This window comes from Arthrobacter oryzae (genome assembly GCF_030812315.1).
GTDB classification, from domain to species: domain Bacteria; phylum Actinomycetota; class Actinomycetes; order Actinomycetales; family Micrococcaceae; genus Arthrobacter; species Arthrobacter oryzae_B.
In genome coordinates this window covers 111,555-307,123 of sequence record NZ_JAUSSM010000007.1, presented here as the reverse complement: position 1 = coordinate 307,123, position 195,569 = coordinate 111,555, and the positions used below count along the sequence as shown (strand labels likewise).

Annotated in this window: 187 protein-coding genes and 4 pseudogenes (1 of these 191 only partly in view); 99 read left to right on the top strand and 92 right to left on the bottom strand. The window is 65.4% G+C overall.

All coding sequences use genetic code 11. The features are described from left to right. The first annotated feature begins 247 nt into the window (after positions 1 to 247). The 6 genes from J2S97_RS15940 (at position 248) to J2S97_RS15920 (ending at position 8,322) form a co-directional block, all read left to right on the top strand. Entirely contained in the window at positions 248 to 1,567 is a 1,320-nt protein-coding gene (locus J2S97_RS15940) for a dicarboxylate/amino acid:cation symporter (protein WP_307050919.1), read from the top strand. 39 nt (positions 1,568 to 1,606) lie between these two features. Then, on the top strand, positions 1,607 to 1,900 hold the full coding sequence (locus J2S97_RS24010) for a winged helix-turn-helix domain-containing protein (RefSeq protein WP_373460571.1): 294 nt from the start codon (positions 1,607 to 1,609) through the stop codon (positions 1,898 to 1,900). 235 nt (positions 1,901 to 2,135) lie between these two features. Further along, a complete protein-coding gene (locus J2S97_RS15935; RefSeq protein ID WP_307050918.1) occupies positions 2,136 to 3,734 on the top strand; it encodes a PucR family transcriptional regulator in 1,599 nt (532 codons plus the stop codon). Beyond that, complete coding sequence (locus J2S97_RS15930; protein ID WP_307050917.1) at positions 3,731 to 4,672, top strand: glutaminase; 942 nt, start codon at positions 3,731 to 3,733, stop codon at positions 4,670 to 4,672. The genes J2S97_RS15935 and J2S97_RS15930 overlap by 4 nt, the downstream gene beginning before the upstream one ends. Before the next feature lie 64 nt (positions 4,673 to 4,736). Further along, a complete protein-coding gene (locus J2S97_RS15925; RefSeq protein ID WP_307050916.1) occupies positions 4,737 to 6,251 on the top strand; it encodes an amino acid permease in 1,515 nt (504 codons plus the stop codon). Positions 6,252 to 6,504: 253 nt separating this feature from the next. Next, complete coding sequence (locus J2S97_RS15920) at positions 6,505 to 8,322, top strand: thiamine pyrophosphate-dependent enzyme (protein ID WP_307050915.1); 1,818 nt, start codon at positions 6,505 to 6,507, stop codon at positions 8,320 to 8,322. Here J2S97_RS15920 and J2S97_RS15915 read toward each other — a convergent pair. Further along, the gene (locus J2S97_RS15915) at positions 8,291 to 8,989 is read right to left on the bottom strand and encodes a DUF2306 domain-containing protein (protein ID WP_307050914.1); all 699 of its coding nucleotides are present in this window, start codon (positions 8,987 to 8,989) and stop codon (positions 8,291 to 8,293) included. The two genes, J2S97_RS15920 and J2S97_RS15915, sit on opposite strands and share 32 nt — an antisense overlap. Before the next feature lie 417 nt (positions 8,990 to 9,406). On the opposite strand from J2S97_RS15915, the gene J2S97_RS15910 reads away from it, so the two are divergent. Beyond that, on the top strand, positions 9,407 to 9,604 hold the full coding sequence (locus J2S97_RS15910) for a hypothetical protein (RefSeq protein WP_307050913.1): 198 nt from the start codon (positions 9,407 to 9,409) through the stop codon (positions 9,602 to 9,604). Between the two features lie 98 nt (positions 9,605 to 9,702). On the opposite strand, the gene J2S97_RS15905 is transcribed toward J2S97_RS15910, so the two are convergent. The 3 genes from J2S97_RS15905 to J2S97_RS15895 are packed head-to-tail and all read right to left on the bottom strand — an operon-like array spanning position 9,703 to position 11,965. Continuing rightward, positions 9,703 to 10,200 carry an SRPBCC family protein gene (locus tag J2S97_RS15905; protein ID WP_307050912.1) on the bottom strand — a complete coding sequence of 166 codons (498 nt, stop codon included), beginning with the start codon at positions 10,198 to 10,200 and terminating at the stop codon, positions 9,703 to 9,705. A 13-nt stretch (positions 10,201 to 10,213) separates the two neighbouring features. Further along, the gene (locus J2S97_RS15900) at positions 10,214 to 10,546 is read right to left on the bottom strand and encodes an ArsR/SmtB family transcription factor (RefSeq protein ID WP_307050911.1); all 333 of its coding nucleotides are present in this window, start codon (positions 10,544 to 10,546) and stop codon (positions 10,214 to 10,216) included. 42 nt (positions 10,547 to 10,588) lie between these two features. Then, positions 10,589 to 11,965 carry an NtaA/DmoA family FMN-dependent monooxygenase gene (locus J2S97_RS15895; protein ID WP_307050910.1) on the bottom strand — a complete coding sequence of 459 codons (1,377 nt, stop codon included), beginning with the start codon at positions 11,963 to 11,965 and terminating at the stop codon, positions 10,589 to 10,591. A gap of 164 nt (positions 11,966 to 12,129) precedes the next feature. Here J2S97_RS15895 and J2S97_RS15890 point away from each other — a divergent pair, with 164 nt between their 5' ends. The 3 genes from J2S97_RS15890 to J2S97_RS15880 are packed head-to-tail and all read left to right on the top strand — an operon-like array spanning position 12,130 to position 14,143. Beyond that, positions 12,130 to 12,564 (top strand): hypothetical protein, encoded by a 435-nt coding sequence (locus J2S97_RS15890; protein ID WP_307050909.1) that lies wholly within the window; start codon positions 12,130 to 12,132, stop codon positions 12,562 to 12,564. Then, on the top strand, positions 12,561 to 13,340 hold the full coding sequence (locus J2S97_RS15885) for a cyclase family protein (protein WP_307050908.1): 780 nt from the start codon (positions 12,561 to 12,563) through the stop codon (positions 13,338 to 13,340). Before J2S97_RS15890 ends, J2S97_RS15885 begins: the two co-directional genes overlap by 4 nt. A 41-nt stretch (positions 13,341 to 13,381) precedes the next feature. After that, entirely contained in the window at positions 13,382 to 14,143 is a 762-nt protein-coding gene (locus tag J2S97_RS15880) for an IclR family transcriptional regulator (RefSeq protein ID WP_307050907.1), read from the top strand. On the opposite strand, the gene J2S97_RS15875 is transcribed toward J2S97_RS15880, so the two are convergent. Together J2S97_RS15875 and J2S97_RS15870 are read right to left on the bottom strand one after the other, a co-directional pair. After that, the gene (locus J2S97_RS15875; RefSeq protein ID WP_307050906.1) at positions 14,136 to 14,912 is read right to left on the bottom strand and encodes an IclR family transcriptional regulator; all 777 of its coding nucleotides are present in this window, start codon (positions 14,910 to 14,912) and stop codon (positions 14,136 to 14,138) included. The two genes, J2S97_RS15880 and J2S97_RS15875, sit on opposite strands and share 8 nt — an antisense overlap. Before the next feature lie 178 nt (positions 14,913 to 15,090). Then, a complete protein-coding gene (locus J2S97_RS15870) occupies positions 15,091 to 16,560 on the bottom strand; it encodes an amino acid permease (protein ID WP_307050905.1) in 1,470 nt (489 codons plus the stop codon). Positions 16,561 to 16,859: 299 nt separating this feature from the next. Here J2S97_RS15870 and J2S97_RS15865 point away from each other — a divergent pair, with 299 nt between their 5' ends. Both J2S97_RS15865 and J2S97_RS15860 read left to right on the top strand, forming a co-directional pair. Beyond that, the gene (locus J2S97_RS15865) at positions 16,860 to 17,966 is read left to right on the top strand and encodes a homoserine dehydrogenase (protein ID WP_307050904.1); all 1,107 of its coding nucleotides are present in this window, start codon (positions 16,860 to 16,862) and stop codon (positions 17,964 to 17,966) included. Then, complete coding sequence (locus tag J2S97_RS15860; RefSeq protein WP_307050903.1) at positions 17,959 to 19,368, top strand: aldehyde dehydrogenase family protein; 1,410 nt, start codon at positions 17,959 to 17,961, stop codon at positions 19,366 to 19,368. The genes J2S97_RS15865 and J2S97_RS15860 overlap by 8 nt, the downstream gene beginning before the upstream one ends. On the opposite strand, the gene J2S97_RS15855 is transcribed toward J2S97_RS15860, so the two are convergent. Next, positions 19,365 to 19,853 (bottom strand): Lrp/AsnC family transcriptional regulator, encoded by a 489-nt coding sequence (locus J2S97_RS15855; protein WP_373460570.1) that lies wholly within the window; start codon positions 19,851 to 19,853, stop codon positions 19,365 to 19,367. The genes J2S97_RS15860 and J2S97_RS15855 overlap by 4 nt on opposite strands. 99 nt (positions 19,854 to 19,952) lie before the next feature. Here J2S97_RS15855 and J2S97_RS15850 point away from each other — a divergent pair, with 99 nt between their 5' ends. Next, positions 19,953 to 20,642: an HAD hydrolase-like protein gene (locus tag J2S97_RS15850; RefSeq protein WP_307050901.1), complete on the top strand. Its 690-nt coding sequence runs from the start codon at positions 19,953 to 19,955 to the stop codon at positions 20,640 to 20,642. Between the two features lie 100 nt (positions 20,643 to 20,742). Here J2S97_RS15850 and J2S97_RS15845 read toward each other — a convergent pair whose 3' ends face one another. From J2S97_RS15845 to J2S97_RS15830, 4 genes are all read right to left on the bottom strand, one after another. Beyond that, complete coding sequence (locus J2S97_RS15845) at positions 20,743 to 21,330, bottom strand: adenylate kinase (RefSeq protein WP_307050932.1); 588 nt, start codon at positions 21,328 to 21,330, stop codon at positions 20,743 to 20,745. Positions 21,331 to 21,527: 197 nt separating this feature from the next. Beyond that, the gene (gene exaC, locus J2S97_RS15840; RefSeq protein ID WP_307050900.1) at positions 21,528 to 23,051 is read right to left on the bottom strand and encodes an acetaldehyde dehydrogenase ExaC; all 1,524 of its coding nucleotides are present in this window, start codon (positions 23,049 to 23,051) and stop codon (positions 21,528 to 21,530) included. Positions 23,052 to 23,103: 52 nt separating this feature from the next. Beyond that, complete coding sequence (locus J2S97_RS15835; RefSeq protein WP_307050899.1) at positions 23,104 to 24,030, bottom strand: DUF817 domain-containing protein; 927 nt, start codon at positions 24,028 to 24,030, stop codon at positions 23,104 to 23,106. Between the two features lie 104 nt (positions 24,031 to 24,134). Beyond that, on the bottom strand, positions 24,135 to 24,908 hold the full coding sequence (locus J2S97_RS15830) for an oxygenase MpaB family protein (protein ID WP_307050898.1): 774 nt from the start codon (positions 24,906 to 24,908) through the stop codon (positions 24,135 to 24,137). Positions 24,909 to 25,016: 108 nt separating this feature from the next. On the opposite strand from J2S97_RS15830, the gene J2S97_RS15825 reads away from it, so the two are divergent. From J2S97_RS15825 to J2S97_RS15810, 4 genes are all read left to right on the top strand, one after another. Continuing rightward, positions 25,017 to 25,493: an NUDIX domain-containing protein gene (locus J2S97_RS15825; protein WP_307050897.1), complete on the top strand. Its 477-nt coding sequence runs from the start codon at positions 25,017 to 25,019 to the stop codon at positions 25,491 to 25,493. 189 nt (positions 25,494 to 25,682) lie between these two features. Beyond that, the gene (locus J2S97_RS15820; RefSeq protein WP_307050896.1) at positions 25,683 to 27,806 is read left to right on the top strand and encodes a penicillin acylase family protein; all 2,124 of its coding nucleotides are present in this window, start codon (positions 25,683 to 25,685) and stop codon (positions 27,804 to 27,806) included. Continuing rightward, positions 27,793 to 28,386, top strand: a complete 594-nt coding sequence (locus J2S97_RS15815) for a GNAT family N-acetyltransferase (RefSeq protein ID WP_307050895.1) — start codon at positions 27,793 to 27,795, stop codon at positions 28,384 to 28,386. The genes J2S97_RS15820 and J2S97_RS15815 overlap by 14 nt, the downstream gene beginning before the upstream one ends. A 45-nt stretch (positions 28,387 to 28,431) precedes the next feature. Then, positions 28,432 to 28,740, top strand: a complete 309-nt coding sequence (locus tag J2S97_RS15810; RefSeq protein ID WP_307050894.1) for a hypothetical protein — start codon at positions 28,432 to 28,434, stop codon at positions 28,738 to 28,740. Here the strand turns inward: J2S97_RS15810 and J2S97_RS15805 are convergent. Together J2S97_RS15805 and J2S97_RS15800 are read right to left on the bottom strand one after the other, a co-directional pair. Continuing rightward, a complete protein-coding gene (locus tag J2S97_RS15805) occupies positions 28,737 to 29,129 on the bottom strand; it encodes a hypothetical protein (protein WP_307050893.1) in 393 nt (130 codons plus the stop codon). The two genes, J2S97_RS15810 and J2S97_RS15805, sit on opposite strands and share 4 nt — an antisense overlap. A gap of 60 nt (positions 29,130 to 29,189) precedes the next feature. After that, on the bottom strand, positions 29,190 to 29,471 hold the full coding sequence (locus tag J2S97_RS15800) for a hypothetical protein (protein WP_307050931.1): 282 nt from the start codon (positions 29,469 to 29,471) through the stop codon (positions 29,190 to 29,192). Between the two features lie 20 nt (positions 29,472 to 29,491). Here J2S97_RS15800 and J2S97_RS15795 point away from each other — a divergent pair, with 20 nt between their 5' ends. Both J2S97_RS15795 and J2S97_RS15790 read left to right on the top strand, forming a co-directional pair. Further along, complete coding sequence (locus J2S97_RS15795; protein ID WP_307050892.1) at positions 29,492 to 29,839, top strand: nitrilase-related carbon-nitrogen hydrolase; 348 nt, start codon at positions 29,492 to 29,494, stop codon at positions 29,837 to 29,839. 122 nt (positions 29,840 to 29,961) lie between these two features. Then, positions 29,962 to 30,675 (top strand): bleomycin resistance protein, encoded by a 714-nt coding sequence (locus tag J2S97_RS15790; protein WP_307050891.1) that lies wholly within the window; start codon positions 29,962 to 29,964, stop codon positions 30,673 to 30,675. Positions 30,676 to 30,689: 14 nt separating this feature from the next. Here the strand turns inward: J2S97_RS15790 and J2S97_RS15785 are convergent, their stop codons facing one another. Further along, a complete protein-coding gene (locus J2S97_RS15785) occupies positions 30,690 to 31,913 on the bottom strand; it encodes an MFS transporter (protein WP_307050890.1) in 1,224 nt (407 codons plus the stop codon). On the opposite strand from J2S97_RS15785, the gene J2S97_RS15780 reads away from it, so the two are divergent. From J2S97_RS15780 to J2S97_RS15745, 8 genes are all read left to right on the top strand, one after another. After that, the gene (locus tag J2S97_RS15780; RefSeq protein ID WP_307050889.1) at positions 31,906 to 32,382 is read left to right on the top strand and encodes a TetR-like C-terminal domain-containing protein; all 477 of its coding nucleotides are present in this window, start codon (positions 31,906 to 31,908) and stop codon (positions 32,380 to 32,382) included. The two genes, J2S97_RS15785 and J2S97_RS15780, sit on opposite strands and share 8 nt — an antisense overlap. A gap of 124 nt (positions 32,383 to 32,506) precedes the next feature. Continuing rightward, complete coding sequence (locus tag J2S97_RS15775; protein ID WP_307050888.1) at positions 32,507 to 33,748, top strand: NYN domain-containing protein; 1,242 nt, start codon at positions 32,507 to 32,509, stop codon at positions 33,746 to 33,748. A gap of 217 nt (positions 33,749 to 33,965) precedes the next feature. Next, positions 33,966 to 34,778, top strand: coding sequence for a MurR/RpiR family transcriptional regulator (locus J2S97_RS15770; protein ID WP_307050930.1), 813 nt, complete (start codon positions 33,966 to 33,968; stop codon positions 34,776 to 34,778). An 85-nt stretch (positions 34,779 to 34,863) separates the two neighbouring features. Then, entirely contained in the window at positions 34,864 to 35,793 is a 930-nt protein-coding gene (locus tag J2S97_RS15765) for an NAD(P)-dependent oxidoreductase (RefSeq protein ID WP_307050887.1), read from the top strand. An 11-nt stretch (positions 35,794 to 35,804) separates the two neighbouring features. Next, on the top strand, positions 35,805 to 37,352 hold the full coding sequence (locus J2S97_RS15760) for an aldehyde dehydrogenase family protein (protein ID WP_307050886.1): 1,548 nt from the start codon (positions 35,805 to 35,807) through the stop codon (positions 37,350 to 37,352). A 28-nt stretch (positions 37,353 to 37,380) separates the two neighbouring features. Then, positions 37,381 to 38,604: an amidohydrolase gene (locus J2S97_RS15755; protein WP_307050885.1), complete on the top strand. Its 1,224-nt coding sequence runs from the start codon at positions 37,381 to 37,383 to the stop codon at positions 38,602 to 38,604. Beyond that, positions 38,601 to 39,986, top strand: a complete 1,386-nt coding sequence (locus tag J2S97_RS15750) for a DUF3100 domain-containing protein (protein WP_307050884.1) — start codon at positions 38,601 to 38,603, stop codon at positions 39,984 to 39,986. The genes J2S97_RS15755 and J2S97_RS15750 overlap by 4 nt, the downstream gene beginning before the upstream one ends. A gap of 86 nt (positions 39,987 to 40,072) precedes the next feature. Continuing rightward, entirely contained in the window at positions 40,073 to 40,822 is a 750-nt protein-coding gene (locus J2S97_RS15745; protein ID WP_307050883.1) for an ABC transporter permease, read from the top strand. Positions 40,823 to 40,847: 25 nt separating this feature from the next. Here J2S97_RS15745 and J2S97_RS15740 read toward each other — a convergent pair whose 3' ends face one another. The 5 genes from J2S97_RS15740 to J2S97_RS15720 form a co-directional block, all read right to left on the bottom strand. Continuing rightward, the gene (locus J2S97_RS15740) at positions 40,848 to 41,225 is read right to left on the bottom strand and encodes a nuclear transport factor 2 family protein (RefSeq protein WP_307050882.1); all 378 of its coding nucleotides are present in this window, start codon (positions 41,223 to 41,225) and stop codon (positions 40,848 to 40,850) included. A 94-nt stretch (positions 41,226 to 41,319) separates the two neighbouring features. Continuing rightward, the gene (locus J2S97_RS15735; protein ID WP_307050881.1) at positions 41,320 to 42,708 is read right to left on the bottom strand and encodes a GntP family permease; all 1,389 of its coding nucleotides are present in this window, start codon (positions 42,706 to 42,708) and stop codon (positions 41,320 to 41,322) included. Positions 42,709 to 42,731: 23 nt separating this feature from the next. Beyond that, positions 42,732 to 43,367, bottom strand: coding sequence for a bifunctional 4-hydroxy-2-oxoglutarate aldolase/2-dehydro-3-deoxy-phosphogluconate aldolase (locus J2S97_RS15730; protein WP_307050880.1), 636 nt, complete (start codon positions 43,365 to 43,367; stop codon positions 42,732 to 42,734). Next, on the bottom strand, positions 43,357 to 45,018 hold the full coding sequence (locus tag J2S97_RS15725; protein WP_307050879.1) for an N-acyl-D-amino-acid deacylase family protein: 1,662 nt from the start codon (positions 45,016 to 45,018) through the stop codon (positions 43,357 to 43,359). The genes J2S97_RS15730 and J2S97_RS15725 overlap by 11 nt, the downstream gene beginning before the upstream one ends. Before the next feature lie 10 nt (positions 45,019 to 45,028). Continuing rightward, positions 45,029 to 46,378: an amino acid deaminase gene (locus J2S97_RS15720; protein ID WP_307050878.1), complete on the bottom strand. Its 1,350-nt coding sequence runs from the start codon at positions 46,376 to 46,378 to the stop codon at positions 45,029 to 45,031. Between the two features lie 248 nt (positions 46,379 to 46,626). Here J2S97_RS15720 and J2S97_RS15715 point away from each other — a divergent pair, with 248 nt between their 5' ends. From J2S97_RS15715 to J2S97_RS15705, 3 genes are read left to right on the top strand one after another with little or no spacing between them, the layout of a single operon-like run. Beyond that, positions 46,627 to 47,634, top strand: coding sequence for a sugar kinase (locus J2S97_RS15715; RefSeq protein WP_307050877.1), 1,008 nt, complete (start codon positions 46,627 to 46,629; stop codon positions 47,632 to 47,634). A 4-nt stretch (positions 47,635 to 47,638) separates the two neighbouring features. Next, complete coding sequence (locus J2S97_RS15710; RefSeq protein WP_307050876.1) at positions 47,639 to 48,400, top strand: IclR family transcriptional regulator; 762 nt, start codon at positions 47,639 to 47,641, stop codon at positions 48,398 to 48,400. Next, the gene (locus tag J2S97_RS15705; protein WP_307050875.1) at positions 48,397 to 48,801 is read left to right on the top strand and encodes a RidA family protein; all 405 of its coding nucleotides are present in this window, start codon (positions 48,397 to 48,399) and stop codon (positions 48,799 to 48,801) included. Before J2S97_RS15710 ends, J2S97_RS15705 begins: the two co-directional genes overlap by 4 nt. 134 nt (positions 48,802 to 48,935) lie before the next feature. On the opposite strand, the gene J2S97_RS15700 is transcribed toward J2S97_RS15705, so the two are convergent. After that, positions 48,936 to 49,286 carry a rhodanese-like domain-containing protein gene (locus J2S97_RS15700; RefSeq protein WP_307050929.1) on the bottom strand — a complete coding sequence of 117 codons (351 nt, stop codon included), beginning with the start codon at positions 49,284 to 49,286 and terminating at the stop codon, positions 48,936 to 48,938. Between the two features lie 215 nt (positions 49,287 to 49,501). Between J2S97_RS15700 and J2S97_RS15695 the strand changes: the two genes are divergently transcribed. Then, the gene (locus J2S97_RS15695) at positions 49,502 to 50,074 is read left to right on the top strand and encodes an MOSC domain-containing protein (protein WP_307050874.1); all 573 of its coding nucleotides are present in this window, start codon (positions 49,502 to 49,504) and stop codon (positions 50,072 to 50,074) included. A gap of 70 nt (positions 50,075 to 50,144) precedes the next feature. On the opposite strand, the gene J2S97_RS15690 is transcribed toward J2S97_RS15695, so the two are convergent. The 6 genes and pseudogenes from J2S97_RS15690 to J2S97_RS15665 form a co-directional block, all read right to left on the bottom strand. Beyond that, the gene (locus J2S97_RS15690; protein WP_307050873.1) at positions 50,145 to 50,519 is read right to left on the bottom strand and encodes a VOC family protein; all 375 of its coding nucleotides are present in this window, start codon (positions 50,517 to 50,519) and stop codon (positions 50,145 to 50,147) included. A 167-nt stretch (positions 50,520 to 50,686) separates the two neighbouring features. After that, positions 50,687 to 50,950, bottom strand: coding sequence for a hypothetical protein (locus J2S97_RS15685; protein WP_307050872.1), 264 nt, complete (start codon positions 50,948 to 50,950; stop codon positions 50,687 to 50,689). Beyond that, positions 50,947 to 51,750 (bottom strand): putative hydro-lyase, encoded by an 804-nt coding sequence (locus J2S97_RS15680; RefSeq protein WP_307050871.1) that lies wholly within the window; start codon positions 51,748 to 51,750, stop codon positions 50,947 to 50,949. The genes J2S97_RS15685 and J2S97_RS15680 overlap by 4 nt, the downstream gene beginning before the upstream one ends. Continuing rightward, on the bottom strand, positions 51,747 to 53,102 hold the full coding sequence (locus J2S97_RS15675; RefSeq protein ID WP_307050870.1) for an MFS transporter: 1,356 nt from the start codon (positions 53,100 to 53,102) through the stop codon (positions 51,747 to 51,749). The genes J2S97_RS15680 and J2S97_RS15675 overlap by 4 nt, the downstream gene beginning before the upstream one ends. Positions 53,103 to 53,371: 269 nt before the next feature. Next, positions 53,372 to 54,124 carry a GntR family transcriptional regulator gene (locus tag J2S97_RS15670; RefSeq protein ID WP_307050869.1) on the bottom strand — a complete coding sequence of 251 codons (753 nt, stop codon included), beginning with the start codon at positions 54,122 to 54,124 and terminating at the stop codon, positions 53,372 to 53,374. Positions 54,125 to 54,275: 151 nt separating this feature from the next. Then, positions 54,276 to 54,998: pseudogene (locus J2S97_RS15665) on the bottom strand (LysR substrate-binding domain-containing protein); the annotation flags it as partial. 192 nt (positions 54,999 to 55,190) lie between these two features. Between J2S97_RS15665 and J2S97_RS15660 the strand changes: the two are divergent. Next, positions 55,191 to 55,637 (top strand): EamA family transporter, encoded by a 447-nt coding sequence (locus tag J2S97_RS15660; RefSeq protein ID WP_307050868.1) that lies wholly within the window; start codon positions 55,191 to 55,193, stop codon positions 55,635 to 55,637. Here J2S97_RS15660 and J2S97_RS15655 read toward each other — a convergent pair. Continuing rightward, positions 55,599 to 56,186: a nucleotidyltransferase family protein gene (locus J2S97_RS15655; RefSeq protein ID WP_307050867.1), complete on the bottom strand. Its 588-nt coding sequence runs from the start codon at positions 56,184 to 56,186 to the stop codon at positions 55,599 to 55,601. The two genes, J2S97_RS15660 and J2S97_RS15655, sit on opposite strands and share 39 nt — an antisense overlap. Before the next feature lie 43 nt (positions 56,187 to 56,229). Here J2S97_RS15655 and J2S97_RS15650 point away from each other — a divergent pair, with 43 nt between their 5' ends. The 4 genes from J2S97_RS15650 to J2S97_RS15635 all read left to right on the top strand — a co-directional run bounded on the left by J2S97_RS15650 (position 56,230) and on the right by J2S97_RS15635 (position 57,578). Further along, positions 56,230 to 56,412 (top strand): hypothetical protein, encoded by a 183-nt coding sequence (locus J2S97_RS15650; RefSeq protein ID WP_307050866.1) that lies wholly within the window; start codon positions 56,230 to 56,232, stop codon positions 56,410 to 56,412. A gap of 9 nt (positions 56,413 to 56,421) precedes the next feature. Further along, positions 56,422 to 56,832, top strand: coding sequence for a GNAT family N-acetyltransferase (locus J2S97_RS15645; RefSeq protein ID WP_307050865.1), 411 nt, complete (start codon positions 56,422 to 56,424; stop codon positions 56,830 to 56,832). Positions 56,833 to 56,974: 142 nt separating this feature from the next. Beyond that, entirely contained in the window at positions 56,975 to 57,148 is a 174-nt protein-coding gene (locus J2S97_RS15640) for a CsbD family protein (protein ID WP_307050864.1), read from the top strand. Positions 57,149 to 57,329: 181 nt separating this feature from the next. Further along, positions 57,330 to 57,578: a hypothetical protein gene (locus J2S97_RS15635; protein WP_307050863.1), complete on the top strand. Its 249-nt coding sequence runs from the start codon at positions 57,330 to 57,332 to the stop codon at positions 57,576 to 57,578. Positions 57,579 to 57,610: 32 nt separating this feature from the next. Here the strand turns inward: J2S97_RS15635 and J2S97_RS15630 are convergent, their stop codons facing one another. Beyond that, complete coding sequence (locus J2S97_RS15630) at positions 57,611 to 57,910, bottom strand: DUF6221 family protein (RefSeq protein ID WP_307050862.1); 300 nt, start codon at positions 57,908 to 57,910, stop codon at positions 57,611 to 57,613. A gap of 66 nt (positions 57,911 to 57,976) precedes the next feature. Between J2S97_RS15630 and J2S97_RS15625 the strand changes: the two genes are divergently transcribed. From J2S97_RS15625 to J2S97_RS15615, 3 genes are all read left to right on the top strand, one after another. Then, the gene (locus J2S97_RS15625) at positions 57,977 to 58,390 is read left to right on the top strand and encodes an aldehyde dehydrogenase family protein (RefSeq protein ID WP_307050861.1); all 414 of its coding nucleotides are present in this window, start codon (positions 57,977 to 57,979) and stop codon (positions 58,388 to 58,390) included. A 162-nt stretch (positions 58,391 to 58,552) separates the two neighbouring features. Further along, the gene (locus J2S97_RS15620) at positions 58,553 to 58,987 is read left to right on the top strand and encodes a hypothetical protein (RefSeq protein ID WP_307050860.1); all 435 of its coding nucleotides are present in this window, start codon (positions 58,553 to 58,555) and stop codon (positions 58,985 to 58,987) included. A 27-nt stretch (positions 58,988 to 59,014) separates the two neighbouring features. Then, positions 59,015 to 59,404: a VOC family protein gene (locus tag J2S97_RS15615; RefSeq protein ID WP_307050859.1), complete on the top strand. Its 390-nt coding sequence runs from the start codon at positions 59,015 to 59,017 to the stop codon at positions 59,402 to 59,404. Between the two features lie 66 nt (positions 59,405 to 59,470). Here J2S97_RS15615 and J2S97_RS15610 read toward each other — a convergent pair whose 3' ends face one another. The 12 genes from J2S97_RS15610 to J2S97_RS15555 form a co-directional block, all read right to left on the bottom strand. Next, the gene (locus tag J2S97_RS15610; protein WP_307050858.1) at positions 59,471 to 59,842 is read right to left on the bottom strand and encodes a VOC family protein; all 372 of its coding nucleotides are present in this window, start codon (positions 59,840 to 59,842) and stop codon (positions 59,471 to 59,473) included. 104 nt (positions 59,843 to 59,946) lie between these two features. After that, positions 59,947 to 60,741, bottom strand: a complete 795-nt coding sequence (locus tag J2S97_RS15605; RefSeq protein WP_307050857.1) for an alpha/beta fold hydrolase — start codon at positions 60,739 to 60,741, stop codon at positions 59,947 to 59,949. A gap of 54 nt (positions 60,742 to 60,795) precedes the next feature. After that, on the bottom strand, positions 60,796 to 61,635 hold the full coding sequence (locus J2S97_RS15600; protein WP_307050856.1) for a GOLPH3/VPS74 family protein: 840 nt from the start codon (positions 61,633 to 61,635) through the stop codon (positions 60,796 to 60,798). Positions 61,636 to 61,677: 42 nt separating this feature from the next. After that, on the bottom strand, positions 61,678 to 62,316 hold the full coding sequence (locus J2S97_RS15595) for a GOLPH3/VPS74 family protein (RefSeq protein ID WP_307050855.1): 639 nt from the start codon (positions 62,314 to 62,316) through the stop codon (positions 61,678 to 61,680). Positions 62,317 to 62,419: 103 nt separating this feature from the next. Continuing rightward, on the bottom strand, positions 62,420 to 62,980 hold the full coding sequence (locus tag J2S97_RS15590) for a TetR/AcrR family transcriptional regulator (RefSeq protein ID WP_307050854.1): 561 nt from the start codon (positions 62,978 to 62,980) through the stop codon (positions 62,420 to 62,422). Between the two features lie 4 nt (positions 62,981 to 62,984). Continuing rightward, a complete protein-coding gene (locus J2S97_RS15585) occupies positions 62,985 to 63,563 on the bottom strand; it encodes a sugar O-acetyltransferase (RefSeq protein ID WP_307050853.1) in 579 nt (192 codons plus the stop codon). Between the two features lie 104 nt (positions 63,564 to 63,667). Further along, positions 63,668 to 64,423: an SDR family NAD(P)-dependent oxidoreductase gene (locus J2S97_RS15580; protein WP_307050852.1), complete on the bottom strand. Its 756-nt coding sequence runs from the start codon at positions 64,421 to 64,423 to the stop codon at positions 63,668 to 63,670. Positions 64,424 to 64,451: 28 nt separating this feature from the next. Then, a complete protein-coding gene (locus tag J2S97_RS15575) occupies positions 64,452 to 66,206 on the bottom strand; it encodes a hypothetical protein (RefSeq protein ID WP_307050851.1) in 1,755 nt (584 codons plus the stop codon). A 78-nt stretch (positions 66,207 to 66,284) separates the two neighbouring features. Beyond that, positions 66,285 to 68,039, bottom strand: a complete 1,755-nt coding sequence (locus tag J2S97_RS15570; RefSeq protein WP_307050850.1) for a DUF5605 domain-containing protein — start codon at positions 68,037 to 68,039, stop codon at positions 66,285 to 66,287. 41 nt (positions 68,040 to 68,080) lie between these two features. After that, positions 68,081 to 68,965 carry a carbohydrate ABC transporter permease gene (locus J2S97_RS15565; RefSeq protein WP_307050849.1) on the bottom strand — a complete coding sequence of 295 codons (885 nt, stop codon included), beginning with the start codon at positions 68,963 to 68,965 and terminating at the stop codon, positions 68,081 to 68,083. Continuing rightward, the gene (locus J2S97_RS15560; RefSeq protein ID WP_307050848.1) at positions 68,965 to 69,933 is read right to left on the bottom strand and encodes a carbohydrate ABC transporter permease; all 969 of its coding nucleotides are present in this window, start codon (positions 69,931 to 69,933) and stop codon (positions 68,965 to 68,967) included. The genes J2S97_RS15565 and J2S97_RS15560 overlap by 1 nt, the downstream gene beginning before the upstream one ends. 87 nt (positions 69,934 to 70,020) lie before the next feature. After that, the gene (locus J2S97_RS15555; protein ID WP_307050847.1) at positions 70,021 to 71,277 is read right to left on the bottom strand and encodes an ABC transporter substrate-binding protein; all 1,257 of its coding nucleotides are present in this window, start codon (positions 71,275 to 71,277) and stop codon (positions 70,021 to 70,023) included. A 315-nt stretch (positions 71,278 to 71,592) separates the two neighbouring features. Between J2S97_RS15555 and J2S97_RS15550 the strand changes: the two genes are divergently transcribed. Next, positions 71,593 to 72,594, top strand: a complete 1,002-nt coding sequence (locus tag J2S97_RS15550; RefSeq protein WP_307050846.1) for a LacI family DNA-binding transcriptional regulator — start codon at positions 71,593 to 71,595, stop codon at positions 72,592 to 72,594. A gap of 220 nt (positions 72,595 to 72,814) precedes the next feature. Here the strand turns inward: J2S97_RS15550 and J2S97_RS15545 are convergent, their stop codons facing one another. Continuing rightward, a complete protein-coding gene (locus J2S97_RS15545; protein ID WP_307050845.1) occupies positions 72,815 to 73,159 on the bottom strand; it encodes a DUF3846 domain-containing protein in 345 nt (114 codons plus the stop codon). A gap of 274 nt (positions 73,160 to 73,433) precedes the next feature. Next, positions 73,434 to 74,210: an alpha/beta fold hydrolase gene (locus J2S97_RS15540; RefSeq protein ID WP_307050844.1), complete on the bottom strand. Its 777-nt coding sequence runs from the start codon at positions 74,208 to 74,210 to the stop codon at positions 73,434 to 73,436. Positions 74,211 to 74,383: 173 nt separating this feature from the next. Here J2S97_RS15540 and J2S97_RS15535 point away from each other — a divergent pair, with 173 nt between their 5' ends. Beyond that, the gene (locus J2S97_RS15535; RefSeq protein ID WP_307050843.1) at positions 74,384 to 74,521 is read left to right on the top strand and encodes a hypothetical protein; all 138 of its coding nucleotides are present in this window, start codon (positions 74,384 to 74,386) and stop codon (positions 74,519 to 74,521) included. Between the two features lie 92 nt (positions 74,522 to 74,613). On the opposite strand, the gene J2S97_RS15530 is transcribed toward J2S97_RS15535, so the two are convergent. Continuing rightward, positions 74,614 to 75,408, bottom strand: coding sequence for a hypothetical protein (locus J2S97_RS15530; RefSeq protein ID WP_307050842.1), 795 nt, complete (start codon positions 75,406 to 75,408; stop codon positions 74,614 to 74,616). Positions 75,409 to 75,603: 195 nt separating this feature from the next. Continuing rightward, a complete protein-coding gene (locus J2S97_RS15525; protein WP_307050841.1) occupies positions 75,604 to 77,097 on the bottom strand; it encodes an HNH endonuclease signature motif containing protein in 1,494 nt (497 codons plus the stop codon). Between the two features lie 336 nt (positions 77,098 to 77,433). Between J2S97_RS15525 and J2S97_RS15520 the strand changes: the two genes are divergently transcribed. After that, positions 77,434 to 78,282 carry an HAD-IIB family hydrolase gene (locus J2S97_RS15520; protein ID WP_307050840.1) on the top strand — a complete coding sequence of 283 codons (849 nt, stop codon included), beginning with the start codon at positions 77,434 to 77,436 and terminating at the stop codon, positions 78,280 to 78,282. A gap of 30 nt (positions 78,283 to 78,312) precedes the next feature. Here J2S97_RS15520 and J2S97_RS15515 read toward each other — a convergent pair whose 3' ends face one another. The 8 genes from J2S97_RS15515 to J2S97_RS15480 all read right to left on the bottom strand — a co-directional run bounded on the left by J2S97_RS15515 (position 78,313) and on the right by J2S97_RS15480 (position 86,901). Continuing rightward, positions 78,313 to 79,134: a GOLPH3/VPS74 family protein gene (locus J2S97_RS15515; RefSeq protein WP_307050839.1), complete on the bottom strand. Its 822-nt coding sequence runs from the start codon at positions 79,132 to 79,134 to the stop codon at positions 78,313 to 78,315. Positions 79,135 to 79,266: 132 nt separating this feature from the next. Continuing rightward, positions 79,267 to 80,346 carry a LacI family DNA-binding transcriptional regulator gene (locus tag J2S97_RS15510; RefSeq protein WP_307050838.1) on the bottom strand — a complete coding sequence of 360 codons (1,080 nt, stop codon included), beginning with the start codon at positions 80,344 to 80,346 and terminating at the stop codon, positions 79,267 to 79,269. Positions 80,347 to 80,384: 38 nt separating this feature from the next. Beyond that, positions 80,385 to 81,296, bottom strand: coding sequence for a carbohydrate ABC transporter permease (locus J2S97_RS15505; RefSeq protein ID WP_307050837.1), 912 nt, complete (start codon positions 81,294 to 81,296; stop codon positions 80,385 to 80,387). Continuing rightward, positions 81,293 to 82,174 (bottom strand): carbohydrate ABC transporter permease, encoded by an 882-nt coding sequence (locus J2S97_RS15500; protein ID WP_307050836.1) that lies wholly within the window; start codon positions 82,172 to 82,174, stop codon positions 81,293 to 81,295. The genes J2S97_RS15505 and J2S97_RS15500 overlap by 4 nt, the downstream gene beginning before the upstream one ends. 43 nt (positions 82,175 to 82,217) lie before the next feature. Next, the gene (locus tag J2S97_RS15495; RefSeq protein WP_307050835.1) at positions 82,218 to 83,552 is read right to left on the bottom strand and encodes an ABC transporter substrate-binding protein; all 1,335 of its coding nucleotides are present in this window, start codon (positions 83,550 to 83,552) and stop codon (positions 82,218 to 82,220) included. A gap of 43 nt (positions 83,553 to 83,595) precedes the next feature. After that, positions 83,596 to 85,032 carry a GH32 C-terminal domain-containing protein gene (locus J2S97_RS15490; protein WP_307050834.1) on the bottom strand — a complete coding sequence of 479 codons (1,437 nt, stop codon included), beginning with the start codon at positions 85,030 to 85,032 and terminating at the stop codon, positions 83,596 to 83,598. Between the two features lie 207 nt (positions 85,033 to 85,239). Continuing rightward, the gene (locus J2S97_RS15485) at positions 85,240 to 86,304 is read right to left on the bottom strand and encodes a hypothetical protein (protein WP_373460572.1); all 1,065 of its coding nucleotides are present in this window, start codon (positions 86,302 to 86,304) and stop codon (positions 85,240 to 85,242) included. Positions 86,305 to 86,553: 249 nt separating this feature from the next. Then, complete coding sequence (locus J2S97_RS15480; protein WP_307050832.1) at positions 86,554 to 86,901, bottom strand: CBU_0592 family membrane protein; 348 nt, start codon at positions 86,899 to 86,901, stop codon at positions 86,554 to 86,556. Between the two features lie 95 nt (positions 86,902 to 86,996). Between J2S97_RS15480 and J2S97_RS15475 the strand changes: the two are divergent. Further along, positions 86,997 to 87,635, top strand: a pseudogene (locus J2S97_RS15475) (LysR substrate-binding domain-containing protein); the annotation flags it as partial. 102 nt (positions 87,636 to 87,737) lie between these two features. Here the strand turns inward: J2S97_RS15475 and J2S97_RS15470 are convergent. Together J2S97_RS15470 and J2S97_RS15465 are read right to left on the bottom strand one after the other, a co-directional pair. Further along, the gene (locus J2S97_RS15470) at positions 87,738 to 88,043 is read right to left on the bottom strand and encodes a hypothetical protein (protein ID WP_307050831.1); all 306 of its coding nucleotides are present in this window, start codon (positions 88,041 to 88,043) and stop codon (positions 87,738 to 87,740) included. Positions 88,044 to 88,181: 138 nt separating this feature from the next. Then, complete coding sequence (locus tag J2S97_RS15465; RefSeq protein WP_307050928.1) at positions 88,182 to 89,120, bottom strand: LysR family transcriptional regulator; 939 nt, start codon at positions 89,118 to 89,120, stop codon at positions 88,182 to 88,184. A gap of 239 nt (positions 89,121 to 89,359) precedes the next feature. Here J2S97_RS15465 and J2S97_RS15460 point away from each other — a divergent pair, with 239 nt between their 5' ends. From J2S97_RS15460 to J2S97_RS15425, 8 genes are all read left to right on the top strand, one after another. Beyond that, positions 89,360 to 90,475 carry a PrpF domain-containing protein gene (locus J2S97_RS15460; protein WP_307050830.1) on the top strand — a complete coding sequence of 372 codons (1,116 nt, stop codon included), beginning with the start codon at positions 89,360 to 89,362 and terminating at the stop codon, positions 90,473 to 90,475. A gap of 11 nt (positions 90,476 to 90,486) precedes the next feature. Further along, complete coding sequence (locus tag J2S97_RS15455; protein ID WP_307050829.1) at positions 90,487 to 91,932, top strand: SLC13 family permease; 1,446 nt, start codon at positions 90,487 to 90,489, stop codon at positions 91,930 to 91,932. Between the two features lie 188 nt (positions 91,933 to 92,120). Beyond that, entirely contained in the window at positions 92,121 to 92,594 is a 474-nt protein-coding gene (locus J2S97_RS15450; RefSeq protein ID WP_307050828.1) for a GNAT family N-acetyltransferase, read from the top strand. A gap of 271 nt (positions 92,595 to 92,865) precedes the next feature. Beyond that, a complete protein-coding gene (locus tag J2S97_RS15445) occupies positions 92,866 to 94,398 on the top strand; it encodes a phospholipase D family protein (RefSeq protein ID WP_307050827.1) in 1,533 nt (510 codons plus the stop codon). Between the two features lie 115 nt (positions 94,399 to 94,513). After that, the gene (locus tag J2S97_RS15440) at positions 94,514 to 95,140 is read left to right on the top strand and encodes a TetR/AcrR family transcriptional regulator (RefSeq protein ID WP_307050826.1); all 627 of its coding nucleotides are present in this window, start codon (positions 94,514 to 94,516) and stop codon (positions 95,138 to 95,140) included. 98 nt (positions 95,141 to 95,238) lie between these two features. Further along, positions 95,239 to 96,777, top strand: a complete 1,539-nt coding sequence (locus J2S97_RS15435) for an aldehyde dehydrogenase family protein (RefSeq protein WP_307050825.1) — start codon at positions 95,239 to 95,241, stop codon at positions 96,775 to 96,777. Then, entirely contained in the window at positions 96,778 to 98,433 is a 1,656-nt protein-coding gene (locus tag J2S97_RS15430; protein WP_307050824.1) for a GMC family oxidoreductase, read from the top strand. A gap of 125 nt (positions 98,434 to 98,558) precedes the next feature. Further along, complete coding sequence (locus J2S97_RS15425; protein ID WP_307050927.1) at positions 98,559 to 100,163, top strand: APC family permease; 1,605 nt, start codon at positions 98,559 to 98,561, stop codon at positions 100,161 to 100,163. Between the two features lie 93 nt (positions 100,164 to 100,256). Here the strand turns inward: J2S97_RS15425 and J2S97_RS15420 are convergent, their stop codons facing one another. Continuing rightward, positions 100,257 to 102,260, bottom strand: a complete 2,004-nt coding sequence (locus tag J2S97_RS15420) for a vWA domain-containing protein (protein WP_307050823.1) — start codon at positions 102,258 to 102,260, stop codon at positions 100,257 to 100,259. A gap of 43 nt (positions 102,261 to 102,303) precedes the next feature. Continuing rightward, the gene (locus J2S97_RS15415) at positions 102,304 to 103,692 is read right to left on the bottom strand and encodes a sigma 54-interacting transcriptional regulator (RefSeq protein ID WP_307050822.1); all 1,389 of its coding nucleotides are present in this window, start codon (positions 103,690 to 103,692) and stop codon (positions 102,304 to 102,306) included. A 53-nt stretch (positions 103,693 to 103,745) separates the two neighbouring features. On the opposite strand from J2S97_RS15415, the gene J2S97_RS15410 reads away from it, so the two are divergent. Together J2S97_RS15410 and J2S97_RS15405 are read left to right on the top strand one after the other, a co-directional pair. After that, complete coding sequence (locus J2S97_RS15410; RefSeq protein ID WP_307050821.1) at positions 103,746 to 104,399, top strand: MSMEG_4193 family putative phosphomutase; 654 nt, start codon at positions 103,746 to 103,748, stop codon at positions 104,397 to 104,399. Between the two features lie 30 nt (positions 104,400 to 104,429). Next, positions 104,430 to 105,131, top strand: coding sequence for an SCO1664 family protein (locus J2S97_RS15405; RefSeq protein WP_307050820.1), 702 nt, complete (start codon positions 104,430 to 104,432; stop codon positions 105,129 to 105,131). Positions 105,132 to 105,137: 6 nt separating this feature from the next. Here J2S97_RS15405 and J2S97_RS15400 read toward each other — a convergent pair whose 3' ends face one another. Then, positions 105,138 to 106,322 carry an MFS transporter gene (locus J2S97_RS15400; RefSeq protein ID WP_307050819.1) on the bottom strand — a complete coding sequence of 395 codons (1,185 nt, stop codon included), beginning with the start codon at positions 106,320 to 106,322 and terminating at the stop codon, positions 105,138 to 105,140. After that, entirely contained in the window at positions 106,319 to 106,984 is a 666-nt protein-coding gene (locus J2S97_RS15395; RefSeq protein WP_307050818.1) for a GntR family transcriptional regulator, read from the bottom strand. The genes J2S97_RS15400 and J2S97_RS15395 overlap by 4 nt, the downstream gene beginning before the upstream one ends. A 159-nt stretch (positions 106,985 to 107,143) precedes the next feature. Here J2S97_RS15395 and J2S97_RS15390 point away from each other — a divergent pair, with 159 nt between their 5' ends. The 3 genes from J2S97_RS15390 to J2S97_RS15380 all read left to right on the top strand — a co-directional run bounded on the left by J2S97_RS15390 (position 107,144) and on the right by J2S97_RS15380 (position 111,899). After that, positions 107,144 to 107,701, top strand: coding sequence for a hypothetical protein (locus J2S97_RS15390; protein WP_307050817.1), 558 nt, complete (start codon positions 107,144 to 107,146; stop codon positions 107,699 to 107,701). Then, positions 107,698 to 110,562 carry an ATP-binding cassette domain-containing protein gene (locus J2S97_RS15385; RefSeq protein ID WP_307050816.1) on the top strand — a complete coding sequence of 955 codons (2,865 nt, stop codon included), beginning with the start codon at positions 107,698 to 107,700 and terminating at the stop codon, positions 110,560 to 110,562. Before J2S97_RS15390 ends, J2S97_RS15385 begins: the two co-directional genes overlap by 4 nt. 137 nt (positions 110,563 to 110,699) lie before the next feature. After that, positions 110,700 to 111,899, top strand: a complete 1,200-nt coding sequence (locus tag J2S97_RS15380; RefSeq protein ID WP_307050815.1) for a serine hydrolase domain-containing protein — start codon at positions 110,700 to 110,702, stop codon at positions 111,897 to 111,899. A gap of 46 nt (positions 111,900 to 111,945) precedes the next feature. Here the strand turns inward: J2S97_RS15380 and metH are convergent, their stop codons facing one another. From metH to J2S97_RS15360, 4 genes and pseudogenes are all read right to left on the bottom strand, one after another. Next, entirely contained in the window at positions 111,946 to 115,596 is a 3,651-nt protein-coding gene (metH, locus tag J2S97_RS15375; protein WP_307050814.1) for a methionine synthase, read from the bottom strand. Between the two features lie 427 nt (positions 115,597 to 116,023). After that, entirely contained in the window at positions 116,024 to 118,081 is a 2,058-nt protein-coding gene (locus J2S97_RS15370; protein WP_307050813.1) for a KAP family P-loop NTPase fold protein, read from the bottom strand. 141 nt (positions 118,082 to 118,222) lie between these two features. Beyond that, a pseudogene (locus J2S97_RS15365) lies at positions 118,223 to 118,447 on the bottom strand (hypothetical protein); the annotation flags it as partial. Positions 118,448 to 118,599: 152 nt separating this feature from the next. Continuing rightward, complete coding sequence (locus J2S97_RS15360; protein ID WP_307050811.1) at positions 118,600 to 119,073, bottom strand: hypothetical protein; 474 nt, start codon at positions 119,071 to 119,073, stop codon at positions 118,600 to 118,602. Positions 119,074 to 119,728: 655 nt separating this feature from the next. On the opposite strand from J2S97_RS15360, the gene J2S97_RS15355 reads away from it, so the two are divergent. Further along, positions 119,729 to 119,992, top strand: coding sequence for a hypothetical protein (locus J2S97_RS15355; protein ID WP_307050810.1), 264 nt, complete (start codon positions 119,729 to 119,731; stop codon positions 119,990 to 119,992). Positions 119,993 to 120,088: 96 nt separating this feature from the next. Here J2S97_RS15355 and J2S97_RS15350 read toward each other — a convergent pair whose 3' ends face one another. The 3 genes from J2S97_RS15350 to J2S97_RS15340 form a co-directional block, all read right to left on the bottom strand. After that, a complete protein-coding gene (locus tag J2S97_RS15350) occupies positions 120,089 to 120,880 on the bottom strand; it encodes a hypothetical protein (RefSeq protein ID WP_307050809.1) in 792 nt (263 codons plus the stop codon). 549 nt (positions 120,881 to 121,429) lie between these two features. Beyond that, a complete protein-coding gene (locus tag J2S97_RS15345; RefSeq protein ID WP_307050808.1) occupies positions 121,430 to 123,475 on the bottom strand; it encodes an ABC transporter ATP-binding protein in 2,046 nt (681 codons plus the stop codon). Then, entirely contained in the window at positions 123,472 to 125,205 is a 1,734-nt protein-coding gene (locus tag J2S97_RS15340; RefSeq protein ID WP_307050807.1) for an ABC transporter ATP-binding protein, read from the bottom strand. The genes J2S97_RS15345 and J2S97_RS15340 overlap by 4 nt, the downstream gene beginning before the upstream one ends. Before the next feature lie 295 nt (positions 125,206 to 125,500). Between J2S97_RS15340 and J2S97_RS15335 the strand changes: the two genes are divergently transcribed. Together J2S97_RS15335 and J2S97_RS15330 are read left to right on the top strand one after the other, a co-directional pair. Next, a complete protein-coding gene (locus J2S97_RS15335) occupies positions 125,501 to 125,893 on the top strand; it encodes a hypothetical protein (protein WP_307050806.1) in 393 nt (130 codons plus the stop codon). Next, entirely contained in the window at positions 125,890 to 126,069 is a 180-nt protein-coding gene (locus J2S97_RS15330; RefSeq protein ID WP_307050805.1) for a hypothetical protein, read from the top strand. The genes J2S97_RS15335 and J2S97_RS15330 overlap by 4 nt, the downstream gene beginning before the upstream one ends. Here the strand turns inward: J2S97_RS15330 and J2S97_RS15325 are convergent. After that, positions 126,066 to 126,626: a helix-turn-helix domain-containing protein gene (locus J2S97_RS15325; RefSeq protein WP_307050804.1), complete on the bottom strand. Its 561-nt coding sequence runs from the start codon at positions 126,624 to 126,626 to the stop codon at positions 126,066 to 126,068. The two genes, J2S97_RS15330 and J2S97_RS15325, sit on opposite strands and share 4 nt — an antisense overlap. A 65-nt stretch (positions 126,627 to 126,691) precedes the next feature. On the opposite strand from J2S97_RS15325, the gene J2S97_RS15320 reads away from it, so the two are divergent. From J2S97_RS15320 to J2S97_RS15300, 5 genes are all read left to right on the top strand, one after another. Next, positions 126,692 to 127,393 carry an AzlC family ABC transporter permease gene (locus J2S97_RS15320; protein WP_307050803.1) on the top strand — a complete coding sequence of 234 codons (702 nt, stop codon included), beginning with the start codon at positions 126,692 to 126,694 and terminating at the stop codon, positions 127,391 to 127,393. Then, positions 127,390 to 127,704, top strand: a complete 315-nt coding sequence (locus J2S97_RS15315; RefSeq protein WP_307050802.1) for an AzlD domain-containing protein — start codon at positions 127,390 to 127,392, stop codon at positions 127,702 to 127,704. Before J2S97_RS15320 ends, J2S97_RS15315 begins: the two co-directional genes overlap by 4 nt. 122 nt (positions 127,705 to 127,826) lie before the next feature. Next, positions 127,827 to 129,200, top strand: coding sequence for an FAD-binding oxidoreductase (locus tag J2S97_RS15310; protein ID WP_307050801.1), 1,374 nt, complete (start codon positions 127,827 to 127,829; stop codon positions 129,198 to 129,200). Positions 129,201 to 129,283: 83 nt separating this feature from the next. Beyond that, positions 129,284 to 129,805, top strand: coding sequence for a group II truncated hemoglobin (locus J2S97_RS15305; protein WP_307050800.1), 522 nt, complete (start codon positions 129,284 to 129,286; stop codon positions 129,803 to 129,805). Between the two features lie 42 nt (positions 129,806 to 129,847). Then, positions 129,848 to 130,696 carry a PhzF family phenazine biosynthesis protein gene (locus tag J2S97_RS15300; RefSeq protein ID WP_307050799.1) on the top strand — a complete coding sequence of 283 codons (849 nt, stop codon included), beginning with the start codon at positions 129,848 to 129,850 and terminating at the stop codon, positions 130,694 to 130,696. 6 nt (positions 130,697 to 130,702) lie between these two features. Here the strand turns inward: J2S97_RS15300 and J2S97_RS15295 are convergent, their stop codons facing one another. Next, the gene (locus J2S97_RS15295) at positions 130,703 to 131,083 is read right to left on the bottom strand and encodes a RidA family protein (RefSeq protein ID WP_307050798.1); all 381 of its coding nucleotides are present in this window, start codon (positions 131,081 to 131,083) and stop codon (positions 130,703 to 130,705) included. Positions 131,084 to 131,210: 127 nt separating this feature from the next. On the opposite strand from J2S97_RS15295, the gene J2S97_RS15290 reads away from it, so the two are divergent. After that, a complete protein-coding gene (locus J2S97_RS15290) occupies positions 131,211 to 131,579 on the top strand; it encodes a VOC family protein (RefSeq protein ID WP_307050797.1) in 369 nt (122 codons plus the stop codon). Here J2S97_RS15290 and J2S97_RS15285 read toward each other — a convergent pair. Both J2S97_RS15285 and J2S97_RS15280 read right to left on the bottom strand, forming a co-directional pair. Then, entirely contained in the window at positions 131,576 to 132,958 is a 1,383-nt protein-coding gene (locus tag J2S97_RS15285; RefSeq protein WP_307050796.1) for a formimidoylglutamate deiminase, read from the bottom strand. The two genes, J2S97_RS15290 and J2S97_RS15285, sit on opposite strands and share 4 nt — an antisense overlap. Next, the gene (locus J2S97_RS15280) at positions 132,955 to 134,154 is read right to left on the bottom strand and encodes an allantoate amidohydrolase (RefSeq protein ID WP_307050795.1); all 1,200 of its coding nucleotides are present in this window, start codon (positions 134,152 to 134,154) and stop codon (positions 132,955 to 132,957) included. Before J2S97_RS15280 ends, J2S97_RS15285 begins: the two co-directional genes overlap by 4 nt. 214 nt (positions 134,155 to 134,368) lie before the next feature. On the opposite strand from J2S97_RS15280, the gene J2S97_RS15275 reads away from it, so the two are divergent. The 7 genes from J2S97_RS15275 (at position 134,369) to J2S97_RS15245 (ending at position 141,908) form a co-directional block, all read left to right on the top strand. Beyond that, complete coding sequence (locus tag J2S97_RS15275) at positions 134,369 to 135,100, top strand: IclR family transcriptional regulator (RefSeq protein WP_373460568.1); 732 nt, start codon at positions 134,369 to 134,371, stop codon at positions 135,098 to 135,100. After that, positions 135,097 to 136,203, top strand: coding sequence for an ATP-binding cassette domain-containing protein (locus tag J2S97_RS15270; protein WP_307050793.1), 1,107 nt, complete (start codon positions 135,097 to 135,099; stop codon positions 136,201 to 136,203). Before J2S97_RS15275 ends, J2S97_RS15270 begins: the two co-directional genes overlap by 4 nt. After that, positions 136,200 to 136,850, top strand: coding sequence for an ABC transporter permease (locus J2S97_RS15265; protein WP_307050792.1), 651 nt, complete (start codon positions 136,200 to 136,202; stop codon positions 136,848 to 136,850). Before J2S97_RS15270 ends, J2S97_RS15265 begins: the two co-directional genes overlap by 4 nt. Next, positions 136,847 to 137,563: an ABC transporter permease gene (locus J2S97_RS15260; RefSeq protein ID WP_307050791.1), complete on the top strand. Its 717-nt coding sequence runs from the start codon at positions 136,847 to 136,849 to the stop codon at positions 137,561 to 137,563. The genes J2S97_RS15265 and J2S97_RS15260 overlap by 4 nt, the downstream gene beginning before the upstream one ends. Positions 137,564 to 137,670: 107 nt before the next feature. Continuing rightward, positions 137,671 to 138,579: an ABC transporter substrate-binding protein gene (locus J2S97_RS15255; protein ID WP_307050790.1), complete on the top strand. Its 909-nt coding sequence runs from the start codon at positions 137,671 to 137,673 to the stop codon at positions 138,577 to 138,579. A 28-nt stretch (positions 138,580 to 138,607) separates the two neighbouring features. Further along, entirely contained in the window at positions 138,608 to 140,335 is a 1,728-nt protein-coding gene (locus tag J2S97_RS15250; protein ID WP_307050789.1) for a urocanate hydratase, read from the top strand. An 82-nt stretch (positions 140,336 to 140,417) separates the two neighbouring features. Continuing rightward, positions 140,418 to 141,908 (top strand): aromatic amino acid lyase, encoded by a 1,491-nt coding sequence (locus J2S97_RS15245; protein WP_307050788.1) that lies wholly within the window; start codon positions 140,418 to 140,420, stop codon positions 141,906 to 141,908. Here the strand turns inward: J2S97_RS15245 and J2S97_RS15240 are convergent. Next, complete coding sequence (locus J2S97_RS15240) at positions 141,886 to 142,806, bottom strand: 2-hydroxyacid dehydrogenase (protein ID WP_307050787.1); 921 nt, start codon at positions 142,804 to 142,806, stop codon at positions 141,886 to 141,888. The genes J2S97_RS15245 and J2S97_RS15240 overlap by 23 nt on opposite strands. Before the next feature lie 203 nt (positions 142,807 to 143,009). Between J2S97_RS15240 and J2S97_RS15235 the strand changes: the two genes are divergently transcribed. The 4 genes from J2S97_RS15235 (at position 143,010) to J2S97_RS15220 (ending at position 147,729) form a co-directional block, all read left to right on the top strand. Continuing rightward, the gene (locus J2S97_RS15235; protein WP_307050786.1) at positions 143,010 to 143,768 is read left to right on the top strand and encodes a DUF4241 domain-containing protein; all 759 of its coding nucleotides are present in this window, start codon (positions 143,010 to 143,012) and stop codon (positions 143,766 to 143,768) included. Further along, positions 143,765 to 144,439 carry a DUF416 family protein gene (locus J2S97_RS15230; RefSeq protein ID WP_307050785.1) on the top strand — a complete coding sequence of 225 codons (675 nt, stop codon included), beginning with the start codon at positions 143,765 to 143,767 and terminating at the stop codon, positions 144,437 to 144,439. Before J2S97_RS15235 ends, J2S97_RS15230 begins: the two co-directional genes overlap by 4 nt. A 9-nt stretch (positions 144,440 to 144,448) precedes the next feature. Further along, positions 144,449 to 144,817 (top strand): VOC family protein, encoded by a 369-nt coding sequence (locus J2S97_RS15225; protein ID WP_307050784.1) that lies wholly within the window; start codon positions 144,449 to 144,451, stop codon positions 144,815 to 144,817. A gap of 230 nt (positions 144,818 to 145,047) precedes the next feature. Continuing rightward, a complete protein-coding gene (locus tag J2S97_RS15220) occupies positions 145,048 to 147,729 on the top strand; it encodes an exo-rhamnogalacturonan lyase family protein (protein ID WP_307050783.1) in 2,682 nt (893 codons plus the stop codon). A 70-nt stretch (positions 147,730 to 147,799) separates the two neighbouring features. Here the strand turns inward: J2S97_RS15220 and J2S97_RS15215 are convergent, their stop codons facing one another. Then, positions 147,800 to 148,207 (bottom strand): winged helix-turn-helix transcriptional regulator, encoded by a 408-nt coding sequence (locus J2S97_RS15215; RefSeq protein WP_307050782.1) that lies wholly within the window; start codon positions 148,205 to 148,207, stop codon positions 147,800 to 147,802. A gap of 270 nt (positions 148,208 to 148,477) precedes the next feature. On the opposite strand from J2S97_RS15215, the gene J2S97_RS15210 reads away from it, so the two are divergent. After that, entirely contained in the window at positions 148,478 to 149,173 is a 696-nt protein-coding gene (locus J2S97_RS15210; RefSeq protein WP_307050781.1) for an FMN-dependent NADH-azoreductase, read from the top strand. A 23-nt stretch (positions 149,174 to 149,196) separates the two neighbouring features. Here the strand turns inward: J2S97_RS15210 and J2S97_RS15205 are convergent, their stop codons facing one another. Both J2S97_RS15205 and J2S97_RS15200 read right to left on the bottom strand, forming a co-directional pair. Then, positions 149,197 to 150,645, bottom strand: coding sequence for a cation:dicarboxylate symporter family transporter (locus J2S97_RS15205; protein WP_307050780.1), 1,449 nt, complete (start codon positions 150,643 to 150,645; stop codon positions 149,197 to 149,199). A 151-nt stretch (positions 150,646 to 150,796) separates the two neighbouring features. After that, entirely contained in the window at positions 150,797 to 151,036 is a 240-nt protein-coding gene (locus J2S97_RS15200; protein ID WP_307050779.1) for a hypothetical protein, read from the bottom strand. 525 nt (positions 151,037 to 151,561) lie between these two features. Here J2S97_RS15200 and J2S97_RS15195 point away from each other — a divergent pair. Both J2S97_RS15195 and J2S97_RS15190 read left to right on the top strand, forming a co-directional pair. After that, positions 151,562 to 151,888 (top strand): hypothetical protein, encoded by a 327-nt coding sequence (locus J2S97_RS15195; RefSeq protein WP_307050778.1) that lies wholly within the window; start codon positions 151,562 to 151,564, stop codon positions 151,886 to 151,888. A gap of 232 nt (positions 151,889 to 152,120) precedes the next feature. Then, on the top strand, positions 152,121 to 152,807 hold the full coding sequence (locus tag J2S97_RS15190; RefSeq protein ID WP_307050777.1) for an SRPBCC family protein: 687 nt from the start codon (positions 152,121 to 152,123) through the stop codon (positions 152,805 to 152,807). A gap of 23 nt (positions 152,808 to 152,830) precedes the next feature. Here J2S97_RS15190 and J2S97_RS15185 read toward each other — a convergent pair whose 3' ends face one another. Next, positions 152,831 to 153,688: a hypothetical protein gene (locus J2S97_RS15185; protein WP_307050776.1), complete on the bottom strand. Its 858-nt coding sequence runs from the start codon at positions 153,686 to 153,688 to the stop codon at positions 152,831 to 152,833. A 179-nt stretch (positions 153,689 to 153,867) separates the two neighbouring features. Here J2S97_RS15185 and J2S97_RS15180 point away from each other — a divergent pair, with 179 nt between their 5' ends. The 8 genes from J2S97_RS15180 (at position 153,868) to bcp (ending at position 161,906) form a co-directional block, all read left to right on the top strand. Further along, positions 153,868 to 154,044 carry a CsbD family protein gene (locus J2S97_RS15180; protein WP_307050775.1) on the top strand — a complete coding sequence of 59 codons (177 nt, stop codon included), beginning with the start codon at positions 153,868 to 153,870 and terminating at the stop codon, positions 154,042 to 154,044. A 257-nt stretch (positions 154,045 to 154,301) separates the two neighbouring features. Continuing rightward, positions 154,302 to 155,102 (top strand): hydroxypyruvate isomerase family protein, encoded by an 801-nt coding sequence (locus J2S97_RS15175; protein ID WP_307050774.1) that lies wholly within the window; start codon positions 154,302 to 154,304, stop codon positions 155,100 to 155,102. A 16-nt stretch (positions 155,103 to 155,118) separates the two neighbouring features. Beyond that, positions 155,119 to 156,030 (top strand): 2-hydroxy-3-oxopropionate reductase, encoded by a 912-nt coding sequence (locus J2S97_RS15170; RefSeq protein ID WP_307050926.1) that lies wholly within the window; start codon positions 155,119 to 155,121, stop codon positions 156,028 to 156,030. Positions 156,031 to 156,237: 207 nt separating this feature from the next. Continuing rightward, positions 156,238 to 158,028 (top strand): glyoxylate carboligase, encoded by a 1,791-nt coding sequence (gene gcl / locus J2S97_RS15165; RefSeq protein ID WP_307050773.1) that lies wholly within the window; start codon positions 156,238 to 156,240, stop codon positions 158,026 to 158,028. 2 nt (positions 158,029 to 158,030) lie between these two features. Further along, the gene (locus J2S97_RS15160) at positions 158,031 to 159,308 is read left to right on the top strand and encodes a glycerate kinase (protein WP_307050772.1); all 1,278 of its coding nucleotides are present in this window, start codon (positions 158,031 to 158,033) and stop codon (positions 159,306 to 159,308) included. Further along, positions 159,301 to 160,644: an allantoinase AllB gene (gene allB, locus J2S97_RS15155; RefSeq protein ID WP_307050771.1), complete on the top strand. Its 1,344-nt coding sequence runs from the start codon at positions 159,301 to 159,303 to the stop codon at positions 160,642 to 160,644. The genes J2S97_RS15160 and allB overlap by 8 nt, the downstream gene beginning before the upstream one ends. Positions 160,645 to 160,655: 11 nt before the next feature. Beyond that, positions 160,656 to 161,339 carry a winged helix-turn-helix domain-containing protein gene (locus tag J2S97_RS15150; protein ID WP_307050770.1) on the top strand — a complete coding sequence of 228 codons (684 nt, stop codon included), beginning with the start codon at positions 160,656 to 160,658 and terminating at the stop codon, positions 161,337 to 161,339. Between the two features lie 87 nt (positions 161,340 to 161,426). Continuing rightward, positions 161,427 to 161,906 carry a thioredoxin-dependent thiol peroxidase gene (bcp, locus tag J2S97_RS15145; protein WP_307050769.1) on the top strand — a complete coding sequence of 160 codons (480 nt, stop codon included), beginning with the start codon at positions 161,427 to 161,429 and terminating at the stop codon, positions 161,904 to 161,906. 129 nt (positions 161,907 to 162,035) lie between these two features. On the opposite strand, the gene J2S97_RS15140 is transcribed toward bcp, so the two are convergent. Further along, positions 162,036 to 163,001, bottom strand: a complete 966-nt coding sequence (locus J2S97_RS15140; RefSeq protein ID WP_307050768.1) for a polysaccharide deacetylase family protein — start codon at positions 162,999 to 163,001, stop codon at positions 162,036 to 162,038. Positions 163,002 to 163,015: 14 nt separating this feature from the next. Beyond that, positions 163,016 to 164,554 carry a purine-cytosine permease family protein gene (locus J2S97_RS15135; RefSeq protein ID WP_307050767.1) on the bottom strand — a complete coding sequence of 513 codons (1,539 nt, stop codon included), beginning with the start codon at positions 164,552 to 164,554 and terminating at the stop codon, positions 163,016 to 163,018. A gap of 111 nt (positions 164,555 to 164,665) precedes the next feature. On the opposite strand from J2S97_RS15135, the gene J2S97_RS15130 reads away from it, so the two are divergent. Then, positions 164,666 to 166,336 carry a PucR family transcriptional regulator gene (locus J2S97_RS15130; RefSeq protein ID WP_307050766.1) on the top strand — a complete coding sequence of 557 codons (1,671 nt, stop codon included), beginning with the start codon at positions 164,666 to 164,668 and terminating at the stop codon, positions 166,334 to 166,336. 226 nt (positions 166,337 to 166,562) lie between these two features. On the opposite strand, the gene purU is transcribed toward J2S97_RS15130, so the two are convergent. Genes purU through glyA form a run of 7 tightly spaced genes read right to left on the bottom strand, consistent with a single transcriptional unit; the run spans position 166,563 to position 175,477 of the window. After that, the gene (gene purU, locus J2S97_RS15125; RefSeq protein WP_307050765.1) at positions 166,563 to 167,459 is read right to left on the bottom strand and encodes a formyltetrahydrofolate deformylase; all 897 of its coding nucleotides are present in this window, start codon (positions 167,457 to 167,459) and stop codon (positions 166,563 to 166,565) included. A gap of 3 nt (positions 167,460 to 167,462) precedes the next feature. Continuing rightward, on the bottom strand, positions 167,463 to 168,836 hold the full coding sequence (locus J2S97_RS15120; RefSeq protein WP_307050764.1) for an L-serine ammonia-lyase: 1,374 nt from the start codon (positions 168,834 to 168,836) through the stop codon (positions 167,463 to 167,465). After that, positions 168,836 to 169,471, bottom strand: a complete 636-nt coding sequence (locus tag J2S97_RS15115) for a sarcosine oxidase subunit gamma (protein WP_307050763.1) — start codon at positions 169,469 to 169,471, stop codon at positions 168,836 to 168,838. The genes J2S97_RS15120 and J2S97_RS15115 overlap by 1 nt, the downstream gene beginning before the upstream one ends. Beyond that, positions 169,464 to 172,424, bottom strand: a complete 2,961-nt coding sequence (locus J2S97_RS15110; RefSeq protein ID WP_307050762.1) for a sarcosine oxidase subunit alpha family protein — start codon at positions 172,422 to 172,424, stop codon at positions 169,464 to 169,466. The genes J2S97_RS15115 and J2S97_RS15110 overlap by 8 nt, the downstream gene beginning before the upstream one ends. Next, a complete protein-coding gene (locus J2S97_RS15105; RefSeq protein ID WP_307050761.1) occupies positions 172,421 to 172,867 on the bottom strand; it encodes a sarcosine oxidase subunit delta in 447 nt (148 codons plus the stop codon). Before J2S97_RS15105 ends, J2S97_RS15110 begins: the two co-directional genes overlap by 4 nt. Positions 172,868 to 172,895: 28 nt before the next feature. Next, the gene (locus J2S97_RS15100; RefSeq protein ID WP_307050760.1) at positions 172,896 to 174,116 is read right to left on the bottom strand and encodes a sarcosine oxidase subunit beta family protein; all 1,221 of its coding nucleotides are present in this window, start codon (positions 174,114 to 174,116) and stop codon (positions 172,896 to 172,898) included. Further along, positions 174,113 to 175,477, bottom strand: coding sequence for a serine hydroxymethyltransferase (gene glyA, locus J2S97_RS15095; RefSeq protein ID WP_307050759.1), 1,365 nt, complete (start codon positions 175,475 to 175,477; stop codon positions 174,113 to 174,115). Before glyA ends, J2S97_RS15100 begins: the two co-directional genes overlap by 4 nt. Positions 175,478 to 175,633: 156 nt before the next feature. Here glyA and J2S97_RS15090 point away from each other — a divergent pair, with 156 nt between their 5' ends. Further along, positions 175,634 to 176,305 (top strand): GntR family transcriptional regulator, encoded by a 672-nt coding sequence (locus J2S97_RS15090; protein ID WP_307050758.1) that lies wholly within the window; start codon positions 175,634 to 175,636, stop codon positions 176,303 to 176,305. 296 nt (positions 176,306 to 176,601) lie between these two features. On the opposite strand, the gene J2S97_RS15085 is transcribed toward J2S97_RS15090, so the two are convergent. The 3 genes from J2S97_RS15085 to hxlB form a co-directional block, all read right to left on the bottom strand. Then, complete coding sequence (locus J2S97_RS15085; protein WP_307050757.1) at positions 176,602 to 177,198, bottom strand: hypothetical protein; 597 nt, start codon at positions 177,196 to 177,198, stop codon at positions 176,602 to 176,604. A gap of 591 nt (positions 177,199 to 177,789) precedes the next feature. Further along, on the bottom strand, positions 177,790 to 178,413 hold the full coding sequence (gene hxlA / locus J2S97_RS15080; protein ID WP_307050756.1) for a 3-hexulose-6-phosphate synthase: 624 nt from the start codon (positions 178,411 to 178,413) through the stop codon (positions 177,790 to 177,792). A gap of 61 nt (positions 178,414 to 178,474) precedes the next feature. After that, on the bottom strand, positions 178,475 to 179,077 hold the full coding sequence (gene hxlB / locus J2S97_RS15075) for a 6-phospho-3-hexuloisomerase (protein ID WP_307050755.1): 603 nt from the start codon (positions 179,075 to 179,077) through the stop codon (positions 178,475 to 178,477). Between the two features lie 186 nt (positions 179,078 to 179,263). Here hxlB and J2S97_RS15070 point away from each other — a divergent pair, with 186 nt between their 5' ends. From J2S97_RS15070 to J2S97_RS15055, 4 genes are all read left to right on the top strand, one after another. After that, positions 179,264 to 180,562 carry a helix-turn-helix transcriptional regulator gene (locus J2S97_RS15070; protein ID WP_307050925.1) on the top strand — a complete coding sequence of 433 codons (1,299 nt, stop codon included), beginning with the start codon at positions 179,264 to 179,266 and terminating at the stop codon, positions 180,560 to 180,562. A 49-nt stretch (positions 180,563 to 180,611) separates the two neighbouring features. Beyond that, a complete protein-coding gene (locus J2S97_RS15065) occupies positions 180,612 to 181,184 on the top strand; it encodes a GNAT family N-acetyltransferase (RefSeq protein ID WP_307050754.1) in 573 nt (190 codons plus the stop codon). Positions 181,185 to 181,347: 163 nt separating this feature from the next. Continuing rightward, positions 181,348 to 182,160: an IclR family transcriptional regulator gene (locus J2S97_RS15060; RefSeq protein WP_307050753.1), complete on the top strand. Its 813-nt coding sequence runs from the start codon at positions 181,348 to 181,350 to the stop codon at positions 182,158 to 182,160. A 296-nt stretch (positions 182,161 to 182,456) separates the two neighbouring features. Next, a complete protein-coding gene (locus tag J2S97_RS15055; protein WP_307050752.1) occupies positions 182,457 to 182,645 on the top strand; it encodes a YegP family protein in 189 nt (62 codons plus the stop codon). A gap of 55 nt (positions 182,646 to 182,700) precedes the next feature. Here J2S97_RS15055 and J2S97_RS15050 read toward each other — a convergent pair whose 3' ends face one another. Then, positions 182,701 to 183,333, bottom strand: a complete 633-nt coding sequence (locus tag J2S97_RS15050) for an RNA polymerase sigma factor (protein ID WP_307050751.1) — start codon at positions 183,331 to 183,333, stop codon at positions 182,701 to 182,703. Positions 183,334 to 183,583: 250 nt separating this feature from the next. Between J2S97_RS15050 and J2S97_RS24005 the strand changes: the two genes are divergently transcribed. From J2S97_RS24005 to J2S97_RS15040, 3 genes are all read left to right on the top strand, one after another. Continuing rightward, positions 183,584 to 183,934, top strand: a complete 351-nt coding sequence (locus J2S97_RS24005) for a DNA-directed RNA polymerase subunit alpha C-terminal domain-containing protein (RefSeq protein WP_373460567.1) — start codon at positions 183,584 to 183,586, stop codon at positions 183,932 to 183,934. Positions 183,935 to 184,169: 235 nt separating this feature from the next. Beyond that, the gene (locus tag J2S97_RS15045; protein WP_307050750.1) at positions 184,170 to 184,403 is read left to right on the top strand and encodes a hypothetical protein; all 234 of its coding nucleotides are present in this window, start codon (positions 184,170 to 184,172) and stop codon (positions 184,401 to 184,403) included. Between the two features lie 186 nt (positions 184,404 to 184,589). Further along, positions 184,590 to 185,705, top strand: a complete 1,116-nt coding sequence (locus J2S97_RS15040; RefSeq protein ID WP_307050749.1) for a sigma-70 family RNA polymerase sigma factor — start codon at positions 184,590 to 184,592, stop codon at positions 185,703 to 185,705. A gap of 46 nt (positions 185,706 to 185,751) precedes the next feature. On the opposite strand, the gene J2S97_RS15035 is transcribed toward J2S97_RS15040, so the two are convergent. Continuing rightward, positions 185,752 to 186,039: a hypothetical protein gene (locus J2S97_RS15035; RefSeq protein WP_307050748.1), complete on the bottom strand. Its 288-nt coding sequence runs from the start codon at positions 186,037 to 186,039 to the stop codon at positions 185,752 to 185,754. A 274-nt stretch (positions 186,040 to 186,313) separates the two neighbouring features. On the opposite strand from J2S97_RS15035, the gene J2S97_RS15030 reads away from it, so the two are divergent. Next, positions 186,314 to 188,470, top strand: a complete 2,157-nt coding sequence (locus J2S97_RS15030) for an amylo-alpha-1,6-glucosidase (protein WP_307050747.1) — start codon at positions 186,314 to 186,316, stop codon at positions 188,468 to 188,470. On the opposite strand, the gene J2S97_RS15025 is transcribed toward J2S97_RS15030, so the two are convergent. The 4 genes and pseudogenes from J2S97_RS15025 to J2S97_RS15010 form a co-directional block, all read right to left on the bottom strand. Next, entirely contained in the window at positions 188,467 to 190,776 is a 2,310-nt protein-coding gene (locus J2S97_RS15025) for an FdhF/YdeP family oxidoreductase (RefSeq protein WP_307050924.1), read from the bottom strand. The genes J2S97_RS15030 and J2S97_RS15025 overlap by 4 nt on opposite strands. An 11-nt stretch (positions 190,777 to 190,787) precedes the next feature. Beyond that, positions 190,788 to 191,408 (bottom strand): MBL fold metallo-hydrolase, encoded by a 621-nt coding sequence (locus J2S97_RS15020; RefSeq protein WP_307050746.1) that lies wholly within the window; start codon positions 191,406 to 191,408, stop codon positions 190,788 to 190,790. After that, entirely contained in the window at positions 191,405 to 192,544 is a 1,140-nt protein-coding gene (locus J2S97_RS15015; RefSeq protein WP_307050745.1) for an S-(hydroxymethyl)mycothiol dehydrogenase, read from the bottom strand. The genes J2S97_RS15020 and J2S97_RS15015 overlap by 4 nt, the downstream gene beginning before the upstream one ends. Before the next feature lie 120 nt (positions 192,545 to 192,664). Next, positions 192,665 to 193,055 (bottom strand): annotated as a pseudogene (locus J2S97_RS15010) (amino acid permease); the annotation flags it as partial. 507 nt (positions 193,056 to 193,562) lie between these two features. Between J2S97_RS15010 and J2S97_RS15005 the strand changes: the two are divergent. Both J2S97_RS15005 and J2S97_RS15000 read left to right on the top strand, forming a co-directional pair. Then, positions 193,563 to 194,966: an MFS transporter gene (locus J2S97_RS15005; protein WP_307050744.1), complete on the top strand. Its 1,404-nt coding sequence runs from the start codon at positions 193,563 to 193,565 to the stop codon at positions 194,964 to 194,966. 60 nt (positions 194,967 to 195,026) lie between these two features. Further along, positions 195,027 to 195,569: the beginning of an aminopeptidase P family protein gene (locus J2S97_RS15000; RefSeq protein ID WP_307050743.1), read on the top strand. Its footprint extends 714 nt past the window's final position; the window shows 543 of its 1,257 coding nt (coding positions 1-543); the start codon lies at positions 195,027 to 195,029; the stop codon falls past the right edge of the window.

The window sequence follows — 195,569 nt, the reverse complement described above, 5'->3', positions numbered from 1 at the left end:
CCGAACTCGTCCTCGAACACAAACTCCTCACCGCCGAACAACTCCAGGAACTCCTCAGCCCCCAACGCCTGGCCAACCTGAGCAAGTAAAACCCCCTCCCAACCGCACAGCTTCTACCCCATCCGACCAGGGAGCAGGGGCACACCGTCGTGCCCAAATCCCGACTGACCACAGAGAAAACGGCACTCGATGACGAGGACCGTTCCAACACCGGGCCACCAGCCCGGCCTCTACGCAAGGAGTGAGCATGAAAAACAAATCAACGATGTGGATTCTGGCAGCGCTGGTGTTCGGTATCCTCAGCGGCCTGCTGTTCCACTGGCTGCTGCCCGACGCCACCCGCGAATCCGTGGTGTCCGTGCTGGACACCGTCACGCACATGTTCCTGAACCTCATCAAGATGATCATTGCCCCACTGATCTTTGCCACACTCGTCTCCGGCATTGCAGGAGCGGCCAAGTCCGCCGGCGTGGGCAAGCTCTTTGGCCGTTCGATGATCTGGTTCCTGTCCGCCTCCGTCCTGGTGGGCGCCTTCGGGTTCATCACGGCTCATGCACTGAACGTCGGTGACGGGCTCAACCTGATGCCGGGAGGCGACGCCGGGATGGAGACGAAGCCCCTCGATTACGCGGAGTTCATGACCCACATCATCCCCACGAGCGTCTTCGCGGCCCTGACGGAGAACAACCCCCTGCAGATCCTTGTGTTCGGCGCTCTCTTTGGCATCGCACTGCTGAACCTCCGGAAGAAAGGCCGCTCGTCCATTGCAGATGCGATCGACGAACTCATGGGCGTCATGCTCAAGGTCACCGGATATGTGATGAAGGCGGCGCCGGTGGGCGTTTTCGCCGGCATCGCAGCGGCCTTCACCGCGCAGGGCCTGGACGCTTTCGCCACCTACGCATCGTTTATCGGCGGCTTCTATGTTTCCCTCTCCGCGCTCTGGGTCATCATGATCGCCGTCGCGGTCGCCTTCCTCGGAAAAGCAGCCTTCCGGCTGGTCCGCATCGTGCGTGAACCCATGGTCATCGCTTTCGCCACCTCCAGCAGCGAGGCAGCCCTGCCCAAGCTCATTGACGGCCTGACCAGGTTCGGCATCGAAAAGCGCACCACCGGTTTCGTGCTGCCCCTGGGGTACTCGTTCAATGTGGACGGTTCCATGATGTACATGACCTTCGCGTCAGTCTTCCTCATCAACGCCTACGGCATCGACATGGACCTTGGCCAGCAGATCGCGATGACCGCGATGCTCCTGCTCAGCAGCAAGGGCATGGCCGGCGTGCCGCGCGGGTCACTCGTGGTCGTGGCCGCCGTGGTCCCTGCCTTCGGTATCCCCGCCGCCGGGATCGGCGTCCTGCTGGTGATCGACCAACTCCTGGACATGGGACGCACCGCCACCAACATCCTGGGGAATGCCATCGCCACCGCGGTCATCGGCCGGAACCACGACAAGACCGCTTCCCTCCTCGAAGAGACGCACGCAGGGTCACCCCACGACGTTCGGGACACCGAAGTCACTGAGGTCACCAAAGGCAGCAGGGCGCCTGAGCGCGTTTCGATGCACTGACCGAGCGAATCCCCTCACACCGGACGAAAGGCATGGCCAATGACCGCTGACTTTGAACTCCAGAGCCCAACGGACGCACACCGCATTGAGCGGACGAATAGGGCCCGAAGCACACCGATCAGAGCACAAATCATTAATTACCTGGCGATCAACGGCGCAAGCAAAGTCGCTGACATCAGCAGCGGCATCGCCACCTCGCGGGACTGCGTCAGATACCACCTGGCAGCGCTCGAGAGCGCTTCGATCGTCCGTTCCAACATTTCACCCGAAGCGAGAGGCCGCTGCACGCCCTTCTACGCTCTGGCCGCTCGAAAAACGGGGACGGACTCCTAGCAGCACGACTCTGGCTGCGACGCAGGCGGACGACGGCGGGACCTCCCGCCGTCGTCCGCGTTGCTTTTACCGCCGGAGTCCCCCGCGCTGCTCCCCACCCGCCCCACCTTGGTTCAGGGACCTAAAAGCCAGCACTGGATTTAGTCCGGCATCCATATTTTCCGGTGAATGCACTAGATAGCATTGGGTGACCGGACAGAGCCGTCCGGACGGGTATCAATGCCGAAGGAAACCCATGGCCGCAGCTACAGTGGACGACATCCTGTCGGATCTCCCCCTGGGTTTCGCCAGCCTCATCCTCCGGCCGTCCCGTGCGGAATCCCCCATTGAACGCTTTCTGATCGTTGACGCGGACGACGAGACCTCCGACGGCGGCGCCGCGTTTGTCCTGCTGATCGGGGTTCGCGGGCGCTCCGCTTTGCCGGCGCTGCGGCGCCTCCTGAAGAACCCGCCCCTGGTGCTCGCCGTCAAAGGCAGTCCGGGCGAACTGGGGGAAGCCGAAGAGCTGCTCCGGGCAGCCGGAACGGGCCTCCTCCTGGTGGACCCGGCCGCGGACTGGGACCGGCTCCTGTCCATCGCCAAGGACCGGATCACGCCGCGGAGCTACCAGAGCGAAGTACTGACGCTGCTGGAAGAAGACCTGTTCGCCATCGCGCAGACCACGGCCCGCCTGACATCGAGCCATGTTGTCATCGAGGACGCCGCCAACAAGGTCCTGGCCTACTCCACGGTCACGAACGACATCGATGAGCTCCGCAAGGCATCGATCCTCGCACGCCGTGGTCCGCGAAAATACGAGCTCCTCCTGAAGGACCTGGGTGCCTACCGCGAACTGCACCGGACCCGACTGCCTGTCAGGGTCCCGGCCCGGCCCCAGGACGGGCTGAGGGAGCGCGTCGCCATCACCCTGTTCGCCGGCGAGCGCATCATGGGATACATCTGGCTGCAGGAAACCGGGGACGGTTTCGGCGCGGACGTCGACTATGTCCTGACCGGATCGGCCGCCCGTGTGTCCGCCGAGCTGATCCGCTACCGCAACCAGCAGTCCGTGCACATGCGCGAGGACCGCATTGCGCGGATCCTTTCGGGCCCGGCGGAAGCCGCGGCGAGTGCCCACAGCGAGAAGATTCCCGCCGACCGCCCGTCGGCATTGATCCTGCTGGGAATGTCCGCCGCCGGGGCGCAGGAAGACGACGCAGCCCTCAAACACGGGGAACTCGCCAACCTTGCGTCCATCCATGCGGCGGCCTACAAGCCATCTGCCATCGTGGGGCAGTTCAACGGCGACACCGCCGTGATCGTCCCGGGGCTGCAGTCCGCCAAAGCCGAAGCCGGTCTTCGGAGCCTCGCCGAAGCCATCGTCCGGGACGCCGGGAAACATCTGGGCATCAGTCCGTTCGCGGCAGTGGGGCCGGTCGCCTCCGATCTCCTGTCGATTCACTCCGTGACCGCTAAGACGGAGGCCCTGCTCGGCTCCATGCGGCGGTCCGGGACCGCTTCGGTGGCCACAGTGGACGACTTCGAGGTGGACATCCTGTTCCATGAGGCGGTGGAGAACTTCACGGCCTCCGACTTCCGCCATCGCACCCTCTGGACCCTCCTCCGCGACGACCGCGAACTGGCCGGAACCCTCCGGGCCTACTTCGAGGCATCACTGGATGTGGCCGAATGCGCCCAGCGGATGAGGATGCACAAGAACACCGTCTACTACAGGATCAGCAAGATCAGCCGGGTCACGGGCCTGAACTTCAGCAATCCCCGAGATTCATTGGTCGCCCTGCTCCACATCCAGGAGTGGGCCGCCACGCATAAGGAGCACCTGGGCAAGAAATGATGACAGCACTCGATTCACCGCCCTTGGGCCTGGTCCTGGCTGACATTGTCCGCAGCCACCGGCCCCGAAGTGTTGCAGGCTCGGTGCCCGCAGGCATTCCCCACCTCTCGTCGCCGCCGTTCGACCGCTTCGGCATAGCGGTGGCCACAACGTCCGGGGACGTGTTCAGCGCCGGCGACGCCGGCCTGCCCTTCTCGATCCAGAGCATCTCCAAGGTTTTCACCCTGGCCATGGCCCTCAGCGCGGATGACCCCGGTACGCTGTGGTCCCGGGTGCTCCGGGAACCGTCGGGAACCGCGTTCAACTCCCTGGTGCAGCTTGAAGTGGAGCACGGGATCCCCCGGAACCCGTTCATCAATTCCGGCGCATTGGTGGTGACCGACCACCTGATGGAAAGGTTCCCTGACGCTGCAGGGCATGTCCTGCATTTCCTCCGCGGCCAGGCGGGGCAGACCAATGGCCAAGGACCCTTCATCGATGAGGTGGCAGCACAGAACGAGCTGGCCAACAGCAGCCGCAACCTGGCCCTGGCCCACTTCCTGAAGAACTTCGGCAACCTGCACCGGCCCGCCGAGGCCGTGGTGGAGAACTACGTCAGGCAGTGCTCCATCATGATGAGCTGCATCGAGGTGGCGAAGGCCGGCCTGTTCCTTGCCCGCGGCGGGCACGGAGAAAACGGCCCCGTCGTCCCCCGGAGCGAGGCCAAGCGCATCGGATCCATCATGCTCACCTGCGGCATGTACGACGCCGCCGGTGAGTTCGCCTACCGCGTCGGCCTTCCCGGAAAGAGCGGGGTGGGCGGCGGAATCCTGGTGATCGTCCCCGGGGAGTGCGCCATCTGCGTCTGGAGCCCGCGGCTGGACTCCAAGGGAAATTCCCTGGCGGGCTCGGCGGCCCTCGCTGACCTGTCCGACCGCACCGGATGGTCCGTTTTCTGATCCGGTCCCCGCACTTTCCTGTTCCACCCTGAGCTAGATCTTCAACCGGTCGAAAGGATCACCCATGCCCAACAACCCCAATGACGAGGTTGGCCAGTACGAGGCTGACGGCGGCCACGCGCACGCCTCTGAGAGACTCCTCCATGCGGAGGACAAGGGCTACCACAAGAGCCTGAAGCCGCGCCAGATCCAGATGATCGCGATCGGCGGTGCGATCGGTACCGGCCTCTTCCTCGGTGCCGGCGGCCGGCTCAACGCCGCAGGCCCGTCCCTGGTCATTGCCTACGCCGTGTGCGGTTTCTTCGCTTTCCTGATCCTGCGGGCCCTGGGCGAACTGGTGCTGCACCGCCCGTCCTCCGGCTCCTTCGTCTCCTACGCCCGCGAGTTCTTCGGCGAAAAGGCCGCCTTCGTCTCGGGCTGGTTTTACTGGCTCAACTGGGCCACCACCACCATCGTGGACATCACCGCCGCAGCGCTCTACATGAACTTCTTCGGCCACTACATCCCCTGGATGGCCGACGTCCCGCAATGGGCCTGGGCCCTGACCGCCCTCGTAGTCGTGCTGGGCCTGAACCTCGTCTCAGTCAAGGTCTTCGGCGAGATGGAGTTCTGGTTCGCCATCATCAAGGTCGCCGCCCTCGTCGTGTTCCTGCTCGTCGGCACGTACTTCGTCATCTTCGGCACCCCGGTGGACGGCCAGGAAGTCGGCTTCAGCCTCATCACCGACAACGGCGGGATCTTCCCCAACGGCATCCTGCCCATGATCATCCTCATGCAGGGCGTGCTGTTCGCCTACGCCTCGATCGAGCTGGTCGGCACTGCTGCCGGCGAAACCGAAAACCCCAAAGAGATCATGCCCAAGGCGATCAATTCAGTGGTCTTCCGCATTGCAGTGTTCTACGTCGGCTCCGTCATCCTTTTGGCCCTGCTGCTGCCCTACACGTCCTACGAAAAAGGCGTCAGCCCCTTCGTGACGTTCTTCGGCTCCATCGGCATCCAGGGTGTGGACGTCATCATGAACCTCGTGGTCCTCACCGCCGCACTGTCCTCCCTCAACGCAGGCCTCTACTCCACCGGCCGCATCCTTCGGTCCATGTCCGTGGCCGGCTCCGCCCCGCAGTTCGCCCAGCGCATGAACAAGGCCGGCGTACCCTACGGCGGGATCGCCATCACCGCCGGCGTCTCCCTCCTCGGCGTCCCGCTGAACTACCTCGTCCCCGGCCAGGCCTTCGAGATCGTCCTCAACGTCGCCTCCGTGGGCATCATCGTCACCTGGGCCACCATCGTGCTCTGCCAGATGCAGCTCAAACGCTGGGCAGACAAGGGCTGGCTGAAGCGCCCGTCCTTCCGGATGTTCGGCGCCCCCTACACCGGCTACCTCTCACTCCTGTTTCTCGTGAGCGTCCTGGTGATGGTCTTCATCGACTCCCCCCTGACCCTCCTGGTCACGCTCATCGCCTGTGCCCTCATGGTCGCCGGCTGGTACGCCTGCCGCAAACGGATCCACGAAATCGCCGAGGCACGTGACGGCTACACCGGCGCCGCGCCCGTGGTGGCCAACCCGACTCCCATCCGGTAGCAGGTCCCGCGACCGCCCGGCTCCGCAAACCCGGACCCCAACATGCACTCCAACAACAACCGACCGAAAGCCCGCCATGAACCGACAAGACCTGCTGCGCCCCCAGCCCTACCGGGCGCCCACGGAAAACCAGACGACGGACAGCTGTGAGGACGGCTGCTTCTTCTGCACCGGACCGGAAACCGACTAGGCGCCACGGGCGCCTCCACCCAACGCACGTAAAACAACACCCAACCCAAGAAGACAAGTAGTGATGACAACGGAGTCCGCACACACCATGACCGCAACGCACACGCAACCGCTCGAAGGCCAGATCCCCAACCACCGCGCAGCACAGCCCGCCCCATCGGTCGCCTCGTCCAGTCCGGGCACCAGTCCGGGCGCCAGTCAGGGCACCGGCCCGGGCGGAAGCCCGACCGCCGGCCCGGCCGGGAGCGCCTCGCTGAAATCCGCCGGGCACGTAATTGTTGACTCCCTCGTGGCCCACGGCGTGGAACGCACCTACGTGGTTCCCGGCGAGAGCTTCCTGGACGTGCTGGACGGGCTGCACGGTTCGGACATCGAGACCGTGGTCTGCCGGCATGAGGGCGGTGCCGCCTACATGGCCGAGGCCGACGGCAAGATGAACCAGCGTCCGGGCGTTGCGATGGTCACCCGCGGCCCCGGAGCTGCCAACGCCCACGTTGGCCTGCACACTGCCTGGCAGGACTCCACGCCCATGCTGCTCTTCGTCGGGCTCATTCCCTTTGCGCACCGCGACCGCGAAGCGTTCCAGGAATTCGACATCAAGGCCTGGTTCGACACCGGAGCCAAGCGCGTTATGGTGCTCGATCACGCCGAACGGGCTTCCGAGATTGTTGCGGAAGCCATGTTCGCGGCCATGAGCGGACGGCCAGGGCCCGTCGTCGTCGGCCTGCCGGAAGACATCATCCGCCAGCAGGTTGATCCGGCCCCGCACCCCGTCATCCCGGTCGCCGCCGGGGGCATGAGCACCACCGACGCCGAGGCACTCGCCACCGCACTGGCGAGTTCCTCGAAGCCGCTGTTTGTCACTGGCGGGAACGACTGGACGCAGGAGGCGGCCAGCCAGCTCACCGAGTGGCTTGAACGGCACCACATCCCGGCCGCCGCGGAATGGCGTACCCAGGGAACCGTCTCCTTCGATTCGCCGTCCTATGTTGGTCCGATCGGCTACGGCCGTCCCCGCCCCACCTACGACCTGCTGGAGGAAACCGACCTGCTCGTTTTCGTCGGGACCGTTCCAGGGGACGTGCTCACGGACGGGTTTGTCTGCAGGCAGGACTGGAACAAGAAGAACTTCCTCGTCACCGTCGACCCCTCGCTCCGCGGCCGCTCCGGCCCGGTCTCACGGCAGATCCTGGCGAAGCCGGACGCTTTTGTCCGTGACCTGGTGGCAATCGATCTGCCCCTGAAGGAGGAGTGGAAGGCGTGGACAGCCAGAATGCGCGCCGAGCAGACGTCCTTCGCCACACTGCCTCCGGCAACGCCGGGCGACGGGCCGGCAAAGATGGACACGCTCATGGCCAACCTGGTCCCGCGATTGCCTGAGGACGCCATGGTGACGTTCGGTGCAGGCGAGCACACCAACTGGGCGCACCGGTATTTCCCCACCCGGTGCTACGCGTCCATGATCAGCGCCCGGAACGGCTCCATGGGTTACTCCGTTCCCTCGGCCATCGCCGCATCCCTGGCCAGTCCGCAGCGCCGGGTAGTCACCATCGCCGGCGACGGCGAGTTCCTCATGAACGGCCAGGAGCTGGCCACAGCAGCGCAGTACGGGGCCACGCCGCTCATCGTCGTGATGGACAACCAGGAGTACGGCACCATCCGCACGCACCAGGAGCGGCACTACCCGTCCCGGGTGTCGGGCACGCAGCTGAAGAACCCGGACTTCGGCCTGATGGCCCGGGCCTTCGGCGGCTTCGGTATCACGGTCACCCGTGACGGCGATGTGCCGGCCGCCATCGACGCTGCGTTCCAGGCCATCGACCAGGACGGGATGTTCGCCCTCATCCACCTCATCGTGGAACAGCGGGTGAGGGCCTACTGACCGTCCGGCGGGATGCCTTCCGGGCGCGGCGCCGGATGACGTACTCGGCCACGGCCACGTTGATCACCCAGCCCGCTCCCAGGAGCGCTGCACGGGTGGGCACGTCGGTGGGGCCGATGAGAAGCAGCCAGGGGATGCTCACAAGGGCCTGCGTTCCCGCGCCGACGGCGATCGCATAGGCGCGCGTCATCCAGGCGCTGTGCCGCACGAAGTCCCGCTGCCTGATCGCGGCCACTCCCAGAACCAGGCTCACCAGCATGGCCGTTCCGAAAAAGAGCCGCAGCGGGACGTCGGTGTAGCCGTCGGAAAGCGGGTAGAAGGCGGACATCCACAGCCCCGAGAGGGCGGCGAACAGGCCGGCTGGAATGAGTATGCGACCGGCGATCCGGTGCCAGCCGCGCCGTCCCCGAAGTGACGGAACGAACTGGAACGCCCCGAGCAGCGAATAGACGGTGACGCTGACGATGTGCGTCACCACCGGGATCGGGGACGCGAAGAACCGCGCGTTTTGCGGCGTGACGTCGGCGCCGGAGGTCAGTTCGGTCAGGCGCAGGGCCCCGAAAACCACCGGAATGAGGCTCAGCAGAATCAACCCGGCGGGCACGGGCCACTGGGGCCGGGAACGCCGGACGGGTGCTGCCGCGGGGCGGATGGTTTGCGTTGGCATGGCGGGGTCCTTCGCTGGCTGGGTATACGGCGTACACCTGATGCGATTGACCATAGGTGTACGCCGTACACTTGTCAATAGGCACCGGGCCGGAAGCGTGACCGACAAGGCCTCGCAGTACCGCTGTGACGAGTCTCACGCGCAATGATCGGATATTGGCTTGAGACGCCAGCACTCCTCCGTGCATCATGGAAAGGACGGTCGAGAATGCGATTTCCCGGCCGCGGGAGCCCAATTCCCGCGCTTAGGCGCAGGGATGCAGCGGCTCAGAACGACCCAACCTGGTGGACGCAACGAGGCCAAACCAGTGAGCTCGCCCGAGCTGCAGAAGGCCTCTGAGCGTTCATGGATAGACCCGTCCCGGGCTCCGCACCGACGCGAAGCCCATGACCGAAATTACGAATGAGGCACCGAATAATGACGTTCGAAACCAACCACTCCGTGACGCTGAAAATCTGGGACCGCTCCGCGATTGACCACACGCTGGACGCCCTCGTGCACGACATTTCCACCAAGGCCAACGCCCACCGGAACGACGTTGCCGTCACCCTCAGCGGACCGAACACCTTCACGGTGAGCCTGAACCGGAAAGCCGCCCAGGGCGTTACCGTCTAAGGAACCACACAAGAAACGCAAGAGAACGACGGCGGGAGCTCCCGCCGTCGTTCTCTTGCGTTAGGGGCCTGAACAGCCTTCGCTGACCGCTATGCCGGTCAGGCGTGCGAGTGCTCGGTGAGCAGGGCGTCGATCTGGCCGGCAGCCTCCCTCATCCCTTCTTCCATGCCCATTTCGACCATCTTGTTCATCTGCTCCTCGGACTCGAAGGTGGACAGCACCGTCATCCGGGTGCGGCCGCCGAGGTCCTCGAGGGTGACCGTCGCGTGGGTGGTGCCCATGTCCTCGACCTGGTTGCCGTCGTCGTCGGCAAAGCCGTCGTCGAACTCCAGCTGGTTCGGAGCCTGGACGGAGGTGATGCGCCACCAGCCGCGGGCCTTCGTGCCGTCCGGGCCGGTCATGTAATAGGCGGCCTTCCCACCGGGCTGGAAGTCGAGTTGGTCGAACGTCGCCGGCCAGGTCGGCGGGCCCCACCAGCGCTCAAGCTGCCGGGGGTCCTCCCAGATCTGCCAGACGCGCTCAACGCCCGCATCGAATTCAGCGACGAGGGTGAAGCTCAGGGCCTCAAGATTCTTGGTGGAACTGATAACAGTCATTGCGGAACCTTTCCTATCCTTCAGCGAGAATGTCTGCGATCCGCTCGGCACGCTGCCGCCAAATCGCCTCGTACTCATCGAGCAGACGCCGGGCTTTCTCCAGGCCATCATGATTGCCCCGCACGATCTGCTCCCTTCCGCGCTTCTCCTTCGTAACCAGGGAGGCACGCACCAGCACCGCCACGTGCTTCTGGACGGCGGCAAAGCTCATGGCGTAGAGGGCGGCGAGGCCCGACACCGAGTATTCCCCCACTGTCACCCGTCGCACAATGTCCCGGCGGGTGGAATCGGAGAACGCCTGGAAGAGGCGGTCAACTTCGGCTTCGCTTATCTGATCTACAACCATTTGGTTGTAGAATACGACTGCGGCGGAGGGGTGTCAATGGGGCTAACGCTGGCGGAAGCCCGCCCCGTAAGACGTGCCGGCCATCAGGTCCGCACCGTCAGCCCGCAGCCTGGAGCGCATGGTGCCGGTCTTCGGTTCCGTGTCATAAAGCCCGCGCTTGGCCAGTTCCGGCACTACCAGTTCGGCGAAGTCATTGAGGGAGCCGGGGCTGACCAGCGGGTTGATCATGTAGCCGTCCAGCCCTGACGTCGCCGCGTGGTCCTGGATCTGCGACGCAACGCCCTCCGGCGTGCCGATGAACAGCAGGTCGGTTCCGCGCGTCACCTCGGAGAATTTGCGCCGCACATCCCCGGCGGTGAGCGGCTTGTCCTGCGGCGCCCCCTTGACCACGTAGGACGTGAGACCGTTGGTCACCGTGGCCAGCGGCTCATCGTCGGCGTATTTGCTGAGGTCGATCCCGGTATCGCCGGCATAGCTGACCAGCTGCGCCTCCAGGTGGTAGTTGCGCTGAAGCCCGTCATACTTCTCCTGCGCTTCGATCGCAGTGGGAGCGGTGATGATCCGGGCCAGTGCCATGGATCGCACCTCGCCGGCGGGGCGGCCCCGCTCCACCGCCCGGCGATTGATGTCCGCCAGCCCTGCGGCGATTTCCTGCGGATCCTTCTTGGGCAGCAGAATCACTTCGGCGTGCTTGGCCGCGAACTCGCGGCCCCGCGGCGACCATCCGGCCTGGAACAGGGCGGGGGTCCGCTGCGGCGACGGCGACGTCAGCGACGGTCCGTCCACGCGGAAATGCTCGCCGTCGTGGTTGATCGACTGGACGGAACCGGGACGGGCGTAGACCTTTTCACTCTTGCTTCCGATTACGGCGTCGGCCGCCCAACTGCCCTCCAGCAGCTTATAGAACACATCCATGAATTCATCCGCGCGGCCGTAGCGGTCGGCGTGCCTGAGCATCTCGTCCATGCCGAAATTCCGGGCCGCACTGGAGAGATACGACGTGACGATGTTCCATCCGATCCGGCCGTTGCTGAGGTGGTCCAGGGTGCCGAAGCGGCGCGCCAGGGAGAACGGGTGCTCGTACGTCGTCGAGGCCGTAATCACGAATGACAGCCGCTCCGTAAGGGCAGCAAGGGCCGGCACATACATAAAGGGGTCATTCGCAGGTGCTTCCACGGCCCAGCCCAGGGCGGCGTCGGCCGATCCGCCGTACACGTCATAGAGGCCCAAGACATCGGCAAAGAACAGTGCGTCGAGGTTGGCCTGTTCGGCTGTGATGGCCACATCCCGCCAGCGGTCCAGTGAGTTGAGTTCCAGACGGTTATCCAGCGGGTGCGTCCAGAGACTCGGGGCGCCGCCGCAACCCACGCTGGCCTGTTCGTAGAGGGCAAAAAGCAGCGGGGAGGTAGGCGTGCTCAAGACGGATCACTTCGCTTTCGTGGACGGAACAATTTCAAGCTATGTGCAGTATAGACAAATAGATATGCTTGTGTTGCCCGTCACCTTCTGTCAGGATGAGGCAAACGCCACACGAGCTGGCTCCGGACGATCCATGGAAGAGGCATCCAGACATGAATATTGGAATGAGAAGCGTGCGCAAACTCCGCGTCCACTGGCCGATTGCCGCAGTCTCTCTGAAGCAGCTGGTGGAGGGCGACCTGGAGGTCCTGAAAGCGGATCCGGGCCTCGCGTCACTTTTTGACACACTGGAGTCATGCCCCGAACTGGGGGACTTTGGAAACTACCGGCATGTGTTCGAATCGAGTCTTGGCTTCGAGGGATTCACCGCTTCGGCGGCAGCAAACCCCACGTTCGGCCGCGCGGGCGAGAGGACCCTGTCGGCCACTTTTGTCCTGACCACTTACCTGGATGCTGATCTGTCCGAGGAGGCAGTCGGCCGGCTCCTGGAACGCATGATCGAAGTCCACCCCTGGGAGGTGCCGGTCATCGAGCTCTCCGATCCGGTCCGGGTCTCCACCGCAGCGGCGATTCGTCCGGCACTGGGAATGGCGTCATGACGGTCCACACCGCCGGCGCCCAGGCCACCGCAACTCAGGCCACCAGCCTCTGGGCAGGCTTCCGGTCGCTGCTGTCCGGCCGCTCGTTCACAGACCTGACGCACGCCTTCCACCCCGGCCAGCCGCACTTCCCCGCTTTTCCGGACGAAGGCCGGACGGCCCTGTTCGACCTGGATAGGGGCGACGGCTTCACAGCGCACGTGTACTCCATCGTGGGCCAGTGGGGCACCCACGTGGACCCGCCGTCGCACTTTATCCGGGGCGGGCGAAGCCTGGACAACATCCCGGTGGAAGAGATGGTGCTGCCCCTGGTGGTGCTGGACATCAGCACGCGGGCCGCGAGCGACGCTGACGCGACGCCCACCTTGGATGACGTCAACGAATGGGAGGATCGCAACGGCCGGATGCCGGCGGGCGCATTCGTGGCGCTCCGGACCGGCTGGAGCAACCGCTGGCCGGACCCCGAGGCGATGGCGAACCGGGATGCCGACGGCGTCAGCCACACCCCGGGCTGGTCCCGGGACGTACTGTCCTTCCTGGTCGCCGAGCGGAACATCACGGCGATCGGCCACGAACAGACGGATACGGACCCGGGCAAGGCGACGTCACACCAGGACTTCAGCCTGGAAACCTACATCCTCGCCCAGGACTGCTGGCAGATAGAGCTGCTCGCCAATCTGGACGGCCTGCCCGAATCGGGGGCGGTGCTCGTGGCCACCTGGCCGAAGCCCCAAGGCGGCAGCGGATTCCCTGCCCGCGTCTTCGCGATCCACTAGGGACACAAAACCGCTGGTTGGCAGCAACTAAGATCGGAGCCATGTCGAAAATCTCCAGCATGGGCCGCGGAATGCAAGTTGTCTTCGCCGTCGGCTCCCGTCACGGCGGAGGGGCGCGGGGCGCGACCGTCGGGGACATCGCCGCAGATCTCGGCAAGGACCGCAGCCAGGTATCCCGCGGGCTCAAGGCCGCCCAGCAGGAGAATTTCCTGCTCCGTGGCGGGCACCGGGAGTATTCGCTGGACTGGAGCCTCTACACGGATGCCCAGCTACTCACTGAGCAACGGCTCCGGACCGAGGGCATGGCGGCGCTGGAGGGGCTCGTCGGGGACACCGGGGAAGGCTGCTTCCTCGGTGTCCTCAACGGGGACAGCACCGTAACGATCGGTGAGCACGTCCCATCGAACAGCAGGATGGTGGGCTCGTGGATCGGCCGGCCCTACCCCGCATACTGCAGCGACGCCGGCCAGGCGCTGCTGTGGGACGCCAGCGACGCCGAGGTCCGGGCCGTCTTTAGCCAGACCGACTTCATCCGGCACGGCCCCAACACTCCGGCCGATATTGAAGACTTCCTTGCCCGCCTGGCCGGGGCGCGGGAGCGCGGCTATTCCGTTGTGGACGAAGAGGCAGAGCCCAATCTGTACTCGGTGGCCGTTCCCGTCCGCGACTTCCGCGGCGAAACCATCGCTGCTTTGCAGGTGGTCGGATCAAAGGCGCGGCTGGAACCGAAGAGCAGAGAGACCGCTGCCGCAGCCCTGAAGTGGGGCGCGTGGCTTGAAGTTGCCCTGGGCCGGCCTAGCTGACTCCCCCGCCGCCAGAGCCCACCGCTGAGAGGCGCCGTGCTGCCGAGTGCAGCGCAACGGCAATCTCCTCGGAGCGGAAACCAAAAGCGGCACTGCTGCCGAGGACCGTGAGGGCTGCGACCACGCGTCCGCCCGGATCCCGGACGGGAACGGCCAGCTCGTGGACGCCGTGCTCAAACTCCTCGGCCGCCCTGATGAAACCCTGCGGGCGGTCCTGTTCCATCAATTCGCATACTTCCGACACGGAGTGAGCTGCCCGCGGGCCGCCCACGCCAATGAAGTCCACACCCTGCAGAAGCTCCTCAACCTCGGCGGCCTTGTGGTCCCAGAGGAGGGCGCGGCCTGATCCTGTGCACCAGACGGGGGTGACCATGCCCGGTTTCACAAAGCTTCCCAGCGCGCCGTCATTGCTGGATGTCCTGAGCAGGATCACGCGTACGCCGTCACGGACAGACAGCCTGGCCCGCAGGCCGTACTCCGCCACAAAGAGCTCCAGCTCGCGCTTGGCCTGGCCGATCCAGCCAACGTTCAGGCTGGCCGCCAGCTGGAAGAAGGCCGGCCCGGCACGGAACGGTCCGCGTTCCACCCGCTCCAGAATGGCCAGCTCGCACAGCTCCTGGGTCAGCCGGGATACGCGGCCCTGGTCCATTTCCAGCTCGGCGGCAAGCTGCGATACCCCCAACAGTCCCCTGCCCTGCTTCTCGCGGTCGACGATGAGCCGGACAATACGAAGGCCCTGGCCGAGCGATGACGCTTCCGACAATTCCAAGCTGAACCGCTCCCTCTGGTGGACTTCAACGCCCATTCTCACACAGCGCAGGCGGTGGTGACCGGCGGCCTTCGCCTTGCCGGAAGGCGGGCCTTGGGACGAACACCCGGAGGCCCGGCGGCCGAACACTGGTTCGGCCGCCGGGCCGGCGGGGTTGCCGCAGAACTGCCGCAGAAGGCTACTCGGCGGGCTGCCGCCGTCGTCCGTACTTGAAGTGGAAGAAGGCGTAGCAGGCTCCCACGAAAGGAACGCCGAAGTAAAGGGCAGCGACCTGGTTCGGGTCGAAGGCGATGCCGATCAGCGAGACGAGGCAGAGCGTGAAGGCAAGGATCGGAACCACCGGGAACAGCGGGGCCTTGTAGGCGAGGTCGTTGATGTTTCCGCCGTTCCGAACGAAGGCCCGCCGGTGGAAGAAGTGCGACGCCGTGATGGACATCCAGACCCCCACAACGGCGAACCCGGCGACAGACACCAGCGCGAGGTACACCGTTTCCGGAGCCACCACGCTGCTGATCAGGGAGGCCAGCCCGCCAACCATGCTGACGCAGAGCGCGATGAGGGGAATCCCGTGTTTGGTCAGCTTCCGGAAAGCCTTCGGCGCGTGCCCTTCTTCGGACAGGGAAAAGAGCATCCTGGCGCAGGAGAACAGGCCGCTGTTTCCAGCCGACAGCAAGGCGGTGATGATGACGAAGTTCATGATGTCCGCCGCATAGGGAATGCCGATGGAGGAAAAGACCGTCACGAAGGGGCTCTCGTCCAGGCCCACCTGGTCAAAGGGGATGGTGGCAGCGATGACAGCGATGGCGCCCACGAAGAAGATCAGCAGGCGGAACACCGTGGTCCGCATGGCCTTGGGAATGCTGGTCTCGGGGTTGGCGGTTTCGCCCGCTGCGACGCCGATGAGTTCCGAACCGGAGAACGCGTAGAACACTGCAAGGGCGGTCACCAGGACGCCGGAGAAACCGTTGGGGAACAGCCCGCCCGACGTGTTGAAGTTTTCGAGCAGGAACGGGTGGGAGCCTCCGGCCAGCGGGTTGAACCCGACCAGCGCGGCGCCGCCAAAGGCAATCAGGACAACGATGGCGCCCACCTTGATGATGGAGAACCAGAACTCGGATTCGCCGAAGAAGCGCGAGGAGACGGCGTTCAGGGCAAACAGAATGGACGCGAAGACGATGCACCAGACCCACACCTCAATTCCCGGGAACCAGCGCTGCATGAGCAGTCCGGCCGCGGTGAACTCCGACCCCAGGGCCACGGCCCAGCACAGCCAGTACAGCCAGGCCGTGGTGAAGCCGGTGGCGGGACCGATGGACCTGGCGGCGTAGATGTGGAACGCGCCTGAGACCGGATAGGCGATGGCCAGCTCGCCGAGGCAGGCCATGACGAGGTAGACGACGAAGGCGCCCACGAGATAGGCGAGGACCGCCCCAAGCGGTCCGGCCTGCGAAATCGTGTAGCCCGAACTGAGGAAGAGGCCGGACCCGATGACGCCGCCCATGGCGATCATCACCAGGTGCCGCGGGCCCATGGACCGGCGGAGCCCCGGCGCCGGCTGCCCTGATTCAGCGGGTCCCGGTTCAGCGGGTCCCGGTTTGAGTGATGAAGAAGCCTGCGGATCCAAGCGGGTTGTGGAAGAGAGTTCCATGAATTGCTCCCGGGAAAGTAGTCGAGGTGCGAACGGGATTGATGCACCGGAAAGCCTCGGAGGGCGTTGGGGACCAGTCCGGCAAACCCAACCGCCGTGATGAAAGTAACACCAAATCGCCGTTTCGATCTTTAAAAACATCCCTAGATGCATATATTGCACGAATATTAAGGAGTCGCGTTACAACGGCGTCATCCTTGGTCACTTTGCGCAGTCCTTTGGGCGGAATCACATGGCGGGACGGACAGGGCCCGGCCTGAGCATGGAACCACCAAGCATTTCCGAGAGAAGGACACGGCATGACCACCTACGACCTTGCACTTATTGGCTTCGGCGGAGTGAACCGCAGCCTGGCCGAGCTGATCGCTTCCCGCGGCGAAGCCCTCCGCGCCGAGCTGGGCTTCGGCCTGCGTGTAGTCGCCATCACCGACCTGCGCCTCGGTTCACTGATGGACGCCAACGGCATTGATCTGTCCATGGCCCTGGCACTGGGCGGAGACAGCGGCAGCGGCGGCGACACCTTCGCCCGGTACGGCGGTTCCGCTGAGCCGGACAACGAGGCTGTGATCCGCGGGTGCACAGCGGACATCATCTGTGAGGCCACCTTCACGAATCCCGACGACGGCGAGCCCGCGGTTTCGCACGTCCGCTGGGCCCTGGAATCGGGCAAGAACGTCTGCACCACGAACAAGGGACCCGTCGCCCTGCGGGGCCGTGAACTGGCGGCCCTGGCAGCACGGCAGGGAGTCCGCTTTGAGTTTGAGGGCGCCGTCATGAGCGGCACGCCGGTGATCCGCCTGGCCAGGCAGATGTTCAGCGGGCTGAAGCTCAACGGCTTCGAAGGGATCATGAACGGCACCAGCAACTACGTTCTGGGGCGCATGGAAGCCGGCCTTGACCTTGGCGAGGCGGTCCGGGAGGCGCAGGAACTGGGTTACGCCGAGGCGAATCCGGCCGCGGACCTCGAAGGTTTTGACGTGCAGCTGAAGGTGCTGATCCTCGCCAACGAGCTCCTCGGCGGGAATCTGCAGCTGAAGGACGTCCAACGGGAGGGCATTTCCGCAGTGACGCCGGAGGATATCCGGGTGGCCGCTTCGGCCGGCCGCCGCTGGAAGCTGATCGGATCCGCCAGGCGGACTCCCGACGGCGGCATCGAGGCGGGCGTTGCACCGCGCGCCATCGACTTGGTCCACAGCCTTGCAGGCATCTCCGGCGCCACGAACGCTGTTTCGTTCGAAACCGACCTGCTGGGCCCAGTGACGGTCTCCGGCCCCGGCGCCGGACGCATCGAAACGGCCTACGCGCTACTCTCCGATATCATCGCCATCCACCAGGCCGCGGAAGGCCGCGGCGCCGCCGGCTCTGTTCAGGCTGCCGCGGAAGACGGAGGGCTGGCGCGTGTCTGAGACCACTATTCTGCGGGACGTCCAGGTTCCCAACCTCCACGAGGTGACCAGTCCCTACGACGGCAGGATTGTCGGAGCGGTCCCCACCACCGACAGAGATGCTGTTGTTGCACTTATGGCCACGGCACGCTCCGGCGCCGTGACCGCAAAGTCCCTCCCCCGCCATGCGCGGGCCGCCATCCTGTCCACGGCAGCGGCGGACATCGAACGCCGAAGCGAGGACTTCGCCCGCACCATCGTGGCGGAGGCGGGGAAGACCATCCGCCAGGCGCGCAAGGAAGTGCACCGGGCCATCAACACGCTCCGGCTGTCCGCGGAGAAAGCCACGCGCGGTGCCGGCGAAGTCATCCCCTTCGACTCCTATGCCGGCTCAGGGGACCGGACCGGCTGGTTCACGCGGGAGCCGCTCGGGGTCATTGCCGCCATCACGCCCTTCAACGATCCCCTCAACCTGGTGGCCCACAAGGTGGGCCCGGCGATCGCAGGGGGCAACGCCGTCGTGCTCAAGCCGTCAGCGCTCACGCCGCTGTCCGCCCAGCTGCTGGCTGACGCGCTGTACAACGCCGGCCTGCCGCCGGAGGTCCTCACGGTGGTCCACGGCGGGAGGGATGTCGCGGCGGCCATTATCGGGACCCGGGACGTCCGGATGGTTTCCTTTACCGGCGGGTTCGCGACCGGTGAGGCAATCGCCCGCACGGCGGGACTGAAGAAACTAGCCATGGACCTGGGCGGCAACGCGCCGGTGATCGTCCTGGACGATGCGGACGTGGACAAAGCCGTGGACTCATGTGTATCCGGCGCGTTCTGGGCCGCGGGCCAGAATTGTGTGGGGGTGCAGCGCATTCTGGTCCACCGCTCCGTCTACAGCGAATTCCGCCGGAAGTTCGTGGCGGCCACGAGAGCACTGGTCACCGGTGACCCCGCCGAGGAACGGACCGACGTTGGCCCCATGATTAGCCCTGGAGCGGTCAGGGAGGTCCAGCTGAAGATCGGCGGCGCCATCGACGCGGGCGCAACGGTCCTGGCCGGCAACCGGGCTGAGGGAAACGTTTTGCTGCCGACCGTCCTGGAGTCCGTCCCGGAGGATTGCCGCCTCTGGCAGGAGGAAGTGTTCGGACCGGTGGTCATGCTCAAGATGTTCAGCACCTACGACGAAGCGATCGGGCTGGCGAACTCGATCGATTTCAGCCTTCATGCGGGCATCTTCACCCGCTCCCTCGCGGCGGCCATGCGTGCGGCCCGGGATCTGGACGCAGGCGGCGTGATGATCAACGACTCCTCCGACTACCGGTTCGACGGCATGCCGTTCGGCGGGTCCAAGTACGGCAGCATGGGCCGGGAAGGCGTCCGGTTCGCCTACGAGGAGATGACCCAGGCGAAGGTGGTCTGCATCAGGAACTAGCGGGGCGGCGGACCCTGGAGCTTGGTTGAGCCGTGCCCGTCGCCGAGTCCGTCGGCTCCCCGCCGTCGGATGACGTTGGACAGGGTCAGTGCGGTCACGGTGTCGCCCACGCCGGGGAGGGCCGCGATCTGCTCCCAGATCTCCTGGACCCTGTCCAGCGAGCGCGCCTCCAGCCTCACCAGCAGGTCAAAATCGCCACTCAGGACATCACAGAGGACCACTTCGGGAATGGTCCGCAATGCTGCCAGGACGTCGGCGCCGCGCATGCGGTCCTTGCGGTAGATCATGAGGAAAGCGGAAACCATGTTCTGGCCCACGCTGCCCGCCACAATCGTGTAGCCCTGGATGTAGCCCTGCCGCTCGAGGCGGTCGACACGCTGCCGCACGGCGTTCCGGGACAGGAGCACCCTGCTGGCCAGCTCGGCATGGGACACCCGGGCATTCTTTGTGAGTTCCGCAAGGATCTTCTGGTCGATGTGATCCAAACCCGCCCCGTCCATCCCTACCCTCCCGCAAACATCGGTGCGCCACTGCCCCTGGGACTGTGTGCGCTCCGAAACCGTAGCCAGAAAGGCTCCGCAGAAATGATACGTCTACACCTGGACAATCAGGCACCCGCCGCCGTCAGCTGCATTCTGTTCGACATGGACGGGACGCTCCTGGACTCCGCACCAGGGGTGATGGACAGCGCTGCCCGGGCGCTCAAAGCCGTAAATGCGCCGGTCCCTCCGCAGCGGGACCTGCTCAAGTATGTCGGACCGCCTATGTACGAGTCGTTTCGGCAGAGCGCGGGCCTGGATACAGCAACCGCCCAGAAAGCGCTCCGTCACTACCGCGCAGCCTACGCCGAAACAGGGGCGGAACTATCCAGCCTTTTTGACGGTGTTAGCGGCCTCCTGGAGCAGCTGGCTTCGCTGCAGTGTCCGATGGCCGTGGCAACGTCCAAAGTGGAGGATCAGGCGGTCCGGCTGGCGGGCGCTTTTGGTATCGACCGTCACTTCGCCGACATCTGCGGTGCGTCCGACGCAGCCGGCAGGGCCTCCAAGGAGGACGTTATTGCCGAATCGCTGGGGCGGCTGAAGGTGCAGGGTGTGGACATTTCCAGCCCGGTCATGGTGGGCGACCGGAGGTACGACGTTGCCGGGGCGGCCGCGCACGGCGTCCCTACGATCTTTGTCGCCTGGGGATACGGAGACCCGTCGGAAGCGCGCGGGGCCGCGGCTGTTGCCGAGACACCCGAGGTCCTTTCTCTGCTGCTCCGTGCAGGCCGGTAAGCAGCCGCACCGGTAACTGAAGCGGAGGGCGACGGCGGGAAGTCCCGCCGTCGCCCTCCGTTTTAGCTTTGGACCATCACGGTGTTCACGTGGTCCGGGATCACCGCCCGCTGATGATGGAGACCGTGTTTGGGTTTTCGATGGCGCCCATCACCCTGTCGGTCACTTCATCGATGCCGCCGATGCCGTCGACCTGGGTCAGGATGCCGCGCTCGGCATACTTGGCCACAACGGCCTCGGTCTGCTCGTGGTACAGGTCCAGCCGGTGGCGGATGACGGCTTCGTTGTCGTCGCTGCGGCCCGTCTCCTTGGCGCGGCCCAGGAGACGGTGCACCAGCTCGTCGTCATCGGCCGTCAGCTGCAGCACGACGTCCAGTTCCTGCCCGCCCCTGGCCAGGACCCCGTCCAGATAATCAACCTGCGCCGTGGTGCGGGGGTAACCGTCCAGCAGGAAACCGTTCTCGACGTCGTCCTGGCAAAGGCGGCTGCGCACCATCTCGTTCGTGACGCTGTCCGGAACGAAGTCACCTGCGTCCATGTACTTCGTGGCCTCGATGCCAAGCGGCGTCCCGCCCTTCACATTGGCGCGGAAGATGTCGCCGGTGGAGATCGCAACAACGCCGAGGCGCTCCGAGATGCGCTCCGCCTGCGTGCCCTTGCCGGAACCGGGCGGGCCAATAATCAACATTCTCGTCATTCAAGTAACCCTTCGTTGTGCCGTTGCTTCATGTCAGCGTCGACAGGATGCCTCGGTGCGTGACAGCAGAGTACGACGGCGGGAGGTCCCGCCGCCGTCCACTGGCTTTTTATGCAGCTAACGGTAGTTGTGGTGCAGTAGGCGGTCACGCGGTGGCAGTTCCGGCGAACCTGCACTGGTGCCCAGGCTTAGAAGAAGCCGAGCTTGTTTTCGGAGTGGCTGACCAGGAGGTTTTTGGTCTGCTGGTAGTGGTCCAGCATCATGGCGTGGTTCTCGCGGCCGATGCCGGAGGACTTGTAGCCGCCGAACGCGGCGCCGGCCGGGTAGGCGTGGTAGTTGTTGACCCAGACGCGGCCGGCCTGGATTTCGCGGCCGGCACGGTAGGCGACGTTGCCGTTGCGCGACCAGACGCCGGCGCCGAGGCCGTAGAGGGTGTCGTTGGCGATGCTGATGGCGTCGTTGTAGTCCGTGAAGCGTGCAACGGAGAGCACAGGGCCGAAGATCTCTTCCTGGAAGATCCGCATCTTGTTCTGGCCCTCGAAGATGGTGGGCTGGACGTAAAAACCGCCGGCCAGGTCCCCGTCAAGCTCCGTCGGTGCACCGCCGGCCAGGATTTTGGCGCCCTCTTCGAGCCCGATATCGATGTACGAAAGGATCTTCTCCATCTGGCCTACTGATGCCTGGGCGCCGACCTGGGTGTTGGTATCCAGCGGGTTGCCCTGGATGATCTTCTGCGTGCGGGCCACGGCGTCGGCCATGAAGGAATCGTAGATACCGTCCTGGACGAGGGCGCGGGACGGGCTGCTGCAGACTTCGCCCTGGTTGAAGGCATACAGGGTGAAGCCCTCCAGCGCTTTGTCGTAGAACGCGTCGTTGGACTCGGCGACATCGTTGAAGAAGATGTTGGGGCTCTTGCCGCCCAGTTCCAGCGTGACCGGGATCAGGTTGGCGCTGGCATACTGGCTGATCAGGCGCCCGGTGGAGGTCTCGCCGGTAAACGCAATCTTGCGGATCCGCGGGCTGGAGGCCAGCGGCTTGCCAACTTCGGCACCAAAGCCGTTCACGATATTCAGCAGGCCCGGCGGCAGCAGGTCCGCGATGAGTTCGGCCAGGACCAGGATGGAGGCCGGCGTGTTGGAAGCGGGCTTGAGCACCACCGCGTTGCCGGCTGCCAAGGCAGGAGCCATCTTCCACACGGCCATCAGGATAGGGAAGTTCCACGGGATGATCTGGCCCACCACCCCAAGGGGTTCGTGGAAGTGGTAGGCCGTGGTGTCGTCGTCGAGCTGGGAGAGCCGGCCTTCCTGGGCGCGGATGGCGCTTGCGAAGTAGCGGAAGTGGTCCGCCGCGAGCGGGATGTCCGCATTGAGGGTTTCGCGGATGGGCTTGCCGTTGTCCCAGGTTTCGGCGACCGCCAGCAATTCGAGGTTGGCATCGATCCGGTCCGCGATCCTGTTCAGCACTGCGGCGCGCTCCGTGGCCGATGCCTTGCCCCACGCCGGTGCGGCCTTGTGCGCGGCATCGAGTGCGAGCTCAACGTCCGCAGCGGCGCCGCGGGCCACCTCGGTGAACTGCTTTCCGTTCACCGGGGAGACGTTCTCGATGTATTGGCCGGTCGTTGGAGCCACCCACTCTCCGCCGATCCAGTTCTCATAGCGGTCCTTGAACCGGACTTTGGATCCTTCTTGGCCGGGCTGTACATAAACAGTCATGGTCACTCCTCTGGAAAACAGACGTCTTCGTCCTGGCCCCCATGCTAGGGGTTCAAAGGTTGCGACCAGGCTGCATTCGGCGCCTGAGGCCTGCTTCCTCGGGCTCTTCGGGCACGCCGGGCCCTGCCGGCTCCTCGGGTGGCAGGGGCTTGTAGACCCAGGCCACGAGCACCACGGAGATGATCATCAGCAGGAACCAGGAGACCAGCTTGTCCGGTGAGACCATGTGCCATCCGTCCACCTGGTTGGGGTAGAGCCAGGCCCCGGACCAGGTGGCGATGTTCTCGGCAATCCAGATGAACAGCGCCACGAGCAGGAAGGCCAGGACCAGCGGCATCCGGAACTTCCTGCGGAACACGCGGAAGTGCATCACGCACCGCCCGTAGATGATCACGACGGCGGCCAGCAGGACCCAGCGGGCGTCCACGAGGTAGTGGTGCGTGAAGAAGTTCGCGTAGACGGCTGCGGCCACGATCGCCGTCACCCACCGCCGAGGGTATCGGGCGAAGCGCAGGTCGAACAGGCGGTAGACGCGAACCATGTAGGAGCCGACGGCCGCGTACATAAAGCCGCTGAAAAGCGGAACCGCCCCGATGCGCAGGACCCCCTCGGCTTCGTAGGACCAGGACCCCACGTCGGTCTTGAACAGCTCCATAACCGTTCCCACCAAATGGAAGAGGACAATCACCCTGAGCTCACGGAGGGTTTCGAGCCGTGTGGCAAACATCAGGATCTGGATCACGACGGCGGCGAGCGTCAGGAAGTCGTTCCTGGCCAGTCCGGCGTCGTCGGGATACCAGAGGCGGGCCGCCAGCAGCACGGCGAGGAGCGCGGCACCAAAGATGCATGCCCAGCCCTGTTTGAGGCCAAAGACAACAAACTCGGTGAGCCTGGAACGGGCGCCGCCGGCAGGAGCCTTGTCCAGAAACCGGTGCGCCCGCTCATCGATCAAAAGTTCTACGGACGTGAAGCTGCGCATTGGTACCCTGTTCCCCCGCCACGAGTGGCAATGTTGATTTTCCTGCCGGACATCCGGTCCGTTTGCTGCCTGCGTGCTTGGCCTTTGGTCCTAGGTCCTAGGTCCTAGGCCGCGCCGAGCCGGGCGAGGCAGTAGTTCTTGGGCCAGTGCCGGGCCCGCTGCGGCAGCCGCGGATAGACGACGGCGGACCACCGCATGGTGCGGTCGAACCAGCGGCGATGACGTTCGCTCCACGGCAGGCCGAAGCCCTGCCGTAGCTGGTCCGGCAGGAGGCCCACGGTGATAAAGCGGGCCAGCGGCATGACCAGGCGCTGCCAAAGCTGCGGGTCGGGCGGATACAGCAGCTCGCGGGCCACACGGACGCTGACCTCGTCGGCCTGCAGCCGTTGCAGGCAGCCGTCCCAGTAGGTGCGGAAGGCCGCACGGTCGGCCGGCCACATCTCTGCCGGAAGCTGCAGGGCCGTGCCGATACGCGCGTAGTCCTGGTACATGATGTCCGCCGCTTCGTCGTCCAGCGCCCCGTAAATTCTCTCGTACACAGTGACGGCGGTGTCATAGAGGGTTGCCACCACCCACAGCTGTGATTGGGCGTCGAAGGCGCTGTACCCTGCGGAAGCGTCATCGGGCTTGCGGCGGACTGGAGCATGGGCGCGGTTCACGCTGCGGCGCACGGCCGCCACCTGTCCCTCGGTGCCGTACACCACGGCGTACACGTAGGTCAGGGTGCCGCGAAGCCGCTCCAGCGGACGACTGGTGAAGTTGCTGTGTTCGGCCACGCCGTGGCCCACGGCCGGGTTCGCGATCTGCAGCAAAATTGCACGGCCTGCCCCGGCGAGCAAAACGCCTTCTGCTCCCATGTCGGCAAGTCCACGCACCATGCCCACACCCTACCCGAGACGCCGGAAGGGCGCCTGCCGGAGAGACCCCGTCGAAGACCGGACGCCATGGCGGCAGCCGGCCCGTATAGCCTTGGGAGGGGAGGGAACATGACCGTTCGAAGCGCTGGAATACTCTTGTACCGGTGGAACCCGGAAGCTGGGCTGGAGGTCTGGATTGCCCACATGGGCGGACCGTTCTGGGCCCGCAAGGACGCCCACGCATGGTCCATCCCCAAGGGCGAGTACCCAGCGGACGAGGATCCGCTAGCCGCCGCCCTGCGGGAGTTCGCCGAGGAAATGGGCACGCCCGCCCCGCCTGCTGACTACGTCCGGCTTGGCGCGTTCAGGCAGCCGTCAGGCAAGATCATCACGGCGTTTACCGCAGAGTGGGACTTCCGGCCCGGCCAGGTTGTGAGCAACACCTTCCCGCTGGAATGGCCGAAGGGGTCCGGCGTGATCCAGCACTTTCCCGAGATCGACGACGCCCGGTGGTTCACTGAGCCGGAAGCTCGGACCAAGCTGGTGAAAGGCCAACTGACCATCCTGGACGCCCTCACTCAGCACCTCGGGGACACCCTGTCCTGAATGGACACAGAGGCAGCGGCCGACGGCGGGACGTCCCGCCGTCGTGCTTGTCCCATTGTGACTGCCGCATTTTGTCAACGCCGATCCCCGCCCTATTCTTCTAGTTAGCTAAGCCTTACCTAACTAGAAGAATCCGGGAGACTCACGTGCCTGCTGCACCACGACGCCACCGGCCGGAGGTCCCCGCCGATGTCCGCTGAGACGTTCCGCGACGAGTGGGGGATCCCGCACCTGCGAGCCGACAACGCGGAGGAACTGGCCTTCCTGCAGGGCTTCAACGCGGCCACGGACCGTTCCTGGCAGATCGAAATGGAACGGTGGCGCTCGGAAGGCAGGACAGCAGAGCAGTTGGGAGCTGACGGGCTCGAATGGGACCGCTTTGCCCGGCGGTCCCGGCTCGACGATACCGCGCGCCGCTGTTTCACGAGCCTGGATGCTGCCACGCGGGGCTGGTGCTCGGCCTATGTCGACGGCGTAAACCATGCCCTTGGCTCCGGCGTCCGTGACGCTCCTGAATTCCGGGACACGGACACTGCGCCTGCGCCCTGGGAGCCCTGGACGCCCCTGGGCGTTTTCCTGGTCCACCACATTCTCTTCGGCACTTTTCCCAACAAACTATGGCGCGCCCACGTGACCCAAACCCTCGGTGCGGGGGCAGTGGATCTGTTCAGCATTGAAGCTCCCGTGTGGGCCGGCAGCAACGCCTGGGCAGCGGCAGGCAGCATGACGCAGTCGGGGTACCCGCTCATTGCCGGGGACCCGCATCGTCTGATGGAACTCCCCGGTGTCTACCAGCAGGTGCGGCTGGCCTGCCCGGAGTTCGACGTCGTCGGCCTCGCTTTTCCCGGCGTTCCCGGAATCCCCCACTTCGGCCACACCGGGACTGTGGCCTGGGCGGTCACCAACGCGATGGCGGACTACCAGGACCTCTACAGCGAGCAGCTGCGGCGCGAGGGACACGTGGTGCTGGCGCTCGGACCGGACGGCGCGCGCCCGGTCCTGGCGCAGCACGAGGAAACGATCCTGGTCCGCGGTTCGGCTGCGGAGACCGTTGAAGTCATTGAAACGGAACGCGGTCCGGTGATCTCCGGAGGGGTCGACGGCGGCGCCCTCAGCCTCCGCACGCCGGCCCGCGTTGCGGGAACACTGGGCTTTGAGGCGCTGCTGCCGCTCCTGCGGAGCCGTTCCGCGGCTGATGTGGAGACGGCGCTGGAAGCCTGGGTGGAACCGGTCAACTGCGTGCTGGTGGCCGATTCCGACGGCGGCACGCGCCAGCTCATCGCCGGGAAAGTCCCGGTCCGGAGCAGGGAGAACCGGGTCCGCCCGGTCCCGGCGTGGTCGACGGAACACCAGTGGACCGGCGGCTGGGAGGATCTGCCCCGCACTCCGGTGTCCGCGCTGGCCGTGAATGCCAATGACCGTGATTCAGGCGGCGGGGACCGGCTCGGCCTGGAGTTTGCGCCGGCCCACCGCGCCCGGCGGATCCGGCAGTTGCTGGAGGAAGGCGGCACAGGGCTGGACACTGCCTACATGGAGCGCATCCACATGGACAGCCTCCTCGGTTCGTGGCCCGTCTTCCGTGCACTCCTGCAAGGGCTCACATCCCGGCCCGAAACCGACCCGCTGTCCGGGACCGCCACGTTGTCCGAAACCGCGCTGGCGTTCCGCGCACGGCTGCTGGAATGGGACGGGCACATGCACGCCGAGAGCGGCGACGCTGCCGCCTTTGCAGCCTGGCGCTCGGCCCTGGTCCTCGCCTTGGCGGGTTCGCCGGCGTTGAACCGGCCGGGTGCCGCCCACAGCTACGCTCCCCTGTTCGCGCCGTGGCTGAATCCGGTGGCACGCGTGGGATTTGCCCTCGAGACAATCCTCGCGAAGGGTCCGTCCTACGGCATCGACGTCATGGAGTCAGCCAGCCGCGCATTGGAAGAAACGGCCGCCGCGGCTCCGTCAGGAACCTGGGGTGCCAGCCATACCGTGCTGCCGCTGCACGCCCTGGCCGACCACGGCACGGGCGGGGCCGCTTCGGTGCCCGCCGTCCCGCTTACCCAGCTGTCAGGTGACACCGCGTGCGTGCTTTCCACCGAAAGCCTGCCCGGCCTCACCGACAGGTCTTTCCGGGGACCCGTGGCCCGCTACGTGTGGGACCTCGAAAACCGCGCCAACAGCCGCTGGGTAGTGCCTTTCGGCGCCTCGGGCCTCCCCGAAAATCCGCACTTCGCCAGCCAGCTGCCCGTCTGGGCGGCCGGCGACCTCATTCCCGTCATCACTGACTGGGAGCAGCTCACCAAGGAGAACCATGACCCGCGCTGACACTGCCCTGCCGCTCTCTGCCCGGGAGTCCGTCTACGAGGAGGACCTGCCCGCGCTGGGCCGGCTCCGGCTTGTCCGGGTCCTTCCGGAGGCTGACGCTGACCTGATCTACAGCTGGGTACGGGAGGAACGGGCCCGGTTCTGGGGCATGCGTGAGCTGAGCCGTGACGAAGTCCGGGATATCTACCAGTTCCTGGATGGGCTGGACACGCACCACGCGTACCTGATGTCCGTGGCGGGCAGCCCGGCGGGAATCTTCCAGACCTATGAGCCGCTCGAGGATCCCGTGGCTGACGCGTACGAGGCCCGCCCCGGAGATACCGGCATGCACCTCCTGCTGGCCCCTGCCACCAGCCCGGTACGGAACTTCACACCGGTCCTCGTCGCCGGACTGGTCCGTTTCCTACTTTCGGATCCCGCCAAGGATCGGGTGGTGGCGGAACCGGATGCCCGGAACGGCAAGGCCATCCGGCGGTTCCAGGGCTGCGGCTTCGAACCGGGATCCAAAGTGCAGCTCGCGGAGAAGGAAGCGCAGCTGGTGTTCCTGACCAGGGCAAAGTTCGAATCACAGGAGTCGTAGCGGCCTCCGGAAAGCCGCAACAGTCATAGAGGAAAGGTGTAATCCGTGCAGCAGGCCCTTCTTTTTCCCACCACCCGAAACCATGACCACCTGTACGGCCTGGCCAGCCATCTGTGGATCGGGGACGGCCTCTATCCCACCGTCCACAACCGGCGGGAACCCTACGCCCTGCCGGCCTTCGACATCAACGGCCAGTGGGTGTACCCGTCCCGGTACAACAGCTATCTGTCACCGCAGCTGCCCGTCTATCTCCTCGAGGATGACTATCTTGTCTCAACGGGGCACGGCGAGGAGCCGCCGGGACTTCCGTTCTTCGAAATCCGTTGCATGTGCCTGCCCCAGCTGCAGGGCTAACTGCGGCCCATTCCGTTGGCTGCTTCTGAGGGATGCCCGTAAAACCGTCCGAAACGGTGAAGGTACAGGTACACGCCGAGGAATGTGGCCAGGCCCAGGAGTGGCCCTGCCCAGATGGCAACCGGAGTGCCGTGGATGAGTATCGCGGCGGCTCCGAATAGGCCTCCCACGACGCCTACCCCGGGGCTGGCAGTGGCGAGCGTGCCTTGGACGTTTCGGCCTACCTGACGGTATCGAAGGCCGTGCAGGACGCCGAAAAGGATGAAGGCGGCTCCCATAATCAACGGCCACGGCCAGTCGGCCATTGCCACAACGCTCAGGGTCAGCCCGAATATGGCAGCCAATGCCAACCAATAGTTTCGTACAGTGGTGGCGACTTTCGTGTTCATCAGCATCCTCGGTTGAGCAGGCGGACTCCCGCGCGACCATTACGGGCGCGGAAGCGGGGTCTAGGCTACAAATCCCACCGAGGTGAGGCAAGTCAAATGGCGCCGTCCCGACTTCCCCGCCACGGGCACTGGCCCAGTCGTTCCCTTACGTTCGGGCGGGCTCCAGCAGCGTTGCGGGATCCACCGCGAGGAGGACCGCCGCGAGGCGTGCGTTGAGTTCGAAACGTAGTGGCTGCTGGCCACCCCGGACAGCACGTCCATGACGAGCCCATCCTCCTGGGCGACGATGATGCGGGCAATGTCCGCCGGCTCGAGGACCGGATGAAATTCGCCGGCGGCAATTCCTTCCGCGATGATGCCCTGTGATCATCCAGCCCACCCTCACCACCACGCGGGACCGGGAAATGGAAGTGGTCATGTCCCGGGCGAATGCCTTCGTCAACCAGGTCTTCGTGGTGAACGTCAACGGCGGGGACCCGTCAGGGGTCGGCGAAAGCGTCATCGTGGACCCGGAAGGCACCATCATGCAGCAGGCCCGGGGCGGAGAAGAAATCCTTTACGGCGTCCTGGACCTGGACCGGGTGACGCAGGCCCGGCGCTACGGGACGTTCGGAATCAACAAGCCCTGGTCCCAGCTTAAGGACCAGCGCGGCATCCTCGCCTACCCCATGTTCGGTGGAGCGAGCTTCCAGCCGCCCGAATGGAGCTAATAGCACCACCGGCAACGGCGGGTGGACGACGGCGGGCCCTCCCGCCGTCGTCCGCTTGCTTTGGGCGCGTTCCCCACCAAGGACCCGGCGTAGCCTGATCTCATGACCCGCGAGGAATCGTCATGACAGTCATTCCGTTGCTGCCCTGTGCCTCCATCGACGACATCCTGACGTTCTACACGGCGCTGGGCTTCGAGCGCACGTACCGGCAGGCCAAGCCCAACCCCTATCTGGCAATGTGCCGGGGCGACATCGAGCTGCATTTCTTCGGGATGCCCGGCTTCGACCCCGCCGATTCGTACGGCAGCTGCATCATCCAGGTCCCGGACACGGGCGAACTGCACAGCGCCTGCGTTGACGGCCTCCGGGCACAGTACGGCAAGGTTCCGCTGGCAGGAATCCCGCGCATGACCCGCCCCCGGCCCCGCAAGAACGCCGAGGGCCTCGCGGGATTCACGGTGATTGACCCGGGCGGGAACTGGATCCGCATCTTCCCTGCCGCAGCCCCGGCGGAACCGCCGGCCAAGGCGGGCAAGCTGGCCCAGGCGGGCAAGCTGGCCCAGGCGTTGGACAACGCAGTGGTCCTCTCCGACAGCCACCCCGACACAGCCCAGGCAGCCAAGATCCTCGACGGCGCATTGGCGCGGTTTGCCGACGCGAGCGCTGTGGAGCGGGTCGAGGCGCTTGCCTACCGCGCCGAACTCGCACTGACGCTGCGGGATCCGGACAAGGCGGCCAGTTTACTGGCGGAACTGGAAGGGATACCGCTGAGCCCGGGCGACCGTGAGCGCCTGGCCGGAACCCTTGCTGCCGTCGAGGATCTGCGGGGCGCATGACGGACCCGGCGTTTTCACAAAGGCGGCCGTCGGCGGAACCTCACGCCGTCGTCCGTCCCGCTGGTCCTCCGCTTAGCCCTTTGACTCAGACGGCACTGGCCACGTGAAAAAGCGGGGCACCGAGACCCGTCCGTTCCGTGTGGCGCCGGACGTCGTCCGCGGTGTAGCCGCCGCCCGGATGCCAGCCCCGCCCGATGCGGCTCATCCTTCCGCCTTGGCGAGGGCATTACCGTCCGCATGGCGCCTTGGAACCTTGTTCCGAAGCCGACCCCCGCCACAACGACGCCGAGGAACAAGAGGATCGGCTCGCGGGCGACCACGGCGCCAAGGGTGACCGCGACGCCGGAAAGGAGGGCAGCCGCGCCACCCACCAGGACCCGCGCGGCCGGTCGGCGGCCAAATGTGAAGACGGCTACGGCTCCGCTGGAGGTCAGCGCGAACACCAGCCAGCCTCCCACCATGGGTGAGACGGAGCCGGTCTGTACCCGCGCGAGGCTTGGGCCGAGGGACAACATAAAAACACCGATGGCCCACACGGCGATGAGCACCGGGGACGCGACCAGGAGTGCCTTGCGGGCAGCGGGCGGGACGAACACGCTGATCCGTAGGGACTTCAGGGCACCCGGACGCCGTGCCGCCGACTCCGGCAGAAAGAGCGCGGCTACCAGCAGCAGGGCGAACACCGCAATCAGAATCACGAAAACTTCCATGGCTGGGGCGGGGGCCGAAGCTGCCAGGGCTGCGGAGCCGAGCGCACCCGCGACCATGCCGATGATCGGTGCAACGCTGTTCACCAGAGGGGCACGCCGCGGGGCAAGATCCGCGAGCGCTGCCCCCAAAGCCGCCGTCGCCGCCCCCGTGGCGACGCCTTGCAGGATGCGGGCTGAGATAAGTTCTGCGGCGTTGCCGGAGTGGGCGAAGACGATCATGGCTGCCGTTTCAAGAGCCAGGGCGCCAAGAATGACGGCACGCCGGCCCCGATGGTCGGACAGCGATCCGATGATCAGGAGCGCGGCCAGAAGAGCCAGCGCATACGCGGCGAAAACAACCGTCACGGTGAACTGAGTCAGATGCAGCTGCTCCTGGTAGATGGCGTAGAGCGGCGTGGGCGCACTGGACGCCGCCAGGAATGCGACGGACATCAGCACCTGCACCACAACTGCCGCACGGACACCCATTCTGGCGGGAGAAGGAACCTTGGCCGGCGCGGTGGATCGGGGAAGACATTCTGTGGTCACGGACAACACCTCTCAAAAGCAAACTGTTTGCTTTTACACCAACCCGACGACCATCTACCGCCGCTGGGGTGATCTTCCCGCGCTGCTTTCGGATGTGGCAGCCGACCGGTTCCGCCAGACCGAGCCGCCTGCCGAAACCGGCTCCCTCGAAGGCGACCTCGCCGCCTGGGCCGAACAGTTCCAGGAAGAGATGGCCTCCGGACCCGGGCGGTCGTATGTGGCGGATGTGCTTGCCGGTGATGCCACCGGGGACAACGCGGGGATCTGCGCGCGCTATGCCGCAGACTCAGTCTCGATCATTGTCCAGAGGTTCCCGGCGGCGCACGCTCCGGCGACAGAGGACGTCCTCGACCGCGTGGTTGCGCCGATCCTCTACCGCATCCTCTTCACCCGCGACCGCCCGACGGCAGGGTATGCCGCCGGGCTGGTCTCGGGGCTGCTGGGGGACAGGCATCCGGAAGCGGGATAGCCAAGGTGCGAAACCCGGCGTATCTCAAAGGCGCCGTCCAGTTGCCTTCCCACGGATAGCCGGACAACGCCGTGGTTGCAGAAAAAGTTCCCCACGTACCCCGGGTTGCTGGCACACTGAGCCAATGAAAGACGCGCGCTCCCCCTCCCGACGCCCCGGCATCCGGGCCGCCATGTTTGTTGATTTCGACAACGTTTTTACGGGCCTGCAGGCCCTCGATCCGACGGCGGCGAAACGGTTCGCGGAAGACCCCAAACACTGGGCGGACGCGCTGTCTGCCGCGGGCTCGGGCGAGAGCTCCCGGCGCTTCCTGATCCGCAACTGCTACCTCAACCCGGTGGTGTACTCGAAGTACCGGACGTACTGGACGCGCGCCGGTTTTCGCGTGATCGACTGCCCGTCGCTGACGCAACGCGGAAAGAGCCGCACCGACATCAACCTTGTGCTGGACGCCATGGACACCCTGTCCGGGAGCGGCGGCATCGACGAGTTCTTCATCGCATCGGCCGACGCGGACTTCACATCGCTCATCCAGCGGTTCCGGGCCGCCGACAAGATGACCACCGTAATCGCCGCCGGCGCCGTGGCCTTCGCCTACCGCGAGATGGCGGACAGCGTGGTGGAATCGCACGACTTTGTGGCAATCCTCAACGGCACCACCGTGGAGCCGATCCACGCGGTGGCGTCCGTGCAGCCGCAGCGTACCGAGGGGGCAGCGAAGGCGAAATCCCGGACGAAGACTGTTTCCGCCGCGGTCAAGGAGGTTTGCGACTTTGTCCGGACTGCCCCGGGTCCGGTTGTCGGGGCAATGGTGGCCCACCGGGCACTCACGGCGGATCCCTCCCTCAAGACAGACTGGGGCGGCTACGGAAAGTTCGGAACCTGGGTGTCCCAGATCGGCCAGGGTGTTGAATACACGGCAACGCGCGGTGGCTGGGTCTGGGATGCGCAGAGGTTTTCAAGCGACGATCTGCCGGCCGAAGCAGAGGTCGAATCCGGCATCGAAGAACGGGTCGCCAGGGTCACCGATGTGCCCGCACTCTCCACAGCCCAGTTCCGGCAGTTGTTCCTGGCCATGGCGGCCAGGCTTCGTGAGCAGCCGGCCAACCGCAACGAACTGGCAAAACTTGTCCGGGATGACTGTGTCACCGCGGGTCAGCCGGTGTCCCGCGGCGCAGTGAACTTTGTCATTCAGGGCCTGGGATACGTCGATTTCCAGCTCACCAACACTGCAACGGCGGAAGAACTGGCAGCGGCCTGGGCCGACGACGTGGAAGAACTTTGCCGGGTGGCCCTGATGGAGTTCGACGACGCCGAAAGGCTGGCCCTGCGGCGCTGGGCCAGCGGCGGCTTTGTCGATGCCTAGCGGCCGGGGCGCGCCTTTGGCCAGCAAGGTTTAACGGCCCGGAAACACCAAACTCTTCCTGCAATCCAAATTGCATAGTACATTTGATGCAAACGTCATTGCAGAGTGATGCAGCTTACAGAGAAGAGTTCCCGTGTCCACCAGTTCGCCACCGTCCGGTCGTCCCGGAAGCAGCAACGGCGCTTCCGATCCGGCATCGGCCTGGCTCGGCGACGCCCTGCCGGACGTTCTCCTGACCAAAGCCCAGGGCAGGGTGGTGGAGGTCATCGTGCGCAATCCGCAGCTGTCCTCCTACGCGGATATTGCCGAGATCGCGCAACGGGCCGACGTGAACAACTCCACCGTGGTCCGGGCGGCCCAGCATCTGGGCTACCGCGGCTGGCCCGACCTCCAGCGCGAGCTGCGCGCCCGCTACCTGGTGATGATTTCCACCGAGGACACGCTGGTGGAACACGGCGCACACCGCAGCCCCCTCCACGACGCGCTGAACCACGACATCGAAAACCTCCGCCTCACCCTGGACGCGAACACCGCCGACGAGGCCCAGTCCGCCATCGCGACGCTGGCCGAGGCACGGACGATCACCGTGGTGGGCATGGGCTCCTTCGCCGGCCCCGCCAGCGTAATGGCGCATCTGGGAACCATCATGGGCTACCCCATCACCCTCGAACCCCGCGGCGGGGTCCACCTCGCCTCAAGCGTCAACCGACTCGGCGACGGCGACGTCCTGGTGGTGATCAACATGTGGCGCTCCATGCGCGAGATCATCGCCGCGGCGGAGGCAGCGCATCAGGCCGGCGTGAAGGTCGTGGCCATCAGCGACATGCGGCGCGGCCGCCTCGCGACGATCGCCGACCACCTACTGGTGGTCGCCTCCGAAGGCATTTCCTTCTTCCAGTCCGTGACCGCCGCCAACTCCGCGGTCTACGGCCTGCTGACCGGGATGGAGGCTGCCCACCCCGAGCGCAGCCGCGAAACCATCCGCCGGACCCAGCAGCTCTGGAAAGACCTCGACATCTTTTTGGACTAGGCGCATTCCCGGACCGGGACCACCGCCGTCGCCGGTCAGTCCGTCCTACCCCCCGAACTTCAGCAACACCCCCAAGGAGCATTCAATGAACACCAGCATCGACCGCCGCATAGCCGTCATCGGCCTCGGCGCAATGGGCGGAGCCATAGCCGACACCCTGCACCGCACCGGCTGGCAGGTCACGGGCTTCGACCCCTCCGAAGCCGCCAGGGCCGCCGCGGAGGCACGCGGCATTGCCACCGTGAAGGACGCCAATGCGCTGGCCGGAACTCCCTACGTGGTGCTGTCCCTTCCGTCGGCCGCGATTGTCGAGGCCACTGTGCCCGGCCTGTTCAGCGCGCCCGGAACCGTCGCCGTCGTAGACACCACCACCTCCGAGCCGGCCACCAGCGCCGCGATGGCCTCCCTGGCCGAATCGCACGGCGCCGCGTTTGTGGATGCGCCCGTTTCCGGCGGCCGGGACGGTGCCTCGAGCGGTTCGCTCAGCGCCTTCGTAGGGGCCAGCGAAACTGCCCTCTCCGCCGCCGAGCCTGTGCTGAACGCACTGACCGGCGGAAAATACAGCCACATCGGCGGCCCCGGCAGCGGCAACGTGGTCAAGCTGCTGAACAACGTCCTGGCCGCCGCCAACCTTGTGGCCGTGGGCGAAGCCCTCGCCGTGGCCAAGGCCTACGGCATCGATCCGGGCACCGCCGCGGCCAGCATCAGCGGAGCCTCCGGGGGCAGCAAGGTCTCCGCCAACATGTACCCCAACTGGGTGCTTTCCGGCACGCACGATTCCGGCTTCACCCTGGGCCTCATGGCCCGTGACGCCGCCCTGGCGGTGGACGTTGCCCGGCAAAAGGGCGAGAACCCCGCCCTCCTCGCCGCCGTCGTCGGCCAGTGGCAGGAAGCCCTGGCCGCCCTCGGCCCCGGCGCCGACTTCACCGAAATAGCCCGCATGGTTGCCCCCGCCATCACCCGTGCCGGCACTCCCACCAATCCCGTGGCCGCAGCCACCGCGCCCCGCTCTTAAGGAACCCCCGCATGACCATCACCACAGCACCCACGTCCTCCTCGACGGACACCGCCCGCGCCGTCCTCGACGCGTCCTTCCCCGGGGGCCTCGGCGCCTTCATCGACGGCAAGGTGGTGCCGGGCAATGGGGAAAGCATCACGCTGACCGCCGCCGCCACCGGCGCACCGTTCGCCTCCTACGCCGATCCTGGCGCCGAAGGGGCACGGGACATCCTGGAAAGCTCGGTCCGGGGCGCTGCGGCATGGGGCGACCTCAACGGGTTCGAGCGCGCGGCCATCCTCCGCAACGTCAGCCGCACACTGGAGGCCCACGCCGAAGAACTGGCCATCCTGGAATCGGCCACCACCGGAAAACCCATCCGCGACGCCCGGGTGGAAGCCGCCAAAGTGGCCGAAATGTTCGGTTACTACTCCGGCTGGGCGGACAAGCTCACCGGACAGACCATCCCGGTGCCCGGATCCTGGCACACCTACACGGAACGGGTGCCGTGGGGCGTCGTCGTGGCCATCACGCCCTGGAACGCGCCGATGTTCACCGCCGGCTGGAACTCCGCCGCGCCCCTGGCGGCCGGCAACGCCGTGATCATCAAGCCCAGCGAGTTCACGCCGGCCTCCACCGTCCGGGTCGCGCAGCTGGCACACGAAGCCGGGCTGCCGGACGGTGTTTTCAACGTCGCTCCCGGGCTCGGCCAGACGGTCGGCGCAGCCCTCACGTCCGACCGGCGCGTCGGCAAAGTCAGCTTCATCGGCTCCGTGCCCACCGGGCGCCGCGTCGCGGTGGCCGCCGCGCAGGCGGGCATTCCGGCCCTGCTGGAACTCGGCGGCAAATCCGCCAACATCGTGTTCGCCGACGCCGACCTCGAGCGGGCGGCAGACGGCGCCATTTCCGCCATCTTCTCGGGGGCGGGGCAGTCCTGCGTCGCCGGGTCCCGGCTCCTCGTGGAACGGAGCGTGCACGACAGGTTCGTGGAGCTGGTCGCGGACCGGGCCGGCCGCCTTCGGGTCGGGGATCCGCTGAGCGCCGACACCGAGGTGGGCCCCATCATCACCGCCCAGCAGTTTGCCACCGTCAACTCCCTCATCGACGCCGGCGTGCAGGACGGCGGGCGACGGATCACCGGATCCGCTCTTCCGTCCCGCCTCGCTGACTCAGCCCTGGCCGGCGGCCACTGGGTGATGCCCACCCTGCTGGACGGCGTGACGCCGCAGAACCGCCTGGAGACCACCGAGGTTTTCGGCCCGGTGGTCGGCGCGGATGCCTTCGACACCGAGGCGGAAGCCATCGCCCGGGCCAACAACACCAGTTTCGGCCTGGCCGGCGCTGTGTGGACCTCAGACGTTTCGCGGGCCCACCACGTAGCGCGCTCGGTCAAGGCCGGTACGTTCTGGATCAACTCGTACAAGACCATCCACGTGGCCGTCCCGTTCGGCGGCTTCGGCGATTCAGGCCACGGGCGCTCCTCCGGACCCGGCGTCCTGGACGAGTACACGCAGACCAAGGCGATCTGGGTGCCCACCCGGGCAGCGGGGTCCCCTTTCCCTTCCCTTTCCTACTAGCCCCTTCCTACAAGCAAGGCAGAGACCCGTGGAACTTACAGACACATCCAGACCCGCCGATGGGTTGAGAACTAAGCTCAGCGAGGGCGTGGACCGGTGGAAACCGAGCGTCCACGTCATGGCCAGGAGCATGCACGCCAACCCCGAAATTTCCTTCGAGGAAACCCGTTCCGCCGAGGCGGCCGCCACGCTGCTCGAAGAGGGCGGCTTCACGGTGGAACGCGGAAGCTGCGGCCTGCCCACCGCCTTCACGGCCACCGCCGGCAGCGGCGACCTCGTCGTAGCGCTGTGCGTGGAGTATGACGCGCTCCCCCAGATCGGCCACGCGTGCGGGCACAACCTGATCGCCGGAGCCTCCGTTGCTGCCGCACTGGCACTGGCTCCGCTGGCCGATGAACTGGGCATCACCCTCAAGGCCATCGGCACCCCGGCCGAAGAGCACGGCGGCGGTAAGGTCCTCATGCTGGAACGTGGCGGTTTCGACGGCGTGGGCCTGGCACTCATGGTCCACCCGGTCCAGGACGGCCTGACCTATAACCCGGCCGGGACCAGCGCCCAGGCAGTGGGGCGGTACCAGGCAACGTTCACCGGCAAGGCCGCACACGCAGCGGCCGCTCCGCACCAGGCCGTGAACGCCGCCGACGCCGCGGTGCTGAGCCAGGTTGCAGTAGGGCTGCTCAGGCAGCAGATCCCCGGCGACCACAGGATTGCCCTGTACGTTGCCGAGGCCGGGCATGTCACCAACATCATTCCGGAGCGTGCCGTGGTGAACTTCGAATGCCGCGCTTTCACCCTGCCGGAGTACGAAGCGCTGCTGGCTCGCGTGCGGCGCTGCTTCGAGGGCGCCGCCCTGGCCACCGGGACGCAACTGACCATTGAAGCCACGGAACCGCTGTACGAACCCCTGATCCAGGACGACGCCCTCGCGGCCCACTGGACCAGCGCGATGGACTCCTTCGGCAAGGACACCTCGCCCTCGGCCGGCCTCAGCGGCGGGTCCACCGACATGGGAAACATCTCCCAGGTCATACCCAGCCTGCACCCGTGGCTGAGCATCCCGGGCGCGGACGTGCCGATCCACTCCCACGCCTTCGCCGCCCTGGCGGACACCCCGGAAGCCTACACAGTCATGTTCGAGGCAGCCCTCGCCCTGGCCTGGACCGTCGCCGCTGCCGCCACCACCCCCACAGAACGCGAGCGGTTCACCAGTGCCGCGTTCAGCCGCCCCAACCCACAGGAAGTCACACCATGAGCACCAGCACCACAACTGCTCCGGTCACCAGGGCCGGAACCAAGCTGACACTTCCCGTTGCGGCGCTGGCCCTCGCCATCGCCGTCACCGTGCAGCTCATCGGCCAGCTGAAGATCGATCTGGGCATCGGCTCGATCATCATCTTCCCCATGGTCTGGGGCCTGATCCTCGGCCTGCTGGTTTCGGTCCAGAAGTTCAAGCCCCTCGGCCTGGACCTTCAGCGGGTGGCTGCAGCCTTGGTGGGCGTGGCCGTGTTCCTGCTGGTGGCCCGCCTGGCCTTCAACATCGGGCCGAGCCTCCCCAGCCTCATCAAGGCCGGGCCGGCTCTGCTGCTGCAGGAGATCGGCCATCTGCTCGGCACGGTTGCGCTGGCACTCCCGCTGGCCGTGCTGCTGCGCATGGGCAAGGCAACGGTCGGTGCAACGTTCTCCCTGGACCGCGAACCTTCCTTCGCCATGGTCTCCGAAAAATACGGCCCCGACTCCGACCAGTACCGCGGAGTCCTCGCCATGTATGTTTTCGGTACCCTCTTCGGCGCCGTCTTCATCACCCTGCTGACCTCACTCGTGGCCAACTGGAAGATCTTCGACCCCCTGGCCCTCGCGATGGGCGCGGGCGTGGGTTCCGGGTCAATGATGGCCGCCTCAGCAGCCAGCATCATCGGCGCCTACCCCGGCGACCAGGAGGCCATCCTCGCCATGGCCGCCATCTCCAACCTGATCACCACGGTCCTGGGCGTATACGTCGGAATCTACGTGGCCCTGCCGCTCGCCGACCGTTTCTACCGGTTCCTGACCCGCAAGCAGACGGCCCGCGAAACCGCCCTGGCCACAGCAGGAACCGCCGGCGGCACCGCCGAAAGGACGCAGGCAGATATTGACCGGGAAGAAGCCCAGGCCGACGCCAACCGGAAATTCCGCGAACAGGTCGCTGCGTCATCGGCAACCATCACCCTGCCGCTTTGGCTCTCCCTTTCGGTCCTCACAGTCCTCGGCGTGGCCACGGCCTCGATCGCTGCCAAGGGATTCAGCTGGTCCATCGTCGGCGGCTACGCCATCCTGCTGGCCCTGGTGCTCTTCAGCCTCCTGCTGGCCAGGATCACGCGGAAAATCTCCGCGATCGTGTTCATCACCACCATCGGGGCGTTTATCTCCAGCCCCTGGTTCTTCGGTGCCGAGCCGCTCAACGCCATGGTGAAAACCGTCGACTTCCTGTCCATCGCCACCGTCATGCTGACCCTGGCCGGCCTGTCGCTCGGCAAGGACATCCCGCTGCTGAGAAACATCGGCTGGAAGATCATCCCCGTCGGGCTGCTCGCCATCACGGCGTCGTTCCTGCTCTCCACCGTGATCGCCGAGTTCGCGCTGGGGCTCTGGCACTAACAGCAGTTCCATACGGCAACGGACGACGACGGCGGGACCTCCCGCCGTCGTCGTCCTTTGTCGTCTCCCGCCGCTAGGCTGGCAGCATGACCGAGTTGGGCGCGTTCGTCCCCACGCTGCTCTGCGTCGCCCTGCTTGTTGCCCTGACGGTGATGGTCCTCCGGGGCTTCAAGGCGCCGCACAGTACTGCGCCCGCCTTGGCGATCCTGCGCGGAGCGGCACAGCTTGCCGTGATCAGCTTTGTTCTGAGCGGTGTCATCACCAGCCCCGTCTTCGTCGGGGCTGCGCTGCTGGTCATGTTCGCTGTGGCGGCAGTGACCGCCGCACGGCGGATCGGGTGGAGCTGGACACGCCTTGGACTCGTCAGTGCTTCGATGGCCGCAGGCATCGGAGCCACCCTTGCCATCATTTTCGTGACGGGCGCCATCCCGTTCACGCCGCGCTATGCCCTGGCGATCGGCGGCATAGTCATCGGCAACGCGATGACCATCGCCACCCTGGCCGGCCTGCGGTTTGCGGAATCCGTGAACGACCGCTGGGAGGAGGTGGAGGGCTGGCTCGCGCTGGGGGCCACGCCGCGGCAGTCAACCCGGGAGCTGGCCCACGCCGCCGTCTACTCTGCCCTGATTCCCAGCACCGACCAGACCAAAACCACCGGGCTGGTCACCTTACCGGGGGCCTTCGTGGGTGCCATCTTCGGAGGCATCTCGCCGCTCGAGGCCGGACGCTTCCAGATCATCGTCCTGGCCGCGATCATGGCCGCAGGTTCCATCACGGCCGTCATGACCGTCGCCGCCCTGGCGCCCGTCCGCGTCCGCCCCGGCCGGCCGCGCTGACTCCCCTGGGCGGACCCGGCATCAGCTACCAGGTGGTCGCCTCCGAGCGCGAGGCGAGCCACCGGCCGTCCGTTAGGACGTAGTCCATGGTGAGCTGCAAAGGCCACTTGGCGCGTGCGCCGTAGACAGTGGCGTCGGTGACAATCCTGCCAACCAGGTGGGCAGTTCCGCCGTCAACCTGCAGGGAAACGGACCGTTCCTGGGCGTCGTGGTAGACGAACTGCCCGGCACGCATCTGGGCCAGCCATTCCTGCTTGGGCTGGAAATAGCCCGTCATGTGCGTCAGCGAGAAGTCCTCGGTCAGCAGCTCAGCCAGGATCTCCGTGTCGCCGTCCACCATGGCACTCAACTGGGCCCGATAGTTCTCAAGTATTTCCGCCCGGTCCTGTTCATCTGCACTCATGCCATCAACGCTATTGGCCCGGATCGCATCGTGGGAGGCCCTGCCAGTACATGCCAGGGCCTCCCGAGGCGTCACTGGCTCCCGGCCGGCCCGGCTAGACGAACTGGTAGAGCAATGCCGCCATGGCGAAGCCCACCACGGACAGCACGGTTTCCAGCACAGTCCACGTCTTCAGGGTGTCCTTGACGGACATGTTGAAGTACTTGGAGATGATCCAGAAGCCGCCGTCGTTGACGTGGCTGGCAATGATGGAGCCGGACGAAATGGCCACCACGATCAGGGCAAGCTGCGGCTGGGAGAAGCCGGAGGCCAGGCTGGGTGCCAGGATGCCGCCCGTGGTCACGATCGCCACGGTGGCGGAGCCCTGGGCGATGCGCATGCCCGCGCTGATGACGAAGGCGGAAAGGATGATCGGCAGCCCGGCCTGGGCCAGCGAATCCGCAACGGCCTTGCCAACTCCGGTGGCGGACAGGACCGCACCGAAGAACGCGCCGGCGCCGACCACCAGCAGGATCATGCCCACCGGGCGCAGGGATGCGCCGGTGATTTCGCTAAGCTCGTCCGGCGTCATGCCGCGGCGGATGCCCAGGAGCCACATGGCCAAGAGCACGGCCATGGTCAGTGCGATGGCCGGGTTGCCGAAGAACGTCAGTGCGTCACGCACGGGGCCTGCAGGAGCGAAGATGTTGCCGAAAGTACCGCCGAGGATCAGGAGCATCGGCAGGCCGATGGCCAGCAGCACCAACCCGATGGACGGTTCGTGGCCCTTGGCTTCCTCGGCCTCGGGGACGATCCGGTCCTCAGGAACGCCGATCATGACGCGTTTGCCGATCCAGGTGCCCCACAGGATACCGGAGGCGAACCAGGCCGGAATACCGCAGATCAGGCCCATGAGGATGATCCAACCGAGGTCCACATGGAACAGGCCGGCGGCAGCAACCGGTCCGGGGTGCGGCGGCAGGAAAGCGTGTGTCACGGAGAGGCCCGCCAGCAAAGGAAGCGCGTACAGGGCCAGGGATTTGCCCCCGCGAATGGCCGCCACGTACACCAGCGGCGCCAGCACGAAGATGCCGATGTCGAAGAACACCGGGATGCCCAGCACGAAGCCGGTGATGCCCATGGCAAGCGGCGTGCCCTTCTCTCCGAAGATTTTCACGAGCCTGCCTAGCAGCACTTCCGCACCGCCGGACCGCTCCAGGATGGCACCGAGCACTGTACCGAGGCCGATGATAACCGTGATGTGGCCGAGGATGCCGGCGAAGCCCTTTTCAATGAGGGCGTCGCTGCTCTTGGTGGCCGAGCCGACCAGCGCCTCCACCGAGATCCCGCCCACCAAGGCCACGAGCACGCCGGTTCCCACCAGGGCGATGAACGGTTCGAGCTTGACTTTGATGATCAGGAACAGCAGGAGGGCGATGCCCGCGCCTGCCAGGAGGAGCAGGCCGGCGGTGTCGTGCCGCAGCCAGGTAAGGAATTCGTTCATGGGCATTTCTTTCTGGGTAAGTCCTACTTGAGGGTGCCGGTGAAGGCTGCGGCACGCGCCGCGATGTCTGCCCAGTCGCCGGCAGCCACTGCTGCCGGCGGGACCACACTGGTGCCGCAGCAGACTGCGGTGGCGCCGGCGTCGAGGTAGCTCTTGGCGTTGGAGGCGTCGATGCCGCCGGACGGGAGCAGCCGGATCCCCGGGTAGGGCCCCTGCAGGTCCTTCAGGTACACGGGGCCGAGCTGCCGGGCGGGGAAAATCTTGACGGCGGCGGAGCCCAGGTCCAGGGCCTGTGCCACCTCCGTGGGGGTCATGGCCCCAAGGCTGAACGGTATGCCCGCGTCGGCGGCGACTTTGGCCACCTCGGGCCGGAGTCCGGGCGTCACGAGGAACTGCGCGCCGGCGTCGATGGCTGCCCGGGCCTGGTCCGCAGTCATCACTGTGCCGATCCCGACGGCGGCGCCGTGTTCGGCTGCCGTCTCCGCCGCGCGCCGGACGTGGGTCAGCACATCCGGTGTGGTGAAGGTTAGCTCGACGCTGCGGATACCGCCGCCGGCCAGTGCCCGGCAGAGGTCCGCGGCGTCCGGGATGGACACGGCGCGGACGACGGCGAGGGTGCGGTCGGCTTCAAGCTGCCGGACGAATTGTTCAGGAGTCATGGGTAATGCTTCTTCCTTCTCGGGTGAGTCCGTCGCTGCCGCGACGCAGGGCTCGGCCGGCGCGGGCGCCGGTGGGCTGCCCGCCGACGATTGCTGCCGTGCCGTTCACGAAGACGTAGTGGATGCCGGTGGCAGCTTGGCGCGGGTTTTCAAAGGTGGCTTCGTCCCGGACCGTTTCCGGATCGAAGAGGACGACGTCGGCCGCGTAGCCTTCGCGGACAAGGCCGCGGCGGTCAAGCTTGAGCCGAGCCGCCGGCCTGCCGCTCAGATGGTGGACGGTTTCCTCAAGGCTGAGCAGCCCCAGATCACGGGAGTAGTGCCCGAGGTATCGGGGGAACGTGCCCCAGGCCCGCGGGTGCGGCTTGGCGCCCACCAGGAGGCCGTCGCTGCCGCCAGTGTGCGTGCGGTGCTTCATGATGGCCTGGACGTTCTCCTCGTGGCCCACGTGCTGCAGGATGCCGGTCCCGAGGCGGTCCTCGGTGAGGATCCGGACAAAGACGCCGAACGGTTCCGCCCCGGACTCAGCGGCGATGCCGGCAATGGTCTTGCCCACATGGCCGGCGAGCGCCGGGTTCTGGACGCCGCTGATCTCCAGGGTGTCCCACTCGGCCACCACCCCGTGGCAGCCGTCGGAGCCGTAGATCTCCACGCTTTCGCGGATCTTCGCGCGGGTTTCCGGATCGGCCAGGCGCTCCAGCGTGGCCGCGGTGCCGCCGGACGATGCCCAGCTGGGAAGGATCGCGGACAGCGTGGTGGCGCCGGGCAGGTAGGGATACGTGTCCAGGGTAATGTCCACGCCGCTGTCGAGGGCAGCGTCGATCAGGTCCAGCAGCTCGCCGGCGCGGCCCTTGTTCTCCGCGAAATTCATGGTGGCGTGGGACAGGTGGAGGGCGCAGCCGGTGTCCCGGCTCAGTCCGATCATTTCGGCATAGGCGCCCAGAGCGCCCTTGCCGTAGGAGCGGTGGTGCGGTGCGTAGAAGCCGCCCAGCTCCCCCACCGTCCGGCAGAGCCCGGCCAGTTCCTCGGTGCGGGCGTACATTCCCGGCGTGTAGGTCAGCCCGGAGGACATTCCGACGGCGCCTTCCTCCATGGCGGTGCGGACCACGTCATGCATCCGCTGCTGCTGCTCAGGCGTGGGGTCGCCTTCGGCGAAGCCCATCACCATGGCGCGGACGGTTCCCTGCGGGACGAGGTAGGCGGCGTTGGTGGCGATCCGGGCGCCGTCGCTGTCTTCGCGGTCCAGCCGGTCGAGGTACTCGCCCACTGTCCGCCAGTTCCAGTCGAAGGCCGCGGGGTTGTCGTTCCAGCCGGCGATTTTCTCGCGGACCCCCGCGAGCGTGGCGTCATCCACCGGCGCGTAGGACAGTCCGTCCTGGCCCAGCAGTTCCGTGGTGACGCCCTGGCTGAGCTTGGCGTAGTGGTCCTTGTTCACGAGCAGCTGCAGGTCCGAGTGGGCGTGCATGTCGATGAAGCCGGGGCTCAGGACCAGGCCGGTGGCGTCGATTGTGCGGTCGGCGGCGGTTCCGGCGGCCGTGAGGGATCCGGCGTCGGCGACGGCGGCAATCACCGGGCCGTCCAGCAGGACGTCCGCCGGGCGGCGGTCCGCTCCGGTACCGTCCACAAGGACGGCGTTACTGATGAGGGTCTTCATGGTGTGTGTCCTAGAAGAAGGTGTGGATGAGGTCGACGACGGTCTGGTCGCCGTCGGTGTCGGCCAGCACCGGGATGATGGTCCATTTATCGAAGGCGGTGCAGGGGTGGGACAGCCCCAACCGAACCACGTCGCCGGGCCGCACGGTTGTGGTGCCGGCGTCGAATTTCAGGTAGCAGTGCTGGTCGTTGACCGCGGTGATTTCGGCGCCGGTGAGCGGTTCCATGGGGCCGCCGAGGGCGGGTCCGAAGAGCTGGGGACGCGGCAGTCCTTCATCCACGGGGAGGTCGCGTTTGCCGGCGTCGAGGATGGCCAGGCCGGGCTCAGGCTGGGACACCACCCGGGCCCAGCCGTGCATCGCGGACGCGAAAGGCTGGCCGCCGTTACGGGAAAACGGCGAGATGCCGCGGTAAAAACCGTCGTCGTGGATGATGTACGCGCCGCTGCGGATCATGAGCTCCACGCGGGGGCTGTTCTCCGGGCCGCCTGGCTCGGAGCGTGCCGAAATGCAGGGCGAAAGGACGGAGACGACGTCGTCGAAGTAGGCGCTGCCGCCGGCGGTGAGGATAACTGCGTCGGATCCGTACAGTCCGGCTGCGAGCAGTTGCTCGTGAAGCTGACGCATCCGGCCGAGGTAGCTGCGAACGGCGGCAAGGCTGTCCGCGTCCGCTGTGTGGGCCAGCGATCCTTCGTACCCGCTGACGCCCACCAGCCGCAGGTGTCCTGAGGCGGAGACGGCGCGGGCAACGTCCAGGGCCGCGTCCACGCTGCGGGCACCCGTGCGGCCGCCGGTGCCGCCCAGTTCCACGAGGACGTCCAGCACTGCTTCGCTTCCCGTGGCTTCCAGGGTGCGGTTGATGACCTCCACGGTGTCCGCGGAGTCCACCCAGGACAGGATGGGCGCGTCCGCGGTGGAGGTGCCGGCCACCCACTCAATGGCGTGCGGGTCCGTAAGGCTGTTGGCGAGCTGCAGGCGCCGTACGCCGAACTCGCGGGCCACCCGCAGCTGGGCGAAGTTGGCAAGCGTGATGCCCCAGGCGCCCCGGTTGAGCTGTTCGGTCCACAGCTGCGGTGCCATGGTGGTTTTTCCGTGCGGGGCCAGCAGCACACCGTGCTCCGAGCACCAGGAGGCCAGCCGGTCCGCATTGCCTCGAATGGCCCGGTCATCGAGCGTGAGCAGCGGGGTCTGAAGGTCGGCCAGGTTGTGACGGGCCGCGACGAACTCTGCCTGGGTTGTTCCGTTTGCGGTGGCGGGCACGGCCTTGTGCCGCCAGTCGAGCCGGCGGTCCGCCAGTGCGGCCACGGCGGTCGCGGAAATGGCCTCGGCCGTTGTTTCTGCGCCGTACGCGGAAGTATTCACGGGTTTATTTCCCTTCACGGTGCGCTGCGTTGTTGGAGCTGCGTTGTGGGTTTGTTCTGGCCGCATTGCCAGCGCGTTGCGTATTTTGCAACGCTGGTTGCAAACCTGCTGGTGATATGTCTAACATGGTGCAGGATTGAGAGTCAAGGCCGCGGCATGCCCGCAGAGCCGGTTTAGCCGCCGCGGAACCCCATTTGCCGCGGCGTCCGAGTGCCGCTGAAAAGCGCAAGAGGGAGTGCGGGATTTACATGCTTTCAGCTGTATGTGTTGGCGAGACGATGGCCATGCTCACGCCTGTACAAGCCGTGCCGCTGCACCAGGCAACCGAGCTCCACTGCGGAATCGGCGGTGCCGAGTCGAACGTCGCGATGGGGCTCGCGGCCATGGGACTGGACTCGCATTGGGTGGGACGCGTCGGCCGAGACGGCTTCGGCACACGGATCCTCGACGAGCTCAGCGAGCACGGAGTGGGAGTGACCGGAGTGGAGGTTGACCCCGCGCTGCCCACCGGCCTTTACGTCAAGGTTCCCGCCCAGGAGTCAGACCCCGACGGCGGCAGCTCGGTTCTGTACTATCGGCAGGGCAGCGCCGCGTCGGCCATGGGGCCAGGCACGCTGGCGAATCCCCTCGTTGCCGGTCTGCTGGAAAGCGCCGCACTGATCCACCTCAGCGGCATCACGGCCGCCCTCTCCCCCGAGTGCCTGCAACTCATCGAAGCTGTCCTGACCGCACCCCGGAACGGCAGGACCGTCAGCTTCGACGTCAACTGGCGTGCAGCTCTGTGGGCCGGCCGGGACCGCTCCGTCCTTCGACGGATGGCCAATCTGGCCGACGTGGTTCTTGTTGGCAAGGACGAAGCCGAGCACGCGTTCGGCACCACGGACGAGGCCGAACTCCGCGGGCTCCTCCCGGATCCTGAGGTGCTCGTGATCAAGAACGAGTCGATCAGCGCCATTGCGCTGAACCGGGACGGCAGCCGCGAGGAGGTCCCGGCACTGTCCGTGGACGTCGTCGAACCGGTGGGCGCCGGGGATTCCTTCGCGGCCGGCTACCTCAGCGGGATGCTCTTCGGGCTGGGCCAGAAGGCAAGCCTCCGCAGGGGCCACGTGGCGGCAGCCTGCACGCTCACCGTCCATGGTGACCGCGGCCCGTTGCCCGGCGCCGCGCAGCTATCCGCAATCCTCGATTCCACCGACACCGAATGGGCCGCCATCCGCGTTGTTGACGGTCAGTTCAACACCAGAACCGGAGCGTGAAACCATGAGCCAAAGCCTATTGCGGGCCATCGACCTGCTCGCTGAACTCGCCGCCAAACCCGCCACCTTGGACGAGCTCTCCGCCAAGGCCTCCGTGCACAAGACCACCGTGATGCGTCTCCTGCACGCCATGGAGGAAAAGCGCTTTGTGGTCCGGGACGACGATCAGCGCTTCATGCTCGGCTCCAAGCTGTTTGAACTGTCCTCCCTCGCGCTGGAGCAACGGGACATCCGCAAAGTAGCCCACCCGCACCTGGCCGAACTGAACGGCCGCACCGGGCACACCGTGCACCTCGCCGCCTTCGAAGGCAACGAGGTGGTGTACATCGACAAGTTCGAATCGCACCATCCCGTCCGTATGTATTCGCGCATTGGCCTGACTGCATCGCTGCATTCGGCTGCTGTGTCGAAAGTCCTCCTCGCCGACATGCCGCGCAGCCGGCAGGAAAAGATCGCGGCGGGGCTGGACTACGTCAAAGTTACCGAGAACACCCTGACCTCACCGGAGGCCCTGCTGGCCGAACTGGAGCAGGTCAGGATCCAGGGCTGGGCCCACGACAACGCCGAGCACGAAGCGTTCGTGCACTGCATCGCGGCCCCCATCCGCGACGCCAGCGGCGCCGTCGTAGCAGCAGCCTCTTGTTCGGTACCGGTGGTGATGCTCAGCTATGAAGGATTGCTGGAGCTGCTGCCCGACCTCAAAGCCAGTACCGAGGCCGTCTCACGTGACCTCGGCTGGATCAGCCACGAAAGGAACTCAGCATGAGTGAAAAGACCGTAGTACTGACCGAAAACGCCCCCGCCCCGGCGCACGTATTCTCCCAGGGCATCCAGAAGGGCGGCTTCTTCCAGGTCTCCGGCCAAGGCCCCATGGACCCCGCCACCAACCAGTACATCGGCGGGGGCGACGTCCGCGTCCAGACCCGCCGCACGCTGGAAAACGTCAAGGCCATTCTCGAAGCAGGCGGCTCCTCCGTCGAGGACGTGCTGATGTTCCGCGTCTACCTCACCACCCGCGACGACTTCGCCGCCATGAACGAGGTCTACGGCGAATTCATCAAGGAAAACGTCCCCAGCGGCGCACTGCCCAGCCGCACCACCGTGTTCGTCGACCTCCCGCACGAGGTCATGCTCGTGGAGATCGACGCCCTGGCGGTCACCGCCTAGTCCCTGGCGTTAAGGTTCGACGGCGGCACTCGGGTGAGTGCCGCCGTCGTGCGTTTTCCGGGTGGTCACCCGAACAGCCACGCCGCTCCGAGAAGGAGCGGGACCGCCAGGATCGTGGCCCGTAACCTGGCGGACTACAGCGTGTGCGCCGTCACCAGCACGTCGGGCTTCCCCGGGGTGACGCCGTCGGCCGTCTCCACCGGAAGACCGTTCCGTGCCCAGTACTCGATGCCGCCGATCATTTCCCGCACGGGATACCCGAGTTCGGCGAACGCCAGGGCGGCAAACGTGCTGCCGTTACAGCCCGGCCCCCAGGAGTAGACCACCACATCGGTTCCGGCTGGGATCAGTTCCGCGGCGCGGGACGGGGTATCTGCGGTGGGCAGGTGCACAGCACCGGGGATGTGGCCGTGCTCCCAGGATGCGCGCCTTCGGGTGTCAACGAGCACGAATCCTCCGGCCGGGAGGTTCTCTGCTACGTCCATGACATCGATCTCGAAGTTGAGTTTGGCGCGGAAGTACGCCGCCGCGTCATTGTCTGCGGCCCCGTTGGCCGTGCGGTCAGTAGTCACTCGTGTCCTATCCAGCGCGGGTGCGCTTATCCGGGCCAGGAACCCATCGTAGTCCCGGTGTCCGTCCGCCTTGGCCAACGCTACGTGGTGCCGGTGCAGGCGCCCGCGATGGAGGATAGTTTTGAGGCATGACGGCAAGCTACAGATACGACGTGGAAGTACTGCACCTGCTCGTGTCGCCGGCGCACGCGTACTTCGGACGCGCACGCGAGGGTGCGGCCGTGGTCCCCACGACTGACGCCGAGCAGGTAGAACTGGTGACCGGCAAAGGCATTGTGGGCGACCGGTTCTTCGGCAAGGCCGCGCACATGGACGCGGCCGTGACGCTGATTGCGGTCGAGGCCCTCGAAGCCATGGCCGCGGAGCTCGGAACCGCACCGTTTGACCCGCTGCTGACGCGGCGCAACGTGGTCCTTCGGGGTGCCCACCTGGCGCCCCTTCTAGGCGAGGAGTTCGCATTGGAATCGTGCGGGGACATCGTGCGGCTGCGGGCAGGCAGGCCGGCCCACCCCTGCGCGTGGATGGACCAGATGCTCGCCCCGGGCGCCCACAAAGCGATGCGCGGGCGGGGCGGCGTGCGCTGCCAGCCGCTCTCGGACGGCATCCTGCACCGAGGGCCCGCAGTACTGATCAGCCCGGTGCCCCTCGACCCCGAAAATGCCGGCACGCCCACGCTGCTGCGCCCGTCGCGGCTGCCGTAGCACCCCATGTCTTTGTTGGTGCGCGACGGCGGGATCTCCTGCCGTCGTCCTCTACGCCAATATCTGAAGGCTAAAGTACCTGGGCCGCCGGGTGCGGAGGTTCGTGGAGGCCGAAGGCTGAGCCCTGGTCGTCCTTGCAGAGCTTGAACCTGCCGTACTCCCCCGCGCTGGTCTCGTCCCCAAGTTCAGGTTCATCAACAGAGCCGCCCAGATCCCGGACCCGGTCCAGTGCGGCGTCCATGTCGTCCACCCGGAAGAAGAGGTACGGTACGGCGCCGGCGTCGCCGCCGTGCATCCCGCCGGCGAGCCCGGGGGTGCCGATCATGAATCCTCCTCCAGCCGAGGGCCCCGGCGTAAAGTCCCAGCCGAAGAGCGCCCCGTAGAACGCTTTGCCCCGCTGGGGATCTTCGACGCCGATTTCAAAGAACGCTGGCTCGCCGGACATTGCTCCTCCTGGTCATGGGTGAGATCGCCCCACCCTAGGACCGAATGCCCGGACGCACAATGGTGCGCGGCTGCAGGGCAGCTGAGTCCGTAACTGAGCCCAAGCCAAACTAACGAAGCGGACGACGGCGGGAAGTCCCGCCGTCGTCCGCTTGCCGTCTTCTGCCCCTACTGTCTGTGATGCCCGGAGGCCGGCCACCGGGCGTCTCCGGAACCGGCCTTGCTTGCCGGTTGGCCTGCGTACGTCCAGACGCATGGCCGGCCGGCATCGCTGGGGAGGAGCTGGCCCTCGTACAGCGAGATAGTCGCTCCTGCCGGGCTCTGCCAGACTCCGGTCAGTTCGCAGTGGGTGCCGGTGGCCTGCCGCCGCGGCGCCGAGAGGTTGATGATCCTGCGTGCCCGCTTCTCGGCAACGGGAATTCTCTTCTTCACGATGACGCTCCTGCCGGTTCCCGGTAGGTGCTTTCGGGAACATCAGTGATGAACATATGTCCGGGGGCGTGGCTGATGGCAAAGGACGGCCTGGATGCCATCACTGCACTCTGCGGTGTCACGCCGCAGGCCCAGAAAACCGGCACTTCCCCCGGACGGATCTCCACCGCGTCGCCGAAGTCGGGCCGGCTGATGTCGGCGATGCCGAGGTCCCCGGGCGAGCCGACGTGTACCGGGCTGCCGTGTACCTTCGGCACCTCCGACGTCACCCGGATGGCCGTTTCGACCAGTTCGGGCGGCATGGGGCGCATCGAAACCACCATCGGGCCGTGGATCCGTCCCGCAGGAGTGCATTCGATGTTCGTGCGGTACATGGGGACGTTGCGGCCGGTTTCGGTATGCCGCAGCGGGATGCCGGCGCTGGCAAGCGCCGCTTCGAAGGTGAAGCTGCAGCCGATGAGGACGCTCACCATGTCGTCACGCCAGACCGAACTGACGTCGCTGACTTCGCCGGCAAGTTCGCCGTCCACCCACACCCGGTAGCCGGGGATGTCGGTGCGGATGTCGGACCCTGCGGCGAGGGCGCTTTCGTACTGTCCCGCCGGGATGACGTCTATGACGGGGCAGGCCTTGGGATTGAGCCGGCAGAATTCAATGAACTCGTCGGCGTAGTCGGCCGTGACCGCGATCAGGTTGGCCTGGGTGTAGCCGTCACTCCAACCGGAGGTGGGGGTCACCAGGCCGCTGCGGAACTTCAGGCGTGCGTCGGCGGGCGCCAGCAGGGCGTTGGCCCGGTTCATCGCGTTTCCACCAGCTCAGTGGAGGACTGCAGGTACTCCTCGTCCTCGGCAACATTGGAGTCCCGGCCCAGGGCCAGGCCCACCAGGGTCAGGAGGCAGGCGACGCTGAGGTAGATGGCAACCGGGACCCAGCTGTGGAAAGTGCTCAGCAGGAGCGTGAACATGAACGGTGCGATGGCGCCGCCGATGATTCCGGCGAAGGTGTAGGCCAGCGAGCTGCCGGTGGAGCGGAGCCGCGGCGAGAACTGTTCAACGACGAATGCTGCCTGGGGTCCGTACATGAACGAGTGGCAGAGCAGGCCCAGCACCGTTCCCACGATCAGCATGACCGGGGACCGCCCTTCGAGGACGATGAAGAACAGGTATGCCCAGACGGCGGCGGCCACGGCGGCGATTCCGTAGACCAGCCGGCGGTTGATGCGGTCGGAGATGGCCCCGGCCAGCGGCATGGTGAAGATCTGGAGAGCTGAACCGATGAGTACGGCCACCAGCACCTGGCCGCGGTCGAAGCCAAGTTCCTGAATGCCGTAGGTGAGGGTAAAGACGGTGCACATCGCGTAGAGCACATCCGGGCCGATGCGGCTCAGCATGGCTGCGATGAGGGGCCGGCGCTGGGTTGCCAGGACTTCCCGGATGGGGGACTTGGGCTTGTCTCCCTTGGCTTCCATGGCCTTGAAGATGGGGGTGTCTTCAAGCTTGAGCCGGATCCAGAGGCCGAATGCCACCAGCAGTGCCGAGATCAGGAAGGCGATGCGCCAGCCGAAGTTCAGGAAGTCCTCTTCGGACAGGGTCAGAGTCAGGACGGCAAGCGCGCCGTTGGCCATCAGGTTGCCGGCGGGCGGGCCGATTTGCGCGGCGGAGGCCCAGAACCCGCGGCGGTTCGGGTCGCCGAATTCGCTGGAAAGCAGGACTGCTCCGCCCCATTCGCCGCCGACGCCGACGCCCTGTGCGAAGCGGAGGAAGACCAGGATGGCGGGGGCGATGATGCCGATGTTGTCGTACGTGGGCAGCAGGCCGATGAGGAACGTGGCGACGCCGATCAGCATCAGCGTGATGACCAGGATCTTCTTGCGGCCGATCTCATCCCCGAGCCGTCCGAAGATGATGCCGCCGACGGGCCGGGAAATGTAGCCCACAGCGTAGGTGGAGAAGGCCAGCAGGGTGCCCGTGACGGGGTCCGAGGCCGGGAAGAAGATCAGCGGGAAAACGATCGCGGCCGCGGCGGAGTAGACGGCGAAGTCGTAGAACTCCAGCGCCGTTCCGGTCAGGCTGGCCGCGAAGGCCTTGTACATGCCCTTGCGCCCTACAAAGGGTTTCGGGTCAGCGGGGGCCATTACTGATGGAGTGGCCATTTGTATCCTCCATGAAGAGTGTGGATGTCATCCGTGTGCGGGCGGATGGTGCGTGTGCGCTTTGTCCAGCCTTGCGGCGTTGCAAGTCGGGGCATTAGGGGCGCCGGTGCGGCTACCGTGAGGGGCTGCGGAAGTCGAAAATGCGAGCAATCGTTGGATTGTTGAACAATCCGAACTTGTTGAACAATTTACGCGACGCAGATCACACCGTCAAGGGTTGAGGGTGATTCGGCCGTCGCGGGCAGTTTTCGGATGCAGAGCGGGAAGAGCTACTTCGAAGCTTCCGGCCCCGCCGCATGGACCGCAGTCTGGTGCTCTTCTGACCGAGTGAGGTAGTCGGTAAGGCGGTCGGCCGCGAGCTCCGCGTCCCCGGCTTCCAGGGCCTTGCAGATCTGTTCGTTGTCCGCCAGCCAGTCCTGGTAGAAGCCGCCGTCAACGGCGGCTTTGTGGAAGAAGAGCCGCATCTCGGCAAGCACCTGCGACATGATGGTGTTCAGCCGTTCGCTGTCCGCCATGGCCACCAGGGCGCCGTGGAAGTGCTGGTTGGCGCTGCCGAGGCGTTCGTTGTCCCCGGCGGCGGCTGCACTTTTGCCCTCCTCGACGGCGGCCCTCACCAAGGCGATGCTCTCGGGACTGCCCCCGCCGCGGACGGCGCTCACCTCGATGGCGCGCCTGACGGTGTAGACGTCATGGATGTCCTTGGCGCCCAAGCTGGCAACGAAGACCCCGCGGTTGGGCTCGCGGACAACCAGGCGCTCGCTCACAAGTTCGGCGAATGCTTCGCGGACAGTGTTGCGGGAGACACCGAGCTCGCCGGAAAGGGCCTCTTCCTTGAGTTTCGTTCCCGGCGGCAGCGCGCCCTCGGCGATCTGCAGCCGGAGCTCCGCGGCTACCCTGGCCGCCACGGACGGCACGGCGACCCGCAGCCTGGACGCTCCGCCGGGCGCTCCGGGCGCTCCCTGCGGTCCACCCTGGAGTTGGCGGGAGGCGTGAGTTTCGGCGTTCGGGTTCAGGGTGGCCATACCCTGAATTTACCCCGGGCGACCAACAATCCTTTTGTTGAATTGTTCGGTCCGGGATGGCGGACGACGGCGGGACCTCCCGCCGTCGTCCGCTTTGCGTTCGGCGCTGCCCCCCCTGCAGTGCCGGGTGGTCAGGGATGAACGCTTCCTGCGCCAGCCGGATGAAGTCCGCGACGAGTACCGATGGATCGTCTTTCCAGGATGCGAGGCACACAGAAATCGGCGCGGCATCGCGGACCGGCCGGTACACGATCCCCGGCCGTGGATTCTGCGCAGCTGTGGCCTCCGAGGACATGCCGATGGCCTGCCCCGTGGAGATGAGCGTCAGCCATTCGTCGACGCCGTGCACCAGCCGGACCGACGCCGGCCGCGTCAGGTCGGACCAGAGGTCTTCCGTAGTGGTTCCCGTGCGGTGATCGACGGCAATCGTTCGTCCGGAGAAGTCGGCCAGGCGGAGGAAACGCCGCCGGGCGAGCGGATCAGCCTTGGCGAGGGCGCCGTACCGCGCTTCAGTCCCGATCAGCGTGGACCCGAAGCGGTTGTCACTGAGGGTACGCCTGACAATGGTTACGTCAACAGACCCGTTCGCGAGGCCGCCCGTCGGGGCGTTCGACTGCACCCAGATCAGGCGGACTCCGGGGTGCAGCTCTTGCCATTTCCGCTGCAGGGCCACGGTGCGGCGGCCCAGCGCCGACCACGCGTAGCTCACTTTGAGCTCGCCGCTTTGGTCCTGGGCAACGCGTTCCAGCAACGCGACCTGGTCAAGCACGCTTCGCGCATGCTCGATGATCCGTTCCCCGGCGGCCGTCGGGGTGACCTGGCGGCAGTGGTGGCCGGTCCTCCTGCTCGGCGCAGCAACCGCCCTGATGAACATCAGCCTCTACATGGCCATCGAACGGATCGGGCTGGGCCTTGCCGTCACCCTGGAATTCCTCGGGCCGCTGGCCGTGGCCCTGCTGGGGTCGAGGGCCCGCCGGGATGTGCTGTGCGGGCTGGCAGCAGGTGTGGGCGTCTTCGTTCTTGTGATGCCGGACCCACCAGCGACTTCGTCGGGATTGCTATCGGCATGGCAAGTGCCGCGGGTTGGGCGGCGTACATCCTTCTCAACCGGGTCGCGGGCCAGCGGCTGCCCGGGCTGCAGGCCCCTGCCGCGGCGACGCTCATTTCCCTGGTGTTTTACCTGCCGGTGGCCGTCTACCTGGCCAGCAAAGGGGCATTCGCCGGTCCGGCATTGCTGTACGCCGTTATTGCCGGTCTGCTGTGCTCGGTGATTCCGTACGCCGCCGACCTCATCGCGCTCCGGCACGTGCCAGCGGGATTCTTCAGTGTGTTCATGAGCATCAACCCCATCCTCGCCGCGCTCTCCGGCACCGTGTTCCTGGGGCAGATCCTTGGCCTCCACGAATGGCTGGGCATGGCCACGATCGTTCCCACCAACGCCGTGGCCATCTGGCTGGCGGGCCTCACTACCGTCCTAAGCGTTGACCGTAGGCCAGGGTTGGATGTTGAGTGAGGGCCATTCCGTGCTCCACCGCCTGGTCTTGGTCAGGTATACGTCCCTGGGGGCAAGGACGGGATTAGGTATCACGTTCCGGCCGAAGAGGTCGTCGTAACCGTGCGGCGCGTACGTTGTGACGCCGCCGTGTTCGTCGGCCGTGACTGCGAAACAGCAGGTCTTGGCTGCGAAGTGATCTATCGCGTCGGACGTGCTGGTGAACGGCACGGCGGGGACCCCGAAATGCTCCTCGTACCAAAGGTGCACACGGGCTTCGTTGCGTACTTCGACTTCCGCGTCCAGGCCTTTGAACAGTTCCCGTGCCCGGTGAATTACCGCATCCTCCGCCTCGTAGGAAGTGTCCGCGTCAAAATAGAACAAATCGTAGTCCCGGATGCCGGCGCCGGGGTCCCTGCCGTCCAGAACGTTCCAGACGGTCTGGAACAGTGCACCCGCCGTCAGCCACCAGTCCGAAACACCCAGTGCCGGCGCCAACTGAAGGATTTGCCGGTTGATCGGGTTCCTTTGGATATAGGTCAGAAAGAGTCGCTCAGCATCGGTAGTCACCAGCCCATCGTGCCCCAACCCAGGCAATACTCGAGGGGTGAACATGCAGAGTGAAGTTCTTTTCCTCGGTGGCCGGTCGGGTGTGGGGAAGAGCTCCGTGGCGTTCGAACTCCATGCCCAGCTCGCCGCCCTGAAAGTCAAACATTGCGTGATCAACCGCAGCGTGCAGGACATTGCCGCTGACCTCCTGCCGCTCACCGGATGGACCGCCAACCCGGCGGGCTAGGGTCATGCAATGCTGTTCAGCATGACGATTGCTTGGGAATGGCGCGGAGCGTTTAGGAACGAAGAAATCAATCAGCTGCACGCCGAGGGCTTCGACCACGCCTACGTTGAGCACGACTGGATCGACGTGCTCTCGCGCCTCAGCCTGGGGTGGGTCACAGCGCGTGACGATCAGGGCCTCGTCGGCTTTGTCAACGTGATCTGGGACGGCCACGCGCATGCCTTCATCGAAGACACTTTGGTGGCACAAAGGGCGCGCCGTCAGGGCGTTGGGAAAAGACTCCTTGCCGTTGCCACGGAGCAAGCCAGGGAAGCGGGCTGCGAATGGATCCATGTCGACTTCGACGATCATCTGAAGAGCTTCTACTTCGATGCATGCGGGTTCAGACCCACCAGTGCTGGTCTTATCCGGCTTCGCTAGCATCCGTTCTTGGAATTTCGACGGCGCCCACTAGGCGCAATCACACAATCAGCATGCTTACCATCTGGCCTGAATCGGGTTTACGATGATCTTGTGAGCCGCGGGCGGATCGCTGGCGGCACCAACCGGAGGGAGTATCACCGTGGGTCTGGATGACAAGATTGAGAATGCTGCCGAGAAGCTTGGCGGCAAGGGCAAGGAAGCTGCCGGAGAGGCCAAGAATGACCCGGGCCTGAAGGCCGAAGGTCAGGCCGACCAAACAAAAGCGGACCTGAAGCAGGCCGGCGAGAAGGTCAAGGACGCCTTCAAGGAATAGGCCTGCAACACAAGGAAGGGTGCCCCCCGAGCACGGGCTGCACCCTTCCGTATTTTCCAGCCTCCAGGGCGGGCGCCGGATGATGACCCGGGACGATTGGCCCTGTTTGAGGCTGGCAGTTTGGTGCTAAAAATGCAGCAGGTATCCGGAGCAATTGGTCCGGTTGTTGATAGGAAGTCCAGTGGATCCGACAGCCGCTGCCGGGTATGCCCTCATGTACATGGCGGCAATTGCCGTGATTGTCCTTCTGCTGCTGCCGATCCTCGTCACGATTTTGCTGCTCCTGGTTGTGGCCGGAGCCATTCAGGGTGTGGTTTTCCTCTTGAAGATTGCCACAGTCAGCTTGATCAGGGGCATCGTCGGGCTGTTCAAAGGTTCGGGAGACGGACCCCGGCCCAACAGCCATCGCGGCGGGCTGGTGCCGCATTGACTGGCAGCTGGTCGCAGGCGGCGAGCTGACTCCTAGCCGGCGACGGACCAGCCCTCCTGGTACTCCGGGTGCCAGCTATACACAGAGGCCAGGCACATCAGAACGTACTCGCTGGTCCCGCCCATCTGCGACGGTATGTCAGTAACCAACGGGACGTTCCCCAGAATCTTCCGCTTGGCGGCGCATTCGGCCAGCACACGGGCGGCTGCGAACGGAGAAACTTCGAGGCGGGCGCCGATCGCCTGGCGACCTCGTCCGATCTCCCCCAGTTCCTCCGCGGCTGCCTCGTCCTCGGCAACCCGAGCTTCCAGGAATTCGATAATGTCGGCCATGCCCCCATTCTTCAGTGCCCGCACCGTTTCGACGAAACCGTCCCGCCTCCCGTCCTGTCTGGTGCAATGTGCAAAGATTTGAAGGGCCTCACGATCGCCGTCGGAGGCAACGCCATCGAGGGCGCGGGCTACTTCATCGAACCCACCGTCGTGACCGGTGTGCCTGCCGGAGCCGCGATCACCAGCACGGAGATCTTCGGCCCGGTCGTGTCGGTGGAGACCTTCAGCACCGAGGAAGAGGCCATCAGCCGGGCCAACCAAACCGTCTACGGTCTCGCCGCCTCGGTGTGGACCACGAACTCGGCCCGCTCGCTGTCCGCTCCCCGCCGGCTCGACTTCGGCACCGTCTGGGTCAATTCGCACCTCGTCATCGCCAACGAAATGCCCTGGGGCGGATTCAAGGGCTCCGGCGACGGCGGGATCTCCCGCCGTCGTCCGCTTGCGTTGTCGCCTGATTGCTATTGTCACACCGGCAGGTAGTGAGTAGTCTTCGGCCAACCGGACTTTCGGCCGCATCAGGCGGCGCCCCGAACGGCGCTGCCGTCAGGGGCTACGCCCCGTACATAAATAGACGCCCCAGTCACCGCACTGGCCGACAATGCGGAACACAGGACGCCACGCCTCCATTCAAGGGAGAACCTGATGTTAGGCACCAGAAGCTGCCTCGCCGCCGCTCTTGCCGCAATGCTCGTGACCATCGCCACCCCCGCGCAGGCAGCCCCCGCCGCACTCGTGAGCGCGGGCCCGGGAATACTCGTCGCCGACGGCGCCGCGGTGGATGTTCCCGTCACCTTCGTGTGCGACTCCGACCCCGCCCTGATCATCGCAATTCCCGTCGTCCAAATCACCCAAAGAGTCAGTGAAGGACGGATCGCCGGCGGCGGCGGAAACGATCAGCTCAGCTGCACCAAGCAGGCCCAGACAGTCACCATACGAGTCATTCCAAACATGATGGCGTTCAATGAAGGTGCCGCCGCAGCTTCTGTCTACCTGCAAACCTGCAGCGCGCAGTTCCAGTGCTCCGCCGTCATTACCCACACGGAAATATCGCTCGCCAAACCAGCCGACGCCGGGTGACCACTCGAGTTCGGAAAGGAGCTGGAAATGCCCGACGACACGGACCTTGTCAGCGTCCGGTACATGGTGGACGACGTCGACGCGGCGATCGCTTTCTACACAAAGCACCTCGGATTCACCCTAAGTATGAGCGCCGCACCGGCGTTCGCGGACGTCGCCCGCGGTCAGCTGCGGCTTCTGCTGAGCGGGCCAACCAGCTCGGCCGGCCGGCCAATGCCGGATGGCACGGTGCCTTCACCGGGCGGATGGAACCGCATCCACCTCATCGTGGGCGATATCGCGGCTGAGGTGGACCGGCTGCGGGCGGCAGGCGTCACGTTCCGGAACGACATTGTCACCGGTCCGGGCGGTCAGCAGATCCTGCTCGAAGATCCGGCCGGCAACGTGGTGGAGCTGTTCCAGCCCGCCGGCAAGTAGTGCAGGTTCAAGCGCACGACGGCGGAACCTCCCGCCGTCGTCTGCTTTGTTTGCGGGCGGTGCCGGTCAGCGGTGCTGGTCGACAAGGACCGGGCTGCCGTCCGGGTCCACCACGATGAAGCTCGCAGGCCCGGTGGTTGCCTCGTCGGCCTCCGAAACGAACTCCGTGCCCTGGGCTTTCAGGTCCTGCTGGAGCTCGCGCGCATCGGTGAAGGAGCCGAGCCCCTCGGCGTTCTGGTTCCAGCCCGGGTTGAAGGTCAGCATGTTCTTCTCAAACATCCCTTGGAAGAGGCCGATGACGGTCTCGCCGTTCTTCAGGATCAACCAGTTCTGGGTGATGTCGCCCCCGAAACTGCTGAAGCCAAGTTTCTCGTAGAACGCGGCCGATGCCGCGATGTCCTTAACGCTGACGCTGATCGAGAAGGCGCCGAGCTGCATGTGCTACTCCACTCTCCGGGTGACGGGTGGTCCCGATGATACGGGGTGGGGCGGACGACGGCGGGACGTCCCGCCGTCGTGCGCTTGCGTTTGGGTCCGCTCCCCTACCCGGCCTGCTCGCTGAGGAACCGCAGGAGGAACGGAAGGGTGGCGTGCATCGTCCGAAAATCCCCTCCGCTGGCGGCCTGTTCGCCGAGGTAGTCGCCGTGGCCGCCGGGAACGATCAGCAGGCGTGCGCCCGGGATCATTCCGGCCATCCGCGCGGCGTATTCGGCGCTGACAACGTCGCGGTCGGCGCTCACGATGAGCGTGGGTGCCGTGATGGTGCCCAGCTCTTCGACGGACCATCCGGTGAAGTCCAGGATGCGCTGCCTGTCCAGCTCGAAGAGTCGTTCCAAGTGGCCGGGTTCAGGGTTGAGGAGGCGGTCGGCGTCCTTGTAGGTGTCCGGCATGTCATCCAGGGTGGCCCTCGCCATGCCGTCCCAGAACTCGTCCGGTACGGCATCGCGGCTCACAAAGGTGGAAGCCACGATCAGGCGCCTGACCGCAGCCGGCCGCCCGAGGGCCAGCGCGACGGCGGTGTGGCCGCCGGCGCTGAAGCCCAGCACATCCACGGCTTCCACATTGAGCCGGTCCAAGACAGCGAGGATGTCGCCGGCCGAGTTCTCGGCCGTGAGGGGGCGGCTGGTCGGCTGGGTGCGCCCATGGCCCTCCTCCTCAACGGCGATCACCTGGCGGTGTCCGGCCAGTAGCGGGAGGACTTCTGCGAAGTTGGTGCCGATGGTGGAGCCGCCGCCGGGTATGAGGAGCAGCGGGGCCTGGCCGGGCACCGCCTGTCCGTGGACCTCGTAGTACATGCGTAGGCCGTTGTTGTCCGCGAAGCCGTGGGTGAAAGTCACACGGCATCCTAACGCCGGGGCGTTGCCGACGAACAGGGCTCAGGTCCTGGCCCGTTAGCTTGCGGCTTCTGCCAGCCCCAGTCGGATCAGGCGCAGTTCGTCCTCCACCGCTCGGGACGGCCAGTGGTTTTTCACGAGTTCAACCGCCCGGTCCTGATCTGCTTCCGGGAAAAGCTTGATGAGCAGGCCGGCTGCCTGAAGCAGCGCAATCAGTGCCGTGGTCCTGGCATCGGGCGGCGCTGCAACGGGCGGTGCGGCAGGCGGTGCGGCGGTCGGCGGTGTTGCACCTGCCAGTGTTGCGTCTGCCGGCACCGTGGCACCTGCCGGCGCGGCACCCGGCGGCGTGGCACCTGCTGGCATGGCTGGCGCTTCAGGCGGCGCGGCATCCAACGGCGCTGCATCAGGCGGCGCGGCATCCAACGGCGCTGCGCCCGACGGCTTCAGGCCGAGTGCTGCTTGGATCTTCTGAAGGAGCGCCGCTTCGGGAGCGTGCTGCTTCTCCGGGTAGCGCGTGGACTTGAACAGGCCCAGGTGCTTTTCGCCGATATGCTCCACGATGCCCTGCGACGCCATCCCTTCGTACACACGTTGCACTTCGCCGCGGCCCTCCAGGATGGAGACCCACCGCTTGGGAGTGTGGGGCCGTGGTTTTTCCCGGATGAGCTCCAGCTCGTGCTGGAACTTCGATTCAGGGGCGGTTCCGCTGGCCTTGACGTGCTTCCCCTCCAGCGCGATGGCGCCGAGCAGGTCCAGCTCAGCAAGTATCGCCCCGGCCAAGGTGGTCCTCAGTACGTACAACGGCAGTTCAGGTTCGCCGTCCTTGTCGTTCGTTGCCAGAAGGAGGAAAGCCTCGGGAAGGCTTAGGTCCTCGGCCTTCGGTGTCACAGCGTTCATACCTTCATGGTGGACCTGTTGGGCATCCGCCACAACGGTCGACTACGTGGCGGCTTCAGCCTCCGCCAGCCTGATCATGCGCAGTTCGTCCGTCACCGCACGGGACGGCCAGTGGTCCTTCACCAGTTGCCTTACCCGGCCCTGATCTGCTGCCGGGAAAAGCCTGTCGAGCAGCCCTGCTGCCTGAAGGAGTGCGATCAGTGCCGTGGTCCTGGAGTCGGACAGCGAACCGCCCAGCGCGGCCTGGATCTTCTGCAGGATCGCCGCTTCCGGGGCGTGGTCTTTCTCCGGATACCGCGTGGACCCGAACAGACCGAGGTGTTTTTCGCCGACGTGATCCACGATGCCCAGCGACACCATGCCCTCGTAGACACGGTGCAGTTCGGCGCGGCTTTCCAGCATCGAGACCCACCGCTTGGGCGTGTGCGGCCGTGATTTGTCCCGGATGAGGTCCAGTTGGTGCTGGAAATCCGGTTGCGTGGCGGTGCCGGTAGCCCTGACGTGCTTTCCCTGCAGCCCGATTGCACCGCGGAGGTGCAGCTCAGCCAGTATTGCCCCTGCCAGAGCGGCTTTGAGTACGACTATCGGCAGTTCAGCTTCGCCGTTCTTGTCGTTCGTCGCCAGGAGGAGGAGAGCCTGCGGAAGGCTCAGCTCCTCGGCCTTCGGTGTTTCAGCGTTCATACGATCATGGTGGCCCAGTTGGGCAGACACCACAACGGCGATTCGTAAGGGCCGGACGACGGCGGGACCTCCCGCCGTCGTCCGCTTGCGTTTGTCGGAGCCGTCAGTGATCCCGTGAAGAGACGGGAGTGGTGATCCGGGCGACGGCTTCTGCCGTCACCGCCCGGTCATGCTGTTCCGTATCCAGGGCTGCGTGCAGGAAGGAGCCTTCGATCAGAGCGTCCAGCATCCGGCACGTGACCGGGTCGAAGTGGCGGGCCAACGAGGTGCGGCTCTGCCGCATCCAAGCGTGGGTGATGGCCCGGTAGGCCGCGTCCCGGGCCGCAAGCGTGTACAACTCCTGGGTCAGAACCAGCTCCCGGGCCGACACGTTCAGGTCCTCGTGGATCAGATCCACCACCGCTTCCCGTGCCTCTTCCAAGGTATGCGCCTGCAGGAGGCCTGCTTCGAAACGGGCGGAGATGGCGGTGGAGAAGCGGGTGAACGCCCCATGCAGCAGGTCCTCCATGCCGCTGAAGTGGTAGGTCATTGATCCCAGCGGCACATCGGCCTGGGCGGCGATCTTCCGGTGTGATGCTCCGGCAACGCCGTGTTCGGCAATCACGTCCAGGGCCGCATCGATAATCCGATCGCGGCGTTCCGGGTCAAAGCGACGCTGCGCCATGGGCCTAGATGGAGCGCACGACGCGGGCGGGATTGCCCACGGCCACCACGTTGGCGGGGACGTCCTTGGTGACGACGGCGCCGGCGCCGATCACACTGTTCTCCCCGATTGTCACGCCTGGCAGCACTATGGCTCCGCCGCTCAGCCAAACGTTGTCCCCGATGGTGATCGGCTCGGCGGCCTCCAGCTTGTCCCGGCGCGGCTGGGGGTCCACCGGATGGGTGGGGGTGAGCAGCTGGACGTTCGGGCCGATCTGGCAGTCACGGCCGATCGTAATGGCGGCGACGTCCAGGGCGGTCAGGCCCGAATTGATAATCGTCCCGGCTCCGATGGTGATGTAGCTGCCGTAGTCCACCGACAGGGGAGGCCAGACGTCGACGTTCTCCCCGAGGTCTTCCACGAGCTCCTCAAGGATGGGCCGCGCTGATCCCGGGTCCTCAATGTAGGCGGCCGCGTACCGGTGCGTCAGTTGCAGGGCGCGGTGGAAGGCAGCGGCGTTGTCCGGATCATCGGCAATATAGAGGTCTCCGGACAGCATCCGCTCCCGGTTCGTGCGTGGATCTCCCGCGAAGCAATCAGGCATGCGTACGATCGTACACATCGGCGCCGGCAGCGGACAAGAAGCGGACGACGGCGGGACTTCCCGCCGTCGTCCCGGTCCCGGAAACGTTGTTTGGCGTGGGGTTGTCAGAGTGCCGTGAGGCCGCCGTCGACGGTGAAGAGGCCGCCTGTCGCGTAGGCCGATTCATCGCTGGCCAAGAAAACCATGATCCCTTCGACGTCGGCGGCGGTGCCTGCCCGACCGAGCATGGTGGAGTCGACCAGGCCCGCGCGGCTGAATGGATCGTCTGCGATGGTCTGCACGAGAGGGGTCTCGGTGTAACCAGGCACCACGGTGTTCACGCGGATGCCTTCTCTGGCATAGTCGGCGGCCACGACGCGCGCAAGCCCGTGGACGCCGGCCTTGGAGCTGGAGTAGGCGGTGAACGTTTGCCCGCACGCGACTACCGCTGTGGGGCTGCCAGTGCAGATGATCGATCCGCCCCGGCCCTCGAGGGCCCGCACGGCGTGCTTGAGCGTCAGGAACGCCCCGCGGTGGTTGATCGCTACGGTTTTTTCCCAGACTTCCAGGGAGAGGTCGCCGACTTTGGCGTCCTGGCCAAAGAGTTGGACGCCGGCGTTGGCTACGACGATGTCCAGCAGGCCCCCGGCGGCGATGGTGCCATAGGCGGCTTCTACGCTGGCCTCGTCCGAGATGTCCATCGGAAGGGCGGCGGCACTGTCGTTGCCGGTGGCGGCGGCTGCTTTTTCGGCAGCTTCAATGTTGATGTCGGCGAAGTACACCCGGGCACCTTCGGCGGTGAAGCGTTGCGCCACGGCCAGTCCGATGCCTGACCCGGCCCCGGTGACGAGGGCGGTCTTGCCTGAAAGCCTGTTGGACATCATGTTCCTCATTTCGTGTTTGGTGGATTCAGCCCAGCGGCCGGACTATTGCCGACCAAGCGGGAATGTCTAAGGTGCGCGTGTAGCCGTGTTCAAGCTTTACCGCCGCGCGCAGCGGTTTGGCCGTGAGATTCGCGGCAAAGAGCACGACGCCGGAGCCCGACTTAGCCGGGTAGAGAACCAGCCCGGGGACGGCACCCTCGACCTCTAGCACGTCGGCGCCGCGCAAGGCCGCCAGTTTTTCAAGAAGGTGGAATGCCAGCGTCGGGGTGCCAGCGTCGGTGAGCAAACCCCTGGTTCCGCTGGCCTCGAAGTAGCTGACGGATTCGACGCCGGGCAGGGTCAGGGCCGCGATGCTGCCCAGCAACCAGGCGGCTGTGAAGTCTTCTGCCTGCAGCGGGTCGGCGATCATTTCCTCGATGGTCCCCGCGTCATTAGCCCCGTCGGTGGAGACGGCGTTGAAGCGTGGTTTGAGCGTCACGGGTCCGATGTGCAGTGGTTTGCCGGACCCGATCCGGAGCGCGTTCAGCGCCGTTTGCCGTTGGATGGGGAGGCTTTCGACGATGTGGGGTACTTCGGTGGCGTGCATCTGGGGTGTAATGCTGTAAGTAATCGCATCGGCATTGCCGGGTAGGACCTCCCGGCGCCGGTTGAGTTCGGCGAAATGGGCGCGGGCCCCGGCTAGGAGTGCGCCCGTGAAACCGCGCCGCTGCGCTTCGGAGTGCAGTTCCTCCCACAGGTCAGGCTCTGTGACGTGGCTGCGGGAGCTGAAAGCGCCGATTCTGTTTGCGTTTTCTAAGGGCAGCAGGTCCATCACGGCCCGAATTTCCCCGGGGCCGGTCGCGATGATCCTCACGTCCAGCGCCGCGCCCAGCTCTGCTGCCTGCTGCACGGCATGCCCCAGGATTTGGGTGGCTGAGGCGGTGTCATCTCCCGGAACTTCGACGATCAGTGCGCCCAGGCCGCGTACCTCGCCGAGTCCGATAGCTGACGGGGACGACGACGTTCCCAAGGCGGGTACGCGGCCTTGGGCCTGCCCGCGCACAGTCAGCACCTCGGGCGGAGGTTCCGGAGCTTCTGGCGTCTGGTCTGCTGATGCCGCCATGTCTGCTGGTGCGGCGGTCAGACGGACGCTCTGGTGCACCCGGTCCCCGGCATGGACGGTGACGGGGAAGGGACGTGACAGCGGCGTGCTGTAGGTCTTGAAGGAAGCGTCGGTCCAGTTCCGCTGATCCTCAGTTTCAAAGATGTCGCCGCTGAATGCGAGCCCGAACGCAGTGCCGTCGCGTTCCCACCCCATCGCTGCGATGTTAATAAACGGCTGGTGCGGGCTGATGTCCGTGGGAAACGCGCTACTGGTGCGGGTCTGGTCTGGTGCCGTGATGGTGACGTTGCGCCCGGCGTCGTCCGGTCGGTGCAGGACCACCAGGCCGATGCGGTTGCTGCGCAAGTCGCCGGGCGCGACACCATCAAAGGTCACCGTGAGGTCGTCCCCGAAAATCCGGACAGCCAGGTCTGCACGGTATTCGACGCCAAATCCGGCGAACGCGACGACGAGCCGCAGGGTAAACCTGCCGTCGTCGTTCCAGGTTGTTGATTCGACGATCGGCGCCAGCGTCCTCCAGTCGTGATCGCGGACCACGGGCCTGATCGCCCTGAGCACGGGATGCCCGCGGTATTCGAAGTCGGCCAGTTCGTCCCCGCGCAGTTGCAGGCGCCACAGGCCGGTTGCAATCGTCTGGGCCGGTGCAAGGAGCCGGGATTCGTTCTCGGCGAGGATCACATTTGTGCTTTCGGTCGGGATGGGCGAAGTATGGCCGGCCGGGGACAGGAAGACCCGCCCCCGGCTGTTGGTTGGAGGTCAGGCCACGGCGCGCAGCCGAACGGCGACGTACTGCCGGCCTGGAAGGTCGATGCGGAAGCGGCCTTCGAACGTGCCGGGAAGGGTTTTCACTGTCATTTTCCAGGTGTCGATGACATCGATCTCGAACCGGATGCCCGGGGGCATGACGAACCGCCGGTACGTGGGCTGGTTGAAGCCGAAGTAGATCAGCTCATACTGGTCCTTGATGCCGGCGCTGGGCGCGTCCCAGTGGCCGGGAAGAGGCTCGAGGTGGCCTGCGGGGCTTTCCTCCAGGATGCGGCGCAGGAATCCGATGCGGTCCGGGCTGGTACCGTGCAGCTTGCCGCCCTTGGCCCACCAGAGGATGTCGTCCGGGTGGACGTAGGTTTCGCCGTGTCCGACGTAGCCGCCGCGGATGGCACCTTCCCAGAACCGCCGCGTCATCTCCTCGCCCGTGATATTGCCCCAGCCCTGGTCGATGTTCCCTTCGTAGGCGCATTCATCGATGACGACGGGTTTCTGCCATTCCTGCCGCCACTGGGTGGTCATTTCGGCGGTCTTGTAGATGTCCAGCCGCTGGATGCTTGCGTGCGTGACCCACGGGCGGGAGTGGTCATACATCTGGCGGCAGTTGTGGATGGAGAGTAGATGCTTGTTGGGGTCGTTCTCCTGCACGATCGCGGCGAAGCGTTCCCAATCCTCGATTGTCTTCTCGAACATGAGGTCGAATTCGTTGGCCAGCGACCACCAGATGTTCCGGTGGGATGCCAGCCGCGCGGTGACGTATTTTACGTACAGGTCATCCGCCGCGGCGTTCATCGTGGAGAAGCCCCACCGGTCGTAGGCATGGAAGAGGATCAGGTCTGCCTCGATGCCAAGCTGTTCCAGTTGGCTGATCCGCTTCTCCAGATGGTGGTAGTAGGCGGGGTTGGGCCGGGTGTAGTCGAAGCCGTCCTCGAGGGTCCCCTCATAGGGGTAGATCCCGGGCTCGTTTTCGTTGAACAGGTAGGACTTGGGGAAGACGCACATGCGCATCTTGTTGAAGGGACCGTTTTTCAGGGACTGCAGGGTCTGTTCTTCGAGGGCGTCGCCCTGATGGGTCCAGACATAGGAGGTTGTGCCGATCGGAAGGTAGGGTGTTCCGTCGTCGTAAGCGAAGTGGAACGTGTCGGCCACTCGGACCACGCCGCGGGCATCCGGTGAAGCGGCCGCCGCGGTGAAGCTTCCGGTGATGGCGTCCAGGGACTTGGCGTTGCTTCGGGTGATGAAGGACCACTCCCCCTCTGCCGGGACAAGCAGCCGGACACGGTATGTCCCGTCGCCGTCGTAGAAGCCGGGAACCGTGAGCGTTTCTCCTTCGGAGGTGAAGTCCGCGGTCAGGGTGACTTCCGTGAACGGGTTGCCGTGGGAGGGGCCCTGCAGCGTGATCTCGTGTCGCTTCCATTTCCGTCCCTTGGCCGCGAAGTCTGCTTGGGCGCTGCCACGTTCCACCGATTCGGACTCGTAGCCGGCGGACGGTTCGTTGTCCCGGTCGGAACGGTCGGGCGCCGGTGAGGGCTGCAGGGCCTCGATCTTTGCGAGGATCTCGGCTTTCTTAGCCGGGTCGTTGCGCAGGGATTCCTCGGTGCCGAGAATCAAGCCGAGCTGGTAGTGGTACAGGGTATGGAGCAGCGGGTTGGCCGCGAGCTCGGGCACGTGGTGGGCCAGGATCTCGTGTCCGGCCGGGTCACGCATGACCTCGAAGAGCGGGGTTGTTGCGGTAAAGGTCGCCATGATGGCCTTTCTGCGTTGAAAGTTGTTGCGAATGTGCGGTGTTACCCCTTGACGGCGCCGCTGAACATGCCCTCGACGAAGTAGCGCTGGAAGAGCAGGTACACGATGAGTACCGGGAGGATCGACATGATCGTGAAGGCGTTCAGCGGACCGTAGGAGCTGGTGAACTGGGACTGGAAGCCCTGGATGGCCAGCGGAATTGTCTGGGCTGCCTGGTCCTGCAGGATCACCAAGGCGATGGCGTATTCATTCCAGGTGGCCACGAAGTCCAGGATGAACAGCGCGGCGAGAGCGGGCTTGGACAGGGGAAGGATGATCTGCCAGAAGAGGCGCCAGTTGCCGCCGCCGTCCACGCGGACGCTTTCGTCTATTTCCTTGGGTATGGCGCTGAAGAAGCCGTGGAGGATGAAGATCTGGATGGGCAGCCCGAACCCGATATACGGGAGGATCACGCCAAGCGGGCTGTTAAGCATGCCCAGGTCCAGGATGATTTTGAACAGCGGCCCGAGGGCAACCTGGATCGGAACCATGGAACCCAGCGCGAAGGCCCCCAGGATCAGTTTGCTGTGCCTGAAGCGGATCCGGGACAAGCCGAAGGCCGCAGCTGCTGAGAACAGCAGGCCCAAGGGAACCTTGATGGCGGCAATGAGGAGGCTGTTGCCGCCGGCGGTAAGGAGGTTTCCGGTCTCCAACGCATCGGCGTAGTTCTGCCATTCGGCGGCAGCAGGCAGGGAGAAGGACGAGGTGGAGAAGATCGCGGCTTCGGACTTCAGCGACGTGAACATCACAAAGATCAGCGGCATGGCCCAGATGACCATAGTCACGGCCAGTGCGAGCCACAGCCCGACGCGGACGTAATCGACGTTGCGGCGTGGGCGCGAGGTCCCGTGGGCGTTCTTCGCGGGCCTGAGAGTGAGGGTGCTCATCAGTCTTCGTTTCCTTTGGTGGACCAGATCAGGTAGGGGATGACAAGGACAAGGGTGATGGCGAGCAGCACCGTGGCTATCGCGTTGCCCATTCCGAAGTCGTGCTGGAGGAATGACTGGGAGTAAGACCAGAGTGCCAGCACCTGTGAGGATTGGGCGGGACCGCCGCCTGTCATGCCGACCACGAGGTCGAAGACCTTGATGGAGTGCACGATGGTCAGCACCATGACGACCACGATGGTGGGGCGGAGGGCCGGGAAGGTGACGTGGCGGAAGACCTTCCAGTTGTTGGCGCCATCCAGGCGGGCCGACTCAACGAGTTCCTTGGACACGCTTTGCAAACCGGCAAGGAAGAGGACCATGTTCAGGCCGGCGATCTGCCAGACAAACGCGGCGAAGATGGCGTAAATGGCCACCTTGGGGTCGCTGAGGAAGGTAACGCCTGAACCGTCGCCCAGATGCCAGGCCTTTGCGAGTTCTGAGAAGACGCCGTAGTTCGGGTTGTACATCCAACGCCACATGTTCGCGATGGCGATCGGCGCCAGCACCCCCGGGATGTAGAAGACGGAGCGGAAAAGGTTCCGGCCGAAGATCGGACGGTTCAGGGACAGTGCCATCACCAGGCCGAGGGTGGTCGGAATGACCAAAGACAGGAGAACCCAGATGACGGTGTTCTGCAGGGCCGTCCAGAACACCGCGTCCTGGGTGAACAGGCGGACATAGTTCTGGAACCCGACGAACACCTGCGGGTCAGTGTTGAAGCCTGACCATTCGTAGAGGCTCAGGCGCACGGCGCTGACCATCGGGCCGATGACGAAGACAACATATGCGGCCAGAGCAGGGGCAAGGAAGGGCAGGGCTGCGATAAACCCGCCGCTGGCAAGGCGCTTCAGGAGTGGTTTCTTCGGAGGTTGCCGCGGAACAGGAACTGGGGGCGTCTGGAGGCGCGTGGCTGTGAGCTTAGACAAAAGAGGTCGCCTTTGATCTTTGGATCGGTCATGGGGCTGAAGGGTGGGACCGTGCGGAACACACAGCCCCACCCCTGAGCGAAAGAGCTATTTGCTCGTATCCAGGAACTTCTGGAGCTCTGCCCCGGCCTTAGCCGGGTCAAGGCCGCCGGTGGCAACCAGATTCTGGATGCGCCAGTACTCAGTGGTCTGGGACTGGCTGAGGTTCTGATCGTTGTTCATGTACAGGCCCTTGGCGTTGGCGAAGATACCCGCCCAGGACGTGCTGAGTTCGTCCGTCTCGGTGGGCTTGACTTCCTTGTTTACCGATTGCGTCGAGAACGTGCCCAGCGTCTCCTTCTGGACCGGGGTGGACATCATGAAGTCCAGGAACTTGGCCGCTGCATCCGCGTTCTTGCTGTCCTTGGTGACGTACATGGCCTGCTCGAAGCCGTACATGCGGCCTGTACCTGTCGGCAAGGGGAACACGCCGAAGTCCTCGACCTTGGCCTTGTCCTTGATCTGGGAATTGAACCAGTCGCCTTCAAGGGCCATCGCTGCCTTGCCGCTGAAGAAGAGGGCGGAGGACTCGTCATTATTGATGCCGATGAAGCCGGGGTTGAAGTAGTCCTTTGACCATTTCTGAAGGTTCGTGAAGGACTCGGTCACACACTCTTCCTGACCCCAGTTCGCCTGATTGGTGACCAGCTTGTCGAAAGTTTCCGCCCCGCAATAGCCCTCGAGGAAGGTATCGAGCAGGCGCATCACGTGCCAGTTGACGGTTCCACCGAACTGGATCGGCGTGATGCCGGCGTTCTTCAGCTTGGCAGCGGCGTCGTTCAGCTCGTCCATGGTCGTTGGCAGTTTCGCGATGCCGGCTTGTTCGAACAATGCCTTGTTGTAGTACATGGCCTCACCGTTGAGCTTCCAGGGCACACCGTGGAAACCGCCGTACTGCTTGACCGGCTCAAGGGCGGCCTCCGTGAACCGGCTCTCCCACTTGTACTCGGTGTACTGACTGGACAGGTCGATGCTGGCGTTGTTCTTGACCAGTTCCCCGCCGAGACCCGGGCCTGCCCAGAAGTCGTAAATGTCCGGCGCCGCAGAAGTACCAATCGCGGTGCGCAGGGCGTCCTTGTGTGCGTCCACTGCACGATTCGTCTTCTTGACCGTGATGTCAGGGTTGGAAGCTTCGAAATCCTGGATGATCTTGTCCTGAGCTTTGGCCGCAGTCGGGGAGCTCGGGTTGATCACCCACCAGTCCAGCTGGGTTTTGCCTGAGGCATTGGATCCTGAGCCGGCGGAACAGCCGGCCAGCACAGCAATGGCCGTAAGAGCAACAGCGCCTTTGGCAAGCAAACGCATCGTCGCGTCCTTTCGTAGGGGTAGTTGTGGGTGCTTGGTCACGGATATCTCGGCGAACCCTGCTGGGAACGCCGCCTATGTGACCTGACCCACAACGAGTATGTGGGTTTACGATAACTCACGTCAACCGGTTGACCAATTATTAATGAAAAGAGTCATTTCCGGAAGTCCTGGGCGCCAGCGCAGACCCAACGGCGATTTCGACCATGCCGGCGCGAGCGCCACTCATTGGTGGGTGATCGTAAACTTTTGATGAGCAGTAGCTCTGGAGGAGGAGAACGGGTGGCAAAAGCACGGACCGCGCCTAGGCCGAGCATGGCTGATGTCGGCAGACTGGCCAACGTCTCAACTCAGACGGTTTCGCGCTACTTCACCGGTGTGGGCTATGTGCGGGCCGAGACGCGCGAGCGGATCACCGCAGCGATCGATGAACTGGGGTACGTACCAAACCAATCCGCCCGCACGCTTCGTACAAGCAGGACGAATTCCGTCGGCGTCTTGACTATGGGGGCCTTCAACTACGGGAGCGCTGGCGTACTTACCGGATTGGGATTTGCGGCGCGCGAGGCCGATGTCACGCTCACTATCGCTGCGCTTAATCTCGACTTCGAAGCAAAGAACTGGGAAGCCGAGGCGAGACGGGCACTCGCCCACTTCAAATCCGTACAGGTTGACGGGGTTGTTGTTTCTACACCGCTCCCGGGCGTCGGCAAACTGCTCACCGATTGGGACCAGTCAACGCCCTTAATCACGGTTTCCGAGCTTCCGTCGGCGGACGAAGGCTCCGCGGGCACACACTCCCACGCTGCCGGATGGGAGGCGACCCATCACCTCATCGAATTGGGACACCGCGACATCCTCCATGTGGCCGGCCCTTCGACCCGAAATGAAGCCGGCGAGCGTGAGCGCGGCTATCGCGACGCCATGCAGAGCGCCGGCCTTGGACCCCAAGTGCTCGATGTGGCAAGCGACTGGTCCTCGGTTTCGGGATATCGCGCTGGCGAGTTGGCGGATCCGGCCACGTTCACGGCTGTTTTTGCAAGCAACGACGAGATTGCTCTCGGCTTCATGAGCGCCTTGGAAAGGCGCGGCAAGCGGGCACCCCGGGACTACTCAATTGTTGGGGTTGACGACATGCCTGCATCGGCCTACTTCTCGCCTCCGTTGACTACCATGCGGCTCGATTTCCAGGCTCTGGGCATCGCAACCTTCAAGATGCTCCACCATCAGATCCTCACGGGAGAACGCGCCCAGCACTACGTCGTCGAGCCCGAGCTCGTGATTCGCGAGTCGACGGCACGCATCGCACGGCCTTAGCGGCACGGCCTTGCCGCCACGGCTAGGCCTCAGGCAGCCTTCCGGCCATCCTCAACGGTATATGCCATCTCCCAATTGGGATTCTCACTCTGCGCAATTCATCGTCCAGATATAACTTCTATACCATGCACATATCCCAATCCGAAGAGGGACATCGCCTCTCCCAGCGCGCGGAGATTCCACCAGCCTGCTGTCTTATGATTTACGACACTTTTGTCTATCAAGCTGCCAGCGGCAAATCAAAAAGATTCTCGGCAAGGCGAATTAGATGGCGCGGGGCGTCTAATTCATCACCGCACTTCCCATGGCCTAGGAAAACCGCCGTTCCATTGAAAGCGTCCTCGAGATTGACGCCTGCTTCTCGGATGAGCACTTCTGCCCTGACGTTCGGAGGCATGCGGTTTCCCCCGTCGTTCAGGTAGACATGCCAGTCCGTGCCTGCGATGGATTCAATGTTTCCCGCAACCAGGCTCTGGAGTGCCGCCGTGCCCGTGTCCACGGTTTCGATGCGCACCCGCTGGGCGAGTCGGGCCGGCACGATCAGGGCGTTGTAAATGGTGTTCATGGTTAGCGCTGGCTTTTGCGCGGCTTTACGAACTGAATGTCACTAGTCTCGTTTTTTGCCTTTTTGTCAGCACGTTTTTCGAGAATAGATTTCCCTGCCTTTTTGGCGCTGACGCTCCTGGGCGATTTTCCTGACAATGGAATCACACCTTTCTGTTCTTTGTACTTACCCGATACCATACACACTTATATTTTTTATGCCAGTTTCCGGAAAACACCACAAATCGGCGGAAAGCGACCGACGGCGGGAGGTCCCGCCGTCGGCCGCTTTCGGTTTAGCGTGGAGCCTTGGCCGCGATGAACTGCCGGATCCACCGGAGGGTTTCCGGACGGTCCAGATGGAGGCCATGCCCGGCGCCGGGGACCTTGACCAGCGTGGAACGGCGTATGTGCTGGTGCAACCGGACGGCGTTGGGCAGGGGTGTCAGCGCATCGTCGGTGCCGTGCAGAATGAGGGTCGGGGCTTGGATGGAGCCGAGCCGGCTCCACGCGTCGTGCTCCCGGCTGGCACGGAAATGGCGGGCCTTGGCCCAGGCCGATGCCCGCGAGTTAAAGAATGTACGTACTGCGTCGGGGTGCTTCGCCGCCCATTCCGGATTAAAGAACAACGGCTCCAGGCGTGCCGGTACGCCGCTGACGAGGGCTTCCATGGCGTCCCTGGTGGGCCCTGCCCCGGCTAGTTTGCCTCCGCTCGTAGCGGCGAGGATGAGCGCGCGAACACTCTGCGGATAATCAATGGCCAGCCACTGCGCGATTCTCCCACCCATGGAGTGGCCGTACACGTGGGCACTGTCAGCGCGGGCGGCCTCTAGGACAGCGGCCGCATCGGCTGCCAGGAGCCTCGTGGTGTAGCGGTCGGCGTCGCCATTGCTGCTCCCGCCAATCCCCCGGTGGTCAAAGCGGATGACACGGAAATGGTCGGCCAGTGCCTCCGCGGTCGGCCCCCAGCCGTCCAGAGCCGTTGCTTGACCGGCGATCAGGAGCAACGGCTCCCCGTGCCCCTTTTCGGTCCACGCGAGCGCGGCGCCGTCTGGAGCCAAGGCAATCTTCACCGTGACACTCTATCTTTCCGGCGGACAGGCGGCTGTGGTGCAGCACCTGGCGGCGTCTCACGAGTCACCAGGCGAAGGGCTGTGGGACGGTGGCCTGCATCAGCGGTCCGAGGCTTGGGCCGCAAGCTGGGACTGCCAGCACCTTTCGCGCCCATTAGGCCGCTTTCGCCAATTTGGCACTGTCTGAATTCGCGGGAGCCTTGGTCAAGGAGGCTGCCGAGACGCTCGGCGTAAAGCAGAATGAACTCGACCACGCCATGTGGAGCTTCGCCAGCACTACGCGGTTGAAGAGCATGCCGGAAATACCCTAACCATCTCAAGCAGGTAGCGGACGACGGCGGGACTTCCTGCCGTCGTCCGTTGGCGTTTGGCTTGGGTAATGTCCATAAATCCGGGTCCACAGCTATTCCGGCAGGCGGCCGACGTCGTTGAAGGGTCCGTTACGACGCCGCCGCAGCTGTTGACCGGGGACTGACGGCGGGTCTGACAGCGGGGGGTGCTCCCGCCGTCGTCCGGCCAGCTCGCTAAACCGGTCAACAGCCTGCTGGGCCGACTCCTGTAAGTCCGGATCCTGGGTAGCGGCCCGGGCATAGGTGCCCACTGCGGTAAGGGCGTCGGCTAGCAGCCGCGCGGGAACCACCCCGGATGCGCCGGCGCCCTGCAGCAGTATGGCCTCGCGATCTGCCGCCAGCGTGTCAGCCATGGTGCCCACAGAGATGCGCTGCCACACGTCGGGGATGCTCTCCACGCTGGCCAGCTTTTCGCGCAGCGGCCATGACGCGATGAATCGGGCAAGCCACGCCTTGTGCCGCTTCTTGTGCCGCCATCCCTGCCAATGCGGGTAGAAGCTGAAGACGAGAGCGAACGGCGCGATGATTCCGAGCACCACAAGCGCCCAGTCCGCTTCCCCTTGGTAGGGTCCGTCCGTTGCGTCTTCGTAGACGCCGAGCATGGCGCCTGCGGCAATGCACGCCAGGATCCACGTAACACCCAAGATATCCCGGGTGCGTTTCTGTGATGTGGTGGCGTACTGGACGGGGGCTGGTTCGGAGACGATGCGAGCTTCAGCCGCAGTGAGCCCGGTGTTCAGGAGTTTTGATGCCGCAGCACCCTGCAAACCGGATTGGTGCGGCACTTCCAGGTACACCGGCGGTAGTCCGTGCGTTTCCTGTGCAGGCACATTAGTCCCGTCGTCCATGTCTCCCCCGATAAGGCCCTCCGGATTGGACTTTTGAGTATAAGGTCCGCTGCGGGCCGTCCCCGGCATTCGCAACCCGCGGTTGCCTGACGGCGTGACCGGCCAGCGATCGGGAAGCGGCCACAGGGCAGGACTGTACCGGGCAGGACCGTACAGGGCAGGACCGTACAGGGCAGGACTGTGCCGGGTCGGTCCCTACGCCGCGATGGATAGCGCCCAGTCCGGCAAGGGATCGACCGGTAGTGGCGGTCCGGCCTCGCCCGGACCGGGGGCACCGGCAGGTACGCCCGGGGCAAGTCCGTCCGGCCAGTCGGGCGGTTCCCACTCCGGGTCTTCGCCCGCGTGGCCGGGGTGGTACGGCAAGTGTGGTGGTTCCCAGTCCTGTTGTTCGCTGGGATAGGAGCGTCCCGCGGGGGAGATCCAGCCGGGTGGATGGTCCCGGGTGGCGTTAACCGGTCTCCACGCCGTGGTGTGTTTGAGCCGGTGGTGCCTCCGGCATGGCTGGCCCAGGTTGGTGATGCCGGTGCCGCCTCCCTCGGACCAAGCCAGCAGATGGTCCGCTTCATTGTCCAAGGAGTGGTTGTTGCAGCCGGGAAAAGGGCACCGGCCATCCCGGAGCCGCAACCATTGGCGCATCGTCTTCGGAACGCGGTAGCTGGTGCGTCCGATCTCCAGCGGCGCTCCGCTGCGCGGATCTGTCAGCACGCGCAGGAACGATCCGGCACCATCCGCGACAAGCCGGCGGGCCATGCTCGGTGGAACGGGACCATACCCGTCCAGTGTGGCCGGTTCCGTTACGGCGCCCAGGAGCGACAACACCGGAACGGTCAACAAGACCTGTGCCTTGGGAGACGGGGTTCCGGCCGCCTCCCCCACCAGCAACCAGTCAGCGGCGACATCCGCACGGAGCTGGGTCAGGGTCCGGGATTCGGTCGGCCCCTGTAGGGCACGCGCCGCTTCCGTGGCACGGGACCAAACTGCCGCCGCCAGATCTGCGGTCACGTAGGCCGAGAGCCAGGCCATGCCGTCCCGGTCCGGGACAAACTCCAGCCGGCGGTCCTCCACACCCTTACGGTGGCGCGCTTCGATGCTTACAGGATGGTGCCGCTCACGCCAGCTGCGCGCCTTGGCACGGAACCTGCCCGGCACCAGCTGTCCCGCCGGGCAGCCACGCGCAGCAAAGGGAGCCTCGGGATCCAGGAAATGAGCCTCCAAGGCAGCTGCCGCCGCGGGGTCAAGGCCGGCTGTTTCATCACACATCACCCGCGCGTGCTGCCACGAAATACTCCCTGACCGCAGCGCAGACAGCGTCAGGGGCAACCCGGTGGTCAGGGTGGCTGAATCCGCCAACAACGCCGCTGCCGATCTTTCACTCACAGTCAGGGCGCAGGCCACCTCCGCTGTCACCGCCATCACCTGGGCGGTGCGCTCCTGCGGGGAAACGGCCGGGCCCGCCAGGGCTGCGGCAGCGTTGGCGTATCCGTCGGCGAAGTGCACTTTCAGCGCGGCCATTCCGGCTTCCACCCGGGCCGCCGCAGCCATACCGTCCAAGCACGCGTCCGCTTCGTCCTGAACCGGATCAGGGCCGGCCGCGGCCACGTTCCCGGCCGCGCGGCCGGCAAAAACAGACAAGGAAACAAGGAAGGCCTCCATAGCCTCCAACGTCTCCGCGACCGCTCTCATGTCCATACCCACAGCATGTCAGCAGGCACTGACATTAAGCCGGCATCAGAGTTGCAAAGTCAGCCTTCCAGGATCTGCCGGATCTCCCACGGCGAAAAACATCCGCGGATGCTCGCCGGAGTTGCTCAGCATGGCTGTGGACAGAATAAGGGCCCAGCCCCGGACCCTGATCCAGGTGTCCCCTTCCACTGCGGGGCCAAAGGCGTCCATGAAGCAGTGGCGGGCGACGGCGGCACGTCCCGCCGTCGTCCGACTCACCAGCCTTCGGTCGCCTGGGCGCAGACGCGTCGTGATGAGGTACCCGTTAGGTCGGGATGTTGCGGATGGGTATGATCCGGGAGCATGAGCGCAACGCCGAGCACCACTGGAACTGTCCGGGCTGTCTTCCTTGACGTGGACGGCACCTACGCGGACTACGGCGTCGTACCCGAAGGCCATGTGCGCGCTGTACAGGCGGCGCGGAAGGCCGGACACCGGGTCTTCCTGTGCACGGGGCGCCCGGTGTCAATGTTGCCCCCGAGCATCCTCGCCGCGGGTTTCGACGGCCTCGTGGCCAGCGCCGGCGCCTACGCCGAGGTGGGCGGGACGGTCCTCGTGGACCGGCGCTTTCCGCCCGACCTTGCGGCCAGGACGGTCCGGACGCTCGACGCGCACGACGCCGTATATGTCCTGGAAGCGCAAGAGGCATCGCACGTACCACCTGCGGCGCTGGAACGCTTGCGGGCCATCCTTGACGCCCATTTCGAGCAGGCACCCGAAGGCCCGGTCGGTTCGTCCGACATCCTCCGGGCGGTGCGCACCACCTCCAACCGTGCCGACGTGCCGTTCGCCAAGGTCTCCGTGTTTGACTCCCCCGTTGCAATGGAGAGCTTGGTCGGGGAAATCGGCGGGGCCATTGCAGTGGTCGCCAATTCGGTGGCAGACGAGGGCCGGCACGCGGGGGAACTGTACCAGCGCGGAATCAGCAAGGCCGACGGCGTCGCGGCCGTCGCCGCCCATCTGGGCATCGCCCAAGCGGACACGATCGCGGTGGGCGACGGTGCCAACGACCTGGAGATGATCGCCTACGCAGGTGTCGGCATCGCCATAGAAGGATCGCTCCCGGAGCTGGTGGCGCTTGCCGACCGCACGGCCGCTCCTCCCCGCCAGGAAGGGCTCGTTGCCGCCTTCGCCGAGCTCGGCCTCATCTGATCCGGCCTGATTAGAGTCATTAAGGCTGCGTCACAAGGTTGCGGCTTCTTCCTCCGCCAGCCTGATCAGACGAAGCTCGTCCTCCACGGCACGGGTCGGCCAGTAGTATTTCGCCAGCTCACTTGCCCGGGTTAGATCCGCTGCAGGGAAGAGCTTGCCGAGCAGCCCGGCCGCCTGGAGCAGGGCGATCAACGCTGTGGTCCTGGCATCAGGCGTCTTGGCGTCAGGCTTCGCGGCACCGGGCTTCGTGGAATCCGGCTTCGCGGAATCAGGCGTCCCGGCATCAGGCGTCCCGGCATCAGATGCTTCGACATCAAACGCCCCGACATCAGTCCACCTCCCATCCGACTCCCCGGCCTCGGTCACCGTGGAAGCAGCCGCCTCGGGATCGGACAGCGCAATGCCGAGTGTGGCCTGGATCTTTTTCAGGAGCGCAGCTTCCGGAGCGTGGTCCTTCTCCGGGTACCGCACGGCCCGGACCCGGCCCAGGTGCTTCTCGCCGACATGTTCCACGATGCCGAGCGACACCATTCCCTCGTAGACACGCAGCACTTCGGCGCGGCCCTCCAGGATGGAGACCCACGCCTTGGGAGTATGGGGCCGGGATTTGCCCCGGATGAGCTCCAGCTCGTGCTGGAAGTCCGTTTGCGGGGCGTCGCCGGTAGCCGTGATGTGCTTTCCCTGCAGCCCGATCGCGCCGATCAGGTCCAGCTCGGCCAAAATTGCCCCTGCCACCGTGGTCCTGAGTGCGAACACGGGCACTTCAGGTTTGCCGTTATTGTCATTCGTCGCCAGAAGGAGGAAAGCCTGCGGAAGGCTCAACTCCGCCGCATTCGGTGTTTCAGCATCCATAGCATCATGGTGGCGCAGTTGGGCAGCCACCACAATGAGGATTTACAAGCGCCGCTGAGTTCCCGCTGGAGAACGCAGCAGAACCTAAAAGGGCGACCAGCCGCCTTCGGACGTGAGGTCTGGGGATGGTGGTTAGGCGGGGGCAAGTGCCCGTACCGAGTTCCGTTCCACAGTAGGACAGTGGATCTTTGTGGGTGCAGTGGCCTGTGCTTCTTCAAGCCCCAGGAGCATTCTCACCCCCGCTGCGCCCAGTTCGTAGTGGGGTAGAGATACGGTGGAAAGTGGGGGCCGGAGGTGGGCGGCGATGACTTCCTGGTTGTCGAATCCCACCACTGCTATGTCGTCTGGTATGGCGAGCCCATGCTCACGGAGCCCGTCGTATAGCCCCATCGCCATTCGGTCGTTGTAGCAGTACACGGCAGTGGCGTCGCGTTTAAGGAGTTCCTCGGTCGCTCCATACCCGCCTTCCTGGTCTGGAAAGGCTTCCAGGACCAGATTGCTGTCGAACGGGATGCCTTCGGCTTCCAGCGCTTCCTTGTAACCCTGGAGGCGTCCGTCCTTTGCCGGGGCCGGGATGGTGGCATTGATGAAGGCTATCCGGCGGTGGCCGTGCTTCAGCAGGATTTCGGTGGCTGAACGTCCGCCTTGTATTTCATCCGGGACGACAGCCCGGGCGCCGGGTTCCGCAGAAAAGCAGTTGACGAGGACGAAGTCTGATTCCCGCAGAGGTGCCGGCACGTTCGTGGCCCGGTGGAACCAGGTCGAGTAAAGGATGCCGCGGACCTTGTACTCGAGCATCATCGCAATCGCGTCCGTCTCAAGCTCGCGGTTGCCTTCGGTGTTGGCGATGAGAAGGGCGTAGCCGTGCTTCCAGGCCTCATCCTGGGCGCCGTGGATGATCTGGCCGGCAAAAGGGGTTGTGGCGATGGCATCGGCGACGAGCCCGATGAACCGGGAACTGCCGCTGACCAGGGTTTGCGCCATGGCATTTGGCCGGTAGCCCAGGTCCCGGATCGCGTCCCGCACCCGTTTGCGGGTCTCCTCGGAAATCCGTGCGGCCTTCTTCTTGTTCACGACCAGAGAAACGGTGGCAGTGGAGACACCGGCGGCCTCGGCAACTTGCCGGAGGGTGACGGGTTGAGGGCGTCGGGGACGTTCCAGCGGGGCAGCCGCCCCCAGTGGCGTGACTGAATTATTCTCCTGCGAAATCATGTGCCCTCCGTCAGGAGTATATCCGTCTGTTCCTGCCGTCATCCTTTGCTCGCCCCGCTCTCCAAGCCTTGGATCATTGCCTTGTTCAGCACGAGGAAGACCAGCAGCAGCGGCGTGATAGTGACGCAGACGGCGGCAAACGTGGCCGTCCAGTCGGTCTTGCCCATAGCCCCGATGTAGTTCTGCAGGCCCAGCGGGATGGTCTTCAGCCCCTCGGAGAGGACGAAGGTGTTGGCGAAGATGAAGTCGTTCCAGATGAAGATGCTGTTGACCAGGACGACTGTCACCACAGTATTTACCGAAAGGGGGAGGGTGATAAGTCCGAAGATTCGGTACGGTCCTGCGCCGTCAAGAGAGGCCGCCTCATACGTTTCCCGCGGGATGTACTCAAAGAAGGAGCAAAAGAGGTAGATCGACATTGGAAGGGCGAAGCCGGCCAGTGGGATGATCATCGACGGGTAGGTGTCGAGCAGGTTGATCGAGGCGTAGTCGATGAAGAGCGGCACGAGCGCGATCTGCACGGGCACGATGATACCGATCAGGAAGAGTCCCCGGACGAACTTGCTGAACCGGAAGCCCAGGACCTGGAGCGCGTAGGCGGCCATCATTCCCAGGAGCACGATCAGGAAGTTCGCGCCCATCGTGACGATGAAACTGTTGAGGATGTTCATTCCGAGGTTGCCGGTCTCGAAGGCGCGGGCGTAGTTCTCCCAGGTGAGCGAGGTGGGCAGTGCGAAGGGGTCGCCGGTGGCGAAGTCGTGTTCGGTGCGCAGGCTGGTGATGAACAGCCAGGCCAGAGGGTAGACCTGCACGATGACGATGAGGGCGATGATCACCTTTGACAGCGTGCCGTGGAGGCTGGGCTTGCGTCGTCTGCGGAGCGGCGGCTGGCTGTCTGCTGGGGCTGGGGCTGTGATGGCTCTGGTAACCGGAGCTGCTGGCGCGGTCATGCGTCCGCCTTTCGTTTGAGCATGAAGAGGATGAGTCCTACGGCGACCAGGCACTCGACGACGATAAACACGGCGATGGTGCTGGCGTAGCCGAAGTCGGTGCTCGTGAATGCCGTCTTGTACATATACGTGGTCAGCAACTCCGAGGACTGTCCGGGACCGCCGTTCGTCATCAGGTACGGGATGTCGAATCCACGCAGGCCGTAGGTTGTTGCCATGATCGTGGTGGTGATCCAGACGGGCATGATGTGCGGGAAGCGGATCTTGGTGAACAGTTGCCACCGCGACGCGCCGTCGAGGCGGGCGGCTTCCTCAAGTTCCTGCGGAACGGACAGCAACGCCGCGTAGATGATGAGCATGTAAAGGCCGGTGAAGCGCCAGCCCTCGGGCGCCGATACTGCGGCGAGAACGGTATGGATGTCCGAGAGCCAGGGACGTTCAAGGGCGCCAAGCCCGATCCAGTGCAGGAGCTGGTTGAGAAGGCCGACCGGTTCGATCGAATAGATGCGCACGAACAGGAACGCGATGGCCACGGTTGAGATCACCGCCGGCAGAAGGTAGAGAGTTTTGATGAGCTCGCGGCCGCGGCGCATGGAGGTGAGGAGGCTGGCCACGAGCAGGGCGCCGCCCAACTGCAGGACCAGGCAGATTGCGAGATAACCGAGGGCGTTGAAGAAGGAGCGCCAGAAGATGTCGTCTCCGGTGAGCATCCGCACATAGTTGGCGAGCCCCACGAATTCCATGTCGCTGATGCCGTTCCACGAGAAAAAGCTAAGGAACAGCGACTGCATGATGGGGAACAGCACCGCGACGCCGTAAAGCAGCAGGGGTGGGAGCAGGAAGACCAGGACAGAGAGTCGTGACCTATTGGGAAGCATGGCTAGGCCTTTCGGGTGGGGGCCGTAGCCCCCACCGCTGTGATTACTTGAAGAACTTCGGGGCGTTCTGCGCGATGGTGCTGTCCATCGTGCTGGTGAACTGTTCGGGCGTGATGTTGCCCTGGACCAGGAGTACGAGCTCCTGCTGCAGCCTGCCGTTGGTTGTGGGGTCGAGCTGGGTGTCCCACGGCATGGCCTGTTCGTCCCCGAGGTCGTTGGCCATTTCCAGGGCCTTCTTGTACAGAGGGGTGGCGTTGGCCGGTACCGCTGTCTCTACGTTTGTAGTCGGCGAAAGCGCACCGGTGGCTGCGTATTCGGACGGGTACTTCTCCAGCGCGAACTTCAGGAAGTCGCTCACGAGCGGGTCGTAAGTCTTGGCGTTGACTGCCATGCCGATACCGGACGGGGAGACGAATTCGTTGGCTGCAGTGACGGATCCTTCAGTGGTCGGGAGGGTGAAGAAGTCGATATCATCTCGCACTGTTGGGTTCAGCTTGTCTGTTGCCAGGCTGGGCAGTTCCCAAGTGCCGATGTTGTACATCGCTGCCTGCCCGGAGGTGAACTGGTTCTGGGCGTCGGAGTAGCCCTGTGAGGAGAATCCGTCCTGGAAGCACTTGGCCTTCCCGAGCGAAGCCAGCCATTCGACGGTCTTCTTGCCGGCGGGGTCAGAGAACTTCGCTTCGCCCTTTTTGAGCTTCTGTATGAAATCCGGCCCGGCATCGCGGAACGGCTGGTAGGCGACGTAGCGTTCCAGAGGCCATTGGTCCTGACCGTCGATGGCGATTGGGGTGATGCCGGCATTGCGCAGGGCGGTGCACATGGCGGGGAGGTCGTCGAGGGATTTCGGAACGGACACTCCGGCCTTCTGCAGCAGGGCCTTGTTGTACCAAACGAACTCCAGCTCGAACTGGAACGGAATCATATGCAGTGATCCGTCGTCGAACCGCTGGTAGTCCAGTGCGCTGGGCCGGTAGTCGTCGTAGACGTCAAGGGACTTGAGCAGCTTTTCGGCGTCGACCATCTTGCCCTGTTTGGCCAGCTGCTGGGCGAAGGGTGTGGCGTCGGTGTCGAAGAGCTCGGGAAGCTTGTTCGCGGCGGCCAGGGTCTCAAGCTTCTGGATGTAGGAGGGCCTGTCCGGGGTGGTGATCAGGTTGAGCGAGAAGCCCGGGTGGTCCTTGGCGTAGTCATCGGCGAGTTTCTTCATGATGTTGATGACCGCCCCGTCTGCCGGCCGGGACAGCAGCCACGAAATCTCACGGGCCTTGACCTCCCCTGTGGGACTGACGTTGGAAGGGTCACTGGCTCCTCCGCTGCCGCATCCGGCGAGGGCGAGGGCTGCGGCCGCTGCCACGGCGGCTGTTCGGAATAGCTTCTTCATGGGATAAATCTCCTTTGATTCGAGCCGAAAGTGGTGTGGGTGTTTAGGTGTCTGTGCGCTTGCGTATCTGAAGTTCGGTGAGAGTTGCGGACCCCTCCCCGGCGAAGACGCCAATCCGCCCCGCCGGCAGGTCGTAGATCCTGGTGCTGAGCGCGACCTGCTGATCCAAAACGGCGACGCACAGGTCCCCGTCAACGACGAGTTCGAGGGTGTGCTCTCCGGGAGCCAGGTCGCAGGGGCGTTCCAGTTCGATGTCGAACGGAATGTCCCCGGAGACATGCCATTGCGCATCACCGGTGACTTTCCGCGGCCACCGGTCGAACACCATGCGGCCGCGCTTCGGTTCGAGGCGCAGGACGTAGGACTGGTCCCCGTCCTGGCTTGAGCGCAACAACAGCCCGCAGTCGGTGGTGTTGGGGCCGATGTCGAGTACTGCCGTGGCATAGAACTGGCTGGGCAGTTCTTCGTCGGAGACGATGGCGCTGTACCCGTCTAATGCTTCCAGTCGTGTCGGCAGCTCGTTTGTCAGGGACACCGGGACGTCCTCCCAGAAGCTGTCAACAAGTTCGTCGGCCAAGGCGAATCCCAGGGTTCCGTCGGCGTTTTGCCGGGCTTCCAGGACGGACATCGTGCCCGCCCACTGCCAGGGCCCGTCGTCGGTGTTGCCTTCTTTGCTGGCGATCCAGCCGAAAAAAAAGCGGCGCCCGTCGCGTTCGGCGGTCTTGGATGCGTAGAAGGCGCGGCCGTCGATGCTGTCGAAGGTCGGTACGCTCCAGGGGCCGTCGGGGCTCTTGGCCATGCGGTACCGGGTCGTGAAGGATTCGGAGAACTCCGAGTAGACCATGTACCACCAGTCGCCCCAAGAGAAGACGTCCGGGCATTCATGGGTGATGTAGCGCCGCGGGTCCCAGAACGGTTCGGTGTGCTGCCAGGTCACCAAGTCGCTGGAGACGCACTGGGCTATGACACCGCGCCGACGTTCCGGCCCGGTGGAGTGCCGGGCCGCCAGCAGCATCCGCCACTGGCCCGCGGCCTCGTCCCGGAAGACGAACGGATCCCGCCAGTCGCCGGACTCGTATCCATCCGGCGCGCCGAAGGTGAGTTCCGGATGCTTCACCCAGGTCAGCATGCCGTCTGTGCTCGTGGCGTGCATGACGAGCTGAAGGGGCGCACCGTCCGGTCCGAGGTTGCGCGGGTTTTGGCCCGTGTAGAACAGGTGGTGGATGCCGGTTTCATCGACGACGACGCTGCCCGTGTAGGCGTTGAAATCCAGGTCCGTTTCACTTCCGTGCTTGAGGGAAACGCCTTGGTCCTCAAACTGCGTGAGGTCTTTGGTGGTGACAAGGTTCCACGAGGTTCCCGGCTTCGGGTCTGCGCGGACCTCGTGAAGGTAGAAGAGCCAGAACTCCCCGTCCTTCTCGAAGGGGATGAGGTCTCCAACCCAACCGTCGGCGGGCTTGAAGAAAGCTGAGCGATTCATCGGCACTGACGTCCATTCTGCTAAAGCGTTTGATCACCTGTAATCTAACGCTTATCCAAAGTTTGATCAAGCGTTTTAGCAAAATGGATTCTTAAGCTTTTGTGGAGCCCGAAGCGGGGACCGAGCTGCCGGTAGGCTCCAGCAGCCCCATAACAGAAAAGCGGACGACGGCGGGGGTATCCCGCCGTCGTCCGCTTCCGGCTGTGCCTACTGGCTGAAGGGGATCTTCTCCCAGCTCAGGACACTTCCGCGGTCGCTGCTGTTGCCGGCCACCGTGAACCTGACGTAGTTGGTGGCGTTGGCGGATCCGTCCACGGTGATGCGCTGCAGGTCATCCGCGGCGGGCTGGCCGTAGATCGCCAGCCACGGCGATCCGGCTGCGAGCGGCTGGTTCTCGGCAAAGACGTGGCTGTCGCCGTTGATGAGATAGACCGGGCGGTCAAAGCGGTTGGTCTCTTCAATGATGGCCCCAACGATCTCACGGAACCCGGAGACCGTTTCCGGGCTGGCAGTAGCCGCGGCGAGCAGCGACGGATCGAACATGTCGGCCTGCGTCATCAGCACCACGGCGCGGTCGTTGCGGCGCTCGGCGTCAGTGAACGTGGCGCGTATCTGGTCCAGGACGGCATCCGTCCGGTGCTCAACTTCGGCCAGCTGCTCGGGCGTGGGAGTGGTTTCGCCCAGGCCGCTCCACGGAAGCAGCGAGTTGTTGCTGCCCTGAATGTTCACCACGGAGAAGGCCACGCGGTTCTGGGTGAAACGGACATTTTCCGGAAGCCCAAGGTTCTCCTGGGTCTTGACCGGCATGGTGGCGCTCAGGGTCTGGCCGGGCTCGTCGAAGAAAACTTCCCGCAGCTTGTCCAGCCGTTCCAGCGGGTTGTAGGCGCCGTTGTTGGTGCGGTGGCAGTCCACCCACTCGTTGTCGCCCGGGGTGAAGACAAGCGGGTGCTCGAAGGTGTCGAACTGTGACCGGATGTTGGCGAAGTACTCGTCCGAGCAGACCGAGGAGCCGTTCTTGATGTCGCCCACGTGGGTGACGAAGTTCAGCGCGCTGTCGGCGTTGATGTCCTGGATGCGGGACGGGAACTTGGCGATTTCGGCGTCGCCGTAGGGGATGTCGCCGATGACGCCAAAGGTGAACGCATCGTTGTTGGGGACGCTGTTGGAGGCGCTGTCGGAGGTGTTGTTGGCTGCATTGGCGGGCTGGGACGCAAGGAGGCCGAACGCCAGGACGGCTGCCGCCGTCGTTGTTTTCAAGGTCTTTGTTTTCAGGAACACAGGGTTCTCCTTGGTGCAGCTGGGTCGATTCGTTGACCGGGCGATGGGTCGCCGGGCCGGTGTGTGAAAAGACTTCCTTCTGCGGAAGAACGGGTATGGCCCTAACGGTTTCGGGACGGTGAACGGAAGGGATCGTTTGGATCCGTGGGCCGCGGCCGACCGGAGCCTACCGGGGAGCCCGGCTAGGTGAGCGGACGACGGCGGGACGTCCCGCCGTCGTCGGCCTTACCCGCCGTCGTCGGCTTAAGTAAAGCTGGCTGCTCGAGGCGCTTCAACGATGGCCAGTTGGCCGGTGGTGTGAGGGACGCCAGGGAACTGCACCGGCGGGGCCTCAGCAGCGGCTGACGGCGAATCCCGTGTGGACCGCATGCGAAGAAGCGCCACTGCGGAAATGAGGAACCAGGCAATATTCGTGACCACGGACGGCCATGCTTCGTGGAAGGCGCCATTGATAATGAAGGCACAGGCACCCAGCAGATTCGCGGCCTGGAAGCCCTTGCCAGCCTTCATCCACCCCATGGACACAGCCAGGAACGCGCTGAGTATCGCCACCGCGCCTGCCCAGCCGGAAATTTCAAACAGCAGTTCCATGATGTCCTTTCAGGGGTGATGCCCGGCTGCCATCCGCTGGGCGGAGTGGAGATGCGGGCTATGTGTTTAGAAGTGGCGATTGCCTAATGCGTGTAGTGGGCGGATTCACCAGTTTTGTCCGCACGGTGGTGATCCCGCGTCTGCCCGAGTGGCGCATCCGGTACCCCCAATTGCAGATCCGGCTGATTGAAGACGACTTCCCTGCCTTGCTGCGCCTGCTCCGGCAGCGCGCGCTCGACTCCGTTGTGGTCGAGCTCGATTCGACGACGACCGTCCAACAAGCACTTTCCGCCGGAATGATCGAGGAGCCCCTACTGGACGAGCCCTGGAAACTGGTGGTTCCCGCGGGTGCCCTGCTCACTACAGAGAACATCGACCTTGGGAATCTGCCACTTCCCTGGCTAGGCGTCGACTCCTCCGCAGCCAACGCTGCGGTGCTCGGTCGGCTCCGTCAGTCCGCGGGTGCCCAGATGGAGACGGTGCATCGGTATCACGAAACGCTGACCGCACTGGCACTCGTCGCGGCGGGCGAGGGTGTCGCCATCGTACCCACCTTGGCGTTGAGCGGCGTCAGCCATGACGGGGTGGACGTCCTGGACGTCCCTGGACTGGGCACGCGGCGCATCGTCCTGCGACGGTTCGACGGGCGGCGGGCAGCCAGCATGCCCGTGGACACAGTCGCGCGCCTGCTCCGGGAATCGGCGGCGGCGTTCGACACGCGGTCCACATCCTGACCGGCTACACCCGCAGGAACGGACGACGGCGGGTACCCGGCCGAACACGCGCGTTCGGGAATGAACGGACGACGGCGTGACCTCCCGCCGGATTCTCAGCGGTCAGCCCGCGCCCTGGCCCTCGCGGGCCGTCTCCTCCAGGATCCTGGCTGTGGGCGCTGCGGTCATCAGCTGCCCTATCACCTCCGGCTTGTCCCACACGTCGCTACGGAGTCGTTCCAGAAAGACGTTCGCAGCATCCTTGGTGTCGAAGTCGAGGAGCACGGTCACGCTGTTCGGGTCGTCTGCATCCCTGAACAGGCGGACAGACCTGGCACCCAAGGCAGCGCGGCCTACAGGATCCGTGTCGAACACTTTCTTGAAAGCCTCATAGTCCCGGACCGGATAGCTGACCTGCAAAGCGAACATCGTCGTTCCTTTCCCTCGGGCTGTATCAGGTCAAAGATAGGCCTTCCAGCGTCATCCCGGTAGGGCCGAAGGGCGGCCTGGAAGGGGATACGGGACGACGACGGGAGGCAGCCGCCGCATTCCGCTCGGATTGTGCGCTTAGAGGTAGTCGCCGGCCCGTTCGCGGGCAATTTCGAGCAGCGTGGAGTGGAAAGCCACCTCTGCCGGTGCGTAAACCTTGTCCTGGCGCTGGGCGAGCAGGACGCGGCGCAAGGGGGCAGCGTCCCCGAGGCTGAGCACCCGGACGTCCGGGTGCTGAAGGGCAACGGCGGTTTTGGGCACCATGGCCACTCCCATGCCGACGCTGACCATGGCCTGGGCTTCCCCGTAGTCGTTGGCGAGGAATCCAAGGGTCGGTTTGAAGCCCGCGTCGTGGGCGGAGCGCTGGAGCACTTCCACCACGGGGTGCGCCTCCGCACGCACAATCCACGATTCGTTGCGTAGGTCTTCCATGCTCACCTGCTCCCGGTCGGCAAGCGGGTGGCTGGCGGCCACCAGGATCACGGTGCTCTCGCGAAAGACCTCCGTTACCCGGATGGAGTCGTCATGGAACCTGTTCCAGGGATAGTCCCACAGCAGGCACAGGCCGGTGACCCCTGATTGCAGGTCCGCCACCAGTTCATCGAAGCGCGCGCTGCGCAGCGAGAGGCTGATGGCCGGGTACCTCTTCTTGAAGGCGCGGATGACGATGGGCAGGAAGGACCCTGCCAGCGTGGGAAAAGTACCCACGGTCAGAGCCCCCCGTTTAAGGCCGGCGATCTGGTCCAGGTCAGACTGGGCAGCCCGCATTTGCCGGATGATCTGGCGCGCATGGCCTGCCAGCACCTGGCCGGCTTCGGTGGGCACCACACCACGGGAGCGGCGGTTGAGCAGGGGCTGCCCCACCTCCTGTTCGAGCTTGCGCAATTGCTGCGAGACGGCAGAGGGCGAGTACATCATCAGATCGGCGGCGGCCGTGATGGATCCCTGTTCCACGACCTCCAGCAGCAGCGCAAGGCGCCTCATATCGAAAAGATGCTGCTCGTCGTCGTGAAGCATCACTTCACCCCTCCACTGATTTGGTTAATTTCCTACACGGGCGCCTGCATTGCCTGCGCTCTGGGCCATTAGCGCACGCCGAAACCTCCGAAAGATCGCGCACTGTCCATACGACGGCAATGATTGAAGCAATCCTACATCCCCCTTCAATTATTGAACATTGTCTTAATTTGTGATCCGGATCAATCTCTTATCAGGGCCCTTGAAGGAACCGAGGCATGAGGAGATGTGGAAGAACAATGAAGATCGAAGCGGAGTGGATGCGCGGAGGCACCAGCAAATGCTGGGTGTTCGACGCCGCACATCTGAATGACAGCACGAGCCTGGACTCATTGCTGCCCCGAGTGTTCGGTAGCCCCGACTCGCGGCAGATCGACGGCGTGGGCGGGGCAACATCGACCACCAGCAAGGCAATGATCCTGCACCGGCCAGCCGAGGAGGACGTCGACGTCGATTTCACCTTTGCACAGGTGGGCATAGAAGAAGCCGCGGTGGACTGGGGCAGCAACTGCGGGAACTGCTCGGCGGTAGTGGGCCTGTACGCCATCGAAAAGGGATGGGTGGTCCCCAGCGGGGACGTCACCCGGATCGTCACCCGCAACACCAATACGGGCCAGATCATCGTCCAGCGCGTGGCCACCCCCGCCGGCGCCCTGCCCATCGTTCCCGATGCACAGATGCCCGGCGTGCCATTCCCTGGCTACCGCGTGGGGCTCGGATTCCAGGACCCGGCCGGCAAGACCACCGGGGCTTTGCTTCCCAGCGGTGCAACGACAGACACCATCACCGCCGGAGGAACCCGCTGGACAGTTTCCATGGTCGACGCCGGAGCGCCTGTGGTGATCGTCCGGGCCGAAGACCTTGGCCTGGATGCCGGCCGGTACGACAGCTGGCTGCCCGGTGTGGAACTGCAGCTTGAGACGTTGGAACAGATCCGACGGCAGGCGGCAGTGCGCATGGGACTGGCAGCCACAACCGCGGCGGCGGCGCGCGCGATACCCAAGCTCGCCATTGCCTCCGCCCCGGGACCCGCGGACACCGGCTGCAACCTCAACGTCATGATGCTCTCAATGGGCCGGCCGCACCCGGCACTGGCTATCACCGGCAGCATCGCCCTGACGCTGGCAGCCCGGACACCGGGCACCGTGCTGCATGCCATTACCGGCCACAGTCTGGGAGCCACCCTGAAACTGCGGACCCCGGCGGGGGTCATCGAGACCTGGACCGAGGAACAGGACGGAACCCTGCTCGTCGGCGTCGACCGTACGGCCCGGACCCTGGCCACCACCATCATCCATCTCCCCGAGGCCCTCGGCAGCGCCGCCGAGACCCACCTCGCGGTAGCCACTCAATGAGGAGAACCACCATGACTAAGACTGCGCAACGCACCACCGGCACTGTGGAAGAGACTCAGGACCAACATTCCGGGCGTCCTGCCCGCCGCCGCCGTATCCTGCTGATGGCGGTGGTCGGTATCACCCTCCTTGGTTTGGTCGCCCTTGTTCTGGCGGGAGGCGTCTTCAACCAGGCGCCCACCGCGGAACCGGAGCCGACCATGACCGCTGTCCAGATCATTCCGCTCATCATCCTCGTGGTGATGTTCGTCGTCGCCACCAAGTGGCCCCTGAACATCGGCGTGATGGGGCTGGTGGCGTCCTTCGGCGTCGGCTATTTCATGCTGGGCATGACGGACAAGGAGATCCTTGCGGATTTCCCGGCCAACATCGTCATCACCATCATTGGTGTCACTTATTTCTTCAGCATGGCGCAGCGGAACGGCACGATCGACATCATCGTCCAGACCTGTGTGCGCCTCGTCAGGGGCAAAACCCTCCTGCTGCCCTGGGTGTTTTTCCTGATGGCCGCAGCCCTCACAGCCTTGGGCACCTTCTCCCCCGCCGCAGTGGCCCTGCTGGCACCGGCTGCCATTGGCCTGGCTTACGAGTCCCGCATTCACCCGGTACTGATGGGCGCCTTCATCATCAACGGTGCCCACGCGGGCGGGTTCTCTCCTCTGTCCGTCGCCGGTGTGCTGGTGCACGATATTGCGGTCAAGAACGGCTTCCCCATTTCCCAGGGCACGCTGTTCACCGCCAGCTTCGCGATCAACCTGATCCTCTCGGTCCTGACGGTGGTCCTCTTCGCCCTGCTGGGCAAGTTGCGTGATGGCGAGAGCGGCCAGCTTGCCGACTTCGACTCGCCCACCATCGGCCGCCCGCACGGCCAGCAGATCCTGACGCTGGCGCTGATTGCCGCCATGCTCGTCTGCGCGCTTGGCTTCCACATGCCGATCGGCTTCGTTGCCCTCTCCGCCGGTCTTCTCCTGGCGTTTGTCAACATCAAGGAACACCGCACCTTCATTGGCGGCGTTTCCTGGTCCACCGTCCTGCTGGTCGCCGGCATGATCACCTACGTCTCCCTCCTCCAGCATGTGGGCGTCATCGACACCCTCGCCGAGCAGGCACTGGCACTCGGCGCTCCCCTTCTGGTGGCGCTGGTTCTCTGCTACGTCATCGGCGTCGGCTCGGCTTTCGCGTCTTCGACGGCGCTGCTCACCGCGTTCATCCCACTGGCGGGTCCGCTGCTGGCCACCAGTTCGCTGAGTGCGTCCGGGACGGTTGCGGCACTGGCCATCGCCGCCACCGTTGTGGATGTCTCGCCCTTCTCCACGGACGGCGCCCTGGTGGTTGCCAACGCCCGGGAGGACGACCGTCAGCGCGTCTACAAGCAGCTGATGATGTACGCGGGCGGCGTGGTGCTGGCGGCTCCGGCACTGGCCTGGGCGCTGCTGGTACCCACCGGCATCATGTGAGTTCTCCGGCCGCGGCTGGCTGAACCCCGCGGCCCAAAGACTGCCGGCAGATGCCGGCGGGCGTACGGGAGCCGCTCCCTGCACTCCATCGCAACAGGTAGCCCGAAAGACGGGCGCAGGAGCGTGCACCCCACACGTCGACGGCAGGACCCGGCAAGGGTCCTGCCGTTTGGCATACATTAAAAGACGTGATTTCCATTGACCGGGATGACCCCGCACGCCAAGACGTCCATCAGCTCCTGAGCGAACACCTGGCGGACATGTTCGCCACCTCCCCCGCCGAAAGCGTCCACGCGCTGGACCACTCGGCCCTGTCCGCGCCGTCCATCACGTTTTGGACGGCCCGCGAGGCCGGCAGCCTGCTGGGGTGCGGCGCCCTCAAGGTCCTGGATTCCCCGCCCGGGTCCCCCGGACACGGCGAGATCAAATCCATGCGCACCACGGCAAAGGCTCGGGGGCGGGGCGTGGCCACGCTGATGCTCCGGCACATCCTGGACGACGCCCGCGACCGCAGTCTTGAGCGCGTCTACCTAGAGACCGGCACCGAGGACTACTTTGCTCCGGCGCGGCGCCTGTATGCCCGCAACGGTTTCACCGAGTGCCCGCCTTTCGCCGATTACGTCCCGGATCACAACAGCGTTTTTATGGAACTCCGCCTCTAAGGAAGGGCCCCGGCATGAGCACCCGCGACACTCCCGCAGGTGATCCCGCCGGCATTTCCGGAACTTCCCGGTTCTAAAAATCCGGCGGCTGCCTGTGTCCAGACGTCCGGGATTGCCAGGACAACGCCGTCACCGGATGACATTGATCGCCGCAGTCGTAGGCTACTGAGTAGGCCGGACGCCGAAAGACCGGCCCCAGGTCCCGAAGGGAACGACGAGAGTGGACAGTAGTGCTGGTTATTGGTTCCTGAGTAGCACTGAGTGGGGCAATGTGGCCACCGACGTGCACGCGGGCAACGCGGGATCGCCGTCCTGGTCGGAGGGCAACCTCGTGCGGCCCCTGATTCACGGTGCCACCTACTTCGCCCGGCTGCATGAGGAGCTGTCGGCCCTCCATGCGGGAGACCGTGTGTGGTTCACCGACTGGCGTGGCGATGGCGACGAGCGGCTTACGGCGGACGGGCCGACGATCGGCGAGTTGCTGGCGCGGTTAGCCCGGGCGGGAGTGGAAGTGCGCGGCCTGGTCTGGAGGTCCCACGGAGAGCGCGTGTCTGCCCCCATGAGTAACTGGTCCAACGAGCTCCTCAGCCGCCAGATCAACGACGCCGGCGGCGAGGTGCTGTTGGATCAGCGGGTGCGCCTCTTCGGCTGCCATCACCAGAAACTGTTCGTCATCCGCAATCGTAATGACCCTTCGCGGGACGTCGCGTTCGTTGGCGGGATCGACCTTTCCCACAGCCGCCGGGACGACGCCGATCACGCGGGAGACCCGCAGGCGGTAGACATGGATCCCCGGTACGGGAAACAACCTCCGTGGCACGATGCCGCCCTCGAACTGCGCGGACCGGTTGTGGCTGATGTGCTGGAGCTGTTCGCGGAAAGGTGGAATGACCCCCATCCCCTGGACCGGCGCACACCGTACCGGATGCTCCTGCAACGCCTGGCCGATATGCCCCGGCATCCCGAGCCCCTGCCGGAGACTGCGCCGCCACCGCCACCGGCTGGCCCTCACGCAGTCCAACTGCTGCGCACCTACGGTGTGAAGCATCCGCCGTTCCCGTTCGCACCCGGTGGTGAGCGGAGCATTGCCCGGGCCTACACCAAGGCTTTCGCCCTGGCCCGCTCGCTGATCTACATCGAGGACCAGTACCTGTGGTCGGCAGAGGTCGCCGCCGGAATCGCGGCTGCCCTCGAGCAGAACCCCGGGTTGAATGTGATCGCCGTGGTGCCACGCTACCCGGACTCCGACGGTCCTCTTGGCGGGCCACCCAAGCGGCTCGGGCAACTGCGCGCCATCGAGACCATAAGGCGCGCTGCACCCGACAGATTCGGCGTGTTCAATCTGGAGAACACCTCCGGGACTCCGATCTATATCCACGCCAAGGTCTGCATCATCGACGACGCCTGGTTCACGTGCGGGTCGGACAACTTCAACCGGCGGTCCTGGACCACGGACAGCGAGCTCACCTGCGCGGTCATCGACACCACGGCCGGTCCGGGGGCTTCCCGACTGCTGCCTCACAGCCTCCGGCTCCAACTCTGGGCCGAGCATCTGGGCCTGGACCAGAGTGACCCCCGGCTTCAGGACCCGGCGGCCGGGCTCAAACTGTGGGATGCTGCCGCCGACGCCCTGGACCAGTGGCACGAGTCCGGCAGCCGCCCGCCCCGCCCCAAGGGACACGTGCGGCACCACAGCACAAAACCGGTGACACGCCTTCAGCGTCTCTGGGCGGATCCGGCAAACCGCCTTCTCGTGGACCCGGACGGCCGTCCCCGGAAGATCCGCGGCACAACCCGGTTCTAGGAGGGCAAATCCCCTGCTGGAACGGACGACGGCGGGACGCCCCGCCGTCGTCCGTTTTGGTCATCCGGCGCCCCCGAAAGTGCACTCGCTACGGGTTAGGCAATAGTCTGGCCAGATGGGGACGAGTGCCGTGAACGCCGGCGAACAGATGGACAGGCAGTCCCGCATTCTCGAGGCGGCGCTGGATCTGCTGTCGCGCCATGGGATTTCGGGTGTGAGCATGCGGGCCGTGGCCCGCGAAGCCGGCGTCGCGCTCGGCCTGGTGAACTACTACTACGACGACAAGACGAGCCTGATACGGGCAGCCCTGCGCCGGGTCGATGAGCACGACCTCCTGCTGGTGGCGCCCGACCCGTCGTCCGGCCCGGAGGAGCAGCTGCGCAAGGCCCTGCGGCGAGTGGCAGCCGCTGACCTGCTGACCACCCGCTACCTGTCACTGCGCCTGCACCTTTGGGCCCTTGCCCAGGCGGACGAGGGCTATGCGCAGATCAACGCCGAGGCCTTCGACCGCTATCTCGACGGCCTCGCCGCGCTGGTTTCCAACGCCCAGCCCGCTCTTTCCTGGGAGGCGTGCCGGGGGCGGGCGGCGGACATTGTCGTCATCCAAAACGGCATGTGGCTGACGGCACTTCTCGGCATTGACGAGGCCTCCATCCAGCGAAGCATCGCCCGCACGGAGCAAATCGCCTTCGCACCGCTTCAGGACCATACCGCCCAGGACCAGGGGCTGCACCAGCCGTAAACCACCGGCTCCGGACAGGTTAAGCACCCTTCGTAGCATTGAACGACCGTTCAAGAAAAGTATTGAACACTCGTTCAATGTCCGCTACTGTCCTTCGTATGACTTACGCCACACCCCTTCGGGACGTCCCCCAAACCAAAAATACTGAGACAGCATCCACCCTGTTCATCAACGGTGCCTGGGAGCCAGCCGCTTCCGGCGCTGTGCGCGCAATCCGCAACCCCGCCGACGGCGAGTTGGTGGCCACAGTGTCCGAGGCCGGCCGGGAGGACGCCGAACGCGCCATCGCCGCGGCCCGTTCCGCCTTCGACTCCGGCGTCTGGTCCTCCGTCCCGGCACCCGAGCGCGGCACCTTCCTGCTCAGGGTCGCCGCCGGACTGCGCGAACGCCGGGAAAAGTTCGCCCGTGCCGAGTCGCTGGACACAGGCAAGCGCATGGTCGAAAGCCGCATCGACATGGACGACATTGCCGCCTGCTTTGAGTACTTCGGCAGGCTCGCCGGGCAGCAGGCGGGCCGCATCGTCGACGCCGGGAACCCCGCCGTCGTCAGCAAAATCGTCTACGAACCCGTGGGCGTCTGCGGCCTGATCACCCCATGGAACTACCCCCTGCTCCAGGCAGCATGGAAGATCGCGCCGGCACTCGCCGCCGGCTGCACCTTCGTCCTCAAGCCCTCCGAGCTGACCCCGTCCACAACCATCCTGGCCATGCAACTGCTGCAGGACCTCGGCCTGCCGGACGGCGTCGCCAACCTCGTGACCGGAGCCGGCGCGGAGGCGGGCGCACCGCTCTCGGAACACCCCGCCGTCGACCTCGTCTCCTTCACGGGCGGGCTGGAAACCGGCAAGCGCATCGCGGCGGCCGCCGCCGGCACCGTCAAGAAGGTGGCCCTGGAGCTTGGCGGCAAGAACCCCAACGTGGTGTTCGCGGACGCGGACTTCGACGCCGCCGTCGACAATGCCCTGAACGGCGCGTTCGTCCACTCCGGGCAGGTCTGCTCCGGCGGGGCGCGGCTGGTGGTGGAGGACTCGATCGCCGAACGCTTCGTGGACGAGCTGGTCCGCCGTGCCCGGGACATCCGGCTGGGCGGCCCCTTTGACGACGCCGCCGAAACCGGGCCGCTGATTTCCGCGGCACACCGCGACAAAGTCCACGCCTATGTCCAGCGCGGAATCCAGGAGGGTGCGCGGCTGCGGACCGGCGGTGCGGCGCCGCAAGGAGAAAAGTACGACGGCGGTTTTTACTACCAGCCCACCGTCCTGGACCGCGTCCAGAGGGGAATGTCGGTGGTCGTGGACGAGGCGTTCGGCCCGGTGGTGACGGTGGAAACCTTCCGCACCGAGGACGAAGCGGTGGCCACCGCCAACGACACCATTTACGGCCTGGCCGGGGCGGTCTGGACCCAGGATGCCGGCAAGGCGCAGCGCGTGGCATCCCGGCTGCGGCACGGCACCATCTGGATCAACGACTACCACCCCTACCTCCCCCAGGCCGAGTGGGGCGGCTTCGGCCAGTCCGGCGTCGGCCGCGAGCTGGGCCCCACGGGCCTGGCCGAATACCAGGAAGCCAAGCACATCTACCAGAACACCAGCCCTCAGGTAACCGGCTGGTTTGCTGACCACGGCAAGGAGAACTAGATGCACGTCGACAACATCGAGAACCTCACCGAGCGCGGGTTCGATTACGTCGTCATCGGCGGCGGATCCGCGGGTGCCGCCGTCGCCGCCCGGCTGAGCGAGGATCCGGACGTGACCGTGGCCCTCGTGGAGGCCGGCCCGGATGACCGCAACCTGCCCGAAATCCTGCAGCTGGACCGCTGGATGGAGCTGCTCGAATCCGGCTACGACTGGGACTACCCGGTGGAACCGCAGGAAAACGGCAACTCCTTCATGCGCCACGCCCGTGCCAAGGTGATGGGCGGCTGCTCGAGCCACAATTCCTGCATCGCCTTCTGGGCACCCCGCGAGGACCTGGACGAGTGGGAGTCCAAGTACGGTGCCACCGGCTGGAACGCCGACGCCGCCTGGCCCCTGTACCAGCGGCTGGAAACCAATGAGGACGCCGGGCCGGACGCGCCGCACCACGGCGACTCCGGCCCCGTGCACCTGATGAACGTGCCCCCGGTGGATCCTGCCGGCGTCGCGCTCCTGGACGCCTGCGAACAGACGGGCATTCCACGCGCGAAGTTCAACACCGGCACCACCGTGATCAACGGCGCCAACTTCTTCCAGATCAACCGCCGTGCGGACGGCACCCGGGCCTCCAGCTCGGTCTCCTACATCCACCCCATCATCGACCGCGAAAACTTCACCCTGCTCACAGGCCTCCGCGCCCGCCAGTTGGTGTTCGACGCCAACAAGCGCTGCACCGGCGTGGACGTGGTGGATTCCGCATTCGGCCGGACCCACCGGCTCTCGGCGCACCGCGAGGTCATCCTGTCCACCGGCGCCATCGACTCGCCGAAGCTGCTCATGCTCTCCGGCATCGGCCCCGCCGCGCACCTCGCTCAGCACGGCATCGAGGTCCTGGTGGACTCCCCCGGCGTCGGCGAGCATCTGCAGGACCACCCCGAAGGCGTGGTCCAGTTCGAGGCCAAGCAGCCGATGGTGCAGTCTTCGACGCAGTGGTGGGAGATCGGCATCTTCACCCCCACCGAGGACGGCCTGGACCGCCCGGACCTGATGATGCACTACGGTTCCGTCCCGTTCGACATGAACACCCTGCGGTACGGCTACCCCACCACCGAGAACGGCTTCAGCCTCACCCCGAACGTCACCCACGCCCGCTCCCGCGGCACCGTCCGGCTGCGCAGCCGGGACTTCCGCGACAAGCCCATGGTGGATCCGCGCTATTTCACGGATCCCGAAGGCCACGACATGCGGGTCATGGTGGCCGGCATCCGCAAGGCCCGCGAAATCGCCGCGCAGCCCGCCATGGCCGAATGGACCGGCCGCGAGCTCTCGCCCGGCATCGAGGCGCAGACCGACGAGGAACTGCAGGACTACATCCGCAAGACGCACAACACCGTTTACCACCCTGTCGGCACCGTCCGCCTGGGGCCAGCGGACGACGACATGTCACCGCTGGATCCCCAGCTGCGGGTCAAGGGCGTCACCGGCCTCCGCGTCGCCGACGCGTCCGTCATGCCTGAGCACGTCACCGTCAACCCCAACATCACCGTCATGATGATCGGCGAGCGGTGCGCCGATTTGATCCGGGCGGACCTCATCCGCGCCAGCCACACCGGCGGCGCCGTAAGGAAAGAGGAGGAGCTCAGCCCGTCCTTCGCCTGAGAGGCAAGTTTCCGGGGGCTATTGATTTCACCCGCGTCCAATGGCGGCCGCGGGGTGCATCGTCGTACTTTTCTGACTTAGGAGTTCACGTTTTGGAACCCAGCAAGAGTATTGATTCAAGCGGCATGGATGAATTCGGCTACACCCAGACCCTGGACCGGAGCATCGGTAAGTTTGCCAGCTTCGCCGCAGGCGTCAGCTACATTTCCATCCTCACCGGCGTCTTCCAACTGTTCTACTTCGGTTTTTCCATGGCCGGCCCGGCGTACGCCTGGTCCTGGCCCATCGTCTTCGTCGGCCAGCTGATGGTGGCGCTCTGTTTCGCCGAGCTGGCCGGCCGCTACCCTGTGGCGGGATCTGTCTACAACTGGGCCAAGCGGCTCGCGTCGGGCACCTCGTCCTGGCTCGCGGGCTGGCTACTGCTGCTCTCCTCCATCATGGCGCTCGGATCCGTGGCACTGGCCCTGCAGCTCACCCTGCCGCAGCTCTGGTCCGGCTTCCAGTTCGTCGGTGACGGCACCGGCCCCTACGACTTCGCCATGAACGGCGTGGTGCTGGCCACCATCATGATCACCATCTCCACGCTCATCAACGCGTTCGGTGTGAAGCTGATGACCAGGATCAACAGCATCGGCGTCTTCGTGGAGCTGACCGCGGCCGTCCTGCTGATCCTCGCGCTGGGCTGGCATGTGGTGCGGGGCCCGGAGGTCTTCTTCGACACCGCCGGCTTCGGCGAAGGGCACGACCTCGGCTTCTTCGGCGTCTTCCTGATCGGCGCCATGGCGTCCGGCTACGTCATGTACGGCTTCGACACGGCCAGCTCGCTCGGGGAGGAAACGAAGGACCCCAAGCGCACGGCTCCCAAGGCGATCCTGCGCGCCGTCACGGCCTCGTTCCTGCTGGGCGGGCTGATCCTGCTCTTCGGCATCCTGGCAGCACCGGACCTGACCGACCCGCAGGTGGGAGCTGCCGACGGCGGCCTCCAGTACATCGTGCTCTCGGTCCTCGGCGGGCCTTTCGGCAAGGCGTTCCTGGCATGCATCGTGGTGGCCGTCGTGGTGTGCACCCTGGCTGTCCACGCCGCCGCCATCCGCATGATGTTCGCCATGGCCCGGGACAACAACCTGCCGTTCAGCCGGCAGCTCAGCAAGGTGGACCCGGTCCGCCGGACCCCCAAGATCGCGGCGATCGTGATCGGTGTCATGGCCGTGATCCCGCTGTTGGTCAACGTCATGCAGCCGGCCATCTTCACCATCCTGTCCAGCATCAGCATCGTCCTGATCTACCTGTCCTACCTCCTGGTCACGGGTCCCCTGCTGCGCAAGCGGCTCCAGAAACAGTGGCCGCTGTCGGATGATGGCACCGAGCCGGGCTTCTGCCTGGGCAAATGGGGACTTCCCGTGAACATCCTGGCGGTCCTGTGGGGCGGGGCCATGACGGTGAACCTGGTCTGGCCCCGCCCGGAGATCTACAACTCGGTACCGCCGTTCGAGTGGTACCTGCAGTGGGGCGGCGTGATCTTTGTGGCCGCCGTGATCATTGGCGGAACCCTGCTCTACCGCCTGAAGATCCGCCACCAGACCGGGGTGCTGGCCGAGCACGCCGCGGCAGTCGCAGCACATCCGTCATCAGGCACCGCGCCGTACGACGCAGCGCAGTACGAAACAGCGCAGCACGAAGCCCCGGAGGATGCGCTGGCAGTCAAGGTGGCGGCGTCGGAAGCTTCGTAACGTCGGAAGCTTAGCAACACCCCCGGAAGGGTCGACGACGGAGCCCGCCTGAGCGCCGTCGTCGGCCCTTTTGGGTTGGCGGCGGACAGCCTTCTACCTGACCCATTCGGCGTCGCCGTAGGGGCGGCCGCGGAAGTGCGCGCGGAGGTACTCCCCCACAACGGCGGCCCCCAGATCCCCGACGTCGGGCGCCACAACCCGGCCGTTGACCCGGCGGGCCATCCGCTGGATGAACCGCTCCAAACCGGAGTGATCGCCGAGTCTGAAGAACGTGACCTGAGTGCCGCCACGCCCCAGCCGGTCCAGCTCGGCCACGGTAATCCGGATGGTCTCCGGGTCCGGCGGGTAGTCGAACCACGTCCCGCCGTCCGGCAGCAGGTGCGCGGTTGGTTCGCCGTCGGTCACCACCAGGAGGACGGGCTGCATCGAGGGGTGTTTGCGGAAGAACCGGCCGGCCAGCAGTAACCCGTGGTGCAGATTGGTTCCCTTGTCCCTGAAGGCCGGCAAGGCGGTGAGCTCGCCGATGTCCATGGTCTGCGCGTACCGGCCGAACGTGATCAGCTGCAGCCGGTCGCCGCGGAAGCGCGTTGAAATGAGGTGGTGCAGGGCGAGCGCTGTGCGTTTCATGGGCACCCAGCGTCCCTGGGCGGCCATCGAGAAGGACACGTCCACGAGCAGGACCACGGCGGCCTGCGTGCGCGCCTCTGTTTCCGCTACCTCGATATCGTCCGCGGCGAGGCGCAGACCGTTGCCAGGGTCGCCGCCGTCGGCAATGGTCCGGCGGATCGCGTTGGTGATGGTTCGCGTGACGTCCCACGGCTCGGCGTCCCCGAACTCCCACGGCCGGCTGGAACCGGTCTGCTCCCCGGCCGCCCCGGCAACGCGCGTGTCCCGGCGCCCCTGCCGGCTGGAGAGTTGCTTGGCGGTGTCCCGCAGCAGTGCCCTCCCAAGCCGCCGCATGGCCTGCGGTGACAAGCTGAGGTCCCCGTCCGCCCCGCGGCGGAGGTACCCGCCGTCGTGCATTGCCCGCTCTATCTCCGCGAGGGTGCGTGCCGTCACGGCGGCATCCTGTCCCAGCTGGCGGGCCAGCGCGTCGAGGTCCAGGTCGTCCAGGCTCGAGCCGTTGTAGGACTGGGAGAGCTGCTCGGACAGCTCATCCAGCTCGGCGAGGTCCTGCAGCACGCCGGTGCCGTCGCCGAGTCCGAGCCCCTCCTCCCCCTCGAAGCGCTCGGAACCGCTCCAGTCCTCGCCGGGGCGCAGGGCACGCAGGTTGTCGTCGAGTTGGCCGAGCTGGGCCATGAGTTGTGGCGAGCCGAACGCCTGTGCGGACAGGCTCATGAGCTCCTCCCGCTGCTCCCGGGACATGGACTGCAGCATCCGCTGGGCTGCTGCTGCGCGCTGGGCCAGGGCGTCGATCAGTTCCTCGACGGATTGTGGATTTTCGGGAAAGAACTGGCCGTGCTTGGCCATAAAGTTCTGGAAGTCCGCCTCGGTGTCCTCGCCGCGCCGGTGTTTGTCGAGCAGCCCGTTGAGGTCCTGCAGCATCTCGTTGACGGCCGCGCGGTCCTCATCGGTGGCGTTCTCGAGTGCCTGCTTCATGCCGGCGAACCGCTGGTCCAGGACCTCGCGGCCCAGCAGGTCCTTGATCCGCTCGTAGGCTTCCAGCGCGGTGCTCGACTGCCAGTCATAGGAGGCCAGTTCGTTGACCGCCGCCGCCGTGGACCGGGGCAGGTTCTGCAGCTGCATCTCCCGGAAGGCACGGTCGGTGTTGTCCATCATGGCGTCGCGGGCCAGCTGTTTGCGCTCCTCCAGCACCGCGGTGTCCAGCAGTTTCCGGACTTCGTTGAGGGTGCCGTCCAGCTTGTGCCTGCCCAGGAGGTCCTTGCGCCGCTGCTGGACACGGCCGGCGAGGTCGTCGAGACCCTGCCGGTTACGGCCGCCGCGCCGCAGGAACTCCTGCAGGGCGTGCCGGGGCGAGTAGCCGGCCATGACGTCCTCCGCCACGGCGTCGAGTGCCTCCGCCAGGTCCACCGGCGGGGCGAGCGGATCGGGCCCTCCCCTGTACCGGCTGTACCTGGACCGGTTATGAAGGCTCATGCCCCCTCCTGTCCTGCGCCGTGGAACTGCCTAGCCGTAGCTTTCAGCCGTAAATCGTCGCCTCGTCATCGGACTCCTTGGCGATCCGCCGCGCGAGGTAGAGGCCTTCCAAAGCCAGTTCGACGGCGGCGGCGCGCTGCCCGTCGTTCGTCGCACCCAGGCGCTCACTGATTTCGTCGTAGAGGCCGGAGCCGTTGAGGTTCGGGAGGTTCTGCAGGAACTCCCGTGCGGTGACCAGTTCCCCCGTGGTCACCGTGGTGTGGCCGTCGAGTGCGGCTACCAGTGCCCCCATGTCGATGCCGTGGAAGTGCGCCCGCACGGCTTCCGCGGTGGCCATGCGCAGGAGATGGTCCAGGATCTCCTGTTCACGCCCTTCCTCACCGGATTCGAACTCAATCTTGCCGCCAAGGACTTCCACCGCGGCTTCCAGGTCGATGATCCGGGCCACGGCCTCGTCCTCGCCGCGCACACTGGCACGGCGCAGGGCTGCTGCGGCCACGGTTTCGGCACCGGCAATGGCGAACCGCGCGGAAACCCCGGAGGTCTGGTTGATCGCCGGGGACTGCCGCAGCGCCCGGGTGTACCGGGCCAGGATCTCGAGGATGACGGGCGGGACGCCGGCCACCAGCTGCCCCTCCTGTTGGATGACGGCCACCTCGTCGTCGAGCTCTATCGGGTAGTGCGTGCGGATCTCGGCGCCGAAGCGGTCCCGCAGCGGCGTGATGATCCGGCCGCGGTTCGTGTAGTCCTCCGGGTTGGCGGACGCGACGACGAGGACGTCCAGCGGCAGCCGCAGCACGTAGCCGCGGATCTGGATGTCGCGTTCCTCCATCACGTTGAGCATCGAAACCTGAATGCGCTCGGCGAGGTCCGGCAGCTCGTTGATGGCGATGATTCCGCGGTTGGAGCGCGGGACCAGGCCGTAGTGGATGGTTTCCGGGTCGCCGAGCCGGCGGCCTTCGGCCACCCGCATCGGATCGATGTCGCCGATCAGGTCGGCGACGGAGGTGTCCGGCGTCGCGAGCTTTTCCACGTACCGTTCGGAGCGGTGGCGCCACGCCACCCGCAGCCGGTCCCCCTCGGTGAGGACGCGGGCACGGGATTGCTCCGTGATGGGTTCGTACGGGTGTTCGTTGAGTTCCGAGTCCTCGATCACCGGCGACCACTCGTCCAGCAGCCCGGCCAGGGTGCGCAGCAGCCGGGTCTTGCCCTGCCCCCGTTCGCCGAGCAGGACGACGTCGTGGCCGGCGAGCAGTGCCCGCTCGAGCTGGGGCAGGACGGTCCGGCTGAAGCCGTACATTCCGGGCCAGGGATCGCGGCCGGCGGCGAGCGCGGCGAGCAGGTTGTCGCGGATTTCGCGGCGCAGGTCTTTGTGCACGTGGCCGGAGGCACGCAGTTCACCAACAGTGAAGATATCGGGGCGATCACTCACTCCTCTACGGTAGACCTCGCGTCATCCCATGGCACCCCCTACCCTGAATCTTGATGACTGCAGCAACGTCTGGACCTTCAAAGGAGCAGGGCACCCTGCTCCTTTTGGTGCGCCATGGGGAAACGCCGACGACGGGCAGGGTGCTGCCGGGGCGAACCCCGGGGCTGCATCTGTCCGACGGCGGCCGTGCCCAGGCTGAACGGGTCGCGGAGCGCCTCGCGGATCTGCCGGTCGACGCGGTCTATTCCTCGCCACTGGAGCGCGCCTGCGAGACGGCGGAGCCGACCGCGGCCCGAACAGGAAGGGACGTGAAGCACGACGACGGCCTGCTCGAATGCGATTTCGGCGACTGGACCGGGGCTGCCCTGGCGGACGTTGCCGCCTTGCCGGAGTGGCAGACCGTCCAGCAAAGCCCCTCGACCTTCCGTTTCCCGAATGGCGAGAGCTTCACGGAAATGCAGGCGCGGATTGTCGAAACGCTGGAGGCGCTGTGCAGAGCCCACGGCGGCGGCGTCGTGGTGTGTTTCTCCCATGCCGATCCCATCAAGGCCGCCGTGGCCCACGCCCTGGGCACGCCCCTGGACCTCTTCCAGCGGATCGTCATCAGCCCCGGTTCGGTGTCGGCCATCTCGTTCGTGGACGGTCAGGCGCCGGCCGTGCTCATGGTGAATTCGACGTCGGACCCGCTGAGCGGGCTGAGGGCGTGACGTGGGCCAGACGGTGAATCGGGGCAGACGGTGTCCGGCCGGGAGCTGACGCTGCTCACCGAGGGCAGCGTCGAACTGATCGGGCGCATCCCGCGCAGCAGTAACGAGACGTTCCTGGTCCAGGTGTCACACGCGGACGGCTCAGCGTACGCCGTCTACAAGCCCGAGGCCGGGGAAGCGCCGCTGTCCGATTTCGAACCCGGCCTGTACCGGCGGGAACGCGCAGCCTACCTGCTGAGCGAGTCGCTGGGGTGGGGTCTGGTGCCGCCGACGGTGGTCCGCGAGGAGGCGCCGCTGGGGGTCGGTTCGCTGCAGTGGTTCATCGAGTGCGACTTCCAGGAGCATTACTTCACCTTGTTCACCGATGCACCGGAGACTCATCGAGAGCTGGCGCGCATCGCCCTGTTCGACTACGTCAGCAACAACACGGACCGTAAGAGCGGGCACGTGCTGCGCGGCGATGACGGCCGGGTGTGGGGCATCGACCACGGGCTGTGTTTCTCGGCCAGCTTCAAACTGCGCACGGTGATCTGGGACTTTGCCGGTGACCCCATCCCGGATGCCCTGCTCGAGGACATCGCCCCGCTCGCGGAGGCGGTGCCTCCCGACGTCGTTGATCTCCTCGACGTTGCAGAGGTCACCGCCCTGCGGCGCCGGGTGAAACGCCTGTTGCGCGATGGGGTGCTGCCAGTTGACCGCACCGGCATGCGTTACCCGTGGCCGCTCGTTTAGGTCTTGCTAACCGTCCAGGCGCACACCGCGGAGCAGCACCAGCGTCCCGCCCACCACTACTGCGGACGCCAGGAAAACTCCTCCTGCGCCAAGCCCGGCCGCCACCACGCCGATGGCGCTGGGCAACACCACCTGGCCTACCCTGTTGCCGGCCAGCCGCAGGGCCAGCGCCCTGCCGCGCTGCCCCGCCGGAGCCTGTGCTGAAAGCCAGGACATGGTGAGGGGCTGGCCGATGCCTAGCCCCAAGCCCAGTACAGCCATGACCACAAACAAAAGCCATACCGGCATGGGAAGTGCGGCCGCGCAAAGTGCTGCTGTGGACAACGCAAGGCTGAACACCAACAACCGCATGCGCCCCAGCTTCCGGGACATCTGCCCCAGGCCGAGCCGGGAAACCATGGAGAATACCGCGCGGGTGGTGAGCATCAGGCCCACCGTTGCAGCTGTAAGCCCGCGCTCGGCGCCGAGCGCGGGGAGGTAGACCATCGTCAGGTCCACCACGGCCAGGACGGTGGCACTGGTGGCCAAAGCCCGTGCGACGCCGGGTGTCTTCAGCAGCGAAGCAACGCCGCCTTTGCCGCCGTCGCTGTCCCCAACAATCGCTTTTCTTTTGCTGCCACTGACTTTGGCCGAGACGCCGAATGTGGTCACGAATAGCACCAGGCTCATGCAGGCGGAGAGCAGGAAGATCGCCTGGGTCTCGGGACGGACCGAGGCGCCTCCGACCAGGGAAATCGCCAACGGCCCCAGGGCCTGCCCCAGCGATGCCGCGAATGTCAGGTAGCCGAAGGCGGAGTCCATCCTGGATGAGGCAGCGTTGTTGGCCACCACGGCCTGCTGCCCCACCACGCAGGCCAGTTGGCCGGCACCGAGGAACGCGGTTCCGATCACCAGGGTCACGATCGAGGAACCCCCCAGCAGCAGGAAGACAGAACAGGCAAGAACGACGGCGGACCCTATCGCCATCAGCCGGCGCTCACCGAGGCGGTCCACCAGTCCGCCCGTGGGGACGGCGAGCAACAGGGGAAAGACGGCGTAGCTGGCGGCGAGGAGGCCCAGTGCGAAACCGGGAACGTCCAGCTCGAGCGCCCGGTAGGTGGCGGCCGGACGGACCAGGAACGTTACCGCCTGTATCAGGGCGGAATGCGTGAGGAGGGCCGCGGCCGAGCCGCGTCCGAGTTCACCAATCATGAGGTGAGGAGGCTGCTGCCCGTGATGGCACGCACCGCCGCGTCCCGGGCTCCCATGACGTGGTCGAAGGCGAGTTTGGCGGCTTTTTCGGGCTTGCCGGCGGCCACCGCATCCACCAGGATCCGGTGCTGGGCCAGGGCCTGGTCCCGCCGTTCCTGCGTGCTGTTGGTGAAGTGCCGGTAGCGCTCCATCTGGCTGGAGATCTGGTCATGGAACCGCCGGGCCCACGAATTCCCCGCAATCTCGGCGATCTTTGTGTGCAGGGCCATGCCCTGTTTCATGGCCTCATCGGCAAACTGCACCAGGGCAGCGTTGCGCTCAAGAATTCCGTTGAGCGCTTCGACGTCGGCCGCCGTCGCCTTCAGGCACGCCTGACGCGCCATGAGCGATTCCATCGCCGCGCGCACCTCATACAGCTCGGAAATCACTGCCTCGTCCAGGACCGGTACCAGCACGCCCCCGGTGGGTTGCTGTTCCAGCAGGCTCTCCGAAATGAGCCGCCTGATGGCCTCCCGCAGCGGCGTGCGGCTGACCCGCAGCGCCTCAGCCATTGCCGGCTCGTAGATGCGCGCCCCGGGCTTCAGCTCAAGGCTGAGGATCTGCCGCTTCAGCTCCGCGTAGACAACGTGTGCCCCGGTATTCCGGGACGGTGAATCTGCCATGTGGTGACCTCCACTCACCATCATACTTGTATACATCTATACAAGTATGATCGTCCCAATGGCAGGGAGTTCACGTAGTGGGACTTCGCGTTGTGGAGACGTGACGTCACACAACGCGAAGGCATCCGGATCCGGACAAGCACGTCCTACCCTTGACAAGTGACTTTGACTAAGATCCGCACCGCCGCCGCGAGCTCCCTCGCCGCCGCCGGTCTCCTGTTTACCCTCGCCGCCTGTTCCACGCCGGCCGCCACCCAGCCAACTACCTCTGCCCCGGCGTCTACGGCAACGGCGTCATCCAGCGCCGTCTCCGAGCCCTGCGCCGGTGTCAGGGTCATCGTGGATTCGGGATCCCTGAAACAGGAGGCCGCTGATACGTCCGTCTGCGTACCCGTGGACGCACCGACGCTCGCATCCAAGGTGCTCGACGAGGCCAAGGTGAAAACCGTAGGCACTACCCAGTACCCCACCGAACTCGTGTGCCGTGTGAACGGTGTGCCTGCCGCAGACCTCGAAATCACGCACAAGGGCGGCACGTATAAGGAAGAATGCAGCGGCATGCCCGCCGCCTTCGCCTACTGGGCTCTCTGGGTCAAGCCGGCCTCCGGTGACTGGGGATACGCGCAGGAAGGCCTCGCCACCCTGCAGGTGAGCCCGGGCGAAAGCCTCGAACTGCTTTACACGGTCGACGGCGCACCGGCCGCACCCGCGGCATGACCTTTCGGCCCGCGCCGCTACGCGCAGCGGCGGCTCTCGCCGTCATCTTCGTCGCGGCGCGGGTCATTTACCGCGTCCTTTTCAACGGGGCCGGCATTGGTGAGCCGGTCCTGTTCAATCTGCCGGCGGTGCGGCTGCCTGCCCCGTACGCGCATGTGGTCTTCCTGGGTCCGGTCACGGGGCAAGGCTTGTGGGAGGCGGTCCTGTCCGCCCTGCCGATTGCCGGGATGTTCCTCGCTTTCGGCCTGCTCAACGCCTGGGTGGATGTGGCCCGCGGCTTCGTGCATCTGGCCCGCGGTGGCCCCCTGCAGGGCCTGGCCCGGACCCTTGTGGTGGCGTGGGCGGCACTCCCGGCGCTCGCCGACGCCGTGACCTCCGTACGCCTGGCGTTTCGATTGCGGGGCGAACGCTTCGGAGCCCGCGCCCTTGTGCCCGTGCTCGAACGGACACTTGAGCACGCGGGCCGGGTTGCCGCAGCCCTGGAGCTGCGCGGCTTCGGGAGCCGGGCAGCACACCAACCCGGCCAAGGCATCGAAGCACCGGTCCTCATCCGGGACGCAGAATTCCGCATCGGTGACGCCCAGGTACGCGTCGCCGGGTTCTCGCCGTCGAGCGGATCCGTAACAGTCATTACCGGGCCGACGGGCTCCGGCAAGTCCACCATCCTGCGGGGTATCGCCGGCCTCCTCTCACACGTTGACGGGGGAGAAATTTCCGGCACCGTGCGCGTCGCCGGAACGGAGCGTGCCACCACGCCGCCGCGCGATACCGCCCGCCGCATCGGCGTCGTACTGCAGAATCCCCGCGCCGCCTTCGCATCCACCCGGGTCCGGGACGAAATCTCCCTCGCACTTGAGCTGCGCGGAATGCCATCCGGGACTGCCAAGGCCCGGGTGCTGGAGGTCGCCGAGCATATCGGTGTGTCGGCGCTGCTGGACCGGAAAGTCAGCACCCTCTCGGCGGGCGAGGCAACGCTCGTGGCCATCGCCGCCGCGGTGGTGGATTATCCGGCCCTGCTCCTGGTCGATGAACCCCTGGCCGACCTTGATACCGCAGCCCGCGCACGCGTCATAGGCGTGCTCAACGCCCTCGCCCGCGATGCCCGTGTCTGTGTCATCGTGGCGGAGCACCGCGCGGCGCCGCTCGTGCCGGTTGCCGACTCGTGGTGGACCATCGACGACGGCGCCCTGGTGCCGGGTGCTGCGCCGTCGGCGTCTTCGGCCCCTGCCGATGCCCGGCCGGCGCCGGCACAGCCAGCGGAGCACATGCCCGTCCTGACTGCGACAAATCTCGCGGTGCACCGCAAGGGCACGCCGCTGGTGCATGACGCATCCCTGACCCTGCACCGCGGTGAAGTGGTGGCTTTGGTGGGGCCGAACGGGGCCGGAAAGTCGTCCCTCCTCGTGGCGCTCGCGCTGGGTGTAGGAACGGGCGACGGCGGAACGGTCGACGGCGGCCGCGTCGCCCTCGTCCCGGACGCCTCGGACGACCTCTTCACCAGGGATACCGTCGCTGCAGAGCTCCGCGCGGCCGATCGGCGCCGGGCGCGCGCTAAGCGACAGGCCCGCGCCGGGCGTCATCAGGACCTGAGCAGTGACCAGCTTCCTCCAAGGCCCGCGGAGTCACACTTGGCCCGTTTGCAGGGAGACGTTCGGATTCCCATTGGAGACGAGCATCCCCGGGACCTCTCTGCAGGAGAGCGCAGGATCCTTGCCATCGCGCTGCAGACCATGGACGACCCCCAGGTACTCCTGATCGATGAGCCCACCCGCGGACTGGATCCTCCGGCACGCACAGCAGTCTCGGCGGCGCTACGGGCAGCGGCAGACGCAGGGACCGCCGTCCTGATCGCCACGCACGACCTCGAGTTCGCCCACAGCCTCGGCGCCCGGATCCTTCCGATGCGTGACGGCGTCGTGCCCTCCGTGGCGGCCGACGCACCGGAACCGGCCCTCGCGCTTTCCCGGCACGGAAATGCCGGACCCCGGCCACGGGTCATCGACGAACAAACAGACACTCAGGCCGCGGCAAGAGCGCACCGCATCCGGATGCCGCGGGGCGTCGATCTCGCAATTCTCGCAGCTGCAAACCTTCTGGCCCTCGGCGCATTCTGCTGGCCGCTGCTCGCCGCAGCCCTCCCGGAGGATGCCGCCGCGGCCCTCCCCTACGCGGCGCTGGCTATTGCGCCGCTCGCCGCCGTCGCCGTCGTCGTGTCCATGGACGGTTCGGTGCGCTCTGCGCACACGGTGGCGTTGCTCGGCGTCCTGGCTGCCGTCGGTTCGGCGGTGCGGGTGGCCAGTACCGGCGTCGGGGGCGTGGAGGCAGTCTTTATCCTGCTGATCCTGGCCGGGCGGGCCTTCGGTGCGCGGTTCGGCATGCTCCTCGGCGCCGCCACCATCGCGCTCTCCAGCGCTTTGTGGGGTGGCATCGGGCCGTGGACGCCGTTCCAGATCTTCGCCTGCGCGTGGGTGGGCGCGGGGGCCGGCCTGCTCCCCCGGCGGGTGCGGGGCAAGGCCGAACTGTGGATGCTGGGCGGCTACGGCGTCTTGGCGTCCTATGTGTTCGGCCTTCTGACCAACCTGTGGTTCTGGCCCTTCGCGGTGGGTGCCGGCACGGGCATCTCCTATGTGCCTGGCGCGCCGCTGGGCACCAACCTCAGCAGCTTCCTGCTCTACTCGCTGGTGACGTCGACGGCGGGCTGGGACACCCTGCGTGGCATCACCACGGTCATCGGAATCGCTGTGGTGGGGCGGGCCATTCTCGCCGCACTCCGGCGGGTGAAGCCGGTCTCCGGCCTGGACAGGCAAGCCGGGCAGGCTCGATCCGCCCATGCCAGGGACCGGCTTCAGCTCACACCTTGAAGTACTTGGCCTCCGGCCTGACTTGGTTCACGTGATCTTGACGCGGACTGATGCTCCGAGGAACATCAGAAGGGCCGGTGCAGCTGGCCGTCTCTCAGAAGTCCAGATGGGGACCGGCCTGCCGAAGGGCCATGAAAATGCAGACAGCTTTCAACAGTCTGATCTCGATCCGCTTTGCGATCGTCGCCACTGTAGCGATCTTCTTGTCCGCAATCGGAGGTTGCACGGCCGCGCCGGATCCGCCTGACCGGCAGCCCCCCGCAGAACAAGCCCCGACAGCGCCGGCATTCGCCTCCATTCTGGAGAAGTACACGGAGGATGTGGTTGCTCTCGGAGCCCCGTCGGTCCACATCCAGATGAATTCGCGGCTGGGGGAATGGTCCAAAGCGGTCGGCGTCCGAAGCCTTGAGAACCAGGAGCCGGCGCAGTTGACGGACCAGGTCCATATCGGCGACGTCACCATGTCCATGGTGGCAGTTTCGGTCCTTAAGCTGGTCGATGAAGGTAAGGTCCGGCTGGACGATCCGATTACTCAGCATCTGCCTGAGCTCGGCGATCTCATCAACGCCCCCGGTGCCGTGAGCGTGCGCAGCCTGCTGAACCATCGGTCTGGAATGCCCAGTTATTGGGAAATCCTGCTGAAGTCCACACCGATGCGCGAGGTTCTGGCCAAACGTATGTCCTATGAGGAGCGCTTGGCGGTCGCGGCGACCGTCCCGTGGGGAACACGGGCGGACACACCCGCCGGACAGCCAGTTGGCGAGTTCAGCTACTCGAATTCGAATTATGCCGTCTTGGGCCTCTTGGTAGAGCGGCTGCGCGGCCGGGGCATCGGAGATGTCCTCGCTCACGATGTTGCAGAACCACTGGGGTTGCAGGCCACCCTCATGACAGGCGCAGAATCTGCTCCACAGACGATGGCCCATGGATACGTACTTCTGGGAGGCGAACGTGTTGACACAACACTCCCCGCACACGACATCGGTAACGCTGACAGCGGAGTGATTTCTACCGTCGCAGACCTCAACACTTTTACGGCCGGACTTGTGCAAGGGAAATTAGTGAAGGCCGAAACCGTAAAAGAAATGCACTCCTCAAAGTACGGGGATTATGGCTTGGGCCTGACGCTTTTCAAGGATGCCTGCTCCGATAACAACTATCTGGGCCATGTGGGGGACGTTCCGGGATACGGGACCGTTGCCCTGACCAGCGCCGACGGCTCCCGGCAAGTAGCGATGGCGGTGGCGCTACCGCCCGGCTCGCCACGCGAAGAGTTCGATCCGCGTGTGAATCAGATGGTAGACGTAGCCCTCGAAACGCTCAACACGGCTTGCTGACAGGCTAGCCAACACCAAAAATCTGAGGCCAGGGACCGGCTTCAGCTCACACCTTGAAGTACTTCGCCTCCGGGTGGTGGAACACGAACGCGTCGGTGGACTGTTCGGGGTGCAGCATCAGCTCATCGCTCAGGATCACGCCCATCCGCTCGGGATGCAGCAGTTCCACCACCTTGCGGCGGTCCTCCATGTCCGGGCACGCCGGGTATCCAAGCGAGAACCGCGCACCGCGGTAGTCGAGCTTGAAGTACCCGGCCTTGTCCTTCGGCTCCTCGGCGGCGAAACCCAGCTCCGAGCGGATGCGTGCATGCCAGAACTCCGCGAGCGCCTCGGTGAGCTGCATGACCAGGCCGTTGAGCTCGTAATAGTCGCGGTAGTGGTCGCCTTTGAACAGCTCGGCAGTCACCTGATCCACATTGCCGCCGGCGGTGACCAGTTGCACCGGCAGGACGTCGATCTGTCCCGATTCGCGCGAGCGCACAAAGTCGGCGAGGCACAGGTGCCGGTCGCGGCGCTGGCGCGGGAAGTCGAAACGCAGCCGCTCGGTGCCGAGCGGACCGCCTGATCCGCCGTCGGGGGCGAGCAGGCCCGCGGTGCCGAGGACGCCGTCGCGGTCCTCCCCGTGGTGCAGCACCACCACCTGTTCCCCCTCGGAGACCACCGGGAAGTAGCCGTAGGCGACGGACGCGTCGAGCATTCCCTCGGCGAGGATGCGGTCCATCCAGTACCGCAGGCGCGGCCGGCCCTCGCGTTCCACCAGTTCCTCATACGAGGCACCGTCGTCGCCGCGGCCGGGCTTGAGCCCCCACTGCCCCATGAAGGTGGCGCGCTCGTCGAGGAAAGCACCGAAGTCGTGGAGCGAGACGCCGCGAACGATGCGCGTGCCCCAGAACGGCGGCGACGGCACGCGGTTGTCGGCGGCGACGTCGGAACGCCCGGGCATTGCCTCCGGCTCGGTCACCTTGAACTTCGGGCCTCCTTTATGGATCCGCTTCTTCAGCGCGGGGAGGCCCACCTCTGCGGGGTGGGCGCCGCGGGCCACCTGCACCAGCGGCTCCATGAGGGACAGGCCCTCGAAGGCGTCTTTCGCGTAGCGGACCTCTCCCTCGAACTGTCCCGCCAGGTCCTGCTCGACGTAGGCGCGGGTCAGCGCCGCGCCGCCGAGGATGATCGGCCACCGCTTCGCGAGCCCGCGGGACTGCAGTTCCGCCAGGTTCTCCTTCATCACCACGGTGGACTTCACGAGCAGCCCGGACATGCCGATCACGTCGGCGTTGTGCTCCTCGGCCGCGGCGATGATGTCGGCGATCGGCTGCTTGATACCGAGGTTGATCACCTTGTAGCCGTTGTTGGTGAGGATGATGTCCACCAGGTTCTTGCCGATGTCATGCACATCGCCGCGCACGGTGGCGATCACCATGGTGCCCTTGCCCGAGGAATCCGACTTCTCCATGTGCGGCTCGAGCAGAGCCACCGCGGTCTTCATCACCTCGGCGGACTGCAGCACGAAGGGCAGCTGCATCTCGCCGGCGCCGAAGCGCTCGCCCACTACCTTCATGCCCTCGAGCAGGTAATCGTTGATGATGCCGAGCGGGGTCATTCCCTCGGCGCGGGCCAGGTCCAGATCCTCTTCAAGGCCTTTTCCTTCGCCGTCGATGATGCGCCGCTCCAGGCGCTGGCCGGTGGGCAGCGCCGCGAGTTCCGCGGCGCGCTGGTCCTTCAGCGCTGCGGTGTCGACGCCGGCAAACAGGTCCAGCATGCTGGCCAGCGGGTCGTACGTCAGGTTGCCGTCGGCGTCGTATTCGCGGCGGTCCCAGACGAGGTCCAGGGCCACCTTGCGCTGTTCCTCAGGAAGTGAAGCGAGCGGCACGATTTTGGCCGCGTCGATGATGCCGCTGGTCAGGCCGGCCTGCACAGCCTCGTGCAGGAACACCGAGTTCAGGGCCATGCGCGCTGCCGGGTTCAGGCCGAAGGACACGTTGGAGACGCCGAGGGTGGTGTTGATGCCGGGGTACTTCGCGGTGATCTGGCGGATGGCCTCGATGGTTTCGATGGCGTCCCTGCGGGTTTCTTCCTGGCCGGTGGCGATGGGGAAGGTGAGGGCGTCGACGATGATGTCTTCGACGCGCATCCCCCATTCGCCCACCAGGGCGTCGACGAGGCGCGAGGCGATGGCCACCTTGCCCTCGGTGGTGCGCGCCTGGCCGTGTTCGTCGATGGTCAGGGCGATCACGGCGGTGCCGTGTTCCTTCACGAGCGGCATGATGCGCGCGAAGCGGCTGTCCGGGCCGTCGCCGTCCTCATAGTTGACCGAGTTGACCACCGGGCGTCCGCCGATGTGTTCGAGCCCGGCCTGAAGTACGGCCGGTTCCGTGGAGTCCATGACGAGCGGGAGCGTGGACGCCGACGCGAAGCGTGAGACGATCTCCTTCATGTCGGCCACGCCGTTGCGCCCCACGTAGTCGATGCACACGTCGAGCAGGTGCGCACCCACGCGGACCTGCTCGCGGGCGATGTCGACGCAGTCGTCCCAACGCTCGTCGAGCATTGCCTGGCGGAACGCCTTCGAACCGTTCGCGTTGGTGCGCTCGCCAATGGCGAGGTACGCAGACTCCTGGTCGAAATTCACGTGATGGTAGAGGGAGGCGATGCCTGCTTCACGCTCGGTGGGAACGCGGCTGCCGTCGGCGCCCCTCCCGCCGCTGGTGACGGCGGTGACGGTGCGGAGGGGCGCAAGTCGCTCGACGACGGCGGCCATGTGCTCCGGCGTCGTACCGCAACATCCGCCCACGAGGCCGAGTCCGAATTCGCGCACGAACTGCTCGTGCGCGGTGGCGAGTTCGGTGGGTGAGAGCGGGTAGTGCGCGCCGTTGGGACCAAGGACGGGCAGGCCGGCGTTGGGCATGCAGGCGATGGCCACGGAGGACTGCTTGGCCAGGTGGCGCAGGTGCTCGCTCATCTCATCCGGGCCGGTGGCACAGTTCAGGCCGATGGCGTCGACGCCGAGCGGCTCGAGGGCGGTGAGCGCGGCGCCGATCTCGGAGCCCATCAGCATGGTTCCGGTGGTCTCGACGGTCACCTCGACGAAGATGGGGAGCCGGATGCCGCGGGTTACGATGGCCTGCTTGCAGCCGTTGACCGCGGCTTTGGTCTGCAGGAGGTCCTGGCTGGTCTCGATGAGGAAGGCGTCCGCTCCCCCGTCAATGAGGCCCTCGGCCTGCAGGGCGAAGGTCTGCTTGAGGTAGTCGTAGGTGGTGTGGCCGAGGCTGGGGAGCTTGGTGCCCGGTCCCATCGAGCCCAGGACCCACCGCATGCGGCCGTCTGTTTTTTCCGCTGCTTCTGCTCGCTCGCGGGCGATCTCGGCACCCTTCCGGGCGAGCTCTTCGATCCGGTCGTCGATGCCGTAGTCGGAGAGGTTTGACCAGTTGGCGCCAAAGGTGTTGGTTTCGACCGCATCGATGCCGGTTGCGAAGTAGGCGTCGTGGATGTCCGCGAGGACGTCCGGCCGTGTGGCGTTGAGGATCTCGTTGCAGCCTTCCAGCCCGAGGAAGTCGTCCTCGAGGGACAGCTCCCGGCCCTGCAGCATGGTGCCCATCGCCCCATCGGCAATGACGACCCGATGGTTCACTGCATCCAGCAGCTCCTGCGAGCGGACGGGGCGGGGCACGGACTCAATATCAAGCGCAAAACGAGGCATATGAACAGCCTACGGGCGGGGCCCGAACATTGGGCTGTGTTTCCGTGTACTACGCCGGGGGTGGTGGGCATCAAGATCGAATCGGCTACTGCTAGTTCCAATCCCACAAGGCACAACTACGTGATCGAGAGGTAGCTGGCCACCTACCGCCGAGTGCCTGTGCCGAGACAGATGAACGCACATTGGTGCGCCTGACTTGCCGCAGCAACACAACGTTCTAGGCGGGACCAAATGCGGGGCATGGTCTATGCAGGAGCAACGCATCATATGCGAGGAAGGTTTACGCGGATACACCGCATGAGCGCGTTATGGACTCCGCGGATCGTTCTTCGATTGGGTTATGCAAACGCACAAGGGCGGCTAGTAACAGGAACCGAAAGGAGCCCCGGAACGTGTCCCTGACGTCCGACTGCGATGGCTTCGTCGTTCAGCCAGGAGGTTCAGTACTGTTCATCGCAAGAACATTGCGGATGGCAAAATCGCGACGTTGTGCCTCCGTCAGGTTCCTGTAAGACAGGTCTGATACGGCGTAATCCGGCACTCCGGCGACGAGGGAAATCTCGGCCAGCACTGAGCCACCCAGAACCTCTCCAACCGCAAATCGAAACTCTTGTTCTCGGAAGACCACATCGTAGGTGATGTCAGTTCCTACCCACTCGTTGAAGGATACATACGACGCGGCAGCATCGATAAGCGTTTCTCCGTCGATTATGCGTTCCGCTAGGAATCCTTTATGGTCCTGGATCTCAACGATCCAAACGCAGAACGATGTCATAAGAACTAGCTCAGGCCTAGCGAGCGTCGACGCCAACGACTCATCGTGCACTTCACTGATCCAATGCCGGGCGACATCCGCATACAGATTCTTGATTTGCGCGTGATCGTGAGCTCCCGATCGCTTAAGTACATATGCGCTGGAGGTAAGAAACTGGTAGTCAAAGCGTTCGATTACTTCCTTAGCCGACATAAGTTTTGTCTCAAGTGCAAGAAATATCTCTTTAGTTAACCAGCGCTCGGCCGCTGATATGCGGAATGGATGCTGCTTTCCCACCGGCTTGAGTCCTGCGCACATTTTCTCCACGTAGTCGAGGATTGCTGGAGAGGTTTTGAGACTGGCGTTCCTCAGGTTGCTGGCGACTTCTAGCGCGAGTGCTGAGCGTTCCTCGTCGTGCCCGAGGATGATCGTCGTCAAGACTTCAATATCTGGACTATTAAAGATTCCATCCGAGAGTTCTTGCAGAGCACACTGCGTTTTTCGTTCGCTCACATCATCATCGGCAAGGCCGACTTGGAAATAGCGGTCGAAGTATCGAGCTTTCTGCATTCGGCCTTGTCGGCCGGCAAGCATCCCCACAACGCTCATTGGATCGAATAGGTAGCTGATTGCTTCCTGAACTGGCTTGGCATGTCCCCGCGCTACCAGAGACTCGATGTCATTCATCCTTGTCTGCTGCGTCTCCGCGGAATCACTTTCTCGCCACGACAGGTAATCACCCGAATTCAAGCGAATGTCATCCCAAACCTTGTGATGCGCAATGCGCAGCCAGGTAAGGGCCGTGAAATCGAATGCGTCCACTTCTGCACTAGCAATCAATCCAGAAAGACTAATCATTTGCTCCCGCAGGCGCTCTGCTGCTCGTGGAGTCTCCAGCCCGGCAGCAAGGATCCGGACAAGCTCCTCGCGATGCTCTATGTGAAGTCCACCTACGGTTTCGTCGGCTGGACTGACGGCGTCCAGAATCTGCCTGCTCCAACGACGGCGGACCACCATGGGTGCTGGCGGGACTTCAAACGGGTATTGAACAATCTTTTCCATGAACTCAGCGCTTTCGCGGTTCTCACCCGCTGTACCAAGTGCGGACTCAATCGTTGCCTGGTCATAGGCCATGAGGTAATGCACATTCGCGAATCTCCCGAGAAGCCTCACTACGCGCAGTAGTGACCGCAGCTCGTCGCCGTCGAGCCGGTCCACGTCGTCGACAATCACAAGTACCCGATGGTGTTGCTCTGCGATCTCGTCGCTAAGTTTCCCGAACTCCGAGTGCCACGCCGGCTTTTTTGTCAGAGCAGAAATGGCTTCGGTGGTGACGGAGGAAACTGCGTCGCCTACTACAGGAATCATCTTTAGCATAGGGGTGCCGAAGCGCGAGTACGCCGCGAGCCTATCTTTCAAGGATAGTGATTTCGGGAAAGCTTCGGACAAGGCGGACACGAACTCTGCCGTAATCGAGCTGACATCGGCAACGGACCACGGACTGAACCAGACACTCTTCCAGTCGTCCAGCTGACCGACTATCTCTTTCAATAGCGTGGTCTTGCCACTCCCCCACGGGCCGACAAGACCGAAAACAGTCGAGCCTTGGCCGTCGATACATGAATCAATGCGCGCGGCGACCGCGAGAGCAAATTCTGCACGCCCCGCAATGTCAGTTTTTGACAGTGATTCGTCACTCCAGGGCGGCAGGGGAGCCGTTGTTTCAGTCATGGCACAAAGTCAACCACCCAGTGCCCGCCTCTCCGTGCATTTTGGACTGTCTCAGGTGCAAAAGAGCACTAGCACGTCGAGGGGGCTGCGCGCCTGCCGCTTGCCATGCATCAGAACGAGTGCCGGTTGTGTGTGTGGCTGCTAGAGCGAGCACAACAGTGCCAAATCTGCCGCTACCCGTCCATAAACCTCCGCCACAGGAGCCGGGAGCTGCGCCTCGCACAGCCGCGCGTAGGCGCCGCCCGCCGCCAACAACGAAGCATGAGTCGCCTGCTCCACCATCTCGCCGGCTGCCATCGCCAGGATGAGGTCGGCGTCCCGGATGGTGGCCAGGCGGTGCGCGCTGACAAAAGAAGTCCGGTCGGCGTCGCAATCGCCACCGTCCGGCCCCGGCTCCCCCTCCAGCGACAATGACGAAATCAGCGGCTTGTCCGGCGCTTGGTGAGTCCGACAACGTCGTGCTAGGACGCGGTGGAGACTGCGCCCGGATGGCTGGGGCAAAACCTGGTCAGCAGGAGTCAAGCCGGGGGAGTCCATTTGTGACTTGCGTCCTCCCAAACTGTTACCGACTTTCGATTGCCCTCAGGGGCCGAGATAGGTGAGTTTTGGAAGAAGGATGTCAGGGCCTGATCTAGTGACTCCACTGCGCGCTGTGCCACCGCCTCATCGTTCGTCGTAACGACGGCATTGAGCGAACAATCACCGTCGACAATCGAGATATTGACAGCAGTCAACGCTTTTTTGTCCCCGCCGCTAGGTGTCCTGCGCCGACCGAAAACTTTCTTTATCGCATCCCAGACTGCGCTGGAGCCTATCGAAAGCAGAAACGGATATGCCACCTCGATGAAGATCTGAGGGTCAGGCACAAAGCTGAATTGATGGGCCCGCTCAGCTCGAATCAGCTCCCCACCAACGCCTCTGATAATAAGTTGCTCCTCTGCCTCAATGAGAGCACCATCGTCAAACCAGGCATGGTCAGCACTGATTCGCATTCTCGCACCTTCGTTGCTCGCCTCGTTCTTGTCACGCGCGAGGGGAGCCATAATTGTTGCCGAACCCCAAGACGCGACTCAAGCCAGCGTCGGTCGTTCTCATGAATTTCGACTCGGAACCTGAGTTCGTCAACGCCGTAACGGCGGCTCTCCACGAACGCTTCGAAACCTCGCATTCGGATCGGCTTGGAAAGGTTATGATCCACATGAAATGGAACACCGTTTGTGTTTACTTGCTTCGCGGGGCGTCCTCTGGTGCATCCCACAGGCAACCAAGCCGACCGCAACGCAGTGAGCGGAACCTTCTTTCGCGAGGCCTCCGAGCTAGGGTACTCGGGCCGGAGTCAGAAGAACGCTAGACCCATAATCCACGCGTTCAACCCGACTCGCCCGATGTTTTGCCCTCACCACTGCCGACTAATCGAACACAATATGAGCTTCCTTCGTCCGGCTGAAGTCGTTCCTGGACACCGCCGGTAGCCTTTTAGTATCGGTTTTTCCGAGGCATTGAGACGGCGATGCTAAACCCCGCTACTCTTTTGGTGGTTCACCGACTAGGTGGGCGTCCGAACGTCATTGGGGAGACATGAGTACCAGACCTAAAAACAATGCTTCAAAATGGGACCGGAGAGTCTTGGCAGGTTGGCTAGCAGCGGTGGCGCTCGTAATTCTCTTAGTGGACGGCTACTGGATAATACAGGCCGGCGTCACAGCTGCAACCGCAGTTGGAGCCTTGCTTGCCGGTCTCGGGGCAATCGCACTCCTGATCTGCGCCATCGAAGGCGTGAAGAACAAGCAAAAGTTGCAACACCAACTTTTCACAGCTGGGACTGTCTTCACGGCCCTTGGCTGCGTGGTGCTTGCCGGGGCCGCCGTAATGGCCGTAGTGGCGGAAACGGGAGCAACAGGCGCATCGTAACCTCGGAGGTCTGAAGCTCACGTTTAGACAGAAGGGCTGGACGTCGAAGTGCACTTCTACGTCCAGCCCTTCTGTCTGGCGTCGTCGTGACACCGGCTAAGCTTCGCGGACCAGTTCGTTCAAGCTCACATGCCAAGTTGATTTGTCCGAAAAAATGACGTTTCCGTCTTCAACATTAAGTTCAAGGTCCGGCACAGATGAAAGCAATGCATCGTAGAGTCTCCTGCTTCCTTCTAGAAGTTCCCAAGCAATATGAACATCTCGCTTCCATGGTTCCGGGTCGCCAGCCGCCGGCGGTTGCAGCTGGTGTATTCCTTTCGCCGCTGGAAAGATCGATAATGCTACCGCCACGTCGGGATCGAAAAAGTCAGCAGCTGCCTCTAAGCCATCCAGGGACAATTGAATACCGCTAATAGCTACGCCGAGTAGTTGACGTCTCTCCTGGGCAACAGTCGGGGTTTTCTCATAAATTGAGCGGACATATTTCTCTATACTCGACCGGTCCCATGCATCCAGGCTGCGTTCTGTCGCCCCCAGTAACTGAGCGGCACCGCGATACCAGGCGAGCATAAGAGGCCCACTTTGGACGAGAAACTGGAGAGCCAGTCGGTGCCGTACATAAGCGAGACGCCTGCGGCGCTGCGCCGGAATCTCGATGAGTATCCAGTTGAACAAAACGGCGCCGATCAGCGCGTAGGCCAGATTGCGTACGACCTCGCCGATTGCATGACCGGGGAAGAAAAATTCCGGCCACTGCTGGCACACCTCGATCGTCAGGGCAATCACCCCGAGTACGACGATGGTCCAAACCGGCCGGAGCAAAGCTCGTTGAAGCCACAATGCCTTTTTGTTGGACGCTAACGGCAACTCTGAGGGGCGACCTGTCATGCTTTTCCTTTTCGAGTACGCCGCAGGGGCGGAATGTCGTCGTCGGATCTCAAGGGGCGAGGCAAGAGTCTACGGTCGGTGTAGTTGGCCCTACGAATCGTACGATGCTTGCGGCAACTCGGAGGGTAGGATTAGATCTCCTCGTCGACGAAACAGTCTGTGAACCTCGGTCGTGTCGGGGCGAGCGTCGACGCCACGACTCCTGTTCGCTGGAAATATGCGCATAGCGCTCGCTTGAGACGGGCCGATCACAACAGGGGAACTCAGCTCGTGACGTCGATAGGTGAGTTTCCCTGTCGCGAGCTCGAATCGCCCGCGCCCGCCCCAACATTAGTGATTCGCACTGCGGGAATGACAGTTAGCATGCGGTGCAGCCGAGAACCCTTGTTCTAAGTGACTTCATAGCCGGTCTAATCGTTATGGTTCGGCTGGTTACTGATCATGGACTCTTAGTCCAGAAAAGTGCTTCCCCGTGTCTCGTCAGTAGCCACTGAGGTGAAACACCGCGGGGGAACGCCTGAAATGTATGACTCGGGAATTGACGTTGCCTTAGACCTCCGCCACCGGAGCCGCGAACTGGGCCTCGTACAGACGCGCATAAGCCCCACCCGCCTCCAACAAGGAAGCGTGCGTCCCCTGCTCCACGATCTGCCCTGCCTCCATCACCAGGATTAGGTCGGCGTCACGGATGGTGGATAAGCGGTGCGCAATGACAAAGGAAGTACGGTCACTCCGCAGGGCACTCATCGCCTTCTGCACCAGCACCTCGGTGCGGGTATCCACGGAAGAAGTCGCCTCATCCAGAATCAACACCGACGGCCGTGCCAGGAACGCCCGGGCGATCGTCAGCAGCTGCTTCTCGCCGGCGGACACGTTGGAGCCCTCGTCCTCGAGCACGGTGTCGTAGCCCTCCGGCAGTGAGTGCACGAACCGGTCCACGTACGTCGCCCGCGCCGCCTCCAGGATCTCGTCCTCAGAAGCCGACGGCCGGCCATACGCGATGTTGTCCCGGATCGAGCCGCCGAACAGCCACGTATCCTGCAGCACCATGCCCAGCCGCGAGCGCAGCTCGTACCGCGTCATGGCGGTGACGTCCACGCCGTCGAGCGTTATCCGGCCCGCATCAATCTCGTAGAAGCGCATCATCAGGTTCACCAGCGTCGTCTTGCCGGCCCCCGTCGGCCCGACGATCGCCACCGTCTGACCCGGCTCCGCCACCAGGCTCAGGTCCGAGATCAGCGGCTTGTCCGGCGAGTAGGAGAACGAGACGTTCTCGAACACCAGCCGCCCCCGCCCGCCGTCCGGCGAAGAGCCAGGGGAAGGATCCGGCGACTGCTCGTCCTCATCCAACAACGAGAACACCCGCTCCGCCGACGCCACCCCGGACTGCAGCAGGTTGGCCATCGACCCCAGCTGCGCCAGCGGCATGGTGAACTGCCGCGAGTACTGGATGAACGCCTGCACGTCGCCCAGCTGCATGGCCCCCGTCGCCACCTGCAGGCCGCCCACCACCGCGATCCCCACGTACACCAGGTTCCCGATGAACGTCATGGCCGGCATGATCAGCCCGGAAATGAACTGTGCGCCGAAGCTCGCGTCATACAATTCCACGTTCTTCTGCCGGAACCGCTCCTCCACCTCGCGCTGCCGGCCGAACACCTTCACCAGCGCATGCCCGGTGTACGTCTCCTCGATCTGCCCGTTCAGCTCCCCCGTGTGCTTCCACTGCGCCACGAACAGCTTCTGCGAGCGCTTGGCGATCAGCGCCGTGATGCCCAGCGTCAGCGGCACGGTCACCAGCGCGATCAGCGCCAGCGTGGGCGAGAGGATCACCATCATCACCAGCACGCCCACCACTGTCAGCACCGACGTGACAGCCTGGCTGATGGACTGCTGCAGGCTCTGGGAGATGTTGTCGACGTCGTTCGTCACCCGGCTCAGCAGCTCACCGCGCTGGATGGAATCGAAGTACCGCAGCGGCAGCCGGTTGATCTTCGCCTCGATGTCCTCGCGCAGCCCGAACACCGTCCGCTGCACCACCCCGTTCAGCACATACGCCTGCACCCACATAAACGCCGACGCCAGCACGTACAGCACCAGCGCCCACAGCAGCACGCCGGACAGCGCCGTGAAGTCGATCCCCTCGCCCGGCGTCAGCGCCATGGGGGTCAGCATGTCCGCCTGCTGGTTCTGCCCTGACGCCCGCAGCTGCGCAATCACGTCCGCCTTGCTCGACCCGGCGGGCAGCTCCCGTGATACCACGCCAGCGAAAATCAGGTTGGTGCCTTCCCCCAGCAGCCGCGGCCCGATCACCGAGAGCGCCACGCTGGCGATGCCCATGACCAGCACCAGCAGCAGCCACGCCCGCTCCGGCCGCAGCGTGCCCAGCAGCCGTTTCGCCGACGGCCCGAAGTTCATCGCCTTCTCCGCCGGGATGTTCATCCCGCCGAACGGTCCGCCCTGGCCAGGTCCACGCCCCGGGCGGGGAATGCGTACGACGTCGGCAGTCCCGGTTTTCGAGCCGGGTGCGGTTCCGCCGGGGGCAGCAGCGTTGGAAGAAGCAGCGCCCGGCGCCGGCCGGTTGCGGGTGCTCATACCGTCTCCTCCGCTGCCAGCTGGGACGACACGATCTCCCGGTATGTCTCCGATGTCTCCAGCAGCTCGGCGTGCGTTCCGCGCCCCACGATCCTGCCGTCGTCGAGCACTAATATCTGGTCCGCGTCCGCGATGCTGGAGACCCGCTGGGCGATGATCACCAGCGTGGCGCCGGCGGTGCTGCGCTTGAGGGCTTGGCGCAGCCGGGCATCGGTGCCGGTGTCCAGCGAGGAGAACGAGTCGTCAAAGATGTACAGCTCGGGACGTTTCACGAGGGCCCGGGCGATGGCCAGCCGCTGCCGCTGCCCGCCGGAGACGTTGATGCCGCCCTGGGAAATGGGCGCATCCAGCCCGCCCTCCATGTCCTCCACGAAGTCGCGCGCCTGCGCGATGCCCAGGGCGTCCCAGAGCTCCTCCTCGGTGGCGTCCGGCTTGCCGTAGAGCAGGTTGCTGCGGACGGTCCCGCTGAACAGGTAGGGCCGCTGCGGCACCAGCCCGATGTGGCCCCAGAGCAGGTCCGGGTGCAGCTCGCGCACGTCCACGCCGTCGATCCGCACGGAGCCGGTGGTGGCGTCGAACAGCCGCGGCATGAGGTTCACCAGGGTGGTCTTGCCCGCGCCGGTGCTGCCGATGATCGCCGTCGTCTCCCCCGCCCTGGCCGTGAAGCTGATCCCGGAGAGGACGGGCTGGTCGGCACCCGGGTAGGCGAACCCGGCGTCGAGCATTTCCAGTTCGCCGCGTCGGACCGCGCTGCTCACCGGGCTGGCCGGCGGCCGGACACTGGACTCGGTGCGCAGCACCTCGCCGATCCGGTCGGCCGAGACGGCGGCCCGCGGGATCATCACGGCCATGAACGTGGCCATCATGACGGACATCAGGATCTGCATCAGGTAGCTGAGGAACGCGATGAGCGTGCCCACCTGCATGGAGCCGTCCTGGATCCGGAACGAGCCGAACCAGATCACTGCCACGCTGGAGACGTTCAGCACCAGCATCACCACCGGGAACGCGAGCGCCATCAGCCGGCCGGCCCGCAGTGCGGTGTCCGTGACGTCCTCGTTGGCGCGGGCGAACCGGGCCGTTTCGATGTCTTCGCGGACGAAGGCGCGCACCACACGGATGCCGGTGAGCTGCTCGCGGAGCACCCGGTTCACGGTGTCGATCCGCTTCTGCATTTTCCGGAACAGCGGCACCATCCGGATGATGATGAGCCCCACGCCGATCAGCAGGGCGGGCACGGCGACGGCGATCAGCCAGGACAGCTGCACGTCCTGCCGGACGGCCATGATCACGCCGCCGATGCTCAGCATGGGCGCGGCCACCATCATGGTGGCCGACATCAGCACCAGCTGCTGCACCTGCTGCACATCGTTGGTGGACCGGGTAATCAGGCTGGGCGCGCCGAACTTCGTGACTTCCTGCTCGGAGAACTCCCCGACGCGGGAGAAGATGGCGCCGCGCAGGTCCCGGCCCACACTCATCGCGGCCTTGGCCCCGAAGTACACGGCGATCACGGCGCAGGCGATCTGCAGCAGCGTGATTCCCAACATCAGGCCGCCCAGGCTGAGGATGACGCCGGTGTCCCCCTTGGCCACGCCCTCATCGATGATGTCCGCATTCAGGGTGGGCAGGTACAGGGAGGCGATGGACTGCGCCAGCTGGAAAATCACGACGGCGAGCAGCAGCCGCCGCTGCGGCCGCAGGTATTCAACGAGCAGTTTCCAGAGCATCCGGACTCCACCTCACGCCGCGAGGGATCCGCCCGGAGCCCGCGCAATCAGATTCGAAGGCCAGTTTACGACCGGAACCTGAGGCTGAGCCGGGTTCCTCTCAGGGCGAAGCGGGGCTCGTGTGATGCTCGTGGCCGGCTGCTGCCTTGCATGTGACAAGACGTCTGCCTGATCGCCGGTTAGGCTGGGCGTTCAGTCGCGTCTGAGGGGGCGCGGGACATGCATGTTGAAGATTGGGGACTTCTTGGGGGAACAGCGTTTGATTCGTGGCGGACCGCCCACAATTCCGTTGGTGGTGAGGGCGTCGACTGCGTTCTGGCTGGCCAATGCAATGTTTTCCGGCATCCTGCCGGTGATCCTCGGACTTGCCGGGGTCGAGTTCGGCCAGTCAGCAGTCGGCTGGGCCATGGCCGCTTTCGCGATCCCGTTCGTGGTGCTGCAGGTGTGGGCTGCTGTCCGTCTTTTGGCCGGCGCCAGATGGGCGCGCATTGTGCTGACCGTTATTGCCGGGCTTTCGGTTTTGATAGCGCCGTTTGATTTCTCGCCGATAGTTATCGTCGGCCTGACGCTGACTCTGGCCGGTGCCGTGCTGATGTGGCTGCCTGCGGCCAATGCCTTCTTCCGGCCGCCGCACGAGACCCCGGTTCCGGGCCCGGACGGCGCCGAGCCTATCGAGGCGGGGGCATGAGAACGTTTCAGGGAAACGCCCTCATCTGGGCACTGAGCGCAGCGCTCTTTGCCCTGGTAGCCGTTTCCGTGGCCTTGTCAGCGGACGGTCAGTGGTATTCGCTGCTTTCTGCCGTCATCCTGCTCGTCGCTGCGGCAGTGTTCGCGGCTAAGGCTGTGCTCGCGGCCCGTTCCTAGCGGTGTTCGTGGACCATGATGGCCGTCGTCCCGGCCTCCAGCGCTTCAAAAATGTGCGGCGCGTCGCCCGGGTAACTGATGTAATCCCCGGCGTGGAGCGTGGCCGGGGACCCGGAGGGACCGACCTTCGCTGAGCCGGCGGTGAGAATAACGTGCTCGATAGTCCCGGGCGTGTGAGGTTCCGATTCCCTGGCCGGCCCTGGTCCGGCGGCCAGCTTGTACAGGTCCCGCCGTGAACCTGCAGGGGCATGCGCCAGAAGGGTGATGGCGTAGTCGGAGTGCTCGGCACGGACTGGGTCGCCCTCATCGGCGCGCATGATCACCACACCCGCCCGCGGCGGATCCACCAGGTCGGTGAAGGACACGTCCAACGCCAGGGCGAGCGCCCACAGGGTTTCAACACTGGGATTTCCGACGCCGGATTCCAGCTGCGACAGCGTGGACTTGGCGATCTGGGCACGGCGGGCGGCTTCGGTCAGCGACAGGCCGGCGGCCTCGCGATGCCGTTTGATGGCCGCCGCAATCGCCTTGAGCGGGGCTTTGCTCTGCTCGGTCACTGTTCGCTCCATCGGTCGATCGTTCGGCTTGACAGTCACCAGTGTACGCGTTCATTGTATTGAACATGGATACGATAAACCGAACAGAGCTGCATTCGCTTCTGCGCTCCGTGGCCGTGGTCTGCCTGGCCGGAGGAATCCTCGGAATCTCCTACGGCGCCCTGGCCATCGGCTACGGCTTGCCCTGGTGGATTCCGGTTCTGCTATCCGTGGCAGTGGTGGCCGGGGCGTCGGAGATGATGTTCGTCGCCATCATCGGAGTCGGCGGCAGCCCATGGCTGGCCGCCGCGGCCGGGCTGCTGGTCAATGCCCGGCACGTACCCTTCGGTTTTCAGGTGGCCCCGGTGATGGGCCACGGCCTCCGCTCCATCCTCGGCGCACACGCCATCAACGATGAGTCCACGTCATTCGCCATCGCCGGAAGCAGCCCGGCCATGCGTCGCCTCGGATTCTGGGCGTGCGGGGTGGGCATTGTCCTGGTCTGGCCACTCGGGACAGCCCTGGGCACCTGGCTCGGCGCCTTCCTCGGCGACCTGGACCGCTGGGGACTCGACGCCGTCTTCCCCGCCATGATCCTCGCCTTGGTCATTCCGAAGGCCCGGGCGGGCGGCGCTGTCCTGACCACCGCGGTGGTGCTGGGCGCGGCAATCACTGTTGCAACGGCGTCGTTCCTTCCCGCCGGACTGCCGGAGCTGCTCTCCCTTGCCGCCGTTGCCTTCGCCCGCCCCTGGCGTCCCGCCACAACCGAATGGGAGCTGAGCTCGTGACTGAACTTCTGGCGGCGATCGCCGTCCTGGCCGTAGGAACCTACGCCTTCCGTGCCACCGGGCCGCTGCTGCGCAAGCGGTGGAAGCCGTCCCCGGCCCTGCAGCGGACGCTGGAGGTGGCGTCCGTGGTGCTGCTGGCGGCGGTTGCCGCCCGGTCCGGCACATTTCACGACGGCGAACTGGCCGGGGGCGCACTGATCGGCGGTGCCGCGGTGGCCGCTGTCCTCAGCTGGATCAAGGCACCGTTCCTGGTGATCGTGGGGGCCGCCGTCGCTGTGACCGCCGGACTCAGGTACGCGGGCCTGGGCTGAGGACGGTCCGTGGACCATTGACAGGCTGGGCAGGGGGCGTACTCTCATGGCACGTTAGGAGATCACGCTGAGACGGCATGTCCTTCGGAACGATGGCGTCCGGACCCAGAAAGGTGACGTTCGTGGCGATCCAAACTCCTTCCCCGTCTCTGGACCCAGCTCGCCTGGATGACTTGAGCGCGACCCTCCGTGGCCCGCTGTTCCGTCCCGGAGATCACGCCTACGACGATGCCAGGAAAGTCTTCAATGCAATGATCGACCGCCGGCCGGCCGCGATTGTCCGCGCCGCCGGCGCCGAGGATGTCCAGCGTACGGTGACTTTCGCCCGGGCAAACAACCTTCCAGTCTCCGTCAAAGGCGGCGGTCACAACGTGGCGGGAAGCGCCGTCAGCGACGGTGGTCTCATGCTGGACTGCTCAAGCATGAGCCTGGTTCAGGTGGATGGCGAACGCCGCGTCGCGGTGGCTGGCGCCGGGGCGCTGCTGGCGGATCTCGACTACGCCACCCAGCAGTTTGGCCTTGCCACACCGTTGGGCGTCGTATCTGTTACCGGTATCGCCGGCCTCACCCTCGGCGGCGGGATCGGCTGGCTGAACGGCAAGCACGGGCTCGCCTGCGACAACGTGCTCTCAGCCGAGATCGTGACGGCCGACGGCAACCTGGTGACGGCAAACCCCGAAGGGCACACCGACCTCTACTGGGCGATCCGGGGAGGCGGGGGAAACTTCGGCGCGGTTACCTCGTTTACCTATCGGCTGCATCCTGTCGGCCCGGTGCTGGCCGGTGGTTTCTCATTCCCGGCCGAGCGCACGAGGGAGATCCTCCAGTTCTACCCGGGTTTTGCCGCTGGCTGTCCCGACGAGCTGTCCATGTCGGCGAGTCTGGGGCGTGACGAATCGGGGCGCCCGGTCTTTGGCGTCGGTATCTGCTGGAGCGGCAAGCACACTGAAGCGGACATAGCGCTGCGGCCGCTCCGGGACCTCGGGCCTACTGCCGACTCAGTCGCGGCCACGGCGTACTCTGCACTCCAGAGCGCGCATGATGATGGCTTTCCTTCCGGTCGGAACCATTATTGGAAGTCGTGTTTCGTCACCGATCTCACCGATGCCGCCATCGACACCCTGCTGCAATTTGCGATCGAAATGCCGTCACCGGTCAGTGCCATCGGTATGCAGCAACTCCACGGATTGGCCGCCCGGGTTGACCCGTCGGCCACGGCATTTCCACATCGTCGGAGCCAGAGCGAACTCCTCATCCTGGCGCAGTGGGCGGACACGGCCGAGACCGAGCGCAACGTTGGCTGGGCGCGAGCCTTCTTCGAGGCGATGCGGCCATTCGCGGCGGGCGGGGTATACGTCAATGATCTGGGCGAAGAAGGCGAGGGCAGGGTCAGGGACGCGTACGGGGCGAACTACGATCGTCTTGCCGCCGTCAAAGCCACCTACGACCCCACCAACCTTTTCAGGTCGAACCAGAACATCCGCCCGAGCGTATAGCCAGTCTCACGTGTGCCGGGGCATCCGTTGAATTCCGGATGCCGAACCTTTCGCGCTTCCGTGGGCCGTGGCATCGTTGCTGCATGCAGACGGTATATGAGGCTGCCGGCGGTGCCGACTTTTTCCTGAACCTGGCCAACGCATGGCATGCCAGGGTCATGGCTGACGAGGTGGTCAGCCATGCGTTCAGCCACGGATTCCATCCCGACCACAGCCGGCGGCTCGCCGCCTATTGGGCGGAGGCTTTGGGCGGCCCGCCGGACTATTCGGGCTCCTACGGGAACGAGACATCAGTGGTGCGGATACACAGTGGCAACGGGCCGCACGAGGAGATGGACCGCAGGGCCATCGCCTGCTTCGACCAGGCCCTGACGGACGTCGGGCTCGCAGGCGACGACATCCTCCGCAAGGTGCTGCACGACTACTTCGCCTGGGCGACGAACACCACAATGTCCCGGTACCAACGCTCCCCGGACGATGTGCCCGACGGGCTGCGCATTCCAAAGTGGTCCTGGGACGGGCTCACGGCGAGGGCTGAACAAAGGCCACTTTCCGGAATTGGCTATGGTGCGCGCGCTTTGCAGCCACCTACCGTGGACGGGTAAGTACTCCCGCCGGAGTTCCCCGAAATCCAGAGACGGACCAGCATGCCCATCGTTGTGAACGAATATCCCTTCTCCCAGGTAGACGTCTTTGCCCCCGGCCCCAAGGCCGGGAACCCGGTCGCCGTCGTGCATGACGCCGAAGGCCTGTCCGCTGAACAGATGCAGAGCTTCGCGAACTGGACCAACCTGTCGGAGACCACTTTTCTGCAGAAGCCGACCCACCCGGAAGCGGACTACAAGCTGAGGATCTTTACCCCGGCGTCCGAACTGCCCTTTGCCGGGCATCCCACACTAGGCTCTGCCTATGCCTGGCTGGAAAAGGGCGGCCAGCCCCGCCACGACGGGGAGCTGGTGCAGGAATGCGAGGCAGGGCTGGTGAAAATCCGCCGCACCGATGCCGATCTGGCCTTTGCGGCACCGCCGCTGGTCCGGTCCGGCCCGGTTGAACCGGCAGTACTGGAACAGGCCATCGCCAGCCTGGGCATCGACGCCGCCCATGTCCTTGGCAGCAACTGGGTGGACAACGGCCCGGGCTGGATAGGGATCCGGCTTGAATCAGCGGAGCAGGTGCTGGAGCTGCAGCCCGACTTCGCGCTGATGGACCAGCTCTGTGTTGGCGTCATCGGAAGCAACGCGGAGTCAGGACCGGCGGACTACGAGGTCCGGGCGTTCGTGCCCGGGTTCAGTGTTCCCGAGGACCCGGTAACCGGCAGCCTTAACGCCGGACTCGCGCAATGGCTCCTCAGTGAAGGAGTGGTGGACGGCGATTACACCGTCCAGCAAGGCACCGTCCTGGGGCGCGGCGGTCTGCTGACCGTCACCGTCGAGGATGAAAACATCTGGGTTGGCGGGACCAGCCGCACCGTGGTGAGCGGCCGCGTGTCGCTGTAGGTGCACTCAGGGAACAGCAACCACTGACTCGATCTGCACCTTGGCCCCTAGTGGAAGGCCGGCCACCTGAACAGTGGTGCGGACAGGATACGGTTCCTGAAGTCGCCGGGCATACACACCGTTGATGGCTTCGAAGTCCTGATAATCAGTCAGATAGACAGTCGTGCGCAGTACATTGCTCAGTGTCAGCCCCTGTTCCTCCAGCAGGATCTGGAGATTGGTCAGCATCGTGTCGCACTGCTGGGAGACATCGTCTGAGACCAGCTCTCCGGTATCGCGGCGCTGGCCGATGATGCCTGCGGTGTATCCGATATTTCCGTGTTCAACGTAGTGCGAGAACGGGGCTGCGGACTGGTGGAGCTGCGGACTGAAGTGATGGCTGGGCATGGTTTCCTTCGGGCGACCTCGGTCTGAAGCACGGGTATTGGCAACCCTAGCGCGTGCAGGCGATCTGTTGTCCGCGTTGCCGGCACGTGGTCGGGAAAGCCAGCCCCGCCGGCGGTAGGCTCGGAAAATGATTGGACGCGTTGATGAGGTAGTAGTGGACTGCCAAAACCCGGCCGCACTTGCGGAGTTCTGGTCCTCGGTCCTCGGTGGCGAACCAGTGCATCGAAGCGAGGCGTGGTCCTTCATCGATCCGCCGGGATGGACGCGACTGGCCTTCCAACGGGTGCCCGAGAGCAAGCAAGGGAAGAACCGGCTCCACATAGACGTGCATGTGGAGGATGTGCCGGCAGCCTCCGTCGCCGCCGAAGCTCTCGGGGCCGTCAGGATCGGCGAGATCCACATGGATTCTGTGGGCACGTTCCAGGTGCTCCAGGATCCCGAGGGCAACGAGTGGTGCGTTGTGCGCTCAGCCGGAGCATCACAGACGAGCCCCTAGGAAAACTCCTTCAGCGCCTCCGTCAGGAGGCGGCCAGGCAGGCCGAGCCGCACGTGGGTGCCGTTGGAGGCCACCAGTTCCCCGGCGATGACGACGTCGGTGACATCGCTGGCCGTGGCACTGAACGGGAACTGCTCTGCCTTGGAACCTGCGGTGCGGGCCGAATCAGGATCAACGGCCATCAGATCGCAGACTGCTCCCACCCTCAGCGCCGACGCGGCAATGGGGGTGGCCATGGACCGGGCGGCCCCGTCCGTTGCGGCCCGCAGCAGTTCCCGCGGAGAGAACCTGCCGCGCTGCCCGGAACCGAGCCGTTCCCCGTGTTCCAGCGTGCGCATTTCGATCCATGGATCGATGACGGCGTGCTGGTCCGTGCCCAGCGCAATGGTGGCTCCGGCGTCGGACAATGCGCGGGCCGGGCCGATCCCGTCCGCGAGGTCGGCCTCGGTACTCGGGCACATCACCACCGTGGCGCCGGCATTGCCGAGCAGGGCGACGTCCCCGGACGTCAGGTGCGTGGCATGGACGGCCGAGAGCCGCCCGGACAGCAGGCCGTGCCGCTCCAGCAGGCCCGCGGGGGTGACGCCGTAGGCCTCCAGGCAGGCTTCGTTCTCCGCCGGCTGTTCGCTGAGGTGGATGTGAAGGGGCATATCCGCGGGCAGTTGCCCGGCCACCGCCGCCAGGTCCGTATCGGGCACGCCGCGCACGGAATGCATCGCGGCCCCCACGCCGACCATCTCCGCCGGAAAGCTTCGCGCGATTTCGTTCCGGAGCGAAAGGAGCCTCTCCAGCCAGGCCCGGACGTTGGCGTCGCCGAACCGCTGCTGTTCGGGACTGAGCGGCGTACCGATCCCTCCCGCCAGATACAGCGTGTCCAGGAGCGTCAGGCGGATCCCGGCCGCCATTGCCGCCCGGGCCAGGGCCAGCTCCATGGCATGCGGTTCCGCGTAGGGAGCCCCGCCCGGCTGGTGGTGGACGTAGTGGAATTCGGCAACGCTGCTGAAGCCGGCGACCACCATTTCCGCGAACACGGCACTGGCGAGCTTTTCGTAGGTTTCCGGCGTCAGTTCGGCCGCGCTCCGGTACATCTGCTCCCGCCAGACCCAGAAGTCACCGCGGCCGTCATGCGTCCGTCCGCGCAGGATCCTGTGGAAGGCATGGGAATGGGCGTTCGCGGCGGCCGGAAAGACGACGCCCTTCAGGATGTGGTCGCCGGGCTGCGGTTCCGCGCCGGACGTGATCCGCTCGATGCGGCCGTCCCGCACGTCCAGCCGCACCGACGCGCGCACTGCGGGGCCGCCGTCGGCTTCGCCGGTGCCACCGGCGCCGCCCACAACAGCCGTCTCGCACCAGAACCCCGTGACAGCGGGACCCGTCACAGGAGGCCATCCAGGACATCCGCGAGGGCGCCGGCACCGGTGTTGGCGTCCTCGTCGGCAACATACTCTTCCGGCGAATGCGAGATGCCGCTGGGATTGCGGACGAAGAGCATCGCGGACGGCACATACGCGGAGAGCACCCCGGCGTCGTGGCCGGCTCCGGTAGCCAGCAGCGGGGCGTCGGGCAGGATCCGGCTGATCCGCTGGGTCAGGCCGGGATGGAAGTGGACAGTGTCGCTGTAGGACTCTTCCGTGAGGGAAACGGAACATCCTTCGGCGGCCGCTATCTGCCGGGCGGCGCCATAGATCGTTTCGATCAGCCGGGCGGTCACGGCGTCGTCGGGATGCCTGGCGTCGAGCCACATGTCCACGCGGGAGGCAATGACGTTGGTTCCGCCGGGCACCGGCATCAGGCGTCCCACCGTGGCACGCGCATCCGGCTGGGCTGCGGCGGCGTCGCGTACGGCGACGATGATCTGTGCCGCTGCTACCATCGGATCCGCGCGGTCCGCCATCAGGGTAGTCCCGGCGTGGTTGCCCTGGCCGCTGATGCTCAGCTTCCAGCGGCCGTGCCCCAGGATGGAACTTCCGACGGCGATGGCCGGGCCGCCAGTGCCCAGGCCCTTGCCCTGCTCCACGTGCAGTTCAACAAAGTCGCCGATCCGCGCCAGGGCCTGGGGATCCGGACCGACGTGCCTGGGATCGAGGCCGTTCAACCGTGCGACGTCCGCAAAGGTGTTGCCGTCACCGTCGCGCAGGTTCCGTGCCTTGTCGACGTCGATGGCTCCGGTGAGCAGGCGGGATCCGAGGCAGGCCACACCGAAGCGGGAGCCCTCCTCTTCCGGGAACACCGTGATGGCCAGGGACCGGTTCGGCACTTTTCCGCGGGCTATCAGGATGTCGACGGCGGCGAGTGCCGATGCGACGCCCAGTGGGCCGTCAAAGGCGCCGCCGCCGGGCACTGAATCGAGATGGCTTCCCGTGACCAGGGCACCGTCCTGGGGTTTGCCCCACCAGGCCCAGATAATGCCGTTGCGGTCGGTCTCGACGGACAGGCCGCGCTGGAGCGCCTGTTCGATGAACCATGTCCTCAAGTCGAGTTCCGCCGTCGAGTAGACGGCCCGGGAATAGCCTCCGCGCACCGCGTCGCGGCCCACGTCCTTGATCGAGTCGAGGAGCTGATTGACGGTTTCCAAATGAACCTCCGCATAGTGTGGACTGCCACCAAGTAAAAACCACTTTCCACTCAATGACAAGGGTTCACGGCGAGGACGCCTGACAGTTAACACGCCCGGCAACATGCCCGAAACGGGGCCGTCGCACACGGCGCGAATCAACCCCGGCTTGATGAAGAACCTGTGAAATATGGGCGCCATCTATTGTCATCGGGTGAAAGTTGGTTTTTACTTAGTGGCAAGACAACGTGATTCGGACCACTTGGAAGTGGGTCATAAAGTGGCTGCAGATTCTTCAACACGGACGGTTGAGAGGGCGTTGGCTCTGCTCAGTGCAGTGTGCACTGACGGCTCCCTCACCCTGAGCGACGCCGCCCGCGTCGTCGACTTGTCCGCTAGCACGGCCCTTCGCCTCCTGCGCACTTTGGAGGGCAGCGGTTTCGTCTCCCGGGACCCGGGCGGGAACTTCCGCCCCGGCGCAAGCGTCATCCAGCTCGGAGCCCTGGCTCTGGGCCAGGAGTCACTGGTTTCGCTCTGCACACCGCACATGAAGCGGCTGGTGGCCCACACGGGCGAATCCTGCTATCTCAGCATTCCCGGTCCTGGGGACACCGGAATCTACATAGCAATTGTCGAAGGTACCCGCTCCGTCCGGCATACCAGCTGGGTGGGCCGGAGCATCCCGCTGGAAGGGTCCGCCGCAGGGCAGGTCCTGACAGGCGGCCAGCCAGACCGCGGCTTTGCCATAGTGCGAAGCGGCGTTGAAGACGACATCACCGCCGTCGCCGCACCGATCGTGATTGGTGGCCGCACCGTGGCCGCCCTGAGCATCGTGGTACCCAGCTACCGGCTGGACGAGGCGAAGGCCATAAACATCGGCGAGGAGCTTGTGAGGGTGGCCGCCAACGTCCTCACCGAGCCCTCCAAAGACCATGAACTGCCCCAGGAAAGCATGGAAGAGAAATGATCAAGTTTGAAAATGTCACCAAGGCCTACCCGGACGGGACGGTTGCCGTCGACGGGCTGTACCTCGAAGCCCCCACCGGGAAACTGACCATCCTGGTCGGGCCGTCGGGCTGCGGCAAGACCACCTCGCTGCGAATGATCAACCGCCTGATCGAACCCACCAGCGGCACCATCTACCTGGACGACCAGCCGACTTCCGGCATGGACGCAGCATTGCTCCGCCGCCGGATCGGCTATGTGATCCAGCACGCGGGTCTGTTCCCGCACCGCACCATCGTGGACAACGTCGCAACCATGCCGGTGCTGCTCGGCGAGAGCCGGCAAAAAGCCCGCATGACGGCCCTTGAGCTCATGGAGCGGGTGGGCCTCCCTGCGAACTTCGCCAAGCGCTACCCCTGGCAGCTCTCGGGCGGCCAGCAGCAGCGTGTTGGCGTGGCCCGCGCCCTGGCCTCGGACCCTGCATTCATGCTTATGGACGAACCCTTCAGCGCCGTGGACCCGGTGGTCCGTGCGCAGCTCCAGGACGAATTCCTCCGCCTGCAGCGTGAAATCGGCAAGACCATCATCATGGTTACCCACGATATCGACGAGGCCCTCAAGCTCGGGGACCAGGTCGCCGTGATGCGCGTCGGCGGGAAGCTCGCCCAGATGGCCACCCCGTCGGAGCTCCTGACCTCCCCGGCCGACGCGTTCGTGGCCGACTTCGTCGGACGCGACCGCGGCTACCGCTCGCTCGGCTTCACCAATGTGGCCGGCACTGTGGCGGTCAGCGAAGAAGCCGTGGTTCAGCTCGGAGCCTCCGCCGCGGAGGCACAGGCGAGGGCCTCCGGCGCTTGGGTCCTGGTGGTCGACGGCGGACGGAAGCCGCTTGGCTGGGCTCAGCCCGAGCTGATCGGCGGCGAGCTGAAGCGGGAGCATCTGAACCTCAGCGGCACGTCCGCGACATCGACCGGGACCATGCGCCAGCTGCTTGACGCCGCGCTGTCCTCCCCCAGCCGCCGCGGCGTCGTGGTCAATGACAGCGGTGAGCTCATCGGCACGGTCACTGCGTCCGATATCGTCAAGGCCATCGAGGCCGAACCGCATCTGGAGACCGCCCGATGAACATTGAATGGCTGAGCCGCCAGTTCGACAACATTGTGTTCCTGCTTGGCTGGCATGTCCTGCTGGCCGTCACACCGCTGGTCCTCGGGCTGCTGATTGCCCTGCCCTTGGGCTGGTGGGCACACCGCAGCCGCCGGATCTACCCCCTCCTGGTGGGCATCGCGGGCCTGCTGTACACCGTGCCCTCGCTGGCATTGTTCGTGTTGCTGCCGCTGGTCCTGGGCACCAAGATCCTGGACCCCCTCAACATCGTGGGCGCGCTGACCATCTACACGGTGGCGCTGCTGGTCCGGGTGGTGGCCGATGCCCTGGATTCCGTTCCCGAAGATACCGTCCAGGCGGCGAAAGCCATGGGCTACCGCGCCTACCAGAGCCTGCTGAAGGTGGAGCTCCCGGTCGGTGTCCCAGTGATCAGCGCCGGCCTCCGCGTTGCCGCCGTCTCCAACGTAAGCCTCGTGTCAGTGGCGGCACTGCTCGGCATCCCCCAGCTCGGTTCCCTCTTCACCCAGGGCTTCCAGCTGCGGTTCTTCACCCCGATCATCGCCGGCATCATCCTCTGCGTGGTCCTCGCCATGATCCTTGACGGACTGATCATCCTCCTCAACCGGTGGCTGACACCGTGGACCCCCAAGGTGGTGGCATCATGAACTACTTGTTCGACCCCGCGCACTGGACCGGTGCCGACGGCATCCCCAACCTCATCGGCGAACACCTCGTGTACTCGCTCATCGCCCTCGCCATCGCGGCCGTGATCGCGGTTCCGCTCGGCATCTACATCGGCGTCACCGGCAAGGGCGTCTTCATGATCGCCGGCCTCGCCAACGCCCTCCGGGCCCTGCCCAGCGTGGGACTCCTGATCCTGCTCGTGCTGCTGATCTCGCCCGCCTTCCCCTCGAAAATGGGCTACATCCTGCCGAGCCTGATTGTGTTGGTGCTGCTTGCGGTGCCGCCCATCCTGACCAACACCTATGCAGGAATCCGCGCGGTGGATGCTGCCGCCGTCGACGCCGCCAAGGGCATGGGCTTCCGCACCATGAAGATCCTCACGGATGTTCAGCTTCCCTGTTCACTCCCGCTGATGCTGTCCGGCGTCCGCAGCGCACTGCTGCAGATCATCTCGACGGCGACCATCGCCGCCTACATTTCGCTCGGCGGCCTCGGCCGCCTGCTCATCGACGGCAAGGCCCAGAACGACTACAGCCAGATGGTGGCCGGCGCCGTGCTGGTGGCCCTGCTGGCCCTGTTCTTCGACCAGCTGCTTGCCTTCATCACCCGCCGGGTCGTCTCACCAGGACTGACCCGGCTCACCGTCAAGTCGGCCGCCGCGGCCGACACCGTGAAAATCCCCGCCACGGTCTGAACCACCACTTCACGCATCACGCAACATCCCAACCGCCGTCCGGCAACAGACCCACCCCACCCTGGCCGCTGCATGCCCCGCGCCAGACTCCCCCAGAGAGCATCGACATGAAAAAGTACCTGACCGGCATCACCCTCGCGGCTGCTGCCGCCCTTGCCCTGACCGCCTGCGGCGGGGATCCGATGAGCAGCTCCAACACCCAGACCGCCGCCTCGAGCGACAGCATCATCGTCGGTTCCGCGGACTTCCCGGAAAGCCAGCTGATCGCCAAGATCTACGCCGAAGCGCTCAAGTCCAAGGGCGTCCAGGTGACCGAAAAGCCCAGCATCGGCAGCCGCGAAGTCACCATCCCCGCCCTCAAGGACGGCTCCATCGACCTCATGCCCGAATACGGCGGAGCCCTCCTGCAGTACCTTGATTCCGCGACCAAGGCGGTCTCCTCCGACGACGTTGCCAAGGAACTGGCCACGAAGATCCCCTCCGGACTGACCATGCTCACCGCCTCTGAAGCAGAGGACAAGGATGTCCTCGCCGTCAAGAAGGAAACGGCCGACCAGCACAACCTCAAGTCCATCAGCGACCTCCAGCCCGTGGCCAAGGAACTCGTCCTGGGAGGCCCGCCGGAGTGGAAGACCCGGCTCAACGGTGTCGCCGGCCTGAAGTCCGTCTACGGTCTTGAATTCAAGGAATTCTCGGCGCTCGACGCCGGTGGTCCCCTGACGCTGAACGCCCTTCTTTCCGGCCAGGTACAGGTTGCCGATATCTTCAGCACCGACCCCGCGCTGGCGGCCAACAACCTCGTTGCCCTCGAAGACGACAAGAACCTCTTCCTGTCCGAGAACATCGTCCCCGTCATCAACGAGAAGAAGTCCACAGCCACCGTCAAGGAGGTCCTGAACAAAGTCTCCGCGGCCCTCACCACGGAAGACCTCATCGAGATGAACGGCCGCGTGGCGAAGTTCGAGGACATCGGCGAGATCGCCAAGGACTGGCTCAAGTCCAAGAACCTGGCCTAGGTCCGCCGCGAGACAACAGGAGTACACAATGACAGCCGATTTCACCACCGGTGCCCGCCCGGTCAAAGCAGCCCGCGGTACCGAGCTCACCGCCAAGTCCTGGCAGACCGAAGCCCCGCTGCGGATGCTGATGAACAACCTGGACCCCGAGGTCGCCGAGCGCCCCGATGACCTGGTGGTCTACGGCGGCACCGGCCGGGCGGTCCGGTCCTGGGCGGCGTTTGATGCGATCACCCGCACCCTGGAGACGATGGAGAAGGACGAGACCCTGCTGGTCCAGTCCGGCAAGCCGGTCGGTGTGTTCCGGACCAACGAATGGGCTCCGCGGGTGCTGCTGGCCAACTCCAACCTGGTCGGGGACTGGGCGAACTGGCCCGAGTTCCGCCGGCTCGAGGCCGAGGGCCTGATGATGTACGGGCAGATGACCGCCGGGTCCTGGATCTACATCGGCACCCAGGGCATCCTGCAGGGCACCTACGAAACGTTCGCCGCCGTCGGGCGCAAGCTCCAGGGCGAAGGCCGCATCCCGGCACCCGCCGGCGATGGAACAGCCGGCGGACCCCTCGCCGGGACGCTGACCCTGACCGGGGGCTGCGGTGGCATGGGCGGGGCGCAGCCGCTCGCGGTCACCCTGAACGACGGCGCCTGCCTGATCGTTGACGTCGACGAGACCCGGCTGCGCCGCCGCGTCGGCAAGCGCTACCTGGACGAGGTCGAAACCGATCTTGACACCGCGATCGCCAAGGTCCAGAAGGCCAAGGACGAGCGCCGCGGCTGGTCCGTGGGCTACGTGGGCAACGCCGCCGAGGTCTTCCCCGAACTCCTGCGCCGGCACAAGGCAGGCGAGCTGAGCATCGACGTCGTCACCGACCAGACCTCCGCGCACGATCCGCTCTCCTACCTGCCCGAGGGCATCACCGTGGACGAATGGCACACCGAGGCCGCCGCGGACCCGGAAGGCTTCACCAAGAAGGCCCAGGCCTCCATGGCCCGGCAGGTCCAGGCCATGGTCGAGTTCCAGGACGCCGGGGCCGAGGTGTTCGACTACGGCAACTCCATCCGCGACGAGGCCCGCACGGGCGGCTATGACCGGGCGTTCGAGTTCCCCGGCTTCGTCCCTGCCTACATCCGGCCGCTGTTCTGCGAGGGCCTGGGCCCGTTCCGCTGGGTCGCGCTCTCCGGTGACCCCGAAGACATCGCCGTGACCGATGCGGCGATCAAGGAGCTCTTCCCGGAGAACACGCACCTGCACAAGTGGCTCGACGCCGCGGCCGAGCGGGTCGAGTTCGAGGGCCTGCCGGCCCGGATCTGCTGGCTCGGCTACGGCGAACGCGCCAAGGCCGGCCTGCTCTTCAACCAGCTCGTCAAAGAAGGCAAAGTCAAAGCCCCCATCGTGATCGGCCGCGACCACCTGGACTCCGGCTCCGTCGCGTCCCCGTACCGGGAGACCGAGGCCATGGCCGACGGTTCCGACGCGATCGCCGACTGGCCGCTGCTCAACGCCCTGCTCAACACCGCCTCGGGTGCCACCTGGGTCTCGCTCCACCACGGCGGCGGCGTCGGCATCGGCCGCTCCATCCACGCCGGCCAGGTCTCCGTCGCCGACGGCACCGACCTCGCCGCGCAGAAACTCGAACGCCTCCTGACCAACGACCCCGGCATGGGCGTCATCCGCCACGCCGACGCCGGCTACGACCGCGCCCTAGAGGTCGCCAAAGAACGCGGCGTCCGCATCCCCATGAACGAAACCCGCTAACTAACCCATCGATTGCTCCGTAGCCGCCGTTTTGAGCCACGAAAAGGGCACCTACGGAGCAATCGATAAGAAAGGACCATCCGTGATTGAGATCGACGGCCGCGAGCTGGCCTTGGCAGACATCGCTGCGGTGGCTGCAGGGGGCGCGCAGGTGACATTGACGCCGTCGGCCGTTGAGCGGATGGCTGACTCCCAGCGGTCCGCGCGGGCAACCGCGCTGGTCCGGCCTGTCTACGGACGGTCCACCGGCGTCGGCGCCAACCGCTCGGTCGCGCTGGACCAGGCGGCCGGGGCAGCGGATCCGCACGGGCTAAACCTCCTGCGGAGCCATGCAGTGGATGCCGGGAACGTCCTGGACCGGGAAACCGTCCGGGCCATGCTCGTCATTAGGCTCTCCCAGCTCGCCGCGGGGTCCTCCGGAATCAACCCGGCAGTGGCCGAAGCCCTGCAGGAGATGCTTAACTCCGATTTCCTGCCGGAAATCAGGGAGTACGGCGGCATCGGCACGGCCGACCTCCCGGCCCTGTCCGGCACGGCACTGACCCTGCTGGGCGAACGCAAAACCATGGACGGCCGGCAGATCACTTCACCGATTCCCGGATGGGCCACCGAGGACGCCCTGCCGTTCGTCAGCTCCAGCGCCCTGACCATTGCGCAGGCAGTCCTCGCCCAGCAAAAACTGGCCACCCTCCTGCACAACCTGGTGTCCATCAGCGCGTTGTCCTTCACCGCGATGTCCGGCAACCCGGAAGCGTTCGGACCGGAGGTTGGCCGGGCAGCCGACTCAGCGGCCGTCACCGGCATGGCCGCCGAACTGAACAGGCTGGTGGAGGGCAGTGGCAACCCGGCCAGGATCCAGGATCCGTACTGCCTTCGCACGCTCCCCCAGTCCCTCGGCGCCGTAGCCGAGGAATTGGATGCCCTCAAAGCCGTGCTGGAACGCCTGGTGGTGGCCGGCAACGAGAACCCGTTGGTGTTCGGTTCGGCGGGGGACGGCAGCAACGGCGTCGCCCACCACGGGCTGTTCCAGATGACCACCTTGGCACGGCGCGTGGACGGGGTTCAGCTGGCGATCGGTGCGGCGTGTGCCACCAACCTGCGCCGGATCAGCCTGCTCTGCGACCCCGCCTACACCGGGCTCAACCGGTTCCTGGCGGCGGACGATTCGGGCCAGTCCGGCGTCATGATGCTGGAGTACGTGGCCGCCGCCGCGGCAGGACACATCCGCGCAAATGCGCAGCCGGCAAGCCTGCAGACCGTGGTGCTCTCGTTGGGCGCCGAAGAAGACGCCAGCTTCGCCAGCGTGGGGGCTGCGCGGCTGGATTCGACCGTGCGGGCCCTGACCACCGTCGTCGGCGTCGAACTTGTCTGCGCCGGGAGGGCCCTGAGGCTCCAGGGCCGGACGCCGCGGGAGTTCACCAGCCCGCGGTTCAGGAAGGCCCTCGACGCCGCGCTGTCACTGCCTGCCGACGTCCAGGACCGGGACCTCAGGGCAGACGTCGATGCCGCGGTGCGGCTCGTGACGATTCCGGAATTCGGCAGCCCTGCACCTAGCCGCCAAACACCACATTAACCGGCGGCTCCCCCGCCAGCATGAGGTCGATCTGGCGCTGCAGCAGCCGGCCCATCCTCGGGCGCATGGCCGAGCTGGCCCCGCCCACGTGCGGAGTGATGATGACGCCGGGCGTGCCCCACAGCGGGTGGTCCCCGGGCAGCGGCTCGGGGTCCGTGACGTCGAGGGCGGCACGGATCCGGCCCGAGGCGGTGTGTCGGACGAGCGCCTCAGTGTCCGCCACCGGTCCCCTGGCCACGTTGACCAGCAGCGCGCCGTCGGGCATCGCCGCAAGGAACTTGTCGTCGATAAGGTGCTTGGTGGCGTCGCTGAGCGGAACGCCGACCACCACGATGTCGTGGTCCGGCAGCAGTTCCGGCAGCTCGGCAATTCCGTGGATGACGCCGTTCTCATCCTTCCGAGGCCGGCTCGCCACCCGCGTCACGGTCGTTTCGAACGGGATGAGCCGCTGCTCGATCGCCTTGCCCACACCGCCGTAGCCGACGATGAGGACGCGGCGGTCAGCGAGGCTGGCGGTGGGCCGGGCTTCCCACAGGCCCTCTTGCTGGTTGCGCAGGAGCCGCGGCAATTCCCGCTGGCTGGCCAGCATCATGGCGAGGACCAGTTCCGCGGTGGAGGTTTCGTGCACCCCGGCGGCATTGGCGAAAACGCGGCCTTCCGGGAGCGAGTCCGCGACGCCGTCGTACCCGATCGACTGGCTCTGCGCCAGCGTGGTCTCCACCGCCTCAAGGTTCCGGAGGACGCGCGTCCCGCCCATGTACGGCGGGACCACAATGTCGATCTCCGGCTGCGGCGGCTCGCCAGTGAAGTCCCACTCAAGAACAGTGACGTCGGGATTCGGAGTCAGGTACTCACGAAGTACCGCGTCCGGCAGGCTGACTGTGATCTTCCGGGTCATGATTCTCCAACTGCTCCGTCGGCTCGGGGCGGGCCGGCGCCACGAAGCGCGGCCTGCCGGGAGGGTTCTTTGCTGCCAGCCTAGTGGAGGGACGGGTTCCAACGCCGTTGCGGGCCCGGGCTCGGGACGGACCCGCGATATTCCAAGGGAATTGGCGAGTGTCGCGGAACGCCGCCTTGAGCAAACGCGGCGAAGATAACCGCATGGATATTGCTGATCACTACGCCCTGAAGACCGGCTCCGCGCCGCTGGCCAGCGGCTCGTTCGCAGCGTTGACCGTCCAAAGCCTGGGCATCCTTCGGATTCCCTCGGGCCAGCTGGGCGCGTGTGATCCGTTCATCGATCTGGAACAGCCGGCCGTCGTCCACATTCCGCCAGGAGACTACCCGGTGAGGGTCACCATTGCCGATGTTTCCGAGGACCAGGACGGATCACACACGCGCGAGGCCTACCTGTCCGTCATCCTGTCCGATGCAGAGCCGGCCACGGTCGGGCCCGCACCGGGACCAGGCGGGCCCTCGGATGAAGGCGCGTTTTTTGGCGTCGGTGTGGACGCGGGGACAGTTGCCTTTGTTGACGCCGACTCCGTCGCACGTTGCATGCCGGCCGGCGGCACGGACTGGTACGAGGACCTCTACGATTCCGGCGAACCGGACTCCTGGTTTTCCGTCATGGATGCCGATGCGCCCCTTCCCGCCGGTTTGGCCAACATCGTGATGCCCCGGGCCACCGCCGGGGAAAACGTAGTACTCGCTCATTCCGGATGGGGGGATGGGTTCTACCCACTCCTGCAGACGAGGGCCGCGGACGGACATGTGACGGGCATACACATCGACCTGCGCGTCGTTGGGAAATTCGACGAGGACCCGGCGGACCCCACGACGGCGAATGAACCGCCCGCGCCCGAACCGACGCCTCAGCCTCAGAAGAAGAGCTGGTTCGCACGGCTGCTGGGCCGATGATGCTGGTGTATGACGAGAACGCCCTGCTCGCGAGGCTGGAGCCACTGGACCGCTGGGCGAAAACCGCCTTCGCCGCAGCGTGCGCTCAACGGCTGTTTCCTCACTACGAGCGATATGCACGTTCGGCCGATACCCTGGCTCACGCCCAAATATTGGCGGATATCCTCTCGACCGCCTGGGACGTTGCGTCGGGACGCGTGGTGATCGTGCAGCCGCTGCAATCCGAAGCCGAGTCGATGGTTCCTTCGGAGGACGGAGACAACGCCCTGGAGTCGGGCTATGCGGAGAACGCGGCGGTTGCCGTGGCGTACGCAATCAGGACGTGGCTCTCGGACGATCCGCAAGAAGCCGTTTGGGCCGCACGCCAAGTTTTTGACGTGGCCGATTATGCCTTCTGGCTGGCGAATCCGAATGCGGATGTCAACGATAGGAGCAGCAACAATGCGGTTATGAAGTCCGACATTGTCCAAGAGGCGCTGTCAGCCATCGACCGGTACCTCGACGCTGTTGCCTCGGCGCCACCGTCGTGGCTTGACCTCCGCAAGCGCTCTCGAAGGACAATTTTGGGCCACCAAATTTCCCTGACCCACTACGGTCCAGGCTCGGCTGCCCTCCAAAACCGTTGCGGGCACCGTTGCGGCACCGTTGCGGGCCACTTTGCGTCGGTGTAGCTTGGCCGGATGCTGAGCATTGGCTCGATCGTGATCCGCGTTGATGACCTCCAGCGCCAGATGGCCTTTTGGCAGGCCGCCCTCGGCTTCGTGCCGCGGCATGCACCGGAGGACGATTTTGTAATCCTCCAGTCCCCGGACGGTAAAGGCACCTGCATATCGCTGGACCGAGTCCCGTCGACGGTGCACATCCCGCCGCGCATCCACCTGGACCCGTACACGCAGGACCAGAGCGGCGAGGTTGAGCGGCTCCTTGGCCTGGGGGCCACCCGCGTCGAGTGGAGCAAACGGCCCGCCGACGCGGACTACGTGATAATGGCAGATCCCGAGGGCAACCGGTTCTGCGTCATCGACACCGCCGGCCCCGGCTCCGGGTAGCGCCCTGCAGAAACACCCAAAAGCGCACAGGAACATCCCGCCACCGTTGACTCGGGCCTGCCCTGCCTGTTAGAAATGATCGGAAAGCGGTTTCCGAATGCAGTCAGTCATCACCCGAAATCAGGCCCGAGGTTGAGCTGGATGCTTTTTTGAAACGATACAACCAGGTTGCCCGGACCGAATCCGCCTGCCATTCACTGCCCCACGCGTGTCGAAGGAGATACCAAGCGATGACCGAATCAACGCTCAACTGGCTCGACGGCGGGGCTCCGGCCGGGCTTTCCGGCGGCACCACGTGGGGCCTGCCCTTCGCCCGCGGCTCCCTGGCCGGCACCGGCGACATCTCCGTCTCGGACGCGGCGGGCCGGACCGTCCGCTCGCAGGCCTGGCCCCTCGCAACATGGCCGGACGGCTCGCTGAAGTGGGCCGGCATCGCCCTGCCGGCCACCGACGCGCCCTCGGCGCACTACAAGGTAACGTCCGACGGCGGCGCCTCACCGGAGTCGGAAGCCGCACCGGAGCCGGACCCATCCCCGGACACTGAGCCCAGACCGCAGGTCGCCGTGACGGAATCGGAAGGCTCGGTCACGGTATCCACCGGCGCGCTGGAAATGGTCATCAGCCGCAGCGGTCCAACCCTGTTCAGTACTCTCTCGCGGGGCGGTGTGCCCGTGGCCCTCGATGGCAGGCTGGTCAGCCTGCGCCAGGACGGGGTCCAGGACGGCCCCGGCAGCGTCAGCCGGGAGGCGTTCACCGGCGAGGTGACCGCCGTCGTGCTTGAACAACGCGGTCCCGTCCGCGCTGTGGTGCGGCTGGAAGGCTCCCACCGGCCGGACAACCACGCAGGTGACGGCCGCAGCTGGCTGCCGTTCGTGGTCCGGTTCTACTTCCACGCCGGTGCCCGCAGCGTGCGGATGGTCCACTCGTTCATCTGGGACGGCGACCCGGAGCGTGACTTCCTTGCAGGACTCGGGGTCCGCTTCACGGTACCGCTGGAGGGCGAGCTGCACGACCGGCATGTGCGCATCGCAGGGGCCGACGGCGGTTTCCTCACCGAAGCGGTGCGCGGCCTCACCGGCCTGCGCCGCGACCCCGGCGAGGCCGTCCGCCGCGCCCAGATCGAGGGACAGCCCACTCCGCCGTTGGAGGACTGGAGCGAGCTGGTCTCCAAGCGGCTGCACCTGATCCCCGCCTGGAACGACTACACCCTGAGCCAGCTGAGCGCGGACGGCTTTGAGCTCCGCAAACGGACCGGCGAGGGCCATGGCTGGGTGGGAATCTCCGGCGGCACGCGTGCCGGGGGTTTCTGTTCGCTCAGCGATCCCCGCGGCGGCTTCGGCGTCGGCGTCCGCAACTTCTGGCAGTCCCACCCGGTCCAGCTGGACATCCGCAATGCGGCCACGGACCGGGCCTCGGTGACAGCCTGGCTGTACTCCCCCGAGGCGCAGCCCATGGACCTGCGTTTCTACCACGACGGGCTGGGCCAGGACACCTTTGAGGACCAGCTCGAAGGCCTCGAAATCACGTACGAGGACTACGAACCGGGGTTCGGCAATCCGCACGGCATCGCCCGCACCCACGAGCTCACGCTGTTCGCTTACGACGCGACGCCGGACACCGCGTCCCTTGCAGCCGACGCCGCCACCGCCTCGACGCCGCCCCTCCTCCAGGCCACGCCGGAGTACCTTCACTCGGTCAGGGTCTTCGGCGACTGGGCACCCGTGGACCGCAGCACACCGGAGCGCGCCGGGCTGGAGGACAAGCTGGACTTCCTCTTCGACTTCTACGCCGGCCAGGTGGAGCAGCGGCGCTGGTACGGGTTCTGGAACTTCGGCGACGTAATGCACACCTACGACTTCGACCGGCATGCCTGGCGCTACGACGTGGGCGGGTACGCCTGGGACAATTCGGAGCTCTCGCCGGATCTGTGGCTCTGGTACATGTACCTGAGGTCCGGCCGCGCCGACGTCTTCCGCTTCGCCGAGGCGATGACCCGACACACCGGCGAGGTGGACGTCTACCATCTGGGCGAGTGGCGCGGCCTGGGCTCCCGGCACAATGTCCAGCACTGGGGCTGCAGCGCCAAGCAGCTGCGGATCAGCACTCCTGCCTACCGTCGCTTCTACTACTACCTCACGGCGGACGAACGCACCGGCGACCTGCTCTCGGAACTCGTCGACAGCGACCAGAACTTCCTGGGCCTGGACCCCGTCCGCAAGGTCCGGCCGGACAGTGCCACCTACCGGCCCGAGCGGAACGCCCTTGGCGTGGGGCTCGGCACTGACTGGGGATCCCTGGCCGCCACCTGGCTGACCGACTGGGAACGGACCGGCAGCCCCCGCTCGCGGGACCGGCTGCTGGGGACCATGGCGGACATCGGCGCCCTCAAATACGGCTTCCTCACGGGAGAGGCGCTGTACAACCTGGATAGTGGAAGGTTCGACGCCGGGCGCGAACGGATACAGGTGTCGCACCTTTCTGCGGTGTTCGGGCTGGTGGAAATCTGCAGCGAGCTCATCGATCTGGTGCCGGACGCCGCGTTCGAACAAGCCTGGCTGCAGTACTGCCGGTTGTTCCTGGCCCCGGAGGAGGAGCAGATTGCCGAGGTGGGCCAGCCGCTGGACGGCGTCTACCTGACCCAGGCCCACAGCCGGCTCTCCGCCTACGCGGCGGCCCGCTCCGGGGATTCCGGGCTCGCACGCCGGGCCTGGGACAGCTTCGCGGAAGGCGGCGAGCACCTCAACCACGAATCCGCGTTCAGCCTGAGGAAGATCGAACCGCCGTACGTCCTGACGCCCGTGGACGAGGCGCCGACGGTGTCCACCAACGATGCCTCGCAGTTCGGCCTGGCGGTGATCCAGAACCTGGCCCTGATCGGGGACCACCTCGCGGCACTCCAATCCGTACGCTGAGCGGCGTCTCGTTCGGATGCTGGCGCGTCGCCCGCCGACAGCCAAGCCGCTTCGCCAGGTGACGCGGTGGTCAGCCGGCGCTGGAGCGTCGGCTGTCGTAATCCCCGCGTGCTTCCTCCACCTGGTCCATATTGTCGTCCGCCCACTCCTTCATCCCGTGAATGACGCCCAGGAGCGAGTGCCCCAGCGGCGTGAGTTCGTAATCGGTGCGGACAGGCACGGACAGGGTGAGGAGCCGGGTCACCAAGCCGTCACGTTCCAAAGAGCGCAGGGTGGACGTGAGCATTTTCTGGCTTGCCCCCGGAATCCGCCGGCGCAGCTCGCTGTGCCGGAGCGCCCCATCCGCCAGATCCAACATCACCAGGGTGACCCACTTGCTGCTGATCGCCTCGAGGAGCTGGCGCGCCGGGCACAGTCCCAAACCCTCCGCGTAGTGGGTCTGTGCTGCCTGCCGTTTCTGGTCCGCTGTGAGAGTCATCGCCCCTAATTCCCCTGATGCCGGTTGTCCTGTCGCGTTGCCGCGGCACCAGCCTAATAGGGCACCGGTGTGGTCCGCCCACCGCTTCGAAAGTGCCGTAACAAAACCGGGGAACGGTCAGCGGGCAGGTACGCAGAGGTTCCCTAGGCAGTCCAAAGTGCGGCCTTACCCTGGCTGGCCTGGCCGGGAAGGATCGGAACTGCGGCGGCACCAGTCCGCCCTTGAACACCCTTCAGCCGAACGGCCAAGCGAACCGACGAAAGGCCTGCTATGCCCAGGATCCTCCACATCAATGCCTCCCCGCGCGGAGACCACAGCGACTCCCTGCTGCTTGCCCACCACTTCCTCTCCGAAGTTCTGGCGGCCGATAGCGAAGGCGACGCCACCGGAGAATCCGGGATTGACGTCGAAACCCTGAACCTTTTCGACGCCGGGGCCCTCCCCGAGTTCGGAACCGTTGCCGCCGGCGCCAAGATGGCCGTGTTCTCCGGCCGGGACCAGACTCCCGCGGAGCTGCAGGCCTGGGCCGACGCCCGCGCCATCTTTGACCGGTTTTCGGCGGCCGACGCCTACGTCTTCAACATCCCGATGTGGAACGCGGGAGTGCCGTATGTCCTGAAACAGTGGATCGACATCGTCACCCAGCCCGGCTGGAGCTTTGGGTTCGACCCCGCCGCAGGCTACACCGGCCTGATGGCGGGGAAGCACGCCCTCGCCATCCACACCAGCGGCGTCTACTCACCTGGCGTCGCCGCCTCGTTCGGCCAGGACTTCAGCAGCACCTTCTTCGCGGACTGGCTGAACTTCGTCGGTATCACCGACGCCACCCATATCCGCTTTGCCCCGACGGTGCTGAACACCGACGTCGAGGGCTCCCGCCGGGTAGCCGAAGCGGAACTGGCGGCGCACGCGGTCGCCTTTGCCTCCCGCCTCCGGGCGGCTGACCTTCAGCCAGTGGGCGGCTGAGGTCAAGGAACTCTTCGATGCGGCTAGCTCCGGGAACTGTAGGCAGGCACGACGGCGGACGGCACCTCAGGCGGGCCGTCCGCCGTCGTGCTTTCACTGACTTCGCTTTCAGTGACTTCGCTTTCCTGGTCCGGGCCTTCCCCGCGGAAGGCCCGGAGCATGGCGTCACGGTCGAACTGGCCCTCCCACTTCGCCACCACGAACGTGGCCACGCAGTTCCCCAGCAGGTTCACGGAGACGCGCATGGAGTCCATCAGGCGATCGGCGCCGAGGAGCAGGGCGACGCCGGCCACGGGGAAGATGCCCAGCGCCCCGGCGGTGGCCGAGAGCGCCAGGAAGGCTGATCCGGGAACGCCGGCCATGCCCTTGGACGTGAGCATCAGGATACCCAGGGCGGCGAGCTGCTGGCCGAGGTCGAGGCTGTGGCCGAAGGCCTGGGCCAGGAACAGCAGGGAGATGGACAGGTAGAGCGCGGCGCCGTCCAGGTTGAACGAATAGCCGGTGGGGACAACCAGTCCGGTGGTGGCCCGGGAGCAGCCTGCGTTGGTCAGCTTGGTCATGATGCGCGGCAGCACGGACTCGGTGGACGCCGTACCGAGCGCCAGCAGGAACTCTTCGCGGCTGTACTTGATGAACTGCCACAGCGGGACGCGCGGGTACACCCAGGCCACCACGAACAGCAGCGCGATGAAGACGATGGCGGCGCCGTAGCAGGCGGCGATCAGCAGCGCATAGGTGCTCAGCGAACCAAGTCCGTACTGGCCGATGATGAAGGCCATGGCACCGAAGGCGCCCACGGGGGCAACGCGCATCACCCAGCCCATGATCTTGAAGAACAGCTCCAGCACCGTCTCCAGGAGATTCACCACGGGCAGGCAGCGGTCACGGCCCACCACCACGATGGCCGCACCGAAGAACACCGAGAAGCACAGCACCTGCAGCAGGCTATTGGAAGCGAAGGCACCCACCACGCTGGTGGGGATGATGCCCAGCAGGAACGCCCCGGCATCCTTGGGCGGAGCCGTGCCGGTCTTGGCATTGAGGGCGTCCTGGGACAGCGTGTTGGGATCGATGTTCAGGCCGGCACCGGGCTGGACGATGTTGCCCACCACGAGCCCGAAGACGAGCGCGAAGAGCGTGGCAGCGGTGAAGTACAGCAGGGCTTTCACGCCGACCCGGCCCACGGCCTTCACGTCGCCCACGGCCGAGATTCCCGTGACGATCACCAGGAAGATCAGCGGGGCGATGATCATCTTGATCAGCTGGATGAAGCCGTCCCCCAGCGGCCGCAGGGCCGAGCCGAGGTCAGGCCAGAAGTGGCCGATCCCGATGCCGAGGCATACGGCCACGAGGATCTGGAAGAAGAGCGACGTGTAGAGGGGCTTCTTCCGGGGCGTGCGTGCTTCGGTCGCTGCGGCGGGGTTTGGTGCCGTGGCTGGATTAGGTGCCGTGGCGGGCGGGAGAAATTTCATCAGGGCTGCCAATCAACAGGGAAGAGGCGCGCTGGACGCCTTCAGGTCATTGGCTACGCTAGGGTCCCCGTGTTTCGGGCAGGCTAAATCCGTACTGCGGAATTGTTTAACCGCAAGATGGAAAGAGATCTGGAGTACTGCCCGGCGGGGGCTAGACCTCGTCGTCCCAGGTGCCGGCGTCCGCGGCAGCTTCCTCCGGCTTGTGTTCCGCACCGGGATCGCCGCTGCCAATGTAGGACGCCGGAACGGTGCCGCCCGCCTGGGTCTGCTGTTCTTCGCGGATGTTCTTCGCCGTGCCCTGGTCCGGGTGGGGCTGCTGATCGACGGCGTCGGGGTCGCCCGGGCCGATCAGGTCGGCGGGGTCGGCTGCTGCTTCCTTGGGGTCGGTCATGGCGGCACCTTTCGTTCGTTGTTTCTCGGTCTCGTTCCGCCGGCCTGTTCTTGCTCCGGCGGCACTTTCACACTATTCGCTTGCGTTGCTGGAGTGACTGGATTTCCCGCTGTTAGGTCATGTCATACCGGGTTTCCTGACTCGCGAAAATCCCAGCAAAAGGGGGAACAACTTCCCTAGCGCTGGGGCCAAAGCAGGCGCAGGATTGTACTACCGGGCCACGAAAATGCAGTGAGCATCGCCCGGAGTTAAGCCCCCGCGGAGGCCGGGAGTGCTGTTTGAAAATGGGTTGAAACTGGTTGCCGCTGCACAGGGGAGTGCCATCGCGGCCGTCCAGTTCTGCCCGAAAATGATCCACTCGCATCCTTTCTAGGAGCAAAACAAATGTCCACAACCACCCCAACAAAATCCCGCCCCCTCGGAACCCGCTTCGCCTTGATTTCGGCTGTTTCATTGGGTCTCATTGGAGGACCCGTTGCACTGGCCGTGCCGGCTGACGCTTCAACATCGCTTCGCGGTTGTACCGTGAACCCGTTGAAGCCGACGGACGCGGGCAGGAACCTCGCGGAATTCAAGATCAAGATCGATTGCAACGGCAAGAAGGTCGTGGAAGTCCGCCAGAAGCGCTTCGAAAAGGACCGGCACGGCCGCGACGACAAGCTCGGCGATTCCTCATGGACGAAGTACTTCGACCGGCATGATGACAAGGTCACCGTCAGCAAGAAGGACAAGGTCGACAAGGACCGTGGCAAGGACCGCGTGTACCACGAGGTGTCCTTCCGGGTGAAGAGCGGCCACAACTGGTCAGACTGGACCAAGTGGGAGAGGAGCGACGTCGCTCGCATCAGCTGACCGCTTCACCGTTCCGCGCATCTGATCCACTGAGTGGATCTGCGCATCCTCGAGCCAGGGGCACCCCGCCCCTGGCTCTTCGATGTGGCGCGCACACCGGAGTCCGCGCCGCCCTAGGGGCTGAAGTAGGGTCAATAAGCCTCTGGCAGCAGGCCCACACCGGGGCTATGTTGGGCCTACTGATGACCTGCACGTCTCTTCATCAGCTTCGGTCCCAGTCGAAGGAGATGCTGTGAGCACGACAGTTGAAAAGCAAATTGTGGTCAACGTTCCGGTGAGCACGGCTTACAGCCAGTGGATCCGGTTCGAGGAGTTCCCGCATTTCATGGGCGGCGTGGAAAGCGTCACCCGGCTCAGCGACGATCGCCTGAAATGGATAGCCCATATCGCAGGCGTCCGCCGGGAGTGGGAGGCCAAGATTCTGGACCAGGTTCCGGACCGGCGGGTGGCGTGGGCGGCCACCGCGGGCGCCGCAAATTCCGGTGCCGTGGAATTCGATGACGCAGGCGGCGGCAGGACTTCGCTGAAGCTCACCTTGGAGTACCAGCCCGAGGGTGCGGTGGAGAAGGTGGGCGACCTGCTCCACATCGTGGCCCGCCAGGCCGAGCACGACCTCAAGAAGTTCAAGGAATTCATCGAGCACGAAGGCCATGCGACAGGCGCAGGGCAGGCATCAGTTCCCGGGGCCGCCGAAACCCCGGTCGGTACCACCGAAACCCCGGCCGGCACAGCAAAAACCGGTCCGGAGTACAACCGTTTCGCGCATCCATTCGACCAGACCAACGGACTGGTCGATTTCGAGGGCGAGTCCGATGAAACAGCGGAGGGCGAAAACTACAGCGCCGCGGAACGCCAACGGGAGCAACATCGACGCGACGGCTACATCCCGCCGATGGGAGGTGGCCTGGGCCAGCACTGACCGGCCGGTTACTGGCCGGCCGGTTACTGGCCGGTGCCGGTAGCTGTCGGTGAAGGACTCGCCGGGGACTCGGATTCAGTTGGCGTCACGGTGACTGTGGCCGTGCTGGTTTCTGTAGCGGTCTCCGTGCCGGTTTCCGTGCCGGTTTCCGTGCCGTCAGGCGTTGGAGTTCCGGTGGAACCGGCTCCGGCCTTGTCGAGGACCTCGTTGACCAGCTCCTCCAGTTCCACCTGATCGGCGCCGCCAAGATTGGCACCGCCCTTGGTGGCCACCACCAGGAGCCGGCCCGTGGCTGCGGAAACCTGCATCAGCATGTCAGAATCGTTGCCGCCGCGGCTACTGATCGTTGCGAAGTTCTTCTCTCCGTCGGTTTCGGCCTGAAGTTCCCTGCTGGCGACGTCATAACTCTGCCCGAGCACTGAGACCCTGAAGCTGGCGCACTGGGCCATTTTGCCGCTGACGTCGTTGAGGAGGGCGACGGCGTCAGGCCCTTCGCTTCCGGACTGGGCGGACAAAGTGCGGGGCTGGGGACTCTCCGAGATTGCTATGGCCACGTCGCCGGTTTCGACAGTGTCCAGCAGGCCGGCCGTGGCGATCGCCTTGCAGTCCTCCGGATCGGTGGTGGCAGCGCTCATCAGCAGTCCCGCTATGCGGCCGCCCTGTTCCACCTGGTCCTTTGAGTACAGCTTGAGCTCACTGCCGTCCTTGTCGGACTTGCCGGAGATGAGCTCGCGGAGTTCGTCTTCGCTATAGACCTTGTCCTGCGCTGCGGTTGTGGTTGCAGTGGCGGTGGGTGAAGGGCTCTGGCCACCGCCGCCCGTACACGCGGCCAGGGCGAGCATCGCCGCGGCCGCCAGGCCAAGAGTCGCAACGTTTTTCATGAGAACCACCCCTTCAGATAGCAAGCATGCTTATGGTTCTTAGGGTACTCCTGCTAAGGCGCATTCCCGCGGATCATTTTGGGCTACCGACCGGTCCGCAGCGGCCATTCCTTTCTACAATTTAAGTGGCGGCATAGGCGGCAATCAGCCGAACCGGCCGCACCACAAGGAGGACCGCAATGGGTTTGGGTGACAGGATCCACAACGCCGCGGAGAGGCTTCACGGCAAAGGAAAGAAAGCCGCCGGTGAGATCAGTGGCAACGACCGCATGAGGGCCGAAGGCAAGGGCCGCGCAGTCAGGGCCGACCTCAAGCAGGCAGGCGAAAAGATCAAGCACGCCTTCAGGCGGCACTAAATAGGAACAAGCGAACGGGCGGCTCTCCAAGAGCCGCCCGTTTTTCTGTTCCCGCGCGCAGCCGACGCCGCCAGCCTGCCCGTTGCGACGCCGCCGCACCTTCAGCTCCCCGCCGCCCGCCCCCGCCTTAATGGTTGACGTCTACGCCCGACTGGTTCTACACTTTTCATACAGCAGAATATTACTTCCACAATACGAAATATCTAAGGAAGTTACTGTTGGACAGACGGAACACCGGACCACGCAAGGACATGACAATGACGTACACAGTGAACTGCTCCATCCTGCTGACGGAACTGCCGCTCCTGGAGCGGCCCGCCGCAGCGAAGGCCGCCGGCTTTGACGCCGTCGAATTCTGGTGGCCCTTCGAAACCTCCGTCCCCACCGACGCCCAGGTCACCGAGTTCGAGAACGCCATCACCGACGCTGGCGTGCAGCTCACCGGCCTGAACTTCAACGCCGGCAACATGCCCGGCGGCGACCGCGGCCTGGTCTCCTGGCCCGCACGCTCCACCGAATTCCAGGACAACATCGACGTTGTCGCCGGCATCGGCGAGCGCCTCGGCTGCAAGGCCTTCAACGCCCTCTACGGCAACCGCGTTGACGGCGAATCGGCCGAGAAGCAGGATGCCATCGGCGCCGAAAACCTCGCGGCTGCGGCAGCCGGCGTCGCCCGCATCGGCGGCACTGTCCTGCTGGAACCCGTCAGCGGCGCCCCCAAGTACCCACTCCTCAAGGCCCAGGACGCCCTCACCGTCATTGCCCGGGTCAAGGAGGAATCCGGCGCGGAGAACATCAAGCTCCTCGCCGACTTCTACCACCTGGCCGTGAACGGAGACGATGTCGCCGCCATCATCGAAAAGCACGCGAAGGACTTCGGCCACATCCAGATCGCCGACAACCCCGGCCGCGGGGCTCCCGGAACCGGAGAGCTTCCCCTCGGCGAATGGATCGCCCGCAGCCGCGAACTCGGCTACGAGGGCTACATCGGCCTCGAATACAAGGAACCGGCGGAGACCGCGTTCAGCTGGGCCATCCGCCAGCGCGTCTCGCAGTAGTCCCCAGCCGCTCCGGATTCACCACAAAGACTTCAGAAAGAGAACCACAATGAGCAATGTTGCAGTCATCGGACTCGGAATCATGGGCCTGCCCATGGCCATCAACCTGGTCAAGGCCGGCCACACCGTCACCGGCTTCAACCGCAGCCAGGACAAGATCGACAAGCTGGTCTCCGAAGGCGGCAAGGGTGCCACGAGCATCGCGGATGCAGTCAAGGACGCCGACGTCGTCATCACCATGGTCCCGGACTCCCCCGATGTTGAGGGCGTAGTCAGCGGCAAGGACGGCGTCTTCGCCAACGCGAAGAAGGGCACCCTGTGGATCGACGCTTCCAGCATCCGCCCGGATGTGGCCAAGCGCCTCTCCGAGGACGCAGTCGCAGCCGGCATCCGCCCGCTCGACGCCCCCGTCTCCGGCGGCGAGCAGGGCGCCATCGACGCCGCACTCTCCATCATGGTGGGCGGCGAAGCGGCTGACTTCGAGGCAGCACAGGACGTCCTCAACGCCGTCGGCAAGACCATCGTCCACGTCGGCCCGTCCGGCTCCGGCCAGACCGTCAAGGCAGCCAACCAGCTGATCGTCGCGGTCAACATTGAGGTCCTCGGTGAGGCCATCGCCTTCCTTGAAGCCTACGGCGTGGACACGGACGCAGCCCTCAAGGTCCTCGGCGGCGGCCTCGCCGGCTCCAAGGTCCTGGACCAGAAGGGCCAGAAGATGCTCGACCGCAACTTCGACCCCGGCTTCCGCCTTGCTCTCCACCACAAGGACCTTGGCATCGTCACCTCCGCCGCCCGCGAAGCCAACGTGGCCGTCCCCCTCGGCGCCGTCGTCGCGCAGCTCGTCGCCGCCACCGTCAACCAGGGCGACGGCGGACTCGACCACTCGGGCCTCTTCAAGCAGGTCCTCCAGCTCAGCGGCCGGAAGTAGCCCCACTCCCTCCCTCCCGAGTTTTTGTCCAGATAATCGGCCCAAATGGACCTCTAGAGGCCATTATCTGGACAAAAACTCGTAGCAGCTGCCCCGGTTTCGTAAAGGCTTTGCCACCCGGGCTTCCTTTAGCACACCCAAAAACAGCTCAAAAACAGCCCAAATTCCGCCCGCAGAGGGCAACCATAGACTTCCTAGGAGTACACAATGACCAAGATGCGCACCGTAGACGCTGCCGTCGCAATCCTGGAAAAGGAGGGCGCCATCGAGGCGTTCGGCCTGCCAGGCGCGGCAATCAACCCCTTCTATTCGGCCATGCGGGCCCACGGCGGCATCCGCCACACGCTGGCCCGCCACGTTGAAGGCGCCAGCCACATGGCGGACGGCTACAGCAGGGCAAAAGACGGCAACATCGGCATCTGCATCGGCACCTCCGGCCCTGCCGGCACCGACATGATCACCGGACTGTACGCGGCATGGGCTGACTCCATCCCCATGCTCTGCATCACCGGCCAGGCCCCCGTGGCCAAGCTGCACAAGGAAGACTTCCAGGCCGTGGACATCGAGTCCATCGCCAAGCCCGTCACCAAGATGGCCATGACCATCCTGGAGCCCGGCCAGGTTCCCGGCGCCTTCCAGAAGGCGTTCCAGCTGATGCGCTCCGGCCGCCCCGGCCCCGTGCTGCTGGACCTGCCGATCGACGTGCAGATGGCCGAGATCGAATTCGACATCGACACCTACGAGCCTCTGCCCGTTGAGAAGCCCAAGGCCAGCCGCAAGCAGCTGGAAAAGGCCCTGGACATGCTGACCGCAGGCGAGCGCCCGCTGATCGTGGCCGGCGGCGGCATCATCAACGCCGGCGCCTCCGAGCAGCTGGTTGAACTGGCCGAACTGCTGGGCGTTCCGGTCATCCCCACCCTGATGGGCTGGGGCGCCATCGCCGACGACCACCCGCTGATGGCCGGCATGGTGGGCCTGCAGACCTCGCACCGCTACGGCAACGAGAACTACCTGCGCAGCGACTTCGTGATCGGCATCGGCAACCGCTGGGCCAACCGCCACACCGGCGGCCTGGACACCTACACGGCCGGCCGCAAGTTCGTGCACATCGACATCGAGCCCACGCAGATCGGCCGCGTGTTCTCCCCGGACTTCGGCATCGCGTCCGACGCAGGCGCCGCCCTGAACGGCCTGATCGAACTGGCCCACGAACGCCGCGCAGCCGGATCCCTGCCGGACTACTCCGGCTGGGCCGCCGAATGCGCCGAGCGCAAGGCCAGCCTGCACCGCAAGACGCACTTCGAGAACATCCCCATCAAGCCGCAGCGCGTGTACGAGGAGATGAACAAGTCCTTCGGCAAGGACACCACGTACGTGTCCACCATCGGCCTGTCCCAGATCGCCGGCGCCCAGATGCTGCACGTGTTCGGCCCGCGCAAGTGGATCAACGCCGGCCAGGCCGGCCCCCTGGGCTGGACCGCCCCGGCCGCCCTGGGCGTTGTCCGCGGCAAGCCGGAGGAGACCGTTGTTGCCCTGTCCGGTGACTACGATTTCCAGTTCATGATCGAGGAACTGGCCGTGGGCGCGCAGTTCAACCTGCCGTACATCCACGTGGTGGTCAACAACTCCTACCTGGGCCTGATCCGCCAGTCCCAGCGCGGCTTCAACATGGAGCAGAACGTTTCCCTGGCCTTCGAGAACATCAACAGCACTGATCTCTCTGCAACCGCAGCGGGCTACGGCGTGGACCACGTCAAGGTTGCCGAAGGCCTGGGCTGCAAGGCCATCCGCGTGGAGGACCCCAACGACCTGGGCTCCGCGTTCGACAAGGCCAAGGCGCTGGCCGGCGAGTTCAAGGTTCCCGTGGTTGTGGAAGTGATCCTGGAAAAGATCACCAACATCTCCATGGGCGTGGAAATCAACGCGGTCAACGAGTTCGAGGAACTGGCCGAGACCAGCGCGGACGCCCCCACCGCCATCCTGGCGATGCAGGCCTAACCATGCGGATCGTGATCGCGCCGGACAAGTTCAAGGGCTCACTGTCCGCCCCGGAGGTTGCCCGGCACCTGGATACAGGGCTGCAGGCGGCCACGGGCCACAACCTGGACGTCGTCCGGATTCCGGTGGCCGACGGCGGCGAGGGCACCCTCGACGCCGCCGTCGGCTCCGGCTTCACCCGCCGGAGCGCCCTGGTCAGCGGCCCCACGGGACAGCCGCTCCGGGCGGAGTTTGCGGTCCGCGGCCGTGAAGCGGTCATCGAAATGGCTGCCGCCTCCGGGCTCGCCGTGCTCCCCACGGAGGGCGGCTCAGCCGGCATGCCGGATTCCGTCACCGCAAGGAACGCGACCAGCCTGGGCACCGGGGAACTGATCCGGGCAGCGCTCGACGCCGGATGCCGGCAGATCATTCTGGGCGTCGGCGGGAGCGCCAACACCGACGGCGGCGCCGGAGTCCTGCAGGGACTCGGCGCGCAGCTCCTCGACGCCGAGGGCAACGAACTGCCGCCCGGCGGTGCGGCCCTCGCAAGACTGGACCGGATCGACTTCTCCGGCTTCGACTCCCGGCTGGACGAGGCACGGTTTGTCCTCGCCAGCGATGTGGACAACCCGCTGCTCGGAACCGAAGGCGCCCCGGCGATCTTCGGCCCGCAGAAGGGCGCCACCCCTGAGGACGTGGCAACCCTCGACGCCGCGGTGTCGCACTTCGTAAACGTCCTCGCCGCCGAGATCGGGCCCCGCGCGCTGAAGGCCGCGGACGCACCCGGGGCCGGGGCGGCGGGCGGCGTGGGCTACGCCGCCATCGCGGTCCTGGCCGCGACGCGCAGGCCGGGCATCGACGTCGTCCTTGAATTCACCGGGCTCGCGGACCGGCTGGCCGGTGCGGACCTGGTGATCACCGGCGAAGGCAGCCTGGACGAACAGAGCCTCCTCGGCAAGACGCCCATGGGCGTGGCGCGGGCGGCTGCACGGGCCGGCGTTCCGGTGGTGGCCGTCTGCGGACGGACCACGCTGACGCCGGAGCAGCAGAAGGATTCCGGCTTCCGTCAGGTCTATCCTCTGACCTCGCTGGAGGCCAAGGTAGAAATATGTATAGCCGAAGCAGGACCCCTGCTCGAACAATTGGGAAAGAACATCGGCGTGGAGCTGGCGGACCTGGTCCCGGCCGGCGCCGCCCCGGCCGGTTCCACACCGGCCGATTCCACACCGGCCGATTCCACACCGGCCGATTCCACCCCACCAGTGAACAGCGCCCGCACTAAGGAGCCCCTCAATGTCTGAAGAAAGCTTTGACCTCGTCATCCGGGGCCAGCGAGTCCTCACCACCGCCGGCATCGCGGCGCGTGAAGTGGGCGTGCGTGGCGGCAAGATCGTCGCCATCGAGCCGCTCGGCAACGGCCTGTCCGGCGCGGAAGTGATCGAACTGGCCGAGGACGAGACCCTCATTCCCGGCCTGGTGGACACCCATGTCCACGTCAACGAGCCCGGCCGGACCGAATGGGAGGGCTTCGCGTCCGCCACCCGTGCCGCCGCGGCCGGCGGTGTCACCACCATCATCGACATGCCGCTGAACTCCATCCCGCCCACCACCACGGTGGAAGGCCTCAAGCTCAAGCGCGAAGTGGCCGAGGACCAGGCGTTCGTGGACGTCGGGTTCTGGGGAGGCGCCGTGCCCGGCAACAAGGCGGACCTCCGCCCGCTGCACGACGAGGGCGTGTTCGGCTTCAAGTGCTTCCTGCTGCACTCCGGCGTGGACGAGTTCCCACACCTGGAGGCGGACGAGATGGAAGAGGACATGGCCGAGCTGAAGTCCTTCGACTCGCTCATGATCGTCCACGCCGAAGACTCCCACGCGATCGACCACGCGCCCCACCCCGGCGGCGACCAGTACTCGACGTTCCTTGCCTCCCGCCCCCGCGGGGCCGAGAACAAAGCCATCGCCGAGGTGATCGAGCGCGCCCGCTGGACCGGCGCCCGCGCCCACATCCTGCACCTTTCCTCCTCGGACGCCCTGCCGATGATCGCCACCGCCAAACGCGACGGCGTTCACCTCACCGTTGAGACCTGCCCGCACTACCTCACGCTCATGGCTGAGGAAATCCCCAACGGCGCCACCGCGTACAAGTGCTGCCCGCCCATCCGCGAGGCCTCCAACCGTGAGCTGCTGTGGAAGGGCCTGCAGGACGGCACCATCGACTGCATCGTCTCGGACCACTCCCCTTCTACGCTTGACCTGAAGGACCTGGAAAACGGCGACTTCGCCGTGGCCTGGGGCGGCGTTTCCTCGCTGCAGCTCGGCCTGTCGCTGATCTGGACCGAGGCCCGGCACCGCGGCATCCCGCTGGAGCAGGTAGTTTCCTGGATGGCCGAGAAGCCCGCCGCCCTGGCACGCCTCTCCAACAAGGGCCAGCTGGCGCTCGGGTATGATGCCGACTTCTCTGTCTTCGCCCCGGATGAGGCCTTCGTGGTGGACGTCTCCAAACTGAAGCACAAGAACCCCATCACGCCCTACGACGGCAAGGCGCTGTCCGGAGTGGTCCGCAGGACCTTCCTGCGCGGACATGCAATCGACGGCCAGACCCCCGGCGGCAAGCTCATCCGCCGCGGCGGCGTCTGAGGCACCACGCGATGGCTGTCCAGGTACATTCCCCGCGCGGCATATGTGCGACGGGGCCAGCCAAGTCCGGCCCCGCGCTCAAGGCCCATGGCCTGGCAGTCTGGGTCACCCCGGACGGCGACCAGGACATTGACGACGCCGTGATGGCGCGCGCCGCGGAACTGTTGCTGGCGCGTGCCCTGAAGATCGCTCCGGAGGCGGAAGTCCACGTTTGGCCCGCCGGAGCTGCAACTTCCGCCGCCCACGCTGCCCTGCCGGGGGGACCGCACGGGGCAGCCGGCAGCGGAACCCAGGTGCCGTCGTCGTCCGTCCCGGAGGACTCCCCGGAGGGCGACGACGGCGCAACTCCCCTCCCGCCGTTGGCCGGGCCCGTGAGCCTGGTGTCCGTGGATCTTGCCGCCGGCGAGGTCCGGCTGGACGGTGAGCCGGTGGCGCTGACCGGCGTCGAATTCAAGCTTTTGCGCTATCTCGTGGAGAATTGTTCTCGGGCCATCAGCCGGGAAGAGCTCCGGCTGTTCCTGGAATCGTTCGATTCCCCCGCAGCGGCCTCCCGTTCCATCGATGTGTACGTTGGCCGGGTGCGGCGGAAGCTGCGCCGCGGCCGGCATGCGGTCGCCACGGTGCGTGGAGGCGGCTACCAGTTCGTCCCCGGCCCCCACGCCAAAGTGCGCGGGCCTGCGGAATACTGCATCTGAGCCCGTGGTTGTTCCAGTAGAAACCAGCTCAGTCAGCCCGTTGAGTACGCACCGCCTTGTCAGTAATCAGACTCCCGAAGGATCATCATGAGCCACACTCTGACCACCAAGCTCCAGCCCGGAACCCAGGCGCCGGACTTCACCCTGCCGGACGCCGAGGGCAAGCCGACGTCGCTGGCCGATTACCGCGGCAAGAACGTCATTGTGTACTTCTACCCGGAAGCGGCCACCCCGGGCTGCACCACCGAGGCCTGCGATTTCCGCGACAGCCTCGAGTCCCTGCAAGGCTCAGGCTACGAGGTCCTGGGCGTCTCCCCCGACGCTCCTGAAAAGCTGGCCCACTTCACCGGCGATTTCGCGCTCACCTTCCCGCTCCTGGCCGATGAGGACCACTCCGTGGCCTTGGCTTACGGCGCATGGGGCGAAAAGCTGCGGGACGGCGAGGTCACCGAGGGCATCGTCCGCTCCACTGTGGTGCTCGACCCCGAAGGCAAAGTGAAGCTCGCTCAGTACCAGGTCAAGGCCCAGGGCCACGTCGCGGCGCTGAAGGAAACCCTGGGCGTCTAGGACGCTCTCTCACTTCCTGCACCCTTTTCCCAAACGCTCTCTCACTTATCGCATAAAAAACCGGAACGCTCTCTCAGCATTGAGAGAGCGTTCCGGTTTTTGTGTAAATAGTGAGAGAGCGTCGCGCCGTTAGATGCGGGCCCGGTCGGATGCCACTGCGGAGTGACGGACCTGTGCCGGCGTGAAGCGGGCGCCGGCGTCGGGGAAGCCGGGAACCTCGATGCGCGCATGGCTGTGGACCTCAGTGACCGTCTCCCGCGTATGCTCGGCGATTTTGGCCATGGTGGTGACCCACATGCCGTCCATGGCCTTGACCCGGCTGATCAGCTGTTCGAGGGCCACGGCTTTGGACGGCCGGCCGGAGATGAATGGATGGTTCGTCAGCACGAAGCAGCTTCCCGCCGCGTGGTGCGCCTCTGCTTCGAGCGTCCACATCTCGAGGACCTTGGCCGGGCTTTCGATGACACCAGAGCCGGTGACGCCGGGGTAGAAGGCGTACTGCTCCCAGTCGTCAAGAGCCCAGTCGACCGGGATCTCGACCAGGTCCCTGGAATCGCCCTCGGCGACGCTGAAGCGGTACGGCGCATCGCCGTCGAGCAGGCTGGAGTCGTAGAGGAAGCCCCTATCCGCCAGCAGTGCCGGCGAGTGCCAGTTCAGTTCCCACCAGGGGGCGCGGTAGCCGACCGGACGAACGCCGGCGACCTTTGCCAGTGCTTCCAGCCCCCGGTCGATGTACCGTGCCTCGGTGGCTGCATCGATGCCCTGCATGGGTTCGTGCAGGTATCCGTGATGGGCGATCTCGTGGCCTGCATCCACGATCCGGCGCACCACGTCGGGGTAGCTTTCGGCGGTGAAGCCGGGGATGAAGAAGGTGGCCTGGATGTCTTGGCGCTGCAGGATCTGCAGCAGCCGCGGCACCGCAACCTTGGGTCCGTAGGACTGGTGGGTCATGAGGGACATCCGGCGCGTGCTGGCGGGGTCGTGGGCGATGGTGCATGACTCCGCATCCACGTCGAAGGTGAAGGATGCGGCCGCCCGATACCCTTCGGGCCAGGTAATGGGATGGGCGGAGTCCGGGAAAGCGGGGAATTCCATGGTCCGATTCCTTTCTAGAGCGAGACGGCGGTTGTTGTCGGGCGGGCTGCCGCCCCGGGGTCAGTTGCCTCCGGGACGGTTATCTCCACCGGCTGCGGTTCGGCGCCGACCAGAAACTTGCGGTGATACCGGGGTCCCAGAACCGCGTAGCACGCGGCGCTGCTGAGTCCGCCGGCGAGCCAGGACAGGTCCCAGCCGCCCAGGGCCACAGCGATGGGGCCCTGCATTGCCGGGACCAGCCCGTACATGAACAGCCAGGTGGCGAAGATGCCGACCAGGAGGGATACGATGCCGGCCCAGTTCACGCCGGGGAGGCGCTTGGTTCCCACGGCGTCGAACAGCCGTGAGGCGTCGCCGGGCCAGCGCTTCTCGATCCAGAAGTAGTGCACCAGCATCACTCCGCCCCAGGCAGCCACCCATGCCACGAGTCCGATGAGCCACGCATCCAGCACGGCGGCGAAGTCCTCCTGGAAGATGAAGAAGACGACGGCGGCCAGCGAGAACACGCCGACGAACAGGTTGAGTTTGCGGCGGCTGATGGTGATGTCGAGCGCCTGGGTCGCGACGGAGAAGGTGTAGATGTTCAGGATGTTGGTGGCGATCGGTCCGTGCAGGACCATCAGCAGCACGGGAAGCGCAAGGACTCCGAAGTTCTGGACGATGAGTTTTCCGGGATCGATCTCGCCGCTGTTGGTGGCGAGGCTGGCACCCAGGATTCCGAGCCAGACAACGGGGATGAACTGCCCCAGGACCGAGGCCAGGTAGACCCTTCGCTTCGGCACTTCGGTGCTGACGAAGCGGGAGTAGTCGGCGGCGTAGGTGAACCACGTGATGCCCCAGCCGATACCGATGGCCGTCATGACGGCGCTCATGGCTGCGATCCGCTCCGAGCCTTCGAGGATGTTGCCGGCAGGTCCGGCGTAGGACCAGTTGATCTTCATGCCGAACCAGGCGACGGCGGACATCACCGCGAGGATGATGATGGTGGGCGGCACTGTCCACTTTTCAAATGCCGCGATGGCCTTGTAGCCGAACCAGGCAATGGCTACCTGCGCAGCCATGATGGCCGTGGCGACGCCGATCTTCCAGCCGTAGTTCTGGGCCGTCGGGTCAACCCAGCCAAGGGTTCCGAAGAGCGCCATCACCAGGTCCAGGATGATCCAGGTGTTCACGGCGCACCAGCCGATCACCAGCAGCGCCTGGATGGCGGCGGGAAGGTAGTTTCCGCGCCTGCCGAACGCCGCGCGGGCAAGCACCATGCCGGTAGCGCCCGTTTTCTGGCCGAGCAGGACGAAGCAGCCGAACAACAGCATGCCGATCAGGTTCCCCAAAACCAGAACGATGACTGTGTCGGCGAAGCCGAGTCCGAGGTGGATGCCGAGGGCGCCGAGCACCCAGTTGATGGGGGCGAGGTTGGCGCCGGCCCAGATCCAGAATTGTCCGGAGACTTTCCTGGTCCGCTGGGATTCCGGGATGGGCTGCAGCCAGGCTTCGACGTCGTTGTCGACTGCCTGCACTGCGCCAGCCGAGGCTGCAGTGGAGTTGTTATGCATGTGGGGCCTCCATAGGGAGAAAAGGGGGATACCGCAAGATTATGTGCTGCAGACCACACGAGACAAGATACGATATGTACACGAAAACGACCCTTTGCATGACGGAGCGTAATGCCAATCAAGCTCAGCGAAATCCTGAAACACTCCACCCTCATCGCCGCTGATCCCGTGATCCGCGCCGGCGCGGCCGCAGCGGCCAGTACCCAGTTGCGATGGGTCCACTCCAGTGAGGTTTTGGATATAGCCCCCCTACTTAGCGGCGGCGAGCTTCTTCTCACCGGCGGCGATGCATTGGCTACGGCATCGGATGGCCGCCGGGTGGAGTACGTCCGGCAGCTTGCCGCCCGGGGCGTGGGTGCCCTGGCAGTGGAAACCGGCCAGACCCTGGCAGCCATTCCGTCGTCGATGGTCCAGGCGGCGGAAAGCGCCGGGCTTCCCCTGATTGAATTCCGCAAGGTGGTGCCCTTTGTGGGCATCATGCAGGCCATCAATTCGATGCTCGTCAGCGAATCGGTGGCCCACCTGCGCCGCGCCGATGAGGCCAGCCACGCCATGGCTGTTGAACTGGCCCACGGAAGCAGCCTCGACCAGATCCTGGCAGTGCTGGCCGGAATCATTGACGCGACGCTGGAGCTCTCGTCGGTGTCCGGCGTGACTCTGGGCAGCGCGGGACCGGGCAGCGCCGGCCCTGACGACGCAGGTGCGGGCACGCAGCCGGCGGGCGGCTCCACGGCAGGCGGCTCCACTCCGGCAGGCGGCTCCACTCCGGCGGGCGGCTCCGGGGCAGGCGGCTCCGGGACAGACGAAAGGCCCGGACAGGAAGCCGGGCCGGGCGCCGGGCCGGGCGCTGACGGCACGTTGATCAGCATCGACGTTCCGGTCCGCGGTGTTCCCTCCGCTAGGCTGGCCATCAGTGTCCCGCACGGTGCCGACGTCAACCTGGCGCGTGTTGCCGGGGGGCGCTGCATTGACATCCTGTCGCTGGCGCTGCTGCAGCGGATGCCGCCCGGGCTGAAAGAGGTGGCAGGGACCGCGCTCCTGCGGGCTATCAGCTCCGGCAGCCAGCCCTGGCGGCTTCAGCAGCTCTCTCCGGCTGCCGGGATCCCGCCTTCCGCGACGGTCGTCGCCGTCGTCGTCAGGACTTCCACCTCGCAGCAGCTGCGCGCGGCAATGGACAAAATCCTGAAACGGTCCGCCCAGCAGAGCGCCAGCTACGTGGACAACGCGGAGCTTCTGGCCCTTGCCGCCCTTCCCTTCGACGGGGCGGCAGCCGCGCGGGCCGGGCTCGTGTCGGCGTTGCGGGAGTTGCCGGTTGAGGCCGGAACCATGACGGCCGTGGGTCCCCTGGCGGCCGGGATCGAAAACGCACCGTGGTCCCTGTCCGAGGCGAAGTGCGCCCTGGATCTTGCCGGGAAGGGTTCGCTCCGCGCGGCGGCGCGGCCGCTGTCGGAAACCGAAGGTGTGGTGCTCGACGTCGAACACCTCGCCGTGGAGCGCCTGGTGGCGCAGCATCTGGACCAGGGCGTGCGGCAGGACTTTGTCCGCCAGCAGTTGGGACCCGTGCTGGAGCACGACGCACGGCGGAACTCGCAGCTGCTTGCAACGCTGGCAACCTGGCTCGACTCCGGCTGCAACACAGCTCAGGCCGCCCGGGAACTACACGTGGAACGGCAGTCGATGCACCACCGCCTGCAGCGGATTTTCGAGCTGTGCGGCGGCGATCCGCGGGGAACGGGCCGGCTCGCTGCGCTGCACCTGGCCACCCGGCTGGCCGCGCTGTAGCCAGGCGGGAAGCTGTAGCCAGGCGGGAAGCTGCAGCCAGGCGGGAAGCTGCAGCCCGGCCGGAATACAGGACGCTCTCTCACCTTTCGCAACAAAAACAGGGACGCTCTCTCACTTTCCCCAAGGAAGTGAGAGAGCGTCCAGGCTTAGGCGGCGGGAAGTGAGAGAGCGTCCCGTCTAAGGCGACAGGAAGTGAGAGAGCGTCCCGGTGGGCCGCGGGGGTAGGTTAGCGGAGCACCACTGTCCTGTTGCCGCGGAGGACGACCCGGCCTTCGCAGTGCCAGCGCACGGCGTTGCTGAGCGCCTTGCACTCGGTATCGCGGCCGGCGGCGACGAGGTCCTCCGGACCGTAGGTGTGGTCCACTTCGACGGTCTGCTGCGAAATGATCGGCCCTTCGTCGAGCTCGCCGTTGACGTAGTGCGCGGTGGCGCCCACGGTCTTCACGCCGCGGGCGTAGGCCTGGTGGTACGGTTTGGCGCCCTTGAAGCTGGGCAGGAACGAGTGGTGGATGTTGATCGCCTTGCCGTCCAGTTTCCGCGTCAGGCCATCGCTGAGGACCTGCATGTAGCGGGCCAGCACCACGAGTTCGACGTCGAACTCGTCGATAAGTTCCAGCAGCCGGCCCTCCGCCTCGGGCTTGGTGGCGGCGGTGACGGGCACGTGGAAGAACGGGATGCCGTGCCATTCCACGAGTGCCTGGTGGTCCGTGTGGTTGGAGACCACGGCCACCACATCAACGGGCAGTTCGCCGATCCTGGCGCGGAACAGCAGGTCATTGAGGCAGTGCCCGAACTTGGACACCATGATCAGGACCCGGCGCTTGGAACCCTGCGGCTCCAGCCGCCAGCTCATCCCGAAGCGGTCAGCCACCGGGGCAAAAGCGGCCCGCAGGGTGTCCGCGGTGGAGGCATCGCCGTCGGACGCGAAGTGCACCCGCATAAAGAAGTGCCCTTCGGAGCGTTCGCCGAACTGCTGGTTGTCGATGATGTCGCAGCCGTGTTCCAGCAGGAAGCCGGAGACGGCGTGGACGATGCCCGGCGACTCCCGGCAGTCGAGCGTCAGGACATGCTCCACGGTGGTCGCGGAGGGACCGGTAAAGGTTTCAGTCTCGATGGAAGTCATGGCTCAGCATTCGATGACGTTCACGGCGAGGCCCCCGCGGGAGGTCTCCTTGTATTTGGTTTTCATGTCCGCTCCTGTCTCACGCATGGTTTTGATGGCTTTATCCAGCGATACCTTGTGGCTGCCGTCGCCGTGCAGCGCCAGGCGGGCGGCGTTGATGGCTTTGACGCTGGCGATCGCGTTCCGTTCGATGCAGGGGATCTGCACCAGGCCGCCCACGGGGTCGCAGGTCAGCCCGAGGTTGTGTTCGATGCCCACTTCGGCGGCGTTCTCCACCTGTTCGGGCGTGCCGCCGAGGACTTCGCAGAGGCCGGCGGCGGCCATGGAGCAGGCGGAACCCACCTCGCCCTGGCAGCCCACTTCGGCGCCGGAGATGGAGGCGTTGATCTTGAACAGGATTCCGACGGCGGCAGCGGCCAGCAGGAAGCGGACCACGCCGTCGTCGTTGGCTCCAGGGACGAACTTGACGTAGTAGTGCAGCACCGCCGGCACGATGCCGGCCGCGCCGTTGGTGGGGGCGGTGACGATGCGGCCGCCGGCGGCGTTTTCCTCGTTGACGGCGAGGGCGAAGAGGTTGACCCATTCCATGGCCCGGAGCGGGTCGGTCACGCCGGTGTCCGCCGTTAGGGTCTGGAAGAGCGACGGCGCCCGTCGCCTGACGTTCAGCCCGCCGGGGAGGATTCCTTCCGCGGCGCAGCCGTTGTCCACGCATTCGCGCATCACGGCCCAGAGTGCCAGCAGCTTCTGGCGGAGTTCAGCTTCGCTGCGCCAGGTGAGTTCGTTGGCGAGCATCACATCGGAGATGGACATGCCTTCGCGGCTGCAGATGGCCAGGAGTTCGTCGGCGGTGGTGAACGGGTAGGGCAGGACGGTGGCGTCGGCCACCACCTGGTCGCCGGCGTCGGCGTCGCCGTCAACCACGAAGCCGCCCCCAATTGAATAGAAGCTCCGTTCGCTGAGGACCGCGCCGGTGTGGTCGAGTGCCCGGAAGGTCATGCCGTTCGGGTGGGCGGGCAGTGATTTGCGGCGGTGCAGCACCACGTCCTCGTCCCAGTTGAAGTCCACCCGGTGGTGCCCGCCGATCCGGAGTTCGGCGTCGAGGGCGGCCGCGGCCACCTGGTCATCAGCGGTGGAGGTGTCCACGGTTTCCGGGTCCAGGCCCTGCAGGCCCAGCACCACGGCCTTGTCGGAGCCGTGGCCCCGGCCGGTGGCACCGAGTGATCCGAACAGTTCGGCCTGGACCCCGACGGTGGTGCTCAGGTGTCCTTCGCTTTTGAGCCCGTCGGCGAACAGTTTTGCTGCCCGCATCGGGCCGACCGTGTGTGACGACGACGGCCCGATGCCAACGGAAAACAGGTCCAGGGCGCTAAGTGCCATTAAGGGACCTCAGGGGAGGCGTATTCCCTCATGGCATCCAGGAGCCAGCGGCCCAGGAAGTCCGCGAACGAGGCCCGGGGGAACAGCCGGAAGCTTTCCTCGCCGGTCTTCCACAGGGTGACCGGGATGTTGCCGACCTCCGTGGAAAGCGCCGTGCCGGGCTTGAACTTGCGGGGATGGAGGTCCAGGGCGCAGCCCTTCTCCAGCACCGCCCGGGCCCGCGGGCCGGAGAGTTCGTACGTGGTGCGGTTGGCGGAGAGGTCCACCACCTGGCCCGGAGCGTCGCCCAGGGCGGAAGTGAGGGAGCCGATCAGGTCTCCGCCCAGGGAGTCATGGGCTTCCTCCGCTGCCACGACGAGGAACTCGGACGGTCCCAGCCAGAGGACGCTGACACCTTCCCTGCCGGCCACCTCCCCGCAGCGGACCGGCAGTCCGCCGGTGACGGAGGCGATCCGGGCCCCTTCCTCGGAGCTGGGGTCGACGCGGACGCCGGCCATGGTCTGGAAGGGGCCTTCCTTCAGGACGACCTTTCCCGGGACGGAGCCGGTCTCCAGCGCTTCGGCCAGGTGCGAGGCCGGGCTGCGGCGGATGTCCCGGAGTCCATTGATGCCTGTGAGTGCTGTGGTGTTAGCCATCTTTGCGGGTCCCTTCGGGGTCAAAAAGTACGGTTTCGGCGACGATGACGTCGACCAGCTGGTCGCCGGCGGCGGCCACGAGGGTCTCGCCGATGCGGTTGCGGCCGTTCTTGATCAGCGCCAGGGCGAACGACCTGCCGAGCGCGGCGCTGTGGTAGCTGGAGGTCACGAAGCCCTGCATCGGGACGGGCCCGTACGCGGGGTTGGTGGTGATCCCCTTTTCCACGAGCTGGGTGCCTTCGGGCAGCCGCAGCGTTCCGTCCACGGGAAGGACGCTGACCAGGTGCTTGCGGTCCTCGCGCCGGGCGTCGGCCCGGGCGTAGGAGCGCTTGCCGATGAAGTCCTTGGCCTTGGAGACCACCCATTCCATCCCGGCGTCCTGCGGGGTGACGGTGCCGTCGGTGTCCTGCCCGACGATCGGGTAGCCCTTTTCGGCCCGGAGCACGTGCATGGTTTCGGTGCCGTACGGGGTGATGTTGAATTCGGCCCCGGCCGCGGCCACGGCCTCCCAGGTGTTCAGCCCGTACCAGGACGGCACGTTGATCTCGTAGGCCAGTTCGCCGGAGAAGGAGATCCGGCAGACCCGGGCGCGGACGCCGGAGGCGAGGGTGGTTTCACGGAAAGTCATGAACGGGAAGGCTTCCGCCTCGAGCCCGCCGCCGGCGGCGAGTTCGGGTGCCACTTTGGCGATGACCGCACGGGATTTGGGCCCGACGACGGCGATGGTGGACCACTGTTCGGTCACCGAGGTGCAGTGCACGTCCAGTTCCGGCCATTCGGTCTGCAGCCATTCCTCCAGCCAGTCCAGCACCTTCGCGGCGCCGCCGGTGGTGGTGGTCATGAAGAACCGGTCCTCGTCCAGGCGCAGGGTCACGCCGTCATCGAAGATCATGCCGTCCGCCATGCACATCACGCCGTAACGGGCCGAACCCGGGGCGAGCTTCTTGAACGCGTTGGTGTAGATCCGGTTGAGGAACTCACCGGCGTCCTTGCCCCGGATTTCGATCTTGCCAAGCGTGGTGGCGTCCATGAAACCCACGGACTCCCGGACGGCTCCGCACTCGCGCAGCACGGCGGTGTCCATGTCCTCCCCGTCCTGCGGGTAGTACCAGGGCCGCTTCCACTGCCCCACGTCCTCGAACAGGGCACCCTGTGCCACGTGCCAGGGGTGGATCGAGGTGACCCGGGCGGGGTCGAACAGCTCGCCGCGCTGGCGTCCGGCGAGGGCCGCGAAGGCCACGGGGGTGAACGGCGCCCGGTAAGTGGTGGTGCCGATGTCACCGATCCCCCGCGACGCCTCGCCGGCGGTCCGGAGGGCCGCGGCGATGACGCCGATCGCGTTGACGCCGGAGGTCTTGCCCTGGTCGTTCGCGGTGCTGATGGAGGTGTAGCGCTTGATGTGCTCCACAGACCGCATCCCGGCCCCGGTGGAGCGCAGGACATCGGCCACGGACTGGTCCCGCTGGAAGTCGACGAAGTGGTGGTGCCAGTCATCCGGTGTGCCGGCCTGTCCCGGGACCAGCCACAGCTGCCGGGTCGGGGCAGACGCCTTCGGCCCGTCAAGGACCAGAGGAACGATAACCCCATCTGAATTTTCCGGGCTGAAGCCCGCCGCGATCGCCGCCGAGGCCCCGGCCGAGATGCCCTCGGCAAGGCAGTCAACGAGGTCGAAGCTGCCGCGGCCGGAGCCGACAATCTGCTGGTTCGGGACCACGGTGCTCGGCACGAACGCCGCCAGGTCATCGTCCCAGCGCAGCTTGCCCTGCCGCTGCGAGTGCAGGTGCACCAGCGGGCTCCAACCACCGGCAACCGCCAGCAGGTCGCAGGCGATCTCTTCGATGCCGGAGGTCAGTTCGCCGTCGTCGTTAATGCTACGGACGGTGACGCTCTCAACACGGCCGTCGGCGGCGCCGGAGGCGGTGTTGGCCACGGCGCTGCCGATCAGCACCCGGGTCCCGGCTTCAACGGCGGCAGCAGCCACCTCGGTCAGCTTGGGGCGGGCGTCGACGACGGCGGCGACCCTGACCCCGGCGGCCCGCAGGTCCGCGGCCAGGGCGTAGGCGCTGTCGTTGGTGGTGCTGATGACCACCCGCTGCCCCGCGGCGACGGCGTAGCGGTTAAGGTAGCTGCGGACGGCCGAGGCGAGCATGATGCCGGGGCGGTCGTTGTTCTCGAAGACCAGCGGGCGTTCGTGGGCGCCCGGAGCCAGCACCACCTGATGGGCACGGATATGCCAAATCCGCTGCCGGGACACCCCGGGAGCGGCCGGGCTGGACAGATGGTCGGTGCGGTTCTGGACCGCGATGACGTAGTTGGCGTCATAGGCGCCGAAAGCCGTGGTGCGGTTCAGGACGGTGCATTCGGCCGCCGAGACGAGCTCGGCTTCGACGTCCGCCACCCATTCCAGGGCCGGCTTGCCCTCGATGCTCTCGGCCAGGCCGGGGGCCGTGGAACCGGACAGCAGCGCGCCGCCCAGTTCGGGCTGGTCGTCCAGCAGCATCACCCGGGCGCCGGTGCGGACGGCTTCGCGGGCCGCGGCGAGGCCGGCTGGTCCGCCGCCGATCACCAGGACGTCCGTGTGGACGTACTTCTTGTCGTACTCGGCCCGGTCCTCCTCCGGATCCAGCCGGCCCAGGCCGTTCAGCAGTTCCGCCTTCAGGCCGTCCACCAGGGTGACGGTGGTGGCAGGGAGCATGGACTCCGCCACGTGGCCCGGGAAGCGCGGGAAGATCTTCACCAGCGCGTTGGGTTCCTCCACACCGGCGGCCATGATCCCGCGGGGCCGGTCCTCGTACAGCGAGTTGCCGGCAGCGACCCGGCCGTTGGCGAGCAGCGCCGAAGCGATCGTGTCGCCCGGGTGTCCGGTGAATTCCTCGCCGTCCACGGTAAAACGCCAGGAAATGCTGCGGTCGATGCGTCCGCCGGCGGCGAGGCGGGCGTTCTGGGAAGTCACTTGGTTGCTCCTTCCGGGGCAGTGGTGCCGGACTGGGTGGTGCTCGGGGCCGTGCTTGGGGCGGTGCTGGTGGAGGTGATGCTGGTTGCCGCGATGCTGGGCGCCGCGGACCCGGTAGTGGTGCTGTCAGCGGCGGTGCTGGCAGTGCCGGACTCAGGTGCCGCGGCGGCCTTGTCCGGCCGGGGCGCACCCATCGGGTAGATCGACTGGATGTCATAGGTGACCGTGTCACGGAGCATGTTGAACCACTGGCGGCAGCCGGTGCTGTGCAGCCAGCGCTCGGCAAAGATGCCCTTGGTGTTGTCCCGGTAGAACAGGAACTCGGCCCATTCGCGGTCGTTCAGCCCGCTCGGGTTCTCCGGGTAGGGTACGTGGGCCTGGCCGCCGTAGTGGAACTCGGTCTCGTCGCGGGAGCCGCAGTTGGGGCATGAGATAAGCAGCATGTGCGTCTTCTTTCTAATGGACCGCTGGCTAGTGGGCGACGGCGGCTGCGCCGTGTTCATCGATCAGGGCCCCGGTTTCGAAGCGTTCCAGCGCAAACGGCCTGTTCAGCTCGTGCGGGGTGCCGGTGGCGATGGTGTGCGCGAACGTCAGCCCGGCAGCCGGCGTGCCCTTGAAGCCGCCGGTCCCCCAGCCGCAGTTCACGAACATGTTCTCCACCGGCGTGGTGCCCACGATCGGGGAGGCATCCAGGGTCGTGTCCACGATCCCGCCCCAGGTCCGGAGCACATGCGCACGGGCAAAAATCGGGAACAGTTCGACGGCCGCGGCCATCTGATGCTCGATCACGTGGAACGAACCGCGCTGGCCGTAACCGTTATAGGAGTCCACGCCGGCACCCATGACCAGCTCGCCCTTGTGCGCCTGGGAAACGTAGACGTGCACGTGGTTAGACATCACCACCGTGGGGTGGACCGGTTCGTGCAGTTCAGAAACCAGCGCCTGCAGCGGGTGGGACTGGATAGGGAGCCGGAAGCCGGCCATTTCGGCCAGGACCGAGCTGTGCCCGGCAGCGCACAGGCCCACCTTCTCGGTATTGATCGTGCCCCGGTTGGTCTTGACACCCACCACACGGTTGCCGTCCTTGACGAAACCGGTGACCTCGCAGTTCTGGATGATGTCCACACCCAGCTCATCGCACTTGCGGGCGAAGGCCCACGCCACATGGTCATGCTTGGCGATACCCGCCCGCGGCTGGTACGTGGCGCCCATAACGGGGTAGCGGATATTGTCGCTGATGTTCAGGATCGGACACAGTTCCTTGACCTGGTCCGGCTCCAGCCACTCAGCGTCCACGCCATTGAGCTTGTTCGCTCCCACACGCCGGATGCTCTCACGGACATCACCGAGCGTGTGGGCCAGGTTCATCACACCCCGCTGGCTGAACAGGAAGTCGTACTCCAGCTCCTCCGGCAGGACTTCCCAGAGCTTCAGGGCATGCTCATAGATAGCCGCGCTCTCGTCCCAAAGATAGTTGGACCGGATGATAGTGGTGTTCCGGGCCATGTTGCCGCCGGCCAGCCAGCCCTTTTCCAGGACGGCGATGTTAGTCATCCCATGGTTCTTCGCCAGGAAATACGCCGTGGCCAGACCATGCCCGCCCCCGCCCACAATCACCGCATCATAGGAAGACTTAGGCTCCGGATTGCGCCAGAGAAAATCCGGGTGCTCCGGAAGCTGTTGGTTGCTCACTGGGCTGCTCCAATCATGTCTGTTTCAAAGGCGGCAATCTCATCGCCGCTGTCGTCCTGGGAAAGATGCGGGTAAAGCGGGAATTGATCGGCAAGGGCCGTGACGCGTGCGCGGAGTTCGACGGCGATATCCTCGCTGAGCGATCCGCCGTCGGTGTCGCCGCTGGTCGCGGCAGCGATGAGCGCCGTCGCGATGATGTCCGCCACTTCGGTGAATTCCACCGCGCCAAAGCCGCGGGTGGCGAGGGCGGGGGTACCGATCCTGAGGCCGGAGGAAACCATCGGCGGGCGGGGGTCGAACGGCACGGCGTTCCGGTTGACCGTGATGCCGATCCGGTGCAGCGCGTCTTCGGCCTGCTGGCCGTCCAGTTCCGAGTTCCGCAGGTCCACGAGGACCAGGTGGACGTCGGTGCCGCCGTTGACCACGGAGATGCCTGCCGCGGCGACGTCGTCGTGGAGGAGCCGTTCGGCCAGCAGCTTGGATCCCTGCAGGACGCGTTCCTGGCGTTCCTTGAATTCCGGGGTGCCTGCCAGCTTGAATGCCACGGCCTTGGCGGCGATGACGTGCTCCAGCGGGCCGCCCTGCTGGCCGGGGAACACGGCACTGTTGATCTTGCGGGCGAATTCCTCCTTGGCGAGGATGACTCCGCCGCGCGGACCGCCAAGGGTTTTGTGCGTGGTGGTGGTGACGACGTCGGCGTACGGCACCGGGTTCGGGTGCAGCCCTGCTGCCACCAGGCCGGCGAAGTGCGCCATGTCCACCATCAGGTAGGCGCCCACCAGGTCCGCGATCCGGCGGAACTCGGCGAAGTCGAGCTGCCGGGAGTAGGCGGACCATCCGGCGACGATCAGTTTGGGCCGGTGCTGCAGGGCCAGCGCCTCGACCTCGGCCATGTCCACGCGGAGGTCTGATTCACGCACGTGGTACGGGACCACGTTGTAGAGCTTGCCGGAGAAGTTGATCTTCATGCCGTGGGTGAGGTGGCCGCCGTGGGCCAGGCTCAGGCCCATGATGGTGTCGCCCGGGTTCAGCAGGGCGAACATGGCGGCGGCGTTGGCCTGGGCGCCGGAGTGCGGCTGGACATTCGCAAATTCGGCGCCGAACAGGGCCTTGACCCGGTCAATCGCCAGCTGCTCGATCACGTCAACGTGCTCGCAGCCGCCGTAGTAGCGCTTGCCGGGGTAGCCCTCGGCGTACTTGTTCGTCAGGACCGAGCCCTGCGCCTCCATGACGGCAGACGGGGCGAAATTCTCCGAGGCGATCATTTCCAGCGTCGACTGCTGGCGGCCCAGCTCATTGTTGATGGCCTGCTGGACCTCGGGATCGACTGCGGAAAGTCGCTCGTTCAACTGCTCAACCACGGATGCTCCTTTTGAAATACTATTGCTGCAAAACTAATATATTAGTGAGAGTGCAATGGTATGATTGAGATCACAGCAGAGTCAAGAGCTGAACGAAAGTGGCACGAAGCTTCCGCTTGGAAGTTTCGAACCTGCAGCGAAGAACGGAGCGGCGCCTTGAATGCACTTCTTGCCCTGCCTCAGACGGAAGACGAGGCACCGTCACAGGCGGAGGCCGCCTACCGGCAACTGCGCGACAAGCTGATCATGCTCGAAATACGGCCCGGAGAACCCCTCAATGACGGGCAGTTGGCCGCCGAGCTCGGAGTTGGGCGCACTCCCGTGCGTGAGGCTATCAAGCGGCTGGAAGTGGACCACCTGGTCATTTCCTATCCGCGCCGCGGAACCTTTGCCACCAATGTGGATTTCACGGAACTGGCGGATGTCTCGGAAATCCGGGAACTGCTGGAGCCGCTGGCTGCCCGCCGTGCTGCCAGCAGGGCAAGCGGGAGCATGCGGCAGGAACTGCTGCACGTGGCCGACGCCATCGCGCAGCTGGCCCCCGGACAGGGGGAGTCGCGCGACCTCATGCGCTACGACCTGATGGTGCACCGGCTGATCTACAGGGCGGCCGCCAACCAACATCTGGAAAGCACCTTGATCCGCTACGACAACCTGGCAACACGCATCTGGTGCGTGGTCCTGGACAAGGTGCCCTCAGTCAGGGGCCACATCACCGAACACGTGGAGCTGCTCAAAGCGGTGGCGGCCGGCGACGCCGACAAGGCGGGCGAGCTGGCCCTGCACCACGTGACAAGCTTCGAAGAGACCATCCGAAAGGTCCTCTAAGAGGCTCCCCCTTCAACGCTCTCTCACCTTTCGCAACGAAAGCCGAAACGCTCTCTCACCTTTCGCAACGAAACCCGAAACGCTCTCTCAGTCGTGAGAGAGCGTTTCGCCTCAGGCGGCGGGAAGTGAGAGAGCGTCGCAGAAAAACCGGCAGGAAGTGAGAGAGCGTCCTGAAAGGGAAGAATCCCCCGGCCATGAACTCCAGCCCAGGGGATTCTTCGTTCAACCGGATCCTGCCCGCTTTGCAACCGGCGTACGGCTGCGCCAGCGCCTCGGCAATACCGGCGACTGGCAGCCTACCGGCCGCCTCCGCCGATCACCCCGCTTTCCACGGCCTTCGTGACGGCGTCCGCCTCGGCCTGCGTGAGCTTGCCGTCGGTGACGGCCTGGTCGAGCCTGGTCTTGAGCGCGGCCGCGCGTTCGGCCTGGCCGGCCGCGCGGATTTCCTCGAGGGCCGCGGTGACCTTGGGCTCCTCGACGCCGAGCGACTCCGCCAGGGACTTGGCCAGCGCGGCGTCCGTGGCGGAGCGGTCCGGCCTGGTGTTTTCGGCTGGCGCAGTGCCTTCGGCCCGCGCAGTGCCTTCCGCAGGCTTGTTGGCTTCCCGGAAGGCCTGGATGGCTTCCGTCACTTTGGCCTCCTCGACGCCAAGCTTGGTGGCCAGGTCCGCGGCGAGCTGGCCCCGGTCGCCGCCCTTGTGGCCGCCGCGCTTTCCGTTGTCAGTGGCTGCGGAGCCGGCGGTGGATCCGTCGGTGGACCCCGTGCTTTCGGCCGATGCGCTGGCACTCGGGCTTGGGGTCTCGGCCGCCGAAGCCATCCCGGTGACTCCCAGTCCGGCACCTAGCGCCAATGCCCCGGCCGAAAGGCCAAGCGTGATTCTCTTCATGCGTGACATCTGATGTCTCCTCGATCCGCCGTCTGAAACGGCCCTTTGGGGAAGAACGGCCGGTTCGCACCGTCCTTCACTCAAAGATGCGGCGCCAAGATATGGCGCTGCTGTTCGGATCCTGTCGGCATGCTGTGAATGCCGCCCCGGAAGGTCAGATCACGCGTTGTTGCGCCTGAGGAAACTGCGGCTCAGCCGTTTCTCTTCCAGCTCTTTGGCCACCTCATGTTTAGCAGCAGCAATCCCAGCAGGAGTGAGTCCACGGTCATGATGGCCGCCATGAGGTAAGCCCAGCCGATCATCATGAGTTGCTCACCCCCGACCGGGAGCGCGAAGTGCGGGGGTGCAGCTGAATGCCCATGACAATCTCCTGACGTGGATCCCCCCAGTCAATCGATAGTCCACCAAGTGTGGCATGGCGTTGGTGCGGAGGGAACGGCCTCCACTACTCGAATCCTGCGCTGAAAATCACCCGCCAGCGCATCGGACACTTGCTCCGCCCCGGAAACGCAAAGCGGCGGCCCGCACCAAAAGTGCGGACCGCCGTCGTGCGCTCCAACCGCGGGCAAAACACGCGGCCCCAGCGAGGGAAGTACCCTGCTAGATGATCGCGGCGCGCAGCTCCTTGGCGGCAAGGGCGGGATCGTCCGCGCTGTAGATGGAACCGCCGACGACGGCGACGTCCGCGCCCGCGCGCTGCACGGCGTTGATGGTGGAGATGTTCACGCCGCCCGCCACGGAGAACGGAACACGGGCTTCCTCGCCGGCGCTGAGCAGGACGTCCAGGTTGTAGCCCGGCTTAGCCTGCTCGTCGAGTCCGGCGTGGAACTCGATGAACTTGGCTCCCAGGGCGCGGGCTTCCTTGGCGCGGGTCACCTTGTCTGCGACGCCGATCAGGTCAACAACGATGCCCTTGTTGTGGGCCTTCGCCGCCTTGACCGCCCCGGCGATGGTGCAGTCGTCGGCGCTGCCGAGGACTGACACCAGGTCGGCGCCGGCGCTGAACGCGATCTCGGCTTCCAGCTCGCCGGCGTCCATGGTCTTCATGTCTGCAAACACGGTCTTGTCCGGGTGGGCGGTCTTGATGGCTGTCACGGCGGACAGGCCGGCGTTCTTCACCAGCGGCGTTCCGAGTTCGATGATGTCCACGTATTCGGCAACTTTGCCGGCGAGTTCGAGGGCGGCTTCGACGGTCAGGACGTCCATGGCGACTTGCAGTTTCACGTGTGTTCTCTTTTCGTTGGGTTAAGGGTTTCGGTGGGATCGGGGTGGATGGCTGCGGGTTCTATTCGAGGTTCGCGTGGCGCTGCCAGAGTTCCTCGGCGGCCGCCGCGTCCTCGTCCCAGAGGCTTTGGAACACCGCTTCGGTAGTGGCGAACAGCACCTGTTCAAAGAGACTGCCCGAATACTGCCGGGACAGGGCCGAGCCGTGGTCCGTCTTTTGGGCGGCCGGGATGAGTACGACGGCGGCAGCAACTGCCGCGAGCGGGGAACCGGAGTTGGTGGTGTAGGCAGCAACCCGCGCGCCCTGGCCGGCCGCTGTTTCCGCCGCCTTGACGACGCCGGCTGTGGTGCCGGAACCGGAGGCTGCGAGCAGGAGGTCGCCTGCACGGATGGCGGGCGCCGTCGCCTCGCCGACCACATGCACGGTCAGGCCCAGATGCATGAGCCGCATGGCCGCCATTTTCAGGACAAGGCCGCTGCGTCCGGCGCCGGTCACGAAGATCCTGTCAGCCAGCCTGACCTCGGTCACCAGGGCCGCGACCTGCGCCGGGTCGACGCGCTGGAACACTTCACTGATTTCGTCCTGGACAAGGACCCGGTTGCGGCTAAAGGCCCGGGACGTGTCGGCCAGTGCTGCCGAATCGGCTTCTGCGATGACGCTCATGGGCGGGTACCTCCTTCGGGAAAGTTGTTACCTATTCATCCTCGCCTGCCTGCTGGGTGGGTCGAACGGCATGATCGAACAGTCTTTACTACCCAAAGGGATAGGCAGATTTCCGGAGGGTCGTAAACTGGGCAGGTGGCAACCCTCACCGATGCTCCCGACGTCCGTTCCTCCCCCCGGCCCGACCTGCCCCGGCTTGTTGGCGAAGCTCAGCCGTTACTCGAGGCCATCGCTGCCCTGTCCACGGCTCCGCTGGCCGCCATCGCCCAGCGGCTGCGGGAGGCCACCCTTCCCTACCTGGGCAGCAGCGCCCTGGTCATCTTTACCGAGGACTGCACGGGCCGCCCGCAAAAGAAGGCGGGCGACGAGTCGATCATCAGCCGCGTGTCCATCGCCGAACTGGACCACATCCGGTCGTCGCTGCGCGATGACGACACCGGCGGGGATGCCGGCACGGGCTCCTGGCAGGGCGAAGCGGTGCTCGGCTGCGAGCCGCGCCCCGTCCTTGCCCTGTCCTCCCCGAGTAACGCGCTCCTGGTCCTCGCCGATCCGCAGCCCCTGCCGGACCCAGCCCAGCACGCGGCGGCAGACCGGATGCTCCGGTACCTCTGGACGCTGGCATCCGAGCGGATCCGGGAGAAGGTGGCCGACGCGCCGCCGTCGTACCTCATTGAGTCCCGGGCGGCCTCGGCCGAGCGAGTCAGGGTGACCGCCGAACTGGTGGACCGCCACTCCACCACCCTCGAAACCCTACTGGCCGCATTGCGGTCGCCCGCGCTGGGCGACGACGCAGCGCGGAAGTCCGCCACCGACGTCGCTGCCAAGGCACTCGTCGGGCTCCGCACACTCAGCGACCGCACCACGGAACTCGTGGAGGAACCCGTTGCCACCGCGTTCCAGCGCCTCCGCGAGGACCTGAAGCCGCTCATGAACTTCAGCGGCATCGACGTGCAGTTCATCGAACCCCCCGTTAACGGCCGCGCCCTGCCCGGCGAAGTGGCCCACGCGGCCCGGGCGATTGTCCGCGGGCTGGTGCTGGCCATGGTGGACCAGTCCGGTGTTCGCCGGATCCGCACCCAGTGGGATTGCGACGGCGAGAACCTCCTGGTCAACGTCCGCGACGACGGTCCCGGCGAACTGTCCGCGGCGGCACCAACCATGGCCCGCCTCGCCCAGCGCGTCGAAGCCCTTGACGGCAGCATGTCGGTGGACGTAATGCCCGGATGGGGTGCCGACGTCGCCGTCTCACTCCCACTCGACCCGCCCGCCCGCAACCTGGCCGACGTCTCCGACTGGAAGCTCGGCGAGCGGGAACTCGAGGTGCTGCAGCTGCTTGCCGCCGGCCAGCGGAACCGGGCCATCGCGGCGAAACTGCACATCAGCGAGAACACCGTGAAGTTCCACCTGCGCAACATCTACCGGAAGGTTGGCGCCTCCTCCCGCACCGAAGCCATCGCGATGGCCCACAGCAACGGCCTGCGCTAGGCCCAGGACAGGAACCAGGACCGTACTCGGAAAGGGGGGACTCCACGATATGGCGATCGAGATTCGTCCGGCTACGCAGTTCGAGGACGTCAAAACGATGGTGGGGCCCAAGCGGCCCGATGCGAACGTGTGCTGGTGCCTGAGCTACCGCATCCCCTCCAAGCAGAACGTGGAATTGCGCGGCACGGACCGCGGGGACCTCGTGAAGCAGCTCGTGAAACAGACGCCGCCGCCCGGGGTTATCGCGTACGACGGCGACGAGGTGGTGGGCTGGGCCGGCGTCCACCCGCGCGCCGACACCAGCTTTGCCCGCAACCGCAAGATCCCCCATGTGGACGACCTCGCCGTGTGGTCGGTGTGGTGCATCCGGGTGCGGCCCGGGCACCGCGGTGAGGGAATCTCCCATCACCTGCTGCAGGGTGCGGTGGAGTTTGCCCGCAGCTACGGGGCTCCTGCCATCGAGGGTTATCCCGTCGACAACCAGGGCAAGAAGGTGGACCTGACCATGGCCTACGTGGGCACACGGGAGCTCTTCGAAAGGGCCGGCTTCACCAAGGCCGCCGACACCGACTCCGTCATCAATGGCTTCCCCCGCGTGGTGATGCGGAGGGACCTGCGTTGAGCGGGCATCCGCTGGTACGCAGGGCGCGTCAAACCGCTTAACGCAATGTCGGCCCCGTCACACCACACGGCATAGGATCGAAAGTGCGGAACTAACCGAGAGGACGCTACAGCGGCCTGGTGGCAGGTAAGCAAGCCGCAGAAACTACTTGAGAGTATGGATCATGGCTTCGAAGAATGACCCCGAATCCGACGTCGATGCGGAGTCAGGCCAGCACGGCGGCGTCCAGTCAGTGGACCGGGCCCTGGCGGTCCTGGAAATCCTGGCGCGTGACGGCCATGCCGGCGTGAGTGAAATCGCCGAAGAGATGGGCATCCACAAGTCCACCGTCTCCCGCCTGCTTGGTTCGCTGGTAACCCGGGAAATGGTCCACCAGAACAGCGACCGCGGAAAGTACCAGCTGGGGTTCGGCATCCTGAGGTTGGCAAGCTCCATCCCCGGGCGGCTCAGCCTGGTCCGCGAGGCCCGGCCCGTACTGGAAAGCCTGGCTGAGGAATTCAAGGAGACGGTGAACCTCGCCGTCCTGCGCTCCAATTACGCAGTCAACGTGGACCAGGCCATGGGCCCGTCAACGCTGGCCACCTACGACTGGGTGGGCAGCCTCACGCCGCTCCACGCGACCTCAAGCGGGAAAGTCCTGCTGGCAGCGCTGTCCGCGGATGAGCGTGACCGCGTGCTGAAGGAGACCGGGCTTCCGGCCCGGACACCTCGGACCATCACCAACAGGAACAAGCTCGAGACCCAGCTCCTCGTCGTCGCCCGCGAGGGCTATGGAGTGGTCCGGGAGGAGTTCGAAATCGGACTCAACTCCATGTCCGTGCCGGTGTACAACCATCTGGGTGCGGTCATCGGGGCAGTCAGCATCTCCGGCCCGGCCTTCCGCTTCGATCCGGAGAAGGCGCCGGGACTCCTCGAGGCACTGAAACAGGCGGGCCTGCAGATCAGCGCAAAGATGGGCTACACCGGAGGCCGGTGATCGAGTATCCAGCCGGGCTGCTGCCCTCCGCGGAGGATGGCATCGCGGTCGAACGTGTCACGGCCGAGCCTCTGTTCGACCCCGGAATGGAGCGGCTGCGCGGCTGACGCTCCCTGCGCACCGTCCTGACCTCTTTTGCGCCAGAACGACGGCGACACCCCGGCGGGTCCGGAGTGTCGCCGTCGTTCTTGGGTTTAAACAGGGTCACCGGGGCGGCTGCTGCCGTCACGATCACCCCTCCATGCGGTTAAGACCCTGCGTCGTGAAGGATTCGCATTACGTTAGGAGAACGACCCATGGCCGCTTTGTTCGAACTGTATATGGACGCGGAAGACTGCTTCAGGTTCCGACTGGTCGCAGACGATGGTGAGGTGATGCTCACCTCGGAGGCTTACGCGTACGAGGACGTCGCCATTGCCGGGATCTGGGCCGTGCGGGAAGCAGCAGTCACCGGGGGCATAGTGGACCGCACGGGCACAGCCTGACGAGAATTTTCGCCCGGATCAATCCGAGCCAGCGAATCAATCCAAGCCGGCGAACCTAACTCAGTTCCGATCCGCTCTGTTGCTCGTACGCGGCGCGCAGCCCAGCCTTGGCACGGATTAGCAATGCGGACACCGCGTTGGGTTCCAGGCCCAGGATCGGCGCTATGTTTCGTGGCTTCTCGCCCATGACCTCGGCGTACCAGAGCACCATCCGCCACCGCTCCGGCAGGGAACGCATCGCGGCCGCGACGTGTTCCTGCTCGAACACAGTCAGGACCGTCTCGAGTCGCTGGTCGTCGACAGGTCCCGGATCCAGGTCTTCGTCGGGTGCCGGTTGCTCACGACCACGTTTGTTCCAGAACGTCATTGCGACGGAACGGATTGCGGTGCTCAGATACGGGCCAAACACCTCCGTGGGCCCGTATCCGTTCCTGATCGCGCCAACAGCCTTCGCGAAAGCGTCATGGAGCACATCCTCGGACTCCTGGGCGCCGGACATTAGACTCCGGATGAACCGGAGCCCCGGCTCGCGATACTTTTCGTACAGCACCGCCATGGACCCTGCGTCCCCGGCCCGGACGCCGGCAATCAAATCCGATTCATCGCCCTGGACGCCGCCGGATGCCTCCTCGGATGCTGCACGGCGCAGATGCCCGCCCCCCTGTGAAACGTGATCAATTGTTTCCATGTGGTTGCCTGCCCTCGATGCGAAAAAGCGAGAACGCACCGCAAGCGCCTCACACCATTTACCGCGGGCGAGCCTGTTTCATGACGCGGAAACCAAAATTGTTGTGAAAGCGTTTGCAGTGGGTGGCAAGTTCGGGCCTTTGGGGTCCGGCCCGTAGGTGCTCCGTCACGGACCCCGGGCAGCACGGTTAAGACTCCGTGTGATTCCGCCGTCACGGCGGGACCCTGATTATTGCGGGAGGATTCTTGTAATGCCGGAGGGCCAGAGGACATTGTCAACGCGTTCCGTTGAGCTGCAGCAGGCACGTCCGATATCTGAACTGCGCCTGCCTGCACGGGCAGCAAACGGCCTTGCCCGACACGGCGTGAACACCATCGGACAGCTGATTGCACGCTCGCGGCAGGATCTGAGGAACGAGTTTCACGGCCTCGGGATCGGCAGCATCAGGGACATTGAGGAGGCCCTGAAGCGGGAAGACTTAAGCCTCGCCGCTGCCGGCAGAGCGTTGCGGTACAGGCGTCCACTCAGCCGGCATGCCCGGAACCACCAGGCATGGTTGGCGGGCGTGCCGGTCCTGAAAGAGGCGGACGGAGTTCAGTGAAGTATTGCCGCTTTCCGCCGTCCTCCCTGGTCCGTACCGGCCGCGTGGTCCAACAATCCTCACGAAACGATTGCAAGCTGACAGATCGTGGCCGGCGATTCGTTTGCGGCTGGCAGCAACGCAACTGCGGCCGGCCGTTCCTGCACGGGAGCTCCGGGCCTGTCGAGAAGCCGGACCGCCGCTGACCGGTAAAATGTGGACCAATCAGCGTGCGCGGCAATGGGGGGTGATCGGTATGTCTGAAGGACCTGATGGGCGGCTGACCGTGTCGGTGGGCCGGCGGGAGTTCGAGAATCTGAACCGTGAGTGGGCTGACTATCTTGCCGCAACCAGTGCCGGATCAAGCCCGGTCGACCCAGTTCTCACCCTACGGTGCACCGGCGGGGTATTGCGGTCCCTGGACCGGTTGCTGGCTTCGATCGACCGCGAGGACAGCAAGGCCCCCTCGGGCGCCGAGCACCGCGAGTAGAGGCCGCCACCGTCACGTGCTGACTTGTTCATGTTTTTTATGACCAAAACGCATTGGACGCTTCATTCGGTGATTATGTGAGCGTTACCACATCCCGCGTCACCAGGAAATTAGTCGTCCGCCCGGAGTCACTATGTCCACAGTTTGCCGTCAATCACGTCTCGCGTCCGCGTGCCGGGCAGTACTGTGAAGGCCACCGCATCCCCGCCGGACGGCGCGTCGGCGGGTACGGGAGCCGCCGACGCTGAAGCTGAAGCTGAAGCGAGGCTCGTACAGGACTGCCGGGAAGGCAAGACCGGGGCCGTTCTGGAATTGTTCAGAACCCACTGGGAACCGGCCCTGGCTTATGCCAACGCCCTGAGCAGATCTCCACATGATGCAGAGGACCTCGCCGCTACGGCCTTCCTCAAGTCCCTGACTGCAATGCGACGCGGAAAAGGGCCGGACGGCCCGGTCAGGCCTTATCTCCTGAGGGCTGTCCGCACTGCGGCATCCGACCGCCATTCGTCCGCAGAGCATCCGTCAGGGCGAATCACCGAGCTGGCTGACGGTCAGAACACAGACGGGCTCCCCAGCAGCTCCCGGGAGCACGACTTCGTCGCGGAGGCCTTCGCGACCCTCCCCCTTCGTTGGCAAAGAGTTCTTTGGTATGTCGAGATTGAAGGACTGAAGCCGCGCGAGGCCGCGCCGCTTCTCGACATCGCCCCCAACGCACTCTCTGCCCTCCTCCGGCGTGCTCGCAAAGGGCTTCGCCAGGCCTACCTCCTGGTATATCTGCGCGACTCCGAAAGCCGCGGCTGTGACTCCATGCTGCGGATGTTGACCGAATATGCTCTCGACCGCACCACAGCGGCGAGCCAGGCCAAAGTCGACGGACACCTCCGCACGTGCCGGGACTGCCGCGGGGCGCTCCAGGGTTTGCGTGATGTCCGTTCCAGGATGCGGGGACTCCTGAATCCGGGCCTCCTGCCGGCGGTGCTCTCGCCACTCACCGCTGTCCGGATCCTCGAAGTCCTGTCATCCCAGCCCCGTTTCCCCTTGGGCAGCATTGCGGAGACCATCAATGATTCTGCTGACGTTGCACGTACGCTCTTCCAAGGACTGAAAGCGATTGGCGCATCGGCGGCGGTCGTCGTGCTCATGGTCCTGCCGGCAGCACCGAACACTGCAACACCCGAGCTGGAACCCCCCGGCCGCCTCGGTGGCTGCGGCCCTTACGGAACATCCGTCGGATGCGTGCACCGTTCAGCCGCCGCCCCGGATTACCTCCAGTTGCGGGCAGGGACCCGGTCATCCCAATAATGCTATTTGCAGATATGGCGCCAGACCGCCTGTAGGTTTTCTTCGGCTAGCCCGCCGCGTAGGTTTTGGCTTCACGCTGAATGAGCTTGGTGACCTTTTCGACCCGTTCAGACATATACGTGCCGACCTGAAGCCGGTCGCCGGGCCAGCTGGAGGCCTCCCTGGAGTCTTCGAGGGCTTTGGCCAGGACCCGCGACAGGGAGTACACCTTCCAGGCGTGCTTCAGGTAGTGGAGGGCCCGCCTCCGGTACTCCGGGCTCTGCCTCAGCAGCTGGACGGCGGCGCGCGCCAGGGCTTCGCCCAGCAGTTTCTCACCGGCTTGAATATTTTCCATGCGGACCTTCACCATCCCCAGTGCGCGGACAAGATCTTCCTTGAACTGTTCCCTTCGAGTGTCGCGAAAGTGGCTCAGCATCGGCTCAAGCCATTGCAAGGATTGGCTCAAGACCCGGGCATGAGTCCGCTCTGGCATCGCGGTGCAGCTAGGCGTAGCGTCTTTTACACAGACAATGGGCGGCGTCGCTGGAGTGTGGTCACTGGATTGTGGCCGGGCCACAATTGCGGCCGGGCGCCGCCTCAGCGGTGTCAATCCATTGAAGGAGTCGGCGATGGCCGGATGGAACGCGGATACAGCTGCCGGCCCGTTGGGGTCCGGGACGGTCACCCTGGTGGAGGGGTCATCATTCTGTATTTCCTCGGCCAACGGAGACATCCATCCGGAACACCCGCACGGGGTTTTCCATGAAGACACCCGGATCCTGTCCCGCTGGAACCTGACGGTCAACGGCCAGTCCATCGAACCACTGGCGGCGGAGACGAAGGAGCCGTACCGTGCACGGTTTGCCGGCCGGGTTCCCCGCTCGGACGGATATGCGGACAGCCCGCTGATCGTGGAGCGGCTGCGTGAACTGGGTGCGGGAATCCTGGAGGAGATCACGGTCATGAACTACTCCGCTGATGCCGCCGAGTGCGTGGTGGAGTTGAGCGTCGGAGCTGATTTCGCGGATCTCTTCGAGGTCAAGGAGGCAAGGATCCAGCGGCGTTGGGAAGAGAGCCGCGAGCCGGACGGTGACACGCTGACCATCCGGGCTACGTGGCAAGACGTCCGGAAGGGAGTCGTCGTCAACGCAGGTGGCGCCGACATCGAACCGGAGGCCCTGACCTACCGGACGGTCATCCCGCCTCACGGAGAGTGGAGCACCTGGGTCAGCGTGGTGCCCAAGGTCGACGGCGCCGGCCCCGCTGCGCCGTTCGCCCACACGGCAGCCGGGGAAATGTCCCCGCGCGACCTCCGCCGGCAGGCCTGGGTGTCCAAGATCCCAGTGCTGCACATGGGCAACCGCTCGATCGAACGGACCATCCGCCGCAGCTATGACGACCTGGGTGCCCTACGGATTGAGGATCCGCACCACCCGGACCGGATCGTCGTGGCCGCCGGCGCGCCCTGGTTCATGACGCTGTTCGGACGCGACTCACTGTTTGCCTCCATCATGTCGATGCCTGTGGACCCGTCCCTCGCTTTGGGCACCGTGCAGACGCTGGCCGACCGCCAGGGCAGCACGGTGGACCTGATGAGCGAGGAGGAGCCCGGCAAGATCCTCCACGAAGTCCGGCTCGACGTCTCCAGCGGGCTGGCGCTGGGCGGAAAATCGGCCTACTACGGCAGCGTCGACGCTACGCCGCTGTACGTGATAGTCCTCGGCGAGGTGAGCCGCTGGGGATTTGCCGCGGACACCATTGCCGCCCTGCTGCCCCATGCGGACCGGGCGATGGAATGGATCCGGAAATACGGGGACCGCGACGGCGACGGGTTCGTCGAGTACGCACGCCTCAACGAAAGGGGCCTGATCAACCAGGGCTGGAAGGATTCGTGGGACGGCGTCAATTTCGCCGACGGCCGCATGGCCGAGGCACCGATCGCGTTGTGCGAGGTGCAGGGTTACGTTTACGGCGCGTACATGGCGCGGTCGTGGTTGGCGTACGACGCCGGTGACGAGGCTTTGGCCTCCGACCTCCGGGACCGCGCGGCCCGGCTGAAGAAGCAGTTCAACGAACAGTTCTGGCTGCCCGAGCGCGGCTACTATGCCATAGCGCTGGACCGCGACAAGCGTCCGGTCGATGCGTGCGCCTCCAACATGGGCCACTGCCTGTGGAACGGCATCATCGACGAGGACAAGGCGCCGATGGTGGTGGAACGCCTGATGTCCCCGGAAATGTTCAGCGGCTGGGGAGTGCGGACCCTGGCCTCCGATATGGGTGCCTACAATCCCGCGAGCTACCACAACGGCTCGGTTTGGCCGCACGACAATGCCATCATCCAGGCCGGCCTCCTCCGCTACGGGTTCGTGGAGGAAGCGCAGCGGATCTCCACGGCCCTGCTGGACGCGGCCGAGTACTCGGAGGGGCGGCTGCCGGAACTGTTCTGCGGCTTCGACCGGCAGCACTTCACCGCTCCCGTGCCCTACCCCACGGCGTGTTCGCCGCAGGCATGGGCAGCCACCACACCGATCTACCTCGTGACGAACCTGATGCGCTACAACCCCCACGTTTCCGAGGGCGGGCTGTGGATGGACCCCGTACTTCCGGAATCCTACGGGGACCTCCACATCACCAACGCGCCCATGGCGGGCGGCCGGATCACCATCGACGTTTCCGGCTCAGACGCGACCATCAAGGGGCTGCCCGAAGGTATGGTCCTCCACCACGGAACCCGGCCCTGGATGGCCGACCTGGTCCAGCGGGCCAGGATGCCCAAAAAGGACTAAGCATCAGCCTCGTGCGGTACGAACCGGACGAACATGGCCTTGAAGCCGGGGGTGTTGGATTCCCTGGCCACGTTTTCCTTGTGGACCAGGGCGTTGGCCTCGGGGAAGTACGCCGCAGCGCAGCCCTTCGCCGTCGGGTAGGCCACCAAACGGAACTTGTCCGCCTGCCGGTCGTGCCCCCGGAACGTGCTGACCACGTCCACCAGGTCCCGGTCCTGGAACCCGAGCTCGGTGAGGTCCTCCGGGTGGACCAGGATCACCCGGCGTCCGTCCGAGATCCCGCGGTAACGGTCATCCAGGCCGTAGAACGTGGTGTTGTACTGGTCGTGGCTGCGCATCGTTTGGAGCACCAGGTGGCCGTCCGGCGGCGTCAGGTATTCCAGCGGGCTGACCGTGAAGCGTCCCCGGCCGATGTCCGTCTTGAAGGACCGGGTATCGCGCGGCGGGTTGGGCAGCACAAAGCCGTTCTTGGTCCGGATCCGCTTGTTGAAGTCCTGGAAGCCCGGGATGACGCGGGAGATGTGGTCCCGGACCACGTCGTAGTCCGCGGCCATGGCCTTCCAGTTGACCGGATGGTCCTCGCCGAAGGTGGCGTCGGCCATCCGGGCGATGATCACCGGTTCGGCGAGCAGGTGCTCGGAGACCGGCTGGAGCCTGCCCTGGGTGGAGTGGACGACGGACATCGAATCCTCCACGGACAGGAACTGGGCCCCGCCCGGGTGCTTGTCGTCCTTGTCCGTCCGGCCCAGCGTGGGCAGGATGAGCGAGGTGCGCCCGTGCACCACGTGGGACCGGTTCGGCTTGGTGGACACGTGCACGGTCAGGCCGATCCGCTGCATCCCCGCCTCCAGGGCCTCCGTGTCGGAGCAGGCCAGGGAGAAGTTGCCGCCCATGGACACAAAGACGTCAACGTCGTTGCGTTCGAAGGCTTCCATGGTCTCCACGGCATCAACGCCGTGGCCGCGCGGAGACTGGATTCCGAACTCCTTGTCGAGGGCTTCGAGCAGCCATTCCTTGGGTTTTTCCCAGATGCCCATGGTCCGGTCGCCCTGGACGTTGGAGTGCCCGCGGACCGGGCAGGCCCCGGCGCCGGGTTTGCCGAAGTTGCCCTGCAGGAGCAGGACGTTGACCAGTTCCTTGATGGTGTCCACCGAGTGCGGCTGCTGCGTCACGCCCAAGGCCCAGCAGAAGATCGTGGCCTTGGACCGGATCAGCATTCCGGCCACATCCTCGATCTGCTTCCGGGCCAGGCCGGTGGCCTTCTCGATTTCGTCCCAGTCCAGGTCCCGGCGGGCGTCGCGGTACGCGTCGAAACCCTCCGTCTGCGCCTCGACAAAGGAACGGTCGACGACGGTGCCGGGGTTCCGCTCCTCCTCCGCCAGCAGCAGGTGGCCGAGGGCCTGGAACAGTGCCAGGTCACCGCCGACCTTGATCTGCAGGTATTCATCGGCCAGCGGCGTGCCGCCGCCGACCACACCAGAAATGGTCTGCGGGTCCCTGAAGTTGAACAGGCCCGCCTCGGGCAGCGGGTTCACCGCCACCACCTTGCCGCCCTTGTCCTTGCACTCCTTCAGCGCCGAGAGCATCCGCGGATGGTTGGTGCCGGGGTTCTGCCCGACCACGAAAATCAGCTCCGAGTCGTGGATATCGTCCAGCGAGACGGTCCCCTTGCCGATGCCGATGGTCGGATTCAGCGCCGAACCGGAGGATTCATGGCACATGTTGGAGCAGTCCGGCAGGTTGTTGGTGCCCAGGGCCCGGGCGAACAGCTGGTACATAAACGCAGTCTCGTTCGCCGTGCGGCCGGAGGTGTAGAAGACACAGCGGTCCGGCGTGCTGGCCCGCATGTGTTCACCGATCAGCTCGAAGGCGTCCGCCCAGGAGATCGGCGAATAGTGCGTCTCCCCTTCCCGGATGACCACGGGTTCGCTGAGCCTGCCCTGGTTGCCCAGCCAGTACTCCGTCTTGCCCGACAGCTCCGCGATGGAGTGCCTGGCCCAGAACTCGGCCCCGACCGTGCGGAGGGTGTTCTCCTCCGCCACGGCCTTTGCGCCGTTCTCGCAGAACTCGGCCACCTTGCGTTTCTTGTCCGATTCCGGCCAGGCGCAGCCCGGGCAGTCGAAACCGCCGCGCTGGTTCAGGCGCAACAGCGACTGCGCCGTCCGGGACACCCCGGCCTGGGCCACGGCACGCTCCAGCGCCACCATCACGGCCTTGACGCCGGCCGCCTGCGTCTTCGGCTGATGGACTTCCAACTCGTCCTCGTTGATGTCCGAAACCGGAGCCGGCTGCCTGCCGAACTTGATGGGCACGCCTTTCACTGGCTGACCTTGGCCAGCGTCTCCCGCTCCGCCCCGATGGTGGTGCTGTCCCCGTGGCCGGTGCGCACCACAGTCCTGGCAGGCAGCGTCAGCAGCCGTTCGCGGATGGAGGTGAGGATGGTGGGGTAGTCGCTGTAGGACCTGCCGGTGGCGCCGGGGCCGCCGTCGAACAGCGTGTCCCCGGTAAAGACCGTCCCCTCATCCTCAAGGTGGAAGCAGGTGGATCCCGGCGAGTGGCCCGGGGTGTGGAGGGCGCGCAGTGTCGCCCCGCCCACCTGGAACACGTCGCCGTCGGCAAGGTAGCGGTCCGGCTTGGCGTCCGGGTAGACCTGCTCCCAGAGCACCAGATCGTCCGGGTGCAGGTAGACCGGGGCCTTCACGGCCTCCGCCACGGCGCGCGCGGCGCCGATGTGGTCGTTGTGCGCGTGCGTGAGCAGGATGGCCAGGACCTTCCGGCCGCGGACCTGGCTGATGATCGCTTCGGCATCATGCGGGGAATCGATGATCACGCATTCATCCTCGTTTCCCACGATCCAGACGTTGTTGTCCACGTCCCAGGTGCCGCCGTCTAGCGAAAACGTCCCCGAGGTGACCAGGTTCTCGATGGTGACGCTCATACGGACACCGCACTAACGGCGCCGGCGGGCGTGACGGTCTCGGTGCCCGGGCGGATTTCCACCACGGAACGCAGCACCTTGCCCTCGTGCATCTTGCCGAAGGCCTCCTCCACCTGGTCGATGGTGATGCGCTCGGTGACGAAAGCGTCCAGGTCCAGGTTGCCCAGCTTGTACTGCGCCACCAGCATCGGGAAGTCGCGGGACGGCAGGCAGTCGCCGTACCAGGAGGACTTCAGCGACCCGCCGCGGCCGAAAACATCCAGCAGGGGCAGCTCGAGCAACATGTCCGGCGTCGGAACACCCACCAGCACCACGCGCCCGGCGAGGTCCCGGGCGTAGAACGCCTGCTTGTACGTTTCGGGGCGGCCCACAGCCTCGATCACGACGTCGGCACCGTTGCCGCCGGTCAGCGCCCGGATGGCCTCGATGGGGTCTTCCTTGGTGGAGTCCACGCCGTGGGTGGCGCCGAGCGACTTGGCCATTTCCACCTTGTTGGCGTCGATGTCCACGGCGATGATCGTGGTGGCACCGGCCAGCTTTGCGCCGGCAATGGCGGCGATGCCCACACCGCCGCAGCCGATCACGGCCACGGATTCGCCGCGCTTGACCTCACCGGTGTTGATGGCGGCGCCGATGCCTGCCATCACACCGCAGCCGAGCAGTCCGACGGCGGCGGGATCGGCGTCCTCGTCAACCTTGGTGCACTGCCCGGCGGCGACGAGCGTCTTCTCGGCGAAGGCGCCGATGCCCAGCGCGGGCGAGAGCTCCGTGCCGTCCTCCAGCGTCATCTTCTGCGTGGCGTTGTGCGTGTTAAAGCAGTACTGCGGCTGGCCCTTGGCGCAGGCGCGGCATTCTCCACACACGGCGCGCCAGTTCAGGATGACCCGGTCACCGGGAGCCACTTCAGTGACGTCCGGTCCGACGGCGCTGACCACACCGGTGGCCTCGTGGCCCAGCAGGATGGGGAAATCGTCAGTGATTCCGCCCTGCTTGTAGTGCAGGTCCGTGTGGCAGACACCGCACGTGAGGATGTCCACCAGGGCCTCTCCCGGTCCGGGATCCGGCACCAGGATGGTCTCAACCGAGACCGGAGCGTTCTTTTCCTTGGCAATGACAGCCTTGACTTTGTGAACCATTTAGCTTGTGTTCCTTTCGTTGATCGGACGAATATCGCCGATCCGACTAACAAATACTAGAAGCTGGGGCGCCTGCTGGCGGCTACCCAAAGGGATGGCCAGGGGCACCCAAACGGATGGCTATTGGGCTGGTTCGAGATCCTCATCACGCGTGACGGGTTCGCCAGCCACGGTAGCATCCGTCGCGGGAGCAGCATGCCCCGCGGGGATGCCTGTCCGGTGCCTGATCTTCAGGCGGTACAGCAGGACACCGATGACGACGACGGCCCCCACGAACAGGACGCCTCCCCACTGGAGGTACCACTCAAAGGGCGGCACCGAATTCTAGATCCCGGGGCGTGGCCAGACCAGGTTGAGCGTCATGGCACCGCCCCGCAGCACTGCCAGGATGTTGACCGGCAGCCCCCACTTGCCCAAGGCAGAAGCCCGGCTCGGTGCTGTTGCTGGTCCTTCCTGCGTCCGGTAACGGCCACTTCTTCAGCAACCGCTTCCGCAGAATCCGCACCGTGACCTTGGGGTCGCTGAGGTCCGGGGAGTTCCTTCGTCTCCTCGCAGAGGGAACTGGCGACGTTGCCGGTCTCTGTCATTCTGCAAAGTCGCCTTGCACGTCGTGCGGACCCGGCGTCGTGACGCCCGGCCCTTCCCCTGATCGGGAAGCCGGTTCGTGCTCAGTGCGTCCTGCGGAAGCGGTGTCCGTTGAATTGCGTATTACACAACACGATGCACATAGCGCTTACTTGAGAATATGACAGCCCTCACACGGAGTGTCAACAGGCCACCCGAGTGCTACATCGAGTCATCATGACGAACCCTTGTTTGGGAAGCTCAATCCCGCAACAGAGTCGCCTTCAGTGCAACACATTCCTGCAAACCAGGCCGTCGCTCTGCTTCCAAGTTGCGATGCCGTGCGCAAAATTCACGAATCTGAAGCACGCGGGATTGACTGTGTCACAAGTCACGCCTACTCTGGTGCAACAGCGTTGCGTTGAATGCAACTCCAAAACCTCTTGGTGGACACATGACAAACGACACTTCCTCTCCCGCTCTTGCGGGAGGCCCTGGCGCGGAGCCGGATGGCGCGAACGAAGGCCCCCGCGCTGGCCGCAGCACGTTGAGCGGCCAGAATTTCTCCCCTGCTGACAACGGTGTCAGCAGGGAAACGCGCCGCAGGGTCATCGCGGCCAGCTTCATCGGCAACTTCGTTGAATGGTTCGACTACGCCGTTTACGGCTACCTGGCTGTAACGATCGCAACGGTCTTTTTTCCTGAATCAGATCCCCAGACCGGACTGCTGCTGACTTTTGCCCTGTTCGCGATTTCATTCCTGGTTCGCCCGCTCGGCGGATTCGTCTGGGGCCATATAGGTGACAGGGTGGGCCGGCGGACCGCTCTCTCCCTTTCCATCCTGATCATGTCCGGAGCGACTTTCTGCATAGCTCTCATACCGGGCTACGACATAATCGGCATCTGGGCTCCGATCCTGCTTCTGATCATCAGGGTCGTGCAGGGTTTTTCAGCCTCAGGGGAGTACGCAGGAGCGTCGGCCTTCCTGGTCGAGTACGCCCCCGCCAACAGGCGCGGCCTCTACGCCGCGGTGGTTCCCGCGAGCACCGCAGCAGGCCTGCTTCTTGGCTCCCTGATGGCAGGCCTGCTGACAGTCCTGCTCAGTTCCGACGCGATGCAAAGCTGGGGCTGGCGCCTGCCGTTCCTGCTGGCTGCCCCGATGGGACTGATCGGACGCTACATCCGTACCAAGCTGGAAGACACCCCGGTGTTCCGCGAAATGGCAGCGGAGGAGGAGGCTGTCAAGGCGCCAGTTTCCAGCCTGTTCCGGAACCACTGGCGGCAGCTGCTGCAGGCCGTCGGAGCCGTGCTGCTGAACGCCGTCGGCTTCTATGTGATCCTCAGCTACATGCCCACCTACCTGTCCTCAGAGCTGGGCCTCGGTGAGACCGAATCATTCCTGGCCACCACCATCGCGTTGCTGACGTACATCGGGTTCATCTTCCTCACCGGAATGCTCTCTGACCGTTACGGACGCAAGAAGGTGCTTATCAGCGCCTCTATCACCTTCATCGTGCTGACCGTGCCCGCATTTGCCCTGCTGGGCACCGGGAACTTCCTGGTGATCGTCCTGGTCCAGGTCCTGCTGGGCGCCATGCTCACGCTCAACGACGGGACGCTCCCCAGCTTCCTTGCCGAGATGTTCCCCACCCGTGTCCGCTACAGCGGCTTCGCGGTCAGCTTCAACCTCTCCAACGCCCTTTTCGGCGGCACAGCACCGTTCATGGCAACGCTCCTGATCGCCGCCACCGCCAGCGATCTGGCTCCGGCCTGGTACCTCGTCGCTGCGGCAACCATCTCCCTGATCGCCGTCGCGCTCTCTAAGGAAACCTGCAAAGAACCGCTGCGCCACGACTAGAAGACTTTCTTCCGCTTCTTCCCAATACAAGTAACTGCACCACAGAAAGGCACCACCACAATGACCACCACAGCATCCGAGAACGCAACGTCCGTCGCCGAACTGGAGCGACTCAAGGTCCTCAAGAACGGCAAAAAGGTCACGCTGACATTCTCCGATACGGAGTTCGAGCGCCGCCTCGCCGGCCTGCGCCGGATCATGGCAGAGAAGGACCTGGACGCCGTCGTCCTGACCAGCTACCACTCGATCAAGTACTACTCCGACTTCCTCTTCACCACCTTCGGCCGCTCCTACGCCATGGTGGTCACCAAGGATGACACCGTCACCGTGACGGCCAATATCGACGCCGGCATGCCGTGGCGCCGGAGCTTCGGCGACAACATCGTCTACACGGACTGGCGCCGGGACAACTACATCTTCGCCATCCAGGAAGTCCTGCGCACCCGCGGCATCAACCCGCGCCGCCTCGGCGTCGAGGATGACTCGCTGCCGCTGGACAACCGCAACAAGATCCAGGCCGCCTTCGCCTCCGCAACCCTCGTCGATGTGGCCCAGGCTGCAATGCGCCAGCGGATGATCAAGTCCGCCGAGGAGATCGCGGTC

Bases quoted from the DNA above. Each gene is read 5' to 3' on its own strand.
- J2S97_RS15680 (WP_307050871.1), bottom strand. From the start codon at position 51,750: ATGAACCGGGCCAACGCCCTGCTGGCGCCCGCCGACGCACGCCTGAAG.
- J2S97_RS15890 (WP_307050909.1), top strand. From the start codon at position 12,130: ATGAGAAGCGTGCGCAAACTCCGCGTCCACTGGCCGATTGCCGCAGTC.
- J2S97_RS15005 (WP_307050744.1), top strand. From the start codon at position 193,563: ATGACAAACGACACTTCCTCTCCCGCTCTTGCGGGAGGCCCTGGCGCG.
- J2S97_RS15035 (WP_307050748.1), bottom strand. From the start codon at position 186,039: ATGGAAAATATTCAAGCCGGTGAGAAACTGCTGGGCGAAGCCCTGGCG.
- J2S97_RS15820 (WP_307050896.1), top strand. From the start codon at position 25,683: ATGTCCGCTGAGACGTTCCGCGACGAGTGGGGGATCCCGCACCTGCGA.
- J2S97_RS15265 (WP_307050792.1), top strand. From the start codon at position 136,200: ATGAACATTGAATGGCTGAGCCGCCAGTTCGACAACATTGTGTTCCTG.
- J2S97_RS15835 (WP_307050899.1), bottom strand. From the start codon at position 24,030: ATGCGCAGCTTCACGTCCGTAGAACTTTTGATCGATGAGCGGGCGCAC.
- J2S97_RS15490 (WP_307050834.1), bottom strand. From the start codon at position 85,032: ATGAATCGCTCAGCTTTCTTCAAGCCCGCCGACGGTTGGGTTGGAGAC.
- J2S97_RS15570 (WP_307050850.1), bottom strand. From the start codon at position 68,039: ATGGCGACCTTTACCGCAACAACCCCGCTCTTCGAGGTCATGCGTGAC.
- J2S97_RS15055 (WP_307050752.1), top strand. From the start codon at position 182,457: ATGGCCGCTTTGTTCGAACTGTATATGGACGCGGAAGACTGCTTCAGG.
- J2S97_RS15440 (WP_307050826.1), top strand. From the start codon at position 94,514: ATGGGGACGAGTGCCGTGAACGCCGGCGAACAGATGGACAGGCAGTCC.
- J2S97_RS15235 (WP_307050786.1), top strand. From the start codon at position 143,010: ATGGATATTGCTGATCACTACGCCCTGAAGACCGGCTCCGCGCCGCTG.
- J2S97_RS15345 (WP_307050808.1), bottom strand. From the start codon at position 123,475: ATGAGCACCCGCAACCGGCCGGCGCCGGGCGCTGCTTCTTCCAACGCT.
- J2S97_RS15320 (WP_307050803.1), top strand. From the start codon at position 126,692: ATGGATACGATAAACCGAACAGAGCTGCATTCGCTTCTGCGCTCCGTG.
- J2S97_RS15430 (WP_307050824.1), top strand. From the start codon at position 96,778: ATGCACGTCGACAACATCGAGAACCTCACCGAGCGCGGGTTCGATTAC.
- J2S97_RS15645 (WP_307050865.1), top strand. From the start codon at position 56,422: ATGCTGTTCAGCATGACGATTGCTTGGGAATGGCGCGGAGCGTTTAGG.
- J2S97_RS15910 (WP_307050913.1), top strand. From the start codon at position 9,407: ATGACGTTCGAAACCAACCACTCCGTGACGCTGAAAATCTGGGACCGC.
- J2S97_RS15250 (WP_307050789.1), top strand. From the start codon at position 138,608: ATGACAGCCGATTTCACCACCGGTGCCCGCCCGGTCAAAGCAGCCCGC.
- J2S97_RS15105 (WP_307050761.1), bottom strand. From the start codon at position 172,867: ATGCTGCTTATCTCATGCCCCAACTGCGGCTCCCGCGACGAGACCGAG.
- J2S97_RS15710 (WP_307050876.1), top strand. From the start codon at position 47,639: ATGAGCCAAAGCCTATTGCGGGCCATCGACCTGCTCGCTGAACTCGCC.
- J2S97_RS15060 (WP_307050753.1), top strand. From the start codon at position 181,348: ATGGCTTCGAAGAATGACCCCGAATCCGACGTCGATGCGGAGTCAGGC.
- J2S97_RS15775 (WP_307050888.1), top strand. From the start codon at position 32,507: ATGAAAGACGCGCGCTCCCCCTCCCGACGCCCCGGCATCCGGGCCGCC.
- J2S97_RS15735 (WP_307050881.1), bottom strand. From the start codon at position 42,708: ATGAACGAATTCCTTACCTGGCTGCGGCACGACACCGCCGGCCTGCTC.
- J2S97_RS15050 (WP_307050751.1), bottom strand. From the start codon at position 183,333: ATGGAAACAATTGATCACGTTTCACAGGGGGGCGGGCATCTGCGCCGT.
- J2S97_RS15520 (WP_307050840.1), top strand. From the start codon at position 77,434: ATGAGCGCAACGCCGAGCACCACTGGAACTGTCCGGGCTGTCTTCCTT.
- J2S97_RS15020 (WP_307050746.1), bottom strand. From the start codon at position 191,408: ATGAGCGTCACCATCGAGAACCTGGTCACCTCGGGGACGTTTTCGCTA.
- J2S97_RS15385 (WP_307050816.1), top strand. From the start codon at position 107,698: ATGACCTTTCGGCCCGCGCCGCTACGCGCAGCGGCGGCTCTCGCCGTC.
- J2S97_RS15830 (WP_307050898.1), bottom strand. From the start codon at position 24,908: ATGGTGCGTGGACTTGCCGACATGGGAGCAGAAGGCGTTTTGCTCGCC.
- J2S97_RS15670 (WP_307050869.1), bottom strand. From the start codon at position 54,124: ATGGCCACCCTGAACCCGAACGCCGAAACTCACGCCTCCCGCCAACTC.
- J2S97_RS15885 (WP_307050908.1), top strand. From the start codon at position 12,561: ATGACGGTCCACACCGCCGGCGCCCAGGCCACCGCAACTCAGGCCACC.
- J2S97_RS15215 (WP_307050782.1), bottom strand. From the start codon at position 148,207: ATGACTCTCACAGCGGACCAGAAACGGCAGGCAGCACAGACCCACTAC.
- J2S97_RS15925 (WP_307050916.1), top strand. From the start codon at position 4,737: ATGCCCAACAACCCCAATGACGAGGTTGGCCAGTACGAGGCTGACGGC.
- J2S97_RS15065 (WP_307050754.1), top strand. From the start codon at position 180,612: ATGGCGATCGAGATTCGTCCGGCTACGCAGTTCGAGGACGTCAAAACG.
- J2S97_RS15585 (WP_307050853.1), bottom strand. From the start codon at position 63,563: ATGCCTGATTGCTTCGCGGGAGATCCACGCACGAACCGGGAGCGGATG.
- J2S97_RS15805 (WP_307050893.1), bottom strand. From the start codon at position 29,129: ATGAACACGAAAGTCGCCACCACTGTACGAAACTATTGGTTGGCATTG.
- J2S97_RS15255 (WP_307050790.1), top strand. From the start codon at position 137,671: ATGAAAAAGTACCTGACCGGCATCACCCTCGCGGCTGCTGCCGCCCTT.
- J2S97_RS15300 (WP_307050799.1), top strand. From the start codon at position 129,848: ATGCCCATCGTTGTGAACGAATATCCCTTCTCCCAGGTAGACGTCTTT.
- J2S97_RS15815 (WP_307050895.1), top strand. From the start codon at position 27,793: ATGACCCGCGCTGACACTGCCCTGCCGCTCTCTGCCCGGGAGTCCGTC.
- J2S97_RS15760 (WP_307050886.1), top strand. From the start codon at position 35,805: ATGACCATCACCACAGCACCCACGTCCTCCTCGACGGACACCGCCCGC.
- J2S97_RS15550 (WP_307050846.1), top strand. From the start codon at position 71,593: ATGGCTGATGTCGGCAGACTGGCCAACGTCTCAACTCAGACGGTTTCG.
- J2S97_RS15085 (WP_307050757.1), bottom strand. From the start codon at position 177,198: ATGTCACGCATGAAGAGAATCACGCTTGGCCTTTCGGCCGGGGCATTG.
- J2S97_RS15270 (WP_307050793.1), top strand. From the start codon at position 135,097: ATGATCAAGTTTGAAAATGTCACCAAGGCCTACCCGGACGGGACGGTT.
- J2S97_RS15620 (WP_307050860.1), top strand. From the start codon at position 58,553: ATGTTAGGCACCAGAAGCTGCCTCGCCGCCGCTCTTGCCGCAATGCTC.
- J2S97_RS15505 (WP_307050837.1), bottom strand. From the start codon at position 81,296: ATGACCGCGCCAGCAGCTCCGGTTACCAGAGCCATCACAGCCCCAGCC.
- J2S97_RS15380 (WP_307050815.1), top strand. From the start codon at position 110,700: ATGCAGACAGCTTTCAACAGTCTGATCTCGATCCGCTTTGCGATCGTC.
- J2S97_RS15880 (WP_307050907.1), top strand. From the start codon at position 13,382: ATGTCGAAAATCTCCAGCATGGGCCGCGGAATGCAAGTTGTCTTCGCC.
- J2S97_RS15210 (WP_307050781.1), top strand. From the start codon at position 148,478: ATGCCCAGGATCCTCCACATCAATGCCTCCCCGCGCGGAGACCACAGC.
- J2S97_RS15030 (WP_307050747.1), top strand. From the start codon at position 186,314: ATGGCCGGATGGAACGCGGATACAGCTGCCGGCCCGTTGGGGTCCGGG.
- J2S97_RS15470 (WP_307050831.1), bottom strand. From the start codon at position 88,043: ATGTTCGCTTTGCAGGTCAGCTATCCGGTCCGGGACTATGAGGCTTTC.
- J2S97_RS15555 (WP_307050847.1), bottom strand. From the start codon at position 71,277: ATGCGTTTGCTTGCCAAAGGCGCTGTTGCTCTTACGGCCATTGCTGTG.
- J2S97_RS15135 (WP_307050767.1), bottom strand. From the start codon at position 164,554: ATGCATAACAACTCCACTGCAGCCTCGGCTGGCGCAGTGCAGGCAGTC.
- J2S97_RS15260 (WP_307050791.1), top strand. From the start codon at position 136,847: ATGAACTACTTGTTCGACCCCGCGCACTGGACCGGTGCCGACGGCATC.
- J2S97_RS15140 (WP_307050768.1), bottom strand. From the start codon at position 163,001: ATGGAATTCCCCGCTTTCCCGGACTCCGCCCATCCCATTACCTGGCCC.
- J2S97_RS15225 (WP_307050784.1), top strand. From the start codon at position 144,449: ATGCTGAGCATTGGCTCGATCGTGATCCGCGTTGATGACCTCCAGCGC.
- J2S97_RS15515 (WP_307050839.1), bottom strand. From the start codon at position 79,134: ATGGATGCTGAAACACCGAATGCGGCGGAGTTGAGCCTTCCGCAGGCT.
- J2S97_RS15730 (WP_307050880.1), bottom strand. From the start codon at position 43,367: ATGACTCCTGAACAATTCGTCCGGCAGCTTGAAGCCGACCGCACCCTC.
- J2S97_RS15750 (WP_307050884.1), top strand. From the start codon at position 38,601: ATGAGCACCAGCACCACAACTGCTCCGGTCACCAGGGCCGGAACCAAG.
- J2S97_RS15740 (WP_307050882.1), bottom strand. From the start codon at position 41,225: ATGAGTGCAGATGAACAGGACCGGGCGGAAATACTTGAGAACTATCGG.
- J2S97_RS15715 (WP_307050877.1), top strand. From the start codon at position 46,627: ATGCTTTCAGCTGTATGTGTTGGCGAGACGATGGCCATGCTCACGCCT.
- J2S97_RS15290 (WP_307050797.1), top strand. From the start codon at position 131,211: ATGATTGGACGCGTTGATGAGGTAGTAGTGGACTGCCAAAACCCGGCC.
- J2S97_RS15200 (WP_307050779.1), bottom strand. From the start codon at position 151,036: ATGACCGACCCCAAGGAAGCAGCAGCCGACCCCGCCGACCTGATCGGC.
- J2S97_RS15695 (WP_307050874.1), top strand. From the start codon at position 49,502: ATGACGGCAAGCTACAGATACGACGTGGAAGTACTGCACCTGCTCGTG.
- J2S97_RS15230 (WP_307050785.1), top strand. From the start codon at position 143,765: ATGATGCTGGTGTATGACGAGAACGCCCTGCTCGCGAGGCTGGAGCCA.
- J2S97_RS15330 (WP_307050805.1), top strand. From the start codon at position 125,890: ATGAGAACGTTTCAGGGAAACGCCCTCATCTGGGCACTGAGCGCAGCG.
- J2S97_RS15905 (WP_307050912.1), bottom strand. From the start codon at position 10,200: ATGACTGTTATCAGTTCCACCAAGAATCTTGAGGCCCTGAGCTTCACC.
- J2S97_RS15765 (WP_307050887.1), top strand. From the start codon at position 34,864: ATGAACACCAGCATCGACCGCCGCATAGCCGTCATCGGCCTCGGCGCA.
- J2S97_RS15935 (WP_307050918.1), top strand. From the start codon at position 2,136: ATGGCCGCAGCTACAGTGGACGACATCCTGTCGGATCTCCCCCTGGGT.
- J2S97_RS15185 (WP_307050776.1), bottom strand. From the start codon at position 153,688: ATGAAAAACGTTGCGACTCTTGGCCTGGCGGCCGCGGCGATGCTCGCC.
- J2S97_RS15625 (WP_307050861.1), top strand. From the start codon at position 57,977: ATGTGCAAAGATTTGAAGGGCCTCACGATCGCCGTCGGAGGCAACGCC.
- J2S97_RS15360 (WP_307050811.1), bottom strand. From the start codon at position 119,073: ATGCGAATCAGTGCTGACCATGCCTGGTTTGACGATGGTGCTCTCATT.
- J2S97_RS15660 (WP_307050868.1), top strand. From the start codon at position 55,191: ATGGCAAGTGCCGCGGGTTGGGCGGCGTACATCCTTCTCAACCGGGTC.
- exaC (WP_307050900.1), bottom strand. From the start codon at position 23,051: ATGACTGTTTATGTACAGCCCGGCCAAGAAGGATCCAAAGTCCGGTTC.
- J2S97_RS15395 (WP_307050818.1), bottom strand. From the start codon at position 106,984: ATGGCAGATTCACCGTCCCGGAATACCGGGGCACACGTTGTCTACGCG.
- J2S97_RS15340 (WP_307050807.1), bottom strand. From the start codon at position 125,205: ATGCTCTGGAAACTGCTCGTTGAATACCTGCGGCCGCAGCGGCGGCTG.
- J2S97_RS15420 (WP_307050823.1), bottom strand. From the start codon at position 102,260: ATGAGCCTTCATAACCGGTCCAGGTACAGCCGGTACAGGGGAGGGCCC.
- J2S97_RS15590 (WP_307050854.1), bottom strand. From the start codon at position 62,980: ATGGCGCAGCGTCGCTTTGACCCGGAACGCCGCGATCGGATTATCGAT.
- J2S97_RS15530 (WP_307050842.1), bottom strand. From the start codon at position 75,408: ATGGACGACGGGACTAATGTGCCTGCACAGGAAACGCACGGACTACCG.
- J2S97_RS15940 (WP_307050919.1), top strand. From the start codon at position 248: ATGAAAAACAAATCAACGATGTGGATTCTGGCAGCGCTGGTGTTCGGT.
- J2S97_RS15525 (WP_307050841.1), bottom strand. From the start codon at position 77,097: ATGGACATGAGAGCGGTCGCGGAGACGTTGGAGGCTATGGAGGCCTTC.
- J2S97_RS15650 (WP_307050866.1), top strand. From the start codon at position 56,230: ATGCAGAGTGAAGTTCTTTTCCTCGGTGGCCGGTCGGGTGTGGGGAAG.
- J2S97_RS15425 (WP_307050927.1), top strand. From the start codon at position 98,559: ATGGATGAATTCGGCTACACCCAGACCCTGGACCGGAGCATCGGTAAG.
- J2S97_RS15305 (WP_307050800.1), top strand. From the start codon at position 129,284: ATGCAGACGGTATATGAGGCTGCCGGCGGTGCCGACTTTTTCCTGAAC.
- J2S97_RS15705 (WP_307050875.1), top strand. From the start codon at position 48,397: ATGAGTGAAAAGACCGTAGTACTGACCGAAAACGCCCCCGCCCCGGCG.
- J2S97_RS15870 (WP_307050905.1), bottom strand. From the start codon at position 16,560: ATGGAACTCTCTTCCACAACCCGCTTGGATCCGCAGGCTTCTTCATCA.
- J2S97_RS15480 (WP_307050832.1), bottom strand. From the start codon at position 86,901: ATGGAACTGCTGTTTGAAATTTCCGGCTGGGCAGGCGCGGTGGCGATA.
- J2S97_RS15180 (WP_307050775.1), top strand. From the start codon at position 153,868: ATGGGTTTGGGTGACAGGATCCACAACGCCGCGGAGAGGCTTCACGGC.
- J2S97_RS15725 (WP_307050879.1), bottom strand. From the start codon at position 45,018: ATGAAGACCCTCATCAGTAACGCCGTCCTTGTGGACGGTACCGGAGCG.
- J2S97_RS15630 (WP_307050862.1), bottom strand. From the start codon at position 57,910: ATGGCCGACATTATCGAATTCCTGGAAGCTCGGGTTGCCGAGGACGAG.
- J2S97_RS15745 (WP_307050883.1), top strand. From the start codon at position 40,073: ATGACCGAGTTGGGCGCGTTCGTCCCCACGCTGCTCTGCGTCGCCCTG.
- J2S97_RS15175 (WP_307050774.1), top strand. From the start codon at position 154,302: ATGACGTACACAGTGAACTGCTCCATCCTGCTGACGGAACTGCCGCTC.
- J2S97_RS15675 (WP_307050870.1), bottom strand. From the start codon at position 53,102: ATGGCCACTCCATCAGTAATGGCCCCCGCTGACCCGAAACCCTTTGTA.
- J2S97_RS15580 (WP_307050852.1), bottom strand. From the start codon at position 64,423: ATGTCCAACAGGCTTTCAGGCAAGACCGCCCTCGTCACCGGGGCCGGG.
- J2S97_RS15595 (WP_307050855.1), bottom strand. From the start codon at position 62,316: ATGAACGCTGAAACACCGAAGGCCGAGGAGCTGAGCCTTCCGCAGGCT.
- purU (WP_307050765.1), bottom strand. From the start codon at position 167,459: ATGACTTCCATCGAGACTGAAACCTTTACCGGTCCCTCCGCGACCACC.
- J2S97_RS15205 (WP_307050780.1), bottom strand. From the start codon at position 150,645: ATGAAATTTCTCCCGCCCGCCACGGCACCTAATCCAGCCACGGCACCA.
- J2S97_RS15865 (WP_307050904.1), top strand. From the start codon at position 16,860: ATGACCACCTACGACCTTGCACTTATTGGCTTCGGCGGAGTGAACCGC.
- J2S97_RS15435 (WP_307050825.1), top strand. From the start codon at position 95,239: ATGACTTACGCCACACCCCTTCGGGACGTCCCCCAAACCAAAAATACT.
- J2S97_RS15790 (WP_307050891.1), top strand. From the start codon at position 29,962: ATGACAGTCATTCCGTTGCTGCCCTGTGCCTCCATCGACGACATCCTG.
- J2S97_RS15615 (WP_307050859.1), top strand. From the start codon at position 59,015: ATGCCCGACGACACGGACCTTGTCAGCGTCCGGTACATGGTGGACGAC.
- J2S97_RS15465 (WP_307050928.1), bottom strand. From the start codon at position 89,120: ATGCTTCACGACGACGAGCAGCATCTTTTCGATATGAGGCGCCTTGCG.
- J2S97_RS15700 (WP_307050929.1), bottom strand. From the start codon at position 49,286: ATGGACGTAGCAGAGAACCTCCCGGCCGGAGGATTCGTGCTCGTTGAC.
- allB (WP_307050771.1), top strand. From the start codon at position 159,301: ATGTCTGAAGAAAGCTTTGACCTCGTCATCCGGGGCCAGCGAGTCCTC.
- metH (WP_307050814.1), bottom strand. From the start codon at position 115,596: ATGCCTCGTTTTGCGCTTGATATTGAGTCCGTGCCCCGCCCCGTCCGC.
- J2S97_RS15240 (WP_307050787.1), bottom strand. From the start codon at position 142,806: ATGACCCGGAAGATCACAGTCAGCCTGCCGGACGCGGTACTTCGTGAG.
- J2S97_RS15915 (WP_307050914.1), bottom strand. From the start codon at position 8,989: ATGCCAACGCAAACCATCCGCCCCGCGGCAGCACCCGTCCGGCGTTCC.
- J2S97_RS15845 (WP_307050932.1), bottom strand. From the start codon at position 21,330: ATGTTGATTATTGGCCCGCCCGGTTCCGGCAAGGGCACGCAGGCGGAG.
- gcl (WP_307050773.1), top strand. From the start codon at position 156,238: ATGACCAAGATGCGCACCGTAGACGCTGCCGTCGCAATCCTGGAAAAG.
- J2S97_RS15600 (WP_307050856.1), bottom strand. From the start codon at position 61,635: ATGAACGCTGTGACACCGAAGGCCGAGGACCTAAGCCTTCCCGAGGCT.
- bcp (WP_307050769.1), top strand. From the start codon at position 161,427: ATGAGCCACACTCTGACCACCAAGCTCCAGCCCGGAACCCAGGCGCCG.
- J2S97_RS15825 (WP_307050897.1), top strand. From the start codon at position 25,017: ATGACCGTTCGAAGCGCTGGAATACTCTTGTACCGGTGGAACCCGGAA.
- J2S97_RS15130 (WP_307050766.1), top strand. From the start codon at position 164,666: ATGCCAATCAAGCTCAGCGAAATCCTGAAACACTCCACCCTCATCGCC.
- J2S97_RS15690 (WP_307050873.1), bottom strand. From the start codon at position 50,519: ATGTCCGGCGAGCCAGCGTTCTTTGAAATCGGCGTCGAAGATCCCCAG.
- J2S97_RS15150 (WP_307050770.1), top strand. From the start codon at position 160,656: ATGGCTGTCCAGGTACATTCCCCGCGCGGCATATGTGCGACGGGGCCA.
- J2S97_RS24005 (WP_373460567.1), top strand. From the start codon at position 183,584: ATGCCGGAGGGCCAGAGGACATTGTCAACGCGTTCCGTTGAGCTGCAG.
- J2S97_RS15920 (WP_307050915.1), top strand. From the start codon at position 6,505: ATGACAACGGAGTCCGCACACACCATGACCGCAACGCACACGCAACCG.
- J2S97_RS15370 (WP_307050813.1), bottom strand. From the start codon at position 118,081: ATGACTGAAACAACGGCTCCCCTGCCGCCCTGGAGTGACGAATCACTG.
- J2S97_RS15160 (WP_307050772.1), top strand. From the start codon at position 158,031: ATGCGGATCGTGATCGCGCCGGACAAGTTCAAGGGCTCACTGTCCGCC.
- J2S97_RS15120 (WP_307050764.1), bottom strand. From the start codon at position 168,836: ATGGCACTTAGCGCCCTGGACCTGTTTTCCGTTGGCATCGGGCCGTCG.
- J2S97_RS15545 (WP_307050845.1), bottom strand. From the start codon at position 73,159: ATGAACACCATTTACAACGCCCTGATCGTGCCGGCCCGACTCGCCCAG.
- J2S97_RS15460 (WP_307050830.1), top strand. From the start codon at position 89,360: ATGAAGATCGAAGCGGAGTGGATGCGCGGAGGCACCAGCAAATGCTGG.
- J2S97_RS15350 (WP_307050809.1), bottom strand. From the start codon at position 120,880: ATGACAGGTCGCCCCTCAGAGTTGCCGTTAGCGTCCAACAAAAAGGCA.
- hxlB (WP_307050755.1), bottom strand. From the start codon at position 179,077: ATGAGCGTCATCGCAGAAGCCGATTCGGCAGCACTGGCCGACACGTCC.
- J2S97_RS15610 (WP_307050858.1), bottom strand. From the start codon at position 59,842: ATGCAGCTCGGCGCCTTCTCGATCAGCGTCAGCGTTAAGGACATCGCG.
- J2S97_RS15220 (WP_307050783.1), top strand. From the start codon at position 145,048: ATGACCGAATCAACGCTCAACTGGCTCGACGGCGGGGCTCCGGCCGGG.
- J2S97_RS15045 (WP_307050750.1), top strand. From the start codon at position 184,170: ATGTCTGAAGGACCTGATGGGCGGCTGACCGTGTCGGTGGGCCGGCGG.
- J2S97_RS15400 (WP_307050819.1), bottom strand. From the start codon at position 106,322: ATGATTGGTGAACTCGGACGCGGCTCGGCCGCGGCCCTCCTCACGCAT.
- J2S97_RS15900 (WP_307050911.1), bottom strand. From the start codon at position 10,546: ATGGTTGTAGATCAGATAAGCGAAGCCGAAGTTGACCGCCTCTTCCAG.
- J2S97_RS15565 (WP_307050849.1), bottom strand. From the start codon at position 68,965: ATGAGCACCCTCACTCTCAGGCCCGCGAAGAACGCCCACGGGACCTCG.
- J2S97_RS15850 (WP_307050901.1), top strand. From the start codon at position 19,953: ATGATACGTCTACACCTGGACAATCAGGCACCCGCCGCCGTCAGCTGC.
- J2S97_RS15510 (WP_307050838.1), bottom strand. From the start codon at position 80,346: ATGATTTCGCAGGAGAATAATTCAGTCACGCCACTGGGGGCGGCTGCC.
- J2S97_RS15015 (WP_307050745.1), bottom strand. From the start codon at position 192,544: ATGGTTCACAAAGTCAAGGCTGTCATTGCCAAGGAAAAGAACGCTCCG.
- J2S97_RS15115 (WP_307050763.1), bottom strand. From the start codon at position 169,471: ATGGCTAACACCACAGCACTCACAGGCATCAATGGACTCCGGGACATC.
- J2S97_RS15495 (WP_307050835.1), bottom strand. From the start codon at position 83,552: ATGAAGAAGCTATTCCGAACAGCCGCCGTGGCAGCGGCCGCAGCCCTC.
- J2S97_RS15500 (WP_307050836.1), bottom strand. From the start codon at position 82,174: ATGCTTCCCAATAGGTCACGACTCTCTGTCCTGGTCTTCCTGCTCCCA.
- J2S97_RS15295 (WP_307050798.1), bottom strand. From the start codon at position 131,083: ATGCCCAGCCATCACTTCAGTCCGCAGCTCCACCAGTCCGCAGCCCCG.
- J2S97_RS15410 (WP_307050821.1), top strand. From the start codon at position 103,746: ATGACTGCAGCAACGTCTGGACCTTCAAAGGAGCAGGGCACCCTGCTC.
- J2S97_RS24010 (WP_373460571.1), top strand. From the start codon at position 1,607: ATGACCGCTGACTTTGAACTCCAGAGCCCAACGGACGCACACCGCATT.
- J2S97_RS15455 (WP_307050829.1), top strand. From the start codon at position 90,487: ATGACTAAGACTGCGCAACGCACCACCGGCACTGTGGAAGAGACTCAG.
- J2S97_RS15930 (WP_307050917.1), top strand. From the start codon at position 3,731: ATGATGACAGCACTCGATTCACCGCCCTTGGGCCTGGTCCTGGCTGAC.